Origin of the sequence: Kitasatospora sp. NPDC051705 (assembly GCF_044453265.1) — a bacterium.
Classification (GTDB): Bacteria; Actinomycetota; Actinomycetes; order Streptomycetales; family Streptomycetaceae; genus Kitasatospora.
The window spans coordinates 1-210,891 of sequence record NZ_JBITCO010000013.1; the positions used below are offsets into that span (position 1 = coordinate 1).

Here is a 210,891-nt window from a genome sequence, read left to right on the forward strand (position 1 = left end):
GAGAAGCCGGCGTGGGGGTACCCCCGGCCGAAGGCTGGGGGAGTGCGTGCCCCGGCGGCGACCGCCTGGCGTGATCCGAAAGACACGCCCTAGGCCCGCCCCAGCCGATCAGCCGGGGCGCGCCCGGGGCCCGCCCGGCGGAATCCGCCGAACGGGCCCGGGGCCACCTGGCGGCGAGGGCCTGGCCGGCCGGTGCCCGTCCCCTGGTCACCGGCCGGCCCGCCCGTGCTCCGGCCGGCACCTGTCCCGGGTGCCGGCCGGTCGTCCGCCGGGCCCGGGGGAGGGGGCGGCGGGCGTTCCGGGGCCGTCGGCTCAGGTCCGCTTGCGGAACCGGGCGACGGCGAGCGGGGCGAAGACCGCGGTCGAGGCCGCCGACCAGACGAGCACGATCATCACCGGGTGGGCCACCGGCTCGTGGCCGTTGAGCAGGGCGCGGGAGGCGTCGGCCAGCGCCGAGAGCGGGTTGACCTCGGTGAACGAGCGCAGCCAGCCCGGCATGGTGCTGGTGGGGGCGAAGATCGAGCTGCCGAACTGCATCGGCATCAGGACCAGCATGGACACGCCCTGGACGGCCTGGGCACTGCGCAGCGACATGCCCAGCAGCATCGAGATCCAGACGATCGACATGCCGAACAGCAGCGAGAGTCCGACGGCGGCGACCACCTCGGGCAGGCCGGTCTTCACCTCGAAGCCGATGCACATCGCGAAGCCGATGAGGATGACGAAGGAGAGCAGCGCCCGGCAGGTCTCCGCGGCGATCTTGGAGAGCAGGACGGCGGAGCGGCCGATCGGCAGGGTGCGGAAGCGGTCCATCACCCCGGTCTGGAAGTCGCTGTTCAGACCGGTGCCGACGGCCATCGCGAGGGTGAGCCCGGTCTGTCCGAGCAGGCCGGGGATCATGTACTGCTTGTAGGCGTCCTGGTCCCCGGAGACGGCGCCGCCGAAGACGTAGACGAACAGCACGGTGAAGATGACCGGCATCAGGACGGCGTCGAACATCGACTCCGGGTCGGCCTTGATCCGCATCAGGTTGCGCCTGGTCAGCGCACCGACGTGGCGCATGGTGCCGGCCAGGCCGATCCGGGTGTCCTCCACCCGGGCGGGGGCGACGGTGGCGGTGGTCATGCGACGGGCTCCTTGGCGAGGCTGAGGGCGGTGTCCGCGGCGGCGGGCTTGCCGGTGATGGCGAGGAAGACCTCGTCGAGGCTGGGCACCTTGGTGTCGATGCCGGCGATCGCGAAGCCGCGGCCGCCGAGCACCCCGATGACGGTGGTCAGCTGCCCGTCGTCGGTGAGCGGCACCGCGAGCAGGCCGGTGTCGGCGGAGTAGGTGGCGGTGGCGATGCCGGTCTCCTGCAGGCAGCGCGTCATCTCCGGCAGGTCGGCCGGGTCCGCCGGGCGCACCTGCAGGGTCTGGCCGCCGACCCGGGCCTTGAGCTCGGTGACGCCGCCGCTGGCGATGACCCGGCCGCGGTCGATGACGGTCAGCTCGTCGGCGAGCTGCTCCGCCTCCTCCATGTACTGGGTGGTCAGCAGCACGGTGGTGCCCTCGGCGACCATCCGCTGGACCTCGTCCCAGACTTCGTTGCGGGTGCGCGGGTCCAGGCCGGTGGTGGGCTCGTCCAGGTAGAGCACCCGGGGGCGGCCGATCATGCTGGCGGCCAGGTCGAGGCGGCGGCGCATGCCGCCGGAGTAGGTCTTGGCGGACCGCTTGGCGGCCTCGGTGAGCGAGAACCGCTCCAGCAGCTCGGTGGCCCGGGCCTTGGCGTCGCGGCTGGAGAGGTCGAGCAGCCGGCCGATCAGGTAGAGGTTCTCGTACCCGGACAGCAGTTCGTCGACCGAGGCGTACTGGCCGGTGAGGCCGATGGTGCGGCGCAGTTGCTTGGGCTGGCGCAGCACGTCGTAGCCGCCGACGAAGGCGGTGCCGGCGTCCGGCTTGATCAGCGTGGAGAGGATCCGGACCAGGGTGGTCTTGCCGGCGCCGTTGGGGCCGAGCACGCCGAGGACGGTGCCCTCGCGGACGGTCAGGTCGACCCCGTCGAGGGCCTTGGTGCTGCCGTAGTGCTTGACGATGCCGTGCACCTCGACGGCGTTCCCCCGGTCGTTCGGGGCGGTGGCGATTCGTGTCATGCCACCAGGTTGTCCGGCCCGGCTGTCAGCGGGCTGTCGTGGCGGTGGCGGACCGGCGGGGCCGCTGTCAGCGCGCTGTCGGGCCGCTGTCACCGGTGCGGCCCGCCGCCCCGGGAGGGCCTGGAGCGGGGGGAGCGGGCTCGCCGGGCCGGGCGCGTCGGGTCCGGGGACGACGAGGGCCCCGCTCCGGTCGGGAGCGGGGCCCTGCTGCTCGCCCGGCCGGGCGGGCGCCGTCAGTGGAAGCTGTGCTCCTCCGCCGGGAAGGCGCCGCCGCGGACGTCCTCGGCGAACGCGCGGGCGGCGTCGCCGAGGACGGCCCGCAGGTTGGCGTACTGCTTGACGAACTTCGGCACCCGGCCCGCCGTCATCCCGGCCATGTCCGTCCAGACCAGGACCTGGGCATCGGTGTCCGGTCCGCCGCCGATGCCGACGGTCGGGATCATCAGCTGCTCGGTGACCTGGGCGGCCAGCTCGGCCGGCACCGCCTCCAGCACGACCGCGAAGGCGCCGGACTGCTGGACGGCCTTGGCGTCGCGCAGCAGCTGGTGCGCCGCCTCGTCGCCGCGCCCCTGGACGGGGTAGCCGCCGTAGGCGTGCACGGACTGCGGGGTGAGGCCGATGTGCGCCATCACCGGGATGCCGGCCTCGACCAGCAGCTCGATCGAGCGGGCGCTGCGCTCGCCGCCCTCCAGCTTGACCGCGCCGACGCCGGCCTCCTTCATCAGCCGGGCCGCGTTGTGCATGGCCTGCGCCGGGGACTCCTGGTACGAGCCGAACGGCAGGTCGGCGACGATCATCGCGCGCTTGGTGCCGCGGACGACGGCGGCGGAGAGCATCACCATCTGATCCATGGTCACCGGGACGGTCGTCTCGTAGCCGAGGTGGCAGTTGCCCGCGGAGTCGCCGACCAGCAGGACCGGGGTGCCGGCCTCGTCGAACACCCCGGCGGTGAGGGCGTCGTACGCGGTCAGCATGGACCACTTCTCGCCGCGCTGCTTGGCGGCGGCGAGGTCCCGGACGGTGACGCGGCGGTTGGTGACCCCGCCGTAGAGCGAGGCGGTGGTCGCCTGGTTCTGGGCAGGCGAAGGCGAAGAAGCGTTCATGGAACGGACTCCTGAAGGGTTGTCGTCTCGTGGCGCCGTGCGGCGTCCCCGGATCACCTCCATGCTTGCACGCCCCGGCGCGGGCGCAAAGAGGCGTGCGTGCGACCGGGTGCGATCTACGGCACACCGGTGGCCGGGGGGGTGCCCGGACTTTGCCTTCATTTTACGAAACGGGGTCGTCTCGTATCGTAATGGCCGCTACTCTGGTGCGGGGGGTTACGAGACGACGATGGCTCGGAATTGCCCGCCAGTGCCACACCACCACGGACGGGAAGACCAATGACCACCGCAGCCGCGCCACCCCGCGTGCCGGAAGCCATCCACCGTCGGCGCTGGGCGATCCTCTGCACCCTGGTGCTCGCCCTGCTCGTCGTCGTCCTCGACAACTCGATCCTCAACGTCGCGATGAAGACCATCGCGACCCCCGCGCCGGTCGGCCTCGGCGCCAGCCAGAGCGACCTGGAATGGTCGATCAACTCCTACACGCTGGTCTTCGCCGGGCTGCTCTTCACCTCCGGCCTGCTCGGCGACCGCTTCGGGCGCAAGCGCGCGCTGCTCGGCGGCATGGTGGTCTTCGGCATCGCCTCGCTGCTCTCCTCGATGGCCGCCTCGCCCGGTGAACTCGTCGGCTACCGCGCCCTGATGGGCGTCGGCGCCGCCCTCGCGATGCCCGCCACGCTGGCCATCATCATGAACGTCTTCGAGCGCTCCGAGCAGCCCAAGGCGATCGGGATCTGGGCCGGCGCGGTCGGCCTGGCCATCGCCATCGGCCCGATCACCGGCGGCGTGCTGATCGAGCACTTCTGGTGGGGCTCGGTCTTCCTGATCAACGTCCCGATCGTGATCGTCGCGGTGATCGCGATGGTGGTCCTGGTGCCCGAGTCCAAGGACCCGAACCCGGGCAAGCTGGACCCGGTCGGCGTGCTGCTGTCGATCATCGGCCTGGTCGCGCTGATCTACGGCATCATCAAGGGCGGCGAGCTCGCCGACTTCACCGCCGTCGAGGCCTGGGGCCCGACCCTGGTCGGCCTGCTGGCGCTGGCCGCCTTCGTCTGGTTCGAGGGCCGCACCCGCTTCCCCGCGCTGGACGTCACCTGGTTCCGCAACAAGGTGTTCAGCGCCTCCGTGGTCGTCGTCGGCGTGGTCTTCTTCGCGCTGATGGGCGTCTCCTTCTTCGGCGTCTTCTACACCCAGAGCGTGCGCGGCTACAGCGCGCTGCAGGCCGGCCTGCTGATGCTGCCGCTGGCCGTCGCCCAGCTGCTGTTCGCGCCGCGGGCCCGGCTGGTCGTCGACCGCTTCGGCGTCGCCGCCACCGCCGCCGTCGGCATGCTGCTGATCGCGGCCGGCTTCGTCGGCTACGCGCTGCTCGGCGTCGCCACGCCGATCTGGGTGCTGATCGTGCTCGGCCTGCTGATGGGCACCGGCATGGCGCACGTCATGCCGCCGGTCACCGTCGCGATCATGGGCTCGCTGCCCCGCGAGAAGGCCGGGGCCGGCTCGGCCGTCAACAACACCTTCCGCCAGGTCGGCGGCTCGCTCGGGGTCGCCGTCCTCGGCGCGGTGCTCTCCACCGTCTACCGCGACCACATGTCCGACACGCTGAACCAGCTGCCCGCCGAGCTGCGCGACAAGGCCGGCGAGTCGCTGGAGGCCACCCTGGCCATCGCCGGGCGGATGGGGCCGAAGGGCGCCGCCCTGGTCGCCCCGGCCGACGACGCCTTCATCAGCGCCATGCACGTGGTGGCCTCGCTGTCCGCCGGCATCACGGTGGCCGGCGCCCTGATCGCCTGGTTCCTGCTCCCGCGCCGCTCGGCCGCCCCCGGCGGACCGGCCGGGCAGGGCGCCGACCAGCCCGACCACAGCCGCCCGACCGTCCCCGCGGACGCCTGATCCGCGGTTGAACTGAGCGACAATGGGCCCTGCCACCCGGATGAACCCCCGGGTGGTGGGGCCGTGGTCCAGGGCGGCGGCCACCCGCGGGCCCGGCCCACGGGCCACCACCGGACGACGAGCGGCGCCCGCGCGCCACGCGGACAGCGAGGGAGAACAGCGGGGATGACGACGGACACCCCGGCCGCAGGGACCGCACGACCCTGCGTCGCCGCCCGGCGCGGCCGACCGCGCAGCGAGGCCGCCGAACAGGCCATCTTCACCGCCGTCGAGGACCTGATGGCGGGCGGCACCACGCTGTCCGACCTCACCATCGAGGGCATCGCCACCGCGGCCGGCGTCGGCAAGGCCACCATCTACCGGCGCTGGCCCAACAAGGAGGCCCTGCTGGTCGACGTGGTCAGCCGGCTGGAGGTGCCGATGCCCGAGCCGACCGGCGGCACGGCCCGGGACGACCTGGTCGAGATGGTCGACTACATGCGCCGGCGCGGCCTCGCCAAGCGCAGCCGCTGGGTGCTCAAGGCCGCCTTCGGTCAGATGCACGGCCTCCCCGACCTGTACAAGGTGTACCGCGAGCGGGTGGTCAGGCCGCGCCGGGAGGCCGCGCTCGACCTCATCCGCCGGGCCGTCGACGAGGGCGTGCTCCGCGCCGACCTCGACGTGGAGCTGCTCGGCGACCTGCTGATGGGCCCGATCCTCTACCGCAGCATCCTCTGGGACGACTCCGACCTGGAGGACCCGGACCTGGCCCGCACCATGGTCGACTCACTGCTGGAGGGCCTCGCGCCGCGCGCCGCCTCCTGACCCCGGGCACCCTGGCCCCCGTGCGCCCGGACCCCCGCCGACCGTCCACCGACCGCCCGGACCCCCGCCGCCGGGCCGCCCGCCGACCGTCCACCGACCGCCCGGCGGCGCCCGACGTGGCCTGGCTCACCAAAGAGGGCCGCGCCGGAACCCGCTCCGCCGGGCCCCGCGTCTGTCCCGGCATAGGCTGAGCCGGTATCCGAACGAACCGGCACCGGTCCGGCACACGCCCGTGAACCCGCGGGCCGGACCCCGGAGCGGCGGACGGCACGACAGGCGGGAGCCACGGATGACGCAGGCGGACAGGACCGACCGGACCACGGCCGCGGAGCGGGGGGAGCAGGACGCCCCGGAGCCCGTCGACCGTCCCGGAGGATTCCTGGGCCTGCGGCACTGGGGCCGGGACGGCCGCGGCAGCACCACCTGGCGCCGCGGACTGGTCGTCGCCGCACTCGCCGTGCTCACCGCCGCCCTGCTGGCGTTCCACGCCGAGGTCCCCAACAGCGTCGGCAACCTCGGCAGCCTGCTGGAGACCTTCCTGCCCTGGCTGGGTCTGGCCGTCCCGGTGCTGCTGGTGCCCGCGCTGCTGCGCCGCTCCGCCACCGCGCTGATCGCCCTGCTGCTGCCCGTCGCGATCTGGCTCAACCTGTTCGGCGGCCTGCTCAGCGACAAGAACGGCGGCTCCGGCGACTTCACGGTGGTCAGCCACAACGTCGCCGCCGCCAACACCGACGTGCCCGGCACCGTCCGCGGGCTGGTCGCCTCGGGCGCCCAGATCATCGCCCTCCAGGAACTGGCCGGCAAGCCGCTGCACTCCTACGAGACCGGGCTCGCCGAGGCGTACCCGTACCACGCGGTGGAGGGGACGGTCGGCCTCTGGTCGAAGTACCCGATCAGCGGGGTCTCGCCGGTGGACCTCAGGATGGGCTGGACCAGGGCGTTCCGGGCCCAGGTCGCCGCCCCGCAGGGCCCGGTCGCGGTGTACGTCGCGCACCTGCCCTCCGTGCGGCTGAAGGCCGAGGGCGGCTTCACCGTCCACCAGCGGGACGTCAGCGCGCAGGCGCTCGGCGACGCGATCCAGGCCGAGCAGGTGAAGAAGGTCCTGCTGCTCGGGGACCTCAACGGCACCATGAACGACCGCAGCCTGGCGCCCGTCACCTCGCAGATGCGCTCGGCCCAGGGCGCCGCCGGGGACGGCTTCGGGTTCAGCTGGCCGGCGGCCTTCCCGATGGCCAGGATCGACCAGATCATGAGCAAGGGCGGCCTCAAGCCGGTCGACTCCCGCACCCTGCCCCAGGACGGCAGCGACCACCTCGCGGTGGCCGCCACCTACCGGTTCCAGTAGCCCCGGCCGCCGTCCGCGGGACGGTCTCAGCCGCGCCGCCAGCGGTTGGTGATCGGCAGGCGGCGGTCCCGGCCGAAGTTCTTCACCGAGATCTTGGGGCCCGGCGGGTACTGCCGCCGCTTGTACTCGGCGGTGTCCACCAGCCGGACCACCCGGTCCACCACGGCCGGGTCGAAACCGGCCGCGACGATCGCGTCCCGGCCCTCGTCGCCCTCGATGTAGCGGTCCAGGACGCTGTCCAGCAGGTCGTAGTCGGGCAGCGAGTCGGTGTCCTTCTGGTCCGGCCGTAGCTCGGCGGACGGCGGCTTGGAGATGGTGTTCTCCGGGATCGGCGGCACCTCGCCGCGCCGCTCGGCCTCCTCGTTGCGCCAGCGGGCCAGCCGGAACACCAGGGACTTGTAGACGTCCTTGATCGGCCCGTACGCGCCCACCGAGTCGCCGTACAGGGTCGAGTAGCCGACGGCCAGTTCGCTCTTGTTGCCGGGCGCGAGCACGATGTGCCCCTCCTGGTTGGAGATCGCCATCAGCAGCGTGCCGCGCAGCCGGGACTGCAGGTTCTCCTCGGCCAGGCCGGTCAGTTCGGTGGCGGCCACGTACGCGTCGAACATCGGCGCGATGGAGACGGTCCGCAGGTGCAGGCCGGTGCGGCGGGCCAGTTCGGCCGCGTCGTCCCGGGAGTGCTGGGAGGAGTAACGGCTGGGCATCGAGACGCCGTACACGTTCCCGGCGCCGATCGCGTCCACCGCGATCGAGGCCACGAGCGCCGAGTCGATGCCGCCGGAGAGGCCGATCAGCACCGACCGGAAGCCGTTCTTGGTGACGTACGCCCGGGTGCCGGAGACCAGCGCGGCCCAGATCTCGGCCTCGTCGGACAGCCGCGGCGCGACCCCGGCGGCCACCGGGAGGGCGGGTGCGTCCCGCGGGCCGCCGTCCAGCTCGGTGCGGACCAGGTGCAGCCCGTCGCTCAGCAGCAGGCCGTCGGTGTGGTCGCTGCTGGCGGCCGGCAGGTCGAGGTCCAGCACCAGCAGGTGCTCCTCGAACTGCGGGGAGCGGGCCAGCACTTCGCCGTCCGCGCCGACCACGATCGAGTCGCCGTCGAAGACCAGCTCGTCCTGGCCGCCGACCATGTTGACGTACGCCAGGGTGCAGCCCGCCTCGGCGGCCCGGCGCCGGACCAGCTCCAGCCGCTGGTCGTCCTTGTTCCGCTCGTACGGCGAGCCGTTGACCACCAGCAGCAGCCCGGCCCCGGCCTCGCGCGCCGCGGTGACCCGGCCGCCGTCCTGCCAGATGTCCTCGCAGACGGCCAGCGCGACGTCCACCCCGTGCACCCGCAGCACCGGCAGCTGGTCGCCGGGGACGAACCAGCGGTACTCGTCGAACACGCCGTAGTTGGGCAGGTGGTGCTTGGCGAAGCGGGTCACCACCTCGCCCCGGTGCAGCACGGCGGCGCAGTTCTGCGGGGACCCGGCCGGGCGGCCGAAGCGCGGCGAGGCGTGCTCCGAGCGTCCGAGGTAGCCGACCACGACGGGCACCTCGCCCAGTCCGCCGGCCGCCAGGCGCCCGGCCAGCCCGACCAGCGCGGTGCGGGACGCCTCGACGAAGGAGCGGCGCAGGGCGAGGTCCTCGACGGGGTAGCCGGTCAGGACCATCTCGGGGAAGGCGACCAGCTGGGCGCCGGCCGCCACGGCCTGCTCGGTCCAGCGCACCACCTCATCGCTGTTGCGGGCGATGTCACCGACCCACGGGTCGATCTGGCTCAGGGCGAGACGGAGATTGGGCATGCCCCGAGTGTAATCGTCGATCTGACGCAATGTGCGGTCCGAGGGGGCGGAACGGGGGTCGGCGCTGCCGTCCGGGCCGGTGATCGGCCATGATGGGGGCAGTCGCCTCCGGAGGTCTCCCGAGGGTTCTCCGGGCGTAACACGAGCGTAAAGAGCAGAGGTGAGACTGTCCCCATGGGCAAGCAGCAGCAGTTCGTGCTTCGGACGCTCGAAGAGCGTGACATCCGGTTCGTCCGGCTCTGGTTCACCGACGTGCTCGGGTTCCTCAAGTCGGTGGCGGTGGCACCGGCCGAACTGGAACAGGCCTTCGAGGAAGGCATCGGCTTCGACGGTTCGGCGATCGAGGGCTTCGCCCGGGTCTACGAGTCCGACATGATCGCCAAGCCGGACCCGACCACCTTCCAGATCCTGCCGTGGCGCTCCGAGACCCCCGGCACCGCCCGGATGTTCTGCGACATCCTGATGCCCGACGGCTCGCCCTCCTTCGCGGACCCCAGGTTCGTGCTCAAGCGCACCCTGGAGAAGGCCTCCGACCAGGGCTTCACCTTCTACACCCACCCCGAGATCGAGTTCTTCCTGCTGAAGAACCTGCCCGGCGACGGCACCCCGCCGATCCCCGCCGACCAGTCCGGGTACTTCGACCACACCCCGCGCGGCGTCGGCCACGACTTCCGCCGCCAGGCCATCACCATGCTGGAGTCGATGGGCATCTCGGTGGAGTTCTCCCACCACGAGGGCGCCCCCGGCCAGCAGGAGATCGACCTGCGCTACGCCGACGCGCTGTCCACCGCCGACAACATCATGACCTTCCGTCTGGTCATGAAGGAGGTCGCGCTGGAGCAGGGCGTGCACGCCAGCTTCATGCCGAAGCCCTTCTCCGACCACCCGGGCTCCGGCATGCACACCCACCTCTCGCTGTTCGAGGGCGACCGCAACGCCTTCCACGAGACGGGCGCCGAGTACCAGCTCTCCAAGGTCGGCCGCTCCTTCATCGCCGGCCTGCTCAAGCACGCCGCCGAGACCGCCGCCGTCACCAACCAGTGGGTGAACTCCTACAAGCGCATCTGGGGCGGCTCCCAGCGCACCGCCGGCGCCGGCGGCGAGGCCCCCTCGTACATCTGCTGGGGCCACAACAACCGCTCGGCGCTGATCCGGGTGCCGATGTACAAGCCCGGCAAGCAGGGCTCCACCCGGGTCGAGGTCCGTTCCCTCGACACCGGCTGCAACCCGTACCTCGCCTACGCCGTCACCCTCGCGGCCGGCCTCAAGGGCATCGAGGAGGGCTACGAGCTCCCGCCCGGCGCCGACGACGACGTCTGGGCGCTCTCCGACTCCGAGCGCCGCGCCCTCGGCATCCAGCCGATGCCGCAGAACCTCGGCGAGGCGATCGACCTGATGCAGCGCAGCGAGCTCGTCGCCGAGACCCTCGGCGAGCACGTCTTCGACTTCTTCCTGCGCAACAAGCGCCAGGAGTGGGAGGAGTACCGCTCCGAGGTCACCCCCTTCGAGCTGCGCAAGAACCTGCAGGTGCTGTGAGCGGCTGACGTTCGGTCGAACGGCCGGGGCCCGCTGTCGTCCGACCGGATGACGGCGGGCCGTCCCGTGTGGGGGGGGGGCGACTCCCCGGCGGCCCCCCCCGCCGGGTGGCTCCCCGCCCGGTGGGGCCGTCCGGCGCTCGCGCCCGGCGGCGGGCCGCGCGGGCGCGTAACCTGCTGGGGCGGACGGATGGAGGGGCCATGGCGGTGGAGGAGCAGCGGGCCGGGAGCCGGGTCAGCCGGCCGGAGATCAGGCTGGTCCGGCGCGGGTTCACCGACCCGGCGCAGGCGGTGCGGCTGCTGGCCGGTCCGGGACTGGAGGGCCTCGCCGACGACCCGGTGCTGCTGGACGCGCTCGGTGCCACCGCCGACCCCGACCTCGCCCTGCTCGGCCTGGCCCGGCTGCTGGAGGCCGCCGACGAGGCGGACCGGCACACCCTGCGCGACACCCTGACCACCTCCAAGCCGCTGCGCGACCGGCTGCTCGGCGTGCTCGGCGTCTCCACCGCGCTCGCCGACCACCTCGCCCGTCACCCGCACGACTGGCACGTGCTGGTCACCTTCGAGCTGCGCGACATGCACCCGGGCCCGGAGGACTTCCGCCGCGCGCTCGCCGAGGGCGTCCAGGACGGCGGTCGGCAGGGTGCGCGCACCCCGGCGGACGCCCTGCGCACGGCCTACCGCCGCTGCCTGCTCGCCATCGCGGCCCGCGACCTCACCGGCACCACCGACCTCGCGCAGACCGCCGCCGAACTCGCCGACCTGGCCGGCGCCACCCTGCAGACCGCCCTGGACCTCGCCGCCGAACAGGACCCGGACGCGGCCCGGGCCTGCCGGCTCGCCGTGATCGGGATGGGCAAGTGCGGCGGCCGGGAGCTCAACTACGTCTCGGACGTGGACGTCATCTTCGTCGCCGAGCCGCGCGAGGGCGTGGACGAGCAGGAGGCGGTCCGGGCCGCCACCCGGCTGGCCGCGGCCCTGACCCGGCTCTGCTCGGACACCACCGGTGAGGGCACCATCTGGCCGGTGGACGCCAACCTGCGCCCCGAGGGCCGCAACGGCCCGCTGGTGCGCACCCTGGCCAGCCACCTCGCCTACTACCAGCGCTGGGCGAAGACCTGGGAGTTCCAGGCGCTGCTCAAGGCCCGCCCCGTCGCCGGGGACGCCGAGCTCGGCGCCGCGTACGTCGAGGCGCTCGCACCGATGGTCTGGCAGGCCGCCGCCCGGGAGAACTTCGTCACCGACGTGCAGCAGATGCGCCGCCGGGTGATCGACTCGATCCCCGCCACCGAGCTGGACCGCCAGCTCAAGCTCGGCCCGGGCGGGCTGCGGGACGTCGAGTTCTCGGTGCAGCTGCTCCAGCTGGTGCACGGCCGCACCGACCGGGCGCTGCGCAGCGGCAACACCCTGGAGGCGCTGGCCGCGCTCTCCCGCGGCGGGTACGTCGGCCGGGCGGACGCCGCCTCGCTGGACACCGCCTACCGCTTCCTGCGCTCGCTGGAGCACCGGATCCAGCTGCACCGGCTGCGCCGCACCCACCTGATGCCGACCGGCGAGGAGGACCAGCGCCGGCTGGCCCGGTCGCTGGCCGGGCTGATCAACGACGACACCCGCTCGGACCCGGTGGCCGCGCTGCAGCGCGAGTGGAAGCGGCACGCGGTGGAGGTGCGCCGCCTGCACGAGAAGCTGTTCTACCGGCCGCTGCTGGACGCCGTCGCCGAGCTGCCGGCGGGCGCGACCGGGCTCACCCCGGACGCGGCCCGGGCCCGGCTGGAGGCGCTGGGCTACGCGGATCCGGCCGCCGCGCTGCGCCACCTCAGCGCGCTCGCCTCCGGGGTGAGCCGCAAGGCCGCGATCCAGCGCACCCTGCTGCCGGTGCTGCTCGGCTGGTTCGCCGACTCGTCCGACCCGGACGCCGGTCTGCTCAACTTCCGCCAGGTCTCCGACGCGCTCGGCCGCACCCCCTGGTACCTGCGGCTGCTGCGGGACGAGAGCGCCGCCGCCGAGCAGTTGGCCCGGGTGCTGTCGGCCGGCCGGCTCGCCCCCGACCTGCTGCTGCGGGCCCCGGAGGCGGTGGCCATGCTGGGGGACCCGCAGGGCCTGGAACCGCGCGGCCGGGCCGCCCTGCAGCAGGAGGTGCTGGCCGCCGTCGGCCGGGCCGGCTCCACCGCCGCGGCCGTGGCGGCCGCCCGTTCGGTGCGCCGCCGGGAGCTGTTCCGGACCGCCGCCGCGGACGTCCTGGGCCGGCTCGGCGAGGACCCGGCCGAGGCGCTGGACGCCGCGGGGGAGGCGCTGACCGCGATCAACGCGGCCACCCTGCAGGGCGCGCTGCGCGCCTGCGTGGCCGGCTGGGAGGCCGAGCACGGGGACCTGCCGACCCGGATCGCGGTGATCGCGATGGGCCGCCTCGGCGGCCGCGAGCTGGGCTACGGCTCGGACGCCGACGTGCTCTTCGTCCACGAGCCGCTGCTCGGCTCGCTGGACGAGGACGCGGCCCGGGCCGCCCAGGCCGTCTGCCACGAGCTGCGGACCCTGCTGGGCGCGCCGTCCACCGAGCCGCCGCTGCTGGTCGACGCCGACCTGCGGCCGGAGGGGCGCAGCGGCCCGCTGGTGCGTACCCTCGCCTCGTACGCGGCGTACTACCGGCGCTGGTCGCACGCCTGGGAGAGCCAGGCGCTGCTGCGCGCCGAGCCGGTGGCGGGGGACGAGGACCTGGGGGCCCGCTTCCGGCAGCTGGTGGACCCGCTGCGCTACCCGGGCACCGGGGTGCCGGAGCGGGACCTGATGGAGATCCGCCGGATCAAGGCGCGGATCGAGGCGGAGCGGTTGCCGCGCGGGGCCGACCCGACCACCCACACCAAGATCGGTCGCGGCGGGCTGGCGGACGTCGAGTGGACGGTGCAGCTGCTGCAGCTCCAGCACGGGCACGAGCTGCCGGCCCTGCGCACCACCCGGACCAGGGCGGCGCTGGCGGCCGCCGCAGGGGCCGGTCTGGTCGATCCGGCCGACGCGGAGGTGCTGGACGCGGCCTGGGTGCTGGCGTCCCGGGTGCGGTCGGCGGTGATGCTGGTGCGCGGCCGGCCGGGCGACAGCTTCCCCGGGGAGGCCCGGGAGCTGGCGGGGGTGGCCCGCTACCTCGGGTACGGGGCCGGGCACAGCGGGGAGCTGGTGGACGACTACCGGCGCACCACCCGGCGGGCCCGGGCGGTGGTGGAGCGGCTGTTCTACGGCTGAGCCCGGAGACGCGAGGACCACGGGTGTCCCGGAGGCGCGAGGACCACGGGTGAGCCCGGAGGCGCCAGGACACGGGTGGTCCCGGACGCACCGGAGGGGCCCCGGTCGGGGCCCCTCCTGGTGGGTCGTGCGGGCGGGCGGTTACCGCCGGGCGCTGCTGACGGCGGGCTCGCTCCACTGCTCCGGGACGGTGATCGGCTCCTCCGCCGTCTCCCGGGCGGGCACCTGTGGCAGCCGGTACGCCCAGGAGTGGTAGAGCCAGCGGGCGGCGAGGAAGCCCACGGCCAGGCAGATCTCGCCGCCGACGGCGTCCATCCAGAAGTGGTTGGCGGTGGAGACGATGACCACCAGGGTGGCCGCCGGGTAGAGCAGGCCGAGCACCCGCACCCACGTCCGGCGGGCCAGGAAGAAGATCGCCAGGCCGCACCACATCGACCAGCCGATGTGCATCGAGGGCATCGCCGCGTACTGGTTCGAGACGTGGGCGGCGGGCCCGGAGGCCATCGAGCCCCAGGTGCCGTGGGCCTTCACCGTGTCGATGAACCCGCCGTCGGTCATCAGGCGGGGCGGTGCCAGCGGGAAGAAGTAGAAACCGACCAGGGCGATCGCGGTGGTGACGAAGAGCACCGTGCGGGCGGCCGCGTAGCGGCCGGGGTGGCGCCGGTACAGCCAGACCAGCACGCCGATCGTGACGACGAAGTGCAGTGTGGCGTAGTAGTAGTTCATCCCGGTGATGAGCCACCCGACGCTGTCCACGCCGTGGTTGATCGAGCGCTCGACGGCGATGCCCAGGTGCTGTTCGAGGTCCCAGATCCACGTCGTGTGCTTCTGGGCCGTCGTCGCCTGCTCGGGGACGGCGTTGCGCACGATCGAGTAGATCCAGTAGCTGATCCCGATCAGGGCCAGCTCGAACCAGAGCCTCGGCCGGGCCGGTGAGCGGCGCTGGTCGCGGATGCGGCCGCGCAGCACGGCGGTGCGGGACCGGGCGGCGCGGGTGGCTCCGTCGGGCAGGCGCCCCGGGGAGGCCGGCCGTGCGTCGGAGCCGTCGCCGTGCGCCGCGTCGGCGCGCTCGGTGCGGCGCTGCTGGATCTCGGTCGGTTCCCCCATGGTCGAGAAGTCTGCCAGACCTCCCGTCGCCGTCTGCTCATCCTCCGGCAGTGGATTCTTCACCGGTTGTCCCCCTTGAGGGCTAGGGGCCGGCTCCCACCGGGGGAGGGGGTGCGATCGGGTCTGGTGGCTACCGGTGGGACGGACATACGTCCCATTGTCACGCCGCCCGCTCGAAGGGAGTAATCGGGGTGGTCGAGAGGGCCTGGGGCCTGCGTTTTCCCGGGACGAAACGGTTTCTGCATCTTGCTGAAACATATTGCAGGCCGCTAGCTTCCAGGGAACTCGATCGCCCTTCCCCTAAGGGAGACCCTCAGTGGCCGATGCCCGGCTCCACCCGCCGCGGAGCACCCACCGACGCAGACCCGGCCGCACGGCCGTCCTGCTGGCCGCCGCACTGACCGCCGCCACCCTCGGCGGCGCCCCCGCCGCCCTGGCCGCCGCCCCGCCGGCCCCGCCCTCGGACGCCGCCCTGGCGGCCACCTCCGGGCGGCACGACCTCACCCGGGAACAGTTCTACTTCGTCCTGCCCGACCGCTTCGCCAACGGCGACACCCGCAACGACACCGGCGGCATCACCGGCGGGCGGATGGACAACGGCTTCGACCCCGCCGACAAGGGCTTCTACCACGGCGGCGACCTGGCCGGCCTGATCCAGCGGCTCGACTACATCCAGGACCTCGGCACCACCGCGATCTGGATGGCCCCGATCTTCAAGAACAAGCCGGTGCAGGGCACGGGTGACCAGGCCTCGGCCGGCTACCACGGCTACTGGATCACCGACTTCACCCAGGTCGACCCGCACTTCGGCACCAACGAGCAGCTCAAGGAACTGATAGCCAAGGCCCACGCCCGCGGCATCAAGGTCTTCTTCGACGTCATCACCAACCACACCGCCGACGTCGTCGACGCCGCCGAACAGCAGCACGCCTACCGCTCCACCGGCGCCTACCCGACGCTCGACGCCGACGGCAACCCCGTCGACGAGACCGCGGTCGCCGACTCCGCGGCGCCCTGGCCGCGGATCACCAAGGACTCCTTCCCCTACACCCCGGTCCTGCGCACCCCCGCCGACGCCACCGCCAAGACCCCGTCCTGGCTCAACGACCCCTCGCTCTACCACAACCGCGGCGACTCGACCTTCGTCGGCGAGTCCGCCACCGAGGGCGACTTCAGCGGCCTGGACGACCTCGACACCCAGAACCCCAGGGTGGTCAAGGGCTTCGAGAAGGTCTACCAGCAGTGGGTCCAGGACACCGGCGTGGACGGCTTCCGGATCGACACCGTCAAGCACGTCAACATGGCGTTCTGGCAGCAGTGGGCCCCCGCTCTCAAGGACTTCGCCGCCAAGCAGGGCAACAAGCGGTTCTTCATGTTCGGCGAGGTCTACTCCGGCGACCCGGCGACCACCTCCCCGTACGTCACCAAGGGCAGGCTCCAGGCCACCCTGGACTTCCCGTTCCAGGGCGCGGCCCGCTCCTACGTCTCCCAGGGCGGCTCGGCCCGCAACCTCGCCGACGTCTACGGCCAGGACTACCGCTACACCACGGCCGACACCGACGCCTACGAGCTGCCCACCTTCCTCGGCAACCACGACATGGGCCGGTTCGGCTCCTTCCTGCTCGCCGACAACCCCGGCGCCGACGACGCCACCCTGCTGAAGAAGGACCGGCTCGGCAACGAGCTGCAGTTCCTCACCCGCGGCCAGCCCGTCGTCTACTACGGCGACGAGCAGGGCTTCACCGGAGCGGGCGGCGACAAGGACGCCCGGCAGGACGTGTTCGCCTCCGCCACGCCCTCCTACAACACCGACCGCGTGCTCGGCGGCGCCACCGGCCCGGCAGACCGCTACGGACAGGGCGGCCCGCTCTACCGGGACGTCGCCGCCCTGGCCGCGCTGCGCCGGGAGAACCCGGCCCTCGCCGACGGCGCCCAGATCGAGCGCTACGCGGCCGACGGCCCCGGCGTCTACGCCTTCTCCCGGATCGACGCCGGGCAGCAGGTCGAGTACCTGGTGGCGGTCAACAACGCCACCGAGGCGAAGACCGTCACCCTCGACACCTTCTCGGCCGGGACGGGCTTCGACCGGATCTACCCCTCGGCGGGGGAGCGGGTCACCAGCGGCGCGGACCGCAAGGTCACCGTCACGGTGCCCGCGCTCTCCTCGGTCGTCCTCAAGGCCGACGCCCGGCTCGCCGCCCCCGCCGCCGGCCCGCAGCTCTCGCTGCAGCCACCCGCGGACGGCTCGACCGGCCTCGTCACGGTCGGCGCCACGACCGGCGGCGGCTTCGACCGCGTCACCTTCGCCGCCCAGATCGGCACCGGGCCCTGGCAGACCCTGGGCACCGCCGACACCGGGAAGTACCTCGTCACCCAGGACCTGAGCGCCGTCGCCCCCGGCACGGTCGTCCGCTACAAGGCCGTCGTGCAGGACTCCGCCGGCCGGCTGCGCTCCGCCACCGCGAGCTTCACCACCGGCACCCCCGCCCCCAAGCCGCTGCCCACGGCCGGCTCCCGCCCGTACGCCGTCGTCCACTACAAGCGCCCGGACGGGGACTACGACGGCTGGAACCTCTACGCCTGGGGCGACCTCGCCGACGGCGAATCCACCCCGTGGCCGGCCGGGCACGCCTTCACCGGCCGCGACGCGTACGGCGCCTTCGCGTACGTGCGGCTCAAGCCGGGCGCCTCGGACGTCGGCTTCATCGTCGAGAAGAACGGCGTCAAGGACGTCGACGCCGACCGGCACGTCGACGTCGGCAGCACCGGTGAGGTCTGGCTCGCCCAGGGCGACCCGGCCGTCCGCACCGCGAACCCCGGACCGACGGGCACGCCGCCGGCGAACACCGCCGTCATCCACTACAACCGGGCCGACGGCGACTACGACGGCTGGGGCCTGCACGACTGGACCGGCGCCGCCACCCCCACCGACTGGGGCAAGCCGCTGACGCCGGCGCGCCGCGACGCCTTCGGCGCCGTCTTCGAGGTACCGCTGGCCCCCGGCGCGACCAGCCTCAGCTACATCCTGCACAAGGGCAACGACAAGGACCTGCCCGCCGACCAGTCGCTGGACTTCGCGGTCGACGGCCGCGAGATCTGGATCCTCGGCGGCCGCGAGGGCCACCTGCTGCCGCAGAACGCCGCCTCCTCCTCGCAGATCGACCTCGGCACCGCCAAGGCGCAGTGGATCGACGCGAGGACCGTCGTCGTCCCGGCGAACCACGGCGCGAGCGACCAGGCCCTCGCCGGCGGGACCAGCGCCCAGCTGGTCTACGACCCCGCGGGCGGCATCAAGGCCGACAAGGGCGTGCTGACCGGGCCCGGCCGGTGGATCCGGCTCACCCCCGTCCAGGGCGGGCTGACCGCGGCGCAGAAGGCCGCGTTCCCGCACCTGGCCGGCTACCGGGCCTTCACCGTGGACGCCCGGGACACCGCCCGCGTCCCGGCGGCGCTGCGCAGCCAGCTGCTGTTCACCGAGCACCTGCCCAGCGGCGCCGTGCTCGCCGCCACCGGTGTGCAGACCCCCGGCGTCCTGGACGACCTGTACGCCCGGCGGACCGGGAAGGTCGACTTCGGGCCGGCGTACTACGACGGCAAGGTGGCGCTCTCGCTCTGGGCGCCGACCGCGCAGGAGGTGTCCGTCCAGGTCTTCGACGGCGCCACCGGCGGCACCCCGCGGACGCTCCCGCTGAAGCGGGACGACGAGACCGGCGTCTGGGAGGTCGTCCGCGACAAGGCCGAACTGGACGGCAAGTACTACCTGTACCAGGTGAAGGTCTGGGCGCCCTCGGTGCAGCAGCTGGTGGTCAACACCGTCACCGACCCCTACTCCGTCGCGCTGTCCACCGACTCCCGGCGCAGCCTGGTCGCCGATCTCGACGCCGGGGCGCTCAAGCCGCAGGGCTGGGACGACCACGCCCGCCCGAAGGCCGTCCCCGCCGCCCAGCAGCAGATCCAGGAGCTGCACGTCCGCGACTTCTCCGTCGAGGACGGCACCGTGCCCGCCGCCGAACGCGGCACCTACCTGGCGTTCACCGAGTCGCAGTCCGCGGGCATGCAGCACCTGCGGGACCTCGCCAAGGCCGGCGTGACGACGATCCACCTGCTGCCGACCTTCGACATCGCCACCATCCGGGAGAACCGGGCCGAGCAGAAGCTGCCGGCCTGCGACCTCAAGTCCCTCCCGGCGGACGGCTCGAAGCAGCAGGAGTGCGTGGCGGCGGTCGCCGCCGACGACGCCTACAACTGGGGCTACGACCCGCTGCACTACAACGTGCCCGAGGGCTCGTACGCGACGGACCCCGAAGGCACCGCCCGCACGGTGCAGTTCCGGCGGATGGTGCAGGCGATCCACCAGGCCGGCCTGCGGGTCGTGCTGGACGTCGTCTACAACCACACCGCCGCCGGCGGTCAGGCCGAGCACTCGGTGCTCGACCGGGTGGTGCCCGGCTACTACCAGCGGCTGGACGCCGACGGCAGGATCACCACGGACAGCTGCTGCGCCGACACCGCGCCCGAGCACGCCATGATGAACCGGCTGGTGGTCGACTCGGTGACGACCTGGGCCCGCGAGTACAAGGTCGACGGGTTCCGCTTCGACCTGATGGGCCTGGACCCGAAGTCCACCATGCTCGACGTGCAGGCCGCGCTGCGGAAGATGACGCCCGACTCCGACGGCGTGGACGGGAAGAACGTCCTCCTCTACGGCGAGGGCTGGAACTTCGGCGTCGTCGCGAACGGCGCCCGCTTCGAGCAGGCCACCCAGCTCAACATGGCCGGCACCGGCATCGCGACCTTCGACGACCGGATCCGGGACGCCGCCCGCGGCGGCAACTTCATGCTCTCCTCCGCACCCCAGCAGGGCTTCGCCTCGGGCCTGTACACCGACCCGAACGGCTCGCCCGCGAACGGCACCGCGGACGAGCAGAAGGCCCGACTGCTCCACCAGATGGACCAGTTGAAGGTCGGACTGACCGGCAACCTGGCCGGGTACTCCTTCACCGACAGCCGGGGCCGGAGCGTCACCGGCGCCCAGGTCGACTACAACGGCGCCCCGACCGGGTACGCGGCCGTGCCGGGCGAGGCGGTGGAGTACGTGGACGCCCACGACAACACCGACCTGTTCGACGCGCTCGCCTACAAGCTGCCGGCCGGCACCGCGCCCGCCGACCGGGCCCGGATGCAGGCGCTCGGGCTCTCGCTCACCGCGCTCACCCAGGGGGCGGGCTTCGCCCAGGCCGGCAGCGACCAGCTGCGGTCCAAGTCGCTGGACGCCAACTCCTACGACTCGGGCGACTGGTTCAACGCGATCCACTGGGACGCGGCGGACGGCAACGGCTGGGGGCGGGGGCTGCCGCCCGCGGCCGACAACAAGGACCTGTGGCCCACCGCGAAGTCCCTGCTGGCGAACCCCCGGCTCACCGTGGGGGCGGCCGACATCCGCGCGACCGCCGCGCAGTACCAGCAGTTCCTGCGGATCAAGCAGTCCTCGCCGCTGTTCTCGCTGCCCACCCTGGCGGCGGTCCAGCAGCGGCTCTCCTACCCGCTCTCCGGCACGTCCGGCGAGACGCCCGGGGTGATCACCCTGCACCTGGACGGCACCGGGCTGAAGGGGGCGGAGAAGGGCGTCACCGTGGTCTTCAACGCCACGCCCACGGCTCAGACGCAGACCGTGGCGGCCCTGAAGGGGACGGCCCAGGCCCTGCACCCCGTCCAGGCGGGCGGCACGGACCAGGTGGTCAAGCAGTCCGGTTTCGAGGCCGCGACGGGCACCTTCACCGTGCCCGGCCGCACCGTGGCGGTGTTCGTCCAGGGGTGATCCCGGAGCCGATCGGACCGTAACCGGAACTCACGGGTCCCGCACCGCCGTTGTGGCGGCGCGGGACCCGTGTCGTTTTGGCCGCGAGGTGGCCGGAAACAGCCGTTGGCACGGCCGGAACTGTGATGTGCCGCGCCCACGGGGCGCTGTCGGCCGCCCGCCGGGCCGGGCGGGAGCCCTGAGCGCTGGTCAGTGACATCCGGAAGTGATCGAACTTTACCCGGACCATGAAAACCGTGTTCACGAGTTCGCAAAGGGGTAACACAACTGACGGACCGTCGTGCATACGGTTTCGGTAATGAATCGGCCATTCCGTGGCATGCATCTGTCATTAACGGCTCGTTTGCTGCCACGATTCCTCCGGCTGCAGACGAGGGGGCCCCACCCCCCGGTGCAGCCGGCCAGTTCAGGTGCAGCGCGTCCCGATCCTGCAACGACTTGTGAGCACCGCATCCGCACCCCCGTCGCACACCGCGGGCGGGGGCCCCCACTGCGCCGCAACCCTGCGGCCCAGGTTCTCTCCACCGCGTGCGAACCCGCACCGGTCGGAAAAGGAGTCCGCATGTCCCGTTACGCTCACGCCCGGAAGGCGGCGGTTGTCATGGCCGCCACCACCGCGCTGCTGGTGACCGGCATACCGGTCATCGCCCAGGCCGCCACGCCGGACGCCCCGGCCGCCGTCGCCGCCCAGCAGACGACCCGGGCCGCGCTGATCGCCTCGGCGAACCAGCAGTCCGCGCCCCTCGCCCAGACCCTCGGCCTGAGCAGCGACGAGAAGCTCGTCACCAAGGACGTCGTGCAGGACGCGGACGGCACCCGTCACCTGCGGTACGAGCGGACCCTCAACGGGCTGCCCGTCCTGGGCGGCGACCTGGTGGTCCACCAGTCCGCCACCGGCGCGACCAAGGGCGTGGACCGGGCCAGCAGCGCCTCGCTGAGCGGAGTCGGCACCACGCCGAAGCTGGCGGCGCCGGCCGCGCAGTCGGCCGCGCTCGCCGCCGAGTCGGGCGCCGCGCTGGAGAGCGCGCCCCGCCTGGTCGTCTGGGCCGCGGACAACAACCCCCGCCTCGCCTGGGAGACCGTCGTCTCCTCCACCGAGTCGGACGGCACCCCGAGCAAGCTGCACGTGGTCACCGACGCCACCAGCGGTCAGGTCATCCAGAAGTTCGAGGGCATCCAGACCGGCACCGGCAAGGGCGTCTTCGTCGGCAACGTCAACATCGGCACCTCGCAGTCCGGGTCGTCCTACCAGATGAAGGACACCACGCGCGGTGGGATGTACACCACCAACCTGAACCACGGGACCTCGGGCACCGGCACCCTGTACAGCAAGTCCACCGACACCTGGGGCGACGGCACCGTCGCCAACGGCGAGTCGGCGGCGGTCGACGCCCACTACGGTGTCGCGGCCACCTGGGACTACTACAAGAACACCTTCGGCCGCAACGGCATCCGCAACGACGGTGTCGGCGCCTACAGCCGGGTCCACTACGGCAACAACTACGTGAACGCGTTCTGGGACGACTCCTGCTTCTGCATGACCTACGGTGACGGTGACTCGAACACCCACCCCCTCACCGAGCTCGACGTCGCCGGCCACGAGATGAGCCACGGCGTCACGGCGGCCACCGCCAACCTGAACTACTCGGGCGAGTCCGGCGGCCTCAACGAGGCCACCTCGGACATCTTCGGCACCATGGTGGAGTTCTACGCCAACATCCCGACCGACAACCCCGACTACCTGATCGGTGAGTTGATCGACATCAACGGGAACGGCACCCCGCTGCGGTACATGGACAAGCCGTCCAAGGACGGCCAGTCCGCCGACTACTGGTCCTCCACCGTCGGCAACAAGGACGTCCACTACTCCTCCGGCGTCGCCAACCACTTCTTCTACCTGCTGGCCGAGGGCAGCGGCGCGAAGGTCATCAACGGCGTCAGCTACAACTCGCCGACCCAGAACAACATCGCGGTCACCGGCATCGGCCGGGACAAGGCGGCGCAGGTCTGGTACCGCGCCCTGACCACCTACATGACCTCCACCACCAACTACGCCGCGGCGCGCACCGCGACGGAGAAGGCGGCGACCGACCTGTACGGTGCCGGCAGCGCGGAGCTCACGGCCGTCAGCACCGCCTGGGCGGGCGTCAACGTCGGCTCGCTGCCCAACCCGGGCGGCGTCACCGTCACCAACCCGGGCAACCAGTCGACCGCGCTCAACGGCTCGGTGAACCTGCAGATCAAGGCCACGGGCGGCACCGCCCCGCTGTCCTACAGCGCCTCCGGCCTGCCCGCCGGCCTGTCGATCAACGCCTCCACCGGCGTGATCAGCGGCACCGCCACGGCCGCCGGCACCTCCAACGTGACCGTCACGGCCACGGACTCGGCCGGCAAGAGCGGCAACACCAGCTTCACCTGGACCGTCACCGGCGGTGGCGGCGGCAGCTGCACCCCGGCGCAGCTGCTGGGCAACGCCGGCTTCGAGACCGGCAGCGCCTCCCCGTGGACGGCGAGCTCCGGCGTCGTCGACAACAGCTCCTCGCAGGCGGCCCACGGCGGCTCCTGGAAGGCCTGGCTGAACGGCTACGGCTCCAGCCACACCGACTCGCTGTCCCAGACGGTCACCATCCCGGCCGGCTGCAAGGCGACGCTGAGCTTCTGGCTGCACATCGACACCGCCGAGACCGGCTCCACCGTCTACGACAAGCTGACCGTCTCGGTCAACGGCACCACGCTGAAGACCTACAGCAACGTGGACGCCGCGGCCGGCTACCAGCAGCGCACCTTCGACCTCTCGTCCTACGCGGGCCAGACGGTCACCCTGAAGTTCAACGGCGTCGAGGACTCCTCGCTGCAGACGAGCTTCGTGATCGACGACACCTCCGTCCAGACCGGCTGAGGTCGGGTCGGGCCTCCTCGGGCCCGGTGAACCAGGACAGGTGAGGGGCCCGGCAGCCACGGCTGCCGGGCCCTTGTCGTGCGTCCGGCGGGCCTTTGTCGTGCGTCCGGCGGGTCCTTGTCGTGTGTCCGGCCGGGGCTGGGCGCCGGGTCCGGCGGGGTGGGTTACGAGCCCGGCGCGGGGTATGCAGAAACGTTCTTTCCAGGCTCTTGACGGTGTGTGTCGACGGCTCTAGGTTCAGCGCTGCAAGTTTCCGGCAAGTTACAGAAACTTCCTGCAGGCTTCACCCTCCGGCTGCCCCACCCCAGCCACCCCCAGGAGACGACGTGGTCACCACCGCCCCCACCCGCCGGCCCGTCCGCGCGGCCGGAGCGCTCGCCGCCTCGGCGGCGCTCGCGCTCTCGCTCGGCACCACCCTCGGCGCCCCCACCGCGGGGGCCACCCCGCCCACCGCAAACGGCAAGGACGTCACCGCCACGCTCTTCGAGTGGCGCTTCGACTCGGTCGCCCAGGCCTGCACCTCCACCCTCGGCCCCAAGGGCTACGGCTTCGTCGAGGTCTCGCCGCCCCAGGAGCACATCCAGGGCCCCCAGTGGTGGACCTCCTACCAGCCCGTCGGCTACCGGATCGCCGGCCGGCTCGGCGACCGGACGTCCTTCAAGAACATGGTCGACACCTGCCACGCCGCCGGCGTCAAGGTGATCGCCGACGCGGTGGTCAACCACATGGCGGCCGGCTCCGGCACCGGCACCGGCGGCACCGCGTACAGCAAGTACACCTACCCCGGCACCTACCAGGACCAGGACTTCCACTCCTGCCGCCAGCCGATCACCGACTACCAGGACCGCTCCAACGTCCAGAACTGCGAGCTGGTCAACCTCTCCGACCTGGACACCGGCAGCTCCTACGTCCGGACCACCATCGCGCACTACCTCGACGACCTGGGCGCGCTCGGCGTCGACGGCTACCGGATCGACGCGGCCAAGCACATCGCCGCCGCCGACCTCGCCGCGATCAAGGCCAAGATGGCCAACCCGGGCGCCTACTGGGTGCAGGAGGTCATCTACGGCGCCGGCGAGCCGATCCAGCCCGGTGAGTACACCGGCACCGGCGACGTGGACGAGTTCCGGGTCGGCACCGACCTCAAGCGGATGTTCACCAGCGACAAGCTCGCCAACCTGAACGGCTGGGGCGCGTCCTGGGGCTACCTGCCGAGCGGCCAGGCGCGCAGCTTCATCGACAACTGGGACACCGAGCGCAACGGCTCCACCCTCAACTACACCTACGGCAACACCTACACGCTGGCCAACGTCTTCCTGCTGGCCTCGCCGTACGGCGCGCCCAACGTCTACTCCGGCTACTCCTTCACCAACAAGGACGACGGCCCGCCCAACGGTGGCACCGTCAACGCCTGCTACCAGGACGGCTGGAACTGCACCCACGCCTGGCGGCAGGTCGCCAACATGGTCGGCTTCCGCAACGCCGTCGCCGGCACCGGCGTCACCAACTGGTGGTCCAACGGCAACAACGCCATCGCGTTCGGCCGCGGCAACAAGGGCTACGTCGCGATCAACCACGAGAACGGCGCGATCACCCAGACCTTCCAGACCGGGCTGCCGGCCGGTACCTACTGCGACGTCCAGCACGGTGACCCGCAGCCGGGCGGCGGCTGCACCGGCCCGACCTACCAGGTGGGCGCCAACGGCCAGTTCACCGCGACGGTCGGCGCGGGCGACGCGGTCGCGCTCTACGTCCAGGGCGCGGTCGCCGCGACCACCGGCGCCTCGTTCAACGTCAACGCGACCACCGCGTACGGCCAGAACGTCTACGTGGTCGGGGACGTCCCCGCCCTCGGCGGCTGGGACCCGGCCAAGGCTCTGCCGCTCTCCTCGGCCGGCTACCCCGTCTGGTCGCTGTCGCTCACCCTGCCAGCCGGCACGGCCTTCCAGTACAAGTACGTGCGCAAGGACGCCAACGGCGCGGTGACCTGGGAGTCCGGGGCCAACCGGAGCGCCACCGCGCCCTCCTCGGGCACGGTCACCCTGAACGACACCTGGCGCCCGTAAGGCCCGTCCGGCCCCGGGGGCCGGGCCCTCGGGACGGCCCCCGGGGCCGTCCGTGATGCGGGGACCCCTGTCAGCCCAGGCTGACAGGGGTCCCCCGTGTGAGTGGCCGCACCGCTTCGCCCCGCGGGCGGCGGTCCGGCGCTGACACCATCGCGGGATGAGAACCACCCCCCTCGTCCTCGACCTCGAACTGTGCGGCGGCCGCTGGGACGGACACCGCAAGCTCGTCCACGCCGCCGCCCCGCCGCCCGTGCTCCGGATGGTCCTGCGGGCCCGACTGCCCGTCGCCGAGAACGGCGAGTACTGGCCGACCACCAGCGTCTACCGGCTGGACGAGGGCGGCGGCGGGCTGCGGTACCGGCACTCGCACGACGAGTAGGCGGGCGGCCGGGCCCGCGTCCTGCCGGCCCCCGCCGCGTCGCGACGTTCCGTCGGCCCCGCCGCGCCCTGCCGTTCCGTCCGCCCGCTCCCGGCCGTCAGCCGCGGCCGATGTACGGCATCGCGGTCGCCATCACGGTGGCGAACTGCACGTTCGCCTCCAATGGCAGCTCGGCCATGTGCCGGACGGTGCGGGCCACGTCGGCCACGTCCATGGTCGGCTCGGGCGCGATCCGCCCGTCCGCCTGCCGGACCCCGGCGCCCATCGCGGCGGTCATGTCGGTCGCCGCGTTGCCGATGTCGATCTGCCCGCAGGCGATCCGGTACGGGCGGCCGTCCAGCGACAGCGACCTGGTCAGCCCGGTCACGGCGTGCTTGGTGGCGGTGTAGGCGATCGAGTGCGGCCGCGGGACGTGCGCCGAGATCGAACCGTTGTTGATGATCCGGCCGCCCTGCGGGTCCTGTGCCTTCATCTGCCGGAACGCGGCCTGGGCGCAGAGGAAGGCACCGGTCAGGTTGAGGTCGACCACGGCCCGCCAGGCCGCCACCTCGAGCTCCTCCACCGGGACGGCCGCGCCGAAGGTGCCGGCGTTGTTGAACAGCAGGTCCACCCGGCCGAAGCGCTCGGCGGTCTCCGCGAACAGCGCGTCCACCGCCGCCGGGTCGGTGACGTCGGTCGGCACCGCGACGGCCGGGGTGCCGCCCAGTCGCGCCGTCTCCCGCAGCGGTTCGGCGCGCCGGCCGGCCAGTACCACCTGCCAGCCGGCCCCGGCCAGCTCGACCGCCACGGCCCGGCCGACGCCGCTCCCGGCTCCGGTGACGACGGCGATCTGCTGGGGCATGGCGCTCTCCTCGGTGCTCTGTGCGGTTGCTCTGCTCGGTTGCTCTGCTCGGGTGCCCTGCTCGGTCCGTGCGGACCCGGTCCGGCGGGGCCAGACGGGGCCGCCGGGCGGCCCCGTCGACGCGATCGTCGCGGATGGGGCGGCCGGCGTCACTGGTCGAAGGCCCCAAAATCGGCGCCCCCGGGCAGGCCGACCGCTGTGTCCCCCGCCGTCCGGCCCCCGCCGTCCGGCGGGAGCGGTGAAGACCTTTACCCGATCGCGAACAAACATTGGATTTACGGTGCCCGCCGCGCAACCGGGTCACCCCGGCCCACGTCATAAGATCGCAGGACGGCGCGCCACCGCGAGGGGCGGCACGCCGCCGTCCCGGGGGCCGTACCACCGTCGTGCCCCCGGGCCTGTCCGGCCCCACCGGGGGGCCGCCGCCCGGTCAGACGGACCGGGCGCGACATCGGTCGGAGAGTCCTCACCGTGCTTAGGCAGTCGTCCCGTTCCCGCGCCGTCCTGACCGGCGCCGCCGCACTCGCCCTGGCCGCCTCGCTCGCGGCCTGCGGGAGTTCCGGCGGCGGGAAGGGGGACGGCGCCAAGGCGGCCGGCACCCCGGGCGCGAGCGGGACCACTGCGGCGGGCAGCCCGAGCGGCACCGGCACCGGATCGCCCACCACCGCGGAGCCCACGGCCGCCACCGGGAAGGTGCTGATGCCCACCGGTCCGCAGGCCGCCCTGACCAAGGCCCGGGACACCGCGGCCGGCCCGATCATGGTGACCACGGTGACCGGCGCGAAGTCCGGGGTGTCCGGCAAGGTCTGGGTCTGGCTGCCGCCGGAGTACAACGACCCCAAGTTCGCCAAGACCGGCTTCCCGGTGCTGACCCTCTTCGCGGGCGGCCAGAGCAACGGCTACAACACCTGGACCGACAACCAGCTGCCGATCCAGGAGAGCAACGCGGAGCTGGTGAAGGCCGGCAAGGCCCACCCGTTCATCATGATCATGCCGGTGCAGAACTTCAACGGCGACGAGCACAACGCGCTGGACTGCTCCGACATCCCGGGCCAGCCCAAGATGGGCACCTGGATGACCCAGGACATCCCGGACTTCGTGCGCGCCAACTTCCGCACCCTCAAGGGCCGCGACGGCTGGGGCGTGATGGGCGCCTCCACCGGAGGCTTCTGCAGCGCCAAGCTCGCCCTGCAGCACCCGGACGTCTACAAGGCCGCCGTCCCGATCGACGGCTACTACGTCCCCGACTCGGGGCTCTGGAAGGGCCACGACGCCGAGCGCGCGGCCAACAACCCGGACGTGCTGGTCGCCCAGAGCAAGGCGGACGTCAAGATGCTGGTCACCGCGGGCGGCGCCAACCCGTACGAGACCAAGCTGGTCAAGGCCTGGGTGGCCAAGGCCGCCCCGCCCACCTCCCTGGAGTACTACGAGCAGCCCGGTGGCAAGCACCTGACCTCGGACTTCAAGAAGATGATCCCGGACACGCTGCAGTGGCTGAGCAAGAACCTGGCCGGGCCTGCGGCCGACTGACCCGGTACGGCGGACGGGTGCGCGCGCACGCCGAACGCGGCCGAGGGCCCGGGACACCCGCACGGGTGTCCCGGGCCCTCGGTGTTCCCGGGCCGGCCCCCGTTCCCACCCCGGGCCCGGCTGCGTCGGGCTGTGCCCGGCCCCGCCGCCGCCCGTCCGGCGGTGGTCGCCGCAGCGTTCCGGCGGCGTCCCCGGCGCAGCCGCCCGGGGGTGCATAAACGCCTGTGACCTGCGCGTCAATCGGACATTGATTCGCTTCTGATCGACTGTGAGCACTTTGGATGGCGCCGCGTCCCACCGGCCGGCCCGCCCGATCCGCCACCTCGTGAAGAGAGTCCCATGCCGATCCACCTGCTGCCCCAGCCGTCCCCCGCCGTGCCCGAGCAGGCGCAGTCCGGGGCCGACTCCAGGGGTGCGGCCGCGTCCGCGCTGGCCGCCGACGAGGAGCCGGCGACGGCCCGCTTCGCCGGGTTGCGGCTGGTGCACTCCGCGCTGCGCCGCGACCTCGCCCGGCTGCCCAACGCGCTGCGCCTGCTGCAGCCCGGCGAGGACGACGCGGGTGAGGCGCTGCTGCGGCACTGGACCTTCGTGACCGCGATGCTGACCTGCCACCACGAGCAGCAGGACACCCGGATCTGGCCGATCGTGCGCCGCTTCGCGCCCGAGCTGCGGTTGCTGCTCAACTGGCTGGAGGCCGACCACCACAACCTCGACCACTCCTTCACCCGGGTCACCACGCTGGTCCGGATCGCCAGCCGGGACACCGGGAGCGCCTGGCCGGTGGCGTACGCGATGGAGGACCTGGCGGCCCGGCTGGAGACGCACCTGCGGATCGAGGAGCGCCAACTGCTGCCCCGGATGGAGCTGGTGGTCCCGGAGACCTCCCGGCTCGGCGGCCTGGGCGAGCTGCTGGACCTGCTGCGCTCGGCGGACGGCCCGGGCACGGCGGACGCGCTGGCCTGGCTGCTGGACGGGGTGGAGCCGGCGACGGTCGAGCGGCTGCTCGCCGACTGCGACGACGACGTGGCCCGCAACTGGCCGCACTGGCAGGCCACCTACCAGCGCTGCACCGCCCAGCTCTGGGGCGCGTCGGGCGGGCCGGGCGACAGCGGGCCCGGCGACCTGGGCGGCATCGCCGACTGACTGCCCGGCCTTTTCTCGGGCCGTTCGTCTACGCGCGTGGCATGCGCCGAAGGCATATGCCGAGCCGAAGCCGGAGTCCACCGCACCGGTCCATCTCGCCGGCGTCCGTTCGCGCAGGCCTCACTCCCCGGCGTCCCCGGCGTTCACGGTGCCCTCAGGGGCCGACCCCCGGCGCCCCGGCGCAGGTCGCCACCGCGGCCCCGGCGCCGACGCCACCACCGTCACTCCGGCAGGCGGTTGAGCCACAGCAGCGGAGCGACCCGGATCGCCGTGTGCGGCGAGCCGTCCCACTCCGCCGGCAACCCGGCCGCCGCCAGGGCGGCCACCACCGCCCGGCCGACCTCGACCGTCCGCCGCTCCGCCACCCCGGCGGGCTCCGCCCCGGTGCGGAAACCGCCGTACCGCAGCATCAGGCCCTGACCGGCGGCGGCCGCCTCGGTGTCCTGCTGGTGGAAGAAGACGAACCCGTGCGAGCCCTCGTCGGCCTCGCCGCCGATCTCCTCGTAGCCGCAGATGGCACAGCAGGTGAAGTCCATCGCCGCGACGACGCCCTGCTCCTCCAGCGCGTCGAACGCCGCCTCCAGGCGGTCCACGTCCGTGGTCGCGGGCCAGGAGGCCTGCTCGGCCAGCCGCTCGTCCCACAGCGGAGCGACGATCCGCTCCGCCTCCTCCTGCGTCAGTCCCTGGTCGTCGAGGACCTCGACCAGGGACTCGGCTATCTCGTCCGGCTCCTGGAAGCCGCACCGGATCAACTCGCGGGCCCGCTCGCGGGCTTCGCGCAGGACTTCGGGGTCGACGTCCGTCTCCTGGGTCATGCGGCGATCCTCGCACCCGCCACTGACAACGCCCGGCCCTCGGCGCCGGCCCGCGGGTACCCGGTGCTACCGTCCGCCGATGACCTCACTGCTGCAACCCCCGCTGCTCACCCGGCTGCTGGCCGCCGAGCGCATCCTCATCGCCGGCGCCGGGGGCGGTTTCGACGTGTACGCCGGTCTGCCGATCGCCCTCGCCCTGCGCGCCGCGGGCAAGGAGGTGCACCTGGCGAACCTCTCCTTCACCCACCTCTACGGCCTGCCCGCCGAGGTCTGGGCGGAGCCCGAGGTGGCCCGGATCGGCCCGGACACCGCCGCCCCCGAGGGCTACTTCCCGGAGCGCACCCTGGCGCGCTGGCTGCACCGGCACGGGATGCCCGACACGGTGTGGGCGTTCCCGTCCGTGGGCGTCCAGCCGCTGCGCGAGGCCTACCGGGCGCTCACCGGCCGCCTGGGCGTCGACGCGGTGCTGCTGGTCGACGGCGGCACCGACATCCTGATGCGCGGGGACGAGGCCGGTCTCGGCACCCCGGAGGAGGACATGGCCAGCCTCGCCGCGGTGGCCGGTCTCACCGGGGTGCCCGAACGGCTGGTCGCCTGCCTGGGCTTCGGCGTCGACGCCCACCACGGCGTCAACCACGCGCTGGTGCTGGAGAACCTCGCGGCGATCGAGCGCGCGGGCGGCTACCTCGGCGCCTTCTCCATCCCCCGCGGCAGCCGGGAGGGCGTGCTCTACCTGGACGCCGTCGAGCACGCCCGGGCCGCCTTCCCCGAGCACCCCAGCATCGTCAACGGCTCGGTGGCGGCGGCGCTGCGCGGCGAGTTCGGCGACGTCCGGTTCACCGACCGGACGAAGGGCGGCGAGCTCTTCGTCAATCCGCTGATGACGCTCTACTTCGGGGTGACCGTCGAGGCGCTGGCCGCCGAGAACCGTTACCTGGACCGGATCGAGCACACCGTGCTGACCCGCCAGATCAGCACCGTCATCGAGGAGTTCCGGGACGACCTGCCCCGGCAGCGCCCGCCCCGGCAGTTCCCGCACTGACGCAGAGCGCCACCGGGCGCCGGCGGCCCGCGGTCAGCGCCACCCGGCACCGCCCTCCGTGCCGCCGGGCCGGGGCACGGTCAGCCGGAGGCCAGCCGGAACTCCAGGTTCCCGAAGCGGACCTGGTCGCCGGCCCGGACGCGGACGCCGCCCGCGATCCGGCGGCCGTTCACGTGCGTGCCGTTGGTCGAACCGAGGTCGTACAGCACCCAGCCGCCACCCTCGTGCCGGAGTTCGGCGTGCTGGCGGGAGACCGAGGCGTCGTGCAGCCGCAGCCCGGAGCCGGGGATCCGGCCGATCGTCAACTGGACGGCACCGGCCTGCGGGAGGCTCAGCCCCGGCAGCCGCTCGGTGCGCCAGGCGCGGTTCAGCCGGTCCCCGAACGCGGAGACCCTGCCGACCGCCCGCAGCACGAGGCGCTCGACCGGGTTCCCGGTCGGCAGCCCGGTCATCGCCGCGTCCAACTCGCCCTTGCTGGTGGCCTGGAGGACGATCTCCATCCGGCCGAGGAAGGTGTCGTGCGACAGCCGCCCGCTGCCCGCGCCGTCCCGGAGCGCGCCGAGGGCCTGCTCCCGTTCGGCGTCGGACGGCCGGAGCGCGCCGCCGCGGAACTCAGGAGACGTCGTCATGGCCCGATTGTCGGCTCAGCCGGCCGGGACTGTCCAGAACGCGCCGCCCGCCGGCGCCCGATGAGTACGTCACTGCACTCCAGACGCTGGCCGGGCGCGCGCGGTTCCGGCCGCCCGGGGGCGGTCCACGGGCCGTCCCGACGACCGTCCCGACGACCGGTCAGGCGACCGGCCCGACGGGGTGTCAGCCCTTGCGGGCCGCCGCCAGGATCTTCTCCGTGGTGTGCAGGAACCGGGAGGTCACCGAGCCCCGATAGGCCTTGCCGAACAGCTCCCCGGTCACCCACTTGCCGTTCCTCAGGTGGATCACCACGTACGCGGCGCCCGGGTCGGCGCCGATCACCTCGTGGTCGCCCTTGGGCGAGGTGTACGGGACGGCGAGGTCGGCAGGCAGCGGCTCGGACAGGAAGGCCACCACCAGCCGGACGTCCGGTGTCACCTCGACGCCCCGGAACGGCTCGGCGGCGAGCAGCTCGGCCACCTCGTCGACGGTGCGCAGCAGCACCGGCACCGGGTACCCGAGGGACTGCTCCAGGTGCTGCTCGATGCGTGCGGTCAGGGCGGCGCGGTCCGGCTCGTCGGTGGTGAAGAAAACGTTGCCGCTCTGGATGTAGGACCGGACGCCGTCCAGCCCGAGCTCGGTGAAGAGCTCCCGCAGCCGTTCCATCCGCACCGTCCGGCCGCCGACGTTGATGGCGCGGAGGAAGGCGATGTACGTGGTCGTGGTGGTCACCCCGCCAGTCTGGCACCGGGCACCGACAGCCGTCCGGCGGTGCCCGGCGGGTGTCGGTACCGGGTGCCAGACTGGCGCCATGGCTACCTGGCAGGATTTCGAGCAGGAGGCCCCGGACCTCGCGCCCCTCGTGCGGGCCCGGTTCGAGGCCGAGAAGCACCACGTCCTGGCGACGCTGCGCAAGGACGGATCGCCCCGGGTGAGCGGCACCGAGGTCGACTTCGTCGGCGCCGACCTGATGCTCGGGTCGATGTACGGCTCCGCCAAGGCGCGTGACCTCCAGCGGGACGGCCGCTTCGCGCTGCACGCCCACCCGGGGGGCGAGCGGATGGAGGGCGGTGACTCCAAGGTCTCCGGCCGCGCGGTCGAGATCACCGACGAGACCGAGCTGGCCGCCTACGCGGCGGATCTGCCCGAGCCGCCGCCCACCCCCTTCCACGCCTTCCGGCTGGAGCTGGAGCAGGTCGTGCACACCGCGGTGGGGGAGGGCCACCTCTGGGTCCTCAACTGGCACCCGGGCCGGCCGGTGCAGCGGATCCAGCTGCACTGACCGGCCCGGGCCAGGGTCCGCAGGGCTCGATTCCGGCCCGGCGGGATCCGGAAGAGAGGGCTAGGGCAGGACGGACTTGACGGCCTCCGGGGTGCGGGCGACGACGGCGTGGCCGTCGTCCGCGGTGATGATCGGGCGCTGGATCAGGATCGGGTGCTCGGCCAGCGCCGCGATCCAGCGCGCCCGGTCGCCCTCCTCCCGGGTCCACTGCTTCATCCCGAGGTCCTTGGCGACCTGCTCGTCGAGGCGGGTGATGTCCCAGGGCTCCAGGTTCAGCCGCTCCAGCACCTGCTCCAGTTCGGCCGCGGTGGGCGGGTCCTCCAGGTAGCGCCGGACGGTGTACGCGGCCCCGGCGGCTTCCAGCACGCCGAGCGCGGACCGGCACTTGCCGCAACGCGGGTTGATCCAGATCTCCATGCCGTCCAGCCTACCGAGCCGGCCGACGGCCCTCCGCCCACCGGTGGCCGGGCAGGCCGGGCCGTCCCGCCCGGATGGCCCGGCCGGGACGGGAACTCCGCCGCGCCCGACGGTGGTTCACGAACCAGGAATCGGGGCCCGAGGAGAAGGGCCCCCGGAGGGGAGCAGCGGATGGACGGCGCGGCGATCATCGAGCAGTTGCTGACGGGCGAGGGCACGGCGGACCCGTACCCGCTGTACGCGCGGGCGCACGAGCTGGGCACGGTGATGCCGGCCGGCCCGGGCACCTTCCTGGTGGTCGGGCACGCGGCGGTCGACCGGGTGCTGCGCACCCCGGCCTTCGCGGTCGCGACCGCCGAGATGATGGCGGGCCTGACCCCGGAGTTCGCCGAGCACACCTCGCTGGCGCTGTTCGGCCGTTCGATCCTGCAGCGCAACGCGCCCGACCACCCCCGGGTCCGCCCGCTGATCGCCTCGGTGTTCACCGCCCGGCGGGTCGCCGCGCTGCGTCCGGCGGTGGAGGCCGCGGTCGCCCGGCTGCTGGACGAGATGGCCGAGCAGGGCGCGGACGGCTCCCCGGTGGACTTCATGGACGCCTTCGCCTTCCGCCTTCCGGTCGGCGTGATCTGTGAGCTGCTTGGCGTCCCCGAGCGGGACCGCTACCGCTTCCGCGGCCTGGCCTCCGACCTCACCGTCGCGCTGGAGTTCGTCGACGACCGCTCCGAGCTGGCCGAGGCCGACGCGGCCGCCGACGAGCTCGCCGACTACTTCACGGCGCTGGCGGCCGAGCGCCTCGCCCGTCCGCAGGACGACCTGGTCACCGACCTGGCCCGGATCGCCGCCGACGACCCGGAGCGGCTGCCGGCCCGGGAGCTGCTGGCCAACCTGGTGCTGCTGCTGGTCGCCGGCTTCGAGACCACCACCAACCTGCTCGGCAACGGTCTGGCCCTGCTGTTCCGCCACCCCGAGGTGGTGGCGGGCCTGCGCAGCGGCGCGGTCACCCCGGCCGGTTTCACCGACGAGGTGCTGCGCTTCGACTCCCCGGTCCAGCTCACCTCCCGGGTGGCCCTGGCCGACGACCTGGCCGTCGACGGCCTGCCGGTGCCGCCCGGCGACGTGGCGCTGCTGCTGCTCGGCGCGGCCAACCACGACCCGGCCCGCCACCACCGCCCCGAGGTGTTCGACCCGCGCCGCACGGACAGCCAGCCGCTGAGCTTCGGCGGCGGGCCGCACTACTGCCTGGGCTCCCAGCTGGCCCGGCTGGAGTCGGAGGTGGCGGTGCCGGCGCTGCTCGCCCGCTTCCCCCGGCTCGCCCCGGGCGGCGTTCCGACCCGCCGCGACCGCCTGGTCCTGCGCGGCTTCGAGACGCTGCCCGTTTCCGTCCGCTGACCGCGCCCCGACCGCCCGGACTGCCGGACTGCCGGGCGGTCGGGCCCGCTCGGTCCGGTCGGCCCGCTCGGCCTCGGTCGGCCCGGTGGCACGTGCCGGCCGGCAGTCCGTCGGGATCCGGGACGTTCGACCGTTCGTGGCAGGGCCGTCCGTGGGAGAGCATGGAGGGGCGAACCCGGTCAATCCGGGACATTCGTTCAGGAGGTCCCCGCCGTGCCCACAGCGCCCCGCCCACCGCACCCGGTGGCCGTGGAACCCAGGGTGCCGCGCTGGGTGCCCTGGCTGCCGGTGCTGCTGCTCCTGCTCGACCTGACCGCCGAGGCGGTCGTCCCGGACGCGGTGGCCGCCGGCTTCCTGCTGACCGCCCTGCCGGTGGTCGCGGCGTTCAGCTACGGCCCGGTGCTGACCGCCGCCACCACCGTCGGCTCGCTGGCCCTGCAACTCGTCCTCGCCCTGCGCGCGGGCCACATCAACGAGCAGCACCACGTCTGGGTCTACATCGCCACCCTGCTCTCCGGGGTGATGGGCACCGCCCTCGCGTGGCAGCGCACCCGGCAGAACCGCAACCTGCTGCAGGCCCGGACGGTCGCCGAGACCCTGCAGCGCACGGTGCTGCGCCCGGTGCCGGACCGGGCCGGCGGCCTGCGGGTGGCCGGCCTCTACCGCCCGGCCCAGGCCGAGGTGCTGGTCGGCGGGGACCTGTACGAGGTGTGCGACACCCGCTTCGGCGTCCGGGTGCTGCTCGGCGACGTCCGCGGCAAGGGTCTCGGCGCGGTCCGGACGGTGGCCGACGTGCTCGGCGCCTTCCGGGCCACCGCGCACGACACCCCGGAGCTGGTCGACCTCGCCGACAGCTGGACCGGGCCGTGCTGCGCGACGCCGCCGACCGCGGCGACGACGAGCTCTTCGTGACCGCCGTCCTGCTGCAGTACCGGCCGGGCTCCGACTGCGTGGAGATCGTCAACCGGGGCCACACCACCCCGCTGCTGCTCGGCGACGGCACCATCACCCCGGTGTCCTGCGCCGACGAGCTCCCGCTCGGCCTCGGCCACCTCGGCCCCGCCGAGGAGCGCGGCAAGCCGACCGCCGTCGCCCTTCCCCCGGGCCGCACGGTGCTGTTGTACACCGACGGCGTCAGCGAGGCCCGGGACGCCACCGGCACCTTCTACCCGCTGGCCCCGCGGCTGGCCGCCCTCGGGACGACCTCGCCCGACCGGCTGGTGTCCTTCCTGGCCCAGGACGTCCACGAGTACGCCGGCCTCCTCGCCGACGACCTCGCCGTCCTCGCCCTCACCCCCGACGCCCCGTGACCCCCACCCACGCACCGGGCCCCGCCGCCCTCCCGAAGGAGCACGACGGGGCCCGAGTGGTCCGACCGTCCGAACCGACCCACCGGTCCTGACCAGTGGATCGGCCGCGACCCGTCCTACAGGTCGTAGTAGAGCTCGAACTCGTGGGGGTGGGGGCGGAGGGCGATCGGGGCGATCTCGTTGGTGCGCTTGAAGTCGATCCAGGTCTCGATCAGGTCCGGGGTGAAGACGTTGCCGGCGAGGAGGTACTCGTGGTCGGCTTCCAGGGCCTCGAGGACGGCCGGGAGCGAGGAGGGCACCTGCGGGACGTTGGCGTGCTCCTCCGGGGCCAGCTCGTAGAGGTCCTTGTCGACGGGCTCCAGCGGCTCGATCTTGTTGCGGATGCCGTCGAGGCCGGCCATCAGCATGGCGGAGAAGGCCAGGTAGGGGTTGGAGGCCGGGTCGGGCGCGCGGAACTCGATGCGCTTGGCCTTGGCGTTGGAGCCGGTGATCGGGATGCGGATCGCGGCGGAGCGGTTGCGCTGGGAGTACACCAGGTTGACCGGTGCCTCGAAGCCGGGCACCAGGCGGTGGTAGGAGTTCACCGACGGGTTGGTGAAGGCCAGCAGGGAGGGGGCGTGCCGGAGCAGGCCGCCGATGTAGTAGCGGGCCATGTCGGAGAGGCCGGCGTAGCCCTGCTCGTCGTAGAAGAGCGGCGAGCCCTCGCTCCACAGCGACTGGTGGACGTGCATGCCCGAGCCGTTGTCGCCGAAGATCGGCTTCGGCATGAAGGTGGCGGTCTTGCCGTTGCGCCAGGCGACGTTCTTGATGATGTACTTGAACAGCATCAGGTCGTCGGCGGCGTGCAGCAGGGTGTTGAACTTGTAGTTGATCTCGGCCTGGCCGGCCGTGCCGACCTCGTGGTGCTGCCGCTCGACCTCCAGGCCGGACTTGGCCAGCTCCAGGGACATCTCGGCGCGCAGGTCGGCGAAGTGGTCCACCGGCGGGATGGGGAAGTACCCGCCCTTGTACTTGACCTTGTAGCCGCGGACGTCGCCCTCGGCGGCGCCGCTGTTCCAGGCGCCGGCCTCCGAGTCGATGTGGTAGAAGGACGCGTTGGCGCTGGTGTCGAAGCGGACCGAGTCGAAGACGTAGAACTCGGCCTCGGGCCCGAAGAACGCGGTGTCGGCGATGCCGGAGGAGGCGAGGTAGGCCTCCGCCTTCTTGGCGACGTTGCGGGGGTCGCGGCTGTAGGCCTCGCCGGTGACCGGGTCCTGGATGAAGAAGTTGATGTTGAGGTGCTTCTCGGCCCGGAACGGGTCGAGGCGGGCCGTGGCGAGGTCCGCGACCAGGGCCATGTCGGACTCGTGGATGGCCTGGAAGCCGCGGATCGACGAGCCGTCGAACATCAGGGTCTCGGACGGGTCGAAGGTCGCCGCAGGTACGGAGAAGTGCTGCATGACGCCCGGCAGATCGCAGAAACGGACATCGACGAACTTCACATCGTTGTCCTGGATGAACTGCTTCACTTCGGCGGCGTTGTTGAACATACATCCTCCTCGGCGTGCGAATGGGGCTCACCCTAGGAATGGCCCGTTTCCGGCCGGTGACCCGGCCGTTTCGTAAATGTTAACCACGGCCCTCGCGCGGGCGGCAAAGACGTACGGGACGGGGCAAAACGCCTCCCGGTCAGGGGCGCCCCTCCGCAAGTGGTCTGGACCACTTGGAAAGCCCCGGCGACACGATTCACCCGCTCGTGGCGTTCGGGGGAGCCGGTGGCGGTCCGGGCCGACCGCCCGGTTAGTGTGGATTCGTGGACACCAGAGAAGCGTTGGGATCGTGGATCGACGGCCCGAAGGCGGCCGCCGAGAAGATGGGCGCCGACTTCGGCCACCGCGGCGAGCGTCTCGGACTGCCCAAGGAGGGCTCCGGCTCGCTCGCCGGCCCCGGCCGCCGGATCGGCGCCCTGTTCGTCGACGGCTGGCTCGTCGCCCTGATCGCCTACGGGCTGATCGGCAAGGGCAGCGCAGGCCACGCGAACCTGTGGACCAGCCCGCTCTACTTCCTGGTCGCGTCGGTGCTGCTCGCCACCACCGGCACGACCGTCGGCAAGCGGCTCTTCGGCCTCCGGGTGGTCCGCCTCGACGGCGGCCGCGCCACCATCCCGCAGGTCCTGCTGCGCACCCTGCTGCTGTGCCTGGTGGTGCCGCCGCTGGTCTGGGACCGCGACACCCGGGGCCTGCACGACAAGGCCGTCGGCACGGTCGAGGTCCGGATCTAGAGGTCCGGATCCAGAGGTGCGGATCCAGGGGCTCCGATCCGGAGGTCCGGATCCGGGCGGCCGGCTCGTCAGCACGCCGGACGGCCGACGGGCCGCGGTCGGTGGCCAGCGCACCACGGCCAGCGCACCACGGCAAGCGAACGGCCCCGCTGCGGAGTCTCCGCGGCGGGGCCGTTCGCGTTCGTGGTGGGGAGGGGTCAGCGGACCTGGCCGCCCTTGGGCATCCGGGCACCCTTGGGCATCGGGCCCTTGGGGATGGGCGCCTTGGAGAGCAGGTCGCCCAGCGCGCGCAGCCGGTCGTTGGTCTCGGTGACCTGGGCGGCGGTGATGGCGCGGGGCAGGCGCATCAGGTGGATCTGCAGCTTCTTGAGCGGGATCTCACCCTCTCCGTTGCCCACCACGATGTCGTGCACCGGCACGTCGCCGACGACACGGGCCATCTTCTTCTTCTCGGAGGCCAGCAGCTGGCGCACCCGGTTCGGGTTGCCCTCGCCGATCAGCGCGATGCCCGCCCGGCCCACGGCGCGGTAGACCGCGTCCTGGTTGCGGGTCACCGCCACCGGGGTGGAGTTGGAGCTCCACCCGCGCCGGATGTTGTTCAGCACCGCCGCGACGGCGCCCGGCTGCCCCTCCATCTGTCCGAACGCCGCGCGCTCGGCCCGGCGCCCGAAGACGATCGCCATGGCCAGGAAGGCCACGATGAAGCCCAGGATCCCCAGGTAGACGGGGTGGTCGATTGCGAAGCCGATGGCGAGGAACACGCCGAAGGTCAGCAGGCCGACGCCGGCGATGATCAGGCCGATCTTGGTGTCGACCTTCTTGGTCATGGTGTACGCCAGGCGGATCTGCTTCAGTCGCCCGGGGTTCTCGGATGTTTCCCTCGCCATAACGCTCATGGTACGTGGCACGGGTACGGGATATCCAAGCCCGGGTACCCGTTCGCCCCCAACCGTGACCCGTGTGCGGGTACCCGACTGCGTACGGCGACGGCTGTGCCCGGGGGCGGTGACGTCCTGCGACCGCGGGACTCCGGGGCGCTCGGGCCCGCCGGGTCCGGGGCCGGGACCGCTCCAGCGCCGCGCGGTCGGCCCCGCGGTCGGGTCCGGCGCGGTCGGGCCCCGCAGGCGCTACGGGGCCGTCTTGGCGCCGACGGCTCCGGCGTCGTGCCGGCGGTCCGCCGCGTACCGGCGGTTCTCGCAGACCGCCGCCCAGGCGTTGCGCCGGGCCTGCCGCTGGCCGCCCGCCAGCAGGACGTTCTCGGCGAGCCGCAGGGCGACACCCACCGACCGGATCCGCATCCGCATGCCGAACAGCTCCCTGGTGGCTGAGAAGAATCGAACGATCGCGACGAGTTCCATCGTCACCACCCCGTGTTACCAGCCCGTGACCAGCCAGTCAAAGCACGGTGAAGCCGAAAGGGCGGAGCCGGAGCTCCGCCCTTTCGCGGGGTGCGGGTGGCGCGGTGGCGCCGGGTCAGACCGCGGCCTGCTCGCGCCGCTCCAGCGCCTGCCGGTAGAGCCGGCCGGCCCGGTACGAGGAGCGCACCAGCGGGCCCGACATGACGCCGGCGAAGCCGAGCTCCTCGGCCTCCTGCTGCAGCTCGACGAACTCGTGCGGCTTGACCCAGCGCTCGACCGGGTGGTGGCGCAGCGAGGGGCGCAGGTACTGGGTGATGGTGATCAGCTCGCAGCCGGCGCCGACGAGGTCGGCCAGCGCCTGGCTGACCTCCTCGCGGGTCTCGCCCATCCCGAGGATCAGGTTGGACTTGGTGACCAGCCCGGCCGCGCGGGCCTGGGTGATGACGTCCAGCGAGCGCTCGTAGCGGAACGCCGGGCGGATCCGCTTGAAGATCCGCGGGACGGTCTCGACGTTGTGCGCGAGCACCTCGGGGCGGGAGGAGAAGACCTCGGCCAGCTGCTCGGGGACGGCGTTGAAGTCGGGGATCAGCAGCTCGACGCCGGTGCGGCCGCCCTGGCGCTCGGCGGTCATCGCGTGCACCTGGCGGACGGTCTCGGCGTACAGCCACGCGCCGCCGTCGGCGAGGTCGTCGCGGGCGACGCCGGTGATGGTGGCGTAGTTGAGGTCCATCGTGACGATCGACTCGGCGACCCGGCGGGGCTCGTCACGGTCGAACTCGGCGGGCTTGCCGGTGTCGATCTGACAGAAGTCGCAGCGGCGGGTGCACTGGTCGCCGCCGATGAGGAAGGTCGCCTCGCGGTCCTCCCAGCACTCGAAGATGTTGGGGCAGCCGGCCTCCTGGCAGACCGTGTGCAGCCCCTCCTTCTTCACCAGCGACTGGAGGGCGTTGTACTCCGGGCCCATCTTCGCGCGGGTCTTGATCCACTCGGGCTTCCGCTCGATGGGGGTCTCGCTGTTGCGGACCTCCAGGCGGAGCAGCTTCCTGCCGTCGGGCGCGACAGCGGACACGTGCGACTCCTAGAACTAGACGGGGTACCCCCAGGGTACGCCTGTGGTTGTACGGCCTTCGCCGGGCCTACCGCCCTGCAATCGCAGGGCAACAGAGCTACCGGCCGGTAGATTCCCGGGGGTTCCCGCCGGGGCGGCCCCAGGGAGGGTACCCGGGGGCGGGGGCCTCAGCGGCTGAGCGCGGGCTCGGGCAGCTCGGCGAACACGTCCGCCAGGTGCCGCTCGACCACCGGCAGGGCCTCACCGACGGTGAAGTCGCGGCGCAGCTCCCCGGCGAGCGAGGCGACCCCGGCGTCCCGGATGCCGCACGGCACGATGCGGTCGAACCAGGTCATGTCCGGGTCGCAGTTGAGCGCGAAGCCGTGCATCGTCACCCCGCGGGCGACCCGGACGCCGATCGCGGCGAGCTTGCGGTCGTCGCCGCGCTGGCCGGCGTTGGAGGGCGCGTACTCGGGGCCGGCGAGCCGCGGGTCGATGCCCAGCGGCAGGCCCATCCGCAGGGTCAGCTTGCCGATGTCGACGACCTGGGCCGGGTCGACGACGGCGTCCGGGATGGAATCGCCCAGCACCCAGACCCCGCTGCGGCCCTCGACCCGGGTGGTCCCGACGCCGAACTCGCCGCAGGCGCGGATCAGCGCCTCCTCCAGCCGCCGGACGTACGCGACCACGTCGATCGGGTCGGGCAGCTTGACGATGGGGTAGCCGACCAGCTGGCCGGGGCCGTGCCAGGTGATCTCGCCGCCCCGGTTGACCTCGACCACCGGGGTGCCGTCCAGCGGCAGGTCGGCGGGGTTGGTGCGCTTGCCCATCGTGTAGACGGGCTGGTGCTCCAGCAGCAGCACGGTGTCGGGGATCTCGTCCGCGACCCGCAGCGCGTGCAGGCGCTGCTGCTCCTCCCAGGCCTCCTGGTAGGCGACGGCGCCCTCGCCGATGCCCATCCGGACGAACCGCACGTTCTCGCTCACGCGCCCACCTCGCTGCGCTGGGCGGTCGCTCCGCGGGACGCGCAACTCCCGATCGACCGCTCGCTCCGCTCGCTCACGACTGCTCCTTGCCAGGCGTTCGAGACCAACCTCGCCACTGTACGCCCACGCCCGGACGGACCGTCCAGCCACCCGATCGGAGCTCCCCGGCGCCCCTCCGGGGGCGGCGCGGCCCTGTCCGGAGCAGGCCGGTTAGTCGCCGGAGAGCAGCTGCAGCCGCAGCGCCAGCTGGAGTTCGAGGGAGCGCTCGGGCTGGTTCCAGTCCCGGCCGAGCAGCGCCTCGACCCGGTCCAGCCGCTGGACGACGGTGTTCACGTGGACGTGCAGCTCGTCCTTGGCCCGGGTGAGGCTGCCGCCGCAGTCGAAGTACGCGCGCAGGGTGCGGACGAGTTCGGTGCCGCGCCGGGCGTCGTAGGCCAGCAGCGGGCCGAGCGTGGTGCCGACGAAGCCGTCCACGTCGTGCCCGCCGCCGAGCAGCACTCCGAGGAAGCCCAGTGCGCGGGCCGAGGCGCCCTCCCCGGCGCGGCCGAGCACCCGCAGGGCCCGCACGCAGCGCAGCCCCTCGGCGTACGCGGCGGCCAGTGCGGGCGGGCCGGCGGCGGGGCGGCCGGCGCCGACGGTGACAGGGAAACCGGCCAGTCGGGCCAGCCGCTCGGCGGCCTGCCGCGCGGCCTCCTCCGGGTCGCCCGCCTCGGGCAGCAGCAGGACGACGGCCTCGCCGTGCTCGGCGCTGACGCCGCGGGTGCCGAACAGGTGGCGCCGGGCCGCGCCGACCAGCCGGCCGCGGTCGGGGGGCCCGGTGGGGCCGGCCGGTTCGGCGACCAGGACGAGGTGCGGACGGGCCAGGTCGACGCCGAGCCGGCGCCCGCGGGCGGTGAGCCCGGCCGGGTCGCGGTCGGGGGCGGTCAGCAGGTCGGTGAGCAGTTCGCCGCGGATCCGGTTCTCGGTCTCGGCCACCGAGCGGCGCAGCAGCAGGAGCAGCGCCGTCACCACGCCGGCCCGCTCGAACAGCCGCCGGTCGGCGTCGTCGAGGTCCGGCCGGCCGCGCAGCACCAGGGTGCCGAGCGTGTCGTGCCCGGCGAGGACGGCGCACACCCAGTGGTCGCCGTGCCGGACGGAGCGGCCTTCGGCCCGGGACGCGGCGACCGCCCCGGCCAGCTCGGCGGCGGGTGCGGACCGCCCGGCGAGCGACTCCCCCTCGGCGTCCAGGACGGCTATCTCCCCGCCCAGCAGCGCGGCGACGGCGGCAGCCACGTCGGGCACCTCTGCGCCGCGCAGCACGAGGTCGGTGAGCCGGTCGTGCGCCTGCTCGGCGCGCTGGACGGCGGCCGAGTGCGCCCGGACCAGCTCGTTGGCGCTGTTCAGTTCGGCGAGCGCGGCCCGGGTGTCGGCCAGGGCCTTGGCGGTGTCCAGGGCGATCGCGGCGTGCGCGGCGAGCGTGCAGAGCAGCGCCACCTCGTCGGGGGAGAAGGCGCGCGGCGAGCGGTCGGCGGCGAAGAGCACCCCGATGACCCGCCCGCCGAGCAGCAGCGGCACCCCGATGATCGCCACCAGGCCCTCGTCCAGGACGCCGGCGTCGATGGTGCCGGTGTGGTGGAACCGCTCGTCGGTGCGGTAGTCGGGGGTCGCGTACGGGCGGGCGGTCTGCGCGACGAGTCCGCCGAGCCCGTCGCCGAGGCTGAGCCGCAGGGTCTGGAAGAGGACGGAGACCGAGCCGTCCGTGACCCGCATGTAGGTGTCGCCGGCGGCCTCGTCCGGCAGGGTCAGGTACGCGGTGTCGGTGCCGAGCAGCATCCGCGCCCGGCGGACGATCGCCTGCAGCACGGCGTCCAGGTCGCGGGAGGCGGCGAGGTCGCCCGCGGTGTCGAACAGGGCGGTCAACTCGGCTTCCCGGCGGCGGTGCTGGCGCAGGGTGCGGTGCACGCGGAGGGCCTGCCAGGTGGCGTCGTCGAGCTCGGCGAGCACATCGGCGGGCGCTCCCCGGCGGCGGGCGTCGGCGAGCACGTCGGCGAAGTCCTCGGTGGCGGCGCCCGAGGCGAGCAGGTCCAGCAGCCGGCGCAGCGCGGGCGCGGCGGCCGCGGGGTCGTCCGGGGCGGCCCGGGGGGTCGGGACGGCGGGGGAGCCGTCCGGGCCGTCCTGGACGGAGCCGTTCGCGGTGCGGTCCGCGGAGCTGTTCGCGGAGCTGTCCGCGGTGCCGTTCGCCGTGCGGTCCGCGACGGGTCCGGGGTCGAGGGGGTCGTTCATCGTGCGTGCCGCCAATCGGCAGTGGGTCGCGTGCCCTTGGGACGGAAGCGCGATCGTAGCGGCTCGGCCGCCGGGCCGAGCCGCCGTCCGTCGCGCCGTCAGGTGGTGGCGGGCGTTCCGATCGCGGTGGTGTCGGCGGCCCCGGCCCCCGCGGCCGGCTCCACCCCGGTGAGGTCCCGGCCCCGGGTCTCCCGTCCGCAGAGCACCGCCAGGACGGTGACCGCCGCCGCGACGGCCACGTACACCGCGATCGGGGTGGCGTTGCCGTAGTCCTTGAGCAGCGCGGTCGCGATCAGCGGCGCGGGTGCGCCGGCCGCCACCGAGGCGAACTGGGCGCCGATCGAGGCGCCCGAGTAGCGCATCCGGGTCGCGAACATCTCGGAGAAGAAGGCGGCCTGCGGCGCGTACATCGCGCTGTGGAAGACCAGCCCCACCGTCACGGCGACCACCAGTTGTCCGAAGGACCGGGTGTCCACCAGCCCGAAGAAGACGAACGCCCAGACGCCGACGCCGACCGCGCCCACCAGGTAGACCGGTCTGCGGCCGACCCGGTCGGACAGCGCGCCGAACAGCGGGATCAGGGCGAACTGGACCGCCGATCCGATCAGTACCGCGTTCAGGGCGGTCTGCTTCGCGAAGTGCGCGTGGGTCACCGCGTACGCCAGCACGAACGTGGTCATGACGTAGTACGAGATGTTCTCCGCCATCCGGGCGCCCATCGCCACCAGCACCTCCCGCCAGTGGTGGCGCAGCACCGCCACCAGCGGCGGCTGCTCGGCCTCGGCCTCGCTCTTGCGCCGCTGCTCGGCCGCGGCCAGCGCCTGCCGGAACAGCGGGGACTCGTCCACCGCGAGGCGGATCCAGAGCCCGACCCCGACCAGTACCGCCGACAGCAGGAAGGGCACCCGCCAGCCCCAGGACAGGAAGGCGTCGTCCGGCAGCACCGAGGTCAGCAGCGACAGCACCCCCGCCGCCAGCAGGTTCCCGGCCGGCGCGCCGCCCTGCGGCCAGGACGCCCAGAACCCGCGCCGCCGCTGGTCCCCGTGCTCCGACACCAGCAGCACCGCGCCGCCCCACTCCCCGCCGAGCGCGAAGCCCTGCACCAGGCGCAACGCGGTGAGCAGCACGGGGGCCGCCGCCCCGATGGAGTCGTAGGTGGGCAGCGCCCCGATCAGGGTGGTCGACCCGCCCATCAGCAGCAGGCTCAGCACCAGCAGCTTCTTGCGGCCCACCCGGTCGCCGAAGTGGCCGAACACCAGGGCCCCGACCGGTCGGGCCGCGAACCCGATCGCGTAGGTGAGGAAGGAGAGCAGGGTCCCGGTCAGCGGGTCGCTGTTGGGGAAGAAGAGCTTGTTGAACACCAGCGCGGCGGCCGTGCCGTAGAGGAAGTAGTCGTACCACTCGATGGTCGTGCCGATCAGGCTCGCGGCCACCACTCGGGGGAGTGAACGGCTCGCTGCTGGAGCGGGTGCGGGGGAGGTCATGGTCACCACTTCCGGGACGGGGGGACGGTGTCGCCACAAGGTAGGGAGCGCCGACCGTCGGGACGATGTGGGCCACCCACACAGTCCCGGTGGTCGGGACGGGGCGGGCGGCCACGGGTGGCGAGGGGTCAGTGCGCCGTCCAGCCGCCGTCGATGGGCAGGCTGGTGCCGGTGACGTAGGCGGCGGAGGGCGTGCAGAGCCAGAGCGCGAGCTGGGCGACCTCGGCGGGCTCGATCAGGCGCTTGACGGCGGTGCGCTCGAGCATGATCCGTTCGACGACCTCGTCCTCGCCGATTCCGTGGGCGAGCGCCTGGCCGGCGATCTGCTTCTCCACCAGGGGGGTCCGGACGTAGCCGGGGTTGACGCAGTTGCTGGTGACGCCGTGCGGGGCGCCCTCCAGGGCGACGGTCTTGCTCAGGCCCTCCAGGGCGTGCTTCGCCGTGACGTAGGCGGACTTGAAGGCGCTGGCGCGCAGGCCGTGGACGGAGGAGATGTTGACGACCCGGCCCCACCCCTGCCCGTACATGTGCGGGAGGGTGCGGCGCAGGATGCGGAACGGGGCCTCCACCATCACGCGTTGCATGAGGGTGAAGCGGTCGGGCGGGAACTCGTGCACGGGGGCGACGTGTTGGAGGCCGGCGTTGTTGACCACGATGTCCGCGTCGTCCGGCAGGGCCTCCACGGCCTGCGGGTCGGCGAGGTCCGCGACGACGGCCAGGCCGCCGATCCGCTCCGCGAGCTCCCGGGCCGGGCCGGCCGCGAGATCGACGACGTAGACCCGGGCGCCGGCCCCGGCGAAGGCCTCGGCGCAGGCCCGGCCGATGCCCGAGGCGGCCCCGGTGACCAGGGCCGTCCGGCCGTCGAGCGGGCGGGCTGAAGTGGTGTCCATGGCCGAGAACGGTAGGAATCCGGGGCCCCGGCTCCCATGTGGTGGACCGCCACAGCCCGTCGAACGACAGTGGTGCTCACCGCCATGACGGCCGATCGACGGTTCGACCGCGGAACGCCAAACACATCCTGCCCCCGCTTCCCCACAATGGGCGCGGTTGCTTCACCCGTTCGGAGGATTGCTCGGTCAGATCCACCCATAGCGCCCGAATGCTCGCTACATTCACGCCGATTCCCGACAGGGGGCGCCGCCCCAGGCAGCCGAAGCGCTGGTGGAGCCAGGTGCGACGTCCGAGAGGTGTTGACTGACATGCCCCAACGGCCTGCTACCGACCGCCCGGCGTACGGACCGCTCGACCCGCTCGGCCAGCACCGAGGTCCGGTCGGCCGGGCCCTTCCGGACGCCCCCGACACCCTGACCGCCGACACCCGGACCGCCGATACCCTCACGGCCGACCCTCTGACGGCCGACGACCCGACCGCGGGCGACCCGCGGCTGCCCGCGCAGGCCGCACCCGACCGGCACGAAGGCGACCGGCACGCAGCCGACCGGCACGAAGGCGCCGGGCCGGCCCCGGCGCCCTCCGGCGGGCACACCGGTCACTCCGGTCCGGCCCCGCAGAACGGCCAGCTCGCCGCGCTGATCGAGGAGGCCGGCTTCTCGCACGCCGGTCTGGCCCGCCGGGTCGACCAGCTCGGCCTGGAGCACGGTCTCGACCTGCGCTACGACAAGACGTCCGTCACCCGCTGGCTGCGCGGCCAGCAGCCGCGCGGCGCGACCCCGGCCCTGATCGCCGAGGTCTTCACCCGCCGCCTCGGCCGCCGCCTCACCGCCCAGGACCTCGGCCTGGACGCCTGCGCCCCGGTGTACGCGGGCCTGGAGTTCGCCGAGACCCCGCAGGAGGCGGTGGACATCGTGGCGAGCATGTGGCGCAAGGACAACGGCCCGCAGTCCGAGCTGCGCCGGATCGCCTTCACCCCGGCCGGCCTGGTCGTCCCCAGCCGGGACTGGCTGATCGGGCGCACCGACGAGCGGGTCGCCCGGGACGGCTCCACGCTGGCCCGCCCCGACGCCGCCACCGGACCGCCCCCCACGGGCACGGCCGCCCAGGGCCCGCCCGGTGCGTCCGCCGCGGGCCCGGCGCGCGCCCAGGGCCCGGGCGCACGCCCGACCGCCGGCACCACCGGCACCGCCGCCGTGCCCGCCGTCGGCCGGGTCCCCACCCAGAGCCGACGCCCGCCGGCCGCCGTCGAGCCGCCGTACCACGACCCGGCCCGCGAGTCCCGCCCCGCGCTGCGGGTCGGCCGCGGCGACATCGCCGCGATCCGCGCCGTCGGCGACCTCTTCCGCGCGCTCGACCACGCCTACGGCGGCGGGCACGCCCGGCAGGCGCTGGTGCGCTACCTGGAGAGCGAGGCCGAGCCGATGCTGCGCGGCCGCTACGGCGAGCAGATCGGCCGGGCGCTGTTCGGCGCGGTCGCCGACCTCACCAGGCTGGCCGGCTGGACGTCCTTCGACATCGCCGCGCACGGCCTCGCCCAGCGCTACTTCGTGCAGGCGCTGCGACTCTCGCAGGCGGCCGGGGACCGCGCGCTCGGCGGGTACGTCCTGGTGACGATGAGCCAGCAGGCCGTCCACCTGGGCCACGGCCGGGAGGCCGTCCAGCTGGCCCGGGTCGCCCAGCAGGGCGTGGGCACGGCGGTGCCGCCGGTGGTGCAGTCGCTGATGCACGCCGCCGAGGCGCGCGGGCACGGCCTGCTGGGTGACGTCAGGGCCTGCACCACCGCCCTGGTGCGCTCCGAACGGGCCCTGGCCGCGGCCCGCCCCGGCGACGAACTCCCTTCTTGGGCACGGTACTTCGACGAGGCACAGCTCTCCGACGAGTTCGCCCATTGCTACCGCGACCTGCAGCAGTGGCGCACCTCGGCGCAGCACGCCGAGAAGTCGCTGCGGCTGCGCTCGCCCGCCTACGCGCGCAGCCGCATCTTCTGCCGGCTGGTGCTGGCCACCGCCCGGCTCGGCATGGGGGACCTCGACGAGGCCTGCACGATGGCCACCGACGCGCTGCGGGCGGCGGGGGAGATGCGCTCGGCCCGCTCGCTGGAGTACGTCAGGGACTTCCACCGCCGCCTCACCCCCTACCGGGGCAGCCCGGTGGCCCGTGCCTTCGAGGAGACGGCCCGCCAGGCGGGGGTGATCTGAGGCCCGGGGCGGCGGGGTCGGCCACGCGGCGCCGCCCGTTCCGGCGGGCCGCCGCGCAGCTCGGCGGAGCCGATCCCGTCGCCGGCCCGGACCACCGGCCCGGCCGGGCCCCGGTCCGTCGTCGAACCCCGTCCGCGGGGCGGCCCCGGGGCCGTCAGGCCGCCGCGGCCTCCCGGGCGGAGGCCGGCACGCCGAGGTCGCGCAGCACCGCCTGCGCTGCCCGCCGGCCGGACACCAGTGCCCCCTGCACGCTACTGGTGTCCCGGTGGTCCCCGGCGACGTAGAGGCCGGCCAGCACCCGCACCGGGCGCCGGGGGTTGTGCGGCGGCGGCATCGCGGGCACGGCGTCCGGGACGTGCCGCACGCTCAGGAACTGCCAGCCCGTCGTCGGGGTGCCGTACAGCTCCGCGAGCCGGGCCCGGACCGCCGGTTCCAGCCCGGCCGGGCCGCCCGCGTCGAAGGACCGCCGGCCGAGCACGGTGGTGGCGATGAGCGCCTGCCCGGCCGGGGCGTACGAGGGGTGCAGCTCGCTGAGCACCAGCGAGTGCGAGACCAGCGGCGGCTGCCCGGCGGGCCGGTCGCCGTCGAGCAGCAGGACGGCCTCGCTCAGCGGGGCGCGGTCGGCCGCGTGGTAGAAGGTCGTGACGGGGTGGAAGTCCGGCAGCCGCAGCCCGGGCAGCAGGTCGGCGGCGGACCGCGCGTCGGTGGCGAGCACGACGGCCTGGGCGCCGATCCGCCCGTGGGTGAGGGTCTCCACGCCGTCGGCGGTGACCGAGGTGACCTGCACCCCGGTGCGCACGGTGCCGGCGGGCAGGGCGGCGGCCAGCTGGGCCGGCACGGCCGCGATCCCGTCGGCGGGCAGACAGAGCCGGCCGCGCGCGTAGGAGCGCAGCACCAGGTCGGCGATCCGGCTGCTGGTGCCGAGGGCCGGGTCGCTGAGCAGGGCGCTGAGCAGTGGCCGCAGGAAACCGTCGACGGTGCGCGGGGCGAGCCCGTGGCCGGTCAGCGCGCGGGCGGTGGTGGTCTCCGGGCGGGCCTGGAGCCTGCCGGCGGGGGTGGCGGCGAGCCGGCCGAGCCAGCTGCCGAGCCGGGCCTTGTCGAGCGTGGTGCCGAGCGGGGCCCGGGTGGCGGCCTGCCGGGCGGTGGTGAGCTGGGGGTCCCCGGTGCGGTGGCGGCGGCCGCCGCTGTGCACGAGTACGCCGGGCGCGAGCGGGCGCAGGTCGAGCCGGTCGAGGTCGAGCACGCGGCGTGGTTCGGGGAACGCGGTGTTCAGCAGGTGGCCGCCGTCGTCGAGCCGGAATCCGTCGAGCTCGCGGGTGGCCATCCGGCCCCCGATCCGGTCCGTGGCCTCGAGGACCTGGACGGTGAGGCCGTGGCCGGTGAGTGCGCGGGCGGCGGCCAGGCCCGCGAGTCCGGCGCCGACCACGACGACGTCCGGGTCGGACGGACGGCGGGCGCGGCGGGTGAAGTCGTACGTGGGCACGGGCGTGCTCCCTCCCTGGTCCCGGGGCTCCGGCCGACGCAGGCAGCGGGGTGCCGGGACACGGTCCGACGATGTGATGCCCAGTCGGTGTGAGCATCAGACAGACGCACCGGGCCCGATCCGAGGGCAGGGAGGGGTCGTGCGGCACCGGGCGGGGGCGCGGTCACGGACAGTGCGCCGTGACGGCCGGGTTCCGGGGTCGACGGGCGCGCACGGTCACCGGGGGCGTGCAACGCGCCCGGGGTGTGCTCCCGTGCGCCCCCTCCCGGAGCCCCGTCCGGCCTCAGCCCGGCATATGCCCCTGGCCAGGGTGGATGCCGTAGCCGGGGTACGCCGACGGGCCTACCGGCACGCGGCCGCCGACCCGTCGCACCGTGGCGGCGGAGCACCCGCCCCGCCACCGCCCGTCACACCGCCGAGCGCACCACCGCGGGCACCCGCCCGTCGGACCACTCGTCGACCGCCGGCCGCACCACACGGGCACCCGCCCGTCGGACCACTCGTCACACCGCCGAGCGCGCCACCGCGTCCACGTCCGGGTGCGCGAAGCGGAACCCGGCGTCCAGCAGCCGCCGCGGCACCACCCGGTGGCTGCCGACGACCTCGACCGCCAGCTCCCCGAGCACCACCCGGAGCACCGCCTCCGGCACCGGGAACGGAGTCGGGCGCCGCAGCGCCCGGCCGAGCGCGGCGGTCAGTTCGGCGTTGGTGGCGGGCTCGGGCGCGCTGAGGTTGACGGCGCCCGAGAGGTCGTCCCGGTCGATCAGGAAGCGCAGCGCGGCGACCTCGTCCTCCAGCGAGAGCAGGCTCCAGTACTGCCGGCCGTCGCCGAGCCGCCCGCCCAGGCCCATTCTGAACAGGGGGAGCAGGCGCGCACCGGCCCCGCCGGCGGCGGAGAGCACCATCCCGGTGCGCGGGTGCACCACGCGGATCCCGGCCCGTTCCGCGGGCCGGGCGGCCGCCTCCCACTCCACGCAGACCTCGGCGAGGAAGTCGTCGCCGGCGGGGGAGTCCTCGTCGATCACCCGGTCGCCGGTCTGCCCGTACCAGCCGACCGCGGAGGCGCTGACCAGGACCCGCGGCGGCTCCTTCAGCTCGGCCAGGGCGACGGCCAGCGTCTCGGTGCCGAGGACCCGGCTCTCCCGGATCTCCCGCTTGTAGGAGTCCGTCCAGCGGTGGTCGCCGACCCCGGCGCCGGCCAGGTGCACCACCGCGTCCGTTCCGGCCAGTCCGCCCCGCTCGACCTGGCCGAGCAGCGGGTTCCAGCCGATGGCCGTGCTGCCGTCGGGCTGCGGGCCCGTCCTGGACCGGCGCCGGACCAGCCGGACCACCTCGTGGCCGTCCGCCAGCAGGGAGCGGACGAGTGCCGAACCGATCAATCCCGTGGAGCCCGTGACAGCGATGCGCATGCGCCCATCCTTCCAGTCGTGCCGGCGGTTAACCGCTGTGACGTCCGGGCGCGTCTCACTAGCATGACGCGCATGCTCGACGACGAACTGATCATCCGCCCGGCCCGGCCCGAGGACGAGCGTGAACTCGCGGTCCTCAACCGGGCCGCGTGGTCCCCGCTGTCCGAGGTCGCCCCGCTGCCGCCCGAGGGGGACGGCGTCTTCGACGACCGGCACGCCCCGGAGCAGTTCCTGCTCGCCCTCCTGGGCGGCCGGATCGTCGGCTACGTCCGCCAGGTCCCGCCGACCCCGCTGGCCAGCAACCGGCACGTCCGCCAGATCCAGGGCCTCGCCGTCGACGGCGCGGTCCGCGGCCGGGGCGTCGGCCGTCGCCTGGTGGAGGCGGCCTGCGAGGCGGCCCGGGCGGACGGCGCGCGCCGGATGACCCTGCGGGTGCTCGGCTGGAACGTGCCGGCCCGCCGCCTCTACGAGAGCTGCGGCTTCGTCGTCGAGGGCTCGCTGGCCGAGGAGTTCCTGATCGACGGGTCCTACGTGGACGACGTATGGATGGCTCGCCGGCTCGTCGACCGAACCTGACCGAGCACCGCCAACGGCCGCACCTGACGGCCCGTCAGTCGCGCCCGGGTGGTGCAGAGTCGTGACCAAAGCGCCCTGTCTGGACCGCCGCCGTGCCGGGTACCGTACGGCCGTGAGCAACTCGACGCCCCCCGGGTGGTACCCGGTCTCCGGTGCGGACGGCACCGCCGGTCACGAGCGCTGGTGGGACGGCAACGCCTGGACCAGTGAGGTGCGCCCGCTGCAGGGCGGCGCCGCCGGGGTGGCCGACGCCCCCACCCAGGGCTGGAAGCCCTCCGCGCAGCAGCCCGGTTACGGCTACGGCGGCCCGCAGGACACCCCCGGCTACGGCTACCCGGGCAGCGCCCCGGCCCCGGGCTACGGCTACCCCGGCCAGGACGGTCAGGGCGGATCGCCCGCCCAGGGCGTGGGCTACGGCTACGGCTACCCGGCGCAGCCCGCGCCCGGCCGGGTCAGGCCCGGCGTGCTCGTCGGCATCGGCCTCGGGGTGCTGGCCGTGGGCGGGATCATCGCCGGGATCGTGCTCAACAGCGGCGGCTCCCCGCAGGCGGACCCGACTCCGGTCCCGACGGTCACCATCACCCAGGGCTCCAGCCCCTCCCCGAGCCCGACCGCGAGCGCGCCCACCGTCACCCCGACGCTGCCCACGCCGAAGCCGGCCCCGGCCGTGAAGTCCACCGTCCCGGACGCGCAGCACGCGATCACCGTCCCGGTGCTCGACGGCTGGGACGCCGGGACGGACTCCACCCACTCCACGGTCTTCCTCGGCACCGGCCGCTACACCTGCGCGGACGGCAACTCCTGCATCCGCGGGCAGTTCTCGGTCGAGAAGGACACCGTCCAGGGCGCCACCGCCAAGGCGGCGGCCGAGGCGACGATGCCCACCTACGCCGGGCAGATCTTCACCGGGATCACCTCGCACACCGACTCCGGCTCCGGCTACGCCACCGTCGCGGGCGTCTTCGGCTACGCCGTGCGCTGGCACGTCCGCACCTCGGACGGCACCCAGGGCTACGTCCTGCTGGCCGCGGTGCCGGCCAAGGGAGGCGGCTTCGTGGTCTTCCAGGGCGGCGTGGACGACGACCCGAAGGCGCCCGACGCCTCCGTGCTGGACCAGATCCTCAAGGGGATCCAGCAGGACGGCACGTCGGGCGGCGGCAGCACCACCTGATCCGGGGCCGGCGCCCGGATCGGGTGCCCGGGCGAGGGGTCAGTCGCCGTAGCGCTCCCAGAGCTTGGGGAACCGCTTCGCCATGACGTCGGGGTCGTCGAAGTCCAGCGACGCCCCCGAGGGCCGGCCGGCCTGCCGCCCGCCCACCTCGGGCAGCGGCAGCCCGGTGAGCTGCTCGTACGCCTCGTCGGCGGCGAAGCCGAGGTCCTCGGCCTCGCCGTCCTCCTCCTCGTCGAACTCGGGCAGCAGGTCCGCCAGGTCGTCCGGTTCGGCCAGCCCGCCCTCGAAGACGTCCCGGCCCTGGCCGATCAGCCAGCAGCGGAAGAAGTCGAAGGTGTCCTCGGAGGCGCCGTCCAGCAGCAGGTAGGCCGCGCCCCACAGGTCGGAGCGGTAGGCGCGCTGGAACCGGGCCTCGAACAGCCGGGCGAAGTCGATGACGTCGTCCGGGGTCAGTTGGACCAGCCGTTCCACCAGGCGGTCGGCCTGATCGTCCGGGTCGCCGTCGGCGGCCTCCCGGGTCTCGTCGATGATCTGCCAGAAGTCGGTCTCGTCCATCACCGCTCAAGCATCCCCGTTCGCCCGCCCCGGCGCATGCCATGGCCCGGCGAAACGCTGGGCGATCCTCCCGGGAGTGACGTGACCGCCCCCGCCCGACCGCTCGCCGCCGCGACCGCCCCCCTCCGGGAACGGCGGAACCCCGCACCGTCCGGGGACGGTGCGGGGTTCCGCGGGGTCGGAGCGACCGGGGAGCGCCTTACAGGCCGAGCTCGACCTCGAACTCGCCGGCCTCCAGGATCTCCTTGACCGCGACCAGGTAGCGGGCGGCGTCGGCGCCGTCCACCAGGCGGTGGTCGTAGGAGAGCGACAGGTAGGTCATGTCGCGGATGCCGATGGCGGTGCCGCCGTCGGCCTCGATGACGACCGGGCGCTTGACGGTGGCGCCGATGCCCAGGATGGCGGCCTGGTTCGGCGGCACGATCACGGTGTCGAACAGGGCACCGCGCGAGCCGGTGTTGCTGATCGTGAAGGTGGCACCGGACAGCTCGTCCGGGGTGATCTTGCTGTCGCGGACCTTGGCGGCCAGCTCGGCGGTCTTCTTCGAGATGCCGGCGATGTTGAGGTCGCCCGCACCCTTGATGACCGGGGTCATCAGACCCTTCTCGGAGTCCACCGCGATACCGATGTTCTCGGTGTCGAAGTAGGTGATGGTGCCCTCGGCGTCGTTGATCCGGGCGTTGACGACCGCGTGGGCCTTCAGCGCCTGGGCGGCGGCCTTGACGAAGAACGGCATCGGGGACAGCTTCACGCCCTCGCGGGCGAGGAAGGAGTCCTTGGCACGGCCGCGCAGCGCCATGATCTTGGTGACGTCCACCTCGACCACGCTGGTGAGCTGGGCCTGCTCGTGCAGGGCCTTCATCATGTTGTCGCCGATGACCTTGCGCATGCGGGTCATCTTGACCGTCTGGCCGCGCAGGGCGGACGGCGCGGCGGCGGCCTTCGGCGCGGCAGCGGCCGGAGCGGCGGCGGCGACCGGGGCCGGAGCGGCCTTGGCGGCCTCCGCGGCGGCGATGACGTCCTGCTTGCGGATGCGGCCGCCGACACCGGTGCCGGTGACGGAGGTCAGCGCGATGCCGTGCTCGGCGGCGAGCTTGCGCACCAGCGGGGTGACGTAGGCGTCACCGGCATCGGCCACCGGGGCGGCCGGAGCGGCGGCGACCGGGGCCGGAGCGGCCACGGGAGCGGCCGGGGCAGCCGGAGCCGGGGCGGCCACGGGGGCGGCCGGGGCAGCCGGAGCCGGGGCGGCCACGGGGGCGGCCGGGGCGACGGGGGCCGGGGCAGCGGCGACCGGGGCCGGAGCGGCCGGGGCAGCCGGAGCCGGGGCGGCCACGGGAGCCGGAGCGGCCACCGGGGCCGGGGCCGGAGCGGCGGCCGGAGCGGCGGCGACGGCGCCGGCGGCACCGATCAGCGCGAGCTGGGCGCCGACCTCGGCGGTCTCGTCCTCGCCGACCAGGATCTTCACGACGACACCGGCGACGGGCGACGGGATCTCGGTGTCGACCTTGTCGGTGGAGACCTCGAGCAGCGGCTCGTCGACCTCGACCGTCTCACCCTCGGCCTTCAGCCAGCGGGTGACGGTGCCCTCGGTGACGGACTCGCCCAGGGCGGGGAGCAGCACCGGGGTGGCGTCGCCGGCCGGGGCGGCCGGGGCGGCCGGCGCCTCGGCGACCGGAGCCGGAGCGGCGGCCGGGGCCTCGGCGGCCGGGGCCTCGGCGACCGGGGCCGGGGCGGCGACGGGCGCGGCCTCGGCGACCGGGGCGGCGACGGGGGCCGGCGCACCGGAGCCGTCGTCGATGATCGCCAGCTCGGCGCCGACCTCGACGGTCTCGTCCTCGGCGACCTTGATCGAGGCCAGGATGCCGGAGGCCGGCGCCGGGATCTCGGTGTCGACCTTGTCGGTGGAGACCTCGAGCAGCGGCTCGTCGACCTCGACACGCTCACCCTCGGCCTTCAGCCAACGGGTGACGGTGCCCTCGGAAACGCTCTCGCCCAGCGCGGGCAGTGTTACTGAGACCGCCATGGTTTCAGCGACTCCTATCAAGTCTTGCGTACTGGAAATGGGGTGTGGGGGCGGGGCGTGATCAGTCGTGCGCGTGCAGCGCCTTGCCGGCCAGCGCCAGGTGCGCCTCGCCCAGGGCCTCGGACTGGGTCGGGTGCGCGTGGATGAGCTGCGCGACCTCGGCCGGCAGCGCCTCCCAGTTGTAGATCAGCTGAGCCTCGCCGACCTGCTCGCCCATGCGGGCGCCGACCATGTGGACGCCGACCACGGCGCCGTCCTTGACCTGGACGAGCTTGATCTCGCCGGCGGTCTTCAGGATCTTGCTCTTGCCGTTGCCGGCCAGGTTGTACTTGAGCGTGACGACCTTCTCCTTGCCGTACAGCTCGACGGCCTTGGCCTCCGAGATGCCGACGGAGGCGACCTCGGGGTTGGAGTAGGTCACGCGCGGGACGCCGTCGTAGTCGATCGGCACCGGCTTGAGGCCGGCCAGGCGCTCGGCGACCAGGATGCCCTCGGCGAAGCCGACGTGGGCCAGCTGCAGGGTCGGGGCGAGGTCGCCGACGGCCGAGATGGTGGGCACGTTGGTGCGCATGTACTCGTCGACCAGGACGTAGCCGCGGTCCATCGCGACGCCGTTCTCCTCGTAGCCGAGGCCGGCCGAGACCGGGCCGCGGCCGATGGCCACGAGCAGCAGGTCGGCGTCGATCTGCTTGCCGTTCTCGGTGGAGACGCGGACACCGGTCTCGGTGTACTCGACGCCGGAGAAGCGGGCCTTCAGCTCGAACTTGATGCCGCGCTTGCGGAACGCGCGCTCCAGCAGCTTGGAGGAGTTCTCGTCCTCCAGCGGGACGAGGTGCGGCAGCGCCTCGACGATGGTGACCTCGACGCCGAAGGACTTCCAGACCGAGGCGAACTCGACGCCGATCACGCCGCCGCCGAGGATGACGGCCGACTTCGGGATGCGGTCGAGCTTGAGGGCGTGGTCGGAGGAGATCACGCGGTTTCCGTCGATCTCCAGGCCCGGGATCGAGCGCGGGACGGAGCCGGTGGCGAGGACGATGTGGCGGCCCTCGATGCGCTGGCCGTTGACGTCCACCGAGGTCTGCGAGGAGAGCTTGCCCTCGCCCTGGACGAAGGTGACCTTGCGGGAGGCGACCAGGCCCTGCAGGCCCTTGTACAGGCCGGCGATGACGTCGTCCTTGTACTTGTGGACGCCGTTGATGTCGATGCCCTGGAAGGTGGCCAGCACGCCGAACTCGGCGGCCTCCTTCGTCTCGTCCGCGATCTCGGCGGCGTGCAGCAGCGCCTTGGTCGGGATGCAGCCGCGGTGCAGGCAGGTGCCGCCCAGCTCACCCTTCTCGACCAGGGCGACACTCAGGCCCAGCTGAGCGGCGCGGAGCGCCGCGGCGTAACCGCCGCTTCCGCCTCCGAGAATGACTACGTCGAAAACGGTGCTGGCGTCGTTCGCCACGTCACGTCCTCCATGCAATGGGGTGGGTCGCCGGGCCGGTCGCGGTCCGGTGGGTCGGAAGCCTTTGTGGGGCGCCCAGTCGTGCCGGAAATACATCTTCGCACTTGTTCGCGGTGGCTGATGTCCGGGTCCACCCCAGGGGTGTCCCACGGAGTGGTCACCGGGGCGGGAACACCCCCGACGGAAGGGCATCGTTGCAGCTCAACGGGGGGTTGACAGCTGCTTTCCGGGAGTTGTCGAGCTCCCCTGCGGCAGCCTCTTCCGCAGTGTGGAACAAAGTTTCGCCCGCAGCGAACAGGGGTGCGGGGCGGTCCCCGCGTCTACTCGCAGGTAACCGGCCCGGGAACGTCGACGGGGGCCCGGCGCGGACGCGCCGGACCCCCGTGGAGCGGGTGGCCGATCAGGCCTTGGCGCCCGCCGCGGTCTGCTCGGCGTAGCGGACCAGGGTGCGCACCGCGCTCGCGGTGCCGCCCTTCGGGGTGTAGCCGAACGGCGCGGTCTCGTGGAAGGCCGGACCGGCGATGTCCAGGTGCGCCCAGTCGGTGCCCTCGGCGACGAACTCCTGCAGGAACAGGCCGGCCACCAGGCCGCCGCCCATCCGCTCGCCCATGTTGGCCAGGTCGGCGATGGTCGACTCGGTCATGCCCTTGCGCAGGTCGGCCGGCAGCGGCATCGGCCAGGACTGCTCGCCCGCCTCGCCCGCGATGGTGTGCAGGTTCTCGCGCAGCTCGGCGTTGTTGGACATCACGGCGAAGGTGCGGTGGCCCAGGGCCAGCACCATCGCGCCGGTCAGGGTCGCCACGTCGACGATGACGTCCGGGTTCTCCTCGCCGGCCCGCACGATCGCGTCGGCCAGCACCAGGCGGCCCTCGGCGTCGGTGTTCAGGACCTCGACGGTCTTGCCGCCGTACATCCGCAGCACGTCGCCCGGGCGGGTGGCGGAGCCGGACGGCATGTTCTCGGCCAGCGCCAGCCAGGCGGTCACGTTGACGACTAGGCCCAGGCGCTTGGCGGCCACCACGGCGGCGAACACGGCGGCGGCGCCGGCCATGTCGCACTTCATGGTCTCGTTGTGGCCGGCCGGCTTCAGCGAGATGCCGCCCGAGTCGTAGGTGATGCCCTTGCCGACGAACGCCAGCGAGGCCTTCGCCTTCGGGTGGGTGTACGCCACCTTCACCAGCCGCGGCGGGTTGGCGGAGCCGCCGCCGACGCCCAGCAGGCCGCCGAAGCCGCCCTTGAGCAGCGCCTTCTCGTCCAGCACCTCGACCTTGAGGCCGTGCTCCTTGCCGGCCGCCTGGGCGATCGCGGCGAAGCTCTTCGGGTTCAGGTCGTTCGGCGCGGTGTTGACCAGGTCGCGGGCCCGGTTCATCTCCTCGCCGACCACGGCGGCGCGCTCCACGGCGGCCTTGGCGTCCTTGCTGCCCTTGCGGGCGGTCAGCACGACCAGCTCGCCGACCGGCTCCTTGCCGTTGCCGTTGCCCTTGTAGGCGCCGAAGGCGTACGAGCCGAGCAGACCGCCGAGCGCGACCGCCTCGACGTCGTCCGCGGACTCCACGGGCAGGGCCAGGGCGACCTTCTTGGCGCCGGCCAGGGTGCGGGCGGCGACACCGGCCGCGCGGCGCAGGGTCTCCGCCTGGTAGCCGTCCTCGGCGGCCTCGCCGAGACCGACCGCGAGCACGAGCGCGGCCTTCAGGCCGGCGGCGGAGGGAACCTTGACGGCCTCGCCCTCGGCGCCGGTCGCGCCCAGGGTGCCGAGGACCTCGGCCAGCTTGCCCTCGAACGCCTCGTTCACGGCCTCGGCGCCGGGGGCCAGCGCGATGCCCTTGGGGCCCTTCGCGACACCGACCACCAGCGCGTCCGCGCGCAGCGAGGCGGCGGAGGAGGTGCTCACAGACAATGCAGTCACGTAATGCGTCCTGTTCTTTCGCGGTCCACGGCCGGTCGCGGCCTGACTGCCGCACCGGCGCAGCCAGCCGTCGCGGGCCGGTCCGCCGGCGCGAGCCGGGTCCGGGCCCCCTGGCGCGCGCGGCCGCCCGCGGCGGGCGCGCACACCAGAGGCCCCGGCTCCTCGGTGAACGCCGGGCGGGCAGGACCTGCCACGGTGCAGGGCTGCGGTGCTCCCCGCATGGTAGTCCGCATGGTGGGATCACGCGCCGCCCGGTGTCAGCCCAGCAACGCCAAGGCGAACAGCGTCCCGGTCGCGGCGGTTTCCGCCATCGCTCCGAGCACGTCCCCGGTGATCCCGCCGAACCGCCGCACACACCGTCCCAGCAGCAGCCATGCGCAGCCGACGCCGAGCACAACGGACGCGGGGAGGCGAAGGGCTGACGATCCGTCGAACGTTCCGAGCGCGGCCAGCACCAGCGCCGCGGCGGTCGTCCCCAGCGCCGCGCCGGCGGGCGGGACGGTCCCCGCCACCATCGCGCCCAGCCCGCCCGGCCGGGCGGGCGGCACCGACCGCAGGCACCCCCAGGCGAGCGCGCAGCGCGCGGCCACCGCCGAGGCCAGCACCGCGAGGGCCCCGCGCGGGAGGGACTCCGCGAACTGCCCGGCCAGCGCGGCGACCTGCGCGAGCAGCACGAGCAGTAGGGTCAGCACGCCGAACGGGCCGATGTCGGACTGCTTCATGATGCGCAGCGCGTCCTCGGCCGGCTTCCCGCTGCCCAGGCCGTCCGCGACGTCCGCCAGCCCGTCCAGGTGCAGCCCCCGGGTCAGCGCGGCCAGCACACCCACCGCGGTGACCGCGCCGAGCGCTCCGCCGGCCCGCCAGGCCACCAGGGCCCCCGCCCCGGCGGCCAGCGCCCCGAGCACCAGGCCCACCAGCGGGGCGGCCGTCATCGCCCGCCCGCCGGCGGCGCGGTCCCACCGCTCCACCCGGACCCGGAGCACCGACAACGTCCCGAAGGCGAACCGCAAGCCCTCGGCCCAACTGGCGCCCTGCACGGCGTGTTTCCCTTCGACCGGAAGCGCCCCGGCCGGGGTGCCGGGGCTGGCCCTCCCCGGCCCCGGACGGGGCGCTGGTGATCCCTGGCGGCGCGGCTACAGCCGGCGCAGCAGGTCAGCCGCCGACGGCAGCTTCGGCTGCTCCTTCGGCCCCGCGGGGACGAACGCCTTCGGCGCCTCGTCCGCGAGCGCGTCGCCCGCGGCCTGCAGCAGCGGCAGGGCCAGCAGCGCGCCGACGCCCTCGCCGAGGGTGATCCCCTGGTCCTGCAGCGGCGTCAGGGTGAGCCGGTCGTAGGCCTTGGCCTGGGCCGGCTCGCCGCTGGACTGCCCGGCGCGCCACCACTCCGGGGCGCGGAAGGCGATCCGCTGGGCGACCAGGGCGCAGGCGGCCGAGACGACGCCGTCCAGCACCACCGGCAGCTGCCGGACCGCGGCCTGCAGCAGGAAGCCGGTGATCGCGGCGAAGTCGGCGCCGCCGGTGGCGCCGAGCAGGGCCAGCTGGTCGCCGAGCACCGGCCGGGCCCGCCGCAGCGAGTCGCGGACGGTGGCGCACTTGACCATCCAGACCCGGTCGTCGATGCCCGAGCCGCGCCCGGTGACCGCGGCCGCGTCCGTCCCGCACAGGGCGCCGACCAGCACGGCGGCGACGGTGGTCGCGCCGACCCCGAGGTCGCCGAGCAGCACCAGGTCGGTGCCGGCGTCGGCCTCCTCGTCGGCGACGGCCATGCCGGCCCGGAAGGCCCGTGCCGTCTCCTCGGGGGTGAGCGCGTCCTCGACGTCGATCCGGCCGGAGCCGCGCCGGATCCGGTGGGTGACCACCTCGTCGGGGAAGTCGGCGGGGTCGGCGTCCACCGCGACGTCGACGACCCGCACCTCGGCGCCGTAGCGCCGGGCCAGCCGGGCCACCGGCGCGGTGCCGTCCAGCACCGCGCGGACCCGGGCGGCGGTGCCGCCCTCGGCGGGCAGCCGGGAGACGCCGAGCGCGGCGACGCCGTGGTCGGCGGCGAACAGCAGCACCTTGGGGGCCGACACCGGCCGCACCGGGGAGCGCCCCTGCACGGACGACAGCCAGCTGCCCAGTTCCTCGAGCCTGCCCAGGCCGCCGCGCGGCCGGCCGGCCTCCTGCCAGCGTTCCTCGGCGGCCCTGCGGGCGCTCTCGTCGGGGCGCTCGACGAGCGAGGAGAACGTATCGAGATCCACGGTCGTGTCCATCGTCCGGAAGGCTACACGCCGCGGATGTTCGGGCCGAGGCTGGCGTGCGATGCCGTCGGCCGGGGGCGCTCAGCGCACCGGTCGCTCGTCCTTGATCGCCATCACCTGTCCGGCCACGACCAGCAGAACCCGCTCCGAGCCGTCCGCCACGGCCATGTTGAGCCGGCCCAGGGTGTCGCGGAATCGCCGGCCGGCCGCGGTCGCCGGGACGACGCCCATCCCGACCTCGTTGCTCACCGCGACGACGGAGCGCGCGGTGGCCGCCCAGGCGCGCGCCAGCCCCTCGCACCGCCGCTGCACCGCGGCCTCGCCGCCGTCCGCCCACACCCGGTCGTCCCAGGCGCCGCACTCGTCCATCACGGCGGTCAGCCACAGGGCGAGGCAGTCGATCAGCACCGGCGCCGGGTCGGCGGAGTCGGCCAGCACGGCCTCCAGGTCGCAGGTCTCGGCGGTGCGCCAGCCGGACGGCCGCCGCTCGCGGTGCAGTTCGACCCGCTGGGCCCACTCGGCGTCGCCGTCCCGGGTGCCGCCGGTGGCGACGTACAGGACGTCGGGGCGGTCGGCGAGCAGCTGCTCGGCCCGGGTGGACTTGCCGGACCGGGCACCGCCGAGCAGCAGGGTGCGGGGGAGTGCGGGGTGGGTCGCCATGGTGCTCATCCTGCCCGACGAGGCATACGGAAGATCGGGCCGGGCAGGCTAAGGTGCGCAGCACACAGGGCAGTGCACAGGCAGCGTCGTCAGTGGGAGGAGCCAGCATGGTCTGGACGTGGCGGTACGAGAAGGCGGACGGCACCGTGGTGGCGCCCGACGGCGGCCAGGAGGAGTTCGCCGGCCAGGGGGACGCCGAGACGTGGATCGGGGAGAGCTGGAAGCAGCTCGCCGAGGGCGGCGTCGACACGGCCGTCCTGCTCGACGACGACCGGGTGATCTACTCGATGAGCCTGCACGAGGCGTAACCCGCGCCGGGCGGGGCCTACTTGGCCCCGACCACGTGCAGCAGCGCGGCGACCTGCCGGTACGGGTCGGTGCGTCCGGCCCGGTACTCGGCCTCCAGCAGCTGCGCCAGTTGCCGGCCGTCCACGGGCGGGGCGGTGTCCTCGGGCGCGGTGTCGGTGAAGACCCGCACGCCGTACCAGTGCTTCAGCGGCACCGACACCTCGGAGAGCGTGACGGTGACGTCGGCGAGCCGGTCGGCGCGGGCGGCCAGGCCGAGCCGGTTGTAGTACCGGTCGGTCTCGAAGGCGTCCAGTGCGGCCCGCCAGTCCCCGGCGGCGGCGGGCCGCAGGGCGAGCGCGTCGCGGTTGCGGACCAGCAGCGAGAGCAGCCCGCCGGGCGCCAGCAGGCGGGCCAGCGAGGCGATCATCGGATCCGGGTCGGGCAGGTACATCAGCACGCCGTGGCAGAGCACGACGTCGAAGCTGCGCGGGCCGAACCAGCGCCCGCACTGGTGGGCGTCGCCGCTGAGCAGCTGAAGCCGCCCGCGGACCTCCGCCGGCTCCTCGGCGAGCGCCCCCTGGGCGACGCCGAGCGCGACCGGGTCGGAGTCGATGCCGGTGACGTAGTGGCCGGCCCGGGCCAGGCGCAGCGCCTGGGTGCCCTGGCCGCAGCCGATGTCGAGGACGCGCTGCGCGGTGCGGCCGGTCAGCTGTTCGGCGAGCTGCCGGGAGACCAGCTCCTGGCTGACGAAGTCGCGCAGGCCGCCGTGGCGTTCCAGCCAGGCACCGGTGCCGCCGGCGAAGGAGCCGCTGCGGGAGGGCAGCCGGCGCTCCTGGATCCGGTCGTGCCCGCCGTCGCCCTGCCCCGGCAACGCGTACAGGCCGGGCCCCTCCCAGGAGGGCGGGGCCCAGCCGTAGTCCACCGGTTCGGCGGTCAGGGCTTCTCCCCGCGACGCACCTGCGGCTTGGGCAGTCGCAGCCGGCGCATCTGCAGGATGCGCATCAGGCCGTAGGCGACGGCGCCGCGGGTGTTCTGGCCGGCGAAGCGCTCGGCGAGCTGCTTGCGCAGACCGAAGCCGAGCCGGACGAAGTCCAGGATCACCAGCACGAAGAACAGCAGGAACAGCACCGTGGACAGCAGCTGGAGGGTCGGCACCTTGACGATGCTGAGCACCAGGATGACCACGGCGGCCGGGAGGAAGAACTCGGCGAGCGACCAGCGGGCGTCCACGAAGTCGCGGGCGAACTTGCGCACCGGGCCCTTGTCACGGGCCGGGAGGTGGCGCTCGTCGCCCTCCAGCAGCGCGGTGCGCTGCTTCTCGCGCTCGGTGCGCATCCGGTCACGGGCCTGGCGGGCGGCCTCCTTGCGGTCCTTGGGCACCGTCACCCGGGTACGCCGGTTGGCCTCGGCCTCGTTGCGCTTGGGGGTGGGGCGCCCCTTCTTGGCCTCGGGGTGGCGGGCCTGGGTCGTCTCGTCCTGCTCCAGCACGGCGGCGGAGGCAGCGGCATCATCTGAACGGCGTCGGAACACACCACCAGCGTACGGGGTGCGGCGCGGCTTCCACGGGTGCCCTCGGACCCAAACGCATATCGATCGTCGCCGCCGGGGCCTCCCGACCCTTCCCGTAGGGGATCGATCGGATGGACCATGGAGGGGATGAGAGGCGGATCCACCCCGGGGAGGAGGAACTACCACTTGCCGCTGTAGCAGTCTTGTAGCAGGCAGGTGCACTGCGGCGACGGGCTCGCTGCACATACACTCGTCGTGTCTGGTACCGAGATAGAGACCGCAGGCCGGAGAAGGGGGCACCCGAGGCCCATGAGCGACGGAATCATGAAGCGTATGGGGCTGATCTTCCGCTCCAAGGCGAACAAGGCCTTGGACCGGGCGGAGGATCCCCGTGAGACGCTCGACTACTCCTACCAGAAGCAGCTCGAACTGCTGCAGAAGGTACGGCGTGGCGTCGCGGACGTCGCGACCTCGCGCAAGCGCCTGGAACTCCAGCTGACCCAGCTCCAGCAGCAGTCCGCGAAGTACGAGGACCAGGGCCGCAAGGCGCTGTCCCTCGGCCGCGAGGACCTCGCGCGCGAGGCGCTGACCCGCCGGGCCAACATGCAGTCCCAGATCACCGACCTGGAGACGCAGTACCAGGCCCTGCAGGCCGAGGAGGAGAAGCTCACGCTCGCCTCCCAGCGGCTGCAGGCCAAGGTGGATGCCTTCCGCACCAAGAAGGAGACCATCAAGGCGACCTACACCGCGGCGCAGGCGCAGACCCGCATCGCCGAGTCCTTCTCCGGGATCTCGGAGGAGATGGGCGACGTCGGCCTGGCCATCCAGCGGGCCGAGGACAAGACCGCGCAGATGCAGGCCCGCGCCGGTGCGATCGACGAGCTGCTGGCGTCCGGCGCGCTCGACGACGCGAGCGGCCTCGGCCGCAAGGACGACATCGAGGCGGAGCTGGAGCGGGTGGCCGGCGGCACCGACGTCGAGCTGGAGCTGGCCCGGATGAAGGCCGAGCTGGCGGGCCCGTCCTCCGGTCCGGCCGCGATCGAGCAGGGCCGTCCGCAGCAGCCGGAGGCCCACCCGCAGCAGGACACCCCGCGCATCAACTACAACAAGTGATCTGAGCTCCACCCCCACGAAGCAGGGAGACGCACGGCATGATCATGAGGGTCATGGGTGAGGGGCAGTACGAGGTGGGCGACGCCCACCTGGACCTGCTCAACGAGCTCGACGCCGAGCTCGTCACCGCAGTGGAGTCGGGGGACGAGGAGCTCTTCCGCCGGGCGTACGGCAAGCTGCTGGAGGCGGTGAAGCGGTTCGGCACCCCGGTGCCGCTGGACTCGCTGGAGCCGTCCGAGCTGATCCTGCCGAGCGCCGAGGCGACGATCCACGAGGTCCGCGAACTGCTGATGGCCGACGGCGAGGGCGTGATCCCGGGCTACCCCGAGTAGCCTCGCCGCAGGTCCGGTGCCAGACGAAAGGGCGGGCCCCCTCCGTTGGGAGGGGGCCCGCCCTTCGCGTGCGCCCGGCGGCCCGCTCCCCGCGGGCCGCCGGCCGGCTACGGCAGGGCCAGCATGCGGTCCAGCGCGGCCTTGGCGTACTTCTCGGTCTCCGGGTCGACGGTGATCACGTTCGGCACCCGGCCCTCGACCAGCGACTCCAGCGCCCAGACGAGGTGCGGCAGGTCGATCCGGTTCATGGTGGAGCAGAAGCAGACCGTCCGGTCCAGGAAGACGACCTCCTTGTCCGGGTGCGCCTTGGCGAGGCGGCGGACGAGGTTCAGCTCGGTGCCGATGGCCCACTTGGAGCCGGGCTCGGCGGCGTCCAGGGCCTTGATGATGTACTCGGTCGAGCCCACCATGTCGGCGGCCTCGACGACCTCGTGCCGGCACTCGGGGTGGACCAGCACGGTGACGCCGGGGATCCGCTCGCGCACGTCGTTCACGGAGTCCAGGTTGAACCGGCCGTGCACCGAGCAGTGGCCGCGCCAGAGGATCATCTTGGCGTTGCGCAGCTGCTCGACGGTCAGGCCGCCGTTGGGCTTGTGCGGGTTGTACAGGACGCAGTCGTCCAGCGAGAGGCCCATCTCGCGCACCGCGGTGTTGCGGCCCAGGTGCTGGTCGGGCAGGAAGAGCACCTTCTGGCCCTGCTCGAAGGCCCACTCCAGGGCGCGCCGGGCGTTGGAGGAGGTGCAGATGGTGCCGCCGTGCCGGCCGGTGAAGGCCTTGATGTCGGCGGAGGAGTTCATGTACGAGACCGGGACGGTCACGTCGGCTATGCCGGCGTCGGTGAGCACGTCCCAGCACTCGGCGACCTGCTCGGCGGTGGCCATGTCGGCCATCGAACAGCCGGCCGCGAGGTCCGGCAGGACGACCTGCTGGGCCTCGGTGGTGAGGATGTCCGCGGACTCGGCCATGAAGTGCACGCCGCAGAAGACGATGTACTCGGCTTCCGGGCGGGCCGCGGCGTCGCGCGCGAGCTTGAAGGAGTCGCCGGTGACGTCGGCGAACTCGATCACCTCGTCGCGCTGGTAGTGGTGGCCGAGGATGAAGACGCGGTCGCCGAGCGCGGCCTTGGCCGCGCGGGCGCGCTGGACGAGGTTCGGGTCGGAGGCCGGGGGGAGGTCGCCGGGGCAGTCGACGCCGCGCTCGCTGTTCGGGTCGGCCTCACGGCCGAGCAGCAGCAGAGCGAGCGGCGTCGGAGCGGGGTCGACGCCGTGGGTCTCGGTGATGGTGGTGGTCACGGGCGGGTGCCCTTCTGTGCGGCCGATCAAGCGGTGAAGCCTTTTCGTCTATCTGACACTATCTATGATAACCGGTTAGCGTCAGAGTGACGATGGCCATCCTGTCGATGTGACGAGAACCGCTCGCCGGATCGGACCCTTCCCGGCGTGGCCGAATCGGTGGCGGCACCGGTCGGGGGTATGGGTTGGGGCCATGAAGGCAATCGCGATCAACCGCTACGGCGGCCCCGAGGTGGTCGAGTACACCGAGCTGCCCGACCCGAAGGTCGGCCCGGACTCCGTCCTGGTCCAGGTGCGCGCGGCCGGGGTGAACCCGGTGGACTGGAAGGTCCGCGAGGGCGCCCTGGACGGCCTGCTGGACGCGCACTTCCCGATGGTCATGGGCTGGGACGCGGCCGGCGTGGTCCGTGCGGTGGGCGGCGGCGTGACCGAGTTCGCGCCGGGGGACGAGGTGTACGGCTACGTGCGCAAGGACGCGGTGGAGCACGGCACCTACGCCGAGCTGGTCGCCGCCCCGGTCCGCACCCTCGCCCGCAAGCCGGCCGCACTGGACTGGGCGCAGGCCGGCGGCCTGCCGCTGGCCGGGCTGACCGCGCTGCAGGCGCTGCGGGCCCTGCGGCTGCGCGAGGGGGAGACGCTGCTGGTGCACGCCGCGGCCGGCGGTGTCGGCCACCTGGCCGTCCAGCTGGCCCGGGCCCGGGGCGCCCGGGTGATCGGCACCGCGGCCGAGCGCAACCACGACTACCTGCGCGGCCTCGGCGCCGAACCGGTGACCTACGGCGAGGGCCTGGCCGACCGGGTCCGGGAGCTCGCCCCGGGCGGCGTGGACGCGGCCCTGGACCTGGTCGGCGGCGGCGCGGTGCAGGTCTCGGCGGGCCTGGTCGCGGATCCGGGCCGGATCGCCTCGACCGCGGACTTCGGGGTGAAGGCGCTCGGCGGCCACTACGTCTGGGTCCGCCCGGACCGGGAGGGCCTGGCGGAACTGGCCGCGCTCGCCGACGACGGCCGGCTGACGGTGACCGTCGCCTCGACCTTCCCGCTGGCCCAGGCGGCCTCCGCCCAGGCGCTCGGCGCGGAGGGCCGCACCCGCGGCAAGATCGTCCTGCTGGTCGACTGACGGCGGACGGCCGGCCGACCCGGGGCCGTCATCCGATCGCGGTGAACCCGCTGCCGAGATCCGCCAGAATGGTGGCGAACCGTTTCAGCAGTGACGGATGACGGCGGCGCCGCCCTGTCGGCCCCGCCGCCGGCCACCGTACGACCCGTGGAGCACCGCACCGATGACCAGCAGCCGAGCGCACGAGGTGATCGGGGCCGATCTCGACGAGACCGACCGGCTCCTGCTCGCCCGACTCGGCAGCGACGGCCGCGCCTCCTACGCCGAGATCGGCCTGCAGGTGAACCTCTCCGCCACCGCCGTGCGCCGCCGGATCGACCGGCTGCGGGCGCGCGGCGTGGTGCGCGGCTTCACCGTCGTGCTCGACCCCTCGGTGCTCGGCTGGCAGACCGAGGCCTTCGTCGAGGTCTACTGCCGCGAGCGGACCGCCCCCGAGGAGATCCTCGCCAGCCTGCGGCAGTTCCCCGAGGTCGTCGCCGCCTGGACGGTCACCGGCGACCCGGACGCCCTGGTGCACCTGCGCGCCGCCGACATGCGCCACCTGGAGGCCGTCATCGAGCGCATCCGGCGCGAGCCCGGCGTCCAGCGCAGCCGCTCCTCCGTCGTGCTCTCCCAGCTCATCGGCTGAAACCCGTCCGGCGGTAACGGCACACCGCGCAGGAAAGCTGCGCCGACCGGCCCGAAGACGCCCGAAACCTGCCTGACCAGCCGCGTTCCGACGCGCGGCGAAGCCCTCCGGCTGCCTACGCTGATCACGTCCGGCCAACGCGGTGAACCGTCCCGCCGACCGGACACGATCCACAACACCCCCGCACCCCCACTGCCGAGAGGGACAGCCGTGTCCGCAGCCCCCGACCGCATGCACCGGCCCGACAACGAACTGGTCGACCTGGTTTTCGACTACATGCGGGACCGGCTGCAGTACGACCCCGTCCCCCTCGACCACCCCGGTGACGGCGAGCACCTGCGCACCCAGCTGGCCGGCCTGCTCAACGAGCACGGCAACAGCCCGGCCGACGTGCTCAAGCTCTACGACCACGAGCTGTCCCGCGCGGTGATCTCCGCGGACAGCCCGCGCTACCTGTCGTTCATCCCGTGCGCCCCGACCAAGGCCGCGCTGCTCTTCGACATGGTGGTCTCCTGCGCCTCCCTGCAGGGCATCTCCTGGCTGGAGGCGGCCGGCGCGATCGCCGCCGAGAACCAGGTGCTGCGCCTGATCGCCGACCGCGCGGGCATGCCCGCCTCGGCCGGCGGCACCTTCGTCTCCGGCGGCTCCGCGGGCAACCTCTCCGCCCTCGTCGTCGCCCGTGACACCGCCCGCCGCCGGCTCGGCGTCGGCCCCGAGGCGCGCCTGCGGATAGCCGTCGCCGACCAGGTCCACTCCTCGGTCAAGAACACCTTCAACATCATCGGCGTCGAGGCCTTCAAGGTCCCGACCGTCGACCGCCGCTTCACCGGCGAGGCACTGCGCGCCGCCCTGGCCGCCGACCCCCACCCGGAGACGGTCATCGCCGTCGTCGGCACCGCCGGCACCACCAACGAGGGCATCGTCGACGACCTCGCCGGCCTCGCCGAGGTCGCCCGCGAGCGCGACCTGTGGTTCCACGTGGACGGCGCCTACGGCGGCGCGGGCCTGTTCGCCCCCTCCGTCCGCGAGCGCTACAACGGCATCGAGCACGCCGACTCCTTCGTCGTCGACCCGCACAAGTGGCTGTTCGCGCCCTTCGACTGCGCGGCGCTGGTCTACCGCAACCCGCAGCTCGCCCGCGCCGTGCACACCCAGGACGCCTCCTACCTCGACGTCCTGCACACCGAGGGCGACGAGTGGAACCCCACCGACTACGCCTACCACCTCACCCGGCGCGCCCGCGGCCTGCCGCTCTGGTTCTCGCTGGCCGTCCACGGCACCCAGGCCTACACCGACGCCATCGAGACCGGCCTCCAGCTCGCCCGGGACACCGCCCAGCTGATCCGCGAGACCGAGCACCTGGAGCTGCTGTTCGACCCGCAGCTCTCGGCCGTCTGCTTCAAGCGCACCGGCTGGACGAACGAGGACTACTACCGCTGGTCCCAGCAGCTCCTCGCCGACCAGATCGGCTTCGTCACCCCGACCGGCTGGGACGGCGAGACGGTCGCCCGCTTCGCCTTCCTGCACCCGGGCACCACCATGGAGATGGTCCGGGAGATCCTGGCCACCATGGCCTGAGTCCGGGCCGACGCTCCTGACGGGACCCCCGCCGCACCCCGCGGCGGGGGTTCCGTCGTGCCCGGGCCGTGGCCGCGGCGCCCGCGGGCCGCCCGCACCCGGCCGCCCGGACCCGGCCGCCCGGACTCACAGGAAGGAGCCGCTCGGCAGGTACGGCGCCGGCGGCCGCATCCCGCGCAGCCCGAGGAAGCCGCGCCCGCGCACGGCCAGCCCCACCTCCAGGCCGACGTCCAGGGCCCACTCCTGCTCGGCGGTGACGAAGTCCACCCGCGCCTCGACTCCGTCCGGCACCCGGGCCAGCGCCTCGCGCAGCAGCCGGGCGGCGATCCGCTTGGTGGTGGCCGCCAACAGCCGCACGGCGCCGCCGTCCCGGTAGCAGTAGCCGCTGCCGGCCAGCGAGTCGGCGATCAGCAGCTCCTCGAAGTGGCCCAGCATCAGCTCGTGGTCCGGCCCGTGCGCCGAGCCGCGCAGCCGCCGGTCCACCGAGTCCAGCAGGTGCCGGTGGGTGGCGTTGCCGCGGTGCACCGGGATGTCTCCCGGGTCGATCAGCCCGGCCCGGTCCACCCGCCCGGCCAGCCGCATCGCCGGGTGCAGGGTGAACCCCGCCAGCCGGTAGCGCCGCACCGCCGCCGGGGAGTCGGGGGCGCAGACCATCCCGCGCAGGCAGCCCCCGGCGTGCGCCGCCGCCCGCTCCAGCAGCAGCAGGCCCACGCCCTTGCCCTGCGCCTGCGGACGGACCGCGAACAGGGACGGCATCCACAGGCCCTCGCGGCGCAGCGACAGCACCGCCCCGACCGGCTCCCCGCCGCTCTCCGCCAGCCAGCAGCCGCCCGGATCGGTGCGGGCCAGGTGCCTGGTCCCGGCCAGCTGCAGCGGGGTCGGCGCGGCGGCGGTGCCGGGCTCGGACGGATCGGCGGACGCGGCGGCGGAGACGTCCTGGACGGCCTCCGCGTCGGCGGCGGTGTCCCTGACCGGGCGCAGGATCATGGCCACCATCCTGGCGCCCGGCGGGCCGCCGCGGGGCCCGTTCAACCGGATCCGCAGCTCGGGGCGGTGCCCGGTCCTCCCGGGTTGTGCGAGCATGGGGAGCGTATGGGACGCGGGTGGCACACCCGGTCCACGGAAATTCCGCCGCCGACAGGCCTGCGAAAACGACCTCCGTCCGGGAAATGAATCCGGGCGGCCGTTGGTTGGCACTGGCGGCAGACCGTCGTCAAAGACCGGGAGAAAGCAGATGACCGTCCAGGACGAGACCACCGTCGAGAGTGGCATCCTCCTCACCGATGCCGCCGCGGCCAAGGTCAAGGGCCTGCTGGAGCAGGAAGGCCGCGACGACCTCGCGCTGCGCGTCGCCGTCCAGCCCGGTGGCTGCTCCGGCCTGCGTTACCAGCTGTTCTTCGACGAGCGCTCGCTCGACGGCGACGTGCTCAAGGACTTCGACGGTGTGAAGGTCGTCACCGACCGCATGAGCGCCCCGTACCTGGGCGGCGCCACCGTCGACTTCGTCGACACCATCGAGAAGCAGGGCTTCACGATCGACAACCCGAACGCCACCGGCTCCTGCGCCTGCGGCGACTCGTTCAGCTAGGCCCGCCGCTCCGTCGAGCAGCACGGCACGCGTGAAGGCGGCCCCGGGGATCCCTCCCCGGGGCCGCCTTCGCGTCGCACCGGCCCGTCCGGCCGCGGGCCGGCCCTACCGCCCGGCGACGTCCGGTGTGACCGGGTCCGGTCCGATGTGCGGATCGGCGTCCAGCGGCACCTCCTGGCCGGACGACTGGTCGGTCACCGTCCGCCCGGTCAGCGGCGACCGCAGGTCCGTGGAGACCGACTGCCGCTTGGCCAGCGCGTTGCAGACCTGCCCGGGCGTCATCGGCGCCGCCACCACCACGCGGACGTCGACCCGGCCCGGGTGCGACTCGTCCGCCTTCAGCCCGTACTGCTGGCAGACCCCGCCGAAGAAGTACACGGTCAGCTTGGTGCCGCCGTCCACCCGGTAGGAGACGGCCGGCCGGGCGCCCGCCGTCCCGTTCGGGTTCGGCTCGCCCACCGCGATCCCGTTGCCCGGGGGAGTGCCCGGGGTGGCGGTCGCGGAGGGCTGCGAGGGGGCCGGGGCCGCACCGGTCGGCTGCGGGGCCGGGCTGGCCGGGACGGGCGCGGTGACCGGGGCGGAGGAGGGCGGGGTGGCGTCCGGCGTGGGGGCCTGCGGGGAGGCCGTCGGGCCGGGCGAGGCGGACCCGGAGGCCGATGCCGAGGCCGTGGCGCCGGCCGGTGCCGCGTCCGAGGCCGACTTGCCGTCGCCGTTGCACCCGGTCACCGTGACCGCCGCCGCCAGGGCCAGACCCGCCAGGGCCATCGCCCGCCGACCGCGCCGGGGCGTCGTCTCCAGATCCATCTGCACATCCTCCCGAGAGCTGGGCGGCTCCGGCCGCTCGGCCGCTCCGCGCGGATGTGACGTGTCCCGGGCCGATCCGGTTCCGCCCCGCCCCGCCCGTCACGGGGGAGCGGGGACGGGCGGGGGATCGGGCCGCCGGATCAGTTGCCGTACTCGGCCATCCCCGCGACCAGCCGCTGCGCGCCGGACGGCACCCGGATGCCGGCCCGCACGGGCGCGGTGGGCTCCGGGCCGGCCGCCAGCAGCGGCCAGAAGCGGCGCAGCCGCCGGGACGAACTCACCAGCGCGTCGAGGGTCTCGCCGTCCGCGTCGGGCCGGAGGACGGACAGCGGGAGGTGGTCGGGCATCATCGGGCATCGCTCCGATCAGGGGCCGTGGCCGCACCGCCACGGTCGACGACGGGGCCCGCCCGGCTCGGCACGGCCCCTGTCGCCGACCCTAGGCCGGGGTTCGGCCCCCCACCAGTGCTACCCGGAGGTAGTACACGTTCGACGTCAACGGGTGCCACCATGGCGGTGCGGGCGGAGCCGCTTGCGGCACTCTTGCTGCTGCCCGGCCGGGGCCCGGTACCGTGAGTGGGTTCACCCGTGCCTGCCCGTTGGCCCTGAAGCCATCCTGAGGAGACCTCCCGTGCGTATCGCCGTCGCCGGCTCGATCGCCACCGACCACCTGATGACGTTCCCCGGTCGGTTCGCCGACCAGCTCGTCGCCGAGCAGCTGCACACCGTGTCGCTGTCCTTCCTGGTCGACACCCTGGACATCCGTCGCGGCGGGGTCGCCCCGAACATCGCGTTCGGCATGGGCGTGCTCGGGCTGCGCCCGATCCTCGTCGGCGCGGCCGGCGCGGACTTCGCGGAGTACCGCAGCTGGCTGGAGCGCAACAACGTGGACTGCACCTCCGTCCACATCTCCGAGACCCGCCACACGGCCCGCTTCATGTGCACCACGGACGAGGACCACAACCAGATCGCCTCGTTCTACACCGGCGCCATGGCGGAGGCCCGCAACATCGAGCTCAAGCCGATCGCCGACCGCGTCGGCGGCCTCGACCTCGTCCTGATCGGCGCCGACGACCCGCAGGGCATGGTCCGCCACACCCAGGAGTGCCGCACCCGCGGCTACGCCTTCGCCGCCGACCCCTCCCAGCAGCTGGCCCGCCTGGAGGGCGACGACATCCGCGAGATCGTCGACGGCGCCGCGTACCTCTTCACCAACGAGTACGAGGCCGCGCTGATCGAGACCAAGACCGGCTGGGACGCGGACGAGCTGCTCACCCGGGTCGGCACCCGGGTCACCACCCTGGGCAGCAAGGGCGTGCGGATCGACCGCAAGGGCGAGGCGCCGATCCTGGTCGGCTGCGCCGCCGAGGAGGCCAAGGTCGACCCGACCGGCGTCGGCGACGCCTTCCGGGCCGGCTTCCTGACCGGCCTGTCCTGGCAGCTCGAGCTGGAGCGCGCCGCCCAGCTCGGCTGCATGCTCGCCACCCTGGTGATCGAGACCGTCGGCACCCAGGAGTACGAGCTGCGCCCGGTCGCCTTTCTGAAGCGCTTCGAGGCCGCCTACGGCGCCGAGGCCGCCGCGGACGTCCGCGCGCACCTGGTCAGGTAACCGGGCCCCTCAGGACCGGCGCACCACCAGGTAGGCCGAGCCCCGGTCGCCGCCGAAGTCGGCGGCCGGGGCCTCGCCCGCGTACTCCTGGCCGCGCATCCCGCACCAGGCCGGGATGTCCAGCCGGGCCGCCTCGTCGTCCGCCAGCACGGCGACGGTGCCGCCCGGCGGCACCTCGCCGATCCGCTTCGCCAGCTCGATCACCGGCAGCGGGCACCGCTTGCCCAGCGCGTCGAGCACGAGGGTCTCCGGCGTCCCCGCCGCCGGGTCCGCCACCGGCGCCGGCAGGTCCAGCCCGAGCGGCGCCCGCACCCCCGCGACCAGGTCCGGCAGCACGGTGAGGAAGCGCTCGACGTCCTGCTCCGACGTGCCGGTGGGCAGCGAGACCCGGACGTTGCCCTCGGTGAGCACCCCCATCGCGGCCAGCACGTGGCTCGGGGTCAGCGTCGAGGAGGTGCAGGAGGAGCCGGAGGAGACGGCGAAGCCGGCCCGGTCCAGCTCGGTGAGGAGCACCTCGCCGTCGACGTACAGGCAGGAGAAGGTGACGATGTGCGGCAGCCGCCGCACCGGGTCGCCGACCACCTCGACCTCGGGCACCAGCCGCGGCACCCGGGCCCGGATCCGCTCCACCAGCGCGTGCAGCCGGGCGTTCTCCTGCTCCGCCGCGGCCCGCACCGCCCGCAGCGAGGCGGCCGCGGCGACGATCGCCGGGACGTTCACGTAGCCCGGGACCCGCCCGCCCTCGCGCTCGTCGGCCGGCAGCGGCGAGGCGTAGCGGACGCCCTTGCGCACCGCCAGCACCCCCACCCCGGGCGGCCCGCCCCACTTGTGCGCGCTCGCGGTCAGCAGGGACCAGCCGGCGGGCACGTCCACCCGGCCCACGCTCTGCGCCGCGTCGACCAGCAGCGGGACGCCGGCCTCCCGGCAGCGGTCGGCGACCTCGCCGACCGGCTGGACGGTCCCCACCTCGTGGTTGGCGCTCTGCAGGACGGCCAGTGCGGTGTCCGCCCGAAGCAGTGCGGCGAAGGCGTCCGGGTCGACCCGTCCGGTGCGGTCCACCGGCGCCACCGAGACGGTGCCCCCCTCGGCCTCCCGGCGTTCCGCGACGTGCAGCACACTGGAGTGCTCCACCGCGGAGTGCACCAGGTGGCCGCCGCGCCGCCGGTTCCCGCCCAGCGCGCCGAGCACGCCGAGCTGCACCGCCTGCGTCCCGCTCGCGGTGAAGGAGATCTCGTCGGCCCGCGCCCCGAGGGCCTCGGCGACCGTTTCGCGGGCGGCGTCCAGCAGCATCCGGGCCTGCCGGCCGGAGCGGTACAGCCGGGCCGGGTCGGCCCAGCCCTCGTCCAGGGCGGCGGTCAGCGCCTGCCGTGCGACGGGGTGCAGGGGGGCCGTCGAGGCCGCGTCGAAGTACACGGTCACATTTAACGGCACTCCCGGGGGCGTTCCGGCGGGGCGACATCACTTACCGGCCGTCAGTCGATCACCCCGAATGTCCGCTTCGTCCGCGTCCGACGGGTCGTCACCCGGGTTGTTCGAGGTGATCCCCCGATCGGGCGTATCGACCTCGAATGCCTGCGATGACCTGCGGTGCAGCCCTTGCCGGGCCTGATCGGGCGACCGGGCGGCGCGTTACGGGGGGCTCCCCGTCAGGAGCGCATAAGGCTGGAGTAGGGTTTGGCCCGCATAAGCATTCAAACCGTGCCCGTGGACGGGTCGCCGGGGAGGCTCACAATCCTCCACGGGGCGACGCGAAGGCGGGCGAGACTTCGGGAAGGCGCTACGTGAGTCCCAACGGCTCCGACCGCTCGCCGCGGCGCACGATGCGGCGGAAGCTGCCTCAGGCGCTGGCACTGGGCCTCGTCATCGCGACCGCCACCGGCTGCTCGGCCAACGACCTCCCCAGGCTTGGCCTCCCGAGTCCCGTCACTGAGCAAGGACCCCTGGTCCTTCACATGTGGCAGGGCTCCTGGATCGCGGCACTGGTGGTCGGCGCACTGATGTGGGGTCTGATCCTCTGGAGCGTGATCTTCCACCGGCGCAAGCGCACCGGTGTGGAGGTTCCTCCGCAGACCCGGTACAACGTGCCCATCGAGGCGCTCTACACCGCGGTCCCCATCATCATCGTCTCGGTGCTCTTCTACTTCGTCGCCCGCGACGAGTCGAAGCTGATCTCCGTCTCCGAGAAGCCGCAGCACGTGGTCAACGTGGTGGGCTTCCAGTGGAGCTGGGCGTTCAACTACGAGAACACCGAGACCCCCGACCCGGCCAACAAGGACGCCGCGTACGAAGTCGGTACGCCCAAGGACGCTCCGACGCTGTGGCTGCCGGTCAACGAGACGGTGCAGTTCCGTCTCACCTCGCGTGACGTCATCCACGACTTCTGGCCCGTCAACTTCCTGATGAAGATGGACGTCGTGCCGGGCGTGGTGAACAAGTTCGAGGTCACCCCCAACGTCAAGGGCGAGTACATGGGCAAGTGTGCCGAGCTGTGTGGCACCGACCACTCGCGCATGCTGTTCAACGTCAAGGTCGTCGACCGCGCCGACTACGACAAGCACCTGGCGGAGCTGCGAGCCAAGGGCCAGAACGGCGCGGTGCCCTCCGGCGTCATCTCCATGGGAAGTGAAGACAAGTGACCATCCTCAACGAGCCCGCCGCGGCCGGCGGGGGCGCCGGGGCCGTCACGGTCGGGGCGCAGCGGACCCGGAAGCCGGGTTCGACCATCATCAAGTGGTTGACCACCACTGACCACAAGACGATCGGCACCCTGTACCTGGGCACGTCGTTCGCCTTCTTCCTGATCGGTGGCATCCTCGCCCTGGTCATGCGCGCCGAGCTGGCTCGTCCCGGGACCCAGATCCTGTCGAACGAGCAGTTCAACCAGGCGTTCACCATGCACGGCACGATCATGCTGCTGATGTTCGCGACCCCGCTGTTCGCGGGCTTCGCGAACTGGATCATGCCGCTCCAGATCGGCGCTCCGGACGTGGCGTTCCCGCGTCTGAACATGTTCGCGTACTGGCTGTACCTCTTCGGCTCCGTCATCGCGGTGGCCGGCTTCGTCACCCCGAACGGCGCCGCCAGCTTCGGCTGGTTCGCCTACTCGCCGCTGTCGGACGCCGTCCACTCGCCGGGTGTCGGTGGCGACATGTGGATCATGGGCCTGGCCTTCTCCGGCTTCGGCACGATCCTCGGTGCGGTCAACTTCATCACCACGATCATCTGCATGCGCGCCCCCGGCATGACGATGTTCCGGATGTCGATCTTCGTCTGGAACGTCCTGCTGACCGCCGTGCTGGTCCTGCTGGCCTTCCCGGTCCTGGCCGCCGCGCTGTTCGCCCTGGAGGCGGACCGCAAGTTCGGGGCGCACGTCTTCGACCCGACCAACGGCGGGGCGCTGCTGTGGCAGCACCTGTTCTGGTTCTTCGGTCACCCCGAGGTGTACATCATCGCGCTGCCGTTCTTCGGCATCGTGTCGGAGATCATCCCGGTCTTCAGCCGCAAGCCGATGTTCGGCTACTCCGGCCTGATCGCGGCCACCATCGCGATCGCCGGTCTGTCCGTGACGGTGTGGGCGCACCACATGTACGTCACCGGCCAGGTGCTGCTGCCGTTCTTCTCCTTCATGACCTTCCTGATCGCGGTCCCGACCGGTGTGAAGTTCTTCAACTGGGTCGGCACCATGTGGAAGGGCTCGCTGAGCTTCGAGACGCCGATGCTGTGGACGGTCGGCTTCCTGGTCACCTTCCTCTTCGGTGGTCTGACCGGTGTCCTGCTGGCCTCGCCGCCGATCGACTTCCACGTCTCGGACTCGTACTTCGTCGTCGCCCACTTCCACTACGTGGTGTTCGGCACCGTCGTCTTCGCGATGTTCGCCGGCTTCCACTTCTGGTGGCCGAAGATGACCGGCAAGATGCTCGACGAGCGCCTCGGCCGGATGACCTTCTGGACGCTGTTCATCGGCTTCCACACCACCTTCCTGGTGCAGCACTGGCTCGGCGCGGAGGGCATGCCCCGCCGCTACGCGGACTACCTGGCCTCGGACGGCTTCACCACGCTGAACACCGTCTCGACCATCGGTTCGTTCATCCTCGGCCTGTCGATCCTGCCGTTCATCTACAACGTGTGGAAGACGGCCAAGTACGGCGAGAAGGTCGAGGTCGACGACCCGTGGGGCTACGGCCGCTCGCTGGAGTGGGCGACCTCCTGCCCGCCGCCGCGGCACAACTTCCTCACGCTGCCGCGGATCCGTTCCGAATCGCCGGCCTTCGACCTCCACCACCCGGAGATCGCCGCGCTGGACTACCTCGAGAACCACGGTGAGCCTGCCAAGCACCTCGCCGGCGTGACCCCGGCGAAGTACGACGCCCCGAAGCTGGACAAGGGCAAGAAGGAGGGCGACGCCTGATGAAGGAACAGGGAAAGATCTTCCTCGGCCTCGCGGTCTTCGTCCTGGCGATGGCCATCACCTACGGCCTGTGGACCAACCACTCGGACCTGGGCATCGAGGCGGCCGGCACCACCGCGCTGTTCCTGGCCTTCGCCCTCTGCGCCTTCATCGGGTACTACCTGGCCTTCACCGCCCGCCGGGTGGACAGCGGCGCGGGTGACAACCCCGAGGCCGAGGTCGCGGACGACGCCGGCGAGCTGGGCTTCTTCGCCCCGCACAGCTGGCAGCCGCTCTCGCTGGCGATCGGTGGCGCGCTCGCGTTCATGGGCGTGATCTTCGGCTGGTGGCTGATGTTCTGGGCGCTGCCGGTGATCCTGGTCGGCCTCTTCGGCTGGGTCTTCGAGTTCTACCGGGGCGAGAACCAGAACCAGTAGTCCTCCGGTTCGAGCCACGCACACCAGGGCCGCTCCTCCCGCACGGGGGGAGCGGCCCCGTTGCGTCCCCGGGGTGACGGACTCACTCACCCGGGCGAACCCGGGGTCGCTCGGATGTCGCTTCTCCGGACGCCGTTCCTACGATCTGATCAATCGTGCGAACCCCGGAGGCGGTCATGCCCGACAGGCGCGGAATCGCAGGCATCGGCGGCATCTCGCTGGCCCTCGCAGTGCTGGCCCCGCTGGCCGCCTGCTCGTCCGGCGACGAGGAGGCGGTCGGCCCCCATCGGATCGACGCGGCCCCGCTGGTCCACCTCTCGGCCGAGGGCAAGGTCGACCCGTCCCAGCCCGTCACCGTCACCGCGGTGGACGGCAGCCGGCTCACCGACGTCACCGTGGTCGGCCCGGACGGGCGGGTGGTGGCCGGGCAGCTCGCCGAGGACCAGCGCAGCTGGCGGACCACCGGCCGGCTCAAGGCCGCCACCGACTACTCGGTGCGGATCGCCGCCGACGACGGCAAGGGCGGCCGCGGCGACACCACCGCGGGCTTCAGCACCCTGGCCGCCCAGCGGCTGCTGACCGCCAAGCTCGGCCCGGACTCCTCCGGCACCGGCGTCTACGGGGTGGGCCAGCCGCTCACCGTGCAGCTCTCCGAGGCCGTCAAGGACCCGCAGGCCCGTCAGGAGGTCGAGCGCCTGCTGACGGTCACCTCCCAGCCCGCCGTCACCGGCGCCTGGTACTGGGTGGACGACAAGAACCTGCACTTCCGCCCGCAGGAGTACTGGCCGGCCGGGACCACCGTCTCGCTGGCCTTCGACGCCACCGGCAGCCGCATCGCCGACGGCCTCTACGGCGGCGACCGCAGCACGCTGCGGCTGCGGATCGGCGAGCGGGTCGAGTCGGTGGTCGACGCGGCCGCCCACGAGCTCACCCTCAAGAGGGACGGCGAGGTGGTCCGGACGATCCCGGTGACCACCGGCAAGCCCGGCTTCGACACCCGCAACGGCGTCAAGGTGGTGCTCGGCCAGGAGCGCTCGGTCCGGATGAGCGGCGAGACGATCGGCATAGCCGCCGGCAGCTCGGAGTCCTACGACCTCAACGTGGAGTGGGCCACCCGGGTGACCTGGAGCGGCGAGTACGTCCACGCGGCGCCCTGGTCGGTCGGCTCGCAGGGCGTGGCGAACGTCAGCCACGGCTGCACCGGCATGAGCACCGACAACGCCAAGTGGTTCTACCAGAACACCCGGGTGGGGGACCTGGTGACGGTGGTGAACAGCCTCGGCGCCACCATGGAGCCGTTCGGCAACGGCTTCGGGGACTGGAACCTCACCTGGACGGACTGGGTCAAGCACAGCGCCCTCGGACAGCCCGTCAGCACCACCGAGCCGCCCGCCCAGGCGCACGCCTCCGGGATGGTCCGCCCCGAGGTCTGACCGGCCTCCGGCACGGCCCTGCGACCGGCCCTCCCGGACCCTAGGCCTCCGGGAGGGCCAGCCGCAGGGCGGTGTCCACCGCGGCCAGGGCGTCCGCGCGGGAGAGCCCCAGCCGGCTCGCCCGGTCCGCGTAGTCGGCCGCCGCCGCGGCGGCCAGCCGGTGCGCGGTGTCACCGGTGGCGGCGATCAGCGTGCCGCGCCGGCCGTGGGTCTCCACCACGCCGTCCGCCTCCAGCTCCCGGTAGGCCCGGGCCACCGTCCCGGCGGCCAGTCCGAGCTCCTCGGCCAGCGCCCGGACGGTGGGCAGCCGCAGCCCCGTGGGCAGCTCGCCGGAGCGGGCGCGCTCGGCGATCTGGGCCCGGATCTGCTCGTACGGGGGAGTGGCGGCGGCGGGGTCGACGGACAGCTGCACGGTGGCTCCTGGGGGCTGCGGACGGGTGGGGCCGGTCGGACGGGGCCGGGTGGAGGGGGCCGGTCCGACGGGGTCGGGCGGGGGACGGCAAAGCCCGAGGGCCGCCGACCAGAAGAACTCTGGTCAGCGGCCCTCGGGTGCGACGCCGCGGGGCGTACGGGATCAGTGGTGGCCGTGGCCGCTGGTGATCTCGTGGTGCTCCTCGGAGGTCGGCTTGGGGATCTGGGCGCCCTCGCCGTAGAAACCGCGGGAGAGCTTGGCCCGGGTGCGGGTGAGGAGGCCGGCCCGGTGGGCCACGCCGTTCTCGTCCGCCTGGGCGGGCAGCTCGACCGGCTGGACCTGCTCGTGGGCGGTGAGCTTGAAGAGGTCCTTCTGCGGCAGCTGGGCGTGCACCTCGACGAACTCGCCGTGCGGCAGGCGCTTGATGACACCGGTCTCGCGGCCGTGCAGCACCTTCTCCTTGTCACGGCGCTGGAGGCCGAGGCACCAGCGCTTGGTGACGATGAAGGTGATGACCGGGACGACGAAGAAGCCGACGCGGACGAAGTAGGTGATCGAGTTGATCGACAGGTGCAGGTGGGTGGCGAACAGGTCGTTGCCACCACCGACCAGGAGCACCAGGTACAGGCTGATCCAGGCGGCGCCGAGCGCGGTGCGGACGGGCGCGTTGCGCGGGCGGTCCAGGATGTGGTGCTCGCGCTTGTCGCCGGTGATCCAGCCCTCGATGAAGGGGTAGACGGCGATGGCGACCAGGACCAGCGGGAAGATCATCAGCGGGATGAACACACCCAGGTTCAGGGTGTGGCCGCCCCAGACGCTGATCTCCCAGCCCGGCATGACGCGGATCAGGCCCTCGGAGAAGCCCATGTACCAGTCCGGCTGGGCGTCCGTGGACACCTGGTCGGGGCGGTAGGGGCCGTACGCCCAGATCGGGTTGATCGTGGCGATCGCCGAGATGGCGGCGATGAGGCCGAACACCAGGAAGAAGAAGCCACCGGCCTTGGCCATGTAGACCGGCATCAGCGGCATGCCGACGACGTTCTTCTCGGTCTTGCCCGGGCCCGCCCACTGGGTGTGCTTGTGGTAGAAGACCAGGATCAGGTGCGCCACCAGCAGGCCGAGCATGATGCCCGGGATCAGCAGCACGTGGATCGTGAAGAAGCGCGGCACGATGTCGTGGCCGGGGAACTCGCCCCCGAACAGGAACATCTGCACGTAGGTGCCGACCAGCGGGACGGCGAGGATCGCGCCTTCCATGAAGCGGATGCCGGTGCCCGACAGCAGGTCGTCCGGCAGCGAGTAGCCGAAGAAGCCGTCGAACATGCCCAGGACCAGCAGCAGGAAGCCGAAGACCCAGTTGATCTCACGGGGCTTGCGGAACGCGCCGGTGAAGAACACGCGCATCATGTGCACGAGCATCGCCGCCACGAAGACCAGCGCGGCCCAGTGGTGGATCTGGCGGATCAGCAGACCGCCGCGGACCTCGAAGCTGATGTCGACCGTCGACGCGTACGCCTCGGACATCCCGATGCCCTTGAGCGGGACGTAGGAGCCGTTGTAGACGACCTCGGCCATCGAGGGCTTGAAGAACAGCGTCAGGTAGACGCCGGTCAGGATGATGATGACGAAGGTGTAGAGGCAGATCTCGCCCAGCATGAAGGACCAGTGGTCCGGGAAGATCTTGCGCAGGTTGGCCTTGGCGAGGGAGTAGATCCCCAGCCGGCCGTCCGTCCAGTCAGCGGCGGCTTCCCACTTGTTGGCGGGCTTGGCACGCGTGCTGGCGGGCTTGGTGGCACCGGAGGTGGTGCTGCTCGCGCTACTCATCGAGCACGCTCCCAGTAGCTCGGGCCGACGGGCTCGTCGAAGTCGCCGGTGGCGACCAGGAAGCCCTTCTCGTCAGTGGTGATCTTCAGCTGCGGCAGCGGGTGGCCGGCCGGGCCGAAGATGACGCGCGCGCCGTCCGCCAGGTCGAAGGTCGACTGGTGGCAGGGGCAGAGCGCGTGGTGGGTCTGCTGCTCGTAGAGGCTGATCGGGCAGCCGACGTGGGTGCAGATCTTCGAGTAGGCGAGGATGCCCTCGAAGCCCTTCTCACGCGACTTGTCGTCCTTGATGTCCTCCGGTGCGATGCGCACCAGCATCAGGGCGTCCTTGGCGATCGCCTGCTGGAAGTCCTCGTCGTGGACGTGCAGGCCCTCGGGCATGGCGAACGTCAGCGAGCCGACGACGACGTCCTCGGCCTTCATCGGCTGGCTGGTGTTCATGTTGATGAGCTGGATCGGGTGGGCCGGGGTGGCCTCGTTCCAGCCCGTCTCCTTCAGCTTCTTCTCGGGCAGCGGCCCGAGGTCGCGGAGGAGGACGACGCCCGAGAGCGGGACGAGCGCCATCGAGCCGATGAGGGTGTTGCGGATCATCTTGCGACGGCCGAAACCCGACTCGGCGGCACCGGTCTGGAACTGCTGGATGACGTCCGCGCGGACCTCGTCGTCGGCCTCGATCGGGTGACGCTCGGCCGGCAGCTCGACGTCCGACATCAGGGTGCGGGCCCAGTGGACCGCGCCCGCGCCGATCATGAACAGCGCGACGCCCAGGGTCAGGCCGAGCGCGAAGTTCAGCGCGCTGACGTGACCGAGCGGGAAGATGTAGACGATCTTGTCCGGGTCGATGGCCACGTACGAGGCGATGAAGCCGACGGTGGCGAGCATCGAGACCACGAACATCAGCGAGACCTGACGCTCGGCCCGCTTGGCGGCCCGCTCGTCGATGTCGGTGCGACGGGGCTCGTGGGCCGGCAGGCCCGGGTCGGCGAACGGGTCGCCGTGACCGGCGACCTCGCCGGCGGAGCCGTGCGACTCCGGAAGCTTCTCTTCTGACATGTCGTGGCTCATGACTTCTTGGCCTTGGTGGTGTGGGCGGCGACCCAGATCGCGACCGCGATGAGCGTCCCGAGACCGAAGATCCAGCCGAACAGGCCCTCGGTCACCGGACCGAGGCTGCCGAGCGTGAGACCGCCGGGGTTGGGCTCATCGGAGGTGGTGTGGCGGACGAAGGCCACGATCTGCTTCTTCTGCTCCTCGGGCATGGTGGTGTCCGGGAACGACGGCATGTTCTGCGGGCCGGTCTGCATGGCCTCGTAGATGTGCTTGGCGTCCACGCCCTCCAGCGACGGGGCGTACTTGCCCTTGGTCAGGGCACCGCCCTGGCCGGCGAAGTTGTGGCACTGGGCGCAGTTGGTGCGGAACAGCTCGCCACCCTTGGAGATGTCGTCCGGGTTGGTCGAGGTGTACTGCTCCTGGCTCGGCGTCACCGGGCCGGGGCCGAGCGACGCCACGAAGGCGGCGAGCTGGTCGATCTCCGCCTGCGAGTAGATGTTCTTCTTGCGCGGCACCTGGGCGCCGGGCTGCTGGGCCGGCATGCGGCCGGTGCCGACCTGGAAGTCGACGGACGCGGAGCCGACGCCGACCAGGCTAGGACCGTCGCTGCTGCCCTGGCCGTTCAGGCCGTGGCAGGAGGAGCAGCCCACGGCGAAGAGCTTCTTGCCCTCATCGATCGCGAGCGACTGCGCGGCGACGTCCGCCTGCGCCTTGTCGGCGGGCGCGAACGCGGCGTACAGCCCCCCGGTTGCCGCCAGGGCGAGAAGTAGGACGACCAGCGCCGCCAATGGGTGGCGCCGTCGTGCGGAGAGCTTTTTCACGGAATAACCCCGGTGTCAGGATCTGGTCGACTGGTGGGTGCACCCGGCGGCCGGTCTGGCCGGCACGAGGCTGCCTGTCTAGGGCTGCGCGCGCGGTCGGTCGGTTGGGAGCGTCGCCACCGGCAGAATCGGCCCGACGCCGGTGAGGGCGGGGCCGGAGCCGGTGGCCAGCGACCTGATCAGCTGGTTACTTGATCAGGTAGATGGTCGCGAACAGGCCGATCCACACGACGTCGACGAAGTGCCAGTAGTACGACACCACGATCGCGGCGGTGGCCTGCTCGTGCGTGAAGCGCTTGGCTGCGTACGTCCGTCCCAGGACCAGCAGGAAGGCGATCAGACCACCCGTCACGTGCAGACCGTGGAAGCCGGTGGTCAGGTAGAACACCGTGCCGTACGGGTCGGAGGACAGCGACAGGCCGTCCTTCTTGACCAGCTCGGTGTACTCGAAGATCTGGCCGCCGATGAAGATCGCGCCCATCACGAAGGTGATGACGAACCACGAGCGGAGCTTCTTCACGTCCCCGCGCTCGGCAGCGAACACACCGAGCTGGCAGGTCAGCGAGGAGAGCACCAGGATCGTGGTGTTGACCGAGGAGAACGGCACGTTGAGTGCGCTCGCCTTCTCGGTCCAGAACTCCGGCCCCTTGACGGAGCGGAGCGTGAAGTACATCGCGAAGAGGGCCGCGAAGAACATCAACTCGGAACTGAGCCAGACGATCGTTCCGACGCTGACCATGTTCGGCCGGTTGACCGATCCGTGCGCGTGCCCGGTTTCTACTGCTGTTGCTGTCGCCACGACGGACATTATGTCGGTCCCTTATTCCGTCTTCACGCCGGGGGGTCTCCCTCGGAGTGTCCGGTGCGTGCGGTATGCCCCCCTGGGGGGCGGCGGGGTGCCCGGACGGGGGCTGAGCAGCGGCGTGTCCCTTTTCTGACGGTTCCTCGGAGGGCCCTACGACCCCCTTGCCCTGCGTGTCGTTGCACGCCCTGCAGGGCCTCCCGGGGTAGTGCGGGGGCGCCCTGTCGGCCGTACGGGTGGACCGGGCGGGTCCGGGTGACGGCGCGTCCTCCGGGCGGGTGAGCCCCGGGCGCGGCGGCTTGGGGAGGGAACGTCCGCGAGGGGGCCTCGACGGCGGGTGATCGGGAGTAGCATCCGGATCAGGCGAACGTGGTCCGGATCACACTTGAGGGAGCAGGGCCCATGGCGTACACGACCGACGAGACGCTCACCGTCCTCGTCTACAGCGACGACCGCAACACCCGCGAGCAGGTGCTGACGGCACTCGGCCGCCGGCCCGCCGAGGACCTTCCGGAACTGTCCTACCTGGAGTGCGCGACCACCCCCGCGGTGATCAAGGCCCTGGAGAAGGGCGGCGTGGACCTCTGCGTGCTGGACGGCGAGGCGGTTCCGGCCGGCGGGCTCGGGCTCGGGCGCCAGCTGAAGGACGAGATCTACGGCTGCCCGCCGGTGCTGGTGCTGATCGGCCGGCCGCAGGACTCCTGGCTGGCCGCCTGGAGCCGGGCCGACGCCGCGATCTCCCACCCGGTGGACCCGGTGGCGCTGGCCGAGGCCGTCGCCACCCTGCTGCGGGCCCGGCTGGCCAAGCGGGCCCCGGCCGGCCAGTGAGCCCGGCCGGTCTTCGGACCGGGCCGTCTCAGTACTAGAGAAGACAGCGCCGAGGGCACCCCGCCGCTCGATAGGCTGACTCCATCCGTACGGACGTCCCCCCGCCACGGGGAGACCGACAACAGCTGGAGTCAGCCATGGTGAACGTGAACCCTGCGAACGGTGGTACCGACCCCGCGCAGGTGGTCCGCACCTGGCCGGACCTCCTGGCGGCGCTGTTGAAGGGGGAGGACCTCGACCGCTCGTCCACCGCGTGGGCGATGGACCGGATCATGAGCGGCGAGGCGTCCCCCGTCCAGGTAGCCGGCTTCATGGTCGCGCTGCGGGCCAAGGGCGAGACGGTCGACGAGGTCACCGGCCTGGTCGACGCCATGTACGCGCACGCCGAGCCGCTCACCGTCCCCGGGCCGGCGGTGGACATCGTCGGCACCGGCGGTGACCGCGCCAAGACGGTCAACATCTCCACCATGTCGGCGATCGTCGCGGCCGCGGCCGGCGCCAAGGTGGTCAAGCACGGCAACCGGGCCGCCTCCTCGGCGAGCGGCTCCTCCGACGTGCTGGAGAAGCTCGGCGTCCGCCTCGACCTGCCCGCCCGGCGGGTCGCCGAGGTGGCCGAGGAGGTCGGCCTCACCTTCTGCTTCGCGGCCAAGTTCCACCCGTCGATGCGCCACGCCGCCACCGCCCGGCGCGACCTCGGCGTGCCCACCGCCTTCAACATCCTCGGCCCGCTGACCAACCCGGCCAAGGTGACCTCGCACGCGATCGGCTGCTTCGACACCCGGCTCGCCGGGCTGATCGCCGGGGTGCTCGCCCGGCGCGGCTCGACCGCCCTGGTGTTCCGCGGCGACGACGGCCTCGACGAACTGACCATCACCACCACCTCGCGGGTGTGGATCGTGCAGGGCGGCACCGTCACCGAGACCGCCTTCGACCCGCGGGACGTCGGCATCGAGCTGGTCGGCATCGAGTCGCTGCGCGGCGCGGACGCCTCCTACAACGCCGAGGTCGCGCGCCGGATGCTGGCCGGGGAGCGCGGGCCGGTGCGGGACGCCGTCCTGCTGAACACCGCGGCCGCGCTGGTCGCGCTGGACCTCGGCGAGGCGCCGCTCGCCGAGCAGCTCGCAGCCGGCATGGAGCGGGCCGCGCGGGCCATCGACTCCGGGACGGCGCAGGAGCTGCTGCGCCGCTGGTCGGAGGCGACCAGCCGGATCTGAGGCGGTCGCAGGGCCCGCGCCGGGAAGCCGGTGCGGGCCCCGGCACGTCCGGGGACGTCCGGATGGTGGACGGTCGTTTGACCACCCGGCGCGGGCCGACCTAGAGTCCTGTCCAGGTCATGAGTGACAGCGTCAAGCCCCAGCTGGCTGTCCGGCAACCCTCCGTCCGTGGCGGGGTGCCCTGGGTGAGGACCGGGTCGCTCGGCGAATCGTCCGTGCGGCAAGCGCGGACGCCGGACGACTCACACTCCCGGGGTCCCACACCCAGGAGGAGTGCATCCCCGTGTCGATCGCCACCGAAATCTGCGCCCCGCTCGCCGTCCTCGGCCACGACGTCCAGGTCCCGCTCGCCAACGGCGAGAAGGTCGGCTACGCGGCGCTCGACTACGCGGCCAGCTCCCCGGCGCTGCAGCGGGTCTGGGACGACGTCGCCGCCTACGCCCCCTACTACGGCAGCGTGCACCGCGGCGCCGGCTACCTCTCGCAGCTCTCCACCGACCTGTTCGAGCAGAGCCGCCGCACCGTCACCGAGTTCCTCGACCTGCGCGAGGGCGACCAGGTGGTCTTCACCCGCGCCACCACCGACTCGCTGAACCTGCTCGCCTCCGCCGTCCCGGCCGGCACCCGGGTGTTCGCCTTCGAGACCGAGCACCACGCCTCGCTGCTGCCCTGGGCCCACGCCGGGCTGGACGTCCGCTACCTGCGCGCCCCGCGCTCGCACGCCGAGGCCGTCGCCGCCCTCGACGCCGCGCTCGCCGACGCGCCCGAGGGCCCCAAGCTGCTCTGCGTCACCGGCGCCTCCAACGTGACCGGCGAGCTGTGGCCGGTCGCCGAGCTGACCGCGACCGCCCACCGGCACGGCGCCCGGGTGGTGCTGGACGCCGCCCAGCTGGCCCCGCACCACCGGGTCTCGGTGCGCGAGCTGGACGTCGACTGGATCGCCTTCTCCGGCCACAAGATCTACGCACCGTTCGGCGCCGGCGTGCTGGCCGGCCGGGCGGACTGGCTGGACGCGGCCGAGCCGTACCTGGCCGGCGGCGGCGCGACCCGGACGGTGGCCCGGCAGGACGACGGCTCGGTGGCCGTCCAGTGGCACACCGGCCCGGCCCGGCACGAGGCCGGCTCGCCGAACGTCATCGGCGCCTACGCCATCGCGTCCGCCTGCCGGGCGCTGACCGAGGCCGGCTTCGACGCCCTGGAGGCCCGGGAGCGGCAGCTGGTCGCCCGGCTGACGGCCGGCCTGGCGGAGATCCCGCAGGTCAAGGTGCTGAACCTGTTCGGTGCCGGCTCGGCCCGGGTGGGCGTGCTGTCCTTCGTCGTCCAGGGCTGGAACAGCTCGCACTTCTCGGCCGCGCTGTCCGCCGAGTACGGCATCGGCGTCCGCGACGGGCTGTTCTGCGCGCACCCGCTGCTGCGCACCCTGCTCGGGGACGAGGACGTCGCCCCCTCCGAGTGCGGTGCGCCGGAGCCCTCGCTGCCGGGCGAGCGCAGCCTGAACGCGATCCGGGTCAGCTTCGGGGCCGGCACGCCGGACGAGCACGTCGACCGCTTCCTGACCGCCGTCCGGGAGCTGGTCACGGACGGCGCGGCCTGGAACTACCGCAACGAGGGCGGCCGCTGCGTCGCCGACACCCGTCGGCAGGGCTGAGCGGCCCGGGAGCCGGCGGGGACTACTCGTCCAGGCCGAGCGCGAACGCCGCCTCCAGGTCGTGCTGGGAGTAGGTGCGGAAGGCGATCTGGGTCTCGGTGTGGGCCACGCCCGGGACCTTGTTCAGCCGTCCCGGGATGACCTCGGCCAGGTCGTCGTGCCGGCGCACCCGGACCATCGCCACCAGGTCGTAGCCACCGGTCACCGAGTACACCTCGCTGACGCCCTCGATGGCTGCGATGGCCTCGGCGATCTCCGGGATGCGGTCGACACTGGTCTTGATCAGGACGATGGCGGTGATCACGTTCGGCTCCTTTGTGGGGTGCCGCCAGCGTATCGGGCGTCAGCCGGGTCGTCTCGGGGGGTGGCTGACCACCGTGCAGGCGTAGAGGAAGCCCGCCGAGAAGCCGATCACGTGCACCAGGTAGGCCACCCCGGGCCCGGCTGCGTGGACCGACCACCACTGCAGCGCGAACCAGAGGCCGAGCACCAGCCAGGCCGGGAAGCGCAGCGGCAGGAACAGCAGCAGCGGGACCAGCGTCGTCACCCGGGAGCGCGGGTGGAAGCGCAGGTAGGCGCCGAGGACGGCGGAGATCGCACCGGAGGCGCCGATCAGCACCCGGGTCGAGTCCGCGGAGTGCGCCTCGGCCAGGGCGAAGCCGTACGTGGCCACGCTGCCGGCGGCCAGGTAGAAGACGGCGTACCGGGCGCGGCCGAGCCGTAGTTCGACGGTGGGGCCGAAGACGTGCAGGAAGAGCAGGTTGCCCAGCAGGTGCAGCCAGCCGGCGTGCAGGAAGAGCCCGCTGAGCACCGACAGCGCCGGGTGCTTGCCCGGGGTCGGGGCGGCCGGGCAGCCGGGGACGGGGTCGGGGGCCTCGGCCAGTTGCCCGGCGGTCAACGGGTGCCCGGTCAGCAGCTCGACCGGGACGGCGCCCCAGCGCTGCTCGTACCGCTGCTCCGCGCAGACCCGGGCCTGGCCGGTGCCGTACAGCGGGTTGAGCCCGGCGGCCGGGCCCAGCAGGAACACCAGGGTGTTGAGCGCGATCAGGGCGTAGGTAACCACCGGGGCGGGCACGGCCGGCCGGCCGTCCCGCTCGTCGGTGTGGCCCGGGGCCGTCAGCGCCATGCGGCCAAGCATCCCTCCGGCCCGGGCGGGTGACACCGCGCTGTACGGCAGGTGGCCTACTCGGGGCCCCGGACCGGGGCCGGGGCCGGGCCTGCGGCTTCGTGCAACCGGTGGCCGCGATGGTTGCCCCAGGCAATAGGCTTGGCGCGGGCATTCCCGCCTCCCGCCGCCGACGCCGGGGCTCCGGGGGGAGCGCCTAGCCCGCCCAGGGACCACCCGAGAGGACCCCCGATGACCGTCCCCGCCCTGACCGCCGAGACGCGCTGGCGCTGCACGCTGTGCGGCAACCTCACCCGCTTCGACGTGACCCGCTCCGCGCGGGTCACCGAGTTCCTGCACTTCGACCTGGCCGGCGAGTCCAAGGTCGAGGAGACCGAGGTGCTCAGCGAGACCGTCGAGTCGGTGCGCTGCCGCTGGTGCAACGCCGTCGACCAGGTCGAGCTGGTCGCCCGTCCCGGTGCCGAGGACGCGGCGGACCCGGCCGAGCAGGGCTGACGCCCCCGGTGCGGTGGGCGGTGCGCGGCGCGCCCGCCCACCGCGCTGGGACAATGCAGACAGGACGCACGGAGCGTGACGACAGGGGCGGCGGCCGCGGGCCGCGGACCCCGTAGGACCAGGATCGGAGCCGAGGACGTGGTGGACGCAGCGAGGGAGCCCGCCGAAGCGCAGGGGCTTCAGCCCGCTGCCGACGCGCAGCCGCCGGCGGCCGGCGCCGCCCCGTCCGAGTCCGTGGTGCCCGGCGAGGACCCCGGCGCCGGCGAGGGCCCGGCGCCGGAGCGCGTCGTGGAGAAGCTGGACCGGCCGCTGCCCGAGGGGGTGCGCCGACGGGTGGTCGGGCTGGCCTCGGACGCGCTCGGCGGTCTGCCGCCAGGTGAGCTGCCGCAGAGCCTGCGTCAGTACGTGAAGTTCACCCCGGCCCGCCGGGCCAAGTACGCGGCGACCGCGCTGGCCGCGGCGCTGGAGTCGGAGCCGGCCTTCCGGGTGCGGATAGCGGAGCGGCTGCGGCTGGGCCAGCCGGACCTGGTGAAGGCGTTGGAGTCGGGCAGCGTCCCGAGCGCCGCCGATCCGATGGACGTCGCGGCCGCCGCCTACCTGGTGCGCTCGGCGGGCTGGAGCCGGCTGGTCGCCGAGGCCGGCGACGAGGCGGAGCGGGTCGGGGCCGAGGGCGCGGCCGCCGAGGCCGCCCGGCTGGTGGAGAAGCTGCAGGCCGAACTGGCGGAGCTGCGCTCCGCCGCCCGGGCGGACCTGGACCGCCAGCGCGCGGAGTCCGAGGACGTCCGCCGGGAGGCGGAGTCGCTGCGCAAGAAGGTGCGCTCCCTGGAGAGCGACACCCGCCGCGCGCAGGCCGAGACCCGCCGGCTGGCCGGCGAGCTGGAGGCGGTGAAGGCGCAGGCGGCCGCCGAGCGCGGCGCCGCCGAGACCGAGGCGCGCCGCCTGCGGCACCGGGTCGGCGAGTTGGAGACCTCGGCCGAGCAGGCGCGCCGGTCGGCCCGGGAGGGGCGCAGCGTCGAGGACATGCGGCTGCGGCTGCTGCTGGACACCGTGCTGCAGTCGGCGCAGGGGCTGCAGCGGGAGCTGGCGCTGCCGGTCTCGCAGATCCGGCCAGCGGACCTGGTGGAGGCCGTGGTGCCCGGGTCGGCCTCGCCGCACGACGTGGCCCGGCGCGGCCTGGCCGAGGACGACCCGGCGCTGCTGGACCAGCTGCTGGCGATCCCGCAGGTGCACCTGGTGGTGGACGGCTACAACGTGACGAAGACCGGCTATCCGACGCTGCCGCTCGAGCAGCAGCGGCTGCGGCTGCTGGGCGGTCTGGCGATGCTCGCCCAGCGCACCCAGGCGGAGGTCACCTGCGTGTTCGACGGGCAGGACCTGGACGTCCCGGTGATCATGGCGCCACCGCGCGGGGTGCGGGTGCGGTTCAGCCGGACCGGCGAGACGGCGGACGAGCTGATCCGGCGTCTGGTGCGGGCCGAGCCGCAGGGCCGTCCGGTGGTGGTGGTGTCCACCGACCGCGAGGTGGCCGAGGGCGTGCGGAAGGCGGGCGCACGCCCGGTGGCGTCGGTGCTGCTGCTGAACCGCCTGGCGCGGCCCTGAACCCCGCCCGGGCGGGATGACGGCTGGTCAGCGACCGGTTCGGGGTGGTGTGGGGATCTCGTGAAGTCAGCGGGAGGGTGGAGTTCACGCCATCGGGGGAGTGGAAAATCCCTTGGATCTTCACTAGGGTCTGGCGTCAAACCTATTTTCCGGATTCTCACCTGATCGGGTGAGGCCGATGGAAGAAGGAGCCGGTCCTTGGCCTCCCACCGCCGTCCCAAGCAGCCGAGCCGCGCGCGGGTCTCCGTGCTCACCGCTGCTGCTGCGACCGCGGTCGCCCTCTCCGCCCAGGTGGCCGCGCACGCCGCGCCCCAGCCGAACAAGACGGACGTCAAGGCGCAGATCGACCAGCTCCAGCAGGAGCAGGAGCAGGCGGCCGAGAAGTACAACGGCGCCAAGGAGCGGTCCGACCAGCTCCGCAAGCAGGCCGACCAGCTGCAGGACCAGGTGGCCCGCAGCCAGGAGCAGATGACCCAGCTGCAGACGGGCCTGGCCGAGGTGGCGGGCGAGCAGTACCGCACCGGCGGCATCGACCCGTCCGTCCAGCTGATGCTCTCCTCCGACCCGTCCGGGTACCTGGACAAGGCCTCCAGCGTCCAGCAGGCCAGCACCAGCCAGGCCGAGGCGCTCAAGGGGCTGCTGGACCAGCAGCGCCGGCTGGACCAGGAGAAGGCCGAGGCCGCCGCCGTGCTGGCCTCGCTGGACTCCACGACCAAGGACCTGAACCAGGCCAAGTCGGACGTCAACCAGAAGCTCAAGGCCGCCCAGGACCTGCTGAACTCGCTCAGCGCCTCCGAGCGGGCCGCGCTGCGCGCCCAGCAGGCGCAGGACGACCGGGCCTCGCGCGGCGCGGACCGGGTCGACCTCAGCAGCCTGCCGCCCGCGAGCGGGTACGCGGCCGTGGCCGTCGCCAAGGCGATGAGCAAGCAGGGTTCGCCGTACGTCTGGGGCGCCACCGGCTCGACCACCTTCGACTGCTCGGGCCTGATGGTCTGGTCGTACGCCCAGGCCGGCGTCTCGCTGCCGCGCACCTCGCAGGAGCAGGGCAACGTCGGCACCCGGGTGCCCTCGCTGGACCAGGCCCAGCCGGGCGACCTGGTGATCTACGGCAGCGACCGGCACCACGTCGGGATGTACATCGGCAACGGCATGGTGGTGCACGCCCCGCACACCGGTGACGTGGTGAAGGTGATGAAGGCCGACGCGATGCCGATCAACACCATCCGCCGGGTCTGACGGCGGGACAGCCGCCGCGGGGCCGTCGCCGGCCCTGTGATCCCCGCCACTCCCGACCGGGGGTGGCGTTCGGATTTCTGCGCGCCCCGGGTTCCTGAACGGCCTTGCGGTGAAAGCCGATCAGCTTTGCGTGCGGTGGTGATCACCATCGGTCATATTCACAAATGAACTTGGGTCTTCTTCCATCTTTTTTCTGACAAGGATTTGAACGGATCACGGTTCAGTTACTAGGGTCGTGCCTCGAACCACCGCACTGTCGATCGCCCAGCCAGGGTGGCGGCGGTGGTTTCCGTCGAGTTCGCGAAGCAGCGGGGCAGGCCGAAGGGCCGCCCGGCGGGGAGCCCAGTGGTCGGGGGCGCTGTGGAGCGGAGCCGGGGAACCACGTTCCTCCGGGGTGAATCGGCGTCAGGTCGGCCGGTGGAACGGCCGTGAGGCGCCGTAGGGCCCGCTTCCGGCCCGAACCCGTCAGCTCACCCGGTAGGCGGACGTAGGAAGAAGGAGCCCGCCTTCGTGGCGTCCCATCGTCGTCCCAAGCCCGCCGGCCGCGCCCGGGTGTCGATCCTGACCGGTGTCGCCGCCGCGGCGGTCGCGCTGTCCGCGCAGTCCGGCGCCCACGCCGACCCGCAGCCGACCAAGGACCAGGTCAAGGAGCAGGTCGACCAGCTCAACGAGCAGGCCGAGGTCGCCACCGAGAAGCTCAACGCCGCCCAGGAGAAGCAGCAGGAGCTGCAGAAGCAGGTCACCGGCCTGCAGGACCAGGTGGCGCGGCAGCAGGCGCAGGTGACCGACCTGCAGGGCGGCCTGGCCGAGATCGCCGGCGAGCAGTACCGCAACGGCGGCATATCCCAGACCGTCCAGCTGATGTTCTCCGCGAGCCCGGACAACTTCCTCAACCAGGCCGGCACGCTGAACCAGGCCGGTGACACCCAGAAGGGGCAGCTGAAGCAGCTCCAGGACGAGCAGCGCAAGCTCGACCAGGTGCGCACCGAGGCCCAGGGCAAGCTCGCCGAGATGGAGACCACCACTCAGCAGCTGAAGGCCGCCAAGGACGAGGTCCAGGGCAAGCTCAAGGCCGCGCAGGACCTCCTCAACACGCTGACCGAGCAGGAGCGCCAGGCGCTCCGCGCGGCCGAGGAGAAGGCCGCCGCCGAGGCCAAGGCCAAGGCCGACGCCGCCGCGAAGGCCGCCCAGCAGCAGGCCGCGCAGCAGGCCGCCGACCGCTCCTCGCGGGACAGCAACCGCACCGACCTGAGCGCCCCGACCACTTCGGCGCCCGCCCCCAAGCCGGTCGCCGCCGGCAGCTCCCGCGGTGCCGCGGCGCTGTCCATCGCCGCCACCAAGGTCGGCTCGCCGTACGTCTACGGCGCCACCGGCCCCAGCTCGTTCGACTGCTCGGGCCTGATGGTCTGGGCGTTCAACCAGGCCGGCGTGTCGCTCCCGCGGACCTCGCAGGAGCAGGCCGGTGCCGGCACCCGGATCGGCAGCGACCTCTCCCAGGCGCAGCCCGGCGACCTGCTCATCTTCTACAGCGACGCCCACCACGTGGGGATCTACGCCGGCAACGGCCAGGTGCTGCACGCGCCCAAGCCGGGTGCGTCGGTGCGCTACGAGGCGGTCTCCAACATGCCGCTGGCCTCCATCGTGCGGGTCTGATCCCCGCTCCGGAGCACCCGGGCCCGGCCCTCCGTCACGGAGGGCCGGGCCTGCGGCTTTTCCACCGGGCACGGACGGATGTCCGATTGGTGGTCGAATATTCGGGTCCGGAGGGGTTTGGACTCGCTTGCCCGGACTCGCTAACGTCTGCCACCGGACTCCCGCTTCCAGACCGCCCACCGGGTGCGGCGGCGGGGCCGTGCCGCAGGACTGGAGCCGCCGCCGCCATGCCCGTGCACCGCCGTTCCCAACTGCTCGCCCGTGCGCTGGTGCTGACCGCGGCCGCCACCACCGCCCTGGGCGTCACGACCGGCGGCAGTGCCCAGGCCGCCCCCGGGGCGCCCGAGCCGCCCAGCCGCAAGGACGTCAAGGCGCAGGTCGAACAGCTCTACGACGAGGCCGAGCAGGCGTCCGAGCGGTACAACGCCGCGCTGGAGGCCCAGCAGCGCCTCCAGGGCGAGACGACCGCCCTCCAGGGCGAGATCGCCGTCGGCCAGGAACAGCTCAACCAGCTGCGCGGCGACCTGGCGAGCGTGGCCGGCGCCGAGTACCGCGGCGGCGGCCTGGCACAGACCGTCCAGCTGATGCTCTCCACCGACCCCGAGGGCTACCTGACCCGGGCCCGCACCCTGGACCAGGCCGCCGAGCGGCAGCAGGAGACCCTGCACGAGCTGGTCACCCGCCAGCGCCGGCTCGACCAGCGCCGCACCGAGACCTCCGGCAAGCTCGCCGAACTGGAACAGGCCCGCCGCTCGCTCGCCGAGGGCAAGCAGCAGGTCCAGCAGCGGCTCGCCAAGGCGCAGCGGCTGCTCAACAGCCTGGGCGCCGCCGAGCGCGCCCGGCTGGCCGCCCAGGACGCCAGGGACGCCGAGCAGCGGGCCACCCGTGGCACCGACCGGCTGGACCTCGGCAGCGCCCCGCCCGCCTCCGAGCGCGGGGCGGCCGCACTGGCCGCCGCGGTGCGGATGATCGGCTCGCCCTACGTCTACGGCTCCACCGGGCCGCGCGCCTTCGACTGCTCCGGTCTGATGTACTACAGCTGGCGGCAGGCCGGAGTGACCCTGCCGCGCACCTCGCAGGCCCAGGCGTACGCCGGCCAGCGGGTCAGCCTCTCCGAAGCGCGGCCGGGAGACCTGGTGATCTTCTACCGGGACATGCACCACGTCGGGATGTACGCCGGCGGCGGGGTGATCGTGCACGCCCCCTACCCGGGCGCCAAGGTCCGCTACGAGAGCGTCAACGCGATGCCGGTCGCCGGGGTGGTCCGGCTCTGAGCCCGCCGCCGTCCGATCCGGTCGACATACCCCGCCGCGGGCTGTCGCGGCGAGCCGCGCTGCTGCTCGCGGTCGGCGGGCTGGCCCAGCTGTCGCTGCCGCCGGCCGCTCCGGCGCCCCCGGTTCCACAGACGGCGGCCCGGCAGGCGGCGGACCGGCGTGCCGAGGTGGCCGCGGTGCTGGCCGAGCGGGCGCGGACGCTGCCGACCCGGTCGGGCCCGGCGGAGGCGGTGGCGGAGTACCGCAACCTGGTCCTCGGTGCCGCCGCCGGACCGGACGGGCTGACCGCCGCCGCCGACCTGGCGGTCCGGATCACCGGCTACGACGAGTACCCCGTCGTCCACCCGCGCCGGATCACCCTCGTCCGGGACCGGCTCGGGGCCGTAGGCGGTGGCGGAGGCGAGGCCGGGGGCCGGGGCGGGGGCGGCTGGCGGGTCGAGCGGGAGGAGGCCGCGAGCGGGCCCCCGGCGCTCTGGGACCTCGGCACCGTGCGGTCCGCGCCGGGCGCGCACTGCCTGGTGCTCGCGCTCGCCGGCGGGCCCGACCCGGCCGAGCTGGTCACCGTGGCCGACCGGGCGGTACCCGCCGTGAGCGAGGTCTGGGGGTCCGCCTGGGCCGGCCGGCTGCTGCTCGAACTGACCACGACGGAGGCCGAGTTCGCCCGGCTGCTGGAGGGCGATCCGGCCGGCTGGGCGGGCATGGCCGCCGTCACCGTGGCCGCCCCCGGCGCGCCCCGGCGCACCCCGGCGGACCGGGTGACCGTCAACCCCGAGGCGTGGGGGCGGCTCAGCGGGTTCGGCCGCCAGGTGGTCGTCACCCACGAGGCCACCCACGTCGCCACCCGGGCCGACACCCGGCCCTGGACGCCGCTGTGGCTCTCCGAGGGCGTGGCCGACTGGACCGCCTACCGGGGCTCCGGCCGCAGCCCGCAGCAGATCGCGCCCGAGCTGGCCCGGGACGTCGCCGCGGGCCGGCTGCCCACCGCGCTGCCGGCCGACGGGGCGTTCGCCGCGGGCGCCGACGGCATCGCGCAGGCCTACGAACAGGCCTGGCTGGCCTGCGAGCTGCTGGCGCGCAGGTACGGGGCCGACCGCCTGGTGGCGTTCTACCGGGCGGTCGCCGCCGCGGGGCCGGGGGAGGACCGGGAGCGGTGGCTGGACGGGCTGCTGCGCTCGGAACTGGGCGTGGGCCTGGACGGGTTCACCCGGCTCTGGCTGGACGAGGTGGCCGCGCTGGGGCGCTGAGGCCGGGGCGTCGAGGCGGGGGCGCCGAGCGCCGGGCCGTGCGGGCTGGACGCCGGGCCGGGCCGCGCGGACGCCGCCGTCAGCGCCGCTGCTCGGCGGGTGCCCCGGGCCGGTCGATGCCGTCCAGGAGGTCCTGCTCGTAGGCGATGCCCGGACGCACCGGGTAGACACCGGCCGGCACCGGCTCGGGCGTGGTCAGCACCACCGTGGCGGGCAGCTGGACCGGGCCGCGGGTGGAGCGCCAGAGCCGGACGCAGGACAGCAGGGTGGCGGCCAGCAGCAGCAGGTTGCGCAGGCCGAGCACGGTGACGCCCCAGGGCTCGCTGGACAGGATCCGGCTGAACATCAGCGGGAACTCGGCGAGCGTCAGCGGGCAGGCGATCAGGAGCAGCAGCGCCACCGGCCGCTGGCTGGTGCCGTGCACGGTGAGGCAGACGGCGGCGACGCCGATCAGCCAGACCAGGTACTGCGGGCTGATCACCCGGCTGGTCACGGTGAAGATGAGCAGGGCGCACAGCGCCGCGTCGTACATGGTGGCCGCGTTGCGGCGCTTGGCGGTGAAGCGCCACAGCAGCAGCCAGGCGAAGCCCAGCAGGGTGCCGGCCATCATCACCTTGCTGATCACCGGGACCCACGGCCCGAGCATCTCGGGCGAGCCGTAGTTCATGGTGACCTTCCCGTCCCAGGCGCCCGCCAGCCGGGCGAAGTGCAGCGGCAGCGCGCCGAGCGACTCCACCTCGATGCCGCGCTCCTTCTGGAACGCCAGGAAGCCGAAGGCGCCGTTCATCCCGGCGGCGAGCAGGAAGCCCACCGAGACGGCGGTGGCCGCGGCCAGCGTCCAGGAGCGGCGGGTGCGCCGGCCGGAGGGGGTGCCCATCAGGCCGAGCAGCGGCCAGATCTTCACGATCCCGCCCAGGCCGAGCAGCATCCCGCCGATCGCCGGGCGGCGGACCAGGGCCAGCAGTCCGGCCAGCGCGATCGCGGTGACGATGATGTCCAGGCGGTTGTAGACCATCGGGCCGAGCAGCGGCACGGCCACCACCCAGAGCCAGGCGCCGGTGAGCGCGCGGCCGCGGCGCAGGCCGGTGCGCACCAGCAGGGCCGTGGCGGCGACGTCGGCGATCCCGCAGATCACCCAGAAGGAGACCAGGTAGGACCAGGGCAGCAGGCCCGGCAGGAGGATCACCAGGGCGGCGCCGGGCGGGTACTGCCAGGTCACGTCGTCGAACGGGAAGGTGCCGGTCTGCAGCACGCCGTACCAGGCGTGGTAGATCATCCAGACGTCGGCGGTGATGTCCCCGCCGGGCCCCTTCACCACGCCGGTCATCAGCAGCACCAGCACCGTCCGGGTGGCCAGCCAGGTGGCGCCGAGCGCGGCCAGCGCCCCGAGGGGGCGGCCGGGGGCACGGACCGGCTCCTGCCGGACGGCCGGCGTCCGGCCGGGGCCGGCGGCGCCGCTGGGTGTACCGGGCTCGGTGGCCGGGGCCAACTCCACTGCGCTCCCTCGTTCGTCTCGGACGTCCCACCGGAGGCGCCGTGCGACGGACGCCCGGGCGGGCGGTGGCGGCCCGGCGCGTGGTCGGCCGGGCCGCCATCGGCCGCCTAGGTTCTAGGACTGACCCGGGGGTGAAACGGTTGCCGTGCGCGGATCCGTTCCCGGCGGGTCATGGTGTTGACCTATCGTACGGATCACCCAGCGGTACACCGAGCACCCCCCGACCGAGCGAGCCGTGGCCTGATGCACAGAACCTTGATCGTCACCAATGACTTCCCGCCCCGCCCCGGCGGCATCCAGGCCTTCGTGCACAACATGGCCGTGCGTCAGCCCGCAGGGAGCGTCGTGGTGTACGCCTCGACCTGGCGGGACGGCAGCGAGGTGGCCCGCTTCGACGCGGAGCAGCCGTTCCCGGTGATCCGCGACCGCACGAAGGTGATGGTTCCCACACCCAGGGTCACCCGGCGGGCGGCCGAGATCCTGCGGGCGGAGAAGTGCGACTCCGTCTGGTTCGGCGCCGCCGCCCCGCTCGGACTGATGGCTCCCGCGCTGCGCCGCGCGGGCGCCGGCCGGCTGCTGGGCATGACGCACGGGCACGAGGCCGCCTGGGCGCAGCTGCCGGCCGCCCGGCAGCTGCTGCGGCGGATCGGTGCGGGCACCGACGTGCTGACCTACCTGGGCGAGTACACCCGCTCCCGGATCGCGGGCGCGGTCGGACCGCAGGCGGCGGCCCGGATGGTGCAGCTGCCGCCGGGCGTGGACGAGACGACCTTCCACCCGGGTTCGGGGGGCGCCGAGGTGCGCCGCCGGCTCGGGCTGGCGGACCGGCCGGTGGTGGTCTGCGTCTCCCGGCTGGTGCCGCGCAAGGGGCAGGACACCCTGATCGAGGCGATGCCGCAGATCCTGGTGGACGTGCCGGACGCGGTGCTGCTGATCGTCGGCGGCGGCCCGTACCGGGCGGACCTGGAGAAGCTGGCCGACGCCCGGGGCGTGCGCTCCGCGGTGCGCTTCACCGGCTCGGTGCCGTGGTCCGAGCTGCCCGCCCACTACGGCGCCGGGGACGTCTTCGCGATGCCCTGCCGCACCCGGCGCGGGGGGCTGGACGTCGAGGGCCTGGGCATCGTCTACCTGGAGGCCTCGGCGACCGGCCTGCCGGTGGTCGCGGGCGACTCCGGAGGTGCGCCGGACGCGGTGCTGGAGGGCGAGACCGGGTACGTGGTGCCGGGCGGCTCGGCCGACGCGGCCGCCGAGCGGATCGTCCGGCTGCTGCGCGACGAGGAGCTGCGGCGGCGGATGGGCGAGGCCGGACGGCGCTGGGTGGAGCGCTCCTGGCGCTGGGACCTGCTGGCCGGGCGGTTGACCTCGCTGCTGGCGGGCTGACACGCGCGCGGGGGCCCGGCTCGTCGAGCCGGGCCCCGCGCGGTACCGCGTCAGCGCTGGTAGATCGCCTCGATGTCGGCGGCGTGGTCCTTCAGCACGACGTTGCGCTTGAGCTTGAGCGAGGGCGTCAGGTGGCCGCTCTCCTCGGAGAACTCGGTGTCCAGCAGGCGGAACTTCTTGACCGCCTCGGCGTGCGAGACCGCCGCGTTGCCGTCGTCCACGGCGGCCTGCAGGGCGGCCAGCAGGTCCGGGTCCTGGCTGAGCTCGGCGACGGTGGCGGTGGCGGGCTTGCCGTTGAGCTCCTTCCACTTCGGGAAGAAGTCCGGGTCGACGGTGATCAGGCAGGCCACGAAGGGCTTGCGGTCGCCGACCACCATGACCTCGCCGACCAGCGCGTGGGCCCGGATCCGGTCCTCGATCACGGCGGGGGCGACGTTCTTGCCGCCGGCCGTGACGATGATCTCCTTCTTGCGGCCGGTGATGGTGAGGTAGCCCTCGGAGTCCAGCGAGCCGAGGTCGCCGGTGGCGATCCAGCCGTCCTTCAGGGTGTCGGCGGTGGCCTGCGGGTTGTTCCAGTAGCCGGTGAAGACGTGCGGGCCCCGGAAGAAGACCTCGCCGTCCTCGGCGATCCGGACGTCGGCGCCGGGCACCGGCTGGCCGACGGTGCCGATCTTCGGCTTGTCCCACGGGTTGAAGGCGGTGGCGGCGCAGGTCTCGGTCAGGCCGTAGCCCTCCAGGACGGTGAAGCCGATGCCCCGGTAGAAGTGCCCGAGCCGCTCGCCGAGCGGCGCGCCGCCGGAGATGGCGTGGGTGGCCCGGCCGCCGAGCGCGGCGCGCAGCTTGCTGTAGACCAGCTTGTCGAAGACCGCGTGCTTGATCCGCAGGACGAGACCCGCGCCGCCGGCGTCCAGCGCCCGGCTGTAGGCGATCGCGGTCTCGGCGGCCTTGTCGAAGATCTTGCCCTTGCCGTCGGCCTGGGCCTTGGCGCGGGCGGTGTTGTAGACCTTCTCGAAGACTCTCGGCACGCCCAGGATCAGGGTCGGCCGGAAGGCGGCCAGCTCGGCGGTGACGTCCTTGATGTCGGAGACGTGGCCGAGCTTGATCGGCGCCATCGCCGGGGCGATCTCGGCGATCCGGCCGAGCACGTGGGCCAGCGGCAGGAACAGCAGGACGGAGCTCTCGCCGGTGCGGAACAGCGGGGCCAGGCGCTCCACCACGTTGCCGCACTCGGCCATGAAGTTGCGGTGCGTCAGCTGGCAGCCCTTCGGGCGGCCGGTGGTGCCGGAGGTGTAGACGATGGTGGCGAGCGAGTCGGCGGTGGCCGTCGAGCGGCGCTCGGTGACGGTCTCGTCGGCGACCTCGCGGCCGGCCTCGGCGAGTGCGGCGACCGCGCCCCGCTCGATCTGCCAGGCGTGCCGCAGCTCCGGCAGCCGGCCGCGGACCTCCTCGACCACCGCGGCGTGCTGGTCGGTCTCGGTGAGAACGGCGACCGCGCCGGAGTCGCCGAGGATCCACTCGACCTGCTCGGCGGAGGAGGTCTCGTACACCGGCACGGTGACGGCCCCGGCCGACCAGATCGCGAAGTCCAGCAGCGTCCACTCGTAGCGGGTCCGGGACATGACGCCGACCCGGTCTCCGGGGCGGATCCCGGCGGCGATCAGGCCCTTCGCGGCCGCCCGCACCTCGACGAGGAACTGTGCGGCGGTCAACTCCTGCCACTGGCCGTCCACCTTGCGGCTGAGGACGGCGACGTCCGGGTGCCGCTCGGCGTTCTGGTGCACGAGGTCGGAGAGGTTACCGCCGCTCGGTACCTGGTAGAGGGCCGGAAGGCTGAAGTCGAGCAAGACTGCTCCTCGTTCGCGACGCTGCGGGACGGCAGGACGTTACTGCCCGGTAGGCAGCTTCGACCAGGGGGGTCGGCTCCGGTGTTCGAAGTGTCACACCCGGGCCGGGTCGGACCAGGCCGTGACCGGGTCGTTCGAATGGCACCCTACGGTAGCCCCGCGGTGACCGGCCGGTAGCCTGCCCCGGCGTCCGCCGACCGGCGCTCCCGCGGGAAAGGGGCGCGGCCGGGCCGATCCCCGGTCGCGATAGCCTGCTCCGGGCGGACCGGATCGATCGCTCGACCGGACCGGCAGGCAGAGGGACGAGGCGGAGGGCCATTCCATGGCGGAGCACACCAGGTCGAGCATCACCATCGACGCGACCCCGGCCACGGTCATGGCCGTGATCGCCGACTTCGCCGCCTACCCGGCCTGGACCGGCGAGGTCAAGGAGATCGAGGTCCTCGAGACCGGCGAGAACGGCCGCGCCGCCAAGGTGCGTCTGCTGCTCGACGCCGGTGCCATCCGCGACGAACACGTCCTCGCCTACACCTGGGACGGCGACCGCGAGGTCGGCTGGACGCTGGTGCGCAGCCAGATGCTCCGCTCGCTGGACGGCTCCTACACGCTCGCCCCGCTCTCCGGCGGCCGTACCGAGGTGACGTACCAGCTCGCCGTGGACGTCAAGATCCCGATGCTCGGCATGATCAAGCGCAAGGCCGAGAAGGTCATCATCGACCGCGCCCTGGCCGGTCTGAAGAAGCGGGTCGAGGACGCCGAGGGCAAGAAGCCCGCGCAGGGCTGACGGCACGGAACGGGGGTCGGACGGCATGACGGCGACGCGCACCATCCTGGTCAGCGGCGACGCGGGCGCGCCCGCGGTGGCCGCGGCCACCGCCCTGCACGCCGCCCGGCGCGGCCACCGCACCTGGCTGCTGGCCGCCGACGACCCGCACCGCTCCCTGGACGGCGTCCTCGGGGTGCGCCTGGACCCGGAACCCGTCGGCTACGAACCCGGTCTGAGCGTCTCCCGGATCGACGAGCAGGCCGCCTTCCGCTACGCCGCCGGGGAGCTGACCGCCCGGCTCAAGCCCGCCCTCGACCTGCTCGGCGCCGAGCAGCTCGACCCCGATGAACTGACCGCCCTGCCGGGCATCGCCCGGATCGCCCTGCTGCGCGCCCTGCCCGCCGCCGACCAGGACGTCCTGGTGGTGCTGGCCCCGCCGCCCGCCGAGCTGATCGCCACCCTCGCCCTGCCCGAGCAGCTCCAGCGCTACCTGGACCGGCTCGTCCCCGAGCAGCGGCAGGCCGCCCGGGCGCTGCGCCCGCTGCTGGCGGGGCTGGCCGGCGTCCCGATGCCCGCCGAGTGGTTGTACGAGGGGCGGACCAAGGCGTCCGCGGTGCTCGCCGAGTCCCGGGCCGCGATCACCGCGCCCGGCACCAGCGTGCGGCTGGTCGTGCCGGCCGACGGCCACCCCTACCGGGAGCTGCGCCGGATCCGGGCCGGGCTGGCCCTGCACGGGCACCGGCCGGACGCGGTCGTGGTGCACGGCGTGCTGCCGGAGACCGCCGCGGACTCGCCGGACCCGTGGCTGGCCGGGCTGGCCCGGCGCCGCCGGGAGGAGCTGGCCGACCTCGCCGCGGCGACGGACGCCCCCGTGCTGACCACCGGACCGGCCGACGCCACCCTGGAGTCGGTCGCCGACCGGCTGTACGGGGACGGGTCCGGGCCGGAGCGGCTCGCCCCGGAGCCCTGGACGGTCGAGGACCGGCTGGCCGAGGAGGGCCTGCTGGTCTGGCACCTGGATCTGCCCGGGGCCGACCGGGCCGACCTGGACCTGGTGCGCCGCGGTGACGAGTTGGTGGTCGGCCTCGGCGCGCACCGCCGGGTGCTGGCGCTGCCGTCGGCGCTGCGCCGCTGCACGGTGGCCGGCGCGGGCCTGCACGACGGGGCGCTCTCGGTGCGGTTCGCGCCCGACCCGGCGCTCTGGCCCCGGGGCTGACACCGCACCCGACGCCGCCCGGCCCCTCGGCGGCCGGTCCGGCTCCCCTTCCGGCACCGCCTCCCCTTCCGGCACCGCCTCCCCTCCCGGCAACGGCCCCGCGACCCGTCCCGACGCCGCCCCGCCCCTGCCGTGCCCCCGCCCTGCCCCGCCTCCCGGCCCGACCCGGCGCCTTCCGGCCGTCGGGTACCGTCGGCCCCGAGGGCCGCGGGGTGCGGCCACGGCTGAGGAGGCGCCCGCGATGACCAGCACCGACGACCGGACCGAGCCCACTGCCGAGCAGGGCGGCCCGCAGGCCCACCCGTTCGGTCCGGAGCTGGGCCCGCTGGTGGACGAGGTGCGCAGGCTCGCCACGGCCGTCGGGCAGAAGGCGCAGGAGGCGAGCGCCGACACCCTCATCACCCTCTCCGGGCTGGCCGACCGGCTGCGCACCCAGCAGCCCGAGGTCTACGGGCACCTCGCCGCCGCGGGCTCCGGACTGGCTGCCGCGGGGTCCGAACTGCTGGCCGCCTACCGCGCCGCCGTGACCGGCCACGAGCACCGTTGGACCGCCGGCGAGAGCGCCCCGACCGAGCGGATCGACCTCGACTCCCCTGACGAGCCGTCCGCCAAGCAGTGAATCCGTAACCTTCGAACGGTGATCGCGTTGCTCTCATGCGTGACGTTACGGGAACTTCGATACGACTTTTGAAGCATGGCGGCCCGGTTGGCCCAGAATTGGCTTCGGTTAATGTATGCGAGGCTGTGTACGGGGGCCGGGTTGGGCGGTACCGTTCCGTCCAGCGGGAACGAGTGAATAGCTGAGGGACACATGGCTCTGACCATCGGCGTCGATGTCGGCGGGACCAAGATCGCGGCAGGCGTGGTCGACGAGGCGGGCGAGATCCTGGCCAGGACCAGGGTGCCCACCCCGGCCGACCCGCAGTGGGCCGTCGATGCCATCGCGCAGGCCGTGCGCGAACTCAAGGAGCAGCACCCCGGCGTGGGCGCGGTCGGCGTCGGTGCCCCCGGCTTCGTGGACAGCGACCGCTCCACGGTGATCTTCGCGCCCAACATCGACTGGGAGAACGAGCCGCTGCGCCAGCGGATCGAGGAGCTCACCGGCCTGGACGCCGCCGTCGAGAACGACGCCAACTGCGCCGCCTGGGCCGAGTTCCGCTTCGGCGCCGCCGCCGACCACCAGGACATGGTGCTGATCACCGTCGGCACCGGCATCGGCGGCGGCATCGTCCTCGACGGCCGCCTGCACCGCGGCCGGTTCGGCGTCGCCGGCGAGATCGGCCACCTCAACATGGTCCCCGACGGCCTGGCCTGCGGGTGCGGCGGCAAGGGCTGCTGGGAGCAGTACGGCTCCGGGCGGGCGCTGCGCCGCTACGGCCGCGAGAAGGCCGCCGCCAACCCGGTGCTCGGCCGGCGGATGCTGGAGCTCAACGACGGCGTCGCCGAGACCATCCGCGGCATCCACATCACCGAGGCCGCCGAGGCCGGCGACCCGCTCGCCCTGGAGTGCTACGCCGAACTGGCCGACTGGCTCGGCCGCGGCATGGCCGACCTCGCCGCCCTCTTCGACCCGGGCGTCTTCGTCCTCGGCGGCGGCGTCTCCGACTCCGGCCGGCTGCTGCTCGACCCGGTCGCCAAGGCCTTCGAGCACTACCTGACCGGTGGCGTGCACCGCCCGCGCGCCGAGGTCGTGCTGGCCTCCATGGGCTCGGCCGCAGGCATCGTCGGCGCCGCCGACCTGGCCCGCACCGTCTGACGCCCGACCCCACCCCGAAGCCCGCCGGCGGCGGTGCGACCGGACCCCGACCAGTTCCCGGACGCGCCGCCGCCGTCGCACGCCCCGGACGGCCCCTGCCGTACGGTCGTCCCAGCGACCGCGACCGGGGAGGACCATGACCACGCCACCGCTGGAACCGCCGCCGGCCGGCCCGCGCCGGCTCAGGCTGCTCAGCTACAACGTCCGCTCCCTGCGGGACGACCGGCGGGCCCTGGCCCGGGTGATCCGGGCCTGCGCACCCGACGTCGTCTGTATCCAGGAGTCACCGCGCTACTGGCGGCCCGAGGGCCAGGCCGCCTGGCTCGCCCGCAGCACCGGCACGGCCGTCCTGGCCGGCGGCGGGCGCACCGCCGCCGGGCCGCTGCTGCTCGGCCGGCCCGGCGCCGTCCGGCTGCTCGGCGTGTACGACCGGCTGCTGCCCAAGACCCGCGGCCTGCACGCCCGCGGCTTCGCCACCGCGCTGCTGCGACTGCCGGACTCGGCCCCGTTCAGCCTGACCAGCTGCCACCTCAGCCTGGACGCCGACGAGCGGTACGGCCAGTTCGAACTGCTCCTCGACCAGCTCCGGATCACCGAACACGGCATCGTGGCGGGGGACTTCAACGAGCACCCGGACGGCCCCGGCTGGCGGCTGCTGGCCTCGCGGCTGCAGGACGGGCACCCGACCGCGCCCTGGGGCGGCGAGTTCACGTCCGTCCCCGAACGCCCCTACCAGCGGATCGACGCCGTCTTCGCCACCCCGGGGACGACCGTCCTTGGCTGCGGGGTGCCGCACGGGCTCCCCGGCGTCACCGATTCCGACCTGCGCGCCGCGACGGACCACCTGCCGGTGCTCGCGGTGCTGGAACTGCCGGCCGGCCGGGGCCCGTCCGGCTGATCCCGCCGGGCCCGGCGGGCCGGGCTCAGACGACCGCGCCGTGGTCCGGGTCCTCCGGCTCGTCCTCGTCGCGGTCCTTCATCCGGGTGACCAGGGTGACGAAGCCGCCGAGGAACGCGGTGACCCCGACCCAGGCCGGCCAGCCGGAGATCTCCCGCCAGACCACCGCGTCGAACAGCAGCAGGGCGGGGCCGCCGAGCACGGCGAGCCAGGCGAACTTGGCGGTCGTGTCGGCCGGCGGCAGCGGCGGGGGCTCCGGCGGGACGTAGTGGCCCTCGTCGGTCTCCTCGGCCAGCTCGAAGTCGCGCGGGCCGGAGTCCGCCGCCGGCAGCACCGGGCGGCCCGAGCGGGGGCGCGGCTGCGGGGCGAGGTCGGCGAGGTCGTCCGGGTCGGTCCGGGGGCCGACGCCGTCCTTGAAACCGCCCTTCAGATCGCCCTGCGCCCGGAGGTTCTCGACCTCCGGCCAGTCGGGGTTGGTGAGGTCCACCGGGTCGTCGAACTGGGCCACCAGGGCGGCGAAGATCTCGTCCTGCTCGGCCTGGCTGCGCTCGGGGGCGCGCCGGGTGCGGGGCTCCGCCGGCTCGTCGGCCGGTTCGCCGGCCCGCTCCGGGACCGGCCGGTCGACGGCCTTCGCGGTGCCGCCCCCCGCCGCGGTGGGGCCGGAGGGGGCACCGCCGGCGGGCGCACCGTCGACGGGCCCGGCGCTCTGCGCGCCGGCCTCCCCGGGGCCGCCCTCCCCGGTGCTGCCGTCCTTCGTCGCGCCGTCCTCGCGGGGTGCCTCGTCCCCGCCGCCCGCCGTGCTGCTCTCGTGCACTTCCGGCCCTTCAGCCATGGTGATCGTCGGATTCGACCCGGGTGACGCCCGCCGAACGCGCGGGAGCCAGCCGTCGGATGAAGTCCCGGCTGGCCGCGAATATTTCCGGTGCGTCGTGGTCCAGCGTCGCGACGTGGAAACTGCGCTGGCACAGCCGCTCCGTCACGTCGGTCGAGGATATCCGGGCGAGCACCAGGTCGGAGTTGGCCGCGGAGACGACGTGGTCCTGCGGACTGCGGAAGAGCAGCACCGGCTGGGTCACCTGCGGCAGCCGCTGCTGGACGTCCCGCCACAGCCGGGCCAGCGACCACGCGGCGTTCAGCGGCGTCCGGTCGTACCCGAGCTCCGTCACGCCGGGCCGGGCGATGTCGTCGGCGATGCCGGGCACGCTCGGCAGGAGGTGCCGCAGAACCGGCAGCAACACACTGGCGGGGGTGTCCGAGCGCACCGACGGGTTGACCAGGACCAGCCCGGAGACCGTCGCGCCGTGCACCGCGGCCAGCCGCAGCGCCAGCGCACCGCCCATCGACAGGGCGCAGACGAAGACCTGCTCGCACTCGGCGGCGAGCGCCAGCAGCTCGCGCTCCACCTCCGCGTACCAGTCCTCCCACCGGGTGACCTGCATGTCCTGCCAGCGGGTGCCGTGCCCGGGCAGCAGCGGCAGCGAGACGGTGAACCCGGCCGCGGCCAGCTCCTGCGCCCAGGGCCGCATCGACTGCGGGGAGCCGGTGAAGCCGTGGCACAGCAGGACCCCGACCGGTCCGCCCTGGTGGCGGTACGGTTCGACACCGGGCAGCAACGGCATGGCGGGCTCCTTCGCGGGCGGGTGGCGCTGGGGGAGGGGGCGCTGGACGGGAAGCTGCGGAATCCGCATCGTCCCACGCCCCCGGCCGGGACGTACACCCCCGACGGCGGCCCCGTGCCCGGCCGGACCGGCCCCGGCAGCGGCCCGTCGGGGCGGGGCGCGGCGCGGGCGGCGGCCGCGGGGCATTAGGATCGACCGGTCCGCATAACAGGAGGCCCGGGTTGTTCTACCGACTGATGAAGATGATCGTCGCGCCACTGCTTCGGATCTTCTTCCGGCCGTGGATCGAAGGTGAGGAGAACATCCCCACCGAGGGTGCGGCGATCATCGCGAGCAACCACCTGTCCTTCTCGGACTCCTTCTTCTTCCCCGCGCTGATCAGGCGCCGGGTGACCTTCATCGCGAAGGCCGAGTACTTCAACACCCCGGGCCTCAAGGGCCGGCTGACCGCCGCCTTCTTCAAGGGCGTCGGCCAGCTGCCGGTGGACCGCTCCGGCGTGCGCGGCGCCGGCGAGGCCGCGATCCGCAGCGCCATCGCGGTGCTGGACCGCGGCGAGCTGTTCGGCGTCTACCCCGAGGGCACCCGCTCGCCCGACGGCAAGCTCTACCGAGGCAAGGTCGGCGGCCTGGCCCGCGTCGCGCTGGCCACCGGCGCGCCGGTCATCCCGGTCGCCATGATCGACACGGAGAAGGTGCAGCCCCCCGGCCAGGTGGTCCCCAACTTCGGGATCCGTCCCGGCATCCGGATCGGCCGCCCGCTCGACTTCTCCCGCTACCACGGCATGGAGAACGACCGCTTCATCCTCCGTTCGGTGACGGACGAGGTGATGTACGAGATCATGCGGCTCTCCGGCCAGGAGTACGTGGACATCTACGCGACCGCCGCCAAGCGGCAGATCGCGGACGACAAGAAGAAGGCCGACGCCGAGCGCAAGGCGGCCGCCAAGGCCGAGAAGGCCGAGGCCGCGGAGGCGGAGAAGGCCGAGAAGGCGGCGGCCGAGGCCGAGAAGGCCGCCGAGCAGCAGCAGAAGGACACCGGGTCGGCCTGACGCCGCCCGCACGGGCCAGGGGGAGCGCGGACGGATGACGGACGGCGGGAGAACCGGCGCGGCGGTCGGCGGCACGGTCGCGGCCGGGGGCATGTCCGTCGAACTGCCGCTCTGGAAGGCCATCTCCTACTTCCGGCTGCTGGCCCTCGGCTACGCCCTGCTCCGCTACCTCAACTCCTACCTGCACTTCCTGCACCCCGTCGCCGGCTGGATCTTCCTCGGGGCGCTCACCCTCTGGACCCTCGCCAGCACCCGGGCCTTCGCCGGCCCGCAGCGCTGCACCCGGTGGGTGCTCGGCACCGACCTCGCCCTCGCCGTCACCGGCATCGTGATGAGCGGGATGACCGACGACCCGGTCCGGATCAGCCACGGCGCGCCCACCCTGCCGACCATCTGGGCCGCCGGCACGGTGCTCGGCTTCGCCGGCAAGGGGGGCTGGCGCTGGGCCGCCGCCTCCGGCTCGGTGATCGGCGTGGCCAACATCCTCGGCCACGGCGGCCCGACCAGCGACAACATCCACAACATCGTGCTGCTGATGGTGGCCGGCTGCGCCATCGGCTACGTCATCGAACTGGCCCGCGCCAGCGAGGCCACGCTCACCCGGGCGCTCCAGGTCGAGGCCGCCACCCGGGAGCGCGAGCGGCTCTCCCGCGACATCCACGACGGCGTGCTCCAGGTGCTCGCGCTGGTCCAGCGCCGCGGCTCCGAGCTCACCGGGAAGGCCGACGCCGGCGCGGACTTCGCCGAACTCGGCCGGCTGGCCGGCGAGCAGGAGCGCGCCCTGCGGGCGTTGATGACCGGGGGCCCGATCCCCGGACAGCGCGCGCCGCAGTGCGCGGCCGACGAGCCGCAGGACCTCACCGCCCTGCTGCGCCCGTACGCCGACGAACGGATCACGCTCTCCGCCCCCGGCACCCCGGTGCTGCTGCCCGCCCCGGCGGCGGGCGAACTCGCCGCAGCGGTCGGCGCGGCCGTGGACAACGTGCGCCGGCACGCCGGGGAGCCGGCCCGGGCCTGGATCCTGGTGGAGGACGAGCCGGAGGCCGTCACGGTCAGCATCCGTGACGACGGCCCCGGCTTCGCCCCCGGCCGGCTCGGCGAGGCCGAGCGGGCCGGGCGGCTGGGCGTCTCCCAGTCCATCCGCGGCCGGCTGCTGGACCTCGGCGGCACCGCCGAGCTGTACTCGGCGCCCGGGGAGGGCGTCGAGGTGGAACTGCGCGTCCCGAGGAAGGGTTCTGATGACCGATCAGCCGTCGACTGACCGGCCGGTGCGGGTGATGGTCGTGGACGACCACCCGATGTGGCGCGACGCCGTCTCGCGCGACCTCGCGGAGGCCGGACTGGACGTGGTGGCCACCGCGGGCGACGGCGAGGAGGCCGTCCGCCGGGCCCGCGCCTGCACGCCGCAGGTCGTCGTGCTGGACCTCAACCTGCCCGGCCTGTCCGGCGCGGAGGTGTGCCGCCAGGTGGTCGCGGCCGATCCGGCGGTGCGGGTGCTGGTGTTGTCGGCCAGCGGCGAGCACCAGGACGTGCTGGAGGCGGTGAAGTCCGGGGCGACCGGGTACCTGGTGAAGTCGGCCGGGCGGGAGGAGCTGTTGGACGCGGTGCGCCGTACGGCCGTCGGCGACGCCGTGTTCACGCCCGGCCTGGCGGGCCTGGTGCTGGGCGAGTTCCGCCGGCTGGCCACCGAGCCGGCCCCCGCCTCCGCCCCGGCCGTCCCGCAGCTGACCGCCCGGGAGACCGAGGTGCTGCGCCTGGTCGCCAAGGGCCTGTCGTACCGGCAGATCGCCGACCGGCTGGTGCTGTCGCACCGGACGGTGCAGAACCACGTGCAGAACACGCTCGGCAAGCTGCAGCTGCACAACCGGGTGGAGCTGGTCCGCTACGCGATCGAGCAGGGCCTGGACGACGAGATCTGACGGCCGGCCGCGGGCCGCCCCGAGCGCCCGGCCCGGGACGGCCCGCCGGCCGCCCGCTCAGCGCCGGACGGCCGCCGTTTCGCGCAGCAGGCCCGCCACGATGTCCACGCCGTCGCGGGTCAGCACCGACTCGGGGTGGAACTGGAGGCCCGCGAAGCCCGGTCCGCGCAGGGCGTGCACGTCGCCGGTGACGGCGTCCCGGGCGACCTCGACGCCCTCGGCGGCCAGCCGGGCCGCGTCGGCGTCCGAGCAGCGCGCGGTGAACGCGTTGTAGAAGCCGACCGTCCGCTTGGTGCCGAAGAGGTCGATGCTCTCCTGCGCCCCCTGGTACGGGACGGCCTTGCGGCCCAGGCCCAGTCCGAGCTCGGCGGAGAGCAGCTGGTGGCTGAGGCAGACCGCGAGCAGCGGCGCGCTGCGGGCACCGGAGCGGGCGGCGGCCAGCGCGTCGGCGACGACCGGCCGCAGCAGGGCCATCTTGGGGTCGTCCGCGAGGGCCGGGTCGCCCGGTCCGGGGCCGAGCACCAGCGGGCCGTCGTGCGCCGCGACGAGCTCGCGCAGCGCCGGCCGGTCGTAGCGCACCACGGTGACCCGGTGGCCGATCGAGGTGAGCAGGTGGGAGAGCATCGCGGTGAAGGTGTCCTCGCCGTCGACGACCAGGGTCGGCGCGGGCTCGGTGACCACCGCCGGGGTCTGCATCCGCAGCCAGAACGGTGCGAGGTCGGCCCGCCGGGCGTCCAGCGCGGCCTGGACCCGGTGGTCGTCGGCCAGCCGGGGGCCGGTGGGGCCGGGCAGTCGGGCGGGGGCGGGCCGGGCGCCGATGGCGGTGAGCACCCCGGCGGCCTTGGCGTGGGTCTCGGCGACCTCGGACTCCGGGACGGAGTGGCGCACCAGCGTGGCGCCGACCCGGACGACCAGGCCGCCGGTGGCCGGGTCGATGTCGGCGGTGCGGATGCAGATCGGGGAGTCGAGCAGCTGCCCGCCGCTGGCGGAGCGGCCGATCAGCGCCAGCGCGCCGGAGTAGTAGCCGCGCCCGCCCGGCTCGTAGCGCTTGATGACCCGGGTGGCGTTCTGCACCGGGCTGCCGGTGACGGTGGCGGCGAACATCGTCTCGCGGAGCACCTCGCGGACGTCCAGCGAGGTGCGCCCGCGCAGCTCGTACTCGGTGTGCGCCAGGTGGGACATCTCCTTGAGGCGGGGTCCGAGCACCTGCCCGCCGAGGTCGCCGACGGTGCACATCATCTTCAGTTCCTCGTCGACGACCATCGTCAACTCCTCCAGCTCCTTGGGGTCGTGGAGGAAGTGGAGCAGCGAGTCGATGTCCGAGCCGCCGGCCGGATAGCGGTACGTCCCCGAGATCGGGTTCATCACGACGGTGCCGCCGCTCTGCCGGACGTGCACCTCCGGGGAGGCGCCGACCAGCACGCGCTCGCCGGTGTGCACCAGGAACGTCCAGTACGCGCCGCGCTCCTGCTCCAGCAGGCGCCGGAACAGGGAGAGGGCGAGCGCGGGGGAGAAGTCCTCGAGCGTGGCGCGGAAGTCGCGCCGGATCACGAAGTTGGCGCCCTCGCCGTTGCCGATCTCGTCCTCGATCACCCGGCGGACGATCGCCGCGTAGGCCTCGTCGTCGACGTCGAACGAGCCGCCGGTGAGGTTCACCGGCAACTGCGGTAGGGCGGAGTTGAATTCGGCCAACGGCAGGGCGAACTGCTCGGTCACCGAGAGGGCCTGCAGCGGGGTGCCGTCGTCGTGTGCCTCGAAGCCGCGCTCGCGGATCTGCCGGTACGGGACGAGTGCGAGCAGGTCGTGGACGGGGCCGGCGGCCGGCACGCCGGTGCGGACCGGCAGGTCGGCGAGGTGCGGGTACTCGTCGACGGTGCCCAGCAGCACCTCGACGGTGTCCGGGGCGAGCCGCGGGGTGCGGCGGTGCAGCAGGGCGAAGGCGGGGGCGCCGGGGGAGGTGAGACGGGTGAGCAGATCGGCGGCGGTGGTCACGGGAACGGCTTCCTTCCGGGTGGACTGGCGAGGTGCGGTGCGTGGATCCGCTCCCGGAGGGCCGGCTGCTCAGACGCCGACGGCCGCCCCGAGGGGCGGCCGTCGTGTTCGTCTAGGAACGCGCGATCGGTGGGCCACCCTTGGGGGAGGCCCACCACCAGGAGTGGGTGTGGGGCGCGTGCATGGCTCGAGCGTAGCGGATGGGGCCGGGCGGGTGAGCCCCGTCACGTGATTGTCCGAGTCGTGTCTCATCCCTCGGGCAATGGTCACGAATCGCTCGCGTCACCCCGTAGCCTTGGCGGTGTGACCGTGACGAATCCCCACTCCTGGCAGTCCCTGCCCGCGGCGCAGCAGCCTGAATGGCCGGACCAAGAGGCTCTGCGCAAGACCCTTGCCGAGCTCGCCTCCTATCCGCCGCTCGTCTTCGCCGGCGAGTGCGACCAGCTGCGCGCCCGGCTCGGAGCCGTGGCGCGTGGTGAGGCGTTCCTGCTGCAGGGCGGTGACTGTGCCGAGGCCTTCGACGGCGTCTCGGCGGAGCACATCCGCAACAAGCTGAAGACCCTGCTGCAGATGGCGGCGGTGCTGACGTACGCCGCCTCGGTGCCGGTCGTGAAGGTCGGCCGCATCGCCGGCCAGTACTCCAAGCCGCGCTCCAAGTCGACCGAGACCCGGGACGGCGTCACCCTCCCGGTCTACCGCGGCGACTCGGTGAACGGCTTCGAGTTCACCCCCGAGTCCCGCATCCCGGACCCGGAGCGCCTGAAGCGGATGTACAACGCGTCCGCCGCGACGCTCAACCTGGTGCGCGCCTTCACCACCGGTGGTTACGCGGACCTGCGCCAGGTGCACGCCTGGAACCAGGACTTCGTGCGCAACTCGCCGGCCGGCCAGCGCTACGAGCAGCTCGCCCGGGAGATCGACAACGCCCTGGCGTTCATGAACGCCTGCGGCGTCGCCCCGGAGGAGTTCAGGACCGTCGAGTTCTACTCCTCGCACGAGGCGCTGATCCTCGACTACGAGACCGCGATGACCCGTGTGGACTCGCGCACCGGCGAGCTGTACGACGTCTCCGGCCACATGGTGTGGATCGGCGAGCGCACCCGTCAGCTGGACCACGCGCACATCGAGTTCGCCTCGAAGGTCCGCAACCCGATCGGGGTGAAGCTCGGCCCGACCACCTCGGTCGACGAGGCGCTGACCCTGATCGAGAAGCTGGACCCGGAGCGCGAGCCGGGCCGCCTGACCTTCATCACCCGGATGGGTGCCGGCAAGGTCCGCGAGCACCTGCCCACCCTGGTGGAGAAGGTCACCGCCTCCGGCGCGCAGCCGGTGTGGATCTGCGACCCGATGCACGGCAACACCTTCGAGGCCTCCAGCGGCCACAAGACCCGCCGCTTCGACGACGTGCTCGACGAGGTCAAGGGCTTCTTCGAGGTGCACCGCGCGCTCGGCACCCACCCGGGCGGCATCCACGTGGAGCTGACCGGCGACGACGTGACCGAGTGCGTCGGCGGCGGCGACGAGGTGCTGGTCGACGACCTGCACCAGCGCTACGAGACGGCCTGCGACCCGCGGCTCAACCGCAGCCAGTCGCTGGACCTGGCGTTCCTGGTCGCGGAGATGTACCGCGGGCAGTGAGGCGGCCGCCCCGGAGAGCGGGGCGATCACCGAGATGTGACGAAGGCCCCTCCGGTTTCGGGATTCCCGAGCCCGGAGGGGCTTTTTCGTGCCCGGATCGCCGGGTAAGGTGAGGCTTAGTGAACTAAGGCAAGCCTTAGTCAAGATCCAATCCGCTCCACCCCCCCCCGGGAGACCTGCGATGTACGTGTGCATGTGCCATGCGGTCACCGAGGACCAGGTGAAGAAGGCGATCGACGCCGGTGCCGACAGCCCCCGCCAGATCGCCAGGGGCTGCAAGGCCGGCACCGACTGCGGGTCCTGCGTCCGCCGGATCCAGGCGCTGCTCGGCGAGCACGGCGCCCGGCCGTGCCCGACCGCCCGGCTCGCCGCGAAGCTCGGCCTGGCCGATCCGGAGGCCCCGGAGCAGGCCCCGCCGGCGTCCGGGGCGCCGGCCCCGGTCAGGGTGCTGCGCGCGGCCTGAGGCCTCAGGGCTCCGGCGCCTCAGGACTCCGGCTGCTCGATCAGCTGGGCGAGGTAGAGCGCCTCGCCGAGCTTCTCCAGGAGCTCCAGCTGGGTGTCGAGGTAGTCGATGTGGTGCTCCTCGTCCGCCAGGATGTCCTCGAAGATGTTCGCCGAGGTGACGTCGTTCTTGGCGCGCATCACCACGATCCCGCGCTTCAGGCGGTCGATCGCCTCGACCTCGACCTGGCGGTCCGCCTCGAACATCTCCTTGACCGTCTGGCCGATCCGGACGTGGAACAGCCGTTGGTAGTTCGGCAGCCCGTCCAGGAAGAGGATCCGGTCGGTGAGGGTCTCGGCGTGCTTCATCTCGTCGAAGGACTCGTGCCGGGTGTACTTGGCGAGCTTCGTCCAGCCGAAGTTCTCCTGCATCTTGGCGTGCAGGAAGTACTGGTTGATCGCGGTGAGCTCCGCGGTGAGCTGCTCGTTGAGGAACTCGATGACCTCTGGATCGCCCTGCATGGCGCTGCCTCCCTGCGCTTCGGCCTGCGGTGGGTCCCGCGTTGCGCATCCTGGCACCGGGGTGGGCGGAAATTCCAGTAAGTTCACACTCACTAGGACATGTGTCGGAATATCCGATTTAGCCGGGAAGGTTCCGGGGTCAGCCGACCGTTGGCCCGTACGAGCGGGGCGTGCAGCCCGCAGAAGGGGCGCGCGCCGGGCCCCGGCCGCCGTCTGTCACCATGGAGCCATGGGTCAGTCCGAACAAGAACCACTTCCGCCGTCTGACCCGAGGATCCCCCCGGGGCAGCGCGCGCAGCGCGGCTGGCCCGCCCTGCACTACGGTCCGGTGCCCCGCTTCAAACCGCTGACCTGGGACCTCCAGGTGTTCGGCGCGACCGCCTCGGCGGAGAAGCACAGCTGGGACTTCACCGCCTTCCAGACCCTGCCCCGCACCACCGTCGTCGCCGACCTGCACTGCGTCACCAAGTTCACGCTGCTCGGCAACGAGTGGACGGGTGTGCCGGCGGCCGCCCTGCTCGACCTGGTGCCCCCCGCGCCCGGCGTCACCCACGTCATGGTCTGGGCCGAGTACGGCTACAGCGCCAACCTGCGGCTGGCCGACTTCGCCGACCCGCGGACGGTCCTGGCCACCCACCGCAACGGCGAGACGCTGACCGCCGAACACGGCTTCCCGGTCCGGCTGGTCGTCCCGCAGCTGTACGCCTGGAAGGGCCCCAAGTGGGTCCGCGCGGTGGAGTACATGCGGGCCGACCGCCGCGGCTTCTGGGAGGAGCGCGGCTACCACAACCTGGCCGACCCGTGGCGTGAGCAGCGCTACTCCTACCAGGAGGAGCCGGGCGACGGCCCGCTCCGCTGAGCCGCCCGACCCGCTCTAGAAGAACGGGAAGTTGACCGTCACCGCGGTGTGCTGCGGGCGGCGCTCGCCGGCCGCGGGGGACTGGCCGGACACCTTGCCCGTGCCGAACAGGTTGACCCCGGTGGTCTGCATCGTGAAACCGGCCGCCTGCAGGGTCTTCGCCGCGTCGTCCTTGCTCATGCCGGTGACGTCGGGCACGGGCACCATGCCCTTGCTGACCACCAGCGACACCGCGGCGTTCTCCTGCAGCAGCTGCCCGGCCGCCGGAGAGCTGCTGATCACCGCGCCCTCCGGCACGGTGTCGTCGTAGGTCTCGGTCACCCCGCCCCTGGTCAGCTGGGCGGCGGCCAGCGCCTCGGCCGCCTGGCCGGCGGGCTTGCCGGTGACGTCCGGCACGGCGATCCGCTTGGGGCCCTTGGAGACGGTCACCGTCACGGTGTCGCTCTTGCGGGCCCGCGCCCCCACCCCGGGGTCGGTGGCGATGACCTGCCCGGCCGGGACGCTCTCGCTGAACGCCTCGACGAACCGGCCGTGCATGCCCTCCTTGTCCAGGATCCGCTGCGCCTCGGCCCGGTCCTTGCCGAGCACACCGGGCACCGGTCCGTACAGGCCCTCGGAGAGGCCGTAGGTGACGCCGCCGACCGCCAGCACCAGGGCGCTCAGCGCGGCGACCCAGAGCAGCGGGCGGCGCGGGACGCGGCGCAGCCGTCCGGGGCGGCGCCGGCGCACCGGGGTCGGCTCGTCGTACGGGCGCGGCTCGACCAGCAGCTGGTCCATCAGGTCCGCCGGGACGTCCAGCACGCTGGTGCGCTCGGGCGGCGGGGCGTCGGCCGGGTGCGGCAGCGGCTGGATGACCGAGGTCGGCTCGCTGGTCGGGTAGCGCGGGCTGGGCCGGGTGGAGGCCGGCGGCTCGGCGTCCAGCTCGGCCGGGGTGAGCGTGCGGCGGACCCGCTGCAGGGCGGCGAGCAGCTCGACCGCGTCGTACGGGCGGGCGTCGGCCGTCCGCGCGCAGGCGCCGGCCACTATCGCGTCCAGCGCGGCGGGGACGGCCGGGGCGGTCAGCGAGGGGGCCGGGACGTCCTCGTGCAGGTGCTTGTACATGACCTGGACGGGGTTGTCGCCGGTGTGCGGGCGGCGGCCGGTGAGCATCTCGTAGAGCAGGATGCCGGCCGCGTAGACGTCGACCCGCTGGTCGGTGGGGGCGTCCGGGAGGATCTGCTCGGGAGCGAGGTAGGAGACGGTGCCCAGGACGGTGCCGCCGGTCGCGGTGCTGGTCGAGGTGGGGGCGCCGTCCGCGGTGCCGAGCACCCGGACCAGGCCGAAGTCGGCGACCTTGACCAGGCCGCCCTCGGTGATCAGCACGTTCTCCGGCTTGACGTCGCGGTGCACCAGCCCGGCCCGGTGGGCGGCGCCCAGGGCGGCGAGCACCGGCTCCAGCACGTCCAGCGCGGCCCGGACGGACAGCGCGCCGCGGTCGCGCAGCAGGTCGCGCAGCGTGCGGCCGGGCACGTACTCCATCGCGAGGAAGACGTTCCCGCCGTCCGCGCCCTGGTCGAAGACGTTGACCACGTTGGGGTGGGTGAGCCGGGCGACGGCCTTGGCCTCGCGGATGAACCGGGCGGTGAAGCCGTCGTCACCGGCCAGCGAGGGGTGCATCACCTTGAGGGCGACGACCCGGTCCAGCCGGGTGTCGGTGCCCTTGTAGACGGTGGACATCCCGCCGGTCGCGATGCGCTGCTCGACCCGGTACCGGCCGTCCAGCAGGGTACCGATCAGCGGGTCGTGCAGTGCCATGTCCACCCGGGGGAGTCTAGTGCCGCGGGCGCGCACCGGACCCTGGGGACACCGCCCCCGGGCCCGGCTGTGCCCGGCTTGTGACACGGGACGCCCCCGGGCGCCGCGGGTGTTCCGGCGTCAGAAGGCGGGGCGCTCGCGGGTGTCCAGGTCCGCCCGGCCGGCCATCGCCGAGGAGGCCTCGGCGTGGAAGCGGCGCGGGATGCGGCCGGCCCGGAACGCGAGCCGGCCGGCCTCGGCGGCGTGCCGCATCGCCTCGGCCATCAGCACCGGGTCCTGCGCCCTGGTCACCGCGGAGGCGAGCATCACGGCCGCGCAGCCCAGCTCCATCGCCAGCGCGACGTCGGAGGCGGTTCCGGCGCCCGCGTCCAGGATCACCGGGACGTTCGCGCCCTCCACGATCAGCTGGAAGTTGTGCGGGTTGCGGATGCCCAGGCCGGAGCCGATCGGCGAGCCGAGCGGCATGATCGCCGCGCAGCCGACGTCCTCCAGCTTGCGGGCCAGCACCGGGTCGTCGTTGGTGTACGGGAGCACCGTGAAGCCGTCGTCGACGAGGGTCTCGGCGGCGTCCAGCAGCTCGATCGGGTCCGGCAGGAGGGTCCGCTCGTCGGCGATCACCTCCAGCTTCACCCAGTCGGTGCCGAGCGCCTCGCGGGCCAGCCGGGCGGTCAGCACGGCCTCCCCGGCGGTGTAGCAGCCGGCCGTGTTGGGCAGCACGCGGATGCCGTTGCGGGTCAGCACGTCCAGGACGGAGCCCTGGGTGGAGGCGTCCACCCGGCGCATCGCCACGGTGGTGAGCTCGGTGCCGGAGGTCAGCAGCGCGCGCTCCAGGACCTCCAGGCTCGGGGCGCCACCGGTGCCCATGATCAGCCGGGAGCCGAAGGTCGCCCCGGCGATGGTCAGCAGGTCGTCGGCCATGGTCAGCCTCCCTGGACGGCGGTGAGGATCTCGATCCGGTCGCCCGCGGACAGCGCCGTGTCGGACCACGAACCCCGGGGCACCACGGCCTCGTTGAGCGCGGCGGCGACGCCGGAGTGGGCCGTGCTGAGGGTGGCCACCACCTCGGCGAGGGTGGTCGTGGCGGGCACCCGGCGGGGCTCGCCGTTGACGGTCAGTGCGATCTCGGTCATGCGGAGGCCTTCGTGGTGGAGCGGTCGGGGGAGAACCGGGTGGGGGTGAACGGCTGTGCCAGCTCGGGGAGTTCGCCGGTCGCCAGGTACTCGGCGAGCAGGTCGGCGGTCACCGGGGCGAGCAGCACCCCGTTGCGGTAGTGGCCGGTGGCGGCGACCAGTCCGGGCAGGGCGGTCGGGCCCAGCAGCGGCGCGTTGTCCGGCGAGCCGGGGCGCAGCCCGGCGGAGGTCTCCAGTAGCGGGAGTTCGGTGATCCCGGGGACCAACTCGTGTGCGTCGCGCAGTAGTTCGTAGACCCCGCCGGCGGTCACCGTGGTGTCGTAGCCCTGTTCCTCGGTGGTCGCGCCGATCACCAGCTCGCCGTCCTCCCGGGGCACCAGGTACAGGTGCTGCCCGCGCACCACGGCGCGGACGTTGCGGGACAGGAACGGCCGGTACGCCCCGGGCACCTGCAGCCGCAGGATCTGCCCCTTCACCGGGCGGACGGGCGGCAGCACCCCGTCCGGCAGGCCGGGCAGCCGGTGGCTGTGCGGGCCGGCCGCGAGCACCACCCGGTCGGCGGTCACCGCCCCGCCGTCGCCGAGCCGCACCCCCACCGCCCGGTCGCCCTCGACCAGCAGCTCGACCGCCGGGGTGCGCCGCACGACCACGCCCGCGGCCTCGCCGGCCAGCAGCAGCGCGGCGAGCAGCCGGCGGCCGTCCACCTGGTGGTCGTCGGCGACGTGCAGGCCGCCGCGCACGCCGGGGGCGAGCATCGGCTCCATGCGGCGGGCCTCCCGGCCGGTCAGCCAGGTCGAGTCCAGGCCGAGCCGCTGGTGGAAGGCGTGCAGTTCGCGCAGTTCCGCCCGGTCGTCGGAGTCCAGCGCCACGGCGAGCGTGCCGCACCGCCGGTAGCCGGTGTCCGCGCCGCCGCTCGCCTCGGTCAGTTCGGCGGCGAAGGCGGCGTACCGCTCGTTCGAGGCCATGCCGAGGCGCAGCAACGGCTCCTCGCCGTACTGCAGCTCGGTGACCGGCGCGAGCATCCCGGCCGCGACCCGGGCCGCCCCGCCGCCGGGGGAGGGGTCGACCACGACCGTCGCCAGTCCGCGCTGCGCCGCCCGCCAGGCGACGGCGAGACCGATCAGGCCCCCGCCGACCACCAGCACGTCGGCGCGGGCGCCCGGTGCCAAGCGTGTCAAAGCTGCTCTTCTCCCTTCGCCGGTATGACCCGGATCAGGTTCGGACGGTCGCAGGCCGTGCCAGCCCGCCTCTCAGCCCGGTCCGCCGGGCTCCCGTGATCGTGCCCCCACCATAACGCCGGTGGTCGGCCCGGCCGAAGGCGTGTACGAGGGGTGGACGGAGAGTGCGCAGGTGGGGGGTGCCCGCGGCCGGCCGGGCGGGCGTGCGGTCCCCCTGGTGGACGCCTCGACCGGGCGTCGAGGGCGCTGAGTACAGTGACGGGCGTGGCAGAGCTGAGCGGAACGGATCAGGTGGTCGTCGTCGGAGCCGGGCTGGCCGGGGCGCAGTGCGCCCTCAAGCTACGGCAGGGCGGCTGGCGGGGGCGGATCGTGCTGGTCGGCGAGGAGCGGCACGCGCCGTACGACCGGCCGCCGCTGTCCAAGGAGGTGCTGCTCGGCAAGACCGACGCCACCCCCCTCGACATCGACTACCCGCACCTCGGCATCGAGCTGCTCACCGGCCGCCGCGCCACCGGCCTCACCCCCGGCGTGCTGCACACCGACGGCGGTGAACTCCCCTACGGCGCACTGGTGATCGCCACCGGCGCCACCCCGCGGCGGCTGCCCGGCGCCGAGCGCGCGCACCTGCTGCACACCCTGGACGACGCGCTCGCGCTGCGGGCCCTGCTGCGGCCCGGGCTGCGCCTGGTGCTGGTCGGCGCGGGCTGGATCGGCGCCGAGGTGGCCACCGCGGCCCGCGAGGCCGGCTGCACGGTGACGGTGGTGGAGGCGGGCCCGGCCCCGCTGCCCGGTGCGCTGCCGACCGAGGTCGGTTCGGCGATGGCCGCCTGGTACGCCGAGGCGGGTGTCGAGCTGCGCTGCGGGGTCGGCGTCGCCGCAGTGGAGTCCGGCTCGGTGCTGCTGGCGGACGGCTCGCACCTGGCCGCCGACGAGGTGGTGGTCGGGGTCGGGGCCCGGCCCGCGACCGACTGGCTGGCCGGCTCCGGCGTCGAGCTGGACGGCACCGGCGCGGTGCTGGTCGACGAGCGCCTGCGCACGGGCGCGCCGGGCGTCTTCGCGGCCGGCGACTGCGTCAGCTACCCCTCCGCCCGGGTCGGTGCCCGGCTGGCCGTCCAGCACTGGGACCACGCGCTGCAGTCCGGCGAGGCGGCGGCGGCCGCGGTGCTCGGCGCGGAGGCGCCGCCGTACGACCCGGTGCCGTACTTCTGGTCGGAGCAGTTCGGGCGGATGGTCCAGTACGCCGGGCGGCACGCCGCGGGCGACCGGATGCTGTGGCGCGGCGGCCCCGGGGACGCCTCCTGGGCGGTGCTCTGGCTGCGCGACGGGGTGCCGAGCGCGCTGCTGACCGTCGACCGGCCGCGCGACCTCACCCAGGGCCGGCGGCTGATCGAGCGCGGCACCGCCCTGGACCCGGTCCGCGCGGCGGATCCGGCCGTGCCGCTGAAGGCCGCCGCCGCCCTCTGACCGGCCCCTTGGTGCGCGGGGGCCCGTCGAGGTGGCAGTCTGGTGCCGTGAGTGAGATCGATGCGAAGACTGATGCCCTGGTCCCCGAGTGGCTGTACCTGCCCGACATCTCCGAGCGGTGGGGCGTGCTCGTCACCGAGGTCCGCAACATGGTCAAGAAGGGTGAGCTGATCGCGGTACGCCGCGGACCCAACAAGTCGCTGCAGGTCCCGGCCGCGTTCATCGACGAGGAGGGCCCGGTCAAGCACCTGGTCGGCCTGCTGACGGTGCTGCGCGACAGCGGGTTCAGCGACGAGGAGATCGTCGAGTGGATGTTCACCGAGGACCCGTCGCTGCCCGGGACCCCGGCGCAGGCCCTCTGCGAGAACCGGGCGACCGAGGTGAAGCGGCGCGCCCAGGCGATGGCGCTGTGACGACCCCCGCGCCGGCCGCCGGCCCCCGGGCCCGGCTGGCCGACGCCCGGCTGTACCTGTGCACCGACGCCCGGCGCGAGCAGGGCGACCTGGCCGAGTTCCTCGACGCGGCGCTGTCCGGCGGGGTGGACGTCGTCCAGCTCCGGGACAAGGGCCTGGAGGCGCGGCAGGAACTGGAGGCCCTGGAGGTCTTCGCGGACGCGTGCCGGCGCCACGGCAAGCTGCTGTCCGTCAACGACCGCGCCGACGTCGCCCACACGGCCCGGCCGGACGTGCTGCACCTCGGGCAGGACGACCTGCCGGTGCCGGCCGCCCGGGCGATCCTCGGCGAGGACGTGCTGATCGGGCGGTCCTGCCACGCCGAGTCCGAGGTGGACGCGGCGATCGCCGAGCCCGGCGTGGACTACTTCTGCACCGGTCCGGTCTGGCCGACCCCGACCAAGCCGGGCCGCCCGGCGCCGGGCATCGGCCTGGTCTCCTACGCGGCCGCGCGGGACACCGACCGGCCGTGGTTCGCCATCGGCGGGATCGACCTCGGGAACCTCGACGAGGTGCTCGCCGCCGGCGCCCGCCGGATCGTGGTGGTGCGCGCCATCACCGCGGCGGACGACCCGCGGGCCGCCGCCGCCGAGCTGTCGCGCCGGGTGCGCGCGGCCTGACCCCGTCGTCCGCCGCTGTCCGCGGTGCCTCAGTACTTGCGGACGGTGGCGGCCTCGGCCAGCGCCAGCAGCACCGCCCGGGCCCGCTCGTCGGCGAGCGGCGCCGCCTCCAGCGCGGTCAGCGACTGCCGCATCAGTTCCTCGATCCGGCGCTCCACCCGTTCGGGCGCGCCGCTGCGGGCGACCAGGGCGCGCAGCCCGGCGACCTCCTCGGGGGCGAGGTCCGGCGCGCCGAGGCGCTCGTCCAGGTGCCGGGCGTCGGCGGCGGACAGGCCGCGCATCGCGTGCGCCACCAGCAGGGTCCGCTTGCCCTCGCGCAGGTCGTCCCCGGCGGGCTTGCCGGTGACCGCCGGATCGCCGAAGACGCCGAGCAGGTCGTCGCGCAGCTGGAACGCCTCGCCCAGCGGCAGGCCGAACGCCCCGAACGCCGCCACCAGCTCCGGCCCGGCCCCGGCCAGCAGCGCGCCGACCTGCAGCGGCCGCTCGATCGTGTACTTCGCCGACTTGTAGTGCAGCACGGCCTGCGCCCGCTCCAGCGCGCCCGCGTCCGCCGAGTCGCCGGCCACCGGCTCCAGCACGTCCAGGTACTGGCCGACCATGACCTCGGTGCGCATCAGGTCGAACACCGGCTTGGCGGCCAGCACCGCCGCCGGCTCCAGGCCGGAGCGCAGGAACAGCTCGTCGCACCAGATCAGCAGCAGGTCGCCGAGCAGCACCGCGGCCGAGGCCCCGTACTGCTCGCGGTCGCCGCGCCAGCCGCTGTCCCGGTGCAGGGCCTCGAAGCGGCGGTGGACGGAGGGCAGGCCGCGGCGGGTGTCGCTGCGGTCCATCAGGTCGTCGTGCACCAGGGCACTCGCCTGGAGCAGTTCGAGGGCGGCGGCCGCGTTGGCGATCCCCGCGCCGTCGGCCGGGCCGCCGGCGCCGCGCCAGCCCCAGTAGCAGAAGGCCGGGCGCAGCCGCTTGCCGCCGTCCAGCAGGAAGTCGCGCAGGGCGTCCGTGGCGGGGGCCAGCTGGGGGGAGATCTTGTCCAGCAGGGCGGCCTGGCCGTCCATGAACGCGGCGAGGGCGGCGTTGACGCGGGTGCGGACGTCCTCCACGTCAATGGGGTTGGCCGGCCGGTTGCTGGACGAGGTCACGATGAGGCTCCGCTGGTTCGCTGGGGGTGCAGCAAGCGTAGCGGGGCGGCTGGGAACGGCTGTGCGAGCAGGTGTTCGGGCCCGGACCTACCGGCCGGTAGGGCCACCCGAACGGCGTCCACCAGGTGTCTCAATCCGTGGAACCGAGTTGTCCGGCCCCTTCGAACGCCGGATAACCTGCCAGCATGGCACTCGGAATCGCTTCCACCAGACCGGACCGCGCACAGACGGTCCGCGAGCTCCTGGCGGCCGGAAAGCGGTCCTTCTCCTTCGAGTTCATGCCCCCGCGCACCGAAGCCGGGGAGCAGAAGCTCTGGGACGCCATCCGCCGCCTCGAACCGCTCGACCCCAACTTCGTCTGCATGACGTACGGCGCCGGCGGCTCCTCGCGCGAGCGCACCGTCAACATGGTCGGCCGGATCGCCACCGAGACCACGCTCACCCCGGTCGCCCACCTGACGGCCGTCGACCACTCGGTCGCCGAGCTGCGCAACATCATCGGCCAGTACGCCGACCAGGGCGTCCGCAACGTCCTCGCGGTCCGGGGCGACCCGCCCGGCGACCCGACGGGCGAGTGGGTCAGCCACCCGGAGGGCGTCACCTACGCGTACGAGCTGGTCGAACTGATCAAGGGCATCGGCGACTTCTGCGTCGGCGTCGCGGCCTCGCCGAACATGCACCCGCGCTCGACCGACTGGGACGAGGACATCCGGCACTTCGTCGGGAAGATCCGGGCCGGCGCCGACTACGCGATCACCCAGATGTTCTTCGAGGTCGACGACTACCTGCGGCTGCGCGACCGGGTCACCGCCGCCGGCTGCGAGACGCCGATCATCCCGGAGATCATGCCCGTCACCAACGCCCGGCAGCTGGAGCGCTTCCCGCAGCTGAGCGGCTCCGCCTTCCCCGTCGACCTGGAGGCCCGACTGCGGGCCGCCATCGACGACCCGGCGGCGCTGCGGGCGATCGGCATGGAGCACGCCACCGCGATGGCGGAGCGGCTCCTCGCCGAGGGTGCGCCCGGCCTGCACTTCATCACCCTCAACCACTCCACGGCGACGCTGGAGATCTACCAGAACCTGGGCCTGCACCAGCGCCACGCCTGACGCGGCGCCCGGCGCCGCGCCCACCCGGACGCGCACCCGGCCGCACCCCCACGAGCCCGTCACCGGTCCGCCGGTGCCGGGCTCGGTCGTGTGCGCCCCGCTCCCGAGCGGCGGGAACGCGATGCGGTACCCCGGCCGTTGAACCGGTACAGTCGCCGCACACGCGCGGCGCGCGCGGGCACGCGACTGGAGGTAGCGGGCGGATGGGCATCGGATACCTGCTGCTGTACGTCGCGTTGGCGGTGGTGGCGCTCTGGCTCCTCGCGGAGGTGCTGCTGCAGAACCGCGCCCCGCTGCACTGGCGGGCCCTCGCCCTGGTCGGCTTCCTCGCGGTGGCCGCCGGCATGGTCCTCGGGTCGGTCCCGGTGATCGGCGCCGGCGCCGCCCTGTTCGCCGTCGGCCAGACCTTCGTCACCCTCTCGGTGAAGCGCGGCCACCAGGGCGGCTGGTCGCTGCGCAAGGCCGACGGCAGCCTGCCCGGCCCGCTCGCCAAGGTGCCCCTGCTGGGCGCCCTGACCGGCGGCGCCGTCGCGGTGGCCGCGGTCGAGGCCGCCGCCCCCCGGGTCGGCGAGGTCAGCGCCGTCGAGGAGCCCCCGCTGCCGGAGGCCGTCGCCCCGGCCGCCGAGGCCGCCCCCGAGGTCGAGCAGACCGCCGCCTTCGAGATGCAGGAGCTCGCCCAGGACGGCGTCTACGCCCAGTCCTACTACGAGCAGCAGCAGTCGCACGACCCCTACGCCGAGGCCTACCAGGCCGGCTACGACGCCGTGCAGCCCCAGCAGCAGCCGGCCTACGACCAGCAGCAGTGGCAGACCCAGCAGCAGCCCGCCTTCGCCTACGACCAGGGCTACGGCGGTTACCCCCAGCAGCAGGTCCAGGACCCGTACGCGGGCTACCAGCAGCAGGACCAGTACCAGGCCTACCCGCAGCAGCAGGCCGGCTGGGACCAGCAGCAGAACTGGCAGCACCCCGACCAGCAGCAGCACCAGCAGCACCCGGAGCAGCAGCACCAGCAGGGGATCCCCCAGCAGCAGGCCTACGACCAGCACGCCTACGGCTACCAGCAGCAGAACACCTGGCACCAGGGCTGACCGGAGCCCGCCCGCGCGGGCCCCGGGCCGGGCTCAGGCCGGACTCAGGCCGGGCTCAGGCCGGGCCGACGAGGTTCGCGGCGATGCAGGCCGACATTCCGGTGCGGGCCAGCCCGCCGCCCGGGTGGGCCGACCCGCCGACGAGGTACAGGCCGGGTGTCGGGGACTCGTTGGGGAGCCGCAGCCACTCGCCCGCGGGCCCGGCGAGGGCCGGGGCCGGGACGGAGCCGCCGGGGGCGCCGGTCTCCCGGAACGTGGTCTCCGGGGTGCGGACGACCCGCCACAGCACCCGCTCGCGCAGGCCGAGCCCGGCCGCGTCGACGTGGTCGAGCAGCCGGTCGGCGTAGCGTTCAGCGACCCCCGGGACCGTCCAGTCGACGGCGCCCTGGGCGGGCACGGTCGCGGTCAGCACCACGCTCTCGTGGCCGTCGTCCGGCCGCAGCGACGGGTCGTCCGGGCGGAGCACCTGCACCGTCGGGCGGTCGCAGGGCGCGGCCGCGCCGGCCAGGACGGCCGACTCGGCCGCCGGGTCGGCGGCGTGCACGACGGTCCGGTGCGGGGCGCCCGCCGGCCGGGGGCCGCGCAGGGCGAGCAGCACGCCGAAGCGGCCCGGCGCCGGGGTCGGCCCGGTGCCGGCCGGCGCGGGGAGGCCGGCGCTCCGGGGGTCGAGGAGGGTCCGGGCGTCCGTCGCGGCGATCACCAGGTCGGCGTCGATCCGGCCGGCCGCGGTCTCGACACCGCGGGCCCGGCCCTCCTCGACGACCACCCGGGTGACCGCGGTGTCGAAGCGGAACGCGACCCCGCGCTGCTCGCAGCGCCGGTGGACGGCGTCGGCCAGCGCCCGCAGACCCCCGCGGACGTACCAGACGCCGAAGGACTGCTCCATGTACGGCAGCACGGTGGCGCTGGCCGGAGCGGTGTGCGGGTGCAGCCCGAACCGCAGCGCGTGCTCGTGCAGCAGCGCGGTGAGGCCGGGGTGGCCGCCGAGCTCCCGGGCGGCGACGTCGGCCAGGGTCCACGGGCGCGGCCGGCCGAGCCTGGCGAGCAGGCCGCGCCGCGGCGGGACGGGGTACGGGTCGGTGTGCAGCGGGGTCGGGTCGGCGGGCAGCGGCTCCTCCAGGAGCGGGCGGCGGGTCGCCTCCCAGACCGTCCGGCCGTGGTTCATGACCTCGCTCCAGCGGGCGCCGGAGCCGGCGCCGAAGGCGGCGTCCAGGGCCTGGCTGACGCCGCCGCGGGAGGCGTTGGGCAGGTCGACGGCCGTGCCGTCCGGGAACAGGTGCCGGCTCTCCGGGTCCACCGGTGCCAGGTCGACGAGCTGCTCCAGCGGCTCCCGGCCGGTCTTCAGGGCGAGGTCGCGGTAGACGGCCGGGAGGGTGAGCAGGCCGGGGCCGGTGTCGAAGGCGAAGCCGTCGCGCTCGTACCGGCCGACCATGCCCCCGTACGTGCCGGCGGCCTCGCAGACCGTCACCCGGTGTCCGAGGGTGCCCAGCCGCGAGGCCGCCGCGAGCCCGCTCATTCCTGCGCCGATGATGACGATCCGTGCCATGGCACTGATCCTAGGACGCCGCGGTCACGGCCTAGAAACGCCGGGCGTACTGCTCCTCCGACGGCCGGCCGGGCTGTTCGCGCTGCTCGCGGGCGGCGCGGCGCTCCCGGCGGCGGGCCCGGAAGGCCCGGATCCGGTTGATCGCGAACCAGACCAGCAGCAGCCCCGCGGCGAGCAGGACGGCGGCGATCGATGCGGCCAGCCAGGGATGGAAGATCGCCAGCGTCACCAGGCCCGCCACCGAGACGTCCTCCGCCATGCTGACCGCGATGTTGCTGGCCGGCTCGGGCGAGGTGTTGACGGCCATCCGCAGCGAGGCCTTCACCAGATGGCTGACCAGTGCCGTCGTGCCGCCCATGGCACCGGCCGCGACCTCGCCCAGCGAGCCCGGGTCGGCGCTCGCGATCAGGGCGCCGACGGTGGCGCCGGCGATCGGCCGGATGACGGTGTGGACGGAGTCCCAGAGGCTGTCCACGAACGGGATCTTGTCGGCCACCGCCTCCAGCAGGAAGAGCACGGCGGCGGCGATCAGCACGTCGGTGCGTTCCAGTGCGGGCGGCACCGAGTCCGCGCCGGCGAACCGGCCCAGCAGTCCGAGCAGCAGCACCACCGCGTAGGCGTTGATGCCGCTGGCGAGTCCGCTGGTGAAGATCAGCGGCAGGACCGTCATCGTCTCCCCCTCCTCATGATGTGGCTCCCCCCGTTCCGTTCGAGCACTGCACGCCGTACCGTACCGGGACGTCCCCCGCCGACCCGCCGGTTCCGGCCGTCGGCGGACCGGCCGCGGGGGATCTGAGTACGGATACTCAGATCCGCGGTTGAGTACGTCAGCGGATGGCCCCGGGGCCCCTCGGGACGGGAGAGTAGGGGCACCGGGACGGCGGCGCGTCGGGCGCCGACGGACCGGTCGGCGGACCACGTCCGCCCCAGTCGGCCACGAGGGGCCGGAGGGGCGGCGGCGGTGGTCCGCCTCGGGTGCCGGTCACGGTCACCGCACCGCCGACACGGGGCGGCGGAGCGGGCCGGGGGGAGACCGGCCACTGTGGGGGGAGCTCGGGGGGAGCTCGCCACCACCGCCCTCGGGGGAGGGGCGGAGCGGCGGCGCACGGCGGCGGCGCGGGACCTGGGGGGACAGGCCCGCGCCGGCCGCCGGCACCCGTTTCCGGCCGCGTTGTCAGTGGTCCCGTTCACGATGGAGGAGCACGGACCGCCCGGTCCGCGCGCTGCCTCGGAACGGGGGAGACCATGACCGTCAGCCGTCCTGAGCCCGTCACCGCCCGCCTCCACTCCGCCGCCCTGCCGCACCCGCCGCGCGGCGGCGACGTCCATCCCGTCCTGCGCCGGACGGCCGCGCCGCCCGCCGCCCTCGACCTGCTGGCCGACGCCCACCGCACCCTCGACCAGGCGCGCGCCCTGGAGGATCCGCTGGAGCGGTACGCGGCGGCCCACCTGGCGGCGCTGCGCACCGTGGCGGCCGTGCTGGCGGTGCGCGGCCGGCCGGAGAAGGACCCGCGCCGGCGCAGAGCCATCCGCAGCGCCTGGGAGGTGCTGCCCGAGGTGGCCCCCGAGCTGGCCGAGTGGGCCGTCTACTACGGCGCGGGCGCGCGCCGCCGGGCCGCCGCCGAGGCCGGGATCAGGGGCGCTGCGAGCGCCCGCGACGCCGATGACCTGGTCCGCAACTCCGCCCTGTTCCTGCGCCTGGTCGAACGGCTGCTGGGCCTGCGCCCGGCGCCGCCGGCCCCGCGGTTACCCCTGGACGTGGACGACCCGCCGGTGGTGACGGGCCCCGTCAACCGGTCGGTCTAAGGTGGAGGCATCCTGATCGATCTGCACGTGCCAAGGAGCCCCACCGTGTACCCGACGCGTCCCCGCAGTGCCCTGCGTACCGCCGTGGTGTGGGAGGTGGTGCGGGCAGCCCTGGAGAAGCGGGCGGCCGAGCTGGACCAGCCGGTGCTCGACGTGGTCGACACCGGCGGCGGCACCGGCAACTTCGCCGTGCCGGTGGCCAAGCTGGGCCACCGGGTCACCGTGGTCGACCCCAGCCCCGACGCGCTGTTCGCCCTCGAGCGCCGCGCCGCCGAGGCCGGGGTGACGGAGCTGGTCCGGGCCGTCCAGGGCGACACCCAGACGCTGCCCGAGCTGGTCGCCCCGGGCACGGTGGACGCGGTGCTCTGCCACGGAGTGCTGGAGGTCGTGGACGACCCGGCGGAGGCGCTCGGCAGCCTCGCCGGCACCCTGCGCAAGGGCGGCCTGGTCAGCCTGCTGGCCGCCAACCGCAACGGCGCCGTGCTGGCCCGCGCGCTGTCCGGGCACTTCACCGAGGCCCGGACGGTGCTGTCCGCCGCCGACGGCCGCTGGGGCGAGCAGGACCCGATGCCGCGCCGCTTCACCGGCGAGGAGCTCGGCCTGCTGGCCGAGGGCGCGGGCCTGACGGTCGAGTCCGTGCACGGCGTCCGGGTCTTCGCGGACCTCGTCCCCGGTGTGCTGGTGGACACCGAGCCGGGCGCGATGGAGGCGCTGCTGAAGCTGGAGGAGGCCGCCGCCGCGCAGCCCGCCTTCCACGCCGTGGCGACCCAGCTGCACCTGCTGGCCACGCTCGGCTGAGACGTTCCGGGCCCCTCCGCCGCCGTACGGTTCGCGCACCGTGCGGCGGCGGTTCGCTTCCCGTACGACGGCCGGTCGCCGCGCTGCGCTCCGGAACCTCCCCAGCTCCGGACGGATTCCACCCGTTCGGGCACTTGTCCGCGCCCCACCGCGTTGAGGATGATGCGGCCCCGCCCGGTCGAAGTGGCCCGTCCCACGCGGCGCAGACCACCCCGTAACGGGCCCACGGACCGTATGATCTGGGTAAAGCCGGAAAGCATGACAGCCGGATGCGTGGGGCATATGGACGACACGGGCCGGGTCCCCCGCACAGGCGTCCGACCGTGTGCACCGATGGCTGATTGGACTTGCCGCCCCGACCGGGTCGGCGGACCGGTCGCACCCGCGACCGACGAGTAGGAGGACTCCGTGCCGCTCTCGGAGCACGAGCAGCGACTGCTCGACCAGATGGAGCGAGCGCTGTATGCCGAAGATCCCAAATTCGCGTCTGCGCTTGAGGGAACCGGGCTGCGCACCTACACCCGTCGGCGGGTCTACCTGGCCGTCGGCGGCTTCGTGGTGGGCATCGGCCTGCTGATGGGCGGCATGGTCGTCCCGGACCAGATCTGGGTCAGCGTCGTGGGTTTCCTGGTGATGCTCGGGTGCGCGGTGTTCGCCGTGACGGGTTGGCGCCGCGGGCCCGCGAGCCAGGGCTCCGGCCCCCGGCCGGCCGCCGCACCGCGCCGCAAGGCCGGGATGATGGACCGCGTGGAGCAGCGCTGGCAGCGCCGCCGGGACGAGCAGACCGGCGGGTTCTGAGCGCACGGCACGGCGCCGGGCGCGCCGGCCGGAACGAACGCCGGGGCGGGCAGTCGGTCCGACTGCCCGCCCCGGCGTTTCGCGCGTCCGGGCGCGGCCCCGTCAGGACTCCCCGTCGCGCCCGCGCCGGGAGGTCAGCCGCCGCACCGGGCCGGTGATCGCCGCGGAGAGCCGGGCCGTCCGGTTGCCGGCCGCCGTACGCGCCGTGAGCAGCGCCTCGGAGATCCGCCACCACAACTGCGCCGAGGACGGCGGCAGCAGCACCGCCCTGGTCCGCCCGGCCCGGCCGGCGGTGGCCAGCAGGCCCTGCCGGGCCGTCCGGACGTCGGCCGCCAGCGGGGCGGTGGTGACCTGGCCGGACGGGGCGTAGAGCACCCGCTCGGTGGCCAGTGCCAGACGGCCGGTGGCCGCCGCCGACTCCGCGTCCAGGTCCGCCTCCTCGGCGATCCGCCGGGCGGCCGAGCGCGGAGTGCGCGACTCGTCCGGGGGAATCCCGAGGTCCCAGGCGGAGTCGACCAGCTCGTCCCAGGCGGCCAGCACCTGGGCGTCGGTCAGCTCGGCCGGGCCGCTGCCGCCGGGGCGGCGGCGCCCGCCGCCACCGAGGCGGCGCCGGCGCAGCGCCGTGCGCCAGAACATCGGCACCAGCAGCAGCACCAGCACCAGCAGCACGGTGGCGGCGGTGCCCAGCACCTGGGCGGAGAGCAGCCAGGAGTCGTCGGCGGCGCTGCTGACGGCCTTGCCCTTGTCGCCGCACTCGCCCATCTGACGCAGCTTGGCGTCGCAGTCCTTGCTGGTGGTCGGCGCCGGGACGGCCGCCGAGCTCTGCGGGGCCGCGGTCGGCTGCTGGGTCGGGGCGGTGGTCGGGACGCTGGACTGCTCGGTGTAGCGGGGCTGGACGCCGCGGCTCGGGGTGGGCTCGAAGCGCATCCAGCCGAAGCCCGAGAAGTAGAGCTCGGGCCAGGCGTGGTACATCCGGCCGTTCACCGAGTAGACGTTCCCGCCCTTGGCGTCGCCGGGGGTGAATCCGACCGCGACCCGGGCCGGGATCTTCAGCACGCGGGCCATCGCCGCCATGGTGGAGGCGAAGTGGACGCAGAAGCCCCTGCGGTCGCGCAGGAAGACGGCGATCGCGTTGTTGCCGGTGCCGCCGCTGACCGTGGTGTCGTAGGTGAACTGCGAGCTGGTGAAGTAGTTCACCAGGGCCGTCGCCCGGTCGTAGTCGTTCTGGGCGTTGGCGGTGACCGCCCGGGCCTGCTGGGCGACCACCGGGGGCAGGTCGGCGGGGACGGCGGTGTAGCGCTCGCGGATGTCCTGCGGGGCGAGCGGCACGGTGCGCAGCTCGTTCGCGGTGGGGCGCAGGTCCAGGGCGGTGACGTGGTAGCTCAGGCCGCGGATCGCCCGGTCGTTGGTCGGGACGACGGTGCGGGTCAGCGGGTCGAGCTTCCAGTCGGACCGGTTGGGGACCTGCACGGTGGCGGCCGGGTAGGGCATCGGCAGCCAGCTCTTCTCCAGCTGGTTGCTGATCCGGAACTCGCCCTCGATCCGCGGGAGGTTGGCGTCCCGCAGGCCCTCGGGGGAGGGCAGGGTGGTCGGGAGGTCGGTGACCGCGGTGCTGCTGAGCTTCCAGTTGGTGCCGTCGAACTGGTCCAGCGAACCGGTCCGCAGGTAGATCTGGTCGGCGAGTTCGGTGTCCAGGGTGTAGCTGAGCAGCTCGGTGTCGGTGGGCTTGGTGACCTCCGACTCCAGGCTGACCAGCGGGTCGAGGCTGGTGGCGGCGCCGTAGCCGCCCTTGCCGCCGGGCCCGGCCGAGCCGGACCCGATCAGGCCGGACTCCCAGTGCGGGAGCAGGGCGGGCAGCAGCAGGGCCGCGACGAGCGCGAGGATGCCGATCTGCTGGCCGCCCACGCCGACCGCCCGCCCGCCCTCGGTGCCGCGCGAGGTGCCCCGGAAGACCCGGCCCCAGCGGGACACCCGGTCCTGGCCCTCGGCGAACAGCAGCACCAGGTAGCCGGCCGCGGCCAGGCCGAACCAGAGCCAGCTGCCGCGGTCCCCGGCCAGGCCGTTGCCGACCGAGTACAGGGCCAGCAGCGGCAGCCCGGCCAGCGCCGAGTGCCGGTACGTCACCGCGATGGTGTCCACGGCCACGGCGACCAGGCCGATCGAGGCGACCAGGATCAGCCGCAGGCCGGCGTTGGGCGGTGCCGGGATCGCGTACTGCTGGATGTCGTCCAGACCGGAGGCGAAGACCTGGTCGAGGACGCGCATCGAGGACGGGCCGGGCACCAGGCCGCCCCAGAGGGCGCCGGAGCCGGCGAAGCCGACGAGCAGCAGCAGGAGCAGCACCAGCAGCTGCCCGACCGGGACCGTCCAGCGGTACAGCGGGGAGCGGCGCAGGCCCGCGCCGGCCGCGGCGATCACCACGACCACCAGGAAGGCGTGGGCGATCCAGCTGCTGGTGGTGAGCAGCGGGGTCAGACAGAGCGAGGCGAGGGCGGTGGCCAGCGCCGAGTACACGGTCAGTTTGGCCCGGGTGGTCACGCGCCGGCCTCTTCTCGGTAGGGGGAGGTCGTCCTGGCGCCGTCGGCGGCCCGCCACAGGTCCGGGAGGGAGTCACCGGAGCGGACCGGCAGGACGGTCCAGCCGGCCTCGCGCAGCTGCCGGACGCGGGCCTGGAACTGCTCGCCGCCGGTGTCCGGGGCGAGCATCCGCAGGCCCGCCCAGGTGCCGGTGTCCAGCAGCAGGGCGACGGCCCCGCCGGTGCGGCTGCGCAGCCGGGCCAGCCGGGTGGCCTGCTCCTCGTCCAGGTCGCCGAGGACGGCGACCAGCAGGCCCTCGCCGCCGGCGCGCAGCGGCTCCTCGGCGCGGGAGAGCCCGCCGCCGTCGGACAGGTCGGCGATCGCGAGGGCGTCCAGGATCAGCCCGGAGGAGTCGGCGGCGGTGTTGGTGCCGCCGGTGCCGGGGCCGGGGACGCTCTGGCCGGTGTCGGTGAGCAGCCGGGTCTGGTAGCCGCGTTCCAGCAGGTGCGCGGCGACGGAGGCGGCGCAGCTGACCGCCCACTCGAAGGACGAGGCGGGGCCGCTGCCCCGGTGGCCGATCTCGCGGGTGTCCAGCAGGACGGTCGCCCGGGCGCGCTGCGGCTGCTCCTCGCGGCGCACCATCAGCTCGCCGTACCGGGCGGTGGACTTCCAGTGCACCCGGCGCAGGTCGTCGCCGGGGCGGTACTCGCGCAGGATCACGTCGTCGTCGCCGGCCAGCGCCAGCGTGCGGGAGCGGCTCTCGCCCTGCCCGGCCCACTCGCCGCTGAGCCGCACGTGCGGCAGGGCCTGGATCCGGGGCACGACGGTGAGGACGTCGGAGGCGGAGAAGGAGCGGTTGACCTCGCACATGCCGAACGGGTCGGACAGCCGCAGCTGGAGCGGCCCGAGCGGGTAGCGGCCGCGCAGGTCCGAGCGGACCCGGTAGGAGACCTCGCGGTAGCCGCGCGGTTCGACCCGGTCCAGGACGAAGCGCGGGCGCGGCCCGAGCACGTACGGGACCTTGTCCTCCAGGAGCAGCAGGCCGGTGGGCACCCGGGAGACGTTGTCGACCCGCAGGTGGACCCGGGCCTCCTGGCCGGCCACGGCCCGGCGCGGGCTCAGCCGGCGCCCGCTGGCCACCCGGTAGCGGGTGTTGGCGACCACCATCGCGGCGGCCAGCGGCAGGGCGGCGAGCAGCAGGCCCACGCGCAGCAGCGCGTCCTGGTCGAGCAGGTAGGCGCAGAGCACCGCGGTGATGCCGGCGGCGAGGAAGGAACGCCCCCGGGTGGTGAGGCCGCGCAGCCCGGCCCGCACGCCTGACGTCGGGTCGGACGGCACCTCAGCCCCTCCGGACGGCCGGGCCGCCCTGCGGGCGCGGCAGCGGGAGCCGGGCGACCAGGTCGGTCACGATCTGCTCGGAGGTGCGGCGGCTGAGCTGGGTCTCGGCGGTCGGCATCAGGCGGTGCGCGAGGACGGGCACGGCGAGGCGCTGGATGTCGTCCGGGGTGACGTAGTCGCGCCCGTCGAGCGCGGCGGCGGCGCGGGCGGCCCGGACCAGGTGCAGGGTGGCGCGGGGCGAGGCGCCCAGGCGCAGCTCGTGGCTGCTGCGGGTGGCGCCGACCAGGTCGACGGCGTAGCGGCGGACCGGGTCGGCGATGTGCACGGTGCGGACCAGGTCGATCAGCTTGAGGATGTCGGCGGCGTGCGCGACCGGCTGGAGGTCCTCCAGCGGGCTGGCGCCGGCGTGGACGTCGAGCATCGCGAACTCGGCCTCGGGGCTCGGGTAGCCGATCGAGATCCGGGCCATGAAGCGGTCCCGCTGGGCCTCCGGGAGGGGGTAGGTGCCCTCCATCTCGACCGGGTTCTGGGTGGCCACGACCATGAACGGGGACGGCAGCTCGTAGCTGGTGCCGTCGATGGTGACCTGGCGCTCCTCCATGGACTCCAGGAGCGCGGACTGGGTCTTGGGCGAGGCCCGGTTGATCTCGTCGCCGACGACGATCTGCGCGAAGATCGCGCCCGGGCGGAACTCGAAGTCGCGCTGGTGCTGGTCGTAGATGTTGGTGCCGGTCACGTCCGAGGGCAGCAGGTCGGGCGTGAACTGGATGCGGCGCACCGTGCAGTCGACCGAGCGGGCGAGCGCCTTGGCCAGCATGGTCTTGCCGACGCCGGGCACGTCCTCGAGCAGCAGGTGGCCCTCGGCGAGCAGGACGGTCAGCGCGATCCGGACGGCCTCCGGCTTGCCCTCGATGACGCTCTCGATGTTGGCGCGGACCCGGTCCACGACCGCGGCGAGCTCGGGAAGTCCGATCCGGTGGTAACCGTCCGCCCCCTGGCCGCCCCCCGCGGGACCGCCGAGACCGGCCTGATCGCTGTAGCTCGTCACCCGTTTACGCTCCCTGGCACGCTGTGCCCGCCTCACCCCGAGGCCGGACCCCACCCCATGCTTGACGCGGCCGTTCCGGGGGCGGTTCCGATCGGGGATCCGGCGCCCGGCGCGGCCTGCGGCCTGGCCGCCCCAGGTGGTTCGGGGTCCGACCGGCAGGCGCATTCTCCCCCGTGCGGAGGTCAGAAGTCACCCTCGGGAGCGGGGCGGCCGCCGGGAGGCCCCGCCGGCCCGGACGCCGTCGGCCGGGAGGGGCGGGCGGGGCGCCGGCCGTCAGTGGATCTCGCGCAGCAGTCCGGTGTGGACGTCGAAGACGAAGCCGCGGACGTCGTCGGTGTGCAGCAGGAACGGGGAGGTGCGGACCCGCTGCATGGACTGGCGGACGTCGCCGTCCAGGTCGACGAAGGACTCCACCGCCCACTGCGGGCGCTGGCCGACCTCCAGTTCCAGCTCCCGGCGGAAGTCCTCGGTGAGGCCGAGCAGGCCGCAGCCGGTGTGGTGGATCAGCGCGACCGAGCGGGTGCCGAGGGCGCGCTGGCTGATGGTGAGGGAGCGGATGGTGTCGTCGGTGACGACGCCGCCCGCGTTGCGGATGACGTGGGCGTCGCCCAGTTCGAGGCCGAGCGCCGCGAACAGGTCGAGGCGGGCGTCCATGCAGGCCACCACGGCGATCCGCTGGACCGGGCGGGCGTCCATGCCGCCGTCCCGGAAGGTCACCGCGTACTCGCGGTTGGCCGTGACGAAGCGGTCGATGACGGCGGGGCTGGGGGAGTCGGCAGCGGCGGTCGGCGTGGGCCGGTCGGGTGTCACTGTCATGGTGGTGACGTTAGTGCCGTCCTGGCCCGCGCGGTGGGGTGAGGAGCTACAGAACGAGCCGCCGCGATCGGGTGCATCGCCACAACGGGCGGCCCGGCCCCGGGGTGGTGCCGGCCTGCACGGGTGCATGCGCCGGTGCCCGTGCCGGGGCCGGTGCCGGGGCCGGTGCGGCCGGGCTCCCGGGCCGGCCGCGGGGGTGGGGCGCGCGGTGTTTCGCGAGGGCCCCCGGCCGGTGCCGGACCGGGGCCGCCCCCACGGCCGCGACCTGCGGTGATCCGTACCGCCGCCCGGGTGGTGCGCCGGAGCGGACCATTGACTGCCGGGGCCTGGGCGATAGAGTTGCGGCGCAGTGGAGCACACCCGCCGGGGCCCGTCAACCGGGCCCGTCCGGTCGGTGCGCCCGGCCCGACGCGGTCCGTGGCCTCCACCCGCTCCGTGCCCACCTGGCGCACCTTCCCCGGCGCCGGGCGGTCATGACCTTCCCCCTGAGCGGGCGGGGACCACGGGCCGCGTCGTCGTGCCGTGAACCGGTGGGCGAGAATGGTCCCAGCTCCCGGACGTCGGGCTGCTTCGCACCTGAGGAAGGGCGCCACCGCGCATGACCACCAATGAGCCGGGCCCCAAGCACGTTCCGGTGATGCTGCAGCGGTGCATGGACGCGCTGGCGCCGGCGATCTCGCGCCCCGGGGCGGTGGTGGTGGACGCCACCCTGGGCCTCGGCGGGCACAGCGAGGCGCTGCTCGCCCAGTTCCCCGAGGTGCGGCTGGTCGCGGTGGACCGCGACCCGCAGGCGCTCAAGCTGTCTGGCGAGCGGCTCGCCCCCTTCGGCGACCGGGCGACCCTGGTGCACGCGGTCTACGACGAGATCCCCGAGGTGCTGGAGCGCCTGGGCATCGACCGGATCGACGGCGTGCTGTTCGACCTCGGCGTCTCCTCGATGCAGCTGGACGAGGCGGACCGCGGCTTCGCCTACGCGCAGGACGCGCCGCTGGACATGCGGATGGACCAGACCCGGGGGATCAGCGCGGCCGAGGTGCTGAACACCTACAGCCACGGCGACCTGGCCCGGATCCTCAAGGTGTACGGCGAGGAGCGCTTCGCCGGGAAGATCGCCTCGGTGATCCTGCGGGAGCGGGAGAAGGAACCGTTCACCAACAGCGCGCGTCTGGTCGAGTTGGTGCGCAACGCCATCCCGGCGGCGACCCGGCGGACCGGTGGGAACCCGGCCAAGCGGACGTTCCAGGCGCTGCGGATCGAGGTCAACGGCGAGCTGGAGGTCCTGGACCGGGCGATCCCGGGGGCGCTGGACGTCCTCGCGGTCGGCGGCCGGATCGCCGTGATGTCCTACCAGTCGCTGGAGGACCGCCTGGTGAAGCAGTACTTCGCCGCGGGGGCGACCAACACCGCGCCGCCGGGGCTGCCCTTCATCCCGGAGGAGCACCAGCCCTGGCTCAAGCTGATCACCCGTGGTGCCGAGCTGGCCACGGAGCAGGAGATCGAGGAGAACCGGCGCGCCGCGCCCGTGCGGCTGCGGGTGGCGGAGAGGATCAGGGACCGTAGCAAGCGGGGCTGAGGCGTTTGCCCCGGTGGGGTTCCGAAGGGCGGAGGAGAGCGGTGGGGCCGGTGGCCGGTGAGGTCCGGGCGGGGCGGGGAGCACTCCCCGGACAGGGCAGGGCACGGATCACGGTCCGGCCGGGGCGGCGTCCGGTACGGGGGCGCACGCCCTTCGCCGTGCTCGTGGTGGTGCTGCTGGCGGCGGGGCTGCTCGGGCTGCTGGCGCTGAACACGGCGCTCAACGAGGGCTCCTTCGAGCTGTCCCGGCTGCAGAAGCAGACCACCGTGGCGACCGACGAGCAGCAAGGCCTCCAGCACCAGATCGACCAGAGCTCGGCGCCGGACGCGCTGGCGAAGCGGGCCGCCGAGATGGGCATGGTCCCGGCCGGCGGGATGGCCTTCCTGGACGTCCCGAACGGCGGCAAGGTGATCGGCACGCCCGGACCGGCGCAGGACAGCCCGCCGGTGAAGCGGTCGACGGTCGAGCCGTGGCCGGTGAAGCAGCAGCCTCCGGCGGCCGCCCAGCCGAGCGCTCCGGCGCCCGCCCCGTCGGCCCCGGCCGCGCCCTCCGCGCCGCCGAGCCCGGCCGCGACGGCCGGCGACTCCGTCGTCCAGATCAACCCGGCCTCCCCGGTCGCGCCCGCTCCGCAGCCGAGCGGGGGTGCCGGCCGATGAGCACGCCACGTCAGCCCTCCGGCGGCTCGGGCTCCGGCAACGGCCGCCGCCCGGCGCCCAAGGGCGCCGCGCCCCGCGCGGGTGCGCCGCGCGGCCAGTCCGGCGCCAAGGCCCAGCCCGCCAAGGGGCAGCCGGCCAAGGGGCAGCCGAAGGCCCAGCCCGCCAAGCCGCAGCCCGCCAAACCGCAGTCCGGCCGCGGGCAGTCCGCCGCCAAGGCCCAGCCCGCCCGGTCGCAGCAGCCCGGCCGCAGTCCGTCCGCCAAGGCGCAGCCCGCCGGGGCCGGCGCCGCCCGCACCCCGCGGGCGCCGCAGCAGCGCCGCCCCGAGGGCCGACCGCCGGCCCGCAGCCAGGCCGCCGTCCGCCCGCGCCGCCCGCTGCAGCGCCCCAGGGCGCTCCGGCTGGCCGAGCCCAAGCGCCGCCTGCGAGTGATCACCGTGGCGATGTCGCTGGTGTTCTCGGTGTTCGCCGGGCGCCTGGTGCAGCTCCAGCTGCTGGACGCCGACGCGCTGGCCGCGGACGCCAACACCAACCGCTACCTCAACATCCCGATCACCGCCGAGCGCGGCTCGATAACGTCCTCCGATGGCGTCGCCCTGGCCACCACCGTCGACGCGTACGACATCACCGCCGACCCGGCGATGTTCACCCCGGAGGCGACCGGCATCCCCGACGCCCCGGAGCAGGCGGCGGCGCTGCTGTCGCCGATCATCGGCGTGCCCAAGGACCGGATCGCCGCGGACCTGCACACCCCCAAGACCCGCTACAAGCGGCTCGCCGCCCAGCAGACCCCGGCCGCCAAGAACCAGATCAGCGACCTCAAGGCGGGCCTGGAGAAGCAGGCCGGTTCGCGCACCTGCCAGGCCCAGAAGCGGCTCCTGGGCAAGCCCGCCGACCAGGGCGGCCGCACCCGGGTCGACAACGAGTGCGCCAACCCGCTGGCCGGCGTGTTCAACCGGGAGACCCAGAAGCGGGTCTACCCGGCCGACGGCCTGGCCGCCAACCTGGTCGGCTTCGTCAACGGCGAGGGCGAGGGCGCGGGCGGCCTGGAGCTGCAGTACCAGAAGCAGCTGGCGGGCAAGGACGGGCACAGCAGCTACGCCCAGTCCGGCGGCCGGCTGGTGCCCACCGCGGGCGGGTCGAGGGACCCGGCCGTCCCCGGCAACGACATCAAGCTCACCATCAACCGGGACGTCCAGTGGGCCGCCCAGCGGGCGATCACCGACCAGGTGGCCAACTCGGGGGCGGAGAAGGGCTACGTCGTCGTCCAGGACGTCAAGACCGGCCAGGTCCTCGCCATGGCCACCGCCCCCGGCATCAACCCGAACGACCTCAGCACCGCCAAGCAGTCGCAGCTGGGCAACCCGGCGCTGGTCGACGCCTACGAGCCGGGCAGCACCGCCAAGGTGATGAGCCTGGCCGCCGTGCTGGACACCGGCAAGGCCAACTGGGACACCAAGGTCACCGTGCCCAACCGGCTGGTCCGGGCCGGGCAGCAGTTCAAGGACGACGTCCCTCACGACCCCTGGTACCTGACGCTGGCCGGGGTGCTCGCCAAGTCCTCCAACATCGGCACCATCGAGGCGATCGAGACGCTCGGCGCCGACCAGCTGGAGTCCAACAAGGTCCTGGACTCCTACATGCGCAAGTTCGGCGTCGGCCGGCCGACCGGGCTGAACTTCCCGGGGGAGGCCTCCGGGATGCTGAAGAAGCCGGAGGACCTGGTCGCCTCGGAGAAGTACAACATCTCGTTCGGCCAGGGCCCGCTGCAGATGAACGCGCTGCAGGCGACCTCGGTCTACTCGACCATCGCCAACGGTGGCGTCCGGGTCGCGCCGAGCATCGTCCAGGGCGTCACCAGCCCGGACGGCCGGTACACCCCGACCCCGCCGGGCGAGCAGACCCGGGTGGTCGGCGAGCAGACCGCGAAGACCCTCACCTCGATGCTGGAGTCGGTCGTCGACGACGAGCAGGGCACCGGCGGCAAGGCGGCCATCCCCGGCTACCGGGTCGCCGGCAAGACCGGCACCGCCGACCGGGGCGCCGCCAACGGCGTCGGCTACGACGGCTACACCTCCTCCTTCATCGGGTTCGCCCCCGCCGACGCACCCCGGGTGACCGTCTCCTGCACCCTGCAGGGCCCGGTCAACGGCCACTTCGGCGGCCAGCTCTGCGGCCCGGTGTTCAAGCAGGTGATGGAGTTCACCCTGAAGACCCTGCAGGTCCCGCCGAGCGGCAGCCAGGCGCCGAACCTGCCCGTCGAGTGGAAGCCGTGAGCGAGGATGAGCAACGAACGGGCCGGCCTGGACGACGGCGCGGCGAAGGCCCGGTTTGGCCCTGGGCACCCTTCGGCGGATAGCCTTCCCGCCGTGCCGAAACCCGATCAAACCACCGTGAGTCCGCCGCGCCCGGCCGGGACCGCCGCCCTGCCGCTCGCCGAGCTGGCCCGCCAGCTGGGCCTCGACCCCGTCGAGGGGGGTGCCGTCAGCGGCGTCACCCACGACTCCCGCGCGGTGCGCCCGGGCGACGTGTACGTGGCCTTCCCCGGCGCCAACCACCACGGCGCGGCCTTCGCGGCGCAGGCCGCGGCGGCGGGTGCGGTGGCGCTGCTCACCGACCCGGCCGGCGCCGAGCTGGCGGCCGGCACCGGTCTGCCGCTGCTCGTCGTCGACCGGCCGCGGGCCCGGATGGGCGAACTGGCGGCCGCCGTCTACGGCCGTCCGTCCGAGCGGCTGCTGATGATCGGGCTGACCGGCACCAACGGCAAGACCACCACCTCCTACCTGGTCGAGGGCGGTCTGCGCGGCGCCGGGCGGGCCCCCGGGGTGATCGGCACCGTCGAGATGCGGGTCGGCAGCGAGCGGATCAAGAGCGAGCGCACCACCCCCGAGGCCACCGACCTGCACGCGATCCTCGCCGTGATGGCCGAGCGCGGCGCCGACGCGGTGACCATGGAGGTCTCCAGCCACGCCCTGGTCTACGGCCGCACCGACGGGGTGGCGTACGACGTCTCCCTGTTCAACAACCTCACGCCCGAACACCTCGACTTCCACCCGGACATGGAGGACTACTTCCAGGCGAAGGCCCGGCTCTTCCAGCCCGGCAAGTCCCGCCACGGCGTGGTCAACCTGGACGACGAGTACGGGCGCCGGCTGGCCGCCGAGGCCGAGATCCCGGTGACCACCTTCTCCGCGAACGGTGCCGTCGAGGCCGACTGGCGGGCCGTGGACGTCCAGCTGGGCCCGGTGAGCTCCACCTTCCGGCTGCTCGGCCCGGACGGCGCCGAGGCCGACGCCGTCGCGCCGCTGCCCGGCCCCTTCAACGTCGCCAACACGGTGGCCGCGATCACCCTGCTGGTCGCCGCCGGGCTGCCGCTGGAGCAGGCCGTCGCCGGCGTCGCCGCCGTCCCCGGCGTGCCGGGCCGGCTGGAGCGGGTGGACGCCGGACAGCCCTTCGTCGCGGTGGTCGACTACGCGCACAAGCCGGACGCCCTGCGGGCCGTCCTCGGCTCACTGCGCGAGGTCACCAAGGGCCGGCTGCACGTCGTCGTGGGCTGCGGCGGCGACCGCGACCCGCACAAGCGCGGGCCGATGGGCGCCATCGCCGCCCGGCTCGCCGACACCGCCCTGCTGACCAGTGACAACCCGCGCAGCGAGGACCCGCTGGCGATCCTCGCCACCATGCTCGACGGCGCCGCCGAGGTGCCGGAGGCGGAGCGCGGGGCCGTCCTGGTCGTCCCGGACCGGGCGGAGGCGATCCGGCTCGCCGTCGCGCGCGCCCGCGCCGGGGACACCGTGCTGGTGGCCGGCAAGGGCCACGAGCTCGGCCAGTACGTACGAGACGAGATCCGCCCCTTCGACGACCGGGAGGTGCTGCGCGAGTCCGTCACGCAGGCCACGGCCGCCCGGGGCGACCGAGGAGTAGAGCAGCAGTGATCGCACTGACCCTCGCCGAGGTGGCCGCCGCAGTCGGGGGAACCCTGGACGGCGCCGACCCCGACACCCTGGTGACCGGCCCGGTCGAGGTCGACTCGCGGAAGGTGCGCCCCGGCGGCCTGTTCGCGGCCTTCGTCGGCGAGCACGTGGACGGCCACGACTACGCGGCGACCGCCGTCGCGGCCGGCGCCGTCGCGGTGCTGGCCTCCCGCCCGGTCGGCGTCCCCGCCGTCATGGTCGACAGCGTGGTGGACGCCCTCGGCAAGCTGGCCCGCGCCGTGGTCGCCCGCGCCGAGGCCACCGCCGTGGTCGCGCTGACCGGCTCGGCCGGCAAGACCAGTACCAAGGACCTGATCGCCCAGCTGCTCCAGCGCCTGGGCGAGACCGTCTACCCGCCCGGCTCGCTGAACAACGAGATCGGCCACCCGATGACCGCGCTGCGGGTCGAGGCCGGCACCCGGCACCTGGTCATGGAGATGGGCGCCCGGCACAAGGGCGACATCCAGTACCTCACCACGATCACCCCGCCCCGGATCGGCCTGGTGCTGAACGTCGGCACCGCGCACGTCGGCGAGTTCGGCTCCCAGGAGGCGATCGCCGAGGCCAAGGGCGAGCTCGTCGAGGCGCTGCCCGCCGAGGGCACCGCGATCCTCAACGCGGACGACCGGCTGGTGCGCGCGATGACGTCCCGTACCAGGGCGAAGGTGGTCCTGTTCGGCGAATCACCGGACGCCCACGTCCGGGCCACGGACGTTCGCCTGGACGCCACCGGCCGGCCATCGTTCACGCTCACCACCCCGGCCGGTTCCGCGCCCGTGCAGCTGCGCCTGTACGGTGAGCACCACGTCTCGAACGCCCTCGCCGCCGCCGCGGTGGCGGTGGAGCTCGGGATGTCCGTCGACGACACCGCGACAGCCCTGGGCGAGGCGGGTGCGCTGTCCCGCTGGCGCATGGAGGTCGTCGACCGGGCCGATGGTGTCACCGTCGTCAACGACGCCTACAACGCGAACCCCGACTCGATGCGGGCCGCGCTGCGGGCGCTGGTCTCGATGGGGGGCCGCGGTCCGGAGCGCCGTCGCACCTGGGCGGTGCTCGGCGAGATGCGGGAGCTCGGCGAGGACAGCCTGGCCGAGCACGACGCCATCGGGCGGCTCGCGGTCCGGCTCGACGTCACCAAGCTGGTGACGGTCGGCGGACGCGAGGCGGCCTGCATGGAACTCGGCGCGAGGAACGAAGGTTCGTGGGGTGAGGAGTCGGTGCTGGTGTCCGACGCGGACGCGGCGGTCGAGCTGCTGCGCAGTCAGCTGCTCCCGGGGGATGTGGTCCTGGTGAAGGCGTCCCGTTCGGTGGGACTGGAGAAGGTGGCCGAGGCCCTCCTCGCGGACGGTGTGGCCGAGTAATGAAGCAGATCCTCTTCTCCGGCATGATCGGTCTGATCCTGTCGCTGCTCGGTACCCCCGCCCTGATCAAGCTGCTCGCCAAGCACGGCTACGGCCAGTACATCCGCGACGACGGCCCGAAGGCGCACCACAGCAAGAAGGGCACGCCCACCATGGGCGGCATCGCCTTCATCCTGGCGACCCTGATCGCGTACTTCGCGACCAAGGCGATAACGGGCGAGAGCCCCACCGTCTCCGGGCTGCTGGTGCTCTTCCTGACGGCCGGGCTCGGCCTGGTCGGCTTCCTGGACGACTACATCAAGGTGGTCAAGCGCCGCTCGCTCGGTCTGCGGGCCAAGGCGAAGCTGGCCGGCCAGTCGATCGTCGGCCTCGGGTTCGCCGTGCTGGCGCTGCAGTTCCAGGACGACCGCGGGCTGGCCCCGGCCTCCCAGCACCTGTCCTTCGTGCGGGACTACGGCTGGTCCATCGGCCCGGTGCTGTTCGTCATCTTCGCGTACTTCATGATCGCCGCGATGTCGAACGGCGTGAACCTGACGGACGGTCTGGACGGCCTGGCCACCGGTGCGTCGGTGATGGTCTTCGGTGCCTACACCTTCATCGGCATCTGGGAGTACACCCAGAGCTGCGCCTACTCCATCACCGCCACCGCCAACTGCTACGACGTCCGCGACCCGCTGGACCTCGCCGTCGTCGCCGCCGCCCTGATGGGCTCCTGCTTCGGCTTCCTGTGGTGGAACACCTCGCCCGCCAAGATCTTCATGGGCGACACCGGCTCGCTCGCCCTCGGCGGCGCCCTGGCCGGTCTGGCGATCTGCTCGCGCACCGAGCTGCTGGTGGCGCTGCTCGGCGGCCTCTACGTGATCATCACCCTGTCGGTGATCATCCAGGTCGGCTCCTTCCGGATGACCGGCAAGCGCGTCTTCAAGATGGCCCCGCTGCAGCACCACTTCGAACTCAAGGGCTGGACCGAGGTCCTGATCGTGGTCCGGTTCTGGATCATCCAGGGCCTCTGCGTGGCCGTCGGCCTCGGCCTCTTCTACGCGGGATGGGTGACCGGATGACCGACCCCGGGCTGACGAACCCCGACTTCACCGACCTGCCCGTCGTCGTCGCCGGCCTCGGCGTCTCCGGCATCAGCGCCGCGCGGGTGCTGCGCGGCCTCGGCGCCGCGGTCACCGTGGTGGACGGCGGCAGCGGCCCGGGCCTGGTCGCCCGGGCCGCCGAACTGGAGGCGCTGGGCGCCGCGGTGCGCCTCGGCGACGGCGACAGCCTGCCCGAGGGCACCCGGCTGATCGTCACCTCGCCCGGCTGGGCCCCGGACAGCCCGCTGTTCGCCGCCGCCGACGCCGCCGGCGTCCCGGTCTGGGGCGACGTCGAGCTGGCCTGGCGGCTGCGCCGCCCGCTGCCCGGCACCGGCGAGCCGGCCCCCTGGCTGGCCGTCACCGGCACCAACGGCAAGACCACCACCGTCCAGATGCTCGCCTCGATCCTCACGGCCGCCGGCCGGCGCACCGCCGCCGTCGGCAACGTCGGGGTCTCGGTGCTGGACGCGGTGCTCGCCGAGGAGCCGTACGACGTGCTCGCCGTCGAGCTCTCCAGCTACCAGCTGCACTGGGCGCCCTCGCTGCGCCCGTACTCGGCGGCCGTGCTCAACCTGGCCCCCGACCACCTCGACTGGCACGGCTCGATGGAGGCCTACGCCGCCGACAAGGGCCGGATCTACGAGGGCAACGTCGTCGCCTGCGTGTACAACCTGGCCGACCCGGCCACCGAGGCGCTGGTCCGCGAGGCCGACGTCGAGGAGGGCTGCCGGGCGGTCGGCTTCGGCCTCGGTGCCCCCGGCCTGTCCAACCTCGGCGTGGTCGACGGCCTGCTGGTGGACCGCGCGTTCGTGGCCGACCGGGCCAAGAGCGCGGCCGAGCTCGGCTCCGTCGAGGACGTCAACCCGCCGGCCCCGCACAACATCGCCAACGCGCTCGCCGCGGCGGCGCTGGCCCGGGCCTACGGCGTCGAGCCGAAGGCCGTCCGGGAGGGCCTGCGGGCCTTCCGCCCGGACGCGCACCGGATCGCCGAGGTCGGGGTGGTCCGCGAGGTCGCCTACATCGACGACTCCAAGGCCACCAACACCCACGCCGCCGCCGCCTCGCTGGCCGCCTACCGGCCGATCGTCTGGATCGCCGGCGGCCTGGCCAAGGGCGCGACCTTCGACGACCTCGTCCAGGGCGCGGCCGAGCGGCTGCGGGGGGCCGTCCTGATCGGCCAGGACCGCGGGCTGATCAGGGAGGCGCTGGAGCGACACGCTCCGGATGTCCCGGTGATCGAGGCGGCCGAGGGCCAGACTGGCGCGGTGGCGATGGCCGAAGTGGTCCGTGCGGCCGCGTCGCTCGCCCGATCGGGTGACACGGTGCTGCTGGCGCCGGCCTGCGCCTCGATGGACATGTTCACCAACTACGGCGAGCGCGGCGACCTCTTCGCGGCGGCCGTCCGGGAGCTGGCGGACACCGGCGAGTGAGCCTCGGGACCGCGCCGACGACCGTCGGCGCCGGATCGGAGCGGCCCGCGGGCGGACGAGCCGCGTACAGGGAGAACGGGTAGGGGCGTGGTGGCGGGGCAGGGCAGAGCGGATTCCGGCGTTTCGGAGCAGGGTGCCGCCGAGCCGTGGCGAGTGATCTCCGCCACCACGACCAAGTACAAGTCGGCCGGGCCGCTGGCCCGGGTCTGGGCCTTCCGGGACCGGCTGCGGTACTGGCTGGACCGCCCGCTCACGCCCTACCTGCTGGTCGTCGGCACCACGCTGCTGCTGGTCGTCCTCGGTCTGATGATGGTCTTCTCGGCCTCGCAGATCCTCGCCCTGGGCCAGCACCACTCGGCCCAGTACTACTTCCTCAAACAGCTGGTCGCGGCCACCCTGGGGCTGGTCCTGCTGATCGGCTTCGCCTCCGTGCCGCTGGCCGTGCTGCGGGTGATCGTCTACCCGGTGATGTTCGGGGTGATCGGCGCGCTCACACTGGTCGCCGTGCCCGGCATCGGGGTGCGGATCAACGGCAACCAGAACTGGCTGGACTTCGGGTTCTTCCAGTTCCAGCCCTCCGAGTTCGCCAAGCTCGCGCTGGTGCTCTGGGGCGCCGACCTGCTCGCCCGCAAGCAGAAGGCCGGCACCCTGACCTCCTGGAAGCACCTGCTCGTCCCGCTGGTGCCGGGGGCCCTGCTGCTGCTCGCGCTGATCATGTTCGGCGGCGACATGGGCACCTCGATGATCCTGGTGGCGATGCTGTTCGCGCTGCTCTGGATGGTCGGGGCGCCGCTGCGGCTGTTCGTGGCCACCCTCGGGGTGGCGGTCGTGGTCTGCACCGCGCTGGTGGTGACCGTCCCGCACCGCGCCGAGCGGCTGAGCTGCATCGGCGTCACCAAGCTCGACCCGGAGGGGGCCTGCTTCCAGGCCCTGCACGGCGTCTTCGCGTTCGCGAACGGCGGCGGCTTCGGCACCGGGCTGGGCGCCGGCGTCGAGAAGTGGGGCCAGCTGCCCGAGGCGCACACCGACTTCATCTTCGCCGCGACCGGCGAGGAACTGGGCCTGGTGGGGACGCTGTCGGTGATCGGCCTCTTCGCGGCACTAGGCTACGCGGGTATCCGTGTGGCCATCGGTACGAGGGACCCCTTCGTCAGGTACGCCGCGGGAGCCGCCACCACCTGGATCATGGCGCAGGCCATGATCAACCTGGGGTCGGCGCTGGGACTGCTGCCCATCGCGGGCGTCCCGCTCCCGCTGTTCTCCTACGGCGGTTCCGCCATGCTGTCGGCCATGTCCGCGATCGGAGTGCTGCTGTGCCTGGCGCGCAGCACCTCCGGCGCGAAGGCGGCGCTGGCCGCCCGGAGCAAGAACTCCCGGATCAGGAAGCGACTGGCCCGGGTGCTGCCACGACGACGAACCACAGCGCGCCCGGCCCCGGTGCCGGCACGCAGGGAGCGGTGAATTTCGGTGCATGTCGTACTCGCCGGCGGGGGGACCGCCGGTCACATCGAGCCGGCCATGGCCCTCGCGGACGCCCTCCGCAGGCACGACCCGTCGATCGGGATCACCGCCCTGGGAACGGAGCGCGGTCTGGAGACCCGGCTGGTGCCCGAGCGCGGCTACCAGCTGGAGCTCATCCCGGCCGTCCCGCTGCCCCGCAAGCCCACCCCGGAGCTGATCACCGTCCCGGGCCGGCTGCGCGGGACGGTGCGGGCCGCCCAGGAGATCATCGAGCGGGTCAAGGCGGACGCCGTGGTCGGCTTCGGCGGCTACGTCGCGATGCCCGCCTACCTGGCCGCCAAGCGGGCCGGGGTGCCGATCGTGGTGCACGAGGCGAACGCCCGTCCGGGTCTGGCCAACAAGATCGGCGCCCGCTACAGCGACTTCGTGGCGGTGTCCACGCCGGACAGCAAGCTGCGCGACTCCCGGTACATCGGCATCCCGCTGCGCCGGACCATCGCCACCCTGGACCGCGGCGCCGCCCGTCCGGAGGCCCGGCACTACTTCGGCCTCGACCAGCGGCTGCCCACCCTGCTGGTGTCCGGCGGCTCCCAGGGCGCGCGCCGGCTGAACGAGACGGTCACCGCGATCGCCCCGCGGCTGCAGCAGTACGGCGTGCAGATCCTGCACGCGGTCGGCCCGAAGAACGAGCTGCCGCAGGTGGAGGACATCCCCGGGATGCCGCCGTACCGCGCGGTGCCGTACGTCGACCGGATGGACCTCGCCTACGCGGCCGCCGACCTGATGCTCTGCCGGGCCGGCGCCATGACGGTGGCCGAGCTGGCGGCCGTCGGGCTGCCCGCCGCGTTCGTCCCGCTGCCGATCGGCAACGGCGAGCAGCGGCTGAACGCCCAGCCGATGGTCAAGGCCGGCGGCGGCCTGCTGGTGGACGACGCCGAGCTGACCCCGGACTGGGTGCTGCAGAACGTGCTGCCGGTGCTCACCGACCCGCAGCGGCTGTGGGACATGAGCCGGGCCGCCGCCGAGTTCGGCCGCCGGGACGCCGACGACCTGCTGGTCGGCATGGTCTACGAGGCGATCGAGGCCTCCCGCGGCGGCCGCCGCCGTGGCTGACGGCCGGCTCGCCGACCCGCTGGAGGACGAGCTGGAGGACGAGGAGTCCGCTCCCCGCCTCCGGCTCTCCCGGCGGGGCGTCGTGGTGCTGAGCGTGCTCGGTGCCGCGGTGCTCGGCGTGCTGGCCTGGGTGGTCTTCCTCTCCTCGGTGCTGGACGTGCGCGAGGTCGCCGTGCAGGGGGCGAAGGACGACAAGCTGACGGCGGACCAGGTCCGCGAGGCGATCGGCCGGGTCGGCGACGGCCCGCTGGCCCGGGTGGACCTGGACGCCGTGCAGCACCGGGTGGAGGCGATCCCGCGGGTGGCCAAGGCCGAGGTCTGGCGGGGCTGGCCGCACACCCTCCAGGTGAAGGTCGTCCAGCGCACTCCGGTGGCCGCCGTCAAGGGGGACGACGGACGGTTCACCCAGGTGGACGCCGCCGGCGTGAGCTTCGCCACCGAGTCGGCCCCGCCGGCCGGGGTCCCGGTGGTGGAACTGCGGCTCAGTCAGCAGGCGAAGGACTCGGACGGGGTCATCTCCCGCGCGCAGCTGGTGCAGGGCGCGGTCTCGGTGGCGGCCGGTCTGCCGCCCGAGGTGGCCAAGCGGGCCGGGGCGGTTCTCGTGCATTCCTACGACGACATCCAGCTGCAGCTCAGCGGGGGTGCGACGGTGCGCTGGGGGAGTCCGGAACAGATCGATCGAAAGGCCCGGGTCCTGGTGGCGTTGATGGGTCAGAAGGGCACGAACTTTGACGTGAGTGCGCCGGAGGCGCCGGCGGTGTCGGGATGATCCGGTAGGTTCTGTGCCTGAGGGAGGGGTTGACGCCTCGAAGTGTCGGCCCGACCCTTGGTGGTCACCCCGGTTTCCTTAGCCGGCCGATGATCACATAGGCTCAAAAGAAAAAGGGAAGCTCGGCGTGTTCGTTGAAACGCGTGCCCGGAGCCACCTAGTGTCCTGTGTCACCAGACTGTGCCCCCTGGTGATGTGACGGAGGCACAGGACTAACCCTAAAGGTCAAGTTTAGGGTTGGGGTCGGCGGTCGGCATTTCGGACATTCAGTCAGAAACCAGGCTCCCTACCCATCGACATCCGTCGGAACGGCCCCGTCGGGCCGGGCCGACCCGGAAATTCGAGGCGAGAGGCCTTCGACGTGGCAGCACCGCAGAACTACCTCGCAGTCATCAAGGTCGTCGGAATCGGCGGCGGTGGTGTCAACGCCATCAACCGGATGATCGAGGTCGGTCTCAAGGGCGTCGAGTTCATCGCGATCAACACCGATGCGCAGGCCCTCCTGATGAGCGACGCCGACGTCAAGCTCGATGTGGGCCGTGAACTCACCCGGGGCCTCGGCGCCGGCGCCAACCCCGAGGTCGGCCGCAAGGCGGCCGAGGACCACCGCGAGGAGATCGAGGAGGTCCTCAAGGGGGCCGACATGGTCTTCGTCACCGCGGGCGAGGGTGGTGGCACGGGCACGGGCGGCGCGCCCGTCGTCGCCAACATCGCCCGTTCGCTCGGCGCCCTGACCATCGGCGTGGTCACCCGCCCCTTCACCTTCGAGGGCCGGCGCCGTGCCAACCAGGCCGAGGACGGCATCGCGAGCCTGCGCGAGGAGGTCGACACCCTCATCGTGATCCCGAACGACCGGCTGCTGTCGATCTCGGACCGCCAGGTCAGCGTGCTCGACGCGTTCCGCTCGGCCGACCAGGTCCTGCTCTCCGGTGTCCAGGGCATCACCGACCTGATCACCACCCCCGGTCTGATCAACCTCGACTTCGCGGACGTCAAGTCCGTCATGTCGGACGCCGGTTCGGCGCTCATGGGCATCGGCTCGGCCCGCGGTGAGGACCGCGCCAAGGCGGCCGCCGTGATGGCGATCTCCTCGCCGCTGCTGGAGGCCTCGATCGACGGCGCCCGCGGCGTGCTGCTGTCCATCTCGGGCGGCTCCGACCTCGGTCTGTTCGAGATCAACGAGTCGGCCCAGCTGGTCAGCGAGGCCGCCCACCCCGAGGCCAACATCATCTTCGGTGCGGTCATCGACGACGCGCTCGGCGACGAGGTGCGCGTCACCGTCATCGCGGCCGGCTTCGACGGCGGGCAGCCGCCGGCGATCGTCCGCGACCCGGTGGTCAAGTCCACCCCGGCCGCCGCGACCACCCCGTCCGCCGCCCCGGAGCGCCCGGCCGCCCGGCCGTCCTACGGGAGCATCGGTTCGGTGACCTCCCGCTCGGAGGGCGAGGCCCCGGCCGCCCCGCGCGCCGCGGAGGCCCCGGCCACCGCCACCGCCGCCCCGGTGCCCCCGCAGGTGCAGCCGGCCCGCCAGCCGTACGTGGAGAGCCCGGCGGAGGAGCTCGACGTCCCGGACTTCCTTAAGTGATCGATCACGCGGTACGCGCGGGTGCTCACTTCGCCTTCACCGACCGGTGGGGCGGGGTGAGCACTTCGCCGTACGGGGAGCTCAACCTCGGCGGCGCGGTGGGCGACGACCCGGCGGCCGTCCGCGAGAACCGGGCGATAGCCGCCCGGGAGCTCGGACTGGACCCGGCCGACGTGGTGTGGATGAGCCAGGTGCACGGCGCGGACGTCGCCGTGGTGACGGAGCGCCAGCCACTCGGGGAGGCCCCGACGGTCGACGCGGTGGTCACCGACCGGCCGCTCGCGCTCGCCGTGCTGACCGCCGACTGCACCCCGGTGCTGCTGGCCGACCCGGTGGCGGGGGTGGTGGGCGCGGCCCACGCCGGCCGCCCGGGCCTGGCGGCCGGGGTGGTGCCCGCGGTGGTGCGGGCGATGGTCGAACTGGGGGCCGAGCCGGGCCGGATCGCCGCCGCGACCGGCCCCGCGGTCTGCGGCCGCTGCTACGAGGTGCCGGCCGCGCTGCGGGCCGAGGTCGCCGCGGCGGTGCCCGCCGCGTTCGCCGAGACCTCCTGGGGGACGCCGGCACTGGACGTGCCGGAGGGGGTCGCGGCCCAGCTGGCCGCGGCCGGGGTCACGGGACCGGTGCGGTCACCGGTCTGCACCCTGGAGTCCGCCGATCACTACTCCTACCGCCGCGAGCAGCGCACCGGCCGGCTCGCGAGCTACGTCTGGTTGGGCCCTGATCACTGATGACGAACGACATCTACGGACCGTTCCCGGGGAGCGCGGACTTCCTGGACGCGCTGACGGAGGGCCAGCGGGCCCGGTACGAGGAGCTGGGGACCAACCTCGACGTGGTGGAGCGGCGGATCGCCGACGCCTGCGCGGCCGCCGGACGGCCGCGCGACGAGGTCACCCTGATCGTCGTGACCAAGACCTACCCCGCCGAGGACAGCGCGCTGCTGGCCGGCCTGGGGGTGACCGACGTCGCGGAGAACCGCGACCAGGACGCCGCACCCAAGGCAGTGCAGTGCAGAAACCTTCCTCTTGACTGGCACTTCGTCGGACAGCTGCAGACCAACAAGGTCCGCTCGGTCGTCGGCTACGCCAACCACGTGCACTCGGTGGACCGGCTGCGGCTCGTGGAGTCGCTCTCGGCCGCGGTGCTGAAGGCGGAGCGCCCCGAACTCGGCTGTCTGGTGCAGGTGGCCCTGGACAAGGAGCACGGCGAGGGCGGGCACCGGGCCGGGGTCGCCCCGGAGGACGTCGCGGAGCTCACCGACGCGATCGCCGACACGCCCGGGCTCCGGCTGGACGGTGTGATGACCGTCGCCCCGCTGGCCGGACCGCTGGCCGGGGACCCGGCCCGGGCCTTCGCGCGGCTGGCGGAAATCGCAACCGCCGTACGGACGGACCATCCTGCTGCCACCATGGTCTCCGCAGGGATGAGCGGTGACCTCGAGCAGGCGATTGCCGCCGGGGCGACACATGTGCGCGTCGGAACGGCGGTACTCGGAGTGAGGTCACCCCTCAGGTAACGTCACCGGGTAGTAGATCAGACTGCAGGACAAAATAGGACAGAATCTAGCAGCTCCCCGGAGCGCTAGCGAACCGTGGATCGCAGCTCCGCGGCCCCCACCCCACGAACTCTGAGCGGCCGTCGGCCTGACGCGCCGTCGTGGGTGGACCGCGGAATCCGCGGGCAGGGCCGTAACGGCCTGGCCGCCGGGACGGAGTCGGTCCGCACGGAGCGAGCGACCACCGGAAGGTGCGCGTTTCGCGAAGCAGCCACCGGGCGCCTGCGCGGTGGCCATGAGCGGAGGAGACAGGAGCATGGCCGGCGCAATGCGCAAGATGGCGGTCTACCTCGGCCTCGTGGAGGACGAGACGTACGACGGCCAGGGGTACGACCCCGACGACGACTACGACGCGGACCCCGAGCCGATTCGCACGGGACAGCGGACCGAGGACATTCCCCGGCCGGCCCCCGCGCCCGCCCCGGTCTCCTCGATCACCCCGCAGCCGGTGCCGGCGGCGGTCCCGATCCGGCAGGAGACCCCGAGGATGGCACCAGTGTCGTCCATCACACCCGAACGCCGCCACAACCTGGAGAAGAGCGCCCCGGTGATCATGCCCAAGGTAGTGAACGAACGAGAGCCCTACCGCATCACCACGCTGCACCCCCGGACCTACAACGAGGCCCGTACCATCGGGGAACAGTTCCGCGGCGGGACCCCTGTGATCATGAATCTCACCGAGATGGACGACACGGACGCCAAGCGGCTCGTAGACTTCGCCGCTGGACTCGTCTTCGGTCTGCACGGCAGTATCGAGCGCGTGACACAGAAGGTGTTCCTGCTGTCGCCTGCTAACGTCGATGTCACGGCGGAGGACAAGGCTCGGATCGCCGAGGGTGGGTTCTTCAACCAGAGCTGACCCGGCCACGACTTTACGTGTGGATCCGATCAACAGTGGGTTAGCGACAGGCGACGAGCGGCAGGCCCCAGGGCCGGACCGGGGAGAGGGAAAACGCGATGGACATCGTGTGGGCGGTGCTCTACTACGCCCTGACCGTCTTCCTGGTGTTCCTGCTTGCACGGCTGGTCATGGACTGGGTCTTCCAGTTCGCGCGTTCGTGGCGGCCGGGCAAGGCCATGGTCCTGGTCCTGGAGGCCACGTACACTGTCACGGATCCGCCGCTCAAGCTTCTTCGGCGGTTCATCCCGCCGTTGCGTTTCGGGGGCGTGGCGCTCGACCTGTCCTTCTTCGTACTGATGATCATTGTGTATGTCCTGATCTCGCTTGTGCGGCCCTAGTCGTAGGTGAGCGATGCGACAGGATGCCGGTGTGCCGACGATCACGTTGAGGTGAAGAGATGCCATTGACCCCCGAGGACGTTCGGAACAAGCAGTTCACGACCGTCCGCCTGCGCGAAGGCTATGACGAGGACGAGGTCGATGCCTTCCTCGACGAGGTCGAGGCGGAGCTGACCCGCCTGCTCCGCGAGAACGAGGACCTGCGCGCCAAGCTGGCGGCCGCCACCCGTGCCGCCGCCCAGAACCAGGCCAACATGCGGAAGGAGCCGCCGCAGGACAGCCGTCCCGGCGCCCCCGTCCCGGCCGCCATATCCGGCCCGCCGGTCCCCGGCCAGCAGGGCCCGGGCGGCCCGCAGCAGATGGGCGGGCCCGGTGGCCCCCAGCAGCAGCAGATGGGCGGCCCGCAGCAGCAGATGGGCAACCAGCCCCTCGGCCTGCCCTCCGGTGCCCCGCAGCTCCCCGCCGGCCCCCAGCAGATGGGCGGCCCGCAGCAGCAGATGAACCAGACCATGGGCGGCCAGCAGCAGCTGGTCCAGCCGATGGGCGGTCAGATGCTGCAGCCCATGGGCGGCCCCGGTGGCCCGCAGCAGATGGGCAACCCGATGGGCCAGGGCATGGGCCAGCAGCAGATGCAGCCGATGGGCGGCCCCATGGGCGGCCCGCCGCAGCAGATGGGCGGCCCGATGGGCGGCCCCATGCAGCAGCAGGGCCCCGGTGGCGACAGCGCCGCCCGCGTCCTGGCGCTCGCTCAGCAGACCGCCGACCAGGCGATCTCCGAGGCCCGCTCCGAGGCCAACAAGATCGTCGGCGAGGCGCGCAGCCGGGCCGAGGGCCTGGAGCGCGACGCCCGTGCCAAGGCCGACGCCCTGGAGCGGGACGCGCAGGAGAAGCACCGCGTCGCGATGGGCTCCCTGGAGTCCGCCCGCGCCACGCTGGAGCGCAAGGTCGAGGACCTGCGGGCCTTCGAGCGTGAGTACCGCACGCGTCTGAAGTCGTACCTGGAGACCCAGCTGCGCCAGCTGGAGTCGCAGGCCGACGACTCGCTCGCCCCGCCGCGGATCCCCGCCACCGCGTCGCTGCCTCCGGCGGCCTCGTCGATGGCTCCGGCCGGTGCCGGTTCGATGGGCGGCGCGCCGTCCTTCGGCGGCAACCAGCCGTCCTTCGGTGGCAGCACGCCGTCGTTCGGCGGTCAGAGCTCCTTCGGCGGCAACGCCCCGGCGCCGAGCTTCGGTGTGCCGGCCCCCGGTGGCAACACCGGTGCGCCGCAGATGCAGCCGGCCGGGATGACCCAGCCGATGGCCGCGGTCCGTCCGCAGCCGCCGCAGCCGATGCAGCAGGCCCCGGCGCCGATGCGCGGCTTCCTCATCGACGAGGACGGCGACAACTGAGGTCCTAGCCCGACCTTCCGGAGCGCCCCCCGTCCGACCCCCAGGGTCGGGCGGGGGGCGCTCCCGTCGTTCGAGGGGGCGGCCGGACGGAAACGGCGGAGCCGCCGCCACCCCGGTGAGGGGTGGCGGCGGCTCCGGGTGTCGGTCAGGCCTTGCGGAGCTGGAAGGCGAGGCCGAGGGAGTCGTCGGAGAAGGTCTCGGAGTCCCAGTCCGCCGCGCCCGCGGCGAAGTCGGTGGCGAGGACCTCCTCGGCGACCAGGGGGCCGTGCTCGGCGATGGCCTCGGCGGTCTCCTCGGCGGTCGCCCGCCAGCGCAGGACGATGCGGTCGGCGACGTCCAGGCCGGAGTTCTTCCGGGCCTCCTGGATCTGGCGGATGGCGTCGCGGGCGATGCCGAGCCGCTTGAGCTCCGGGGTGATCGCCAGGTCGAGCGCGACGGTGGCACCGGACTCGTTGGCGACGGCCCAGCCCTCGCGCGGGGTCTCGGTGATGATCACCTCGTCCGGGGAGAGCGTGACCGTCTCGCCGTCCAGCTCGACCGAGGTCTCGCCGTCGGCACGCAGCTCGGCGGCCAGGCGGGCGGCGTCGGTGGCGGCGACCGCCTTGGCGACGTCCTGCACGCCCTTGCCGAAGCGCTTGCCCAGCGCACGGAAGTTGGCCTTGGCGCTGGTGTCGACCAGCGAGCCCCCCACCTCCGCCAGGGACTCCAGGGCGGAGACGTTGAGCTCCTCGGCGATCTGCGCGCGCAGGTCGGCGGGCAGCTCGTCCCAGCCCTGGGCGGCGACCAGCGCGCGGGACAGCGGCTGGCGGGTCTTGACGCCCGACTCGGCGCGGGTCGCCCGGCCGAGCTCGACCAGGCGGCGGACCAGCGCCATGTGGCGGGAGAGGTCGGCGTCGACGAGCGACTCGTCGGCCACCGGCCAGGCGGACAGGTGCACCGAGGCCGGGGCGTCCGGGACGACCGGGACGACCAGGTCCTGCCAGACCTGCTCGGTGATGAACGGGGTCAGCGGCGCCATCAGGCGGGTGACCGTCTCCAGCGCCTCGTGCAGGGTCGCGAGCGCGGCGGCGTCGCCCTGCCAGAAGCGGCGGCGGCCGCGGCGGACGTACCAGTTGGACAGGTCGTCGACGAAGCCGGAGAGCAGCTTGCCGGCGCGCTGGGTGTCGTACGCCTCGAAGGCCGCGTCGACCTCGCGGACCAGGGTGTTGAGCTCGGAGAGCACCCAGCGGTCCAGCTGCGGGCGGTCGGCCGGGGCCGGGTCGGCGGCGGAGGGGGACCAGCCGGCGGTGCGCGCGTACAGGGCCTGGAAGGCGACGGTGTTCCAGTAGGTGAGGAGGGTCTTGCGGACCACCTCCTGGATGGTGCCGTGGCCGACCCGGCGGGCCGACCAGGGCGAGCCGCCGGCCGCCATGAACCAGCGGACGGCGTCGGCGCCGTGCTGGTCCATCAGCGGGATCGGCTGCAGGATGTTGCCCAGGTGCTTGGACATCTTGCGGCCGTCCTCGGCCAGGATGTGGCCCAGGCAGACGACGTTCTCGTAGCTGTTCCTGTCGAACACCAGGGTGCCGACGGCCATCAGCGTGTAGAACCAGCCGCGGGTCTGGTCGATCGCCTCGGAGATGAACTGCGCCGGGTAGCGCTTCTCGAACAGCTCCTTGTTCTCGTACGGGTAGCCGTACTGGGCGAAGGGCATCGAGCCCGAGTCGTACCAGGCGTCGATGACCTCGGGCACCCGGGTGGAGGTGCCGCCGCACTCGCGGCAGCCGAAGGTCACGTCGTCGATGTACGGGCGGTGCGGGTCGAGGGCGCTCTGGTCGGTGCCGGTGAGCTCGGAGAGCTCGGCCAGCGAGCCGACGCAGGTGAGGTGGCCCTCCTCGCAGCGCCAGATCGGCAGCGGGGTGCCCCAGTAGCGGTTGCGGCTGAGCGCCCAGTCGATGTTGTTGTTCAGCCAGTCGCCGAAGCGGCCGTGCTTGACCGTCCCGGGGAACCAGTTGGTGGCCTCGTTCTCGCGGATCAGCGCGTCCTTGACGGCGGTGGTCCGGATGTACCAGGACGGCTGCGCATAGTAGAGCAGCGCGGTGTGGCAGCGCCAGCAGTGCGGGTAGCTGTGCTCGTACGGCAGGTGGCGGAAGAGCAGGCCGCGCTCCTGGAGGTCCGCGACCAGGGCCTCGTCGGCCTTCTTGAAGAACTGGCCGCCGACCAGCGGGACCTCGGGGGCGAAGGTGCCGTCGGCCAGCACCGGGTTGACCACCGGCAGGCCGTACCTGCGGCAGGTCGCGAGGTCGTCCGCGCCGAAGGCGGGCGACTGGTGGACGATGCCGGTGCCGTCCTCGGTGGTGACGTAGTCGGCGTTGAGGACGTAGTGCGCGTCCTCGATCTCGACCAGGTCGAAGGGGCGGCGGTAGGCCCAGCGCTCCATCTCGGCACCGGTGAAGGACTCGCCGGTGGTCTCCCACCCCTCGCCGAGTGCCTTGGCGAGCAGCGGCTCGGCGACGACGAGCTGTTCCGTCCCGTCGGTGGCCACCACGTAGGTGACCTCCGGGTGGACGGCGGCGGCGGTGTTGGAGACCAGGGTCCACGGGGTGGTGGTCCACACCAGCAGGGCGGCCCGGCCGGCCAGCGGTCCGCCGGTCAGCGGGAAGCGGACGAAGACCGAGGGGTCGACCACGGTCTCGTAGCCCTGGGCCAGCTCGTGGTCGGACAGGCCGGTGCCGCAGCGCGGGCACCAGGGGGCGACCCGGTGGTCCTGGACCAGCAGGCCCTTGTCGAAGATCTGCTTGAGCGACCACCAGACGGACTGGACGTACGACGGGTCCATCGTGCGGTAGGCCTCGTCGAGGTCGACCCAGTACCCCATGCGGGTGGTCAGCTCGGCGAAGGCGTCGGTGTGGCGGGTCACCGACTCGCGGCACTTGGCGTTGAACTCGGCGATGCCGTACGCCTCGATGTCCTGCTTGCCGGAGAAGCCGAGCTCCTTCTCGACGGCGAGCTCGACCGGGAGGCCGTGGCAGTCCCAGCCGGCCTTGCGGGCGACGTGGTAGCCCTTCATCGTCCGGTAGCGGGGGAAGACGTCCTTGAAGACGCGGGCCTCGATGTGGTGGGCGCCGGGCATGCCGTTCGCGGTCGGCGGGCCCTCGTAGAAGACCCACTCGGGGCGGCCCTCGGACTGCTCCAGGCTGCGCTGGAAGACCTTGTCGTCCTGCCAGAAGGACAGGATCCGGTGCTCGAGGGCAGGCAGGTCGACCTGTGCGGGGACGGGGTTATAGGTGCTCATCGCTGGCGTCTACCTCCGGCGGATGCGTGGGCTGGATCCTCCGGAGGGACGAGACGGCGTGCCGTCCCGCGGTACCACCCTCCTTGGCCGCGATGGTGACTGCGGCCCTCTTGTTTGGGCTTGCTGCCGGGTCTACCGGGCCGCCGGGGGGCGGCCGTTCTTCCGGCGGCTCCGGGGTGATCTTCCCGCCGTGCACACCCCCGGGCTCGCACCGTCCCCGGGTCGCTGGTGGCTGCGTACGTCGGTACTCGTCCCATCTGCGCCTTGCACGGCCAGTGTATCGGCCGGGCGAACCCGTTTGTCCAAACCGTTTCCCGGGGGCCCGTCCGGGGGGGGTGGGAAGGGGCGGTTAGGCGGGGGTGATCTGGGCACAAGTCTGGTCAGCGCGCGGGGCGTGGCGGCTGGGGCGGCTGCCTGGGTGGGATCATCGTGAGGCGTCGGTATGTCATGTTGTGACCGGTTTTGATCGGGATTATCGTTCCGGCACTGGAGGCCGCCGGGAACCGGCGGCTCGATTCGTTCGTAGATGGGGTCGAAGCCATGGCTGAGAAGGCAACCGGCGCGGGTACCGCCACCAAGCGGGCACGCAAGGCCGTGGCGGCCGATCCAGGGGAGGGGACCGTGACCACTACCGCACGGCAGAACAGCAGCACCGACACCGTCACCGTGACGCGCGGCGCGGAGTCCGTCGACCCGGCCACGTTGCCGATCCGGCCCGGCGAGGACCCGTGGACCACCGGCGAGGTGCACGAGCTGCACACCGAGCTCATCAGCGAACTGGACCGCCTGCGCAACGAGATCGACGCCGCCGAGGCGGCCATCTCCGGCCTGATGCGCGACTCCAACGACGGAGCCGGCGACGACCAGGTGGACGCCGGTACGAAGAACATCTCCCGGGAGAGCGAGCTCGCGCTGGCCAACAACGCCCGGGACAGCCTCGCCCAGACCGAGCGCGCCCTGGCCCGGCTGGAGGGCGTCGGCTTCGGCACCTGCGAGTCCTGCGGCAAGGCGATCGGCAAGGCCCGGATGCAGGCCTTCCCCCGGGCGACGCTCTGCGTGCAGTGCAAGGCCAAGCAGGAACGCCGCTGAACCGACCGACCGGCGCGACGCGGGGGGTCGGGCTTGCCGTACGCTCGACCCCGTAACGTCGCCCGACCCCTGCAGCGCATCCGGCCCGGATGCGCCGGGCCCGGCGACCAGGGCCCACCCTCCCCCGCTCCGGACGGGGGAGCTCCATCGGCAGCGGAGCGGATCATCAGTACGCAAGGTTCCCCCCAGACCCGGGACGACGCCGTCCCGACCCCCGCCGAAGCCGTGGAGGTGGCCGTGGCCGAGCCCACCGAGCCCACCGAGCCCACCGAGGCGCCCGCTCCGGTCGCGGCGGAGGCGCCGAAGGGCCCCCGGCGGATCGGCGTGCTGCTGGTCGTCGCCCTGCTCGCCTTCCTGATCGACTTCGGCAGCAAGCTGCTGGTGGTGGCCCGGCTGGAGAACCACTCGGCGATCAAGGTGATCGGCGACGTCGTCACCTTCCAGGTCATCCGCAACTCCGGCGCCGCCTTCGGCATGGGCCAGGCGCTGACCGTCGTCTTCACGATGATCGCCTCGGCCGTCATCGTGGTGATCTGGCGGATCGCCCGCCGGCTGTACAGCCTGCCCTGGGCGATCGCGCTCGGGCTGCTGCTCGGCGGTGCCCTGGGCAACCTCACCGACCGGCTGTTCCGCGCGCCGGGCGTCTTCCGCGGGCACGTCGTCGACTTCATCTCCGTCCAGCACTTCGCGGTGTTCAACCTCGCCGACTCGGCGATCGTCTGCGGCGGCATCCTCGTGGTGCTGCTCTCCTTCCGGGGCAGCAACCCGGACGGCACCGTCCACCAGCAGAGCGCCAAGGGCGAGTAGCGGGCCCTCCCGCCAGGGGCGGGCGGAGCTCGGCGGACGGGGGCGGCCCGGGTTTCCGGCATACTCGTACGGGTGAGTACCGCAGCGCAGATCCGCAGCCTCCCCGTACCCGACGGCCTGGAGGGCGAGCGCCTCGACGCCGCCCTCGCCCGGATGTTCGGCTTCTCCCGGACGAAGGCCGCCGAGCTGGCCGCCGACGGCAAGGTGACGCTCGACGGCGCCGTGGCCGGCAAGTCGGACCGGGTGACCGCCGGCTCCTGGCTGGAGGTCGAGATCCCCGCCCCCGCCGCCCCGGTGCAGATCGTCGCCGAGCCCGTCGAGGGCATGCGGATCGTCCACGACGACGAGGACATCGTGCTCGTCGACAAGCCGGTCGGCGTCGCCGCGCACCCCAGCCCCGGCTGGACCGGCACCACCGTCATCGGCGGTCTGGCCGCCGCCGGCTACCGGATCTCCACCTCCGGCGCGGCCGAGCGCCAAGGCATCGTGCACCGGCTCGACGTCGGCACCTCGGGCCTGATGGTGGTCGCCAAGTCCGAGCGCGCGTACACCGACCTCAAGCGGCAGTTCCACGACCGGATCACCGAGAAGCGCTACCACACGCTCGTCCAGGGGCACCCGGACCCGATGAGCGGCACCGTGGACGCGCCGATCGGGCGCCACCCCAGCTCCGACTGGAAGTGGGCCGTCACCCGCGACGGCAAGGCCTCCATCACCCACTACGACCTCATCGAGGCGTACCGCGCGGCCTCGCTGCTCGACATCAAGCTGGAGACCGGCCGCACCCACCAGATCCGGGTGCACATGTCCGCGCTGCGCCACCCCTGCGTGGGCGACCTGACCTACGGCGCCGACCCGACGCTCGCCAAGCGCCTCGGGCTGACCCGGCAGTGGCTGCACGCCGTCTCGCTCGGCTTCGAGCACCCGGCGGACGGGCAGTGGGTCGAGTTCAAGAGCGAGTACCCGGCCGACCTGCGGAAGGCGCTCGACATCATCTCGGCGGAGAGCTGACATGGCGGTGACCGTCCGGGTCGCCGAGGGCGAGGCGGACCTCGCGCTGGTGCACGGTGTCCGGCGCGCGGTGTTCATCGTCGAACAGGGGATCCCCGAGGACGAGGAGTGGGACGACCTCGACCCCACCTCGGAGCACCTGCTGGCCGTCGGCGCCGACGGCACCCCGCTGGGGACGGCGCGGCTGATCCACGGCGAGCAGGCCCTGAAGCTCACCGGCGGCGTCGAGGGGCGGGTGCTGCTCGGGCGGCTCGCCGTCGTCGCGGCGGCCCGGGGGACCGGGCTCGGCGCGGACCTGGTGCGGGCGATCGAGGCGGCCGCACTGGCCCGCGGCGCCCGTGAGGTGGAGCTGCACGCGCAGGTGCAGGCGCTCGGGTTCTACGAGCGGCTCGGGTACGCGGCGGAGGGGCCGGTGTACCAGGACGGCGGGATCCCGCACCGGACGATGACCCGGGTGCTGTAGCCGCCTCCCCCCGGAGGGCCGTCAGACGGTTCCCCGTGCCCGGTCCGGGCACGGGGAACGCGGCTTTCCGGGCGGTGCGGGGCGGAGTCGGAGGGCGGCCCCGGCGGGCGGGGCGGCCGGCTTTATCGGACGCCTACCCCTGCGGCGGATACGATCAGCCCCCATGGAGTTCGGTGGGGCGTGGCGCCGGTGGCGCGGCCGGGGTACGACGGTACGGCGCAGACTGGTGGCCGGTGCGGTCGCCCTGGTGGCGGTGGTCGGGGCCGGTACGGCCGCGGTGGCGTCCGGCGGTGAGCAGGCGGTCCAACAGGAGGACCGGTTCCTGAGCATGCCCGAGACCCCCGGCAGCGACCGGCAGGTCCAGCTGGACACCTCCTTCTTCACCACCGGCACCGGCCCCAGGCCGGCCGTGCTGCTCGCGCACGGCTTCGGCGGCTCCAAGGAGGGCGAGCGGGAGCGCGCCCAGCAGCTGGCCCGGCAGGGCTACGCGGTGCTGACCTGGTCGGCGCGCGGCTTCGGACGCTCCGGCGGCAAGATCGGCCTCAACGCGCCCGACCGCGAGGTCGAGGACGTCAAGCACCTGGTGGACTGGCTGGCCCAGCGGCCCGAGGTGCAGCTCGACGCGCCCGGCGACCCGAGGGTCGGCATCACCGGAGCCTCCTACGGCGGCGGCGTCGCCCTGCTCGCCTCCGCCTACGACCACCGGATCGACGCCGTCGCCACCCAGATCACCTGGTGGAACCTGGCCGACGCGCTGTTCCCGCAGGGCGTCGAGGGATCCGGCGCGGTGGACGGCGTCTTCAAGAAGCTCTGGGCCGGGATCTTCTTCACCACCGGCGCGGCCGGCGACCTCGGACCCTCGGGCGGCGCCCCGCGCGGCGGCGGGACGGCGGCGCAGCCGGGCGGTGCCCCGCAGGCCGGCCCGTCCCAGGACGCCGAGGTCGGCTGCGGCCGGTTCCTGGACACCCTGTGCCAGATGTACGACCGGGTCGCCACCGCCGGGCACGCGGACCCGGAGGCCGTCGCCCTGCTGGAACGCTCCAGTCCGTCCTCGGTGGCCGGGCAGCTCAAGGCGCCCACGCTGGTCGTCCAGGGGCAGCAGGACTCGCTGTTCCCGCTCGACCAGGGCGACCGGATCGCCCGGGCGGTCGCCGCCAACGGCGCGCCCGTCTCGGTGGACTGGTTCGCGGGCGGGCACGACGGCGGCACCGACACCAGCGCCCGGGTCGACGACCGGGTGACCGCCTGGTTCGACCACTACCTGCGCGGCCGCGGCAACGACACCGGCCCGGCGTTCCGGGTCACCCGCACCGGCGGCGTCGACTCCACCGGCTTCCAGGCCGTGCTGCGCGGCGCCAGCGCCGACCGCTACCCCGGACTGGGCGGCACGGGCAGCCGGTCCGTCGAGCTCACCGGCGGTGGCGGCGACGGCGAGCGGACCTTCGCGAACCCGCCCGGCGGCGCCCCGCCCGGGATCTCCACCGTGCCCGGGATCGGCGCGCTCAGCCAGGCCGCCTCGCTCGGAGCCGGGCTGGCGCTCGACTTCCCCGGCCAGAACGCCGCCTTCGACTCCGCGCCGCTGGACCGCCCGCTGCACCTGACCGGGCAGCCCACCGTGCCGCTGCGGGTGCAGGCCGACCGGCCCGACGCGGTGCTCTTCGCCAAGCTGTACGACGTCGGACCGGACGGCAAGGCCGTGCTGCCCCAACAGCTGGCCGCCCCGCTGCGGGTCACCGGCGCCGACGCGGGCCGCACCGTCACCGTCGCGCTGCCTGCCGTCGACCACACCTTCCCGGCCGGGCACCGGCTGCGGCTGGTCGTCGCCGCCACCGACCTCGCGTACGCCTCGCCCGTCGAACCGGCCACCTACCGGGTCGCGCCCGCCGGGGCGCTCGCCGCGCCGACCGTCGAGCAGCTCGTCACCGAGGCCGCGCCGCTGCCCGCGCGCACCTGGGTGCTGCCGCTGGTCGGCGTCGCGGTGGCCCTCGCCGTGGTCCTGCTGCCCCGGCTGCGGCGCCGCCGGACGCCGGGCGCCGGGCCGGCGTACGACCCGGCGCTCGCCGCGGTGCCGCTGCAGATCAGCGGCCTCAGCAAGCGCTACAAGGGCTCCCAGGACCGCTATGCCGTCAAGGAGCTGGGCTTCCGCGTCGAGCAGGGGCAGGTGCTCGGCCTGCTCGGGCCCAACGGTGCCGGCAAGACCACCACGCTGCGCATGCTGATGGGCCTGATCCGGCCCGACGCGGGCGAGATCCGGATCTTCGGCCACCTGGTGCGCCCCGGCGCTCCGGTGCTCTCCCGGGTCGGCGCGTTCGTCGAGGGGGCCGGGTTCCTGCCGCACCTCACCGGCCGGGCCAACCTGCGGCTGTACTGGCAGGCCACCGGGCGGCCGGAGCAGGACGCCCACCTCGACGAGGCGCTGGCGATCGCCGGGCTCGGCGAGGCGCTCGACCGCGCCGTGCGGACCTACTCGCAGGGCATGCGGCAGCGGCTCGCGATCGCGCAGGCGATGCTCGGCATGCCGGACCTGCTGATCCTGGACGAGCCGACCAACGGGCTCGACCCGCCGCAGATCCGCGAGATGCGCGAGGTGATGATCCGGTACGCGGCGGCCGGGCGCACCGTCATCGTCTCCAGCCACCTGCTCGCCGAGGTCGAGCAGAGCTGCACCGACCTGGTCGTGATGGACCGCGGCCGACTGGTCACCACCGGTGCGGTCGGCGAGATCGTCGGCGCCGGCGAGCTGCTGCTGATCGGCGTGCCCGCCCCGTACGACCCGGAGTCGGTCGTCGAGAAGGTCGGCGCGCTGGCCGGGGTCGGTTCGGCGGAGGCCGTCGAGGGCGGGCTGCTGGTGCGCCTGGACGGGCTGGCGGCCAGCGAGCTGCTGGCCGAACTGGTGCGCCTGGGCGTGCCGGTGGAGAGTGCGGGGCCGCAGCGCCGGCTCGAGGACGCGTTCCTGTCGTTGATCGGAGGTGCGGCGTGAGCGACGTCGCGCAGGCGGAGCACACCGTGTCGGCGGACCACGCCGAGGGCTACCGGGCGGGCCGGACGCTGCCGCTGCGGGTGGAGGCCATGCGCCAGCTGCGGCGGCGCCGCACGCTGGTGATCGGCGCGGTGCTGGCGGCGATGCCGCTGGTCATCCTCGCCGCGTTCCAGATCGGCGGCACCCCGAGCCGCCCGGACCGGACCACCTTCATCGACCTGGCCACCGCCTCGGGCCCCAACTTCGCGGCCACCATGCTGTTCGTGGGCACCGGGTTCATGCTGGTCATCCCGGTCGCGCTGTTCTGCGGCGACACCGTCGCCTCGGAGGCCAGCTGGTCCTCGCTGCGCTACCTGCTGGCCGCGCCGGTGCCCCGGGCCAGGCTGCTGACCCGCAAGTTCGCGGTCGGGCTGGCGTTCTCGGCGGTCGCGGTGGCCCTGCTGCCCCTGATCGGGCTGCTCGTCGGCACCGCCGCGTACGGCTGGGGGGACCTCAGGCTGCCCACCGGGGCGAGCCTGTCGGCCGGCGAGGCGTTGCCCCGGCTGGCCGTCGCGGCGGCCTTCGTCTTCCTCAGCGAGATCGTGATCGCGGCGCTGGCGTTCTGGCTGTCCACCGCGACGGACGCCCCGCTCGGGGCCGTCGGCGGGGCGGTGTTCGCCTCGATCATCACCGGGGTGCTGGACGCCGTCACGGCGCTCGGGGACCTGCGGGAGTGGCTGCCCGCGCACTGGCAGTACGCCTGGGCGGACGCGCTGCAGCCGCAGCTGGAGTGGGGCGGGATGGTGCAGGGGGTCTCGCTGTCGCTCTCGTACGCGGTGGTGCTGCTGGCGCTGGCGTTCCGGGGGTTCGCGCGCAAGGACGTGGTGTCCTAGGGAGGTGTCCCGGGGATCGTCGGACACGCTTCTGGGAGTGCCTCGTCGGGTCGGGGCCGTCCGGGCCCGCCGGGGGGCGGCGGGCCCGGGGCCGGTGGGCGCGGGCCGACGGGGGCCGGTGGGGCGTCAGCCGACCGGGGTGTCAGCCGACCGGGGCGTCGACGCGTCGTGTCAGCCGACCGGGGCGTCGACGCGTTCGATCCGCTGGGTGCCGCTGCGGGTGCGGTAGGAACGGACCCAGCTGCTGGTGGCGTCCTTGCGGGTGCGGTCGGAGAGGACGTAGTAGTCCATCTGGGCCCGCTCGGGCGTGACGTCCAGGACGCCGTAGCCGTGCGAGTCGAGGTCGACCCACTTGATGTGCGGGTTGGCCGTCCTGAGCGCGGTGGCCGCCGCCAGCGAGACGGTGTGCGGCGCGACCTTCAGGGTGTCGTCGATGTTGTCCGAGGTCGTCGAGGTGACCACGAACTCGGTGGCCACGCTGCCGGACAGCGGATACGTGGCGGCCTCGTTCGGGACGTCGGCGGCCCAGGCGGAGTGGATGTCGCCGGTCAGGAAGACGGTGTTGGTGATGCCGTTCGCCCGGAGGTGGCCGAGCAGCTCGCGGCGGTCGTGGGTGTAGCCGTCCCACTGGTCGGTGTTGACGGCCACGCCCTCGCCGGGCAGGCCGAGCAGCTTCGCCAGCGGGCGCAGCAGGTAGTCCGGGAGCGAGAGGAAGGCGACGGGGGAGATCATCACCTCGTTGCCGACCAGCCGCCAGGTGGTGTCGGACGCGGCGAGCCCGGCCTTCAGCCAGTCCATCTGGGCACGGCCGGTGATCGTGCGGTCGGCCGCGTCGACGGCGCCGTCGCCCACCTTGACCTGCTGGGAGCGGAAAGAGCGCTGGTCCAGCAGGTGCAGGTCGGCCAGCCGGCCGTAGCGCAGCCGGCGGTACGTCGTCCCGGCGACGGACGGGCGCACCGGCATCCACTCGAAGTAGGCCTGCTTGGCGGCGGCCATCCGGGCCGCCCAGTCGCCCTCGGTGCCCGGGGTGTGGTTCTCGGCGCCGCCGGACCAGGCGTCGTTGGCGAACTCGTGGTCGTCCCAGATCGCGATGACGGGGATCCTCGCGTGCAGGGAGCGGAGGTCCTCGTCGGTCTTGTACTGGCCGTGGCGGGTGCGGTAGTCGGCCAGGGTGACGATCTCGTGGGCGGGGGAGTGCGGGCGCACGACCGTGCCGCGGGCGCAGTACTCGCCCGTCCGGTACTCGTAGACGTAGTCGCCGAGGAAGAGCAGGGCGTCCAGGTCGCCGCGGGCGGCGAGGTGGCGGTAGGCGGAGAAGTAGCCCGCCTCCCAGTTGGAGCAGGAGGCGACGCCGAAGCGGACCCGGGCGGGGGTGGCGTCGGTGGCCGGGGTGGTGCGGGTGCGGCCGACGGGGGAGACGGTGGCGCCCGCGGTGAAGCGGTACCAGTAGGTGGTGTCGGGGGCCAGTCCGCGGACGTCGGCCTTGACGGTGTGGTCGGCGGCGGCGGTGGCGGTCACCGTGCCGCCGGCGGTGACGCGGGTGAAGGCCTGGTCGGCGGCCAGCTCCCAGCGGACCTCGGTGTCGGGGCCGAGGCCGGAGCCGGGGACGGCCTCGGGGGCGGGGGTCACCCTCGTCCAGAGCAGGACGCCGTCGGGGAGGGGGTCGCCGGAGGCTATGCCGTGCAGGAAGCGCGGGGCGGGGGCCGCGGGGTCTGACCCGGTGGCAGTGGCGGGGGCCGGGGCCGGGGCGGCCGGCGTGGCCCCGGCGGCCTCGGCGGGGGTGGTGAGGGCCAGCGGGAGGGCGGCACCGCCCGCGACCAGTGCCCCGGCCTTCAGCAGCCGGCGGCGGCCGGGGCGGGCGGGGGTCATGGCATCGACAAGATCGTTCACGGCCGAAGGCTACCGGTTGGTAAAGCGTTGGTAAATCGGCGGCCTGACGGTCCGTCGCGGATCGGCCGGATCCGGCCCGGGGGCGGGAGCGGGCGGGTGCGGTTCGGGCGCGGTCCGGGCGTGGTTCCGGCGCGGTCCGGATGCCGTTCGGGCCGGGAGGAGTCCGGCCCGTCCATGGGAGATCATGGAGGAGTACCCGCCCCCAGCCGTCGAAGGACCCCGCCGTGGCCCAGATCGTCCTCTTCCACTCCGCCCTCGGGCTGCGTCCCGCCGTGCACGCCGCCGCCGACCGGCTGCGGGCGGCCGGGCACACCGTCCACACCCCGGACCTCTACGACGGGCGGACCTTCGACGACATCGAGGCCGGGATCGCCCACCAGGACGAGCTCGGCGGCAGCGAGGAGCTGCTCCGGCGGGCCGTCGTCGCGGCGGCGCCGCACTCCGACGGCGGCCTGGTGTACGCCGGGTTCTCGCTCGGCGGCTCGCTCGCCCAGAACCTCGCCCTCGCCGACGAGAAGGCCCGCGGCCTGCTGCTCCTGCACGGCACCTCCGACCTGCGCGAGGACGCCGCCACCGAGATCCCGGTGCAGCTGCACGTCGCCGAGCCCGACCCGTTCGAGACCGAGGACTGGCTGAACGCCTGGTACCTGAACATGCGCCGGGCCGGGGCCGACGTCGAGGTGCACCGCTACCGGGGCGCCGGGCACCTGTTCACCGACCAGGACCTGGCCGACTACGACGCCGAGGCCGCCGAGCGGGCCTGGGCCGTCGCGCTGGACTTCCTCGCCGAGCTGGACGCCTGAGGGCCCGGCGCAGCCCGGATCTCCGGAGCAGGGAGGCGGAGCGGTGGCCGGTGAGCAGGGCGCGCCACTGGCGCGCAAGCTCGGCATCCGGGCGGGCGACGAGCTGCTGCTCGCCGGTGCGCCGGACGGCTTCACCGTGCCCGAACTGCCCCCGGGCGTCAGCCTGGTGACGGAGGGGCCGTTCGACGTCTGCGTGTGGTTCCCGGCCGGGCGCGCCGCCTACCGGGCCGGGCTCGCCGACCTGCGGGCGCTGATGCGGCCGGCGGCCGGGCTCTGGGTGGCCTGGCCGAAGAAGTCCTCGGGGGTGGTGAGCGACCTCGACGGGGACGGGGTGCGGGAGGCCGCGCTGCCCACCGGGCTGGTGGACAACAAGGTGTGCGCGATCGACGCGGTGTGGTCGGGGCTGCGGTTGGTGATCCGGCGGGAGCTGCGGGGCTGAGGCGCTCCGCCGCCCGCCCGGGGGCGGTGGTGGCCCTCCCCCGATCGGGGGAGGTGGCGGGCGGGGCGCCTGACCATACTGACGATCATGATCAGGGGAATCCGGCCGCTGCTGAGCGGCTCCACGTACTCGGGCGTTCTGTTCGCCTTCTGCGGCGCGGCGGCGAGCGTGCCGCTGCTGCCCTTCGCCCTCGCACCGGCGGCGGCGTGGCGGTCCGCCCCGTACGCGGTGCAGGCCGTGCTGGTCCTGTTCGTCTGGGCGGTGCTGCTCGGCCTGCTCGGTCTGGCCCCCGCGACGAGGCGGGTGCTGACCCGGCTCGCCCGCCGGATGCTGCGGGTGCCGCTGCCGGATCCGGTGGGCCGCCGCGGGGCCGCCGGCCCGCCGGGCGTCGGGACGGCCCCGGCCGCACCGCCCGGCGGGGGCCGCTGGCGGACGCCGGCCTGGCTGGTGCTGCACACGGCCGTGGGGTGGGCGGCGGCGCTGGCGACCGGCCTGCTGCTCGCCCTGGCGGTGGCCGCGCCGGGCGGATGGCTCGGCACCGAGGCACGGTTCAGCCTGTTCGGACGGACGCTCCGGGTGACGGGCGTCTGGAGCTGGCTGCTGGCGCTCGGCTGCGTCCTGCTCGCGGCGGCCGTGTGCGCCGCCGCGACGGCCGCCCTGCGCGGGGCGGCGCCGCGGCTGCTGGGGCCCTCGCCCGCCGAGCGGCTGGCGCTGGCGGCCGAGCGGGAGTCGCGGCTGGCCGAGCGCAACCGGCTCGCCCACGAGCTGCACGACTCGATCGGCCACACGCTGACGGCCGCGACGATCCAGGCGGCGGTGGCCGGCGAGGTGCTCGCGGCCGACCCGGTGGCGGCGCGGGCCGCGCTGCGCAGCATCGAGGAGTCGGCCCGGGCCGCACTGGAGGACCTGGACTACGTGCTGGGCGTGCTGCGCGAGGAGGAGGCCGGCACGGCGCCGCCCCGGACCCTGGCCGACCTGCCCGATCTGCTGGAGCGGCTGCGGCACGCGGGGGCGGTGGTCGAGCCCGAGCTGTCCGGCGCCCTGGACCACGTCCGGGGCACGCTCTCCCGGGCGGCCTACCGGATCCTGCAGGAGGGCCTGACGAACGCCCTGCGGCACGGGTCGGGCGGCCCGATCCGGGTCGGGGTGGCGGTCGGGCCGGACGCCCTGGAGCTGACGGTCGTCAACCCGACCGGGGCGGCTGCGCCGCGCGGGGCCTTCCCGACGTCCGGGCACGGACTGCCCGGGCTGGCCGAGCGGGTGCGGCTGCTGAACGGCGAGATCGAGGCGGGCCCGCAGGGGCCGCAGCAGGGGCCCCTGGTCTGGCGACTGGCGGTCCGGCTGCCGGTGCGGGGGGCGGCGTGACCGGCTCCGGCACCCGGGAGGCTCCGGGCCTCCCGGGCTCCCCAGAGGCCCCGGACGGCTCGAACGGCCCGGGATCCACGGAGGCCCCGGACGGCTCGAACGGCCCGGGATCCACGGAGGCCCCGGACTCCCCGGACTCCCCGGACGGCCCGGCCGCGCAGGCCGGGCCGTCCGGCGCGCCCGTCACCCTCCTGATCGCGGACGACGACGAGGTGACCCGCAGCGGTCTGCGCACCCTGCTCGCCGCGCAGCCGGGGATCGCGGTGGTCGGGGAGGCCGCGGACGGGGTGGAGGCCGTCGAGCGGGCCCGGCTGCTGCGGCCGGACGTCGTCCTGATGGACGTGCGGATGCCGCGCCGCAACGGGATCGACGCGACCCGGGAGCTGCTGGCCGGATCGGTCGAGCCGCCGAAGGTCGTGGTGATCACCACCTTCGAGAACGACGGCTACGTCACCGCGGCGCTCAGCGCCGGCGCCAGCGGGTTCGTGCTCAAGCGGCTGCCGGTCCGGCAGATCGCGGAGGCGGTGCGGGTGGTGGCGGCCGGGGAGGCGGTCCTCTTCCCGGCGGCGCTGGGCCGGATGGTCACCGCCCGCCCGCTGGCCTCGGCCGAGGCGCTGCCGTCCGCGGCTCTGACGGGGCGGGAGGAGGAGGTGCTGCGGGCGATGGCCACCGGGTTGTCCAACCCGGAGATCGCGGAGTCCCTCGCGGTGCGCGTGGAGACGGTGAAGACGCACGTCGGGAACGTGCTGATGAAGCTGGGCGCGCAGAACCGGACCCACGCGGTGGTGATCGCGTACGAGTCCGGTCTGGTGGTGCCGGGGCTGGCGGGCTGAGGGGGCGGGGAACGGGAAGTCGTGAGGGTGGCCGTGGGGCCCGGCGCGTGGTGCGCCGGGCCCGGACGGTGCGTCAGCCGCAGAGGGCCCGGTCGATGACGGACTCGACGTGGGGGGTGACCGCGTCGTCGGGCGGGACCATGGTCACCGCGACGTTCACGGCGCGGCCGTCCTCGGTGACCCCGCCCCGGGTCTCGTAGCCCGGGATGTCGCCGCCGTGGCCCCAGTAGACGCCGCCGCAGGTCAGCGGCCGGCTGATGATCCCCAGCCCTGCCCTGGCCCCGGTGCCCGGGATGTCGACGGTGGTGAGCATCTGGTCGAGCTGCGGCCGGGCCAGCAGGTCACCCTTGAGGAGTGCGGTGAAGAACCGGTTGAGGTCGGAGTTGGTGGAGATCATCTGGCCCGCCGCCCAGCCGGCCGAGGGGTCCATCTCGGTGAAGTCCTGCAGCGGGCCGCCGGCCGGGTCCTTGCGGTAGCCGTGAGGGTGGGGTTCCCGGATGGTGCGGTCGCCGGGGGCGGGGAAGGACGTGTGGCGCAGCCCGAGGCGCTGGACGACGCGCCGGTCGATCTCCTCGGCGAGGGGCCGGCCGGTGACCCGCTGGACGATCAGGCCGGCCAGCACGTAGTTGGTGCTGCTGTAGCCGAACGCCTGGCCGGGTGCGCGGTCGGCCTTGTGCCGGAGGGCGATGTCGAGGAGCTCGCGGGGTTCGTAGTAGCGGTGTCGGAGGCCGGGCTCGTCGAGGTCCTGCTCGTAGTCGGGCAGCCCGCTGGTGTGCTGGAGGAGCCGGCGGACGGTGATGCCGCGCCCGTCGATGCCCTCGCCGCGGACCACGCCCGGCAGGTAGGTGTCGACGTCGGTGTCGAGGCCGATCCTCCCCTCGGCGACCAGCTGCAGGACGACGACCGCGGTGAAGGTCTTGGTGTTGCTGCCGATCCTGATCTGCCCGTCGACCGGGACCTTCGCGCCGGTGGCCACGTCGCCGACGCCCGCGGTGTAGCTGCGGGTGCGGCCGTCCGGGCTCCTGACGCTCGCCAGCGCGGCGGGCAGGCCGTCGGTGCGCACCAGGGCGTTCAGGCCCCGTTGGATCGTGTCCGGCCCGGGGGCCGCGGTGGCGGCGGGCGGTGCGAGGACCCCCGCGGTGACGGCGGCGACGGCCAGCGCGGCCGCGACGGACCGGACCGCGCGCCGCCCGGTCGGGCCGGTTCGGGTGGTCCGTGGCCGGGGCGCGGGGGCGAGACCAGTGGTTTGCTTACGCACGAACGTGCTCCTGAGGGGTCGCCGAAGGGAATCGGGAGGTCGGTGGCCGCGTGCTGACCTGCACGCCGGCGGGCGCTGATCGGCGGTGGCGGCGGCGCGGCGGTGGCCGTGTCCCGGCTGATCACGTGCCGTCAGTATGGTCGGGCGGTCCGCGGCGGACCTCCCTCGATCGGGGGAGCGGCTCCTCCCTCCTCCGGGCCCGGGCGGGAGCGTCAGGACGCGGTCGGCCGGTCCTGGGTGACGGCGGTCAGCAGCTGGGCGACCAGGGGGTTGCGGTCGGCGCCGCGCCAGGCCACCGCGACGCGGGTGCGGGCGCCGGCCGGGGAGATCCCGCGGAAGGCGACGCCCCGGAGGCGGATGCGCCGGATGCTCGCCGGCGCCAGCGAGACGCCGAGCCCGGCCCCGACGAGCGCGCAGACCGTCTGCCACTCCACCGCGTGCTGGACGATCCGCGGGGTGAATCCGGCCGCGGTGCACAGGCCGGTGATCCGGTCGTACAGCTGCGGGCCGACCTCCCGGGGCAGCAGGACGAACGGCGAGTCCGCCAGTTCCCCGACCGGCAGGGTGCGCCGGGCGGCCAGCGGGTGGGCCTTCGGCAGCACGGCGACGAAGGGCTCGCTGAGCACCGTCCGGAAGTCCAGCCCCGGCTCGGCGGCGGGCGGTTCGCGCAGCAGGCCGACGTCGACGGCGCCCTCGCGCAGCGCGGCGAGCTGCGGTGCGGTGGTCATCTCGCGGATGTCCAGCTCCACGGCAGGGAAGCGTTGCCGGAAGGTGTGCAGCAGGCCGGGCAGGACGGTCAGGGCCAGCGAGGCGGAGAACCCGATCCGCAGCCGGCCGGCCTCGCCGGTGCCGACGGCGCGGGCCGCCGCCAGGCCGTCGGCCAGGCCGGTGAGGGCCGCCCTGGCCGCGGGCAGCAGCTCCCGGCCGACCGGGGTGAGCGCCACCCGCCCCGGCTCGCGGGTGAACAGCGGATGGCCCACCTTCTCCTCCAGCCGCCGGATCTGCTGGCTCAGCGGCGGCTGGGCGACGCCGAGCCGGGCGGCCGCGTGGCCGAAGTGCAGCTCCTCGGCGAGGACGACGAAGGCGTGCAGCTGGGGGAGGGGGATCTCGGGGCGCTCCATACGCCCAGGGATATCAGGAGAAGGCCTCCGGAGTATTGGACGTATCGGTGTCGCCCGCCTAGCGTGCGGCGCATGACAGAGCGACGCGCGATCCTCGGCGGTTCGACCTTCGAGGAACGGATCGGCTACGCCCGTGCCGTCGTTGACGGCGACCGGGTGCACGTGTCCGGGACGACCGGCTTCGACTACGCCACCATGACCATCTCCGACGACGTGGTGGAGCAGGCCGAGCAGTGCCTGCGCACCATCGGGGCCGCGCTGGCCGAGGCCGGCTGCGGCTTCGCCGACGTGGTGCGGGTGCGCTACCTGCTGCCGGAGCGTGCGGACTTCGAGCCCTGCTGGCCCGTGCTGCGCCGCTACTTCGGCGACGTCCGCCCGGCCGCCACCATGATGGTCTGCGGCCTCGCCGACCCGCGGATGCGGATCGAGATCGAGGTGGAGGCCCGGCGGCCGGGTGCCTGAGCGCAGGAAGTCGGACCGGCCGACTTCCTGCGCCTGGCCGACGTCCTGTGCCCGGGTGCTTCCCTGTGCCCGGGCGACTGAAGGGGACCAGGCGACTGCTGGGGCCCGGCTGCCTACTGTGCAGCGGGTGCGGGTGCGGGTGCCGGTGCGGCGGACAGCCGCCACGCCGTGCGGCCCAGCACCAGGCAGAGCGGGGTGTAGAGCAGCAGGTTGAGCCAGTAGAAGGTGTCCCCCGGGTCGGCGCCCGCTCCCGTCGCCCACACCAGCCCGACCGCACCCCGGGCCAGCAGGCCGCCCGCCACCACCCCGGTCGCCAGGCGCGGCAGCACCGGGGGCAGCCGGCGGGCCACGGCCGGCAGCCGTCCGCCGTGGGCCACCACCAGCGCCGCCCCGGACAGCAGCACCCCGGCGAGCGGGACCAGCACCTGCGGGGTGAAGGGCACCTGGAGGTTGAGCACCAGCTGGGAGAGCCGGGCGGTGTCGGAGGCCGGCCAGGTCCGGCCGGTGGCCCAGTACAGGTGGACCAGGCCGTCCACCGCCAGCACCGTCCCCACGGCGGCGGCCCCCGCTCCCGTCCGCACCGGATGTGCACGGTCCTTGGGGCGGGGTGTTCCCTCAGGTCGCAGGATCCTTCGTGCCGCACGCTGCTTCATGTCGTCACCTCGCGGAGTGTCAGGCGGATTGCCAGGACGTTCGGACATCCGGAGGAGCGCCCCGCCCGCCGGTCCGTTCCTGTGACGAGGAACACTGCGGCCGGACCGAGGACGCAGGGAACGTTCCGCCCGTTCGGGCCCTCCCTCCTCGGACCCCTGTCGCCGACCGACGGAGAGCACGCCATGCAGGAGCCGCCACCCGGCCTCGCGGAGCTGGTCCGGGCCGCCCAGGCCGGCGACCAGATCGCCGCCGGCCGGCTGCTGGACCTGGTCACCCCGTACGTCCGCCGGCTCTGCGGCCCGATCGCGCTGGACGACGGCGCGGACGCGACGCAGGAGGCGCTCATCGTCGTCCTCCGCAAGCTGCGCCAACTCCGCGAGCCGGAGGCGCTGTTCGGCTGGGTGAGGGCCATCGCGGTGCGCGAGGCCGTCCGGCACGCCACCCGCTCGGCGCGCACCCGGCCCGCCGAGCTCGGCGACCTGCCGGCTCCCGGCGACCCCCAACTCGCCGCGGACGTCCGCGACGTGCTCTCCAGGCTCTCGCCCGAGCACCGCGCCGTGCTGCTGCTGCGCGACCTCGAGGGGTTGGACGAACGGCAGACCGCGGCGTTGCTGGCCGTCGCACCCGGGACGGTCAAGTCCCGGCTCTCCCGGGCCCGACTCAGCTTCCGAAAGGCGTGGCAGCAGTGACCGAGCACCCGACACCGCCGTGGCCCGTCGCCGAGTTCGACCCGGTGCGGCGCCTGCACGTGATCGCCGCCACCGCGCCCGGCGCGGCCCGGATCGGCGAGGCCGTCATCGACGCGCCCTTCGAGCGGGTCTGGGCGCTCGCCCGGGACCTGGAGCGCACGATGCCGCTGTGGATCCCGGACGTGCGCACCGTCCACCTCGGCGCCCCCGCGCCGGACGGCTCGCTGCGGGCGCGGATCCACGGCCACACCCGGCTGCGGGCCACCTTCGACATCGACCTGGCCCCCGGCTGGTGCCTGATGCAGAGCCGCCTGGTGCTCGGCGGCATGGCGGCCCGCCCCGAGAGCGAGGGCACCACCCGCTTCGCCTTCCTCGGCGGCCTGCGCTTCCGCGGCGCGCGGCTGCTCGCGCCTGCGCTGCGGCCGTTCACGGGGGACCCGTTGGCGCGCTTCGCGGCGCTGGTGGGGGAGGGGTGAGGCCGGGCCGGGAGTGGGAAGTCGGCCCGGCCGACTTCCGGTGCTGCGGGAGGGTGGCCTCCGGGCAGACTGGGGGCATGACGGACTCTGGGGTGGGGCTCGATGGTGACGGGAACGACGGGAACGGCGGGGACGGCGGGAGCGGCGGGAGCGTGGAGGTCGTCGAGGGGTGCGAGGGCTGCGAGAACTGCGAGGACGACGAGCGCGACGACGGCTGGCTCGCGGAGCTGTTGGAGCGGACGGCGGAGGGGCTCGGCCTCCGGCTGCCCGAGCCGGCCGGGGCGTGGAAGCGCATCGTGGAGTACGCCGACGCCGGGACGGGGCGGCGGGTGGTCGTGTACCCGCCCGAGGGTGAGCACCCCTACCAGGTGCGGCTCCAGGGCCACGGCGCGCCGCTGGCAGGGGGGTTGACCGCGGACGTGGCCGAGGTGGCCCGGGCGACGGCGGCGTGGACGGGCGGCGCGGGGCTGGCGGAGACCGGGGCCGCCGCGCCGTTCGTCCGGTACCGGGACTGGGCCCTCGCCCACGAACGGGAGCGGCTCGACCCGGTCGAACTGGAGTGGCGGATCAAGCTCGACCGCGTCCACACGCCGCCGTACGACCGGCACCCCCGGGTCCACGCGCTGGTGGCCGCGGCGTACGCGCAGCCGGTGCTGCGGGCGCTGATGCCGGTCCACAGCCACTTCAACCTGTGGTTCTCCACCGCGGTCGAGCGGCCCTGGACGGATCGCACCGGGTACGCCCCCTCCTCCCGTACGAGGAGGGGGCGTACGGATCGGAGGAGGGGGCGTACGGGGTGCACACCGGCGGGGAGTTGATCGCCCGCACCGAGACCGCGGAGGAGGCCGTCGCCCTGGTGGTGGCCGCGCTGCCGGAGGGCCTCGGCCCGGCGCGCTGAGCGGGGTGCCGCCGGGAACGGCGCCGTCCCCGGCCCCTGCGGATGCCGCCGGGGCCGGGGACGGCGAGAACGCCGCGGCCCTAGCTCACGACCTGGACCTTGTCGGCCTGCATGCCCTTCTGGCCCTGGACGGCCTCGAAGGTGACCTTCTGGCCCTCCACCAGGGACTTGAAGCCGGCGCCCTCGATCGCCCGGAAATGGACGAACAGGTCGGGGCCGCTCTCCGGGGTGATGAAGCCGTACCCCTTCTCATCGTTGAACCACTTCACGGTGCCGTTCTGGCGTTCGGCCATGGCTGTCCCCATCACGATCTGTCGACTGTCGGTTCCTGCGAAAGCTGAGCCGATCATGGCACGCGTGAGCGCTGAGTGGTGGCGAATCGGCGGAGAGTCACCGGGGAGCTGCCACCGCACCGGCCCGACCGGCGCGCGCACCCGGCACGGGAAGTCGGCCCGCCCGACCTCCCGTGCTGGCCGCGCCAGGTGCTCGGAGGTCGCGACCCCCGCGTCGGGGCGAGGTGGCCGCGTGCGAGCAACGTTTTGCCCTCCTCGCGGCGTCAAGAGGGAGAGGGGGTGCGAAGGGGGAGGGGCGCGGGAGGGAAGGGCGCCGCGCGGGGCGGGTGTCACCGGTGCAGAATTCCGAATTCCTCCCGATTGTCGAGTTCGTATGCGATGTGTCCTGTTGGGGTCGGGTTCGGAGTCTGTAGCACGGCTGTGACAGTCGCCCGCGAAAAACCGTTCGACCGGAGAGGTTCGGGAGTTAGCATTTCGCAATGGAATCGAACGAATCCCCGATAGGGAATTCCCTCGACGGTGAGGACTCCCGCTCGCCCCGGAACACTCCGCTCCGGCTGGCCCGTTTCGGTGCGACCTTCATCGGCGTGAGCGTCGTGTCCGGCGTGCTGCTGGCAGGCCTGGCCCTGCCCGCCGTCGGCGGCATCGGGCTGACCGCCAAGGGCACGGCGGAGGGATTCGAGGACATCCCCGACGACTTCAAGACCCCGCCGCTCACCCAGGCGACCCAGATCTTCGACGCCAAGGGCGGGCTGATCGCCAAGGTCTACGAGCGCGACCGCACCGTCATCACCGCCGACCAGATGTCGCCGTCCATGCGACAGGCCCAGGTCGACATCGAGGACGCCCGGTTCTACGAGCACGGCGCCGTCGACCTCAAGGGCGTGCTGCGCGCCATCAGCAAGAACGCCGAGAGCGGCACCGCCTCCCAGGGCGCCTCGACGCTGACCCAGCAGTACGTGAAGAACGTCAACGTCGAGAAGGCCGGCGACGACCAGGCCGCCGTCCTGGAGGCCCAGCGCAAGACCCTGGGCCGCAAGATCCAGGAGCTCAAGGTCGCGATCAAACTGGAGGAGGAGCTGCCCAAGGACCAGATCCTCACCAACTACCTCAACATCACCTACTACGGGAACGGCGCCTACGGGGTCGAGGCCGCCTCCCAGCGCTACTTCGGCAAGAGCAACAAGGACCTCACCGTCGCCGAGGCCGCCACCCTCGCCGGGCTGGTGCAGAACCCCTCCCAGTACGACCCGAAACTGCACCCGGTGGCCGCGCAGAACCGCCGCAACGTCGTGCTCGACAAGATGGTCGAGAACAAGCACATCACCGCCGAGCAGGCCAAGGAGGCGAAGGCCGCCCCGCTCGGCCTGAACTTCAAGGACCCGCAGAACGGCTGCATCACCGCGAAGGCCGGCATGGGCTTCTTCTGCGACTACGTGCGCCACGTCGTGAAGCAGGACCCGGTGTTCGGGAAGAACGCCGCGGACCGCAAGAACTTCTGGGACACCGGCGGCCTGAACATCTACACGACGCTGGACCCGGACAAGCAGGCCGCCGCCCAGAACGCCGTCAGCAGCAACGTGCGGGTCACCGACAGTGTCTCCGCCGCCGCCAGCATGGTCGAGCCCGGTACCGGCAAGATCCTCGCCATGGCCCAGACCCGCCCCTACGGCCTGGCGAAGGACAAGAACCAGACCGTCGTCAACCTCAACGTCGACGCGGCGATGGGCGGTGGCAACGGCTTCCAGCCCGGCTCCACCTTCAAGCCGATCGTCGCCGCGGCGGCGCTGGAGGCAGGCCTGCCGCCGACCCAGGAGTACTCGGCTCCGAACAAGCTGGAGTACCCCACGATGAAGACCTGCGGCGGCACCTGGAAGAACGACTCCCGGCCCAAGGCGGTCGTCCCCAACGAATCCTCCGGCGAGAAGGGCCCCTACCAGCTGAAGATGGCGATGGCCCTCTCGGTCAACACCTACTTCGTGCAGATGGAGCAGGAGATCGGCCTCTGCGAGGTCAAGCAGATGGCCAACAAGCTCGGGATCACCACCAAGGCCAGCGGCAAGCCGCTGGAGGAGGTCCCGGCGATGGCCCTCGGCGTCGAGGAGATGAGCCCGCTGACGATGGCCAACGTCTACGCGACCTTCGCCGCCCAGGGCACGCACTGCGCCCCGATCGCCATCACCAGGATCACCACCGTGGAGGGCAAGGACGTCCCGGCCCCGGCCGGCCAGTGCGAGAAGGCCTTCTCCGAGGACACGGCGCGGGCGCTGAACACCGTCCTGAACGGCGTGACCGAGAACGGCACCGGCAAGGACCTCGGCCTGGACGACGGCCGGCAGATCGCGGGGAAGACCGGCACCTCGGACAAGAAGCGGGCCGCCTGGTTCAGCGGCTACACCCCGCAGCTGGCCACCTCGGTCTGGCTCGGCGGCCCCGACGGCGGCGTCGAGATGCGCAACATCAGGATCAACGGGGAGTACCACACCGAGGTGTTCGGCGCCGACGGCCCCGGGCCGATCTGGCGGGACGCCATGAACGGCGCCCTGCGGGGCACGCCCAAGCAGCGCCTGCCGCTGGCCGACATCCCCGACCCGGCGCCCAAGCCCGACCCGAGCAGCACCCCGAGCGGAACGGGCTCGCCGGCCGGCACCCCCACCGACCCGCAGCACTGACCGCGGCCGCACCCCGTTTTTGCCGCGTAGGAAGTCGGCCGGGCCGACTTCCTACGCAGGGGTGTTGTGGCTAGGGGTGGTGGTATTCGCCGTTTTTGATGGCTTGGAGGAGGGCGGCGAGGGTGGTGGGGGTGGTGCGGAGGATGGTGTGGGCCTCGTCGGATTCGCGGAGTTCGATGGCCTCGCCGGCTACGCGGACCTCCACGCAGTCACCACCGGATCCGCTGAAGCTGGACTTCTGCCACTCGGTGTCGGTCATGTTGGGCCTTTCAAAGGTTTCGTGCGATCTTGCGGATCAGGTCGCGAGAGGCGCTCTCGCTGAGTGCTGTGGACTCGGTGCGTTTGAAGATGGACCGGTAGCTGGTCAATTCGCTGGCGGCATCGAGGTGTATGGGGCCTTGAGAGGATTCAACTTCAACGGTGTCAAGCTCTGGCACGCTGCCGAAGGCGTAGGTCAGGTTCTCGACCGCTCCGGGGAAGGTGTCGATGTCGAACGGCACGACTCGAATGGTCATCCAGGGCTGCTCGGAGTCTTCGATCAACGAATCGAGCTGCTCGCGGAGGATCGCGGTGCCGCCGAACCGCGTCCACAGGACGGACTCGTAGATGAAGCAGGTGATGGGCTTCTGCTCGCGGCGCAAGTCGGATTTGCGCTGCATCCTGAAGGTGGTTCGAGTCTCCAGCTCATGCCGAGGTAGTGGAGGGATCAGGCGCCCGAAGACTGATGAGGCATAGCTGATGGTCTGGCAGGGGCCTGGCATGTGGGTGACTACCCACAACATGAGGCTCTGCGCGCCCTTCTCCAATTCGGCGACTTCAAGGAATCCGTCCGGGATGGTGCCGCGGTATTCCTCCCACCAGCCCTTGGAGCGGTCCTGGATGGCAGCTTCCAGGGCTTCGATCAGGGGCTGATTCATGCACTTGCACGCCGATGCGAAGGAACGGAGTCGCTCAGGGCTGATGCCGACCTTGGCCGCCTCCATCTGGCTGACCTGGGTCCTGTCGATGCCGAGAGCTCTGCTCAGGGTGGAGACCGACAGGCCGGCGGCCTCGCGCATCTTCCGAAGCTCGGTGCCGATGCGGCGTTGACGGAGCGTCGGGTTGAGTCGGGGCGGCATTGGTTCCTTCCTTGCCGATGTGGGCCAAGTCTGCCGCGCTGCCGTGCGCGGGGTCCACTTGAGGATGAACCTATCCGGATTTGGGATCACATGTGATGTCGCTGCGGTATGGTCGGTGACACGTCGATCCGATGGATCGTCAAGTCGGCTTCTGGACAAGCCGATTACTCCTTCACGCCCCGGGAGAAGTCCCATGCGCCACCTCAACACGCCCTCGCTCGCCATCGCCCGGCAGTCGCTGCGCGACGCGATGGGCCGCTCCGGCTGGCCGTCCTCCGTCATCGCGGACGCCGAACTGGCCCTCACGGAACTCCTCGTGAACGCCTGGCGGCACGGTGGGACGCCCGCGCCGGTCGTGCTCATCCTTGCGATCGACCGCACCCTCCGGGTCTCCGTCTCGGACGAGAGCCCGCTTCCTCCCTTGCCGCAGACGCCCGCCCTCCTCGGTGAATCCGGCCGGGGGCTCCAACTGGTCGGGGGCCTCACCCACCGCTGGGGCGTCGACCCCCAGCAGCGCGGCAAGTCGGTCTGGTTCGAGCTGGACGCCGCCGCGTGAACGGCCGCCGACCGATGCTCCCCACCGACCCCCGGATCCGTCACTACACCGACGACCACGTCCGCGCCCTGCTCGCCGAACTCCACGAGCGCGGACGGAAGTTCGGTCTCCTGTGGCCCTCCTCCTCCACCGGCCGGACCCTCGACGGCCGTGTCCTCGTCCGCTTCGGCACCGCCCCCGTCTCCACCCTCCTCAACCTCCTCACCCTCCTCCTCGACGCCGATCGCGACGCCCGACGCGAAACCGAACGCGACGCGGGCACGCCGTGCGGTTCCTGATCGGCGCCGCCTTCGCCGTCCTGCTCGCCCTCGCCTTCGCCACCGTCGCCCTCGGGGTCGTCACCGCGCTGCGAGCACACCCACCCGACGAGGACGGCCCCCGCCCCTGAGGGAGGATGGGGGCGTGAGGAGACACGCATACGCCCCGGCGAACACCCTGCCGGGGCTCCTGCAGCGCGGCCGCGGCCTCGGCGCGCTGATGGCGGCCGAGGACCCGTCCTCGGCCGCGGAGCTGGTCCACGGCTGCATCCGCTGGGAGTGGCGCTGGGACACCACCGTCGACGAGCGCCACCGCTACCTGGCCCGCCTCGTCCGCGACCTCGACCTGCCGCTCCGGCCCGTCGTCGACCTCCTCTCCGCCGACGAGGACGCCTGCGAGCGCGCCGCCCGCGTCCTGGAACTGCTGGCGCTCTCCGGCTCGGCCGAGGCCCGCGAGGCCCTGCGCTCCCACGTCGCCGACGGTGAGCACTGGCTGGCCGTCCTCGAATCGGTCGCCGACCGCTGGCCCGCCGAGTGGTGGGACGACCTGGCGGACACCGCCCGCGCCCGGCTGGCCCGGGGCGGGGAGCCGACGCCCTGGGCGAAGGTCTGGGCCCACTGGGGCATCGAGGTGCCCACCGCCGCGCGCGGGCCCGAGCGGCCCGACCCGCTGACCGGGCTGTCCGGTGCCGCCCTGCTGGAGCTGCTGGCCGACCCGGCCGAGCCCGACGCGAGGAAGACCGACGCGCTGGCAGTGCTCCACGGGCGCGACCCGGAGCCCGCACTCGTCCCCCTGGTACCCGCCCTCGGGACCGCCGACGGCGAGTTCCCGCTGCCGCTGCTGCCGACCATCGTCGAGAAGCTCGGCCCCCGGGCCATGCCCGCCGCCCGCGACTGGGCCGTCTCCGGCACGCCCTGGCTGGCGCGGCTCGGCCACGAGGTCCTCGCCCGCCACGGTGAGGAGCAGGACGCCCCGGCCCTGGTCGCCGACCTGGAGCGGGACTGGGTGGAGCGGACCTGGTGCGGCCCGATGCACACGGCACGGGGCCTGGCCCGGCTCGGCCCGGCCGCCGCGGACGCGGTGTCCCTGCTGCGCCGCTTCTGGCTGCAGACGCCGCACTCCTACGAGCGCCCCGCCTACCTGGCCGCGCTGGCGGCGATCAGCCCGGCCGGGACGGCCGAGGCGTACACCGAGTCGCTCTGGGACTGCGAGCGTGACGCCCGTCTCCTGGGCGTCGCCCACGCCCCCGACCGCCCGCACGTGCGGGAGCGGCTGGCCGCCCTGCGGGACGACCCGATGGAGGCGACCGAGGTCGCGAACGCGGCCGGGGCGCGACTCGCCGGGCTGACCTCCGAAGCCTCCGGCCGGGAGTAGCGGGCCGCTCGGCGGGGGCTAGAGTAGACGGGTGAACGTGTGAGTGATGGTCCGGACCCCGTGAGGTGGTTCGGACCACATCTGTTTCCAGGGCATCCCCTGTGACCTGCGCGTTCACCGGCCCACCAGACCAGCACGAGCCTCCGGAGGCCCCGCCTTGAGCGACCAGCCGTTCGCGCATCTGCACGTCCACACCGAGTACTCGATGCTGGACGGTGCCGCCCGGCTGAAGCAGATGTTCAAGGAGGTCGAGCGGCTGGGCCAGACCCACGTCGCGATGACCGACCACGGGAACATGTACGGCGCCGCCGAGTTCCACCGGCAGGCCACCGACGCCGGCATCACCCCCGTCATCGGGATCGAGGCGTACGTGGCGCCCGAGGCCCGCTCCAACACCAAGCGCATCCTGTGGGGCCAGCCGCACCAGAAGCGGGACGACGTCTCCGCGTCCGGCGCGTACACCCACAAGACGATCTGGGCCCGGAACAAGGAGGGCCTGCACAACCTCTTCAAGCTGACCTCGCGCTCCTACGCCGAGGGCTGGCTGGTCAAGTGGCCCCGGATGGACAAGGAGCTGATCTCCGAGCTGTCCGGCGGCCTGATGGCCACCACCGGCTGCCCGTCCGGCGAGGTGCAGACCCGGCTGCGCCTCGGGCAGTTCGACGAGGCGGTGAAGTCCGCGGCCGACTACCAGGACATCTTCGGCAAGGAGAACTACTTCCTGGAGCTGATGGACCACGGCCTGGACATCGAGAAGCGGGTCCGCGACGGGCTGCTGGAGATCAGCAAGAAGCTGAACATCCCGCCGGTCGTCACCAACGACTCGCACTACACCACCGAGGCCGACGCGGGCGCGCACGACCTGCTGCTCTGCGTGCAGACCGGCAAGAACCTCTCGGACCCGGACCGCTTCCGCTTCGACGGCACCGGCTACTACATCAAGTCGGCCGCCGAGATGTACGCCCTCGACTCCTCGGACGCCTGGCAGGAGGGCTGCCGCAACAGCCAGCTCCTCGTCGCCTCCCGGGTCGACACCGAGGGCATGTTCAAGTTCAAGAACCTCATGCCGCGCTTCCCGATCCCGGAGGGCTTCGAGTCCGAGGCGGACTTCTTCAAGTCCAAGGTCTGGGAGGGCATGGACTGGCGCTTCCCGGAGGGGTACGACGAGGAGCACAAGAAGCTCGCCGAGTACGAGATGGACACCATCATCCAGATGGGGTTCCCGGCGTACTTCCTCGTGGTCGCCGACTTCATCATGTGGGCGAAGAGCCAGGGCATCGCGGTGGGCCCCGGCCGTGGTTCGGCGGCCGGCTCGCTGGTCGCGTACGCCATGGGCATCACCGACCTCGACCCCATCCCGCACGGCCTGATCTTCGAGCGCTTCCTCAACCCCGAGCGCATCTCCATGCCCGACGTCGACATCGACTTCGACGAGCGCCGGCGCGGTGACGTGATCCGGTACGTGACGGAGAAGTGGGGCTCCGACAAGGTCGCCATGATCGTCACGTACGGCACCATCAAGGCGAAGGCCGCCATCAAGGACTCCTCGCGCGTCCTGGGCTACCCGTACGCGATGGGCGACCGGATCACCAAGGCGATGCCGCCGGACGTCATGGGCAAGGGCATCCCGCTGTCCGGCATCACCGACCCCTCGCACCCGCGCTACGGCGAGGCCGGCGAGATCCGCGGGTTGTACGAGACCGACCCGGACGTCAAGAAGGTCATCGACACCGCCCGTGGCATCGAGGGCCTGATCCGCCAGCCCGGCGTCCACGCGGCCGGCGTCATCATGTCCGCCGAGCCGCTGACCGACCACATCCCGGTCTGGACCCGGCACACCGACGGCGTCACCATCACGCAGTTCGACTACCCCACCTGCGAGGGCCTCGGCCTTCTGAAGATGGACTTCCTCGGCCTGCGCAACCTGACGATCATGGACGACGCCGTCAAGGCGATCGAGAAGAACAAGGGCGAGAAGATCGAGCTGCTCAAGCTGCCGCTCGACGACAAGCCGACCTACGAACTCCTCGCCCGCGGCGACACGCTCGGCGTCTTCCAGCTCGACGGCGGGCCCATGCGCTCCCTGCTGCGCCTGATGAAGCCCGACAACTTCGAGGACATCTCCGCCGTCCTCGCGCTGTACCGACCCGGCCCGATGGGCGTCAACTCGCACACCAACTACGCGCTGCGCAAGAACGGCCAGCAGGAGATCACCCCGATCCACCCGGAGCTGGAGAAGCCCCTGGAGGAGGTGCTGCGGCCCACCTACGGCCTGATCGTCTACCAGGAGCAGGTGCAGAAGGCCGCGCAGATCCTCGCCGGCTACTCGCTCGGCCAGGCCGACCTGCTGCGCCGCGCCATGGGCAAGAAGAAGAAGGAGATCCTGGAGGCCGAGTTCGTCCCGTTCCAGAAGGGCTGCCGCGAGCGCGGCTACTCGGACGCGGCGATCCAGGCCGTGTGGGACGTCCTGGTGCCCTTCTCCGGCTACGCGTTCAACAAAGCGCACACCGCCGGGTACGGGCTGGTCTCGTACTGGACGGCCTACCTCAAGGCCAACTACCCGGCCGAGTACATGTCCGGCCTGCTGACCTCCGTCAAGGACGACAAGGACAAGTCCGCGGTCTACCTGAACGAGTGCCGCAAGATGGGCATCCAGGTGCTGCCGCCGGACGTCAACGAGTCGGACTCGGACTTCACCCCGCACGGCAGCGACACCGTCCGGTTCGGCCTCACCGCCATCCGCAACGTCGGCGGGCCGGTGGTCGAGTCGATGATCCGCACCCGGAAGGCGAAGGGGAAGTTCAGCTCCTTCCCGGACTTCCTGGAGAAGGTGGAGTCGGTGGTCTGCAACAAGCGGACCGTCGAATCGCTGATCAAGGCGGGCTCGTTCGACTCGCTCGGGCACACCCGCAAGGGCCTCAGCGCGCAGTTCGAGCCGATGATCGACAACGTCGTCGGCGTCAAGCGCAAGGAGGCCGAGGGCCAGTTCGACCTGTTCGGCGGCGACGCCACCTCCGACGAGCCGAGCTTCGGCCTGGACGTGGTCTTCTCCGAGGACGAGTGGGAGAAGTCCTTCCTGCTCACCCAGGAGCGGGAGATGCTCGGCCTGTACGTCTCCTCGCACCCGCTGCACGGCATCGAGCACGTGCTCGCCGACAAGGCGGACTGCGCCGTCGCCGACCTCGCGGAGCGGCCGGACGGGACGATCATCACCATCGGCGGCATCATCTCCGGCCTGCAGCGGAAGATGACCAAGCAGGGCAACGCCTGGGCGATCGCCACCGTCGAGGACCTGGCGGGCTCGATCGACTGCATGTTCTTCCCCGCCAGCTACCAGCTGGTCTCCTCCCAACTCGTCGAGGACGCCGTGGTGTTCGTCCGCGGCAAGCTGGACAAACGGGAGGACGTGCCGCGGCTGATGGGCATGGAGCTGTCCGTCCCCGACCTGTCGAACGCGCACGCCGACGCGCCGATCATCATCAACATCCCGAGCGGGAAGATCACCCCGCCGCTGGTCGCCCGGCTCGGCGAGGTACTGGGGAGCCACCGGGGCACCACCGAGGTGCGGGTGCGGCTGGAGAGCCGCACCAAGACCACCGTGCTGCGCCTGGACCGGCACCGGGTGAAGTCCGACCCGGCGCTGTTCGGCGACCTCAAGCAGCTGCTCGGCCCGAGCTGCCTGGTCGTCTAGGGCCGGCTCCCGGATCTCCGCCGGGCCCGGGGTGCCCACGGGTGCCCCGGGCCCGTTCCGCGGGTGGGACGGGCCCGGCTCAGGACCAGCCGCCCAGGCCCGCCGGGACGGCCGCGTGCAGGGCCGAGACGAAGGCCGAGATCGCCGGGTGGGAGCCGGCGCCCGCCCGGAAGGCGGCGCGGGTGCGCCGGTACATCGGCAGCCGGGTGAGGACCACCCCGGGCGGGGGCTGCGCGGTGCCCAGGTGCGGCACCAGGGCGACGCCCTGGCCGGCCGCCACCAGGGCCAGGACCGTCGCGAAGTCGTCGATCCGGTGCCGGATCCTGGGCGCGAACCCGGCGGACTCGCAGGCCCGCACCGCCATGCTGTGGCAGAGCGTGCCCGGCGGGGACACGATCCAGGGCGCGCCGCGCTGCTCGGCGACCGTGCCGGGCGCCCGGGCCGCCAGGTACATCGGCTCGGTGAACACCGGGCGGGTCACCGCCAGGCCCGGCTCCGGATCGGCCGGGACGAGGTCGTACTCGTGGACCAGGGCGACGTCCAGCTCGCCGGCGCGCAGCGCCGCCCCGACGGCCGCCGGATCCACCTCGGTGACCATCGGCTCCAGGCCGGGGTGCCAGCCGGCCAGTTCGGCGAGGACACCGGGGATGACCGCCCGGGCCGCCGACGGGTAGGTGCCGATCCGCAGCGGCCCGGCCAACCCCTGCCGGGCGTGCGCGAGTTCGGCACCGGCCTGCTCCAGCAGGGCGAGCACCGCCTCGGCGTGCCGGACGAGGTTGCGCCCCGCCGGGGTGAGGGTGACCCGCCGCCCGGTGCGCTCCAGCAGGGGGACACCCGCCTCCCGCTCCAGCACGGACAGCTGCTGGGACACCGCCGACGGGCTGAAGGACAGCGCCTCGGCGACGGCGGCGATGGTGCCGAGGTGGGCGAGTTCGCGCAGCAGGCGCAGGCGTCGGACGTCGAGCATCGGCTCAGCTTACGAGAAGCATCACGAACGTGAACTGGACCCGGGCGATCGGCCGGCCGCAGGATCGTGACCATGGAACTCACCGGCATCCACGTCCCCCTGATCACGCCCTTCGCCGCGGACGGCTCGGTCGCGCTGGACGCGCTGGCCGCACTCGCGGACGAGCTGCTGACCGCCGGCGCGGCCGGCCTCGTCGCCCTCGGCACCACCGGCGAGCCCGCCGCGCTGACCGAGGAGGAGCGCTGGGCGGTGATCGACGTGGCCGCGGCCGCCTGCGCCGCGCACGGGGCGACGCTGACCGTCGGCGCGCACGGCGGCGACACCCGTGCCACCGCCGAGGCGGTGGCCGCCATCCGCGAGCGGGTGCCGCAGGCGGCGGCCGCGCTGGTCACCGTCCCCGGCTTCGTGCGGGCCGGCGAGGCCGGCACCGTCGCGCACTTCCGCGCGCTGGCCGCGGGCAGCCCGCTGCCGCTGGTCGTCTACCACATCCCGTACCGCACCGGGCAGCAGCTGTCCGGCGCGGCCCTGCTGGAGATCGCGGCGATCGACGGCGTGGTCGGGGTCAAGTACGCGACCGGCGGGCTGGACGAGGCGGCCGTGCAGCTGCTCGCCGCCGCCCCGGACGGCTTCGCCGTGCTGACGGGGGAGGACGCCTTCCTCTCGCCGCTGCTGGCGCTCGGCGCGGCGGGCGGCATCCTCGCCTCGGCCCACCTGGCCACCGCCCGGTTCGTCGAGCTGGCGGCCGCCTGGCGGGCCGGGGACGCCGCCCGGGCCCGGGAGCTCGGGCACCGGCTCACCGGGCTGGCGCTGGCGGCCTTCGCCGCACCCAACCCGGCGGTGACCAAGGGCGTGCTGCACGCCCAGGGCCGGATCCCCACCCCGGACGTCCGGCTGCCGCTGCTGCCGGCCGGGCGGGCGGAGGTGGACACGGCGCTGGCACTGGTCAGTGGTCTGGACCACTGATCGGTCGGACCGTCCCCTCTCACACCGTGGAATACCAGGTGGCCCCACCCGCATGACAAGGCATGATGGGCGGAGTGCGGCTGTGAACAGCACCATCCAGAGGAGTAGTCGGAATGAAGATCGGCATTGTCGGAGCCACCGGCCAGGTCGGCGGCGTGGTCCGCGAGATCCTTGCGGAGCGCGCGGGGCGCCCGGGCGGAATCGGCCCGGTGGAGCAGCTGCGGCTGTTCGCCTCGGCCCGCTCGGCCGGACGCACCCTGCCGTGGCAGGGCACCGAGGTCACCGTCGAGGACGCCGCCACGGCCGACTACACCGGCCTGGACATCGTGATCTTCTCCGCCGGCGGCGCCACCTCCAAGGCCCTCGCCCCCAAGGTCGCCGCCTCCGGCGCCGTCGTCATCGACAACTCCTCCGCCTGGCGCCGCGACCCCGACGTCCCGCTGGTCGTCTCCGAGGTCAACCCGCAGGCCGTCGCCGACCGCCCCAAGGGCATCATCGCCAACCCGAACTGCACCACCATGGCCGCCATGCCCGTGCTGCGCCCGCTGCACGAGGAGGCCGGCCTCGCCGCGCTCGTCGTCTCCACCTACCAGGCCGTCTCCGGCAGCGGCGTGGCCGGCGTCGCCGAGCTGCAGGACCAGGCCGCCAAGGTCGTCGACGGCGCCGCCGCCCTCGCCCACGACGGCAGCGCGGTCGAGTTCCCCGAGCCCAAGGTCTACCGGCGCCCGATCGCCTTCAACGTGGTGCCGCTGGCCGGCTCCATCGTCGAGGACGGCTCCAACGAGACCGACGAGGAGCAGAAGCTCCGCCACGAGAGCCGCAAGATCCTCGGCATCCCGGACCTCAAGGTCGCCGGCACCTGCGTGCGCGTCCCCGTCTTCTCGGGCCACTCGCTGCAGATCAACGCCCGCTTCGAGCGCCCGATCAGCCCCGAGCGCGCCGTCGAGCTGCTCACCGGCGCCCCCGGCGTCGAGCTCTCCGAGATCCCCACCCCGCTCCAGGCCGCCGGCAAGGACCCGAGCTACGTCGGCCGCATCCGGGCCGACGAGACCGTCGACCACGGCCTCTCGCTGTTCCTGTCCAACGACAACCTGCGCAAGGGCGCGGCCCTCAACGCCGTCCAGATCGCCGAGCTGGTCGCCGCCGAGCTCAAGGCCTGACCCCGCCGCCGAAACCCGGGCGCCGAAACCCGGGCGCCGGGCCCGGGTGCCGGGCCCGCACCGGGCCGCGCACCGGCCGGCGTGCCGGGCCCGGCCTCGCCCCGCGGAGTGACCTCGGGCGGGCCCCGTCGTTGAACGGGGCCCGCCCTCGCGTTTCCGTCGGCGGCTGTTGCGGTACCGCGACATCCTCCGAGGTTCGGCGCGCCGACCGGGGGGAAAAGGTGACCCAACGATCGGGCGGCCATCGGGGGCCCCTCACCCCGCGCCCGCACCCCGGGCGGACCGCGCCCACCCGGCCTGACCCCGAGGGCGAGCGGAAAGAGGTGTGCGATGGACCGCTGTGTCGTCCTGGTGGACGCGGGATACCTGCTGGGTGCCGCGGCCAGCCTGCTCGCCGGCGACCCGTCCCGCTCCCGGGTCACCGTCGACCACACCGCGCTGATCACCGCGCTGCGCGAACGCGCCGAGGCCGAGACCGGGCTGCCGCTGCTGCGGATCTACTGGTTCGACGCCGCCCCCGACCGCCGCCCGATGCCCGAACACCGCCGGCTGCGCGTCCTGCCCCGGGTCACCGTCCGGCTCGGCGCCCTCACCCGGGCCGAGGGCCGCTGGGTGCAGAAGGGCGTCGACGCCGCCATGCACGCCGAACTCTCCGAACTCGCCCGCAACCGGGCCTGCGCCGACGTCGTGCTGATCACCGGCGACGGCGACCTGCTGCCCGGCATGATGTCCGCCAAGGAACACGGCGTGGTCGTCCACCTGTGGGCCCTGCAGGCCGCCGACGGCGACTTCAACCAGTCCGAGGACCTGGTCGGCGAGGCCGACGAACGGCGCGTCCTCGACCGGGAGTGGATCGAGGGCTCCTTCAGCCTCCGCGAGAGTGCCACCGTCTTCCCCGCGCCCGGTGCCCGGCAGGAGATCGCCAAGATCCTCGCCGCCCCGCCCGCCGCCGCGCCCCTGCCGGCCCCGCTGCCCGCCGGGGTGCCCGCAGCGGTGGCCCCCGCCGCCCCGGCCTCCGCCACCGCCGGCCCGGCCGGCACCCCCGCCGGAGCCCCGGCCGCCGACGGGCGGCCCCAGCCCCCCGCGGCGCTCAAGGTCGTCCCCACCCCCAAGGACCTCGCCGGGCGCGTCGCCGCCACCCCCGGCGCCCACGCCGTCAACGGGCACGGCCCGCTCGGGCACCCGGCCGCCCACGGCCCGGCCAACGGGCACGCGCCCGCGGTGGCCAACGGCCCGGCCAACGGGCACGCCAACGGGCACGCGCACGGGCCGACCGGGCCCGTCCTGCGCTGGTCCTCCGACCGCGGGTGGGTCGACCGGCCCACCCCGGAACCCGCCGTCACCGCCGGCGACAGCCTCCCCACCCTCGCCCAGCTCACCACCTCCGAACAGCGCTGGGCCGACCGCGAGGAGGACATCACCACCATCGGGGGCGACGCCCACGAAGTCGGCCAGGTCTTCGCCCGCCGCTGGAGCGACCGCCTCGGCGACGTCGAACGGCTCACCGTGCTGTGGCCCGACTACCCGCGCATCCCGCACCGGGTGGACGGCGAACTGCTCCGCTACGCCGCCCGCTTCGGCCTGCTCGCGCACAAGGACGACCAGATCGACGAACACGACCGCTACGCCATCCGGGCCGGGTTCTGGAAGGAGCTCGCCGCCCGGGTCCCCGGCGGATCGATGGTCGTGGACGACTAGGGAGCCCCGGCAGGTCCGTCCGGCGGGCCCGTCCTGCGCGTGCCCGCCGGGTCCGGGGAGGTTCCCGCGGCAGCCGGACCCGGCTCCCGGGGCCCTTCCGGGGCCGTGGTGATCCGGCCCCCTTGTCCGGTTCGCCCGTGTGAGCGCGTAGAGTCTCCGGTCGTGAACGAGACGGCCGGGCGAGCACCCCACGACACCCCGCCGTGCGTCGCCGTGCGCGACCTGGTCAGGACCTACCGCACCGGCCGCGGCGACGCCGCCACCGAGATCCGGGCCAACGACGGGATCAGCCTCACCGTCCGGCAGGGCGAGATCTTCGGACTGCTCGGGCCCAACGGCGCCGGCAAGTCCACCCTCGTCCGGCAGCTCACCGGACTGCTGCGCCCCGACTCCGGCAGCATCGAACTCCTCGGCCACGACGTCGTCCGCCACCCCGAACGGGCCGCCCGGCTGCTCGGCTACCTCGGCCAGGAGTCCAGCGCCCTCGACGAGCTGACCGTCGCCCTCGCCGCCGAGACCACCGGGCGCCTGCGCGGCCTTACCCGGACCCGGGCCCGCGCCGAGGCCGCCGACGTGCTCACCGAACTCGGCCTCGAACCGATCGCCCGGCGCCCGCTCGCCAAGCTCTCCGGCGGCCAGCGCCGGCTCGCCTGCTTCGCCGCCGCCCTCGTCGGCGACCGGCCGCTGCTCGTCCTCGACGAACCCACCACCGGCATGGACCCCGTCGCCCGGCGGGCCGTCTGGAGCGCCGTCGACCGGCGCCGCGGCGAACGCGGTGCGACCGTGCTGCTCGTCACCCACAACGTCATCGAGGCGGAGACCGTGCTCGACCGGGTCGCCGTCGTCGACGACGGACGGATCATCGCCTGCGACACCCCCGGCGGCCTCAAGGCCCTCGTCGACGGGCACGTCCGGCTCGACCTGGTCTGGCGGGACGAGGCGCCGCTCGCCGTCCCCGCCGTCGCCGAACTCGCCGGCCGGGCCGAACGCGCGGGCCGCCGCTGGACCATCCGCACCACCCCCGAACAGGCCCGCGAACTGGTCGCCGCCGTCACCACCGGCCCGGCCTTCGCCGCCCTCGACGACTTCACCCTCGCCACCCCGAGCCTCGAGGACGCCTACCTCGAGCTCGGCGGCCGCCACGGAGGACTGGCCAAGTGACCCTGCTCTCCGTGCCGCCCCAGGCCGCCGCCCCCGCCGCGGACGGTACCCCCGCCCCGCTCGCCCCGGCGGCCCGCCTGCTGCCCGCCCTCGCCGCCGTCTACCGGGCCCAGCTCGCCCGGGCCAAGGTCGCGCGGATCCCGCTGCTGTTCGTCGCCACCTTCCAGTCCGTCGGCATCCTGGTGATGATGCGCGGCGTGGTGGACGCCGGGCAGACCTCCGAGGCGCGGTCCGTGGTGGCCGGCTCCAGCGTGCTCGTCGTCGCCTTCGTCGCGCTCAACCTGCTCGCCCAGTACTTCGGCCGGCTGCGGGCCACCGGCGGCCTCGACCACTACGCCACCCTGCCGGTGCCCGCCGCCTCCGTGGTCCTCGGCGCGGCCGCCGCCTACGCCTCCTTCACGCTGCCCGGGACCGTCGCCACCGCCGTCGTCGGCGCGGTGATGTTCGGGCTGCCGCTCGGGCAGATCTGGGTGCTGCTCGCCGTCGTCCCGCTCGCCGGGGCCGCCCTGTCCGGGCTCGGCGCCGCCTGCGGGCTGCTCGCGCCCCGGCAGGAGATCGCCACCATGCTCGGGCAGCTCGGCATGTCGGCGGCGCTGCTGCTCGGCGTGCTGCCCGTCGACCACCTGCCGCAGCCGGTGCTGTGGCTGCGCGACCTGCTGCCGTCCACGTACGGCGTCGAGGCCTTCGCCCGGACCTTCACCCCGGACCCCGACTGGGCGCTGGTCGCGGGCGACCTGGCGGTCTGCGCGGGCGTCGGCGTGGTCTCCCTGGCGGTCGCCACCTGGGCCTACCGGCGCGCCGTCGCCCGCTGAACACCGCCGGGCACGGGCCGCCCCGCCCGGCCCTCCCCGGCCCCGGGGGAGCGGGTGCAGGGCCCGCCGGAGCAGCCGTCGTGAAACGATGGGGCCCGTGACCGTACCGAACACACCTCCGGATCCCACCCGCGCCGACGTGGACGCGGTGCCGGGCGCCACCCCCGACCCGTTCGCGCCGCCGGCCCCGGACGCCGGGACCCAGGAGCCCCCGGCCGGACCGGCCGCGGAGCCCCCCGCGGGGCCCCGGCTCATGGAACGGCTGCTGCCGGAACTGCGGATCGGCGCGGGCACCGTGCTCGTCTGCATCCTGGTCGGGCTGGTCATGGCCGGCGTGTGGGCCTGGCTGGCGCCCAAGGTGCCGCTGGTCGTGGACGGTGACCGGATCCTCTACGCCGACCCGGAGGGCGAGCAGCGGGCCGGCGCCGACGCCGTCTTCGTGCTCGCCGGGCTCGGCGCCGGCATCCTCACCGCGCTCGGGGCCTTCCTCGTCACCCGGCGGCGCGGCGGCGGCATCGGGGTCACCCTCGGGCTCGTGATCGGCGGGCTGCTCGGCTCCGTCGGCGCCTGGCGGCTGGGGCGGTGGCTCGGGCCCAGCGACAACCTGATCGGCGAGGCCCGCCGGGTCGGCAACGGCGGACACTTCGACGCGGGCATCGACCTGGGGGCGATGGGGGCGCTGCTGGCCTGGCCGATGGCGGCCATGGTGGTGCTGCTGGCGCTCTCGGCGGCCTTCGGGAAGCGGGAGGAGGACCCGCCGCCGTACTGGGCCGGGCCGGCCCCGCACGGACAGCAGCCGCAGGGGCAGCACCCGGAGCCGTACCCCGGGCAGCCGCAGGGACAGCCGTACGGGCAGCCGCAGGGGCCGGCGGGCGGTTTCCCGGGCGGCGGCACCACGGGGCCGGAGGACCGGGCGTAGGGCTTGTGTCGACGCCGGGCCGCGGCGGCCCGGTGGGGGGTTCCCGCCGGGCTCAGCGGGCGATCGCGGCGGTGGCGGCCCCCGTCAGTGCCACCAGGTCGGCGGGGGCGAGCTCGACCTCCAGACCGCGGCGGCCCGCCGAGACGTAGACGGTCGGGTGGGCGAGGGCGCTGTCGTCGACCACGGTGCGCAGCGGGCGGCGCTGGCCCAGCGGGGAGATGCCGCCGCGGACGTAGCCGCTGCTGCGCTCGGCGGCCGCCGGATCGGCCATCGCGGCGCGCTTGCCGCCGACGGCGGCGGCCAGGGCCTTGAGGTCGAGCTGCCCGGCCACCGGGACCACGCCGACGGTGAGCACGCCGTCCACGTCGGCGACCAGGGTCTTGAAGACCCGCTCGGCGGTCACGCCCAGCGCCTCGGCGGCCTCGCCGCCGTAGGAGGCTGCGGCCGGGTCGTGCTCGTAGGCGTGCACGGTGAACGGGACCGCGGCGCCCTCCAGAACCACGGTCGCGGGCGTTCCCTGCCCGCCCTTCTTCGCTTTCCTCGCCATCACGGGATCCCTGGGTCGTCGGGGCTGTGCTAGTTGGGGCTGAAGGACTGGCGGGTGAGGTCGACCGCGGGCAGCGACGGCAGCCAGCTGAGCACCGAGGTCTCCCGGCGCAGCAGGTCGAGTTCGGCGCGCAGCCGCTGGGCGGTGTCCGGGCAGGCCAGCAGCTGCTGCTTGACCGGGGTCTCGAACACCGAGGCCGCGGCGACCAGGTAGGACAGCACCTGCGGGTCGTCGGGGAGCTCCTGGCGGCCGACGGTGCTCGCCTCGCGGGCGCCGGCGAGGCGCTTCTGGTAGACCCGGAAGGCCCGCTCCACCTCGGCCGCGAGCGCGCCGGAGCCCTCGCCGGGGGCCTCCTCGACCAGCTCGGCCTCGCCGGTCAGGTACGGGCCGGAGACGTCCACCGAGCGGAGCCGGAACCGGGTCGTGCCGGTGACCAGCAGCTCGTACCGGCCGTCCGGCTGCTCCTGGACGGAGGCGACGTCGGCGACGCAGCCGACGGGGAAGACCGCCTCCAGCGGATCCCCGGTGACGGTGCCCAGGCCGTCCAGCGGCCCCGCCGGGCCGTCCCCCGGGCGGACCGGGGCGACCTCCCGGCCGTCCTTGATGGCGAGCACGCCGAAGCGGCGCGGGGTGTCGGCCGGGAGTTCGAGCAGGTCGGCGACGAGACGGCGGTAGCGCTCCTCGAAGACGTTCAGGGGCAGCACGAGGCCCGGGTAGAGCACGTTGTTCAGCGGGAAGAGCGGCAGCCGTTCTGTCACGGCGGACAGCGTAGTTCCCCGCACGCCCCCGGCGCCCCGCGGTCGGCCCCGCCGGAGCGTCCGCCACCCCCCGCCGGAGCGTCCGCCACCCCCGCCCGAGCACCCGCTATCCCCGCTGGAGCATCCGCGAGGCGCCGGCGACGACCGTGGTGGCCAGCAACCAGCCCACGATGACCAGCCCCGCCGAGACGTACTGGCTGAGGCCGCCCGGGTTCCAGCCCTGCTGGCCGAGGTCGACGACGGGGACCAGCTGGCTCAGCGTGTACAGCACCGGGTTCCAGTGCGGGCTCTCGTCGGCCTTCAGCGGGGCCAACCGGTGGGTGGCGAACCAGACGCTGCCGAGCGCCCAGGCGAGCAGCAGCCACAGGCCCGCCCGGCCGGGCCGGTAACCGTAGCCGACGCCGACGTCCTGGACCAGGCCCCAGATCCGGGCCGGCAGCGGCAGGGTCCGGCGGCGGCGGCGCTGCTTGGCGTAGAGCACCTCGCGGGCGTCGTCGTCGGCGCCGTCGCGGCGCAGCGCGGCGGCGAGCTGCTCGTAGGACTCCGGCTGGAACTCGGTGGTGGACCCCTCCAGCCAGGCGATCCGCTGCTGGACGGTGAAGGGCGCGGCCGGGCGCAGGTTCTCGTAGACGAAACCGTTGAGGCCGAGGTGCCGGCCGAGCGGCCAGGCGTCCGGGTCGTCGACCAGGTTGCCGACCCGGGCCCGGGAGAGCGAGACGGTGCCGGTGGGGCGCATCCGGCAGGTGAACCGCAACTCGGGGGTGTGGATGCGGCGCAGCGACAGCTCGTCGTCACCCTCCAGGTGGAATTCCCCGGAGATCAGGCAGGCGCCGTCGAAGCGGGCGTCGGAGAGCCGGACCTGGCCGTGGGCGCGGAACGGCAGGCCCGGTGCGTCGGGCGGCGGCGTCTGCCCGTAGCCGGAGCCGTAGTAGCTGCGGGAGCCGAACCAGCCGCCGTCGAGGGAGCTGGTCAGGTAGCAGGTGTGGCCGACGGTGATGCGGACGGCGTTGAGGCAGATGCGGTTGTCCGGGACGGCGTGCAGCTGGGCGCCGCGCAGCGAGAGCCGGCCGCCGATCCGGGCGGTGCGCAGGCTCAGCTCGCCGTGGACCTCGATCCGGTCGGCCTCGAAGTCCTGGTGGACGGTCATGCCGTCGGCGGAGAGCGCGCGGCCGAAGCGGTCGCAGCCGAGCCACGTCTGGTTGAGCAGCAGGTCGGTGCCGATCCTGGCGTCCGTCAGCCGGACGCCCTCGCGTATTCGGCACCGGGCCAGGTGGAGGTCCCCGGTGGTGGCCAGCCGGGAGGCCTCCATCCGCGGGGCCAGGCAGTCGACGAAGCGCAGGGTGCTGGCCTCCGCCTCGGAGATCAGGATCTTCTGCTCGAAGCGGCACTCGCGCAGCTCGACGTACTGGCGGATGGCGCCGCCCGCCAGGTTGAGCGCCCCGGTCACCCGCACGCCCGTCATCCGCAGCGAGGACACCCGGCCCGGCGCGGCGGCCGGGCCGGCCAGCAGCAGGTGGGCGAGGACCTCGGCCCGGACGGTGCGCCCGGCGCCCCAGACGGCGTCGCCGAAGGGGTCGTCGGTGGCGTGGACCCCGCACCGCCGGTCGTACACGTCACCCTGGCGGAAGGCCTCCCAGAGCTCCTGCTCGGTGTCGGTCCAGCCCTCCGGAGCGTGCTCCGCCATGGTTTCCCCCGTCCCCCCGGTCGTCTCGCCTTTCGTATCACGGACTGAAATACGGGACCAGCGATTCCGGCCACTCCTTACACTGGGTGGCGTGATCTCTCGAATCGACCTCCGCGGCTCGCTGGACGACCCGCGTGACCTGCTGCCCCGTGCCGAGTTCGACGTCGCGGCCGCCCTGGAGAAGGTGCGACCGATCGCCGAGGACGTACGCCATCGCGGGGTCGCGGCCGTCATCGAGATCACCGAACGCTTCGACGGCGTCCGGCTGGAGTCCACCCGCGTCCCGGCCGGGCAGCTGGCCGAGGCCCTGGAGACGCTGGACCCGAAGGTGCGGGCCGCCCTGGAGGAGTCCATCCGCCGGGCCCGCACCGTGCACGCCGACCAGCGCCGCACCGGGCACACCACGCAGGTGGTGCCCGGCGGCACCGTCACCCAGCGGTGGGTGCCGGTGGAGCGGGTCGGCCTGTACGTGCCGGGCGGCCTGGCGGTCTACCCGTCCTCCGTGGTGATGAACGTCGTCCCGGCCCAGGAGGCCGGCGTGCGCGCCATCGCCGTCACCTCCCCGCCGCAGCGCGAGTTCGGCGGCCGGGTGCACCCGACGATCCTGGCGGCCTGCGCACTGCTCGGCGTGGACGAGGTCTACGCGGTCGGCGGCGCCCAGGCCGTCGCGATGTTCGCGCTGGGCACCGAGGAGTGCGCCCCCGTCACCATGGTCACCGGCCCCGGCAACATCTACGTGGCCGCCGCCAAGCGCCTCTTCGCCGGCCGGATCGGCATCGACTCGGAGGCCGGCCCGACCGAGATCGCCGTCCTCGCCGACGACAGCGCGCTGGCCTCCGACGTGGCCGCCGACCTGATCAGCCAGGCCGAGCACGGCCCGACCTCCGGCTCGGTGCTGGTCACCGACTCGGTGGCGCTGGCCGACGCGGTCGAGGCCGAGCTGGCCGAGCAGGTCGCCCGGACCAAGCACGCCGAGCGGGTCGCCGAGGCGCTCGGCGGCAAGCAGTCCGGCATCATCCTGGTCGACGACCTGGACCAGGGCCTCGCCGTCGTCAACGCCTACGCGGCCGAGCACCTGGAGATCCAGACCCGGGACCCGCACGCGGTCGCCGACCGGGTCGTCAACGCCGGCGCCGTCTTCATCGGCCGCTGGACCCCGGTCTCGCTGGGCGACTACGCGGCCGGCTCCAACCACGTGCTGCCCACCGGCGGCTGCGCCTGCCACTCGGCCGGCCTGTCCGTCCAGACCTTCCTGCGCGGCGTCCAGGTCGTCGAGTACGACCGGGACGCGCTCGCGGACGTCGCCGCGCACGTCGTCAACCTCGCCGACGCCGAGGACCTGCCCGGTCACGGCGACGCCATCAAGGCCCGCTTCGATTGGACGGTACCCGGCTCGTGACCGCCATCGACGACCTCCCCATCCGCGACGAACTGCGCGGACAGTCCCCGTACGGCGCACCGCAGCTCGACGTGCCCGTCCAGCTGAACACCAACGAGAACCCGTACCGGCTGCCCGAGGAGCTGGTCGCCCGGATCGCCGAGCGCGTCGCCGAGGCCGCCCGCGACCTCAACCGCTACCCCGACCGGGACGCGGTCGAACTGCGCGAAGGGCTCGCCGCCTACCTCGGCCGCACCACCGGGTTCACCGTCGCCCGCGAGCAGGTCTGGGCCGCCAACGGCTCCAACGAGGTGCTCCAGCAGCTGCTGCAGACCTTCGGCGGCCCCGGCCGCAGCGCACTCGGCTTCGAGCCCTCCTACTCGATGCACGCGCTGATCTCCCGGGGCACCGGCACCGCCTGGACCTCCGGCCCGCGCAACGACGACTTCACCATCGACGTGGACGCCGCCGTCGCCGCGATCGCCGAGCACCGGCCCAACGTGGTCTTCGTCTGCTCGCCGAACAACCCGACCGGCACCGCCGTCGCCGCCGACACCGTGCTGCGGCTCTACGAGGCCGCGCAGGCCGCCCGGCCCAGCCTGGTCGTCGTCGACGAGGCGTACGTCGAGTTCTCGCACCGGGCCTCGCTGCTGCCTCTGATCGAGGGCCGCCCCAACCTGGTCGTCACCCGCACCATGTCCAAGGCCTTCGGCGCGGCCGGGCTGCGCCTGGGCTACCTGGCCGCCGACGCCGCGGTGGTGGACGCCGTCCAGCTGGTCCGCCTGCCCTACCACCTGTCGGCCGTCACCCAGGCCACCGCGCTGGCCTGCCTGGAACACACCGACACCCTGCTCGGCTACGTCGGCCGGCTCAAGGCCGAACGCGACCGGCTGGTGGACGCGCTGCGCGGCCTCGGCCTGGAGGTCACCGACTCGGACGCCAACTTCGTCCAGTTCGGCCGCTTCGCCGACACCCACGCGGTCTGGCAGGCCATCCTCGACCAGGGCGTCCTGGTCCGCGACAACGGCGTTCCCGGGTGGCTGCGCGTCACCGCCGGCACCCCGGCCGAGAACGACGCCTTCCTGGAGGCCGTCGCCAAGGCCGTCCAGTCTCCCGCCCCCACCCTTGATCGTGCGCGCTCCGCGCGCGCAGCCAGTCAGGAGCTGTAACCCCGAATGTCCCGCATCGGACGCGTTGAGCGCACCACGAAGGAGACCTCGGTCCTGGTCGAGATCGATCTCGACGGCACCGGAAGGACCGACATCTCGACGGGCGTCGGGTTCTACGACCACATGCTCGACCAGCTCGGCCGCCACGGTCTGTTCGACCTCACCGTCAAGACCGACGGCGACCTGCACATCGACACCCACCACACCATCGAGGACACCGCCCTCGCGCTCGGTGCCGCCTTCAAGCAGGCCCTCGGCGACAAGGTCGGCATCTACCGCTTCGGCAACTGCACGGTGCCGCTGGACGAGTCGCTCGCCCAGGTCACCGTCGACCTGTCCGGCCGGCCCTACCTGGTGCACACCGAGCCCGAGAACATGGCGCCGATGATCGGCAGCTACGACACCACGATGACCCGCCACATCCTGGAGTCCTTCGTCGCCCAGGCGCAGATAGCCCTGCACGTCCACGTCCCGTACGGGCGCAACGCCCACCACATCGTGGAGTGCCAGTTCAAGGCCCTGGCCCGGGCCCTGCGCTACGCCTCCGAGCGCGACGTGCGCGCGGCCGGCATCCTCCCGTCCACCAAGGGGGCCCTGTGAGCAAGACCGCCGTCGCCCTCCTGTTCGTCGGCCTCTTCCTGGCCGGCGGCGTGATCTCGTTCTGGAAGCAGAAGCTGCCCAAGGGCGTCATCCTGGTGCTCGCGCTCGGCTCGGTGATGTGCCTGGCCGCCGGCGCCATGCGCCTGTAGGCACGCCGCCCTCCGGACACGCAGAGAGACTGGACACCTGAACATGGGCAAGAACGTCGTCGTCCTCGACTACGGATCGGGCAACCTCCGCTCGGCGCAGCGCGCGCTCGAACGGACCGGAGCGGACGTCACCGTCACCTCCGACTACGACGCCGCGATGAACGCGGACGGCCTGCTCGTCCCCGGCGTCGGCGCCTTCGAGGCCTGCATGCGCGGCCTGAAGTCCGTCCGCGGCGACTGGATCGTCGGGCGCCGCCTCGCCGGGGGCCGCCCCGTCATGGGCATCTGCGTCGGCATGCAGATCCTCTTCGAGCGGGGCGTCGAACACGGCGTCGAGACCGCCGGCTGCGACGAGTGGCCCGGCACCGTCGAGCCGCTGGACGCCCCCGTCGTCCCGCACATGGGCTGGAACACCGTGGACGCGCCCGCCGGCAGCCGGATGTTCGCCGGCCTGGACCCGCAGACCCGCTTCTACTTCGTCCACTCCTACGGGGTGCGGCACTGGGAGCTGGAGATCCACAGCGAGCGGATCAACGCCCCGCTCGTCACCTGGGCCACGCACGGACAGCCGTTCGTCGCGGCCGTCGAGAACGGCCCGCTCTGGGCCACCCAGTTCCACCCCGAGAAGTCCGGCGACGCCGGCGCCGCCCTCCTGACCAACTGGGTCGACACCCTCTGACGACCCTCTGACGACAGAAGAGTCCTGACAATGAGCCTCGAACTGCTTCCCGCCGTCGACGTCCGCGACGGCCAGGCCGTCCGCCTGGTCAAGGGCGCCTCCGGCACCGAGACCTCCTTCGGCGAGCCGCTGGCCGCCGCCCTCGCCTGGCAGAACGCCGGCGCCGAGTGGCTGCACCTGGTGGACCTCGACGCCGCCTTCGGCACCGGCACCAACTACGCGCTGCTGAAGGAGGTCACCGGCCGTCTCGACATCAAGGTCGAGCTGTCCGGCGGCATCCGCGACGACGAGTCGCTCGCCAACGCGCTCGCCACCGGCTGCACCCGCGTCAACCTCGGCACCGCCGCCCTGGAGGCCCCCGAGTGGGTCGCCAAGGCCATCGCCGAGCACGGCGACAAGATCGCCGTCGGCCTGGACGTCGTCGGCACCACCCTGCGCGGCCGCGGCTGGACCCGCGACGGCGGCGAGCTCTTCGACGTCCTCGCCCGGCTCGACCAGGAGGGCTGCGCCCGCTACGTCGTCACCGACGTCAACCGGGACGGCACCCTGACCGGCCCCAACCTGCAGCTGCTGCGCGACGTCTGCGCCGCCACCGACCGCCCGGTCGTCGCCTCCGGCGGCGTCTCCTCCCTGGACGACCTGCGCGCCATCGCCGGCCTGGTCGGCGAGGGTGTCGAGGGCGCCATCGTGGGCAAGGCACTCTACGAGCAGAAGTTCACCCTCGAAGAGGCCCTGGAGGCGGTTTCAGGATGACGGAACGTCGGATCGTACGCGGCAGGGTCGCCGGATGCTCCCCCTGGGAGGACGCCTTCGGCTACTCGCGGGCCGTCGCCGCCGGGGATTACGTGCACGTGGCCGGCACCACCGCCTGGGTGGACGGCCGGATCGAGCACGAGGGCGACCCGTACCGGCAGACCCTCGCCGCGTTCGGCGTCGGGCTGCAGGCCCTCGCCGCGTACGGTCTGACGGCGGACGACGTGGTCCGCACCCGGATGTACATCACCCACGTCCGCGACGCCGACGAGGTGGGCCGCGCCCACCGCGAACTCTTCGACGCCGCCCGCCCGGTGGCCACCATGGTGGTGGTCGAGGGCCTGATCGACTCCCGGATGATGGTCGAGGTCGAGCTCGACGCCCACCGCACCGGGCTGGCAAAGACCCTGGAAGGCAAACAGCCGTGACCCTCGCCGTACGTGTCATCCCCTGCCTGGACGTCGACGCCGGGCGGGTGGTCAAGGGCGTCAACTTCCAGAACCTGCGCGACGCCGGTGACCCGGTGGAGATGGCCAAGCTCTACGACGCCGAGGGCGCCGACGAGTTGACCTTCCTCGACATCACCGCCTCCTCCGGGGACCGGGAGACCACCTACGACGTGGTCCGCCGCACCGCCGAGCAGGTCTTCATCCCGCTCACCGTCGGCGGCGGCATCCGTGCCGTCGAGGACGTCGACAAGCTGCTGCGGGCCGGTGCGGACAAGGTCGGCGTCAACACCGCCGCCATCGCCCGTCCGGAGCTCGTCCGCGAGATCGCCCAGCGCTTCGGCCGGCAGGTCCTGGTGCTCTCCGTCGACGCCCGGCGCTGCCCGCCCGGCACCGAGACCGCCTCCGGCTACGAGGTCACCACCCACGGCGGCCGCCGCGGCACCGGCCTCGACGCCGTCGAATGGGCCGGCCGCGCCGCCGAGCTCGGCGCCGGCGAGATCCTGCTGAACTCCATGGACGCCGACGGCACCAAGGACGGCTACGACCTGGAGATGATCCGGGCCGTCCGCAAGGCCGTCTCGGTGCCCGTCATCGCCTCCGGCGGCGCCGGCCGGCTCGCCGACTTCGCGCCGGCCGTCGAGGCGGGCGCCGACGCGGTGCTCGCCGCCAGCGTCTTCCACTTCGGCGACCTGCGGATCGGCGAGGTCAAGAACGCGCTGCGCGAGGCCGGGCACCCGGTGCGCTGAGGCAGGCCCGAGGGCCCGTCGTGCCGGAGTGGTGCCGGTGCGGCGGGCCCTCGGTGTGTGCGGTCGTCGGCGGGCGTCGGGGTGGGGGCGGGGCTCCGGGGTCCTGCCGGGGTCCAGGACTGCCGGGCTCAGGACTGCCGGGGCTCAGGACTGCCGGGGCTCACCCTTGATCAGCGCGAACGGGGCGCCGTTCGGGTCCGCCAGCCAGGCGAGACGGCCCACGTTCGGCACGTCCTCGGCCGGCATCATCACCGAGCCGCCGGCCGCCGTCGCCCTCGCGATCACCGCGTCCACGTCGTCCGCGGCGAAGTACGGCGTCCACGCGGACGGCTGCTCCGCGGACATGACCGGCGCGATGCCGCCGAAGCTGGTGGCCTGCTGGTCGCCGTCGGCCGTGGAGAGCACCCGGTAGTTCATGCCCGGCGACGGCTCGAAGTTCTCCACCCGCCAGCCGAACAGCGCCCGGTAGAAGCCGAAGCCGGCCTCCGGGTCGGCGCTGTGCAGCTCCGACCAGACCAGCGTGGCGTCCTCCGACACCACGTCCAGGCCGCGGACGTCACCCGGCTGCCAGACCGCGAACTCGGCGCCCTGCGGGTCCGTCAGCTGCGCCATCCGACCGGCCGTCATCACGTCCATCGCCGGCACCCGCACCGTGCCGCCGGCCTGCTCGACGGCCTTCACGGTGGCGTCCGCGTCCGGGGTGTGGAAGTACGTCGTCCACGCGGACCTGGCGCCCTGGTCCTGCAGCGGGCCGACCGCCGCGACCGTCCTGCCGTTCAGCTGGAGGAACCCGTAACCGCCCGTCTCCGGACCGGCGGACTCGAACGTCCAGCCGAACACCTTGCCGTAGAACTCGGCGGTGGCCGCCACGTCCGGGCTGCCGAGGTCGATCCAGCAGGGTGCGCCGGCGGGAAAGTCGGTGGTGAGCATGAGGTGGTGCCCCTTCGACGGAGAAGTGACCGGAACGGCCCCCCGAGGACGCGCACACGCCCCCTTCCCGGCCACCTGCGAGTCTGCACCCGACCACTGACATCCGCAGCCGGGACACGGCTGACCTCGCGGATTCGGCGGCTCGGGCGGGGCGGGGTCCCCGCGGGCGGCTACAGCCAGCCCCGCTGCGCCGCCTTCAGCCCGGCCTCGAAGCGGCTGGCGGCGTCGAGCCGCTCCATCAGGGCGGACATCTGGCGGCGCACGGTGCGCACCGAGATGCCGAGCCGCTTGCCGGCGCCCTCGTCCGTCAGACCCGTCCCGAGCAGCCGGAGCAGGTCGCGTTCGGCCGGGGTGAGGCCGGTGTCGTGATGGGTGGGCTGGTCGGCGCCGAGCGGCACGGCCGTGGACCAGGCCTGCTCGAACAGGGCGACCAGCGAGGCGACCAGCCCGGGCTCGCTGGTGCAGAGCGCCCCCAGCCTCGTCCGGGTCGGGTCGATCGGGACGACGGCGGTGTGCCGGTCGAAGACCAGCAGCCGCGGCGGCAGCAGGGGAGCCGTCCGCACCTGGCCGCCCAGCCCGGTCAGCCACTGGGCGTACGCGTGGGTGGCCTGGTCGTTGCGGACGCTGTCCTGGTACAGCGTCCGCATGGCGACCCCGCGCTCCAGCGCGTCCCGGTCGAGCGGACGGGCGGCGTCCATGCTGGCCTGGGACTGCGCCCCGCCCGAGATGGCGGCGAGGAACTCCTCCCGCAGGCCGCGCGCCAGCGTCTCGAGCCTGGCCTGGATCGCGTCCATCCCGACCAGCCGCTCGGTCGCCTCCGAGGTGGTGTTGGGCATCAGGTCGGCGTAGGCGGCGACGGCCCGGGCCACGGCGGCCTTGCTGGCGGCCAACTCCTGCTGGCGGCGGGCGAGGTCGTCCTCCTGGCGGCGGATGACGGCCTCCAGGCCGACCGCCGGGCTGACCGGGCGCAGCGCGCCGTCGACCTCCTGGGAGGGGCGCAGCAGCGTCAGGTCCGCGAGCCGGTCGAGGGCCTCCCGCGCGGCCGTCTCCGAGAGCCGCAGGCGGCGGCAGAGGTCGGCGACCCCGCACCCGGGCTCGACCAGCAGGGCCGCGTAGACGGCCTCCGCCGCCGGGTCCAGTCCCAGCACTTCGAGCACGATTCCCCCCGGATTCGCCGATGCGCGCGGCCAGGTGGTGTCAAGGCCGTCTGCGCGATTCTCACAGTTCACTCATGTGTGTGCAAGGAGATCTGACGGTGCATCGGTGGGGCGGCAGGGGCTGCCGGGCCGGGGCCGACGGACCGGGGGCGCCGGACCGGGGGCGCCGGTCGTGGCGCGATGCTGCCAGGCCTGATGCTGTCGCGGGAAAGGCCTTCCGGCCCGCTGGTCGGGCCTGCAGGATATGGATCACCGAGCCGCAGGGGCGCCGAGCCCCGGGCCGGGCGGGACGACGGGAACCAGAGCCGTCCGTCCCGACGAACCGACCGACCAGCAACCAGGGGGTTGTTCTCCATGCGGATCTCCGCTCGCGTTCCCGGCGTCCTCGCGGCCGCGGCAGTCGTGGCCACGCTCGCCCTGCCGGCCGTCACCGCCGTCGCCGCCGCACCGGACACCGTGGCGGGCGTGTCCGCGGCGAGCGACCCCGGCACGGGCGACCTCGGCACGGGTGGGGCGGGCTCGGGCGGCCAGGGCAAGCCCGGCCTGGGTGACCCGGGCAGCATCAGCTGGGACAACAAGAAGTGACCGCCGCCGCCGGCGACGGCCGCTCGAACCCGACCCGATGCACATCGTCCGCCTGACGCTCACCAGCCCCGACCGGCGACCGGCCAGCGACGCCGACGCCCACGTCCTGAAGGACGTGCTCTGGGCCCACGCCGATCCCGGCGCCGGCCTGGAGCACGTCCAGTCGAGAGCCCGTCAGGACTCCATCGACCTCGTCGTCTTCACCAGCGGCGGAAGTGGCGACCGCGCCCCCGCCCACTCGTTGGCCCTCTGTTCCGCCGCGCTCTCGCGCTCCCCGGCCTTCCGGGCCTGGCGCGTCACCGTCGCCGGCTGACGGCCGTCCGCATCCTGCCGGAGCCGCTCCGGCATTCCTTCCTGCCGGAGTCCTTCCGGCGCTGCTTCGCGCCGGAGTCCTTCCGGCGTTGCTTCCTGCCGGGGCCTCTTCGGCGTTCCTTCCCGCCGGACTCACCCCGGCGTTCCTTCTTCCGGTGATCCGGGCGCCTGCGCGCCGCGCCGGTCCTCCGCATGCCACTTCCAGGAGCATCCATGTCCCGCAAGGCCTATCTCCGCACGTCCGCCGTCGCCCTCGGGCTGGCCGGCTCGCTCTCCCTCGGCCTGGTCGTCCAGGGCGGCACCGCGCTCGCCGCCGATCCCGCCGCCACCGCCGTCACCGCCGTCGCGGGCGGCGAGTACGGTGGCGCGGGCCAGCCGGTCGGGGCCGCCCAGGCGCCCGCCGCCGGGGCCTCGTCGGCGGCCGCGTCCGTCCTGGCCCCGGCCGTCACCCGCAGCGAGGCCATCCGGCGCGCCAAGACCTGGGTCGGCATCGGCCTCGACTACAGCTGGACCGGCTCGCACAACGGGTACCGCACCGACTGCTCCGGCTACGTCTCGATGGCCTGGAAGCTCGACGACTCGCTGACCACCGACACCTTCGGCCCGCGCGGCGTCACCGAGCAGATCGGCAAGGGCGACCTCAAGCCCGGCGACGCGCTGCTCAACGACAACAGCGGCGCCAACGGCCACGTCGTGCTGTTCGAGAAGTGGACCGACTCCAGCCACTACATGGGCTACGAGTTCACCGGCAGCGGCGTCCACTACCGCGAGATCCCCTACCCCTACTACCCCGGCTACGGCACCTACGTTCCGGTCCGCAACAAGTCCATCCGCGAGGACGGGCCCTCCGACCCGGGGATGACCAACCTGACGGCGGGTGACTTCAACGGGAACGGCAAGAAGGACCTGGTGGCCGTCGAGGTGTCCACCGGCAAGCTGTTCTCCTACCCCGGGACGGGGACGGGGACGTTGGGGAGCCGGGTGATGATCGGTTCCGGTGGCTGGAACGGGATGAGCAACCTGGCGGTGGGCGACCTGAACCGGGACGGTCGGGACGACATCGTGGCGACGGAGAAGTCGACGGGCAAGTTGTGGCTGTACCCGGGGACGGGCAGCGGTGTGGGTGACCGGGTGGAGATCGGGTCCGGTGGCTGGAACGGGATGAACAACACCGCGGTGGGTGACTTCAACGGTGACGGCAAGGACGACGTCGTGGCCAGTGAGAACTCGACGGGGAAGCTGTGGCTGTACCCGGGGACGGGCAGTGGTCTGGGCAGCCGGGTGGAGATCGGTTCCGGTGGCTGGAACGGGATGAACAAGATCGTCAGCCCGGGGGACATGAACAAGGACGGGAAGGACGACCTGGTCGCCACCGAGACGTCGACGGGCAAGCTGTGGCTGTACCCGGGGACGGGGCGCGGTCTGGGGGACCGGGTGGAGATCGGCACGGGTGGTTGGAACGGGATCTCCGACTACGCGGGTGCGGACTTCACCGGTGACGGCATCGGCGACCTCGCGGCCGTGGACTCCGACCCGGGCGAGACCGGGAAGCTCTACCTCTACAAGGGCACCGGCAGCGGGCTGAGCTCCCGCACCGAGATCGGCTCCGGCGGCTGGTAGGCCGCGGCACCGTCCCGAACCCACTTGCTCTGCACCACCTCCAGGGGGAGAACACCCATGTCCGCACAGACCCGTACGCCCGCACGGTCCCGCGTGCGCAGGAGCACCGCCGTCCTCGCACTGAGCCTCGCACCCCTCGTCGTCGCCGCAACCGCCGGAACCGCCGGCGCCGCCTCCGTCAGCACCTGGGACAAGGTGGCCGCCTGCGAGAGCAGCGGCAACTGGTCCATCAACACCGGGAACGGCTACTACGGCGGCCTGCAGATCAACGAGGCCAACTGGCGGCACTACGGCGGCACCCAGTACGCGGCCTACCCGCACCAGGCGACCAAGAAGGAACAGATCCTGATCGCCGAGAAGATCCTCGCCGACCAGGGGGCCGGCGCGTGGACCTGCAGCCCCGGCACCGGGCTCTCCACCGACCACGCGGACCCGTACCCGGCGGGGCCGTCCGACCCGGGGATGACCAACCTGACGGCGGGTGACTTCAACGGCGACGGCAAGAAGGACCTGGTGGCCGTCGAGGTGTCCACCGGCAAGCTGTTCTCCTACCCGGGCACCGGCACGGGGGCACTGGGGAGCCGGGTGATGATCGGCTCCGGCGGCTGGAACGGCATGAGCAACCTGGCCGTGGGCGACCTCAACGGCGACGGCGGGGACGACATCGTCGCCACCGAGAAGTCCACCGGCAAGCTCTGGCTGTACCCGGGCAACGGCCACGGCGTCGAAGGCCGGATCGAGCTCGGCAGCGGTGGCTGGAACGGGATGAACAACACCGCCGTGGGCGACTTCAACGGCGACGGCGTGGCCGACGTCGTGGCGAGCGAGAACTCCACCGGGAAGCTGTGGCTGTACCCCGGCCTCGGCGGCGCCCTCGGCAAGCGGGTGGAGATCGGGTCCGGCGGCTGGAACGGGATGAACAAGATCGTCAGTCCGGGGGACATGAACAAGGACGGCAAGGACGACATCGTCGCCACCGAGAAGTCCACCGGCAAGCTCTGGCTGTACCCGGGCACGGGGCGTGGCCTGGGGGACCGGGTGGAGATCGGCACCGGCGGCTGGAACGGGATATCCGACTACGCGGGTGCGGACTTCACCGGTGACGGCATCGGCGACCTCGCGGCCGTCGACTCCGACCCGGGCCAGACCGGCAAGCTCTACCTCTACAAGGGCACCGGCAGCGGCCTGAGCTCCCGCACCGAGATCGGCACCGGCGGCTGGTGACCGGAGCGTGGGCCTCCTCCACAGGGGAGAGGAGGCCCACCCCCGGGTGGGGGCCCCCCCCCCCCCCGGGGGGGGGGCCCCCGGGGGGGGGGGGGGCCCCGGGGCGCGGGGGGGGCCCCCCCGGGCGGC

Annotated in this window: 187 protein-coding genes, 1 pseudogene and 3 riboswitches; of the genes and pseudogenes, 116 read left to right on the forward strand and 72 right to left on the reverse strand. The window is 73.6% G+C overall.

From position 1 onward, the window contains the following. Positions 1–312: 312 nt before the first annotated feature. The 3 genes from ACIA8Q_RS18215 to panB form a co-directional block, all read right to left on the reverse strand. The gene (locus ACIA8Q_RS18215; RefSeq protein ID WP_360214594.1) at positions 313–1,125 is read right to left on the reverse strand and encodes an ABC transporter permease; all 813 of its coding nucleotides are present in this window, start codon (positions 1,123–1,125) and stop codon (positions 313–315) included. Then, on the reverse strand, positions 1,122–2,129 hold the full coding sequence (locus ACIA8Q_RS18220) for an ATP-binding cassette domain-containing protein (protein ID WP_360214596.1): 1,008 nt from the start codon (positions 2,127–2,129) through the stop codon (positions 1,122–1,124). Before ACIA8Q_RS18220 ends, ACIA8Q_RS18215 begins: the two co-directional genes overlap by 4 nt. Before the next feature lie 233 nt (positions 2,130–2,362). Continuing rightward, positions 2,363–3,232 (reverse strand): 3-methyl-2-oxobutanoate hydroxymethyltransferase, encoded by an 870-nt coding sequence (gene panB, locus ACIA8Q_RS18225; protein ID WP_360214598.1) that lies wholly within the window; start codon positions 3,230–3,232, stop codon positions 2,363–2,365. A 279-nt stretch (positions 3,233–3,511) separates the two neighbouring features. On the opposite strand from panB, the gene ACIA8Q_RS18230 reads away from it, so the two are divergent. The 3 genes from ACIA8Q_RS18230 to ACIA8Q_RS18240 all read left to right on the forward strand — a co-directional run bounded on the left by ACIA8Q_RS18230 (position 3,512) and on the right by ACIA8Q_RS18240 (position 7,271). After that, a complete protein-coding gene (locus tag ACIA8Q_RS18230; RefSeq protein ID WP_360214600.1) occupies positions 3,512–5,122 on the forward strand; it encodes an MFS transporter in 1,611 nt (536 codons plus the stop codon). A gap of 165 nt (positions 5,123–5,287) precedes the next feature. Then, positions 5,288–5,926 carry a TetR/AcrR family transcriptional regulator gene (locus ACIA8Q_RS18235; RefSeq protein ID WP_360214602.1) on the forward strand — a complete coding sequence of 213 codons (639 nt, stop codon included), beginning with the start codon at positions 5,288–5,290 and terminating at the stop codon, positions 5,924–5,926. A gap of 289 nt (positions 5,927–6,215) precedes the next feature. Next, on the forward strand, positions 6,216–7,271 hold the full coding sequence (locus ACIA8Q_RS18240; RefSeq protein WP_360214604.1) for an endonuclease/exonuclease/phosphatase family protein: 1,056 nt from the start codon (positions 6,216–6,218) through the stop codon (positions 7,269–7,271). 26 nt (positions 7,272–7,297) lie between these two features. On the opposite strand, the gene ACIA8Q_RS18245 is transcribed toward ACIA8Q_RS18240, so the two are convergent. Further along, on the reverse strand, positions 7,298–9,052 hold the full coding sequence (locus ACIA8Q_RS18245) for an NAD+ synthase (protein ID WP_360214606.1): 1,755 nt from the start codon (positions 9,050–9,052) through the stop codon (positions 7,298–7,300). A gap of 174 nt (positions 9,053–9,226) precedes the next feature. Here ACIA8Q_RS18245 and ACIA8Q_RS18250 point away from each other — a divergent pair, with 174 nt between their 5' ends. Both ACIA8Q_RS18250 and ACIA8Q_RS18255 read left to right on the forward strand, forming a co-directional pair. Then, positions 9,227–10,588 carry a glutamine synthetase family protein gene (locus tag ACIA8Q_RS18250; RefSeq protein WP_360214608.1) on the forward strand — a complete coding sequence of 454 codons (1,362 nt, stop codon included), beginning with the start codon at positions 9,227–9,229 and terminating at the stop codon, positions 10,586–10,588. Between the two features lie 200 nt (positions 10,589–10,788). After that, positions 10,789–13,821: a bifunctional [glutamine synthetase] adenylyltransferase/[glutamine synthetase]-adenylyl-L-tyrosine phosphorylase gene (locus ACIA8Q_RS18255; protein WP_360207615.1), complete on the forward strand. Its 3,033-nt coding sequence runs from the start codon at positions 10,789–10,791 to the stop codon at positions 13,819–13,821. A gap of 141 nt (positions 13,822–13,962) precedes the next feature. Here ACIA8Q_RS18255 and ACIA8Q_RS18260 read toward each other — a convergent pair whose 3' ends face one another. Continuing rightward, positions 13,963–14,928 (reverse strand): phosphatase PAP2 family protein, encoded by a 966-nt coding sequence (locus ACIA8Q_RS18260; RefSeq protein WP_360207612.1) that lies wholly within the window; start codon positions 14,926–14,928, stop codon positions 13,963–13,965. A gap of 316 nt (positions 14,929–15,244) precedes the next feature. On the opposite strand from ACIA8Q_RS18260, the gene pulA reads away from it, so the two are divergent. The 4 genes from pulA to ACIA8Q_RS18280 all read left to right on the forward strand — a co-directional run bounded on the left by pulA (position 15,245) and on the right by ACIA8Q_RS18280 (position 26,090). Continuing rightward, on the forward strand, positions 15,245–20,746 hold the full coding sequence (pulA, locus tag ACIA8Q_RS18265) for a pullulanase-type alpha-1,6-glucosidase (protein ID WP_360207610.1): 5,502 nt from the start codon (positions 15,245–15,247) through the stop codon (positions 20,744–20,746). Positions 20,747–21,308: 562 nt separating this feature from the next. Continuing rightward, positions 21,309–23,645, forward strand: coding sequence for a M4 family metallopeptidase (locus ACIA8Q_RS18270; RefSeq protein WP_360207607.1), 2,337 nt, complete (start codon positions 21,309–21,311; stop codon positions 23,643–23,645). Positions 23,646–23,971: 326 nt separating this feature from the next. Beyond that, on the forward strand, positions 23,972–25,711 hold the full coding sequence (locus ACIA8Q_RS18275; RefSeq protein WP_360207604.1) for a carbohydrate-binding module family 20 domain-containing protein: 1,740 nt from the start codon (positions 23,972–23,974) through the stop codon (positions 25,709–25,711). 157 nt (positions 25,712–25,868) lie between these two features. Beyond that, on the forward strand, positions 25,869–26,090 hold the full coding sequence (locus ACIA8Q_RS18280) for a hypothetical protein (protein ID WP_360207602.1): 222 nt from the start codon (positions 25,869–25,871) through the stop codon (positions 26,088–26,090). Between the two features lie 97 nt (positions 26,091–26,187). Here ACIA8Q_RS18280 and ACIA8Q_RS18285 read toward each other — a convergent pair whose 3' ends face one another. Beyond that, positions 26,188–26,931: an SDR family oxidoreductase gene (locus ACIA8Q_RS18285; RefSeq protein ID WP_360207599.1), complete on the reverse strand. Its 744-nt coding sequence runs from the start codon at positions 26,929–26,931 to the stop codon at positions 26,188–26,190. A gap of 471 nt (positions 26,932–27,402) precedes the next feature. Here ACIA8Q_RS18285 and ACIA8Q_RS18290 point away from each other — a divergent pair, with 471 nt between their 5' ends. Both ACIA8Q_RS18290 and ACIA8Q_RS18295 read left to right on the forward strand, forming a co-directional pair. After that, positions 27,403–28,461 (forward strand): alpha/beta hydrolase-fold protein, encoded by a 1,059-nt coding sequence (locus ACIA8Q_RS18290; RefSeq protein WP_360207596.1) that lies wholly within the window; start codon positions 27,403–27,405, stop codon positions 28,459–28,461. 339 nt (positions 28,462–28,800) lie between these two features. Beyond that, entirely contained in the window at positions 28,801–29,604 is an 804-nt protein-coding gene (locus ACIA8Q_RS18295; RefSeq protein ID WP_396317447.1) for a hemerythrin domain-containing protein, read from the forward strand. A 221-nt stretch (positions 29,605–29,825) separates the two neighbouring features. Here ACIA8Q_RS18295 and ACIA8Q_RS18300 read toward each other — a convergent pair whose 3' ends face one another. Next, a complete protein-coding gene (locus ACIA8Q_RS18300) occupies positions 29,826–30,419 on the reverse strand; it encodes a DUF6891 domain-containing protein (RefSeq protein WP_396317448.1) in 594 nt (197 codons plus the stop codon). 79 nt (positions 30,420–30,498) lie between these two features. On the opposite strand from ACIA8Q_RS18300, the gene ACIA8Q_RS18305 reads away from it, so the two are divergent. Further along, complete coding sequence (locus tag ACIA8Q_RS18305; protein WP_360207588.1) at positions 30,499–31,461, forward strand: DUF1152 domain-containing protein; 963 nt, start codon at positions 30,499–30,501, stop codon at positions 31,459–31,461. A gap of 80 nt (positions 31,462–31,541) precedes the next feature. On the opposite strand, the gene ACIA8Q_RS18310 is transcribed toward ACIA8Q_RS18305, so the two are convergent. Both ACIA8Q_RS18310 and ACIA8Q_RS18315 read right to left on the reverse strand, forming a co-directional pair. Beyond that, positions 31,542–32,090 carry a DUF1707 and FHA domain-containing protein gene (locus tag ACIA8Q_RS18310; RefSeq protein WP_360207585.1) on the reverse strand — a complete coding sequence of 183 codons (549 nt, stop codon included), beginning with the start codon at positions 32,088–32,090 and terminating at the stop codon, positions 31,542–31,544. Between the two features lie 184 nt (positions 32,091–32,274). After that, on the reverse strand, positions 32,275–32,823 hold the full coding sequence (locus ACIA8Q_RS18315) for a DUF1697 domain-containing protein (protein WP_360207582.1): 549 nt from the start codon (positions 32,821–32,823) through the stop codon (positions 32,275–32,277). Between the two features lie 79 nt (positions 32,824–32,902). On the opposite strand from ACIA8Q_RS18315, the gene ACIA8Q_RS18320 reads away from it, so the two are divergent. Then, entirely contained in the window at positions 32,903–33,373 is a 471-nt protein-coding gene (locus ACIA8Q_RS18320; protein WP_360207579.1) for a pyridoxamine 5'-phosphate oxidase family protein, read from the forward strand. Between the two features lie 60 nt (positions 33,374–33,433). On the opposite strand, the gene ACIA8Q_RS18325 is transcribed toward ACIA8Q_RS18320, so the two are convergent. Beyond that, positions 33,434–33,790, reverse strand: coding sequence for an arsenate reductase family protein (locus ACIA8Q_RS18325; protein WP_360207577.1), 357 nt, complete (start codon positions 33,788–33,790; stop codon positions 33,434–33,436). 171 nt (positions 33,791–33,961) lie between these two features. On the opposite strand from ACIA8Q_RS18325, the gene ACIA8Q_RS18330 reads away from it, so the two are divergent. The 3 genes from ACIA8Q_RS18330 (at position 33,962) to ACIA8Q_RS18340 (ending at position 36,489) form a co-directional block, all read left to right on the forward strand. Then, on the forward strand, positions 33,962–35,179 hold the full coding sequence (locus ACIA8Q_RS18330; protein ID WP_360207575.1) for a cytochrome P450: 1,218 nt from the start codon (positions 33,962–33,964) through the stop codon (positions 35,177–35,179). A 213-nt stretch (positions 35,180–35,392) separates the two neighbouring features. Then, positions 35,393–36,091, forward strand: a complete 699-nt coding sequence (locus ACIA8Q_RS18335; protein ID WP_396317449.1) for a PP2C family protein-serine/threonine phosphatase — start codon at positions 35,393–35,395, stop codon at positions 36,089–36,091. Continuing rightward, positions 36,046–36,489, forward strand: a complete 444-nt coding sequence (locus tag ACIA8Q_RS18340) for a PP2C family protein-serine/threonine phosphatase (RefSeq protein ID WP_396317450.1) — start codon at positions 36,046–36,048, stop codon at positions 36,487–36,489. Before ACIA8Q_RS18335 ends, ACIA8Q_RS18340 begins: the two co-directional genes overlap by 46 nt. 116 nt (positions 36,490–36,605) lie before the next feature. Here ACIA8Q_RS18340 and glnA read toward each other — a convergent pair whose 3' ends face one another. Further along, a complete protein-coding gene (glnA, locus tag ACIA8Q_RS18345; RefSeq protein WP_360207570.1) occupies positions 36,606–38,018 on the reverse strand; it encodes a type I glutamate--ammonia ligase in 1,413 nt (470 codons plus the stop codon). Positions 38,019–38,281: 263 nt separating this feature from the next. Between glnA and ACIA8Q_RS18350 the strand changes: the two genes are divergently transcribed. Further along, positions 38,282–38,749 (forward strand): RDD family protein, encoded by a 468-nt coding sequence (locus ACIA8Q_RS18350; protein ID WP_360207567.1) that lies wholly within the window; start codon positions 38,282–38,284, stop codon positions 38,747–38,749. Positions 38,750–38,946: 197 nt separating this feature from the next. On the opposite strand, the gene ACIA8Q_RS18355 is transcribed toward ACIA8Q_RS18350, so the two are convergent. The 7 genes from ACIA8Q_RS18355 to ACIA8Q_RS18385 all read right to left on the reverse strand — a co-directional run bounded on the left by ACIA8Q_RS18355 (position 38,947) and on the right by ACIA8Q_RS18385 (position 46,777). Next, positions 38,947–39,645 (reverse strand): DUF4191 domain-containing protein, encoded by a 699-nt coding sequence (locus ACIA8Q_RS18355; protein ID WP_387898663.1) that lies wholly within the window; start codon positions 39,643–39,645, stop codon positions 38,947–38,949. A 231-nt stretch (positions 39,646–39,876) separates the two neighbouring features. After that, complete coding sequence (locus ACIA8Q_RS18360) at positions 39,877–40,113, reverse strand: hypothetical protein (RefSeq protein ID WP_396317451.1); 237 nt, start codon at positions 40,111–40,113, stop codon at positions 39,877–39,879. Positions 40,114–40,222: 109 nt separating this feature from the next. Further along, positions 40,223–41,176 (reverse strand): lipoyl synthase, encoded by a 954-nt coding sequence (locus tag ACIA8Q_RS18365; RefSeq protein ID WP_360207562.1) that lies wholly within the window; start codon positions 41,174–41,176, stop codon positions 40,223–40,225. 167 nt (positions 41,177–41,343) lie between these two features. Then, positions 41,344–42,114 (reverse strand): lipoyl(octanoyl) transferase LipB, encoded by a 771-nt coding sequence (gene lipB / locus ACIA8Q_RS18370; protein ID WP_387898668.1) that lies wholly within the window; start codon positions 42,112–42,114, stop codon positions 41,344–41,346. Positions 42,115–42,351: 237 nt separating this feature from the next. Further along, positions 42,352–44,403, reverse strand: a complete 2,052-nt coding sequence (locus ACIA8Q_RS18375) for a GAF domain-containing protein (protein WP_360207557.1) — start codon at positions 44,401–44,403, stop codon at positions 42,352–42,354. A gap of 98 nt (positions 44,404–44,501) precedes the next feature. Beyond that, the gene (locus ACIA8Q_RS18380; RefSeq protein ID WP_360207555.1) at positions 44,502–45,887 is read right to left on the reverse strand and encodes an MFS transporter; all 1,386 of its coding nucleotides are present in this window, start codon (positions 45,885–45,887) and stop codon (positions 44,502–44,504) included. Between the two features lie 128 nt (positions 45,888–46,015). Further along, positions 46,016–46,777 carry a 3-hydroxybutyrate dehydrogenase gene (locus ACIA8Q_RS18385; RefSeq protein ID WP_360207552.1) on the reverse strand — a complete coding sequence of 254 codons (762 nt, stop codon included), beginning with the start codon at positions 46,775–46,777 and terminating at the stop codon, positions 46,016–46,018. A 309-nt stretch (positions 46,778–47,086) separates the two neighbouring features. Between ACIA8Q_RS18385 and ACIA8Q_RS18390 the strand changes: the two genes are divergently transcribed. Then, complete coding sequence (locus tag ACIA8Q_RS18390; protein WP_360207549.1) at positions 47,087–48,979, forward strand: regulator; 1,893 nt, start codon at positions 47,087–47,089, stop codon at positions 48,977–48,979. Positions 48,980–49,133: 154 nt separating this feature from the next. Here the strand turns inward: ACIA8Q_RS18390 and ACIA8Q_RS18395 are convergent, their stop codons facing one another. Both ACIA8Q_RS18395 and ACIA8Q_RS18400 read right to left on the reverse strand, forming a co-directional pair. After that, positions 49,134–50,462, reverse strand: a complete 1,329-nt coding sequence (locus tag ACIA8Q_RS18395; RefSeq protein ID WP_360207546.1) for an NAD(P)/FAD-dependent oxidoreductase — start codon at positions 50,460–50,462, stop codon at positions 49,134–49,136. 503 nt (positions 50,463–50,965) lie between these two features. Beyond that, on the reverse strand, positions 50,966–51,871 hold the full coding sequence (locus tag ACIA8Q_RS18400; protein ID WP_360207544.1) for a TIGR01777 family oxidoreductase: 906 nt from the start codon (positions 51,869–51,871) through the stop codon (positions 50,966–50,968). Between the two features lie 72 nt (positions 51,872–51,943). Here ACIA8Q_RS18400 and ACIA8Q_RS18405 point away from each other — a divergent pair, with 72 nt between their 5' ends. Both ACIA8Q_RS18405 and ACIA8Q_RS18410 read left to right on the forward strand, forming a co-directional pair. Further along, the gene (locus ACIA8Q_RS18405; protein WP_360207541.1) at positions 51,944–52,447 is read left to right on the forward strand and encodes a GNAT family N-acetyltransferase; all 504 of its coding nucleotides are present in this window, start codon (positions 51,944–51,946) and stop codon (positions 52,445–52,447) included. Between the two features lie 112 nt (positions 52,448–52,559). Next, the gene (locus ACIA8Q_RS18410) at positions 52,560–53,618 is read left to right on the forward strand and encodes a DUF2510 domain-containing protein (RefSeq protein WP_360207539.1); all 1,059 of its coding nucleotides are present in this window, start codon (positions 52,560–52,562) and stop codon (positions 53,616–53,618) included. Between the two features lie 39 nt (positions 53,619–53,657). Here ACIA8Q_RS18410 and ACIA8Q_RS18415 read toward each other — a convergent pair whose 3' ends face one another. The 7 genes and pseudogenes from ACIA8Q_RS18415 to cobU form a co-directional block, all read right to left on the reverse strand. Then, complete coding sequence (locus ACIA8Q_RS18415) at positions 53,658–54,173, reverse strand: DUF4240 domain-containing protein (RefSeq protein WP_360207536.1); 516 nt, start codon at positions 54,171–54,173, stop codon at positions 53,658–53,660. A gap of 199 nt (positions 54,174–54,372) precedes the next feature. Then, a complete protein-coding gene (gene sucB / locus ACIA8Q_RS18420) occupies positions 54,373–56,196 on the reverse strand; it encodes a 2-oxoglutarate dehydrogenase, E2 component, dihydrolipoamide succinyltransferase (protein ID WP_396317452.1) in 1,824 nt (607 codons plus the stop codon). Between the two features lie 61 nt (positions 56,197–56,257). After that, the gene (gene lpdA, locus ACIA8Q_RS18425; protein ID WP_387898310.1) at positions 56,258–57,646 is read right to left on the reverse strand and encodes a dihydrolipoyl dehydrogenase; all 1,389 of its coding nucleotides are present in this window, start codon (positions 57,644–57,646) and stop codon (positions 56,258–56,260) included. Positions 57,647–58,046: 400 nt separating this feature from the next. Further along, positions 58,047–59,552 (reverse strand): leucyl aminopeptidase, encoded by a 1,506-nt coding sequence (locus ACIA8Q_RS18430; protein WP_360207527.1) that lies wholly within the window; start codon positions 59,550–59,552, stop codon positions 58,047–58,049. Positions 59,553–59,809: 257 nt separating this feature from the next. After that, complete coding sequence (locus ACIA8Q_RS18435; RefSeq protein WP_360207524.1) at positions 59,810–60,589, reverse strand: adenosylcobinamide-GDP ribazoletransferase; 780 nt, start codon at positions 60,587–60,589, stop codon at positions 59,810–59,812. Positions 60,590–60,685: 96 nt separating this feature from the next. After that, on the reverse strand, positions 60,686–61,801 hold the full coding sequence (locus ACIA8Q_RS18440) for a nicotinate-nucleotide--dimethylbenzimidazole phosphoribosyltransferase (protein WP_360207521.1): 1,116 nt from the start codon (positions 61,799–61,801) through the stop codon (positions 60,686–60,688). A 69-nt stretch (positions 61,802–61,870) separates the two neighbouring features. Beyond that, a pseudogene (cobU, locus tag ACIA8Q_RS18445) lies at positions 61,871–62,464 on the reverse strand (bifunctional adenosylcobinamide kinase/adenosylcobinamide-phosphate guanylyltransferase); the annotation flags it as partial. A 92-nt stretch (positions 62,465–62,556) separates the two neighbouring features. Between cobU and ACIA8Q_RS18450 the strand changes: the two are divergent. Further along, complete coding sequence (locus ACIA8Q_RS18450) at positions 62,557–62,757, forward strand: hypothetical protein (RefSeq protein ID WP_360207518.1); 201 nt, start codon at positions 62,557–62,559, stop codon at positions 62,755–62,757. A 17-nt stretch (positions 62,758–62,774) separates the two neighbouring features. Here the strand turns inward: ACIA8Q_RS18450 and ACIA8Q_RS18455 are convergent, their stop codons facing one another. Together ACIA8Q_RS18455 and ACIA8Q_RS18460 are read right to left on the reverse strand one after the other, a co-directional pair. Then, complete coding sequence (locus ACIA8Q_RS18455) at positions 62,775–63,515, reverse strand: class I SAM-dependent methyltransferase (protein ID WP_387898671.1); 741 nt, start codon at positions 63,513–63,515, stop codon at positions 62,775–62,777. A 155-nt stretch (positions 63,516–63,670) separates the two neighbouring features. Further along, positions 63,671–64,267: a DUF3043 domain-containing protein gene (locus tag ACIA8Q_RS18460; RefSeq protein WP_360207515.1), complete on the reverse strand. Its 597-nt coding sequence runs from the start codon at positions 64,265–64,267 to the stop codon at positions 63,671–63,673. 288 nt (positions 64,268–64,555) lie between these two features. Here ACIA8Q_RS18460 and ACIA8Q_RS18465 point away from each other — a divergent pair, with 288 nt between their 5' ends. Together ACIA8Q_RS18465 and ACIA8Q_RS18470 are read left to right on the forward strand one after the other, a co-directional pair. Then, positions 64,556–65,359, forward strand: a complete 804-nt coding sequence (locus tag ACIA8Q_RS18465) for a PspA/IM30 family protein (protein WP_360207513.1) — start codon at positions 64,556–64,558, stop codon at positions 65,357–65,359. A gap of 38 nt (positions 65,360–65,397) precedes the next feature. After that, positions 65,398–65,691 carry a hypothetical protein gene (locus ACIA8Q_RS18470; RefSeq protein WP_360207510.1) on the forward strand — a complete coding sequence of 98 codons (294 nt, stop codon included), beginning with the start codon at positions 65,398–65,400 and terminating at the stop codon, positions 65,689–65,691. A gap of 107 nt (positions 65,692–65,798) precedes the next feature. On the opposite strand, the gene nadA is transcribed toward ACIA8Q_RS18470, so the two are convergent. Next, positions 65,799–66,983 (reverse strand): quinolinate synthase NadA, encoded by a 1,185-nt coding sequence (gene nadA, locus ACIA8Q_RS18475; protein ID WP_396317453.1) that lies wholly within the window; start codon positions 66,981–66,983, stop codon positions 65,799–65,801. 193 nt (positions 66,984–67,176) lie between these two features. Here nadA and ACIA8Q_RS18480 point away from each other — a divergent pair, with 193 nt between their 5' ends. From ACIA8Q_RS18480 to ACIA8Q_RS18490, 3 genes are all read left to right on the forward strand, one after another. Then, positions 67,177–68,100, forward strand: a complete 924-nt coding sequence (locus tag ACIA8Q_RS18480; RefSeq protein ID WP_396317454.1) for an NADP-dependent oxidoreductase — start codon at positions 67,177–67,179, stop codon at positions 68,098–68,100. Between the two features lie 163 nt (positions 68,101–68,263). After that, the gene (locus ACIA8Q_RS18485) at positions 68,264–68,728 is read left to right on the forward strand and encodes an Lrp/AsnC family transcriptional regulator (protein WP_360207502.1); all 465 of its coding nucleotides are present in this window, start codon (positions 68,264–68,266) and stop codon (positions 68,726–68,728) included. 210 nt (positions 68,729–68,938) lie between these two features. After that, positions 68,939–70,306, forward strand: a complete 1,368-nt coding sequence (locus ACIA8Q_RS18490; RefSeq protein ID WP_387898330.1) for a pyridoxal phosphate-dependent decarboxylase family protein — start codon at positions 68,939–68,941, stop codon at positions 70,304–70,306. Positions 70,307–70,432: 126 nt separating this feature from the next. On the opposite strand, the gene ACIA8Q_RS18495 is transcribed toward ACIA8Q_RS18490, so the two are convergent. Next, the gene (locus tag ACIA8Q_RS18495) at positions 70,433–71,293 is read right to left on the reverse strand and encodes a GNAT family N-acetyltransferase (RefSeq protein ID WP_360207688.1); all 861 of its coding nucleotides are present in this window, start codon (positions 71,291–71,293) and stop codon (positions 70,433–70,435) included. Positions 71,294–71,540: 247 nt separating this feature from the next. On the opposite strand from ACIA8Q_RS18495, the gene erpA reads away from it, so the two are divergent. Continuing rightward, a complete protein-coding gene (erpA, locus tag ACIA8Q_RS18500) occupies positions 71,541–71,894 on the forward strand; it encodes an iron-sulfur cluster insertion protein ErpA (protein WP_030391519.1) in 354 nt (117 codons plus the stop codon). Between the two features lie 105 nt (positions 71,895–71,999). On the opposite strand, the gene ACIA8Q_RS18505 is transcribed toward erpA, so the two are convergent. Both ACIA8Q_RS18505 and ACIA8Q_RS18510 read right to left on the reverse strand, forming a co-directional pair. Continuing rightward, the gene (locus ACIA8Q_RS18505; RefSeq protein ID WP_360207497.1) at positions 72,000–72,698 is read right to left on the reverse strand and encodes a hypothetical protein; all 699 of its coding nucleotides are present in this window, start codon (positions 72,696–72,698) and stop codon (positions 72,000–72,002) included. Positions 72,699–72,838: 140 nt separating this feature from the next. Next, positions 72,839–73,048 carry a hypothetical protein gene (locus tag ACIA8Q_RS18510; RefSeq protein WP_360207495.1) on the reverse strand — a complete coding sequence of 70 codons (210 nt, stop codon included), beginning with the start codon at positions 73,046–73,048 and terminating at the stop codon, positions 72,839–72,841. A 280-nt stretch (positions 73,049–73,328) separates the two neighbouring features. Between ACIA8Q_RS18510 and ACIA8Q_RS18515 the strand changes: the two genes are divergently transcribed. Beyond that, the gene (locus ACIA8Q_RS18515; protein ID WP_360207492.1) at positions 73,329–74,306 is read left to right on the forward strand and encodes a carbohydrate kinase family protein; all 978 of its coding nucleotides are present in this window, start codon (positions 73,329–73,331) and stop codon (positions 74,304–74,306) included. A gap of 9 nt (positions 74,307–74,315) precedes the next feature. Here the strand turns inward: ACIA8Q_RS18515 and ACIA8Q_RS18520 are convergent, their stop codons facing one another. Next, positions 74,316–75,725: an aminotransferase class V-fold PLP-dependent enzyme gene (locus ACIA8Q_RS18520; protein ID WP_360207490.1), complete on the reverse strand. Its 1,410-nt coding sequence runs from the start codon at positions 75,723–75,725 to the stop codon at positions 74,316–74,318. Between the two features lie 362 nt (positions 75,726–76,087). On the opposite strand from ACIA8Q_RS18520, the gene coxB reads away from it, so the two are divergent. From coxB to ACIA8Q_RS18540, 4 genes are all read left to right on the forward strand, one after another. Next, positions 76,088–76,942 (forward strand): cytochrome c oxidase subunit II, encoded by an 855-nt coding sequence (coxB, locus tag ACIA8Q_RS18525; protein WP_360207488.1) that lies wholly within the window; start codon positions 76,088–76,090, stop codon positions 76,940–76,942. Beyond that, positions 76,939–78,714 (forward strand): cytochrome c oxidase subunit I, encoded by a 1,776-nt coding sequence (gene ctaD / locus ACIA8Q_RS18530; RefSeq protein WP_387898338.1) that lies wholly within the window; start codon positions 76,939–76,941, stop codon positions 78,712–78,714. Before coxB ends, ctaD begins: the two co-directional genes overlap by 4 nt. After that, complete coding sequence (locus ACIA8Q_RS18535) at positions 78,714–79,130, forward strand: cytochrome c oxidase subunit 4 (RefSeq protein ID WP_360207486.1); 417 nt, start codon at positions 78,714–78,716, stop codon at positions 79,128–79,130. Before ctaD ends, ACIA8Q_RS18535 begins: the two co-directional genes overlap by 1 nt. 176 nt (positions 79,131–79,306) lie before the next feature. Beyond that, on the forward strand, positions 79,307–80,563 hold the full coding sequence (locus tag ACIA8Q_RS18540) for an Ig-like domain-containing protein (protein ID WP_360207483.1): 1,257 nt from the start codon (positions 79,307–79,309) through the stop codon (positions 80,561–80,563). A gap of 40 nt (positions 80,564–80,603) precedes the next feature. Here ACIA8Q_RS18540 and ACIA8Q_RS18545 read toward each other — a convergent pair whose 3' ends face one another. From ACIA8Q_RS18545 to ACIA8Q_RS18565, 5 genes are all read right to left on the reverse strand, one after another. Then, positions 80,604–80,975, reverse strand: coding sequence for a GntR family transcriptional regulator (locus tag ACIA8Q_RS18545; RefSeq protein ID WP_360207481.1), 372 nt, complete (start codon positions 80,973–80,975; stop codon positions 80,604–80,606). 162 nt (positions 80,976–81,137) lie between these two features. Beyond that, positions 81,138–82,799 carry a ubiquinol-cytochrome c reductase cytochrome b subunit gene (locus ACIA8Q_RS18550; RefSeq protein ID WP_360207478.1) on the reverse strand — a complete coding sequence of 554 codons (1,662 nt, stop codon included), beginning with the start codon at positions 82,797–82,799 and terminating at the stop codon, positions 81,138–81,140. Beyond that, positions 82,796–83,848, reverse strand: a complete 1,053-nt coding sequence (locus ACIA8Q_RS18555; protein WP_360207475.1) for a Rieske 2Fe-2S domain-containing protein — start codon at positions 83,846–83,848, stop codon at positions 82,796–82,798. The genes ACIA8Q_RS18550 and ACIA8Q_RS18555 overlap by 4 nt, the downstream gene beginning before the upstream one ends. Before the next feature lie 8 nt (positions 83,849–83,856). Next, positions 83,857–84,666, reverse strand: coding sequence for a c-type cytochrome (locus tag ACIA8Q_RS18560; RefSeq protein WP_360207472.1), 810 nt, complete (start codon positions 84,664–84,666; stop codon positions 83,857–83,859). A 187-nt stretch (positions 84,667–84,853) separates the two neighbouring features. Beyond that, on the reverse strand, positions 84,854–85,474 hold the full coding sequence (locus ACIA8Q_RS18565; protein ID WP_360207470.1) for a heme-copper oxidase subunit III: 621 nt from the start codon (positions 85,472–85,474) through the stop codon (positions 84,854–84,856). Positions 85,475–85,870: 396 nt separating this feature from the next. On the opposite strand from ACIA8Q_RS18565, the gene ACIA8Q_RS18570 reads away from it, so the two are divergent. The 3 genes from ACIA8Q_RS18570 (at position 85,871) to ACIA8Q_RS18580 (ending at position 89,158) form a co-directional block, all read left to right on the forward strand. After that, positions 85,871–86,296: a hypothetical protein gene (locus ACIA8Q_RS18570; RefSeq protein ID WP_360207467.1), complete on the forward strand. Its 426-nt coding sequence runs from the start codon at positions 85,871–85,873 to the stop codon at positions 86,294–86,296. 137 nt (positions 86,297–86,433) lie between these two features. Next, positions 86,434–87,510 carry an anthranilate phosphoribosyltransferase gene (gene trpD, locus ACIA8Q_RS18575; RefSeq protein WP_396317455.1) on the forward strand — a complete coding sequence of 359 codons (1,077 nt, stop codon included), beginning with the start codon at positions 86,434–86,436 and terminating at the stop codon, positions 87,508–87,510. A gap of 115 nt (positions 87,511–87,625) precedes the next feature. After that, positions 87,626–87,743, forward strand: a riboswitch (SAM riboswitch). A 50-nt stretch (positions 87,744–87,793) separates the two neighbouring features. Beyond that, positions 87,794–89,158: an aminotransferase class V-fold PLP-dependent enzyme gene (locus tag ACIA8Q_RS18580; protein WP_360207462.1), complete on the forward strand. Its 1,365-nt coding sequence runs from the start codon at positions 87,794–87,796 to the stop codon at positions 89,156–89,158. A 22-nt stretch (positions 89,159–89,180) separates the two neighbouring features. Here ACIA8Q_RS18580 and ACIA8Q_RS18585 read toward each other — a convergent pair whose 3' ends face one another. Both ACIA8Q_RS18585 and ACIA8Q_RS18590 read right to left on the reverse strand, forming a co-directional pair. Beyond that, the gene (locus ACIA8Q_RS18585) at positions 89,181–89,462 is read right to left on the reverse strand and encodes an Lrp/AsnC ligand binding domain-containing protein (RefSeq protein ID WP_030240061.1); all 282 of its coding nucleotides are present in this window, start codon (positions 89,460–89,462) and stop codon (positions 89,181–89,183) included. A 39-nt stretch (positions 89,463–89,501) separates the two neighbouring features. Beyond that, positions 89,502–90,284, reverse strand: a complete 783-nt coding sequence (locus ACIA8Q_RS18590; RefSeq protein WP_360207459.1) for a rhomboid family intramembrane serine protease — start codon at positions 90,282–90,284, stop codon at positions 89,502–89,504. A 231-nt stretch (positions 90,285–90,515) separates the two neighbouring features. On the opposite strand from ACIA8Q_RS18590, the gene ACIA8Q_RS18595 reads away from it, so the two are divergent. The 6 genes from ACIA8Q_RS18595 to ACIA8Q_RS18620 all read left to right on the forward strand — a co-directional run bounded on the left by ACIA8Q_RS18595 (position 90,516) and on the right by ACIA8Q_RS18620 (position 97,785). Beyond that, on the forward strand, positions 90,516–90,779 hold the full coding sequence (locus tag ACIA8Q_RS18595) for a hypothetical protein (RefSeq protein ID WP_360207456.1): 264 nt from the start codon (positions 90,516–90,518) through the stop codon (positions 90,777–90,779). Positions 90,780–91,016: 237 nt separating this feature from the next. Further along, on the forward strand, positions 91,017–92,378 hold the full coding sequence (locus tag ACIA8Q_RS18600; RefSeq protein ID WP_360207683.1) for an NYN domain-containing protein: 1,362 nt from the start codon (positions 91,017–91,019) through the stop codon (positions 92,376–92,378). 198 nt (positions 92,379–92,576) lie between these two features. Next, entirely contained in the window at positions 92,577–93,614 is a 1,038-nt protein-coding gene (locus tag ACIA8Q_RS18605; RefSeq protein WP_360207454.1) for an NlpC/P60 family protein, read from the forward strand. A gap of 346 nt (positions 93,615–93,960) precedes the next feature. Continuing rightward, a riboswitch (cyclic di-AMP (ydaO/yuaA leader) is annotated at positions 93,961–94,114 on the forward strand. A gap of 10 nt (positions 94,115–94,124) precedes the next feature. Next, on the forward strand, positions 94,125–95,267 hold the full coding sequence (locus ACIA8Q_RS18610; RefSeq protein WP_360207451.1) for an NlpC/P60 family protein: 1,143 nt from the start codon (positions 94,125–94,127) through the stop codon (positions 95,265–95,267). 227 nt (positions 95,268–95,494) lie between these two features. Then, a complete protein-coding gene (locus ACIA8Q_RS18615) occupies positions 95,495–96,541 on the forward strand; it encodes an NlpC/P60 family protein (RefSeq protein ID WP_360207448.1) in 1,047 nt (348 codons plus the stop codon). A 176-nt stretch (positions 96,542–96,717) separates the two neighbouring features. Continuing rightward, positions 96,718–97,785: a hypothetical protein gene (locus tag ACIA8Q_RS18620; RefSeq protein WP_360207446.1), complete on the forward strand. Its 1,068-nt coding sequence runs from the start codon at positions 96,718–96,720 to the stop codon at positions 97,783–97,785. Between the two features lie 79 nt (positions 97,786–97,864). Here ACIA8Q_RS18620 and ACIA8Q_RS18625 read toward each other — a convergent pair whose 3' ends face one another. Further along, on the reverse strand, positions 97,865–99,280 hold the full coding sequence (locus tag ACIA8Q_RS18625; protein WP_360207444.1) for a glycosyltransferase 87 family protein: 1,416 nt from the start codon (positions 99,278–99,280) through the stop codon (positions 97,865–97,867). 243 nt (positions 99,281–99,523) lie between these two features. Between ACIA8Q_RS18625 and ACIA8Q_RS18630 the strand changes: the two genes are divergently transcribed. After that, positions 99,524–100,660 (forward strand): glycosyltransferase family 4 protein, encoded by a 1,137-nt coding sequence (locus ACIA8Q_RS18630; protein ID WP_360207441.1) that lies wholly within the window; start codon positions 99,524–99,526, stop codon positions 100,658–100,660. 50 nt (positions 100,661–100,710) lie between these two features. On the opposite strand, the gene ACIA8Q_RS18635 is transcribed toward ACIA8Q_RS18630, so the two are convergent. Beyond that, the gene (locus ACIA8Q_RS18635; protein ID WP_360207439.1) at positions 100,711–102,504 is read right to left on the reverse strand and encodes a long-chain fatty acid--CoA ligase; all 1,794 of its coding nucleotides are present in this window, start codon (positions 102,502–102,504) and stop codon (positions 100,711–100,713) included. Between the two features lie 322 nt (positions 102,505–102,826). Between ACIA8Q_RS18635 and ACIA8Q_RS18640 the strand changes: the two genes are divergently transcribed. From ACIA8Q_RS18640 to ACIA8Q_RS18660, 5 genes are all read left to right on the forward strand, one after another. Next, a complete protein-coding gene (locus ACIA8Q_RS18640; RefSeq protein WP_360207436.1) occupies positions 102,827–103,288 on the forward strand; it encodes an SRPBCC family protein in 462 nt (153 codons plus the stop codon). 25 nt (positions 103,289–103,313) lie between these two features. Continuing rightward, positions 103,314–104,486 (forward strand): ArsA family ATPase, encoded by a 1,173-nt coding sequence (locus ACIA8Q_RS18645; RefSeq protein WP_387898362.1) that lies wholly within the window; start codon positions 103,314–103,316, stop codon positions 104,484–104,486. A gap of 241 nt (positions 104,487–104,727) precedes the next feature. Then, positions 104,728–105,105, forward strand: coding sequence for a DUF5304 family protein (locus tag ACIA8Q_RS18650; RefSeq protein WP_360207431.1), 378 nt, complete (start codon positions 104,728–104,730; stop codon positions 105,103–105,105). 192 nt (positions 105,106–105,297) lie between these two features. After that, on the forward strand, positions 105,298–106,242 hold the full coding sequence (locus ACIA8Q_RS18655; RefSeq protein ID WP_360207429.1) for an ROK family glucokinase: 945 nt from the start codon (positions 105,298–105,300) through the stop codon (positions 106,240–106,242). 136 nt (positions 106,243–106,378) lie between these two features. Next, positions 106,379–107,140, forward strand: a complete 762-nt coding sequence (locus tag ACIA8Q_RS18660) for an endonuclease/exonuclease/phosphatase family protein (protein ID WP_396317456.1) — start codon at positions 106,379–106,381, stop codon at positions 107,138–107,140. Positions 107,141–107,165: 25 nt separating this feature from the next. Here the strand turns inward: ACIA8Q_RS18660 and ACIA8Q_RS18665 are convergent, their stop codons facing one another. Together ACIA8Q_RS18665 and ACIA8Q_RS18670 are read right to left on the reverse strand one after the other, a co-directional pair. Next, a complete protein-coding gene (locus tag ACIA8Q_RS18665) occupies positions 107,166–107,954 on the reverse strand; it encodes a hypothetical protein (RefSeq protein ID WP_396317457.1) in 789 nt (262 codons plus the stop codon). Positions 107,955–107,964: 10 nt separating this feature from the next. Continuing rightward, positions 107,965–108,759 carry an alpha/beta fold hydrolase gene (locus ACIA8Q_RS18670; RefSeq protein WP_360207423.1) on the reverse strand — a complete coding sequence of 265 codons (795 nt, stop codon included), beginning with the start codon at positions 108,757–108,759 and terminating at the stop codon, positions 107,965–107,967. A 236-nt stretch (positions 108,760–108,995) separates the two neighbouring features. On the opposite strand from ACIA8Q_RS18670, the gene ACIA8Q_RS18675 reads away from it, so the two are divergent. The 3 genes from ACIA8Q_RS18675 to ACIA8Q_RS18685 are packed head-to-tail and all read left to right on the forward strand — an operon-like array spanning position 108,996 to position 111,727. After that, positions 108,996–109,808, forward strand: a complete 813-nt coding sequence (locus tag ACIA8Q_RS18675) for a lysophospholipid acyltransferase family protein (RefSeq protein ID WP_387898674.1) — start codon at positions 108,996–108,998, stop codon at positions 109,806–109,808. 34 nt (positions 109,809–109,842) lie between these two features. Then, positions 109,843–111,069 carry a MacS family sensor histidine kinase gene (macS, locus tag ACIA8Q_RS18680; RefSeq protein WP_360207417.1) on the forward strand — a complete coding sequence of 409 codons (1,227 nt, stop codon included), beginning with the start codon at positions 109,843–109,845 and terminating at the stop codon, positions 111,067–111,069. Continuing rightward, complete coding sequence (locus ACIA8Q_RS18685) at positions 111,047–111,727, forward strand: response regulator transcription factor (protein ID WP_360207414.1); 681 nt, start codon at positions 111,047–111,049, stop codon at positions 111,725–111,727. The genes macS and ACIA8Q_RS18685 overlap by 23 nt, the downstream gene beginning before the upstream one ends. Positions 111,728–111,784: 57 nt before the next feature. On the opposite strand, the gene ACIA8Q_RS18690 is transcribed toward ACIA8Q_RS18685, so the two are convergent. Next, complete coding sequence (locus ACIA8Q_RS18690; RefSeq protein WP_360207412.1) at positions 111,785–113,719, reverse strand: anthranilate synthase family protein; 1,935 nt, start codon at positions 113,717–113,719, stop codon at positions 111,785–111,787. A gap of 303 nt (positions 113,720–114,022) precedes the next feature. On the opposite strand from ACIA8Q_RS18690, the gene ACIA8Q_RS18695 reads away from it, so the two are divergent. Together ACIA8Q_RS18695 and ACIA8Q_RS18700 are read left to right on the forward strand one after the other, a co-directional pair. After that, positions 114,023–115,357 (forward strand): class II 3-deoxy-7-phosphoheptulonate synthase, encoded by a 1,335-nt coding sequence (locus ACIA8Q_RS18695; protein ID WP_360207409.1) that lies wholly within the window; start codon positions 114,023–114,025, stop codon positions 115,355–115,357. Between the two features lie 181 nt (positions 115,358–115,538). Next, positions 115,539–115,820, forward strand: coding sequence for a (2Fe-2S)-binding protein (locus ACIA8Q_RS18700; RefSeq protein ID WP_360207407.1), 282 nt, complete (start codon positions 115,539–115,541; stop codon positions 115,818–115,820). Positions 115,821–115,840: 20 nt separating this feature from the next. Here ACIA8Q_RS18700 and bfr read toward each other — a convergent pair whose 3' ends face one another. Continuing rightward, the gene (gene bfr, locus ACIA8Q_RS18705; RefSeq protein ID WP_030239990.1) at positions 115,841–116,320 is read right to left on the reverse strand and encodes a bacterioferritin; all 480 of its coding nucleotides are present in this window, start codon (positions 116,318–116,320) and stop codon (positions 115,841–115,843) included. Between the two features lie 229 nt (positions 116,321–116,549). Here bfr and ACIA8Q_RS18710 point away from each other — a divergent pair, with 229 nt between their 5' ends. Beyond that, positions 116,550–117,179 (forward strand): molybdopterin-dependent oxidoreductase, encoded by a 630-nt coding sequence (locus ACIA8Q_RS18710; protein ID WP_360207404.1) that lies wholly within the window; start codon positions 116,550–116,552, stop codon positions 117,177–117,179. A 15-nt stretch (positions 117,180–117,194) separates the two neighbouring features. Here the strand turns inward: ACIA8Q_RS18710 and pknB are convergent, their stop codons facing one another. From pknB to thiO, 4 genes are all read right to left on the reverse strand, one after another. Beyond that, positions 117,195–118,973, reverse strand: a complete 1,779-nt coding sequence (gene pknB, locus ACIA8Q_RS18715) for a Stk1 family PASTA domain-containing Ser/Thr kinase (protein ID WP_360207680.1) — start codon at positions 118,971–118,973, stop codon at positions 117,195–117,197. 120 nt (positions 118,974–119,093) lie between these two features. Then, entirely contained in the window at positions 119,094–119,891 is a 798-nt protein-coding gene (locus tag ACIA8Q_RS18720) for a thiazole synthase (protein WP_360207402.1), read from the reverse strand. A gap of 2 nt (positions 119,892–119,893) precedes the next feature. Continuing rightward, a complete protein-coding gene (thiS, locus tag ACIA8Q_RS18725; protein ID WP_360207399.1) occupies positions 119,894–120,103 on the reverse strand; it encodes a sulfur carrier protein ThiS in 210 nt (69 codons plus the stop codon). Then, on the reverse strand, positions 120,100–121,281 hold the full coding sequence (thiO, locus tag ACIA8Q_RS18730) for a glycine oxidase ThiO (RefSeq protein WP_387898377.1): 1,182 nt from the start codon (positions 121,279–121,281) through the stop codon (positions 120,100–120,102). The genes thiS and thiO overlap by 4 nt, the downstream gene beginning before the upstream one ends. Then, positions 121,276–121,388, reverse strand: a riboswitch (TPP riboswitch). Its footprint overlaps the gene before it by 6 nt. A gap of 148 nt (positions 121,389–121,536) precedes the next feature. On the opposite strand from thiO, the gene ACIA8Q_RS18735 reads away from it, so the two are divergent. The 3 genes from ACIA8Q_RS18735 to thiE are packed head-to-tail and all read left to right on the forward strand — an operon-like array spanning position 121,537 to position 123,817. Further along, positions 121,537–122,745: an FAD-dependent oxidoreductase gene (locus ACIA8Q_RS18735; protein ID WP_360207394.1), complete on the forward strand. Its 1,209-nt coding sequence runs from the start codon at positions 121,537–121,539 to the stop codon at positions 122,743–122,745. A gap of 47 nt (positions 122,746–122,792) precedes the next feature. Next, complete coding sequence (locus tag ACIA8Q_RS18740) at positions 122,793–123,158, forward strand: Rv2175c family DNA-binding protein (RefSeq protein WP_360207391.1); 366 nt, start codon at positions 122,793–122,795, stop codon at positions 123,156–123,158. Then, positions 123,155–123,817 (forward strand): thiamine phosphate synthase, encoded by a 663-nt coding sequence (thiE, locus tag ACIA8Q_RS18745; protein WP_360207389.1) that lies wholly within the window; start codon positions 123,155–123,157, stop codon positions 123,815–123,817. Before ACIA8Q_RS18740 ends, thiE begins: the two co-directional genes overlap by 4 nt. A 29-nt stretch (positions 123,818–123,846) precedes the next feature. Here thiE and ACIA8Q_RS18750 read toward each other — a convergent pair whose 3' ends face one another. Beyond that, complete coding sequence (locus tag ACIA8Q_RS18750) at positions 123,847–124,953, reverse strand: polyprenyl synthetase family protein (RefSeq protein WP_360207386.1); 1,107 nt, start codon at positions 124,951–124,953, stop codon at positions 123,847–123,849. A gap of 185 nt (positions 124,954–125,138) precedes the next feature. Here ACIA8Q_RS18750 and metF point away from each other — a divergent pair, with 185 nt between their 5' ends. Further along, a complete protein-coding gene (gene metF, locus ACIA8Q_RS18755) occupies positions 125,139–126,059 on the forward strand; it encodes a methylenetetrahydrofolate reductase [NAD(P)H] (RefSeq protein WP_360207383.1) in 921 nt (306 codons plus the stop codon). 203 nt (positions 126,060–126,262) lie between these two features. After that, a complete protein-coding gene (locus tag ACIA8Q_RS18760) occupies positions 126,263–127,147 on the forward strand; it encodes a hypothetical protein (protein WP_360207380.1) in 885 nt (294 codons plus the stop codon). Between the two features lie 55 nt (positions 127,148–127,202). On the opposite strand, the gene ACIA8Q_RS18765 is transcribed toward ACIA8Q_RS18760, so the two are convergent. Continuing rightward, on the reverse strand, positions 127,203–128,693 hold the full coding sequence (locus ACIA8Q_RS18765; RefSeq protein ID WP_360207378.1) for an NAD(P)/FAD-dependent oxidoreductase: 1,491 nt from the start codon (positions 128,691–128,693) through the stop codon (positions 127,203–127,205). A 31-nt stretch (positions 128,694–128,724) separates the two neighbouring features. Beyond that, positions 128,725–129,363: a DUF4126 domain-containing protein gene (locus tag ACIA8Q_RS18770; protein WP_360207375.1), complete on the reverse strand. Its 639-nt coding sequence runs from the start codon at positions 129,361–129,363 to the stop codon at positions 128,725–128,727. A 575-nt stretch (positions 129,364–129,938) separates the two neighbouring features. Here ACIA8Q_RS18770 and ACIA8Q_RS18775 point away from each other — a divergent pair. From ACIA8Q_RS18775 to ACIA8Q_RS18785, 3 genes are all read left to right on the forward strand, one after another. Next, on the forward strand, positions 129,939–130,499 hold the full coding sequence (locus tag ACIA8Q_RS18775; protein ID WP_360207372.1) for an SAV_6107 family HEPN domain-containing protein: 561 nt from the start codon (positions 129,939–129,941) through the stop codon (positions 130,497–130,499). 45 nt (positions 130,500–130,544) lie between these two features. Beyond that, positions 130,545–131,297 (forward strand): methyltransferase domain-containing protein, encoded by a 753-nt coding sequence (locus tag ACIA8Q_RS18780; RefSeq protein WP_360207370.1) that lies wholly within the window; start codon positions 130,545–130,547, stop codon positions 131,295–131,297. 408 nt (positions 131,298–131,705) lie between these two features. Beyond that, on the forward strand, positions 131,706–132,095 hold the full coding sequence (locus ACIA8Q_RS18785) for a DUF3040 domain-containing protein (protein ID WP_360207367.1): 390 nt from the start codon (positions 131,706–131,708) through the stop codon (positions 132,093–132,095). Between the two features lie 102 nt (positions 132,096–132,197). Here ACIA8Q_RS18785 and ACIA8Q_RS18790 read toward each other — a convergent pair whose 3' ends face one another. The 4 genes from ACIA8Q_RS18790 to ACIA8Q_RS18805 form a co-directional block, all read right to left on the reverse strand. After that, positions 132,198–134,633: a DUF3488 and DUF4129 domain-containing transglutaminase family protein gene (locus tag ACIA8Q_RS18790; RefSeq protein WP_396317458.1), complete on the reverse strand. Its 2,436-nt coding sequence runs from the start codon at positions 134,631–134,633 to the stop codon at positions 132,198–132,200. Next, positions 134,630–135,949: a DUF58 domain-containing protein gene (locus ACIA8Q_RS18795; RefSeq protein ID WP_360207363.1), complete on the reverse strand. Its 1,320-nt coding sequence runs from the start codon at positions 135,947–135,949 to the stop codon at positions 134,630–134,632. The genes ACIA8Q_RS18790 and ACIA8Q_RS18795 overlap by 4 nt, the downstream gene beginning before the upstream one ends. Position 135,950: 1 nt before the next feature. Then, a complete protein-coding gene (locus ACIA8Q_RS18800; RefSeq protein WP_360207677.1) occupies positions 135,951–136,922 on the reverse strand; it encodes a MoxR family ATPase in 972 nt (323 codons plus the stop codon). A 348-nt stretch (positions 136,923–137,270) separates the two neighbouring features. Then, positions 137,271–137,813 carry a carbonic anhydrase gene (locus ACIA8Q_RS18805; RefSeq protein ID WP_360207360.1) on the reverse strand — a complete coding sequence of 181 codons (543 nt, stop codon included), beginning with the start codon at positions 137,811–137,813 and terminating at the stop codon, positions 137,271–137,273. 598 nt (positions 137,814–138,411) lie between these two features. Between ACIA8Q_RS18805 and rsmH the strand changes: the two genes are divergently transcribed. The 16 genes from rsmH to ACIA8Q_RS18885 all read left to right on the forward strand — a co-directional run bounded on the left by rsmH (position 138,412) and on the right by ACIA8Q_RS18885 (position 156,996). After that, positions 138,412–139,386 (forward strand): 16S rRNA (cytosine(1402)-N(4))-methyltransferase RsmH, encoded by a 975-nt coding sequence (gene rsmH, locus ACIA8Q_RS18810; RefSeq protein WP_360207358.1) that lies wholly within the window; start codon positions 138,412–138,414, stop codon positions 139,384–139,386. A 158-nt stretch (positions 139,387–139,544) separates the two neighbouring features. After that, complete coding sequence (locus tag ACIA8Q_RS18815; RefSeq protein WP_387898404.1) at positions 139,545–140,042, forward strand: hypothetical protein; 498 nt, start codon at positions 139,545–139,547, stop codon at positions 140,040–140,042. Continuing rightward, positions 140,039–142,315: a penicillin-binding transpeptidase domain-containing protein gene (locus tag ACIA8Q_RS18820; RefSeq protein WP_360207353.1), complete on the forward strand. Its 2,277-nt coding sequence runs from the start codon at positions 140,039–140,041 to the stop codon at positions 142,313–142,315. Before ACIA8Q_RS18815 ends, ACIA8Q_RS18820 begins: the two co-directional genes overlap by 4 nt. A 93-nt stretch (positions 142,316–142,408) precedes the next feature. Beyond that, positions 142,409–143,974 (forward strand): UDP-N-acetylmuramoyl-L-alanyl-D-glutamate--2,6-diaminopimelate ligase, encoded by a 1,566-nt coding sequence (locus ACIA8Q_RS18825; protein WP_396317459.1) that lies wholly within the window; start codon positions 142,409–142,411, stop codon positions 143,972–143,974. Further along, positions 143,971–145,374 (forward strand): UDP-N-acetylmuramoyl-tripeptide--D-alanyl-D-alanine ligase, encoded by a 1,404-nt coding sequence (gene murF / locus ACIA8Q_RS18830; protein WP_396317460.1) that lies wholly within the window; start codon positions 143,971–143,973, stop codon positions 145,372–145,374. Before ACIA8Q_RS18825 ends, murF begins: the two co-directional genes overlap by 4 nt. Further along, positions 145,374–146,435 (forward strand): phospho-N-acetylmuramoyl-pentapeptide-transferase, encoded by a 1,062-nt coding sequence (gene mraY / locus ACIA8Q_RS18835; protein ID WP_360207344.1) that lies wholly within the window; start codon positions 145,374–145,376, stop codon positions 146,433–146,435. The genes murF and mraY overlap by 1 nt, the downstream gene beginning before the upstream one ends. Then, positions 146,432–147,886 carry a UDP-N-acetylmuramoyl-L-alanine--D-glutamate ligase gene (murD, locus tag ACIA8Q_RS18840; RefSeq protein ID WP_396317461.1) on the forward strand — a complete coding sequence of 485 codons (1,455 nt, stop codon included), beginning with the start codon at positions 146,432–146,434 and terminating at the stop codon, positions 147,884–147,886. The genes mraY and murD overlap by 4 nt, the downstream gene beginning before the upstream one ends. Positions 147,887–148,039: 153 nt before the next feature. Then, positions 148,040–149,347 (forward strand): putative lipid II flippase FtsW, encoded by a 1,308-nt coding sequence (gene ftsW / locus ACIA8Q_RS18845; RefSeq protein ID WP_396317462.1) that lies wholly within the window; start codon positions 148,040–148,042, stop codon positions 149,345–149,347. Between the two features lie 6 nt (positions 149,348–149,353). Further along, positions 149,354–150,460: an undecaprenyldiphospho-muramoylpentapeptide beta-N-acetylglucosaminyltransferase gene (gene murG / locus ACIA8Q_RS18850; RefSeq protein WP_360207338.1), complete on the forward strand. Its 1,107-nt coding sequence runs from the start codon at positions 149,354–149,356 to the stop codon at positions 150,458–150,460. Beyond that, a complete protein-coding gene (locus ACIA8Q_RS18855) occupies positions 150,453–151,229 on the forward strand; it encodes a cell division protein FtsQ/DivIB (RefSeq protein WP_387898420.1) in 777 nt (258 codons plus the stop codon). Before murG ends, ACIA8Q_RS18855 begins: the two co-directional genes overlap by 8 nt. Positions 151,230–151,590: 361 nt before the next feature. Then, positions 151,591–152,814 carry a cell division protein FtsZ gene (ftsZ, locus tag ACIA8Q_RS18860; RefSeq protein WP_360207333.1) on the forward strand — a complete coding sequence of 408 codons (1,224 nt, stop codon included), beginning with the start codon at positions 151,591–151,593 and terminating at the stop codon, positions 152,812–152,814. After that, on the forward strand, positions 152,811–153,542 hold the full coding sequence (gene pgeF, locus ACIA8Q_RS18865; protein WP_396317463.1) for a peptidoglycan editing factor PgeF: 732 nt from the start codon (positions 152,811–152,813) through the stop codon (positions 153,540–153,542). Before ftsZ ends, pgeF begins: the two co-directional genes overlap by 4 nt. Further along, entirely contained in the window at positions 153,542–154,330 is a 789-nt protein-coding gene (locus tag ACIA8Q_RS18870) for a YggS family pyridoxal phosphate-dependent enzyme (RefSeq protein ID WP_360207328.1), read from the forward strand. The genes pgeF and ACIA8Q_RS18870 overlap by 1 nt, the downstream gene beginning before the upstream one ends. A 295-nt stretch (positions 154,331–154,625) precedes the next feature. Continuing rightward, positions 154,626–155,228: a cell division protein SepF gene (locus tag ACIA8Q_RS18875; protein ID WP_360207325.1), complete on the forward strand. Its 603-nt coding sequence runs from the start codon at positions 154,626–154,628 to the stop codon at positions 155,226–155,228. A 98-nt stretch (positions 155,229–155,326) separates the two neighbouring features. Then, positions 155,327–155,608, forward strand: coding sequence for a YggT family protein (locus tag ACIA8Q_RS18880; RefSeq protein ID WP_360207322.1), 282 nt, complete (start codon positions 155,327–155,329; stop codon positions 155,606–155,608). A 59-nt stretch (positions 155,609–155,667) separates the two neighbouring features. Continuing rightward, positions 155,668–156,996, forward strand: coding sequence for a DivIVA domain-containing protein (locus ACIA8Q_RS18885; RefSeq protein ID WP_387898424.1), 1,329 nt, complete (start codon positions 155,668–155,670; stop codon positions 156,994–156,996). 145 nt (positions 156,997–157,141) lie between these two features. Here the strand turns inward: ACIA8Q_RS18885 and ileS are convergent, their stop codons facing one another. After that, on the reverse strand, positions 157,142–160,270 hold the full coding sequence (ileS, locus tag ACIA8Q_RS18890; protein WP_360207317.1) for an isoleucine--tRNA ligase: 3,129 nt from the start codon (positions 160,268–160,270) through the stop codon (positions 157,142–157,144). A 621-nt stretch (positions 160,271–160,891) separates the two neighbouring features. Here ileS and ACIA8Q_RS18895 point away from each other — a divergent pair. The 6 genes from ACIA8Q_RS18895 to ACIA8Q_RS18920 all read left to right on the forward strand — a co-directional run bounded on the left by ACIA8Q_RS18895 (position 160,892) and on the right by ACIA8Q_RS18920 (position 167,492). Further along, positions 160,892–161,359 (forward strand): TraR/DksA family transcriptional regulator, encoded by a 468-nt coding sequence (locus tag ACIA8Q_RS18895; RefSeq protein WP_360207314.1) that lies wholly within the window; start codon positions 160,892–160,894, stop codon positions 161,357–161,359. 162 nt (positions 161,360–161,521) lie between these two features. Beyond that, positions 161,522–162,166: a signal peptidase II gene (gene lspA, locus ACIA8Q_RS18900; RefSeq protein ID WP_396317479.1), complete on the forward strand. Its 645-nt coding sequence runs from the start codon at positions 161,522–161,524 to the stop codon at positions 162,164–162,166. A gap of 72 nt (positions 162,167–162,238) precedes the next feature. Beyond that, the gene (locus tag ACIA8Q_RS18905; RefSeq protein ID WP_360207309.1) at positions 162,239–163,177 is read left to right on the forward strand and encodes an RluA family pseudouridine synthase; all 939 of its coding nucleotides are present in this window, start codon (positions 162,239–162,241) and stop codon (positions 163,175–163,177) included. Between the two features lies 1 nt (position 163,178). Next, the gene (locus ACIA8Q_RS18910) at positions 163,179–163,640 is read left to right on the forward strand and encodes a GNAT family N-acetyltransferase (RefSeq protein WP_360207306.1); all 462 of its coding nucleotides are present in this window, start codon (positions 163,179–163,181) and stop codon (positions 163,638–163,640) included. A gap of 163 nt (positions 163,641–163,803) precedes the next feature. Beyond that, positions 163,804–166,620: an alpha/beta fold hydrolase gene (locus ACIA8Q_RS18915; protein ID WP_396317464.1), complete on the forward strand. Its 2,817-nt coding sequence runs from the start codon at positions 163,804–163,806 to the stop codon at positions 166,618–166,620. Positions 166,621–166,709: 89 nt separating this feature from the next. Next, on the forward strand, positions 166,710–167,492 hold the full coding sequence (locus ACIA8Q_RS18920) for an ABC transporter permease (protein WP_396317480.1): 783 nt from the start codon (positions 166,710–166,712) through the stop codon (positions 167,490–167,492). Positions 167,493–167,663: 171 nt separating this feature from the next. Here the strand turns inward: ACIA8Q_RS18920 and ACIA8Q_RS18925 are convergent, their stop codons facing one another. Beyond that, complete coding sequence (locus ACIA8Q_RS18925) at positions 167,664–169,361, reverse strand: alkaline phosphatase D family protein (protein ID WP_396317481.1); 1,698 nt, start codon at positions 169,359–169,361, stop codon at positions 167,664–167,666. 245 nt (positions 169,362–169,606) lie between these two features. On the opposite strand from ACIA8Q_RS18925, the gene ACIA8Q_RS18930 reads away from it, so the two are divergent. From ACIA8Q_RS18930 to ACIA8Q_RS18945, 4 genes are all read left to right on the forward strand, one after another. Next, positions 169,607–170,185: a dienelactone hydrolase family protein gene (locus ACIA8Q_RS18930; RefSeq protein WP_360207302.1), complete on the forward strand. Its 579-nt coding sequence runs from the start codon at positions 169,607–169,609 to the stop codon at positions 170,183–170,185. 43 nt (positions 170,186–170,228) lie between these two features. Continuing rightward, positions 170,229–170,624 (forward strand): DUF3052 domain-containing protein, encoded by a 396-nt coding sequence (locus tag ACIA8Q_RS18935; protein ID WP_396317465.1) that lies wholly within the window; start codon positions 170,229–170,231, stop codon positions 170,622–170,624. 87 nt (positions 170,625–170,711) lie between these two features. Further along, positions 170,712–171,989 (forward strand): sensor histidine kinase, encoded by a 1,278-nt coding sequence (locus ACIA8Q_RS18940; protein WP_396317466.1) that lies wholly within the window; start codon positions 170,712–170,714, stop codon positions 171,987–171,989. A gap of 191 nt (positions 171,990–172,180) precedes the next feature. Beyond that, positions 172,181–172,822 (forward strand): response regulator transcription factor, encoded by a 642-nt coding sequence (locus tag ACIA8Q_RS18945; protein WP_360207665.1) that lies wholly within the window; start codon positions 172,181–172,183, stop codon positions 172,820–172,822. Positions 172,823–172,895: 73 nt separating this feature from the next. Here ACIA8Q_RS18945 and ACIA8Q_RS18950 read toward each other — a convergent pair whose 3' ends face one another. Beyond that, positions 172,896–174,080 carry a serine hydrolase domain-containing protein gene (locus ACIA8Q_RS18950; protein WP_396317467.1) on the reverse strand — a complete coding sequence of 395 codons (1,185 nt, stop codon included), beginning with the start codon at positions 174,078–174,080 and terminating at the stop codon, positions 172,896–172,898. A 212-nt stretch (positions 174,081–174,292) separates the two neighbouring features. Further along, a complete protein-coding gene (locus tag ACIA8Q_RS18955; protein ID WP_360207293.1) occupies positions 174,293–175,201 on the reverse strand; it encodes a LysR substrate-binding domain-containing protein in 909 nt (302 codons plus the stop codon). 72 nt (positions 175,202–175,273) lie between these two features. Between ACIA8Q_RS18955 and ACIA8Q_RS18960 the strand changes: the two genes are divergently transcribed. Further along, on the forward strand, positions 175,274–175,663 hold the full coding sequence (locus tag ACIA8Q_RS18960) for a RidA family protein (RefSeq protein ID WP_396317468.1): 390 nt from the start codon (positions 175,274–175,276) through the stop codon (positions 175,661–175,663). 113 nt (positions 175,664–175,776) lie between these two features. Here the strand turns inward: ACIA8Q_RS18960 and ACIA8Q_RS18965 are convergent, their stop codons facing one another. Continuing rightward, positions 175,777–176,244, reverse strand: coding sequence for a DUF3995 domain-containing protein (locus ACIA8Q_RS18965; protein WP_360207287.1), 468 nt, complete (start codon positions 176,242–176,244; stop codon positions 175,777–175,779). Positions 176,245–176,499: 255 nt separating this feature from the next. On the opposite strand from ACIA8Q_RS18965, the gene ACIA8Q_RS18970 reads away from it, so the two are divergent. From ACIA8Q_RS18970 to ACIA8Q_RS18985, 4 genes are all read left to right on the forward strand, one after another. Next, positions 176,500–177,006 carry an RNA polymerase sigma factor gene (locus ACIA8Q_RS18970; RefSeq protein ID WP_360207285.1) on the forward strand — a complete coding sequence of 169 codons (507 nt, stop codon included), beginning with the start codon at positions 176,500–176,502 and terminating at the stop codon, positions 177,004–177,006. Then, a complete protein-coding gene (locus ACIA8Q_RS18975; RefSeq protein ID WP_360207282.1) occupies positions 177,003–177,482 on the forward strand; it encodes a hypothetical protein in 480 nt (159 codons plus the stop codon). The genes ACIA8Q_RS18970 and ACIA8Q_RS18975 overlap by 4 nt, the downstream gene beginning before the upstream one ends. A gap of 77 nt (positions 177,483–177,559) precedes the next feature. Further along, positions 177,560–178,300, forward strand: coding sequence for a DUF6193 family natural product biosynthesis protein (locus tag ACIA8Q_RS18980; RefSeq protein ID WP_396317469.1), 741 nt, complete (start codon positions 177,560–177,562; stop codon positions 178,298–178,300). Further along, complete coding sequence (locus ACIA8Q_RS18985; protein WP_396317470.1) at positions 178,279–178,380, forward strand: DUF6193 family natural product biosynthesis protein; 102 nt, start codon at positions 178,279–178,281, stop codon at positions 178,378–178,380. The genes ACIA8Q_RS18980 and ACIA8Q_RS18985 overlap by 22 nt, the downstream gene beginning before the upstream one ends. A gap of 80 nt (positions 178,381–178,460) precedes the next feature. Here the strand turns inward: ACIA8Q_RS18985 and ACIA8Q_RS18990 are convergent, their stop codons facing one another. Beyond that, the gene (locus tag ACIA8Q_RS18990; protein ID WP_360207276.1) at positions 178,461–178,673 is read right to left on the reverse strand and encodes a cold-shock protein; all 213 of its coding nucleotides are present in this window, start codon (positions 178,671–178,673) and stop codon (positions 178,461–178,463) included. A 587-nt stretch (positions 178,674–179,260) separates the two neighbouring features. Here ACIA8Q_RS18990 and ACIA8Q_RS18995 point away from each other — a divergent pair. Beyond that, the gene (locus ACIA8Q_RS18995) at positions 179,261–181,345 is read left to right on the forward strand and encodes a transglycosylase domain-containing protein (RefSeq protein ID WP_396317471.1); all 2,085 of its coding nucleotides are present in this window, start codon (positions 179,261–179,263) and stop codon (positions 181,343–181,345) included. Positions 181,346–181,415: 70 nt separating this feature from the next. Here the strand turns inward: ACIA8Q_RS18995 and ACIA8Q_RS19000 are convergent, their stop codons facing one another. Both ACIA8Q_RS19000 and ACIA8Q_RS19005 read right to left on the reverse strand, forming a co-directional pair. Further along, complete coding sequence (locus tag ACIA8Q_RS19000) at positions 181,416–181,604, reverse strand: DUF397 domain-containing protein (RefSeq protein ID WP_387898454.1); 189 nt, start codon at positions 181,602–181,604, stop codon at positions 181,416–181,418. 10 nt (positions 181,605–181,614) lie between these two features. Beyond that, positions 181,615–182,463, reverse strand: coding sequence for a helix-turn-helix domain-containing protein (locus ACIA8Q_RS19005; RefSeq protein WP_387898457.1), 849 nt, complete (start codon positions 182,461–182,463; stop codon positions 181,615–181,617). Positions 182,464–182,656: 193 nt separating this feature from the next. Between ACIA8Q_RS19005 and ACIA8Q_RS19010 the strand changes: the two genes are divergently transcribed. From ACIA8Q_RS19010 to dnaE, 5 genes are all read left to right on the forward strand, one after another. Further along, positions 182,657–183,019, forward strand: a complete 363-nt coding sequence (locus tag ACIA8Q_RS19010; protein WP_396317472.1) for an ATP-binding protein — start codon at positions 182,657–182,659, stop codon at positions 183,017–183,019. After that, complete coding sequence (locus ACIA8Q_RS19015) at positions 183,016–183,297, forward strand: hypothetical protein (protein ID WP_396317473.1); 282 nt, start codon at positions 183,016–183,018, stop codon at positions 183,295–183,297. The genes ACIA8Q_RS19010 and ACIA8Q_RS19015 overlap by 4 nt, the downstream gene beginning before the upstream one ends. Further along, complete coding sequence (locus ACIA8Q_RS19020; RefSeq protein ID WP_360207257.1) at positions 183,285–183,407, forward strand: hypothetical protein; 123 nt, start codon at positions 183,285–183,287, stop codon at positions 183,405–183,407. The genes ACIA8Q_RS19015 and ACIA8Q_RS19020 overlap by 13 nt, the downstream gene beginning before the upstream one ends. Before the next feature lie 14 nt (positions 183,408–183,421). Then, a complete protein-coding gene (locus ACIA8Q_RS19025) occupies positions 183,422–184,651 on the forward strand; it encodes a hypothetical protein (RefSeq protein WP_396317474.1) in 1,230 nt (409 codons plus the stop codon). 157 nt (positions 184,652–184,808) lie between these two features. Then, the gene (gene dnaE, locus ACIA8Q_RS19030) at positions 184,809–188,342 is read left to right on the forward strand and encodes a DNA polymerase III subunit alpha (protein ID WP_360207251.1); all 3,534 of its coding nucleotides are present in this window, start codon (positions 184,809–184,811) and stop codon (positions 188,340–188,342) included. Positions 188,343–188,421: 79 nt separating this feature from the next. Here dnaE and ACIA8Q_RS19035 read toward each other — a convergent pair whose 3' ends face one another. After that, the gene (locus ACIA8Q_RS19035) at positions 188,422–189,309 is read right to left on the reverse strand and encodes a LysR family transcriptional regulator (protein ID WP_360207249.1); all 888 of its coding nucleotides are present in this window, start codon (positions 189,307–189,309) and stop codon (positions 188,422–188,424) included. Positions 189,310–189,381: 72 nt separating this feature from the next. On the opposite strand from ACIA8Q_RS19035, the gene ACIA8Q_RS19040 reads away from it, so the two are divergent. The 6 genes from ACIA8Q_RS19040 (at position 189,382) to ACIA8Q_RS19065 (ending at position 196,022) form a co-directional block, all read left to right on the forward strand. After that, positions 189,382–190,272 carry a dihydrodipicolinate synthase family protein gene (locus tag ACIA8Q_RS19040; RefSeq protein ID WP_360207246.1) on the forward strand — a complete coding sequence of 297 codons (891 nt, stop codon included), beginning with the start codon at positions 189,382–189,384 and terminating at the stop codon, positions 190,270–190,272. A 113-nt stretch (positions 190,273–190,385) separates the two neighbouring features. Then, on the forward strand, positions 190,386–191,432 hold the full coding sequence (locus ACIA8Q_RS19045) for an aspartate-semialdehyde dehydrogenase (RefSeq protein ID WP_360207244.1): 1,047 nt from the start codon (positions 190,386–190,388) through the stop codon (positions 191,430–191,432). A 330-nt stretch (positions 191,433–191,762) separates the two neighbouring features. Then, positions 191,763–193,130 carry an NYN domain-containing protein gene (locus tag ACIA8Q_RS19050; RefSeq protein WP_387898468.1) on the forward strand — a complete coding sequence of 456 codons (1,368 nt, stop codon included), beginning with the start codon at positions 191,763–191,765 and terminating at the stop codon, positions 193,128–193,130. Positions 193,131–193,292: 162 nt separating this feature from the next. Continuing rightward, positions 193,293–194,291, forward strand: a complete 999-nt coding sequence (locus ACIA8Q_RS19055) for an ABC transporter ATP-binding protein (protein WP_387898471.1) — start codon at positions 193,293–193,295, stop codon at positions 194,289–194,291. Beyond that, positions 194,288–195,103: an ABC transporter permease gene (locus tag ACIA8Q_RS19060; RefSeq protein ID WP_387898474.1), complete on the forward strand. Its 816-nt coding sequence runs from the start codon at positions 194,288–194,290 to the stop codon at positions 195,101–195,103. The genes ACIA8Q_RS19055 and ACIA8Q_RS19060 overlap by 4 nt, the downstream gene beginning before the upstream one ends. A 97-nt stretch (positions 195,104–195,200) precedes the next feature. Continuing rightward, complete coding sequence (locus ACIA8Q_RS19065; RefSeq protein WP_387898476.1) at positions 195,201–196,022, forward strand: hypothetical protein; 822 nt, start codon at positions 195,201–195,203, stop codon at positions 196,020–196,022. Between the two features lie 52 nt (positions 196,023–196,074). On the opposite strand, the gene ybaK is transcribed toward ACIA8Q_RS19065, so the two are convergent. The 3 genes from ybaK to ACIA8Q_RS19080 form a co-directional block, all read right to left on the reverse strand. Further along, the gene (gene ybaK / locus ACIA8Q_RS19070; protein ID WP_396317475.1) at positions 196,075–196,569 is read right to left on the reverse strand and encodes a Cys-tRNA(Pro) deacylase; all 495 of its coding nucleotides are present in this window, start codon (positions 196,567–196,569) and stop codon (positions 196,075–196,077) included. Between the two features lie 29 nt (positions 196,570–196,598). Next, entirely contained in the window at positions 196,599–197,327 is a 729-nt protein-coding gene (locus ACIA8Q_RS19075; RefSeq protein WP_360207226.1) for an LON peptidase substrate-binding domain-containing protein, read from the reverse strand. A 106-nt stretch (positions 197,328–197,433) separates the two neighbouring features. Further along, positions 197,434–199,011, reverse strand: a complete 1,578-nt coding sequence (locus tag ACIA8Q_RS19080; protein ID WP_360207224.1) for an oxidoreductase — start codon at positions 199,009–199,011, stop codon at positions 197,434–197,436. Positions 199,012–199,102: 91 nt separating this feature from the next. Between ACIA8Q_RS19080 and hisD the strand changes: the two genes are divergently transcribed. Genes hisD through hisF form a run of 8 tightly spaced genes read left to right on the forward strand, consistent with a single transcriptional unit; the run spans position 199,103 to position 204,934 of the window. Next, positions 199,103–200,410: a histidinol dehydrogenase gene (hisD, locus tag ACIA8Q_RS19085; RefSeq protein WP_360207221.1), complete on the forward strand. Its 1,308-nt coding sequence runs from the start codon at positions 199,103–199,105 to the stop codon at positions 200,408–200,410. Beyond that, entirely contained in the window at positions 200,407–201,558 is a 1,152-nt protein-coding gene (locus tag ACIA8Q_RS19090; RefSeq protein ID WP_360207218.1) for a histidinol-phosphate transaminase, read from the forward strand. The genes hisD and ACIA8Q_RS19090 overlap by 4 nt, the downstream gene beginning before the upstream one ends. A 6-nt stretch (positions 201,559–201,564) precedes the next feature. Next, on the forward strand, positions 201,565–202,158 hold the full coding sequence (hisB, locus tag ACIA8Q_RS19095) for an imidazoleglycerol-phosphate dehydratase HisB (RefSeq protein WP_360207215.1): 594 nt from the start codon (positions 201,565–201,567) through the stop codon (positions 202,156–202,158). Next, positions 202,155–202,307, forward strand: coding sequence for a hypothetical protein (locus tag ACIA8Q_RS19100; protein WP_360207213.1), 153 nt, complete (start codon positions 202,155–202,157; stop codon positions 202,305–202,307). Before hisB ends, ACIA8Q_RS19100 begins: the two co-directional genes overlap by 4 nt. A gap of 43 nt (positions 202,308–202,350) precedes the next feature. Then, positions 202,351–202,986: an imidazole glycerol phosphate synthase subunit HisH gene (gene hisH, locus ACIA8Q_RS19105; RefSeq protein ID WP_360207210.1), complete on the forward strand. Its 636-nt coding sequence runs from the start codon at positions 202,351–202,353 to the stop codon at positions 202,984–202,986. A 30-nt stretch (positions 202,987–203,016) separates the two neighbouring features. Further along, positions 203,017–203,739 carry a bifunctional 1-(5-phosphoribosyl)-5-((5-phosphoribosylamino)methylideneamino)imidazole-4-carboxamide isomerase/phosphoribosylanthranilate isomerase PriA gene (priA, locus tag ACIA8Q_RS19110; RefSeq protein ID WP_360207208.1) on the forward strand — a complete coding sequence of 241 codons (723 nt, stop codon included), beginning with the start codon at positions 203,017–203,019 and terminating at the stop codon, positions 203,737–203,739. Then, positions 203,736–204,167, forward strand: a complete 432-nt coding sequence (locus tag ACIA8Q_RS19115; RefSeq protein ID WP_360207206.1) for a RidA family protein — start codon at positions 203,736–203,738, stop codon at positions 204,165–204,167. Before priA ends, ACIA8Q_RS19115 begins: the two co-directional genes overlap by 4 nt. Then, positions 204,164–204,934, forward strand: a complete 771-nt coding sequence (hisF, locus tag ACIA8Q_RS19120) for an imidazole glycerol phosphate synthase subunit HisF (RefSeq protein ID WP_387898482.1) — start codon at positions 204,164–204,166, stop codon at positions 204,932–204,934. Before ACIA8Q_RS19115 ends, hisF begins: the two co-directional genes overlap by 4 nt. A 144-nt stretch (positions 204,935–205,078) precedes the next feature. Here the strand turns inward: hisF and ACIA8Q_RS19125 are convergent, their stop codons facing one another. Together ACIA8Q_RS19125 and ACIA8Q_RS19130 are read right to left on the reverse strand one after the other, a co-directional pair. Then, a complete protein-coding gene (locus ACIA8Q_RS19125) occupies positions 205,079–205,864 on the reverse strand; it encodes a VOC family protein (protein ID WP_396317476.1) in 786 nt (261 codons plus the stop codon). A 170-nt stretch (positions 205,865–206,034) separates the two neighbouring features. Continuing rightward, complete coding sequence (locus tag ACIA8Q_RS19130; protein ID WP_360207198.1) at positions 206,035–207,021, reverse strand: LuxR C-terminal-related transcriptional regulator; 987 nt, start codon at positions 207,019–207,021, stop codon at positions 206,035–206,037. Between the two features lie 354 nt (positions 207,022–207,375). Here ACIA8Q_RS19130 and ACIA8Q_RS19135 point away from each other — a divergent pair, with 354 nt between their 5' ends. The 4 genes from ACIA8Q_RS19135 (at position 207,376) to ACIA8Q_RS19150 (ending at position 210,762) form a co-directional block, all read left to right on the forward strand. Beyond that, the gene (locus tag ACIA8Q_RS19135; RefSeq protein ID WP_360207195.1) at positions 207,376–207,606 is read left to right on the forward strand and encodes a hypothetical protein; all 231 of its coding nucleotides are present in this window, start codon (positions 207,376–207,378) and stop codon (positions 207,604–207,606) included. A 37-nt stretch (positions 207,607–207,643) separates the two neighbouring features. Next, a complete protein-coding gene (locus tag ACIA8Q_RS19140) occupies positions 207,644–207,919 on the forward strand; it encodes a hypothetical protein (protein WP_360207192.1) in 276 nt (91 codons plus the stop codon). Positions 207,920–208,131: 212 nt separating this feature from the next. Further along, a complete protein-coding gene (locus ACIA8Q_RS19145; RefSeq protein WP_360207189.1) occupies positions 208,132–209,538 on the forward strand; it encodes a VCBS repeat-containing protein in 1,407 nt (468 codons plus the stop codon). A gap of 57 nt (positions 209,539–209,595) precedes the next feature. Further along, entirely contained in the window at positions 209,596–210,762 is a 1,167-nt protein-coding gene (locus ACIA8Q_RS19150) for an FG-GAP-like repeat-containing protein (protein WP_396317477.1), read from the forward strand. The last annotated feature ends 129 nt before the right edge of the window (positions 210,763–210,891 follow it).

What these genes read in the sequence shown, in the direction of transcription:
- ACIA8Q_RS18215 (WP_360214594.1), bottom strand. Translation starts at nt 1,125, where the DNA reads ATGACCACCGCCACCGTCGCCCCCGCCCGGGTGGAGGACACCCGGATC.
- ACIA8Q_RS18220 (WP_360214596.1), bottom strand. Translation starts at nt 2,129, where the DNA reads ATGACACGAATCGCCACCGCCCCGAACGACCGGGGGAACGCCGTCGAG.
- panB (WP_360214598.1), bottom strand. Translation starts at nt 3,232, where the DNA reads ATGAACGCTTCTTCGCCTTCGCCTGCCCAGAACCAGGCGACCACCGCC.
- ACIA8Q_RS18230 (WP_360214600.1), top strand. Translation starts at nt 3,512, where the DNA reads ATGACCACCGCAGCCGCGCCACCCCGCGTGCCGGAAGCCATCCACCGT.
- ACIA8Q_RS18235 (WP_360214602.1), top strand. Translation starts at nt 5,288, where the DNA reads ATGACGACGGACACCCCGGCCGCAGGGACCGCACGACCCTGCGTCGCC.
- ACIA8Q_RS18240 (WP_360214604.1), top strand. Translation starts at nt 6,216, where the DNA reads ATGACGCAGGCGGACAGGACCGACCGGACCACGGCCGCGGAGCGGGGG.
- ACIA8Q_RS18245 (WP_360214606.1), bottom strand. Translation starts at nt 9,052, where the DNA reads ATGCCCAATCTCCGTCTCGCCCTGAGCCAGATCGACCCGTGGGTCGGT.
- ACIA8Q_RS18250 (WP_360214608.1), top strand. Translation starts at nt 9,227, where the DNA reads ATGGGCAAGCAGCAGCAGTTCGTGCTTCGGACGCTCGAAGAGCGTGAC.
- ACIA8Q_RS18255 (WP_360207615.1), top strand. Translation starts at nt 10,789, where the DNA reads ATGGCGGTGGAGGAGCAGCGGGCCGGGAGCCGGGTCAGCCGGCCGGAG.
- ACIA8Q_RS18260 (WP_360207612.1), bottom strand. Translation starts at nt 14,928, where the DNA reads ATGGGGGAACCGACCGAGATCCAGCAGCGCCGCACCGAGCGCGCCGAC.
- ACIA8Q_RS18270 (WP_360207607.1), top strand. Translation starts at nt 21,309, where the DNA reads ATGTCCCGTTACGCTCACGCCCGGAAGGCGGCGGTTGTCATGGCCGCC.
- ACIA8Q_RS18280 (WP_360207602.1), top strand. Translation starts at nt 25,869, where the DNA reads ATGAGAACCACCCCCCTCGTCCTCGACCTCGAACTGTGCGGCGGCCGC.
- ACIA8Q_RS18285 (WP_360207599.1), bottom strand. Translation starts at nt 26,931, where the DNA reads ATGCCCCAGCAGATCGCCGTCGTCACCGGAGCCGGGAGCGGCGTCGGC.
- ACIA8Q_RS18295 (WP_396317447.1), top strand. Translation starts at nt 28,801, where the DNA reads ATGCCGATCCACCTGCTGCCCCAGCCGTCCCCCGCCGTGCCCGAGCAG.
- ACIA8Q_RS18300 (WP_396317448.1), bottom strand. Translation starts at nt 30,419, where the DNA reads ATGACCCAGGAGACGGACGTCGACCCCGAAGTCCTGCGCGAAGCCCGC.
- ACIA8Q_RS18305 (WP_360207588.1), top strand. Translation starts at nt 30,499, where the DNA reads ATGACCTCACTGCTGCAACCCCCGCTGCTCACCCGGCTGCTGGCCGCC.
- ACIA8Q_RS18310 (WP_360207585.1), bottom strand. Translation starts at nt 32,090, where the DNA reads ATGACGACGTCTCCTGAGTTCCGCGGCGGCGCGCTCCGGCCGTCCGAC.
- ACIA8Q_RS18320 (WP_360207579.1), top strand. Translation starts at nt 32,903, where the DNA reads ATGGCTACCTGGCAGGATTTCGAGCAGGAGGCCCCGGACCTCGCGCCC.
- ACIA8Q_RS18325 (WP_360207577.1), bottom strand. Translation starts at nt 33,790, where the DNA reads ATGGAGATCTGGATCAACCCGCGTTGCGGCAAGTGCCGGTCCGCGCTC.
- ACIA8Q_RS18330 (WP_360207575.1), top strand. Translation starts at nt 33,962, where the DNA reads ATGGACGGCGCGGCGATCATCGAGCAGTTGCTGACGGGCGAGGGCACG.
- glnA (WP_360207570.1), bottom strand. Translation starts at nt 38,018, where the DNA reads ATGTTCAACAACGCCGCCGAAGTGAAGCAGTTCATCCAGGACAACGAT.
- ACIA8Q_RS18355 (WP_387898663.1), bottom strand. Translation starts at nt 39,645, where the DNA reads ATGAGCGTTATGGCGAGGGAAACATCCGAGAACCCCGGGCGACTGAAG.
- lipB (WP_387898668.1), bottom strand. Translation starts at nt 42,114, where the DNA reads ATGGGCATCGGCGAGGGCGCCGTCGCCTACCAGGAGGCCTGGGAGGAG.
- ACIA8Q_RS18375 (WP_360207557.1), bottom strand. Translation starts at nt 44,403, where the DNA reads ATGAACGACCCCCTCGACCCCGGACCCGTCGCGGACCGCACGGCGAAC.
- ACIA8Q_RS18380 (WP_360207555.1), bottom strand. Translation starts at nt 45,887, where the DNA reads ATGACCTCCCCCGCACCCGCTCCAGCAGCGAGCCGTTCACTCCCCCGA.
- ACIA8Q_RS18385 (WP_360207552.1), bottom strand. Translation starts at nt 46,777, where the DNA reads ATGGACACCACTTCAGCCCGCCCGCTCGACGGCCGGACGGCCCTGGTC.
- ACIA8Q_RS18390 (WP_360207549.1), top strand. Translation starts at nt 47,087, where the DNA reads ATGCCCCAACGGCCTGCTACCGACCGCCCGGCGTACGGACCGCTCGAC.
- ACIA8Q_RS18400 (WP_360207544.1), bottom strand. Translation starts at nt 51,871, where the DNA reads ATGCGCATCGCTGTCACGGGCTCCACGGGATTGATCGGTTCGGCACTC.
- ACIA8Q_RS18405 (WP_360207541.1), top strand. Translation starts at nt 51,944, where the DNA reads ATGCTCGACGACGAACTGATCATCCGCCCGGCCCGGCCCGAGGACGAG.
- ACIA8Q_RS18415 (WP_360207536.1), bottom strand. Translation starts at nt 54,173, where the DNA reads ATGGACGAGACCGACTTCTGGCAGATCATCGACGAGACCCGGGAGGCC.
- sucB (WP_396317452.1), bottom strand. Translation starts at nt 56,196, where the DNA reads ATGGCGGTCTCAGTAACACTGCCCGCGCTGGGCGAGAGCGTTTCCGAG.
- ACIA8Q_RS18440 (WP_360207521.1), bottom strand. Translation starts at nt 61,801, where the DNA reads ATGGACACGACCGTGGATCTCGATACGTTCTCCTCGCTCGTCGAGCGC.
- ACIA8Q_RS18450 (WP_360207518.1), top strand. Translation starts at nt 62,557, where the DNA reads ATGGTCTGGACGTGGCGGTACGAGAAGGCGGACGGCACCGTGGTGGCG.
- ACIA8Q_RS18465 (WP_360207513.1), top strand. Translation starts at nt 64,556, where the DNA reads ATGAGCGACGGAATCATGAAGCGTATGGGGCTGATCTTCCGCTCCAAG.
- ACIA8Q_RS18470 (WP_360207510.1), top strand. Translation starts at nt 65,398, where the DNA reads ATGATCATGAGGGTCATGGGTGAGGGGCAGTACGAGGTGGGCGACGCC.
- ACIA8Q_RS18480 (WP_396317454.1), top strand. Translation starts at nt 67,177, where the DNA reads ATGAAGGCAATCGCGATCAACCGCTACGGCGGCCCCGAGGTGGTCGAG.
- ACIA8Q_RS18485 (WP_360207502.1), top strand. Translation starts at nt 68,264, where the DNA reads ATGACCAGCAGCCGAGCGCACGAGGTGATCGGGGCCGATCTCGACGAG.
- ACIA8Q_RS18495 (WP_360207688.1), bottom strand. Translation starts at nt 71,293, where the DNA reads ATGATCCTGCGCCCGGTCAGGGACACCGCCGCCGACGCGGAGGCCGTC.
- erpA (WP_030391519.1), top strand. Translation starts at nt 71,541, where the DNA reads ATGACCGTCCAGGACGAGACCACCGTCGAGAGTGGCATCCTCCTCACC.
- ACIA8Q_RS18505 (WP_360207497.1), bottom strand. Translation starts at nt 72,698, where the DNA reads ATGGATCTGGAGACGACGCCCCGGCGCGGTCGGCGGGCGATGGCCCTG.
- ACIA8Q_RS18510 (WP_360207495.1), bottom strand. Translation starts at nt 73,048, where the DNA reads ATGATGCCCGACCACCTCCCGCTGTCCGTCCTCCGGCCCGACGCGGAC.
- ACIA8Q_RS18535 (WP_360207486.1), top strand. Translation starts at nt 78,714, where the DNA reads ATGAAGGAACAGGGAAAGATCTTCCTCGGCCTCGCGGTCTTCGTCCTG.
- ACIA8Q_RS18540 (WP_360207483.1), top strand. Translation starts at nt 79,307, where the DNA reads ATGCCCGACAGGCGCGGAATCGCAGGCATCGGCGGCATCTCGCTGGCC.
- ACIA8Q_RS18550 (WP_360207478.1), bottom strand. Translation starts at nt 82,799, where the DNA reads ATGAGTAGCGCGAGCAGCACCACCTCCGGTGCCACCAAGCCCGCCAGC.
- ACIA8Q_RS18555 (WP_360207475.1), bottom strand. Translation starts at nt 83,848, where the DNA reads ATGTCAGAAGAGAAGCTTCCGGAGTCGCACGGCTCCGCCGGCGAGGTC.
- ACIA8Q_RS18565 (WP_360207470.1), bottom strand. Translation starts at nt 85,474, where the DNA reads ATGTCCGTCGTGGCGACAGCAACAGCAGTAGAAACCGGGCACGCGCAC.
- ACIA8Q_RS18570 (WP_360207467.1), top strand. Translation starts at nt 85,871, where the DNA reads ATGGCGTACACGACCGACGAGACGCTCACCGTCCTCGTCTACAGCGAC.
- trpD (WP_396317455.1), top strand. Translation starts at nt 86,434, where the DNA reads ATGGTGAACGTGAACCCTGCGAACGGTGGTACCGACCCCGCGCAGGTG.
- ACIA8Q_RS18590 (WP_360207459.1), bottom strand. Translation starts at nt 90,284, where the DNA reads ATGGCGCTGACGGCCCCGGGCCACACCGACGAGCGGGACGGCCGGCCG.
- ACIA8Q_RS18595 (WP_360207456.1), top strand. Translation starts at nt 90,516, where the DNA reads ATGACCGTCCCCGCCCTGACCGCCGAGACGCGCTGGCGCTGCACGCTG.
- ACIA8Q_RS18615 (WP_360207448.1), top strand. Translation starts at nt 95,495, where the DNA reads ATGCCCGTGCACCGCCGTTCCCAACTGCTCGCCCGTGCGCTGGTGCTG.
- ACIA8Q_RS18630 (WP_360207441.1), top strand. Translation starts at nt 99,524, where the DNA reads ATGCACAGAACCTTGATCGTCACCAATGACTTCCCGCCCCGCCCCGGC.
- ACIA8Q_RS18640 (WP_360207436.1), top strand. Translation starts at nt 102,827, where the DNA reads ATGGCGGAGCACACCAGGTCGAGCATCACCATCGACGCGACCCCGGCC.
- ACIA8Q_RS18645 (WP_387898362.1), top strand. Translation starts at nt 103,314, where the DNA reads ATGACGGCGACGCGCACCATCCTGGTCAGCGGCGACGCGGGCGCGCCC.
- ACIA8Q_RS18650 (WP_360207431.1), top strand. Translation starts at nt 104,728, where the DNA reads ATGACCAGCACCGACGACCGGACCGAGCCCACTGCCGAGCAGGGCGGC.
- ACIA8Q_RS18655 (WP_360207429.1), top strand. Translation starts at nt 105,298, where the DNA reads ATGGCTCTGACCATCGGCGTCGATGTCGGCGGGACCAAGATCGCGGCA.
- ACIA8Q_RS18660 (WP_396317456.1), top strand. Translation starts at nt 106,379, where the DNA reads ATGACCACGCCACCGCTGGAACCGCCGCCGGCCGGCCCGCGCCGGCTC.
- ACIA8Q_RS18670 (WP_360207423.1), bottom strand. Translation starts at nt 108,759, where the DNA reads ATGCCGTTGCTGCCCGGTGTCGAACCGTACCGCCACCAGGGCGGACCG.
- ACIA8Q_RS18675 (WP_387898674.1), top strand. Translation starts at nt 108,996, where the DNA reads ATGAAGATGATCGTCGCGCCACTGCTTCGGATCTTCTTCCGGCCGTGG.
- macS (WP_360207417.1), top strand. Translation starts at nt 109,843, where the DNA reads ATGACGGACGGCGGGAGAACCGGCGCGGCGGTCGGCGGCACGGTCGCG.
- ACIA8Q_RS18685 (WP_360207414.1), top strand. Translation starts at nt 111,047, where the DNA reads ATGACCGATCAGCCGTCGACTGACCGGCCGGTGCGGGTGATGGTCGTG.
- ACIA8Q_RS18700 (WP_360207407.1), top strand. Translation starts at nt 115,539, where the DNA reads ATGTACGTGTGCATGTGCCATGCGGTCACCGAGGACCAGGTGAAGAAG.
- bfr (WP_030239990.1), bottom strand. Translation starts at nt 116,320, where the DNA reads ATGCAGGGCGATCCAGAGGTCATCGAGTTCCTCAACGAGCAGCTCACC.
- ACIA8Q_RS18710 (WP_360207404.1), top strand. Translation starts at nt 116,550, where the DNA reads ATGGGTCAGTCCGAACAAGAACCACTTCCGCCGTCTGACCCGAGGATC.
- pknB (WP_360207680.1), bottom strand. Translation starts at nt 118,973, where the DNA reads ATGGCACTGCACGACCCGCTGATCGGTACCCTGCTGGACGGCCGGTAC.
- ACIA8Q_RS18720 (WP_360207402.1), bottom strand. Translation starts at nt 119,891, where the DNA reads ATGGCCGACGACCTGCTGACCATCGCCGGGGCGACCTTCGGCTCCCGG.
- thiS (WP_360207399.1), bottom strand. Translation starts at nt 120,103, where the DNA reads ATGACCGAGATCGCACTGACCGTCAACGGCGAGCCCCGCCGGGTGCCC.
- metF (WP_360207383.1), top strand. Translation starts at nt 125,139, where the DNA reads ATGGCACTCGGAATCGCTTCCACCAGACCGGACCGCGCACAGACGGTC.
- ACIA8Q_RS18760 (WP_360207380.1), top strand. Translation starts at nt 126,263, where the DNA reads ATGGGCATCGGATACCTGCTGCTGTACGTCGCGTTGGCGGTGGTGGCG.
- ACIA8Q_RS18765 (WP_360207378.1), bottom strand. Translation starts at nt 128,693, where the DNA reads ATGGCACGGATCGTCATCATCGGCGCAGGAATGAGCGGGCTCGCGGCG.
- ACIA8Q_RS18770 (WP_360207375.1), bottom strand. Translation starts at nt 129,363, where the DNA reads ATGACGGTCCTGCCGCTGATCTTCACCAGCGGACTCGCCAGCGGCATC.
- ACIA8Q_RS18775 (WP_360207372.1), top strand. Translation starts at nt 129,939, where the DNA reads ATGACCGTCAGCCGTCCTGAGCCCGTCACCGCCCGCCTCCACTCCGCC.
- ACIA8Q_RS18805 (WP_360207360.1), bottom strand. Translation starts at nt 137,813, where the DNA reads ATGACAGTGACACCCGACCGGCCCACGCCGACCGCCGCTGCCGACTCC.
- rsmH (WP_360207358.1), top strand. Translation starts at nt 138,412, where the DNA reads ATGACCACCAATGAGCCGGGCCCCAAGCACGTTCCGGTGATGCTGCAG.
- ACIA8Q_RS18820 (WP_360207353.1), top strand. Translation starts at nt 140,039, where the DNA reads ATGAGCACGCCACGTCAGCCCTCCGGCGGCTCGGGCTCCGGCAACGGC.
- mraY (WP_360207344.1), top strand. Translation starts at nt 145,374, where the DNA reads ATGAAGCAGATCCTCTTCTCCGGCATGATCGGTCTGATCCTGTCGCTG.
- murD (WP_396317461.1), top strand. Translation starts at nt 146,432, where the DNA reads ATGACCGACCCCGGGCTGACGAACCCCGACTTCACCGACCTGCCCGTC.
- ACIA8Q_RS18870 (WP_360207328.1), top strand. Translation starts at nt 153,542, where the DNA reads ATGACGAACGACATCTACGGACCGTTCCCGGGGAGCGCGGACTTCCTG.
- ACIA8Q_RS18875 (WP_360207325.1), top strand. Translation starts at nt 154,626, where the DNA reads ATGGCCGGCGCAATGCGCAAGATGGCGGTCTACCTCGGCCTCGTGGAG.
- ACIA8Q_RS18880 (WP_360207322.1), top strand. Translation starts at nt 155,327, where the DNA reads ATGGACATCGTGTGGGCGGTGCTCTACTACGCCCTGACCGTCTTCCTG.
- ACIA8Q_RS18885 (WP_387898424.1), top strand. Translation starts at nt 155,668, where the DNA reads ATGCCATTGACCCCCGAGGACGTTCGGAACAAGCAGTTCACGACCGTC.
- ileS (WP_360207317.1), bottom strand. Translation starts at nt 160,270, where the DNA reads ATGAGCACCTATAACCCCGTCCCCGCACAGGTCGACCTGCCTGCCCTC.
- ACIA8Q_RS18910 (WP_360207306.1), top strand. Translation starts at nt 163,179, where the DNA reads ATGGCGGTGACCGTCCGGGTCGCCGAGGGCGAGGCGGACCTCGCGCTG.
- ACIA8Q_RS18915 (WP_396317464.1), top strand. Translation starts at nt 163,804, where the DNA reads ATGGAGTTCGGTGGGGCGTGGCGCCGGTGGCGCGGCCGGGGTACGACG.
- ACIA8Q_RS18920 (WP_396317480.1), top strand. Translation starts at nt 166,710, where the DNA reads ATGCGCCAGCTGCGGCGGCGCCGCACGCTGGTGATCGGCGCGGTGCTG.
- ACIA8Q_RS18925 (WP_396317481.1), bottom strand. Translation starts at nt 169,361, where the DNA reads ATGACCCCCGCCCGCCCCGGCCGCCGCCGGCTGCTGAAGGCCGGGGCA.
- ACIA8Q_RS18940 (WP_396317466.1), top strand. Translation starts at nt 170,712, where the DNA reads ATGATCAGGGGAATCCGGCCGCTGCTGAGCGGCTCCACGTACTCGGGC.
- ACIA8Q_RS18955 (WP_360207293.1), bottom strand. Translation starts at nt 175,201, where the DNA reads ATGGAGCGCCCCGAGATCCCCCTCCCCCAGCTGCACGCCTTCGTCGTC.
- ACIA8Q_RS18960 (WP_396317468.1), top strand. Translation starts at nt 175,274, where the DNA reads ATGACAGAGCGACGCGCGATCCTCGGCGGTTCGACCTTCGAGGAACGG.
- ACIA8Q_RS18970 (WP_360207285.1), top strand. Translation starts at nt 176,500, where the DNA reads ATGCAGGAGCCGCCACCCGGCCTCGCGGAGCTGGTCCGGGCCGCCCAG.
- ACIA8Q_RS18980 (WP_396317469.1), top strand. Translation starts at nt 177,560, where the DNA reads ATGACGGACTCTGGGGTGGGGCTCGATGGTGACGGGAACGACGGGAAC.
- ACIA8Q_RS18990 (WP_360207276.1), bottom strand. Translation starts at nt 178,673, where the DNA reads ATGGCCGAACGCCAGAACGGCACCGTGAAGTGGTTCAACGATGAGAAG.
- ACIA8Q_RS19000 (WP_387898454.1), bottom strand. Translation starts at nt 181,604, where the DNA reads ATGACCGACACCGAGTGGCAGAAGTCCAGCTTCAGCGGATCCGGTGGT.
- ACIA8Q_RS19005 (WP_387898457.1), bottom strand. Translation starts at nt 182,463, where the DNA reads ATGCCGCCCCGACTCAACCCGACGCTCCGTCAACGCCGCATCGGCACC.
- ACIA8Q_RS19010 (WP_396317472.1), top strand. Translation starts at nt 182,657, where the DNA reads ATGCGCCACCTCAACACGCCCTCGCTCGCCATCGCCCGGCAGTCGCTG.
- ACIA8Q_RS19035 (WP_360207249.1), bottom strand. Translation starts at nt 189,309, where the DNA reads ATGCTCGACGTCCGACGCCTGCGCCTGCTGCGCGAACTCGCCCACCTC.
- ACIA8Q_RS19040 (WP_360207246.1), top strand. Translation starts at nt 189,382, where the DNA reads ATGGAACTCACCGGCATCCACGTCCCCCTGATCACGCCCTTCGCCGCG.
- ACIA8Q_RS19045 (WP_360207244.1), top strand. Translation starts at nt 190,386, where the DNA reads ATGAAGATCGGCATTGTCGGAGCCACCGGCCAGGTCGGCGGCGTGGTC.
- ACIA8Q_RS19050 (WP_387898468.1), top strand. Translation starts at nt 191,763, where the DNA reads ATGGACCGCTGTGTCGTCCTGGTGGACGCGGGATACCTGCTGGGTGCC.
- ybaK (WP_396317475.1), bottom strand. Translation starts at nt 196,569, where the DNA reads ATGGCGAGGAAAGCGAAGAAGGGCGGGCAGGGAACGCCCGCGACCGTG.
- ACIA8Q_RS19080 (WP_360207224.1), bottom strand. Translation starts at nt 199,011, where the DNA reads ATGGCGGAGCACGCTCCGGAGGGCTGGACCGACACCGAGCAGGAGCTC.
- hisB (WP_360207215.1), top strand. Translation starts at nt 201,565, where the DNA reads ATGTCCCGCATCGGACGCGTTGAGCGCACCACGAAGGAGACCTCGGTC.
- hisH (WP_360207210.1), top strand. Translation starts at nt 202,351, where the DNA reads ATGGGCAAGAACGTCGTCGTCCTCGACTACGGATCGGGCAACCTCCGC.
- priA (WP_360207208.1), top strand. Translation starts at nt 203,017, where the DNA reads ATGAGCCTCGAACTGCTTCCCGCCGTCGACGTCCGCGACGGCCAGGCC.
- ACIA8Q_RS19115 (WP_360207206.1), top strand. Translation starts at nt 203,736, where the DNA reads ATGACGGAACGTCGGATCGTACGCGGCAGGGTCGCCGGATGCTCCCCC.
- ACIA8Q_RS19125 (WP_396317476.1), bottom strand. Translation starts at nt 205,864, where the DNA reads ATGCTCACCACCGACTTTCCCGCCGGCGCACCCTGCTGGATCGACCTC.
- ACIA8Q_RS19135 (WP_360207195.1), top strand. Translation starts at nt 207,376, where the DNA reads ATGCGGATCTCCGCTCGCGTTCCCGGCGTCCTCGCGGCCGCGGCAGTC.
- ACIA8Q_RS19140 (WP_360207192.1), top strand. Translation starts at nt 207,644, where the DNA reads ATGCACATCGTCCGCCTGACGCTCACCAGCCCCGACCGGCGACCGGCC.
- ACIA8Q_RS19145 (WP_360207189.1), top strand. Translation starts at nt 208,132, where the DNA reads ATGTCCCGCAAGGCCTATCTCCGCACGTCCGCCGTCGCCCTCGGGCTG.
- ACIA8Q_RS19150 (WP_396317477.1), top strand. Translation starts at nt 209,596, where the DNA reads ATGTCCGCACAGACCCGTACGCCCGCACGGTCCCGCGTGCGCAGGAGC.